This window comes from Rhizobium sp. SYY.PMSO (assembly GCF_046840415.1).
In the GTDB taxonomy this organism is placed as follows: Bacteria; Pseudomonadota; Alphaproteobacteria; order Rhizobiales; family Rhizobiaceae; genus Rhizobium.
In genome coordinates, this window is record NZ_CP177349.1 from 2826473 (window position 1) to 3050063 (window position 223591).

At 62.5% G+C, this 223591-nt stretch carries 216 protein-coding genes, 2 tRNA genes and 1 pseudogene (2 of these 219 cut by a window edge); 89 read left to right on the forward strand and 130 right to left on the reverse strand.

Going from position 1 to position 223591, the window contains the following annotated elements; translation table 11 throughout:
- Together ACJJVH_RS13765 and ACJJVH_RS13770 are read left to right on the forward strand one after the other, a co-directional pair.
- On the forward strand, positions 1–334 hold the end of the coding sequence (locus ACJJVH_RS13765) for a YdcF family protein (RefSeq protein WP_112804101.1). 389 nt of this gene lie to the left of the window's left edge; the window shows 334 of its 723 coding nt (coding positions 390–723); its start codon lies off the left edge, out of view; the stop codon is at positions 332–334.
- A gap of 98 nt (positions 335–432) precedes the next feature.
- Complete coding sequence (locus ACJJVH_RS13770; protein WP_112804102.1) at positions 433–1236, forward strand: lysophospholipid acyltransferase family protein; 804 nt, start codon at positions 433–435, stop codon at positions 1234–1236.
- A gap of 35 nt (positions 1237–1271) precedes the next feature.
- Here ACJJVH_RS13770 and ACJJVH_RS13775 read toward each other — a convergent pair whose 3' ends face one another.
- Complete coding sequence (locus tag ACJJVH_RS13775) at positions 1272–1844, reverse strand: gamma-glutamylcyclotransferase (protein WP_112804103.1); 573 nt, start codon at positions 1842–1844, stop codon at positions 1272–1274.
- Between the two features lie 11 nt (positions 1845–1855).
- On the opposite strand from ACJJVH_RS13775, the gene ACJJVH_RS13780 reads away from it, so the two are divergent.
- Entirely contained in the window at positions 1856–2869 is a 1014-nt protein-coding gene (locus tag ACJJVH_RS13780; protein WP_113358841.1) for a DUF2125 domain-containing protein, read from the forward strand.
- Positions 2870–2874: 5 nt separating this feature from the next.
- Here ACJJVH_RS13780 and ACJJVH_RS13785 read toward each other — a convergent pair whose 3' ends face one another.
- From ACJJVH_RS13785 to ACJJVH_RS13800, 4 genes are all read right to left on the reverse strand, one after another.
- Positions 2875–3273 (reverse strand): GNAT family N-acetyltransferase, encoded by a 399-nt coding sequence (locus tag ACJJVH_RS13785; RefSeq protein ID WP_412064158.1) that lies wholly within the window; start codon positions 3271–3273, stop codon positions 2875–2877.
- A 57-nt stretch (positions 3274–3330) separates the two neighbouring features.
- Positions 3331–4260, reverse strand: coding sequence for a prephenate/arogenate dehydrogenase family protein (locus ACJJVH_RS13790; protein WP_412064159.1), 930 nt, complete (start codon positions 4258–4260; stop codon positions 3331–3333).
- Positions 4257–5366 (reverse strand): histidinol-phosphate transaminase, encoded by a 1110-nt coding sequence (hisC, locus tag ACJJVH_RS13795; protein ID WP_412064160.1) that lies wholly within the window; start codon positions 5364–5366, stop codon positions 4257–4259. The genes ACJJVH_RS13790 and hisC overlap by 4 nt, the downstream gene beginning before the upstream one ends.
- Before the next feature lie 110 nt (positions 5367–5476).
- A complete protein-coding gene (locus ACJJVH_RS13800) occupies positions 5477–6256 on the reverse strand; it encodes a class I SAM-dependent methyltransferase (RefSeq protein ID WP_112804107.1) in 780 nt (259 codons plus the stop codon).
- A gap of 53 nt (positions 6257–6309) precedes the next feature.
- Here ACJJVH_RS13800 and gloB point away from each other — a divergent pair, with 53 nt between their 5' ends.
- From gloB to ACJJVH_RS13815, 3 genes are all read left to right on the forward strand, one after another.
- Positions 6310–7080 (forward strand): hydroxyacylglutathione hydrolase, encoded by a 771-nt coding sequence (gloB, locus tag ACJJVH_RS13805; RefSeq protein ID WP_112804108.1) that lies wholly within the window; start codon positions 6310–6312, stop codon positions 7078–7080.
- Positions 7080–7505 carry a cupin domain-containing protein gene (locus ACJJVH_RS13810; protein ID WP_113372385.1) on the forward strand — a complete coding sequence of 142 codons (426 nt, stop codon included), beginning with the start codon at positions 7080–7082 and terminating at the stop codon, positions 7503–7505. The genes gloB and ACJJVH_RS13810 overlap by 1 nt, the downstream gene beginning before the upstream one ends.
- Positions 7506–7628: 123 nt before the next feature.
- On the forward strand, positions 7629–8786 hold the full coding sequence (locus ACJJVH_RS13815) for an esterase (RefSeq protein ID WP_412064161.1): 1158 nt from the start codon (positions 7629–7631) through the stop codon (positions 8784–8786).
- Between the two features lie 45 nt (positions 8787–8831).
- Here the strand turns inward: ACJJVH_RS13815 and ACJJVH_RS13820 are convergent, their stop codons facing one another.
- Positions 8832–9707, reverse strand: a complete 876-nt coding sequence (locus tag ACJJVH_RS13820) for a DMT family transporter (RefSeq protein ID WP_412064162.1) — start codon at positions 9705–9707, stop codon at positions 8832–8834.
- 39 nt (positions 9708–9746) lie between these two features.
- A complete protein-coding gene (locus ACJJVH_RS13825; protein ID WP_112804112.1) occupies positions 9747–10523 on the reverse strand; it encodes a DUF3108 domain-containing protein in 777 nt (258 codons plus the stop codon).
- A 236-nt stretch (positions 10524–10759) separates the two neighbouring features.
- On the opposite strand from ACJJVH_RS13825, the gene rpmB reads away from it, so the two are divergent.
- Together rpmB and ACJJVH_RS13835 are read left to right on the forward strand one after the other, a co-directional pair.
- Positions 10760–11059 (forward strand): 50S ribosomal protein L28, encoded by a 300-nt coding sequence (rpmB, locus tag ACJJVH_RS13830; RefSeq protein ID WP_069612914.1) that lies wholly within the window; start codon positions 10760–10762, stop codon positions 11057–11059.
- Positions 11060–11173: 114 nt separating this feature from the next.
- Positions 11174–11809 carry a queuosine precursor transporter gene (locus tag ACJJVH_RS13835; RefSeq protein WP_113372381.1) on the forward strand — a complete coding sequence of 212 codons (636 nt, stop codon included), beginning with the start codon at positions 11174–11176 and terminating at the stop codon, positions 11807–11809.
- Between the two features lie 100 nt (positions 11810–11909).
- On the opposite strand, the gene ACJJVH_RS13840 is transcribed toward ACJJVH_RS13835, so the two are convergent.
- From ACJJVH_RS13840 to ACJJVH_RS13855, 4 genes are all read right to left on the reverse strand, one after another.
- Positions 11910–12905, reverse strand: coding sequence for an esterase-like activity of phytase family protein (locus ACJJVH_RS13840; RefSeq protein WP_412064163.1), 996 nt, complete (start codon positions 12903–12905; stop codon positions 11910–11912).
- 104 nt (positions 12906–13009) lie between these two features.
- Positions 13010–14911 carry a cobaltochelatase subunit CobT gene (cobT, locus tag ACJJVH_RS13845; protein ID WP_412064164.1) on the reverse strand — a complete coding sequence of 634 codons (1902 nt, stop codon included), beginning with the start codon at positions 14909–14911 and terminating at the stop codon, positions 13010–13012.
- 17 nt (positions 14912–14928) lie between these two features.
- A complete protein-coding gene (gene cobS / locus ACJJVH_RS13850) occupies positions 14929–15918 on the reverse strand; it encodes a cobaltochelatase subunit CobS (protein WP_112804135.1) in 990 nt (329 codons plus the stop codon).
- A gap of 307 nt (positions 15919–16225) precedes the next feature.
- Positions 16226–16846 (reverse strand): J domain-containing protein, encoded by a 621-nt coding sequence (locus tag ACJJVH_RS13855; RefSeq protein ID WP_112804116.1) that lies wholly within the window; start codon positions 16844–16846, stop codon positions 16226–16228.
- Positions 16847–16955: 109 nt separating this feature from the next.
- Here ACJJVH_RS13855 and ACJJVH_RS13860 point away from each other — a divergent pair, with 109 nt between their 5' ends.
- The gene (locus ACJJVH_RS13860; protein ID WP_112804117.1) at positions 16956–17243 is read left to right on the forward strand and encodes a BolA family protein; all 288 of its coding nucleotides are present in this window, start codon (positions 16956–16958) and stop codon (positions 17241–17243) included.
- 16 nt (positions 17244–17259) lie between these two features.
- Here the strand turns inward: ACJJVH_RS13860 and ACJJVH_RS13865 are convergent, their stop codons facing one another.
- Genes ACJJVH_RS13865 through ACJJVH_RS13875 form a run of 3 tightly spaced genes read right to left on the reverse strand, consistent with a single transcriptional unit; the run spans position 17260 to position 20290 of the window.
- A complete protein-coding gene (locus ACJJVH_RS13865; protein ID WP_412064165.1) occupies positions 17260–18570 on the reverse strand; it encodes an HlyC/CorC family transporter in 1311 nt (436 codons plus the stop codon).
- The gene (gene aroB, locus ACJJVH_RS13870; RefSeq protein ID WP_412064166.1) at positions 18570–19700 is read right to left on the reverse strand and encodes a 3-dehydroquinate synthase; all 1131 of its coding nucleotides are present in this window, start codon (positions 19698–19700) and stop codon (positions 18570–18572) included. Before aroB ends, ACJJVH_RS13865 begins: the two co-directional genes overlap by 1 nt.
- A complete protein-coding gene (locus ACJJVH_RS13875) occupies positions 19697–20290 on the reverse strand; it encodes a shikimate kinase (RefSeq protein WP_113384801.1) in 594 nt (197 codons plus the stop codon). Before ACJJVH_RS13875 ends, aroB begins: the two co-directional genes overlap by 4 nt.
- A 161-nt stretch (positions 20291–20451) precedes the next feature.
- Between ACJJVH_RS13875 and ACJJVH_RS13880 the strand changes: the two genes are divergently transcribed.
- From ACJJVH_RS13880 to ACJJVH_RS13900, 5 genes are all read left to right on the forward strand, one after another.
- Positions 20452–20619 carry a hypothetical protein gene (locus ACJJVH_RS13880; protein ID WP_412064167.1) on the forward strand — a complete coding sequence of 56 codons (168 nt, stop codon included), beginning with the start codon at positions 20452–20454 and terminating at the stop codon, positions 20617–20619.
- An 11-nt stretch (positions 20620–20630) separates the two neighbouring features.
- On the forward strand, positions 20631–21605 hold the full coding sequence (gene xerD / locus ACJJVH_RS13885; RefSeq protein ID WP_412064168.1) for a site-specific tyrosine recombinase XerD: 975 nt from the start codon (positions 20631–20633) through the stop codon (positions 21603–21605).
- 63 nt (positions 21606–21668) lie between these two features.
- Positions 21669–22622: an acetyl-CoA carboxylase carboxyltransferase subunit alpha gene (locus ACJJVH_RS13890; protein ID WP_112804122.1), complete on the forward strand. Its 954-nt coding sequence runs from the start codon at positions 21669–21671 to the stop codon at positions 22620–22622.
- Positions 22623–22893: 271 nt separating this feature from the next.
- Positions 22894–24192, forward strand: a complete 1299-nt coding sequence (locus tag ACJJVH_RS13895; protein WP_412064169.1) for a L,D-transpeptidase family protein — start codon at positions 22894–22896, stop codon at positions 24190–24192.
- Positions 24185–24418 (forward strand): sulfurtransferase TusA family protein, encoded by a 234-nt coding sequence (locus tag ACJJVH_RS13900; protein ID WP_412064170.1) that lies wholly within the window; start codon positions 24185–24187, stop codon positions 24416–24418. The genes ACJJVH_RS13895 and ACJJVH_RS13900 overlap by 8 nt, the downstream gene beginning before the upstream one ends.
- Positions 24419–24723: 305 nt before the next feature.
- Here the strand turns inward: ACJJVH_RS13900 and ACJJVH_RS13905 are convergent, their stop codons facing one another.
- Entirely contained in the window at positions 24724–25908 is a 1185-nt protein-coding gene (locus ACJJVH_RS13905; RefSeq protein WP_412064171.1) for a CobW family GTP-binding protein, read from the reverse strand.
- Positions 25909–26025: 117 nt separating this feature from the next.
- On the reverse strand, positions 26026–27189 hold the full coding sequence (locus ACJJVH_RS13910; RefSeq protein ID WP_113423982.1) for a D-alanyl-D-alanine carboxypeptidase family protein: 1164 nt from the start codon (positions 27187–27189) through the stop codon (positions 26026–26028).
- A gap of 194 nt (positions 27190–27383) precedes the next feature.
- Between ACJJVH_RS13910 and ACJJVH_RS13915 the strand changes: the two genes are divergently transcribed.
- Entirely contained in the window at positions 27384–28544 is a 1161-nt protein-coding gene (locus ACJJVH_RS13915; RefSeq protein WP_113358866.1) for a M20 aminoacylase family protein, read from the forward strand.
- Positions 28545–28666: 122 nt separating this feature from the next.
- Positions 28667–28743: transfer RNA gene (locus tag ACJJVH_RS13920), tRNA-Arg, on the forward strand.
- 28 nt (positions 28744–28771) lie between these two features.
- Here ACJJVH_RS13920 and ACJJVH_RS13925 read toward each other — a convergent pair.
- Positions 28772–29233, reverse strand: coding sequence for an Ivy family c-type lysozyme inhibitor (locus ACJJVH_RS13925; RefSeq protein ID WP_412064172.1), 462 nt, complete (start codon positions 29231–29233; stop codon positions 28772–28774).
- A 75-nt stretch (positions 29234–29308) separates the two neighbouring features.
- Positions 29309–29575, reverse strand: coding sequence for a BON domain-containing protein (locus tag ACJJVH_RS13930; RefSeq protein ID WP_113358870.1), 267 nt, complete (start codon positions 29573–29575; stop codon positions 29309–29311).
- Positions 29576–29774: 199 nt separating this feature from the next.
- Here ACJJVH_RS13930 and dxr point away from each other — a divergent pair, with 199 nt between their 5' ends.
- Positions 29775–30968 carry a 1-deoxy-D-xylulose-5-phosphate reductoisomerase gene (gene dxr, locus ACJJVH_RS13935; RefSeq protein ID WP_113406220.1) on the forward strand — a complete coding sequence of 398 codons (1194 nt, stop codon included), beginning with the start codon at positions 29775–29777 and terminating at the stop codon, positions 30966–30968.
- 121 nt (positions 30969–31089) lie between these two features.
- A complete protein-coding gene (locus ACJJVH_RS13940) occupies positions 31090–31719 on the forward strand; it encodes a LysE family translocator (protein WP_412064173.1) in 630 nt (209 codons plus the stop codon).
- 124 nt (positions 31720–31843) lie between these two features.
- On the opposite strand, the gene hemA is transcribed toward ACJJVH_RS13940, so the two are convergent.
- The 4 genes from hemA to ACJJVH_RS13960 form a co-directional block, all read right to left on the reverse strand.
- Positions 31844–33055 carry a 5-aminolevulinate synthase gene (gene hemA, locus ACJJVH_RS13945; RefSeq protein WP_112804060.1) on the reverse strand — a complete coding sequence of 404 codons (1212 nt, stop codon included), beginning with the start codon at positions 33053–33055 and terminating at the stop codon, positions 31844–31846.
- 220 nt (positions 33056–33275) lie between these two features.
- Positions 33276–34070 carry an FAD binding domain-containing protein gene (locus tag ACJJVH_RS13950; RefSeq protein WP_412064174.1) on the reverse strand — a complete coding sequence of 265 codons (795 nt, stop codon included), beginning with the start codon at positions 34068–34070 and terminating at the stop codon, positions 33276–33278.
- Positions 34071–34090: 20 nt separating this feature from the next.
- On the reverse strand, positions 34091–36436 hold the full coding sequence (locus ACJJVH_RS13955; protein WP_412064175.1) for a xanthine dehydrogenase family protein molybdopterin-binding subunit: 2346 nt from the start codon (positions 36434–36436) through the stop codon (positions 34091–34093).
- Between the two features lie 84 nt (positions 36437–36520).
- Positions 36521–37009 carry a (2Fe-2S)-binding protein gene (locus tag ACJJVH_RS13960; RefSeq protein WP_112804036.1) on the reverse strand — a complete coding sequence of 163 codons (489 nt, stop codon included), beginning with the start codon at positions 37007–37009 and terminating at the stop codon, positions 36521–36523.
- A gap of 295 nt (positions 37010–37304) precedes the next feature.
- On the opposite strand from ACJJVH_RS13960, the gene ACJJVH_RS13965 reads away from it, so the two are divergent.
- From ACJJVH_RS13965 to ACJJVH_RS13975, 3 genes are all read left to right on the forward strand, one after another.
- Entirely contained in the window at positions 37305–37580 is a 276-nt protein-coding gene (locus ACJJVH_RS13965) for a glycine zipper domain-containing protein (protein ID WP_112804037.1), read from the forward strand.
- A 273-nt stretch (positions 37581–37853) separates the two neighbouring features.
- The gene (locus ACJJVH_RS13970; RefSeq protein WP_112804038.1) at positions 37854–39779 is read left to right on the forward strand and encodes an autotransporter assembly complex protein TamA; all 1926 of its coding nucleotides are present in this window, start codon (positions 37854–37856) and stop codon (positions 39777–39779) included.
- Between the two features lie 65 nt (positions 39780–39844).
- Complete coding sequence (locus ACJJVH_RS13975; RefSeq protein ID WP_412064176.1) at positions 39845–44032, forward strand: translocation/assembly module TamB domain-containing protein; 4188 nt, start codon at positions 39845–39847, stop codon at positions 44030–44032.
- Between the two features lie 3 nt (positions 44033–44035).
- Here ACJJVH_RS13975 and ACJJVH_RS13980 read toward each other — a convergent pair whose 3' ends face one another.
- Entirely contained in the window at positions 44036–44464 is a 429-nt protein-coding gene (locus ACJJVH_RS13980) for an Lrp/AsnC family transcriptional regulator (protein ID WP_112804040.1), read from the reverse strand.
- A gap of 136 nt (positions 44465–44600) precedes the next feature.
- On the opposite strand from ACJJVH_RS13980, the gene rocF reads away from it, so the two are divergent.
- The 3 genes from rocF to ACJJVH_RS13995 all read left to right on the forward strand — a co-directional run bounded on the left by rocF (position 44601) and on the right by ACJJVH_RS13995 (position 48299).
- Positions 44601–45536, forward strand: a complete 936-nt coding sequence (rocF, locus tag ACJJVH_RS13985) for an arginase (RefSeq protein WP_112804061.1) — start codon at positions 44601–44603, stop codon at positions 45534–45536.
- A 318-nt stretch (positions 45537–45854) separates the two neighbouring features.
- Positions 45855–46331, forward strand: a complete 477-nt coding sequence (locus tag ACJJVH_RS13990) for a chemotaxis protein CheW (protein WP_112504404.1) — start codon at positions 45855–45857, stop codon at positions 46329–46331.
- 294 nt (positions 46332–46625) lie between these two features.
- Positions 46626–48299 carry a methyl-accepting chemotaxis protein gene (locus ACJJVH_RS13995; RefSeq protein WP_412064177.1) on the forward strand — a complete coding sequence of 558 codons (1674 nt, stop codon included), beginning with the start codon at positions 46626–46628 and terminating at the stop codon, positions 48297–48299.
- 170 nt (positions 48300–48469) lie between these two features.
- Here ACJJVH_RS13995 and ACJJVH_RS14000 read toward each other — a convergent pair whose 3' ends face one another.
- From ACJJVH_RS14000 to ACJJVH_RS14035, 8 genes are all read right to left on the reverse strand, one after another.
- Positions 48470–48736 (reverse strand): formate dehydrogenase subunit delta, encoded by a 267-nt coding sequence (locus ACJJVH_RS14000; RefSeq protein ID WP_112804042.1) that lies wholly within the window; start codon positions 48734–48736, stop codon positions 48470–48472.
- Positions 48726–49553 (reverse strand): formate dehydrogenase accessory sulfurtransferase FdhD, encoded by an 828-nt coding sequence (gene fdhD / locus ACJJVH_RS14005; RefSeq protein WP_412064178.1) that lies wholly within the window; start codon positions 49551–49553, stop codon positions 48726–48728. The genes ACJJVH_RS14000 and fdhD overlap by 11 nt, the downstream gene beginning before the upstream one ends.
- Positions 49554–49737: 184 nt before the next feature.
- The gene (fdhF, locus tag ACJJVH_RS14010; protein WP_412064179.1) at positions 49738–52617 is read right to left on the reverse strand and encodes a formate dehydrogenase subunit alpha; all 2880 of its coding nucleotides are present in this window, start codon (positions 52615–52617) and stop codon (positions 49738–49740) included.
- Between the two features lie 5 nt (positions 52618–52622).
- Positions 52623–54179 carry a formate dehydrogenase beta subunit gene (locus tag ACJJVH_RS14015; RefSeq protein ID WP_412064180.1) on the reverse strand — a complete coding sequence of 519 codons (1557 nt, stop codon included), beginning with the start codon at positions 54177–54179 and terminating at the stop codon, positions 52623–52625.
- Positions 54176–54655, reverse strand: a complete 480-nt coding sequence (locus ACJJVH_RS14020) for a formate dehydrogenase subunit gamma (RefSeq protein WP_112804046.1) — start codon at positions 54653–54655, stop codon at positions 54176–54178. Before ACJJVH_RS14020 ends, ACJJVH_RS14015 begins: the two co-directional genes overlap by 4 nt.
- Positions 54656–54818: 163 nt before the next feature.
- Positions 54819–55712 (reverse strand): LysR family transcriptional regulator, encoded by an 894-nt coding sequence (locus ACJJVH_RS14025; RefSeq protein ID WP_113393745.1) that lies wholly within the window; start codon positions 55710–55712, stop codon positions 54819–54821.
- A gap of 69 nt (positions 55713–55781) precedes the next feature.
- On the reverse strand, positions 55782–56120 hold the full coding sequence (locus ACJJVH_RS14030) for a metalloregulator ArsR/SmtB family transcription factor (RefSeq protein WP_112804048.1): 339 nt from the start codon (positions 56118–56120) through the stop codon (positions 55782–55784).
- A gap of 103 nt (positions 56121–56223) precedes the next feature.
- Entirely contained in the window at positions 56224–56994 is a 771-nt protein-coding gene (locus tag ACJJVH_RS14035) for an SDR family oxidoreductase (protein ID WP_113434560.1), read from the reverse strand.
- A gap of 97 nt (positions 56995–57091) precedes the next feature.
- Between ACJJVH_RS14035 and ACJJVH_RS14040 the strand changes: the two genes are divergently transcribed.
- Positions 57092–57865 carry a DeoR/GlpR family DNA-binding transcription regulator gene (locus tag ACJJVH_RS14040; RefSeq protein ID WP_112804050.1) on the forward strand — a complete coding sequence of 258 codons (774 nt, stop codon included), beginning with the start codon at positions 57092–57094 and terminating at the stop codon, positions 57863–57865.
- A 113-nt stretch (positions 57866–57978) separates the two neighbouring features.
- Positions 57979–59490 (forward strand): glycerol-3-phosphate dehydrogenase, encoded by a 1512-nt coding sequence (glpD, locus tag ACJJVH_RS14045; RefSeq protein WP_113434561.1) that lies wholly within the window; start codon positions 57979–57981, stop codon positions 59488–59490.
- Positions 59491–59505: 15 nt separating this feature from the next.
- Here glpD and soxR read toward each other — a convergent pair whose 3' ends face one another.
- Entirely contained in the window at positions 59506–59970 is a 465-nt protein-coding gene (soxR, locus tag ACJJVH_RS14050; RefSeq protein WP_112804051.1) for a redox-sensitive transcriptional activator SoxR, read from the reverse strand.
- A 74-nt stretch (positions 59971–60044) separates the two neighbouring features.
- On the opposite strand from soxR, the gene ACJJVH_RS14055 reads away from it, so the two are divergent.
- Together ACJJVH_RS14055 and ACJJVH_RS14060 are read left to right on the forward strand one after the other, a co-directional pair.
- A complete protein-coding gene (locus tag ACJJVH_RS14055) occupies positions 60045–60620 on the forward strand; it encodes an NADPH-dependent FMN reductase (protein ID WP_412064181.1) in 576 nt (191 codons plus the stop codon).
- Between the two features lie 194 nt (positions 60621–60814).
- Entirely contained in the window at positions 60815–62026 is a 1212-nt protein-coding gene (locus ACJJVH_RS14060; protein WP_412064182.1) for an acyltransferase family protein, read from the forward strand.
- Between the two features lie 77 nt (positions 62027–62103).
- On the opposite strand, the gene ACJJVH_RS14065 is transcribed toward ACJJVH_RS14060, so the two are convergent.
- The 3 genes from ACJJVH_RS14065 to ACJJVH_RS14075 all read right to left on the reverse strand — a co-directional run bounded on the left by ACJJVH_RS14065 (position 62104) and on the right by ACJJVH_RS14075 (position 65934).
- Positions 62104–63225, reverse strand: coding sequence for a mandelate racemase/muconate lactonizing enzyme family protein (locus ACJJVH_RS14065; protein WP_113369865.1), 1122 nt, complete (start codon positions 63223–63225; stop codon positions 62104–62106).
- Between the two features lie 62 nt (positions 63226–63287).
- On the reverse strand, positions 63288–64787 hold the full coding sequence (locus tag ACJJVH_RS14070) for an aldehyde dehydrogenase (RefSeq protein ID WP_412064183.1): 1500 nt from the start codon (positions 64785–64787) through the stop codon (positions 63288–63290).
- Between the two features lies 1 nt (position 64788).
- Entirely contained in the window at positions 64789–65934 is a 1146-nt protein-coding gene (locus ACJJVH_RS14075) for an iron-containing alcohol dehydrogenase (RefSeq protein WP_412064184.1), read from the reverse strand.
- 117 nt (positions 65935–66051) lie between these two features.
- On the opposite strand from ACJJVH_RS14075, the gene ACJJVH_RS14080 reads away from it, so the two are divergent.
- The gene (locus ACJJVH_RS14080) at positions 66052–66957 is read left to right on the forward strand and encodes a LysR substrate-binding domain-containing protein (RefSeq protein WP_412064185.1); all 906 of its coding nucleotides are present in this window, start codon (positions 66052–66054) and stop codon (positions 66955–66957) included.
- Positions 66958–67304: 347 nt separating this feature from the next.
- Here ACJJVH_RS14080 and ACJJVH_RS14085 read toward each other — a convergent pair whose 3' ends face one another.
- The 9 genes from ACJJVH_RS14085 to ACJJVH_RS14125 all read right to left on the reverse strand — a co-directional run bounded on the left by ACJJVH_RS14085 (position 67305) and on the right by ACJJVH_RS14125 (position 77404).
- Positions 67305–67712, reverse strand: coding sequence for a F0F1 ATP synthase subunit epsilon (locus tag ACJJVH_RS14085; protein WP_112795443.1), 408 nt, complete (start codon positions 67710–67712; stop codon positions 67305–67307).
- A 77-nt stretch (positions 67713–67789) separates the two neighbouring features.
- Positions 67790–69220 carry a F0F1 ATP synthase subunit beta gene (atpD, locus tag ACJJVH_RS14090; RefSeq protein WP_112795442.1) on the reverse strand — a complete coding sequence of 477 codons (1431 nt, stop codon included), beginning with the start codon at positions 69218–69220 and terminating at the stop codon, positions 67790–67792.
- Between the two features lie 23 nt (positions 69221–69243).
- Entirely contained in the window at positions 69244–70128 is an 885-nt protein-coding gene (locus ACJJVH_RS14095; protein ID WP_112795441.1) for a F0F1 ATP synthase subunit gamma, read from the reverse strand.
- A gap of 29 nt (positions 70129–70157) precedes the next feature.
- A complete protein-coding gene (atpA, locus tag ACJJVH_RS14100; RefSeq protein ID WP_112795440.1) occupies positions 70158–71687 on the reverse strand; it encodes a F0F1 ATP synthase subunit alpha in 1530 nt (509 codons plus the stop codon).
- On the reverse strand, positions 71687–72253 hold the full coding sequence (locus ACJJVH_RS14105) for a F0F1 ATP synthase subunit delta (protein ID WP_075853695.1): 567 nt from the start codon (positions 72251–72253) through the stop codon (positions 71687–71689). Before ACJJVH_RS14105 ends, atpA begins: the two co-directional genes overlap by 1 nt.
- A gap of 262 nt (positions 72254–72515) precedes the next feature.
- A complete protein-coding gene (locus ACJJVH_RS14110) occupies positions 72516–72899 on the reverse strand; it encodes a DUF4345 domain-containing protein (protein WP_112795439.1) in 384 nt (127 codons plus the stop codon).
- 108 nt (positions 72900–73007) lie between these two features.
- Positions 73008–75239 (reverse strand): primosomal protein N', encoded by a 2232-nt coding sequence (locus tag ACJJVH_RS14115; RefSeq protein WP_412064186.1) that lies wholly within the window; start codon positions 75237–75239, stop codon positions 73008–73010.
- Positions 75240–75296: 57 nt separating this feature from the next.
- Positions 75297–76433, reverse strand: a complete 1137-nt coding sequence (locus ACJJVH_RS14120; RefSeq protein WP_412064187.1) for an AAA family ATPase — start codon at positions 76431–76433, stop codon at positions 75297–75299.
- Between the two features lie 26 nt (positions 76434–76459).
- Positions 76460–77404: a 1-acyl-sn-glycerol-3-phosphate acyltransferase gene (locus ACJJVH_RS14125; RefSeq protein WP_113384820.1), complete on the reverse strand. Its 945-nt coding sequence runs from the start codon at positions 77402–77404 to the stop codon at positions 76460–76462.
- A gap of 240 nt (positions 77405–77644) precedes the next feature.
- Here ACJJVH_RS14125 and ACJJVH_RS14130 point away from each other — a divergent pair, with 240 nt between their 5' ends.
- A complete protein-coding gene (locus tag ACJJVH_RS14130; RefSeq protein ID WP_113369924.1) occupies positions 77645–78580 on the forward strand; it encodes a tyrosine recombinase XerC in 936 nt (311 codons plus the stop codon).
- A 130-nt stretch (positions 78581–78710) separates the two neighbouring features.
- The gene (locus tag ACJJVH_RS14135; RefSeq protein ID WP_412064188.1) at positions 78711–79802 is read left to right on the forward strand and encodes a TraB/GumN family protein; all 1092 of its coding nucleotides are present in this window, start codon (positions 78711–78713) and stop codon (positions 79800–79802) included.
- A gap of 197 nt (positions 79803–79999) precedes the next feature.
- Here ACJJVH_RS14135 and ACJJVH_RS14140 read toward each other — a convergent pair whose 3' ends face one another.
- The 19 genes from ACJJVH_RS14140 to sdhC all read right to left on the reverse strand — a co-directional run bounded on the left by ACJJVH_RS14140 (position 80000) and on the right by sdhC (position 101277).
- Positions 80000–82861 (reverse strand): M16 family metallopeptidase, encoded by a 2862-nt coding sequence (locus ACJJVH_RS14140; RefSeq protein WP_412064189.1) that lies wholly within the window; start codon positions 82859–82861, stop codon positions 80000–80002.
- A 114-nt stretch (positions 82862–82975) separates the two neighbouring features.
- Positions 82976–84382, reverse strand: a complete 1407-nt coding sequence (gene lpdA / locus ACJJVH_RS14145; RefSeq protein WP_412064190.1) for a dihydrolipoyl dehydrogenase — start codon at positions 84380–84382, stop codon at positions 82976–82978.
- A gap of 27 nt (positions 84383–84409) precedes the next feature.
- Entirely contained in the window at positions 84410–85048 is a 639-nt protein-coding gene (locus ACJJVH_RS14150) for a LysE family transporter (RefSeq protein WP_113358911.1), read from the reverse strand.
- 18 nt (positions 85049–85066) lie between these two features.
- Complete coding sequence (locus ACJJVH_RS14155) at positions 85067–85822, reverse strand: SDR family oxidoreductase (protein WP_113358913.1); 756 nt, start codon at positions 85820–85822, stop codon at positions 85067–85069.
- Entirely contained in the window at positions 85819–86340 is a 522-nt protein-coding gene (locus ACJJVH_RS14160) for a hypothetical protein (RefSeq protein WP_412064191.1), read from the reverse strand. The genes ACJJVH_RS14155 and ACJJVH_RS14160 overlap by 4 nt, the downstream gene beginning before the upstream one ends.
- A gap of 2 nt (positions 86341–86342) precedes the next feature.
- Positions 86343–87092 (reverse strand): DUF4241 domain-containing protein, encoded by a 750-nt coding sequence (locus ACJJVH_RS14165; protein ID WP_113423997.1) that lies wholly within the window; start codon positions 87090–87092, stop codon positions 86343–86345.
- A gap of 14 nt (positions 87093–87106) precedes the next feature.
- Positions 87107–88339 carry a 2-oxoglutarate dehydrogenase complex dihydrolipoyllysine-residue succinyltransferase gene (odhB, locus tag ACJJVH_RS14170; RefSeq protein WP_412064192.1) on the reverse strand — a complete coding sequence of 411 codons (1233 nt, stop codon included), beginning with the start codon at positions 88337–88339 and terminating at the stop codon, positions 87107–87109.
- Between the two features lie 30 nt (positions 88340–88369).
- A complete protein-coding gene (locus ACJJVH_RS14175) occupies positions 88370–88573 on the reverse strand; it encodes a hypothetical protein (RefSeq protein WP_412064193.1) in 204 nt (67 codons plus the stop codon).
- A gap of 11 nt (positions 88574–88584) precedes the next feature.
- A complete protein-coding gene (locus tag ACJJVH_RS14180; RefSeq protein WP_112795428.1) occupies positions 88585–91569 on the reverse strand; it encodes a 2-oxoglutarate dehydrogenase E1 component in 2985 nt (994 codons plus the stop codon).
- Between the two features lie 174 nt (positions 91570–91743).
- On the reverse strand, positions 91744–92646 hold the full coding sequence (gene sucD / locus ACJJVH_RS14185; RefSeq protein WP_113358917.1) for a succinate--CoA ligase subunit alpha: 903 nt from the start codon (positions 92644–92646) through the stop codon (positions 91744–91746).
- Positions 92647–92652: 6 nt separating this feature from the next.
- Positions 92653–93849, reverse strand: coding sequence for an ADP-forming succinate--CoA ligase subunit beta (sucC, locus tag ACJJVH_RS14190; protein WP_412064194.1), 1197 nt, complete (start codon positions 93847–93849; stop codon positions 92653–92655).
- Positions 93850–93876: 27 nt separating this feature from the next.
- Positions 93877–94839 (reverse strand): malate dehydrogenase, encoded by a 963-nt coding sequence (gene mdh, locus ACJJVH_RS14195; RefSeq protein WP_112795425.1) that lies wholly within the window; start codon positions 94837–94839, stop codon positions 93877–93879.
- Positions 94840–95019: 180 nt separating this feature from the next.
- Positions 95020–96183 (reverse strand): cell division protein ZapE, encoded by a 1164-nt coding sequence (gene zapE, locus ACJJVH_RS14200; RefSeq protein WP_412064195.1) that lies wholly within the window; start codon positions 96181–96183, stop codon positions 95020–95022.
- A gap of 60 nt (positions 96184–96243) precedes the next feature.
- On the reverse strand, positions 96244–96771 hold the full coding sequence (locus tag ACJJVH_RS14205) for a protease inhibitor Inh/omp19 family protein (protein WP_112795460.1): 528 nt from the start codon (positions 96769–96771) through the stop codon (positions 96244–96246).
- A 145-nt stretch (positions 96772–96916) separates the two neighbouring features.
- Entirely contained in the window at positions 96917–97723 is an 807-nt protein-coding gene (locus ACJJVH_RS14210; RefSeq protein WP_412064196.1) for a DNA polymerase beta superfamily protein, read from the reverse strand.
- 47 nt (positions 97724–97770) lie between these two features.
- Positions 97771–98550: a succinate dehydrogenase iron-sulfur subunit gene (locus ACJJVH_RS14215; protein ID WP_075853671.1), complete on the reverse strand. Its 780-nt coding sequence runs from the start codon at positions 98548–98550 to the stop codon at positions 97771–97773.
- 17 nt (positions 98551–98567) lie between these two features.
- Positions 98568–100424, reverse strand: coding sequence for a succinate dehydrogenase flavoprotein subunit (sdhA, locus tag ACJJVH_RS14220; protein ID WP_113503635.1), 1857 nt, complete (start codon positions 100422–100424; stop codon positions 98568–98570).
- Positions 100425–100431: 7 nt separating this feature from the next.
- Positions 100432–100812: a succinate dehydrogenase, hydrophobic membrane anchor protein gene (gene sdhD, locus ACJJVH_RS14225; protein WP_412064197.1), complete on the reverse strand. Its 381-nt coding sequence runs from the start codon at positions 100810–100812 to the stop codon at positions 100432–100434.
- A 66-nt stretch (positions 100813–100878) separates the two neighbouring features.
- A complete protein-coding gene (sdhC, locus tag ACJJVH_RS14230; RefSeq protein ID WP_112795420.1) occupies positions 100879–101277 on the reverse strand; it encodes a succinate dehydrogenase, cytochrome b556 subunit in 399 nt (132 codons plus the stop codon).
- A gap of 303 nt (positions 101278–101580) precedes the next feature.
- Between sdhC and ACJJVH_RS14235 the strand changes: the two genes are divergently transcribed.
- A complete protein-coding gene (locus tag ACJJVH_RS14235; protein ID WP_113434570.1) occupies positions 101581–101982 on the forward strand; it encodes a hypothetical protein in 402 nt (133 codons plus the stop codon).
- Between the two features lie 43 nt (positions 101983–102025).
- Here ACJJVH_RS14235 and ACJJVH_RS14240 read toward each other — a convergent pair whose 3' ends face one another.
- The 5 genes from ACJJVH_RS14240 to tsaD are packed head-to-tail and all read right to left on the reverse strand — an operon-like array spanning position 102026 to position 105544.
- Positions 102026–102676, reverse strand: a complete 651-nt coding sequence (locus tag ACJJVH_RS14240) for a class I SAM-dependent methyltransferase (RefSeq protein WP_412064198.1) — start codon at positions 102674–102676, stop codon at positions 102026–102028.
- Positions 102677–102704: 28 nt separating this feature from the next.
- Positions 102705–103136: an EVE domain-containing protein gene (locus ACJJVH_RS14245; RefSeq protein ID WP_412064199.1), complete on the reverse strand. Its 432-nt coding sequence runs from the start codon at positions 103134–103136 to the stop codon at positions 102705–102707.
- A 3-nt stretch (positions 103137–103139) separates the two neighbouring features.
- Positions 103140–103433 (reverse strand): YciI-like protein, encoded by a 294-nt coding sequence (locus tag ACJJVH_RS14250; RefSeq protein WP_112795416.1) that lies wholly within the window; start codon positions 103431–103433, stop codon positions 103140–103142.
- A 27-nt stretch (positions 103434–103460) separates the two neighbouring features.
- Positions 103461–104450 carry an NAD(P)H-dependent glycerol-3-phosphate dehydrogenase gene (locus ACJJVH_RS14255; RefSeq protein ID WP_113393728.1) on the reverse strand — a complete coding sequence of 330 codons (990 nt, stop codon included), beginning with the start codon at positions 104448–104450 and terminating at the stop codon, positions 103461–103463.
- A complete protein-coding gene (tsaD, locus tag ACJJVH_RS14260) occupies positions 104447–105544 on the reverse strand; it encodes a tRNA (adenosine(37)-N6)-threonylcarbamoyltransferase complex transferase subunit TsaD (RefSeq protein WP_412064200.1) in 1098 nt (365 codons plus the stop codon). The genes ACJJVH_RS14255 and tsaD overlap by 4 nt, the downstream gene beginning before the upstream one ends.
- 84 nt (positions 105545–105628) lie before the next feature.
- Here tsaD and hemC point away from each other — a divergent pair, with 84 nt between their 5' ends.
- From hemC to ACJJVH_RS14290, 6 genes are all read left to right on the forward strand, one after another.
- Positions 105629–106558 carry a hydroxymethylbilane synthase gene (hemC, locus tag ACJJVH_RS14265; RefSeq protein WP_113369846.1) on the forward strand — a complete coding sequence of 310 codons (930 nt, stop codon included), beginning with the start codon at positions 105629–105631 and terminating at the stop codon, positions 106556–106558.
- Between the two features lie 6 nt (positions 106559–106564).
- Positions 106565–107293, forward strand: coding sequence for a uroporphyrinogen-III synthase (locus tag ACJJVH_RS14270; protein WP_412064201.1), 729 nt, complete (start codon positions 106565–106567; stop codon positions 107291–107293).
- A gap of 79 nt (positions 107294–107372) precedes the next feature.
- Entirely contained in the window at positions 107373–108644 is a 1272-nt protein-coding gene (locus ACJJVH_RS14275; protein WP_113358931.1) for a COG4223 family protein, read from the forward strand.
- Positions 108645–108772: 128 nt separating this feature from the next.
- The gene (locus tag ACJJVH_RS14280; protein ID WP_113393724.1) at positions 108773–110380 is read left to right on the forward strand and encodes a heme biosynthesis protein HemY; all 1608 of its coding nucleotides are present in this window, start codon (positions 108773–108775) and stop codon (positions 110378–110380) included.
- 112 nt (positions 110381–110492) lie between these two features.
- Positions 110493–110978: a TerB family tellurite resistance protein gene (locus tag ACJJVH_RS14285; protein WP_112795409.1), complete on the forward strand. Its 486-nt coding sequence runs from the start codon at positions 110493–110495 to the stop codon at positions 110976–110978.
- Positions 110971–111696: a glutamine amidotransferase gene (locus ACJJVH_RS14290; protein WP_112795408.1), complete on the forward strand. Its 726-nt coding sequence runs from the start codon at positions 110971–110973 to the stop codon at positions 111694–111696. The genes ACJJVH_RS14285 and ACJJVH_RS14290 overlap by 8 nt, the downstream gene beginning before the upstream one ends.
- 118 nt (positions 111697–111814) lie before the next feature.
- On the opposite strand, the gene ACJJVH_RS14295 is transcribed toward ACJJVH_RS14290, so the two are convergent.
- The gene (locus ACJJVH_RS14295) at positions 111815–113071 is read right to left on the reverse strand and encodes an MFS transporter (protein ID WP_112795407.1); all 1257 of its coding nucleotides are present in this window, start codon (positions 113069–113071) and stop codon (positions 111815–111817) included.
- Between the two features lie 112 nt (positions 113072–113183).
- Between ACJJVH_RS14295 and ACJJVH_RS14300 the strand changes: the two genes are divergently transcribed.
- Entirely contained in the window at positions 113184–113507 is a 324-nt protein-coding gene (locus ACJJVH_RS14300; RefSeq protein ID WP_112795406.1) for a YggT family protein, read from the forward strand.
- Entirely contained in the window at positions 113504–113821 is a 318-nt protein-coding gene (locus ACJJVH_RS14305) for a DUF167 family protein (RefSeq protein WP_412064202.1), read from the forward strand. The genes ACJJVH_RS14300 and ACJJVH_RS14305 overlap by 4 nt, the downstream gene beginning before the upstream one ends.
- Here the strand turns inward: ACJJVH_RS14305 and ppa are convergent, their stop codons facing one another.
- The 5 genes from ppa to ACJJVH_RS14330 all read right to left on the reverse strand — a co-directional run bounded on the left by ppa (position 113822) and on the right by ACJJVH_RS14330 (position 120067).
- Positions 113822–114352: an inorganic diphosphatase gene (ppa, locus tag ACJJVH_RS14310; RefSeq protein ID WP_112795404.1), complete on the reverse strand. Its 531-nt coding sequence runs from the start codon at positions 114350–114352 to the stop codon at positions 113822–113824. It lies immediately after the preceding gene.
- A 203-nt stretch (positions 114353–114555) separates the two neighbouring features.
- The gene (locus ACJJVH_RS14315; RefSeq protein WP_112795403.1) at positions 114556–115062 is read right to left on the reverse strand and encodes a GNAT family N-acetyltransferase; all 507 of its coding nucleotides are present in this window, start codon (positions 115060–115062) and stop codon (positions 114556–114558) included.
- A 200-nt stretch (positions 115063–115262) separates the two neighbouring features.
- Entirely contained in the window at positions 115263–117080 is a 1818-nt protein-coding gene (gene typA, locus ACJJVH_RS14320) for a translational GTPase TypA (RefSeq protein WP_015341437.1), read from the reverse strand.
- Positions 117081–117264: 184 nt separating this feature from the next.
- Positions 117265–119328: a M3 family metallopeptidase gene (locus ACJJVH_RS14325; protein WP_412064203.1), complete on the reverse strand. Its 2064-nt coding sequence runs from the start codon at positions 119326–119328 to the stop codon at positions 117265–117267.
- A 97-nt stretch (positions 119329–119425) separates the two neighbouring features.
- On the reverse strand, positions 119426–120067 hold the full coding sequence (locus ACJJVH_RS14330) for a LysE family translocator (protein ID WP_412064204.1): 642 nt from the start codon (positions 120065–120067) through the stop codon (positions 119426–119428).
- A gap of 162 nt (positions 120068–120229) precedes the next feature.
- Here ACJJVH_RS14330 and ACJJVH_RS14335 point away from each other — a divergent pair, with 162 nt between their 5' ends.
- A complete protein-coding gene (locus ACJJVH_RS14335) occupies positions 120230–120712 on the forward strand; it encodes a MarR family winged helix-turn-helix transcriptional regulator (RefSeq protein ID WP_112795401.1) in 483 nt (160 codons plus the stop codon).
- 77 nt (positions 120713–120789) lie between these two features.
- Here the strand turns inward: ACJJVH_RS14335 and ACJJVH_RS14340 are convergent, their stop codons facing one another.
- Positions 120790–122013 (reverse strand): argininosuccinate synthase, encoded by a 1224-nt coding sequence (locus tag ACJJVH_RS14340; RefSeq protein WP_113358943.1) that lies wholly within the window; start codon positions 122011–122013, stop codon positions 120790–120792.
- A 181-nt stretch (positions 122014–122194) separates the two neighbouring features.
- Here ACJJVH_RS14340 and ACJJVH_RS14345 point away from each other — a divergent pair, with 181 nt between their 5' ends.
- Positions 122195–123049, forward strand: a complete 855-nt coding sequence (locus ACJJVH_RS14345) for an SDR family NAD(P)-dependent oxidoreductase (RefSeq protein WP_412064205.1) — start codon at positions 122195–122197, stop codon at positions 123047–123049.
- Between the two features lie 63 nt (positions 123050–123112).
- A pseudogene (locus tag ACJJVH_RS14350) lies at positions 123113–123223 on the forward strand (LysE family translocator); the annotation flags it as partial.
- Positions 123224–123316: 93 nt separating this feature from the next.
- Here ACJJVH_RS14350 and ACJJVH_RS14355 read toward each other — a convergent pair.
- From ACJJVH_RS14355 to ACJJVH_RS14365, 3 genes are all read right to left on the reverse strand, one after another.
- On the reverse strand, positions 123317–123733 hold the full coding sequence (locus ACJJVH_RS14355; protein ID WP_112795458.1) for a hypothetical protein: 417 nt from the start codon (positions 123731–123733) through the stop codon (positions 123317–123319).
- A gap of 5 nt (positions 123734–123738) precedes the next feature.
- Complete coding sequence (gene rlmN, locus ACJJVH_RS14360; protein WP_112795457.1) at positions 123739–124974, reverse strand: 23S rRNA (adenine(2503)-C(2))-methyltransferase RlmN; 1236 nt, start codon at positions 124972–124974, stop codon at positions 123739–123741.
- Between the two features lie 285 nt (positions 124975–125259).
- Entirely contained in the window at positions 125260–125802 is a 543-nt protein-coding gene (locus ACJJVH_RS14365; RefSeq protein WP_112795398.1) for an invasion associated locus B family protein, read from the reverse strand.
- 45 nt (positions 125803–125847) lie between these two features.
- Here ACJJVH_RS14365 and ACJJVH_RS14370 point away from each other — a divergent pair, with 45 nt between their 5' ends.
- Positions 125848–126126, forward strand: coding sequence for a hypothetical protein (locus tag ACJJVH_RS14370; protein WP_162703937.1), 279 nt, complete (start codon positions 125848–125850; stop codon positions 126124–126126).
- A gap of 9 nt (positions 126127–126135) precedes the next feature.
- Here ACJJVH_RS14370 and ACJJVH_RS14375 read toward each other — a convergent pair whose 3' ends face one another.
- Both ACJJVH_RS14375 and ACJJVH_RS14380 read right to left on the reverse strand, forming a co-directional pair.
- Positions 126136–126525, reverse strand: a complete 390-nt coding sequence (locus tag ACJJVH_RS14375) for a YkvA family protein (RefSeq protein ID WP_112795397.1) — start codon at positions 126523–126525, stop codon at positions 126136–126138.
- A 79-nt stretch (positions 126526–126604) separates the two neighbouring features.
- Entirely contained in the window at positions 126605–126910 is a 306-nt protein-coding gene (locus ACJJVH_RS14380) for a 4a-hydroxytetrahydrobiopterin dehydratase (RefSeq protein ID WP_412064206.1), read from the reverse strand.
- Between the two features lie 35 nt (positions 126911–126945).
- Here ACJJVH_RS14380 and ACJJVH_RS14385 point away from each other — a divergent pair, with 35 nt between their 5' ends.
- A complete protein-coding gene (locus ACJJVH_RS14385) occupies positions 126946–127410 on the forward strand; it encodes a low molecular weight protein-tyrosine-phosphatase (RefSeq protein ID WP_412064207.1) in 465 nt (154 codons plus the stop codon).
- On the opposite strand, the gene thpR is transcribed toward ACJJVH_RS14385, so the two are convergent.
- Positions 127359–127955: an RNA 2',3'-cyclic phosphodiesterase gene (gene thpR / locus ACJJVH_RS14390; RefSeq protein ID WP_112795395.1), complete on the reverse strand. Its 597-nt coding sequence runs from the start codon at positions 127953–127955 to the stop codon at positions 127359–127361. The genes ACJJVH_RS14385 and thpR overlap by 52 nt on opposite strands.
- 68 nt (positions 127956–128023) lie before the next feature.
- Positions 128024–128674: an arylesterase gene (locus ACJJVH_RS14395; RefSeq protein ID WP_113369835.1), complete on the reverse strand. Its 651-nt coding sequence runs from the start codon at positions 128672–128674 to the stop codon at positions 128024–128026.
- A gap of 82 nt (positions 128675–128756) precedes the next feature.
- On the opposite strand from ACJJVH_RS14395, the gene ACJJVH_RS14400 reads away from it, so the two are divergent.
- The 4 genes from ACJJVH_RS14400 to ACJJVH_RS14415 all read left to right on the forward strand — a co-directional run bounded on the left by ACJJVH_RS14400 (position 128757) and on the right by ACJJVH_RS14415 (position 133625).
- Positions 128757–129467, forward strand: a complete 711-nt coding sequence (locus tag ACJJVH_RS14400; protein WP_112795393.1) for an ABC transporter ATP-binding protein — start codon at positions 128757–128759, stop codon at positions 129465–129467.
- Complete coding sequence (locus ACJJVH_RS14405; protein WP_412064208.1) at positions 129464–132010, forward strand: ABC transporter permease; 2547 nt, start codon at positions 129464–129466, stop codon at positions 132008–132010. The genes ACJJVH_RS14400 and ACJJVH_RS14405 overlap by 4 nt, the downstream gene beginning before the upstream one ends.
- 196 nt (positions 132011–132206) lie before the next feature.
- Positions 132207–132947 (forward strand): Bax inhibitor-1/YccA family protein, encoded by a 741-nt coding sequence (locus ACJJVH_RS14410; RefSeq protein ID WP_112795391.1) that lies wholly within the window; start codon positions 132207–132209, stop codon positions 132945–132947.
- A gap of 120 nt (positions 132948–133067) precedes the next feature.
- A complete protein-coding gene (locus tag ACJJVH_RS14415) occupies positions 133068–133625 on the forward strand; it encodes a GNAT family N-acetyltransferase (RefSeq protein WP_113369833.1) in 558 nt (185 codons plus the stop codon).
- Between the two features lie 54 nt (positions 133626–133679).
- Here the strand turns inward: ACJJVH_RS14415 and ACJJVH_RS14420 are convergent, their stop codons facing one another.
- The 3 genes from ACJJVH_RS14420 to acnA form a co-directional block, all read right to left on the reverse strand.
- The gene (locus ACJJVH_RS14420; RefSeq protein WP_112795389.1) at positions 133680–134081 is read right to left on the reverse strand and encodes a DUF2794 domain-containing protein; all 402 of its coding nucleotides are present in this window, start codon (positions 134079–134081) and stop codon (positions 133680–133682) included.
- Between the two features lie 284 nt (positions 134082–134365).
- Entirely contained in the window at positions 134366–135109 is a 744-nt protein-coding gene (locus tag ACJJVH_RS14425; RefSeq protein WP_112795388.1) for a DUF1223 domain-containing protein, read from the reverse strand.
- Positions 135110–135341: 232 nt separating this feature from the next.
- Positions 135342–138032: an aconitate hydratase AcnA gene (gene acnA / locus ACJJVH_RS14430; protein ID WP_112795387.1), complete on the reverse strand. Its 2691-nt coding sequence runs from the start codon at positions 138030–138032 to the stop codon at positions 135342–135344.
- Positions 138033–138295: 263 nt separating this feature from the next.
- Here acnA and ccmA point away from each other — a divergent pair, with 263 nt between their 5' ends.
- The 5 genes from ccmA (at position 138296) to ACJJVH_RS14455 (ending at position 141584) form a co-directional block, all read left to right on the forward strand.
- Entirely contained in the window at positions 138296–138943 is a 648-nt protein-coding gene (gene ccmA / locus ACJJVH_RS14435) for a heme ABC exporter ATP-binding protein CcmA (protein WP_412064209.1), read from the forward strand.
- 256 nt (positions 138944–139199) lie between these two features.
- Complete coding sequence (ccmB, locus tag ACJJVH_RS14440; protein ID WP_113394121.1) at positions 139200–139859, forward strand: heme exporter protein CcmB; 660 nt, start codon at positions 139200–139202, stop codon at positions 139857–139859.
- A gap of 180 nt (positions 139860–140039) precedes the next feature.
- Complete coding sequence (locus tag ACJJVH_RS14445; RefSeq protein WP_113384842.1) at positions 140040–140801, forward strand: heme ABC transporter permease; 762 nt, start codon at positions 140040–140042, stop codon at positions 140799–140801.
- Position 140802: 1 nt separating this feature from the next.
- Positions 140803–140976, forward strand: coding sequence for a heme exporter protein CcmD (gene ccmD / locus ACJJVH_RS14450; protein WP_412064210.1), 174 nt, complete (start codon positions 140803–140805; stop codon positions 140974–140976).
- Positions 140973–141584: a DsbE family thiol:disulfide interchange protein gene (locus ACJJVH_RS14455; protein ID WP_113384843.1), complete on the forward strand. Its 612-nt coding sequence runs from the start codon at positions 140973–140975 to the stop codon at positions 141582–141584. The genes ccmD and ACJJVH_RS14455 overlap by 4 nt, the downstream gene beginning before the upstream one ends.
- Before the next feature lie 163 nt (positions 141585–141747).
- Here ACJJVH_RS14455 and ACJJVH_RS14460 read toward each other — a convergent pair whose 3' ends face one another.
- The 6 genes from ACJJVH_RS14460 to ACJJVH_RS14485 all read right to left on the reverse strand — a co-directional run bounded on the left by ACJJVH_RS14460 (position 141748) and on the right by ACJJVH_RS14485 (position 147515).
- Positions 141748–142338 (reverse strand): DUF2585 domain-containing protein, encoded by a 591-nt coding sequence (locus tag ACJJVH_RS14460; RefSeq protein WP_113358975.1) that lies wholly within the window; start codon positions 142336–142338, stop codon positions 141748–141750.
- A complete protein-coding gene (locus ACJJVH_RS14465) occupies positions 142335–143054 on the reverse strand; it encodes a septation protein A (protein WP_112795380.1) in 720 nt (239 codons plus the stop codon). The genes ACJJVH_RS14460 and ACJJVH_RS14465 overlap by 4 nt, the downstream gene beginning before the upstream one ends.
- Positions 143051–144607, reverse strand: a complete 1557-nt coding sequence (ftsY, locus tag ACJJVH_RS14470; RefSeq protein WP_412064211.1) for a signal recognition particle-docking protein FtsY — start codon at positions 144605–144607, stop codon at positions 143051–143053. Before ftsY ends, ACJJVH_RS14465 begins: the two co-directional genes overlap by 4 nt.
- 18 nt (positions 144608–144625) lie before the next feature.
- Positions 144626–145900, reverse strand: a complete 1275-nt coding sequence (gene mtaB, locus ACJJVH_RS14475; protein ID WP_412064212.1) for a tRNA (N(6)-L-threonylcarbamoyladenosine(37)-C(2))-methylthiotransferase MtaB — start codon at positions 145898–145900, stop codon at positions 144626–144628.
- A complete protein-coding gene (dapF, locus tag ACJJVH_RS14480; protein WP_412064213.1) occupies positions 145897–146802 on the reverse strand; it encodes a diaminopimelate epimerase in 906 nt (301 codons plus the stop codon). Before dapF ends, mtaB begins: the two co-directional genes overlap by 4 nt.
- A gap of 113 nt (positions 146803–146915) precedes the next feature.
- Positions 146916–147515, reverse strand: coding sequence for a hypothetical protein (locus tag ACJJVH_RS14485; protein WP_412064214.1), 600 nt, complete (start codon positions 147513–147515; stop codon positions 146916–146918).
- Between the two features lie 266 nt (positions 147516–147781).
- Between ACJJVH_RS14485 and ACJJVH_RS14490 the strand changes: the two genes are divergently transcribed.
- Positions 147782–148225: an SRPBCC family protein gene (locus ACJJVH_RS14490; protein WP_113369825.1), complete on the forward strand. Its 444-nt coding sequence runs from the start codon at positions 147782–147784 to the stop codon at positions 148223–148225.
- Positions 148226–148414: 189 nt separating this feature from the next.
- On the opposite strand, the gene ACJJVH_RS14495 is transcribed toward ACJJVH_RS14490, so the two are convergent.
- Both ACJJVH_RS14495 and ACJJVH_RS14500 read right to left on the reverse strand, forming a co-directional pair.
- Positions 148415–149431: an MBL fold metallo-hydrolase gene (locus ACJJVH_RS14495; RefSeq protein ID WP_412064215.1), complete on the reverse strand. Its 1017-nt coding sequence runs from the start codon at positions 149429–149431 to the stop codon at positions 148415–148417.
- Positions 149428–150417 (reverse strand): hypothetical protein, encoded by a 990-nt coding sequence (locus ACJJVH_RS14500; RefSeq protein ID WP_113384848.1) that lies wholly within the window; start codon positions 150415–150417, stop codon positions 149428–149430. The genes ACJJVH_RS14495 and ACJJVH_RS14500 overlap by 4 nt, the downstream gene beginning before the upstream one ends.
- Positions 150418–150794: 377 nt before the next feature.
- On the opposite strand from ACJJVH_RS14500, the gene ffh reads away from it, so the two are divergent.
- The 11 genes from ffh to leuC all read left to right on the forward strand — a co-directional run bounded on the left by ffh (position 150795) and on the right by leuC (position 159675).
- A complete protein-coding gene (gene ffh, locus ACJJVH_RS14505; protein WP_112795373.1) occupies positions 150795–152363 on the forward strand; it encodes a signal recognition particle protein in 1569 nt (522 codons plus the stop codon).
- A gap of 18 nt (positions 152364–152381) precedes the next feature.
- On the forward strand, positions 152382–152684 hold the full coding sequence (locus ACJJVH_RS14510) for a chorismate mutase (protein WP_092717298.1): 303 nt from the start codon (positions 152382–152384) through the stop codon (positions 152682–152684).
- 127 nt (positions 152685–152811) lie between these two features.
- Entirely contained in the window at positions 152812–153174 is a 363-nt protein-coding gene (gene rpsP, locus ACJJVH_RS14515) for a 30S ribosomal protein S16 (RefSeq protein ID WP_112795372.1), read from the forward strand.
- A 122-nt stretch (positions 153175–153296) separates the two neighbouring features.
- The gene (gene rimM, locus ACJJVH_RS14520) at positions 153297–153878 is read left to right on the forward strand and encodes a ribosome maturation factor RimM (protein ID WP_112795371.1); all 582 of its coding nucleotides are present in this window, start codon (positions 153297–153299) and stop codon (positions 153876–153878) included.
- 24 nt (positions 153879–153902) lie between these two features.
- Entirely contained in the window at positions 153903–154595 is a 693-nt protein-coding gene (gene trmD / locus ACJJVH_RS14525) for a tRNA (guanosine(37)-N1)-methyltransferase TrmD (protein WP_112795370.1), read from the forward strand.
- 247 nt (positions 154596–154842) lie between these two features.
- Positions 154843–155262, forward strand: coding sequence for a DUF1801 domain-containing protein (locus ACJJVH_RS14530; protein ID WP_412064216.1), 420 nt, complete (start codon positions 154843–154845; stop codon positions 155260–155262).
- 277 nt (positions 155263–155539) lie between these two features.
- Positions 155540–156067, forward strand: coding sequence for a 50S ribosomal protein L19 (rplS, locus tag ACJJVH_RS14535; RefSeq protein ID WP_412064217.1), 528 nt, complete (start codon positions 155540–155542; stop codon positions 156065–156067).
- Between the two features lie 212 nt (positions 156068–156279).
- Positions 156280–157077: a basic amino acid ABC transporter substrate-binding protein gene (locus ACJJVH_RS14540; RefSeq protein WP_112795368.1), complete on the forward strand. Its 798-nt coding sequence runs from the start codon at positions 156280–156282 to the stop codon at positions 157075–157077.
- Between the two features lie 34 nt (positions 157078–157111).
- Entirely contained in the window at positions 157112–157990 is an 879-nt protein-coding gene (locus tag ACJJVH_RS14545) for an amino acid ABC transporter permease (protein WP_113358992.1), read from the forward strand.
- 83 nt (positions 157991–158073) lie between these two features.
- Positions 158074–158196 carry a hypothetical protein gene (locus ACJJVH_RS14550; protein WP_281024149.1) on the forward strand — a complete coding sequence of 41 codons (123 nt, stop codon included), beginning with the start codon at positions 158074–158076 and terminating at the stop codon, positions 158194–158196.
- A 69-nt stretch (positions 158197–158265) separates the two neighbouring features.
- The gene (gene leuC / locus ACJJVH_RS14555) at positions 158266–159675 is read left to right on the forward strand and encodes a 3-isopropylmalate dehydratase large subunit (RefSeq protein ID WP_112795366.1); all 1410 of its coding nucleotides are present in this window, start codon (positions 158266–158268) and stop codon (positions 159673–159675) included.
- 75 nt (positions 159676–159750) lie between these two features.
- Here the strand turns inward: leuC and ACJJVH_RS14560 are convergent, their stop codons facing one another.
- Positions 159751–160653 (reverse strand): EamA family transporter, encoded by a 903-nt coding sequence (locus ACJJVH_RS14560; protein WP_412064218.1) that lies wholly within the window; start codon positions 160651–160653, stop codon positions 159751–159753.
- Positions 160654–160736: 83 nt separating this feature from the next.
- On the opposite strand from ACJJVH_RS14560, the gene ACJJVH_RS14565 reads away from it, so the two are divergent.
- The gene (locus ACJJVH_RS14565) at positions 160737–161228 is read left to right on the forward strand and encodes a MarR family transcriptional regulator (protein WP_113358996.1); all 492 of its coding nucleotides are present in this window, start codon (positions 160737–160739) and stop codon (positions 161226–161228) included.
- Here the strand turns inward: ACJJVH_RS14565 and ACJJVH_RS14570 are convergent.
- A complete protein-coding gene (locus ACJJVH_RS14570; RefSeq protein ID WP_412064219.1) occupies positions 161202–162128 on the reverse strand; it encodes a LysR family transcriptional regulator in 927 nt (308 codons plus the stop codon). The genes ACJJVH_RS14565 and ACJJVH_RS14570 overlap by 27 nt on opposite strands.
- A gap of 137 nt (positions 162129–162265) precedes the next feature.
- On the opposite strand from ACJJVH_RS14570, the gene ACJJVH_RS14575 reads away from it, so the two are divergent.
- Positions 162266–163720, forward strand: coding sequence for an MFS transporter (locus ACJJVH_RS14575; protein WP_412065171.1), 1455 nt, complete (start codon positions 162266–162268; stop codon positions 163718–163720).
- 65 nt (positions 163721–163785) lie between these two features.
- On the opposite strand, the gene ACJJVH_RS14580 is transcribed toward ACJJVH_RS14575, so the two are convergent.
- Positions 163786–164616, reverse strand: coding sequence for an aldo/keto reductase (locus ACJJVH_RS14580; protein WP_113384854.1), 831 nt, complete (start codon positions 164614–164616; stop codon positions 163786–163788).
- A 140-nt stretch (positions 164617–164756) separates the two neighbouring features.
- Complete coding sequence (locus tag ACJJVH_RS14585) at positions 164757–165305, reverse strand: L,D-transpeptidase family protein (RefSeq protein WP_412064220.1); 549 nt, start codon at positions 165303–165305, stop codon at positions 164757–164759.
- Between the two features lie 148 nt (positions 165306–165453).
- On the opposite strand from ACJJVH_RS14585, the gene ACJJVH_RS14590 reads away from it, so the two are divergent.
- Both ACJJVH_RS14590 and ACJJVH_RS14595 read left to right on the forward strand, forming a co-directional pair.
- A complete protein-coding gene (locus ACJJVH_RS14590; protein WP_112795362.1) occupies positions 165454–166137 on the forward strand; it encodes a response regulator transcription factor in 684 nt (227 codons plus the stop codon).
- A 7-nt stretch (positions 166138–166144) separates the two neighbouring features.
- Positions 166145–166600 (forward strand): cyclic nucleotide-binding domain-containing protein, encoded by a 456-nt coding sequence (locus ACJJVH_RS14595; RefSeq protein WP_112795361.1) that lies wholly within the window; start codon positions 166145–166147, stop codon positions 166598–166600.
- Between the two features lie 115 nt (positions 166601–166715).
- Here ACJJVH_RS14595 and ACJJVH_RS14600 read toward each other — a convergent pair whose 3' ends face one another.
- The 6 genes from ACJJVH_RS14600 to tesB form a co-directional block, all read right to left on the reverse strand.
- Positions 166716–167519, reverse strand: coding sequence for an exodeoxyribonuclease III (locus tag ACJJVH_RS14600; RefSeq protein WP_412064221.1), 804 nt, complete (start codon positions 167517–167519; stop codon positions 166716–166718).
- Between the two features lie 202 nt (positions 167520–167721).
- Positions 167722–168372, reverse strand: a complete 651-nt coding sequence (locus ACJJVH_RS14605) for a LolA family protein (RefSeq protein WP_112795451.1) — start codon at positions 168370–168372, stop codon at positions 167722–167724.
- Positions 168373–168506: 134 nt separating this feature from the next.
- Positions 168507–171185 (reverse strand): DNA translocase FtsK 4TM domain-containing protein, encoded by a 2679-nt coding sequence (locus ACJJVH_RS14610; RefSeq protein WP_412064222.1) that lies wholly within the window; start codon positions 171183–171185, stop codon positions 168507–168509.
- A 273-nt stretch (positions 171186–171458) separates the two neighbouring features.
- Positions 171459–172814, reverse strand: coding sequence for an ammonium transporter (locus ACJJVH_RS14615; RefSeq protein WP_113369817.1), 1356 nt, complete (start codon positions 172812–172814; stop codon positions 171459–171461).
- Between the two features lie 27 nt (positions 172815–172841).
- Positions 172842–173192 carry a P-II family nitrogen regulator gene (locus tag ACJJVH_RS14620; RefSeq protein ID WP_034509110.1) on the reverse strand — a complete coding sequence of 117 codons (351 nt, stop codon included), beginning with the start codon at positions 173190–173192 and terminating at the stop codon, positions 172842–172844.
- Positions 173193–173406: 214 nt separating this feature from the next.
- Positions 173407–174291: an acyl-CoA thioesterase II gene (gene tesB, locus ACJJVH_RS14625; protein WP_112795357.1), complete on the reverse strand. Its 885-nt coding sequence runs from the start codon at positions 174289–174291 to the stop codon at positions 173407–173409.
- A 98-nt stretch (positions 174292–174389) separates the two neighbouring features.
- On the opposite strand from tesB, the gene ACJJVH_RS14630 reads away from it, so the two are divergent.
- On the forward strand, positions 174390–175604 hold the full coding sequence (locus ACJJVH_RS14630; protein WP_412064223.1) for a ubiquinone biosynthesis hydroxylase: 1215 nt from the start codon (positions 174390–174392) through the stop codon (positions 175602–175604).
- 16 nt (positions 175605–175620) lie between these two features.
- On the opposite strand, the gene ACJJVH_RS14635 is transcribed toward ACJJVH_RS14630, so the two are convergent.
- From ACJJVH_RS14635 to ACJJVH_RS14650, 4 genes are all read right to left on the reverse strand, one after another.
- Positions 175621–175809, reverse strand: a complete 189-nt coding sequence (locus tag ACJJVH_RS14635) for a Trm112 family protein (RefSeq protein WP_112795355.1) — start codon at positions 175807–175809, stop codon at positions 175621–175623.
- A 9-nt stretch (positions 175810–175818) separates the two neighbouring features.
- Positions 175819–176478, reverse strand: coding sequence for an LON peptidase substrate-binding domain-containing protein (locus tag ACJJVH_RS14640; RefSeq protein WP_113369916.1), 660 nt, complete (start codon positions 176476–176478; stop codon positions 175819–175821).
- 280 nt (positions 176479–176758) lie between these two features.
- Positions 176759–177730 carry a thioredoxin gene (trxA, locus tag ACJJVH_RS14645; protein WP_113385009.1) on the reverse strand — a complete coding sequence of 324 codons (972 nt, stop codon included), beginning with the start codon at positions 177728–177730 and terminating at the stop codon, positions 176759–176761.
- A gap of 160 nt (positions 177731–177890) precedes the next feature.
- Positions 177891–178400, reverse strand: a complete 510-nt coding sequence (locus tag ACJJVH_RS14650; protein WP_113359009.1) for a prolyl-tRNA synthetase associated domain-containing protein — start codon at positions 178398–178400, stop codon at positions 177891–177893.
- Between the two features lie 243 nt (positions 178401–178643).
- On the opposite strand from ACJJVH_RS14650, the gene ACJJVH_RS14655 reads away from it, so the two are divergent.
- Positions 178644–178718: transfer RNA gene (locus tag ACJJVH_RS14655), tRNA-Gly, on the forward strand.
- A gap of 201 nt (positions 178719–178919) precedes the next feature.
- Positions 178920–179561 carry a DUF1007 family protein gene (locus ACJJVH_RS14660; RefSeq protein WP_113359011.1) on the forward strand — a complete coding sequence of 214 codons (642 nt, stop codon included), beginning with the start codon at positions 178920–178922 and terminating at the stop codon, positions 179559–179561.
- Between the two features lie 24 nt (positions 179562–179585).
- Here ACJJVH_RS14660 and ACJJVH_RS14665 read toward each other — a convergent pair whose 3' ends face one another.
- The gene (locus ACJJVH_RS14665) at positions 179586–180332 is read right to left on the reverse strand and encodes a phosphatase PAP2 family protein (RefSeq protein ID WP_112795353.1); all 747 of its coding nucleotides are present in this window, start codon (positions 180330–180332) and stop codon (positions 179586–179588) included.
- Between the two features lie 478 nt (positions 180333–180810).
- Here ACJJVH_RS14665 and ACJJVH_RS14670 point away from each other — a divergent pair, with 478 nt between their 5' ends.
- Positions 180811–181608, forward strand: coding sequence for a MipA/OmpV family protein (locus ACJJVH_RS14670; protein WP_412064224.1), 798 nt, complete (start codon positions 180811–180813; stop codon positions 181606–181608).
- Here the strand turns inward: ACJJVH_RS14670 and ACJJVH_RS14675 are convergent.
- The 12 genes from ACJJVH_RS14675 to ACJJVH_RS14730 form a co-directional block, all read right to left on the reverse strand.
- Positions 181549–182883, reverse strand: coding sequence for a class I SAM-dependent methyltransferase (locus tag ACJJVH_RS14675; protein WP_412065172.1), 1335 nt, complete (start codon positions 182881–182883; stop codon positions 181549–181551). The genes ACJJVH_RS14670 and ACJJVH_RS14675 overlap by 60 nt on opposite strands.
- Positions 182883–183308, reverse strand: coding sequence for an EamA family transporter (locus tag ACJJVH_RS14680; RefSeq protein ID WP_412064225.1), 426 nt, complete (start codon positions 183306–183308; stop codon positions 182883–182885). The genes ACJJVH_RS14675 and ACJJVH_RS14680 overlap by 1 nt, the downstream gene beginning before the upstream one ends.
- Complete coding sequence (locus tag ACJJVH_RS14685; protein WP_113384861.1) at positions 183308–184456, reverse strand: GNAT family N-acetyltransferase; 1149 nt, start codon at positions 184454–184456, stop codon at positions 183308–183310. Before ACJJVH_RS14685 ends, ACJJVH_RS14680 begins: the two co-directional genes overlap by 1 nt.
- Positions 184437–185249, reverse strand: a complete 813-nt coding sequence (locus tag ACJJVH_RS14690) for an alpha/beta fold hydrolase (protein WP_112795348.1) — start codon at positions 185247–185249, stop codon at positions 184437–184439. The genes ACJJVH_RS14685 and ACJJVH_RS14690 overlap by 20 nt, the downstream gene beginning before the upstream one ends.
- Positions 185239–186111, reverse strand: coding sequence for a fatty acid desaturase family protein (locus ACJJVH_RS14695; RefSeq protein ID WP_412064226.1), 873 nt, complete (start codon positions 186109–186111; stop codon positions 185239–185241). The genes ACJJVH_RS14690 and ACJJVH_RS14695 overlap by 11 nt, the downstream gene beginning before the upstream one ends.
- Positions 186108–186461, reverse strand: a complete 354-nt coding sequence (locus tag ACJJVH_RS14700; RefSeq protein WP_113359024.1) for an EamA family transporter — start codon at positions 186459–186461, stop codon at positions 186108–186110. The genes ACJJVH_RS14695 and ACJJVH_RS14700 overlap by 4 nt, the downstream gene beginning before the upstream one ends.
- Complete coding sequence (locus ACJJVH_RS14705; protein WP_112795446.1) at positions 186458–187411, reverse strand: arginase; 954 nt, start codon at positions 187409–187411, stop codon at positions 186458–186460. The genes ACJJVH_RS14700 and ACJJVH_RS14705 overlap by 4 nt, the downstream gene beginning before the upstream one ends.
- Before the next feature lie 4 nt (positions 187412–187415).
- Positions 187416–188834, reverse strand: a complete 1419-nt coding sequence (locus ACJJVH_RS14710; RefSeq protein WP_112795345.1) for an aminotransferase class III-fold pyridoxal phosphate-dependent enzyme — start codon at positions 188832–188834, stop codon at positions 187416–187418.
- A gap of 20 nt (positions 188835–188854) precedes the next feature.
- Complete coding sequence (locus ACJJVH_RS14715) at positions 188855–189538, reverse strand: MtnX-like HAD-IB family phosphatase (RefSeq protein WP_113424034.1); 684 nt, start codon at positions 189536–189538, stop codon at positions 188855–188857.
- Between the two features lie 103 nt (positions 189539–189641).
- Positions 189642–191018 carry a sensor histidine kinase gene (locus ACJJVH_RS14720; protein WP_412064227.1) on the reverse strand — a complete coding sequence of 459 codons (1377 nt, stop codon included), beginning with the start codon at positions 191016–191018 and terminating at the stop codon, positions 189642–189644.
- On the reverse strand, positions 191015–191671 hold the full coding sequence (locus ACJJVH_RS14725; protein ID WP_112795445.1) for a response regulator transcription factor: 657 nt from the start codon (positions 191669–191671) through the stop codon (positions 191015–191017). The genes ACJJVH_RS14720 and ACJJVH_RS14725 overlap by 4 nt, the downstream gene beginning before the upstream one ends.
- A gap of 206 nt (positions 191672–191877) precedes the next feature.
- The gene (locus ACJJVH_RS14730) at positions 191878–193287 is read right to left on the reverse strand and encodes a PLP-dependent aminotransferase family protein (protein WP_412064228.1); all 1410 of its coding nucleotides are present in this window, start codon (positions 193285–193287) and stop codon (positions 191878–191880) included.
- A gap of 109 nt (positions 193288–193396) precedes the next feature.
- On the opposite strand from ACJJVH_RS14730, the gene ACJJVH_RS14735 reads away from it, so the two are divergent.
- The 4 genes from ACJJVH_RS14735 (at position 193397) to ACJJVH_RS14750 (ending at position 196957) form a co-directional block, all read left to right on the forward strand.
- On the forward strand, positions 193397–194260 hold the full coding sequence (locus tag ACJJVH_RS14735; RefSeq protein ID WP_412064229.1) for a DMT family transporter: 864 nt from the start codon (positions 193397–193399) through the stop codon (positions 194258–194260).
- Between the two features lie 98 nt (positions 194261–194358).
- Complete coding sequence (locus ACJJVH_RS14740) at positions 194359–194823, forward strand: DUF1348 family protein (RefSeq protein ID WP_412064230.1); 465 nt, start codon at positions 194359–194361, stop codon at positions 194821–194823.
- A 1-nt stretch (position 194824) separates the two neighbouring features.
- On the forward strand, positions 194825–195388 hold the full coding sequence (locus ACJJVH_RS14745) for a TetR/AcrR family transcriptional regulator (RefSeq protein ID WP_412064231.1): 564 nt from the start codon (positions 194825–194827) through the stop codon (positions 195386–195388).
- Between the two features lie 243 nt (positions 195389–195631).
- On the forward strand, positions 195632–196957 hold the full coding sequence (locus tag ACJJVH_RS14750; RefSeq protein ID WP_112795338.1) for a glucoamylase family protein: 1326 nt from the start codon (positions 195632–195634) through the stop codon (positions 196955–196957).
- A 361-nt stretch (positions 196958–197318) separates the two neighbouring features.
- Here the strand turns inward: ACJJVH_RS14750 and ACJJVH_RS14755 are convergent, their stop codons facing one another.
- The 3 genes from ACJJVH_RS14755 to ACJJVH_RS14765 form a co-directional block, all read right to left on the reverse strand.
- Positions 197319–198308, reverse strand: coding sequence for an Ldh family oxidoreductase (locus ACJJVH_RS14755; RefSeq protein ID WP_412064232.1), 990 nt, complete (start codon positions 198306–198308; stop codon positions 197319–197321).
- 81 nt (positions 198309–198389) lie between these two features.
- Positions 198390–199925 (reverse strand): aldehyde dehydrogenase family protein, encoded by a 1536-nt coding sequence (locus tag ACJJVH_RS14760; protein ID WP_412064233.1) that lies wholly within the window; start codon positions 199923–199925, stop codon positions 198390–198392.
- A gap of 121 nt (positions 199926–200046) precedes the next feature.
- Positions 200047–201330, reverse strand: a complete 1284-nt coding sequence (locus tag ACJJVH_RS14765; RefSeq protein WP_412064234.1) for an NAD(P)/FAD-dependent oxidoreductase — start codon at positions 201328–201330, stop codon at positions 200047–200049.
- Positions 201331–201538: 208 nt separating this feature from the next.
- On the opposite strand from ACJJVH_RS14765, the gene ACJJVH_RS14770 reads away from it, so the two are divergent.
- Positions 201539–201775, forward strand: a complete 237-nt coding sequence (locus ACJJVH_RS14770) for an Lrp/AsnC ligand binding domain-containing protein (protein WP_112795444.1) — start codon at positions 201539–201541, stop codon at positions 201773–201775.
- Positions 201776–202004: 229 nt separating this feature from the next.
- Positions 202005–203207: a glycosyltransferase family 4 protein gene (locus ACJJVH_RS14775; RefSeq protein WP_412064235.1), complete on the forward strand. Its 1203-nt coding sequence runs from the start codon at positions 202005–202007 to the stop codon at positions 203205–203207.
- Here ACJJVH_RS14775 and ACJJVH_RS14780 read toward each other — a convergent pair.
- Positions 203174–204028 (reverse strand): glycosyltransferase, encoded by an 855-nt coding sequence (locus ACJJVH_RS14780; RefSeq protein ID WP_113384872.1) that lies wholly within the window; start codon positions 204026–204028, stop codon positions 203174–203176. The two genes, ACJJVH_RS14775 and ACJJVH_RS14780, sit on opposite strands and share 34 nt — an antisense overlap.
- A 188-nt stretch (positions 204029–204216) precedes the next feature.
- Here ACJJVH_RS14780 and ACJJVH_RS14785 point away from each other — a divergent pair, with 188 nt between their 5' ends.
- From ACJJVH_RS14785 to ACJJVH_RS14800, 4 genes are read left to right on the forward strand one after another with little or no spacing between them, the layout of a single operon-like run.
- Positions 204217–205731 (forward strand): polysaccharide biosynthesis C-terminal domain-containing protein, encoded by a 1515-nt coding sequence (locus ACJJVH_RS14785; RefSeq protein ID WP_112795332.1) that lies wholly within the window; start codon positions 204217–204219, stop codon positions 205729–205731.
- Between the two features lie 10 nt (positions 205732–205741).
- Positions 205742–207535, forward strand: coding sequence for an alpha/beta fold hydrolase (locus ACJJVH_RS14790; RefSeq protein WP_412064236.1), 1794 nt, complete (start codon positions 205742–205744; stop codon positions 207533–207535).
- A 55-nt stretch (positions 207536–207590) separates the two neighbouring features.
- Positions 207591–208259, forward strand: coding sequence for a response regulator (locus ACJJVH_RS14795; protein ID WP_112795330.1), 669 nt, complete (start codon positions 207591–207593; stop codon positions 208257–208259).
- Positions 208249–209664, forward strand: coding sequence for a sensor histidine kinase (locus tag ACJJVH_RS14800; protein WP_412064237.1), 1416 nt, complete (start codon positions 208249–208251; stop codon positions 209662–209664). Before ACJJVH_RS14795 ends, ACJJVH_RS14800 begins: the two co-directional genes overlap by 11 nt.
- A gap of 346 nt (positions 209665–210010) precedes the next feature.
- Here the strand turns inward: ACJJVH_RS14800 and ACJJVH_RS14805 are convergent, their stop codons facing one another.
- From ACJJVH_RS14805 to ACJJVH_RS14815, 3 genes are all read right to left on the reverse strand, one after another.
- A complete protein-coding gene (locus tag ACJJVH_RS14805) occupies positions 210011–210892 on the reverse strand; it encodes an ABC transporter permease (RefSeq protein ID WP_112796167.1) in 882 nt (293 codons plus the stop codon).
- A gap of 13 nt (positions 210893–210905) precedes the next feature.
- Positions 210906–211724: an ABC transporter ATP-binding protein gene (locus ACJJVH_RS14810; RefSeq protein ID WP_113384874.1), complete on the reverse strand. Its 819-nt coding sequence runs from the start codon at positions 211722–211724 to the stop codon at positions 210906–210908.
- Between the two features lie 109 nt (positions 211725–211833).
- A complete protein-coding gene (locus ACJJVH_RS14815; protein ID WP_112796166.1) occupies positions 211834–212847 on the reverse strand; it encodes an ABC transporter substrate-binding protein in 1014 nt (337 codons plus the stop codon).
- Between the two features lie 340 nt (positions 212848–213187).
- Here ACJJVH_RS14815 and ACJJVH_RS14820 point away from each other — a divergent pair, with 340 nt between their 5' ends.
- The 3 genes from ACJJVH_RS14820 to ACJJVH_RS14830 all read left to right on the forward strand — a co-directional run bounded on the left by ACJJVH_RS14820 (position 213188) and on the right by ACJJVH_RS14830 (position 214635).
- The gene (locus ACJJVH_RS14820) at positions 213188–213496 is read left to right on the forward strand and encodes a hypothetical protein (protein ID WP_113369913.1); all 309 of its coding nucleotides are present in this window, start codon (positions 213188–213190) and stop codon (positions 213494–213496) included.
- 187 nt (positions 213497–213683) lie between these two features.
- A complete protein-coding gene (locus ACJJVH_RS14825; protein WP_113359052.1) occupies positions 213684–214142 on the forward strand; it encodes a helix-turn-helix domain-containing protein in 459 nt (152 codons plus the stop codon).
- A 253-nt stretch (positions 214143–214395) separates the two neighbouring features.
- Entirely contained in the window at positions 214396–214635 is a 240-nt protein-coding gene (locus ACJJVH_RS14830; RefSeq protein ID WP_112796164.1) for a hypothetical protein, read from the forward strand.
- 101 nt (positions 214636–214736) lie between these two features.
- On the opposite strand, the gene ACJJVH_RS14835 is transcribed toward ACJJVH_RS14830, so the two are convergent.
- A complete protein-coding gene (locus tag ACJJVH_RS14835) occupies positions 214737–215414 on the reverse strand; it encodes a TetR/AcrR family transcriptional regulator (protein WP_112796096.1) in 678 nt (225 codons plus the stop codon).
- 180 nt (positions 215415–215594) lie between these two features.
- Here ACJJVH_RS14835 and ACJJVH_RS14840 point away from each other — a divergent pair, with 180 nt between their 5' ends.
- Together ACJJVH_RS14840 and ACJJVH_RS14845 are read left to right on the forward strand one after the other, a co-directional pair.
- A complete protein-coding gene (locus tag ACJJVH_RS14840; protein ID WP_112796094.1) occupies positions 215595–216818 on the forward strand; it encodes an efflux RND transporter periplasmic adaptor subunit in 1224 nt (407 codons plus the stop codon).
- An 8-nt stretch (positions 216819–216826) separates the two neighbouring features.
- The gene (locus ACJJVH_RS14845) at positions 216827–219979 is read left to right on the forward strand and encodes an efflux RND transporter permease subunit (protein ID WP_112796093.1); all 3153 of its coding nucleotides are present in this window, start codon (positions 216827–216829) and stop codon (positions 219977–219979) included.
- A gap of 376 nt (positions 219980–220355) precedes the next feature.
- Here ACJJVH_RS14845 and ACJJVH_RS14850 read toward each other — a convergent pair whose 3' ends face one another.
- Together ACJJVH_RS14850 and ACJJVH_RS14855 are read right to left on the reverse strand one after the other, a co-directional pair.
- On the reverse strand, positions 220356–223463 hold the full coding sequence (locus tag ACJJVH_RS14850) for an efflux RND transporter permease subunit (protein ID WP_412064238.1): 3108 nt from the start codon (positions 223461–223463) through the stop codon (positions 220356–220358).
- A protein-coding gene (locus ACJJVH_RS14855) for a multidrug efflux RND transporter permease subunit (RefSeq protein ID WP_412064239.1) crosses the window boundary here: on the reverse strand, positions 223460–223591 show its end. Its footprint extends 2988 nt past the window's final position; only the last 132 of its 3120 coding nucleotides appear in the window; the start codon falls outside the window, past its right edge — the gene reads right to left on this strand; the stop codon is at positions 223460–223462. The genes ACJJVH_RS14850 and ACJJVH_RS14855 overlap by 4 nt, the downstream gene beginning before the upstream one ends.

The window sequence follows — 223591 nt, forward strand, 5'->3', positions numbered from 1 at the left end:
CGGCTATGACGCGCTCGACACCATCGGCAATGCCCGCGAGGCGGCGAAGTGGATTCATGCCCGGGGCTACAAGAGCGTTCTGGTGGTAACGAACAACTACCACATGCCGCGCAGCCTCGCGGAACTGAAATATGTCGATCCGTCGACCGATTTCATTCCTTATCCGGTCGTCAACTCCGACCTGAAGACCAAGAACTGGTTCACGGATCCGAATGCGCTGCGCACGATGATCTACGAATATGCCAAGGTCCTGCTCGCCGGGGCCCGCAATATCACGGGCCTTGGACGACCGACGGGCCTGCGCTCTCGGCAACCGACCGATGAAGACGAGTAAGACGCGAAACCACGCACGCACCGACTTTTTATTGACGGTATAATCGTGTAGGCAAACCTTCGGATGCCGGCGCAAGCCGGTGCGTTGGGAAAGCCTCGATGATTATCTTGCGTTCGATCCTGTTCAATACAGCCTTCTATGCCAATCTGATCATTCGCATGATCGTGTTGACGCCGATCTATTTCCTGATGCCGCGCAAGGCCGCCTACGCGATCCCCAAGGCATGGGCGAAGTCCAGCACATGGCTGATGGCAAAGATCGTCGGCACCACCTTTGAGATCGAGGGGCTGGAGAATATCCCGAAAGGCAGCTTCATCTTCGCGCCCAAGCATCAATCCTTCTGGGATACGTTCGCGCTGCTGCCCTATCTCGACGATCCGGTCTATATCCTGAAGCGCGAGCTTTTGTGGATTCCGCTGTTCGGCTGGTATGCGAAGAAGCAGCGCATGATCCCGGTGGATCGCAGCGCGCGCGGCAAGGTCATGTTCGACGTCCTGAAGCGCACCCGCGAAGAGCTCTCCACAGGCCGCCAGCTCATCATCTACCCCGAGGGCACGCGCCGGCCGCCGGGAGCGGAACCCGTCTACAAATACGGCATTGCCCGCATGTATCGCGACCTCGGAATTCCCGTCGTCTCGGTCGCCATGCATCCCGGCCTCTTCTGGCCGCGCCGCACCTTCCGCAAATATCCCGGCCATATCAAGGTGCGAATCCTGCCGCCGATCGAGCCCGGCATGGATCCCGATGCCTTCTTCGCGCGCCTGATCGAGGAAACGGAAAAGGCCAGCGACGAGCTTCTGGTCGAGACGATCGCCGAAAACCCGCATCTGCCCGTTCCTCCGACGGCGGCCCGGCGGCTGGCCGAAATCGGCAAGGCGAAGCCGGTCACAGCCGTGGTTTGAGCCCGCACGGCAGCGCCCGATGCGCTGAACAGGATTCAGGACGCCTTTCGCATCCGCTCCACTTCGCCGGCGACCTCCTCCAGCCAGTGATCGCGGATGCCCATGTCGCGCAAATGCGTCAGCGTGTTGAAGACATAGGCATCGTTCGGGCCGGAGCGTCCGCTCGCCGACTCCACCACATGGGCCGCCTCGAGCGCATCCAGCGCGCCGGCATATTGCCGATGGCTGCGGTCGACGACATAGGTAACGGCGGTCACGCGCCGTCCGTCGGCAAGCCTGATCTGCAGCGTCTTTTCCAGATAGACGTTGGTGACGAGCTCGCGCTCGCGCAGATAGGCAAGCACTTCGTCCCAGGCGGCGGTCGGCACGCGAAAGGCCATGCCGCGGCAGGAGCCGCCGCGATCGAGGCCGAGGACGAGACCTGGGCTTTCTTCGGTGCCGCGATGGACCCAGGAACGCACGCAGAGCGAACGGCGATACCCGAAAATCAGGGCCTCGGCCCGTTCCTCATAACCAAAGCCCGGATTCCACATCAGCGATCCGTAGCCAAACACCCAAAATTCGTCCATATCCAACGCCAAATCACTGTGAAGCTTCAGTCCAACCATTGGAGAACAACATGGCAGCGTCAAGCCAGAGCGTAACGACCGGTCGAGGCAGGCGTCTGTGGTTCATCCTGTTGGGACTGGTGGTGGTCCTGGCCGGTCTTTATACCGGCGGCTGGTACTATGCGACCAGTTTCGTCAGGGCAAACGTCCTCAAGGCGCTCGGCCAGCAGAACGGCGCCAGCGTTGCCGGCAAATGCGAGAACATGGCCTTCAACGGCTTCCCCTTCTCCATCGGCCTGACCTGCGACACGGTGACTGTCGACAATCAGACGCGCGGCGTCTCGGCCAATTTCGACATGCTCAACGCCTCCGCGCCGGTCTTCCAGCCCAACCATGTCAGCTGGAGCCTGAAATCGCCGGCCGAATTGCGCACCACCGCAGGCCTATCCGTGTCGGCCGAGTGGACCGACCTGCAATCCAGCCTCGTCGCCAAGGGCCGCGGCGTCGCACGGAGCGAAACCGTCATCGACGGGCTTAAGGCGGGCATCGTCTCCTCCGTCACCGGCCAGAGCGTCAACGTGACCGCCGCCCATACCGAGATGCATGCCAGCCAGAACGGCAACGATCTGGATTTTGCCATCGGCGTCGAAAATGCCAATACCGTCATCAAGGATTTCCCGCAGACCCTGCCGACCGCATCGAGCAGCGCCAGCGTGACCCTATCAGGCAAGGCCGGCCTGCTCGACGGCAGCGACCGCGAGGGGCTTCGCGGTGCCGCGGGCGTGCTGCACCAGGCCGTCATCGATATCGGCGACGGCCGCATCATGACGCTTTCCGGCCCCTTCAGTTTCGACGACGACGGCTTTCTGTCCGGCCAGTTCAAGCTGGAAATCAATCAGATCGGCCCTTGGGGCGACAGCCTGACGACGACGCTTCCCGCCGCCAAGAGCATCATCAAGACGGCAACGAAGATGCTGAAGGCGCTCGCCAGCGGCGCGGACAAGGTCTCCGTCGATCTCACCGCCGATCGCGGCCGCCTGTCGCTCAGCGGCTTCATTCCGCTCGGCAAGATCCCGCCGATCTGAGATCGCTATCTCCTTCGGGCGTCGGAGATGTCCTTCAGAAAAAATATCTCCGGGCTCGGCTGGACGATGCGAAGGTCGATGCTGCCGGCGGCCTTGAAGCCGTTGCGGCGGTGCCAGGCTTGCGGCCCGGCTTCCGCCCATTCGCTCGACGTCATCAGATGCCGCGCTCCCTCTTCGATCATGGCGCTCTCCCATGCGCGGAACAGCGCCGTGCCGATGCCGGCGCGCTGGTGCGACGGCAGCACGCGGATCATGTCCATATAGGGTATCTTGCCCCAAAAGAGGCTGAATCGCAGGAAACCGGCGCGTTCGCCCTCCCGCTCGGCCACGAAATATTCGCCGAACGCGATGCAACGCCTGATCCAGCCCTCACCGACGTCGTCGTGCTCGATGAGCCAGGACATATCTTCGGAGCATCCGCGTCTGGCGATCACCGGCGGCCCTCCATCGCGTGAAGATGCCTATTCCTTCGTATCCAGGGCATGTCGGCCGAAGTCCGGCGCGTCGACGTCCTGACCGGCCTCGACGATCGAACGGCGGATGGCGCGGGTACGGGTGAACAGGTCGAAAATCTTGTCGCCTTCGCCCCAGCGGATGGCACGCTGCAGCGATGCGAGGTCTTCCGAGAAGCGGGCGAGCATTTCCAGGATGGCATCGCGATTGTGCAGGCAGACGTCGCGCCACATGGTCGGATCGGAGGCGGCAAGGCGGGTGAAATCGCGGAAGCCGGAAGCGGAATATTTGATGACTTCCGACTCGGTCACCGTCTCCAGATCGTCGGCGGTGCCGACGATGTTGTACGCGATCAGATGCGGCAGGTGCGAGACGATCGCCAGCACCTTGTCGTGATGTTCGGGATCCATCTCGTCGACGCGGGAGCCGAGCGTTTCCCAGAAATCGCGAAGCCGCTTGATCGCGGCCTGATCGGTGCCGGGAACAGGCGTGAAGATGCACCAGCGCCCTTTGAACAGCCCCGGGAAACCCGCATCCGGGCCGGATTTTTCCGTGCCCGCCAGCGGATGGCCCGGAATGAAATGCACGCTGGAAGGCATATGCGGCTGCATCTGCGCGATGACCGATGCTTTCGTCGAGCCGACGTCGGTGACGATGGCGCCCGGCTTCAGGTGCGCGGCGATGTCCTTGGCGACGCTCTCCGATGCTCCGACCGGCACCGAGACGATGACGAGGTCGGCGTCCTTCACCGCTTCGGCCGACGACGGCGTGTAGCGGTCGCCGAGTTGCAGTTCCTCGGCCCGCTTCAGGGTCTCGGCGCTACGCGTGGAGACCACCACTTCCTTGGCAAGGCCCAGCCTCTTGAGATCATGGGCGATGGATGAACCGATGAGACCGATGCCGATCAGCGCGATACGGTCGAACTGGATGCCGCTCATGCCTTGCGCCCCATGAACTCGGTCAGGGCGTCGATGAAGCCAAGATTGGCTTCTTCGGTGCCGATGCTCATGCGCAGCGAATTCGGGAAGCCATAGGCCCGCACGGCCCGGACGATATAGCCCCGGCTCGTGAGGAAATCGTCGGCCTCAGCCGCACGCTGGCCGTCGCTGTCGGGGAAATGGATCAGAATGAAATTCGCGACCGATGGCGTCACCTTGAGGCCGATGGCCTCGAGCGCTGCCGTCATCCTGCCGATCCAGAGCGTGTTGAATGCGACGGCCTTTTCCGTGAAGGCCTGATCGCGAATGGCGGCCGCTCCGGCGACGATGGCGGCAGTGTTCATGTTGAACGGGCCGCGAATGCGGTTGATCGCGTCGATGATGTCGACCGGACCGTACATCCAGCCGATGCGAAGCGCCGCAAGGCCATAGACCTTCGAGAAGGTGCGGGTCATGACCACGTTCTGGTTGGCGGACACCAGCTCCAGACCGGCCTCGTAGTCGTTGCGGCGGACATATTCGGCATAGGCGGCATCGAGGACGAGGATGACGTGCTTCGGCAGGCCCGCCTGGAGACGGCGGATCTCGCTGACCGGCACATAGGTCCCCGTCGGATTGCCGGGATTGGCGATGAAGACCATCCTGGTCTTCTCGGTGACGGCGGCGAGGATGGCGTCGACGTCGACGGTGCAATCCTTTTCCTTGACCGTGACCGGCGTCGCACCGGCGGCCATGATCTGGATCTTGTAGACCAGGAAGCCATGCTCGGTGATGATGCCCTCGTCACCGGCGCCGAGATAGGTGTGGCAGAGAAGGCCCAGCAGCTCGTCCGAGCCGTTGCCGCAGAGGATGTTGGCGACATTCAGCCCATGCACGTCGGCGATCGCCTGGCGCAGCTCCCTGGCCTGCCCGTCCGGATAGCGCTCGAGCTGTCCGGCAGCATTGCGGAAGGCTTCGATGGCCTTGGGGCTGGCGCCGAGCGGCGTCTCGTTCGAGGAGAGCTTGAACACGCGCGCAACGCCCGGCGCATGCTCCTTGCCCGGCACATAGGCAGCGATATCGAGAATACCGGAACGCGGGACGGGCTTGCTCATTTCCATGCTCATGGGATCGACCTTGCGAAGGACCGGAAAATTCCGGCTTTAAACACCCCGTCGCATTAATGCGGATTGACAAATTTGTCGAGTGTCAGGGCTCATGCATGAGGCTGATCGCATCAGGTGCCGTCGCGCGTCGTCGGTATGCCGCGCGGCGCAAGCACCGGCACGAAGACACGGCGCGAAGCGCGAACGGCAACGGGCAGCCCCTGATAGAGCCGCTTCTGCGCCTCGACGATGATGACGCCCGAGAAGGCCGGCCAAAGGGTACGCCCGACGCGCTCGAAGGCGCGGCGCAAGCGCAGCACGGTGCGCAGCTTCGAGGGCGGAAAGAACAGCGCCTCGGCGGTTGCGCCCGGCGTGAAGTTGGTTTCCCGCAGCAGCGAGGTCAGCTGGCCGCGCGAATAGGGCCGGCCGGAGCCGAACGGCGTATGCTCCATGCGCGCCCAGACGCCGCGGCGGTTGGGCACGGCGATGACGAGCCGCCCGCCCGGCGCCAGCACGCGCCAAAGCTCCTTCAACGTCTCACGCGGGCTTTCGGCGAACTCCAGCGAATGCACCATCAGCACGCGGTCGATCGAGCTGTCCGGCAACGGCAGCTCCTCGTCGAAGATCAGGGCCGTCGACGATGCCGAGCCCATCGGCCAGTTCACCGCGCCCTGCCCCGCCGGCATGAAGGCGAAGGTGCGCTCGGTATCGGCACGAAAGCGGTCGAGATAGGGAACGGCATAGCCGAGGCCGACGAGCCGCTCCTCCGGCATGCGCGTCCAGATGGAGGAAAGCGCCATGGCAATCGACTGCTCGGCCAAGCGGCCAAGCTCGGAATGATAGAACTGGCGGAGGTCGACGATATCGGCGTGCATCGAAACAAATGTTATCAGCCGAGCGTTGGACTTCAAGGCCGAACGGCTTACATTCTGTAACAACGGAAAAGACGAGGACGATTTCGATCATGAAGCCATTGGAATTAGAGATATTTATCTGCCGGTCCGACAATTACGGCGTCTTGGTCCATGATCCCGAGACCGGCTTGACGGCATCGATCGACGCTCCGGAGGCGGAGGCGATCCTGAAGGCGGCCGATCGCCGCGGCTGGACGATCAGCCACATCCTGACGACCCATCATCACACCGATCACGTCGAGGGCAATCTGGCGCTGAAGGAGCAGTTCGGCTGCGAGATCATCGGCCCCATCAACGAGGCCGTCGCAATCCCCGGCCTCGATCGCGCCGTCGGCGACGGCGATACGTTCGAGTTCGCCGGCCATACGGTCAATGTCATCGAGACGCCCGGCCACACCGCCGGTCATGTCTGTTATCACTTCGTCGACGACAAGCTGCTCTTTGCCGCCGACACCCTGTTTGCGCTCGGCTGCGGCCGCCTGTTCGAGCGCACGCCGGCGGATATGTGGGCCTCGCTGCAGAAGCTCGCCGTGCTGCCGGACGAAACGGCCGTCTATTTCGGCCACGAATATACGCTGTCGAACGCCCGCTTCGCGCTGACCATCGACCCCGACAACGAACGACTGAAGGCGCGCGCCGCCGATATCGAGGCGTTGAGGGCGCAAGGCAAGTTCACCATCCCGACGACGTTGGCACTGGAGAAAGAGACGAACCCGTTCCTGCGCGCCGCCGATCCGGCGATCCGCCGCCACCTGCTGATGGAAAGCCGCAGCAATGACGAGGTCTTCGCCGAGATCCGCAAGCGCAAGGACAATTTCTGATGCGGGCGAAAGAGATCATCGAAACGCTTTCCATGCAGCGGCATCCGGAAGGCGGCTGGTACGTGCAGACCTTTCGCGACGAAAACGGCGGCGCACGCGGCCACTCCACGGCGATCTACTATCTGCTCGAGGCCGGCGAGCGCTCGCACTGGCACCGGGTTCGCGATGCAGCCGAGGTCTGGCATTACTATGCCGGCGCACCTCTCGCCTTGCATCGCTCCGCCGACGGCACGGCCAGCGAAAGGCTCGTTCTCGGCACGGATCTGGCAAAGGGCGAGCGGCCGCAGGCGATCATTCCGGCCAACTGGTGGCAATCGGCCGAAAGCCTCGGCGAATTCACGCTGGTCGGCTGCACGGTCGCGCCCGGCTTCGAGTTTTCGAGCTTCGAAATGGCCCGCCCGGACTGGAAGCCCGCTTCCGGCTGACCCTTTTTACCTTTCATTGACATCAAGCGGGACAGCACGGAGCGCGCAGCCTTGAAAAAGTTCTGCGCCATCTAGCTTTACACGGGGAGAGAGAAGATTGGTCCATTCGGAGGAGGTTTATTCGTGCGTGTGTTGTTTTCTTTGCTCGTCGCGGCGGGCTGCGTCATGAGCGCCCCTGTTTTCGCCCTTGATGCGCCGGCCTCGCCGCCGGCAGACCAGCCGCTGAAAAACTATGTAACGTCCGTCGAAAAGGACGGCTCCATCACCTTCCGCCTGTATGCGCCCTCGGCAAAGGCGGTGTCCGTCGGCCTCGGCTTGCGCGATCCTGTCGCCATGCAGCGCGGCGATGACGGCACATGGAGCCTCAAGACGGAGGTGCTTAAACCGGATCTCTACGAGTATTATTTCAATGTCGACGGCTTTCGCAGCGTCGACACCGGCACGAACGCGCCCAAGCCGCAGCGGCAGGTCAATACCAGCCTCATCCTGGTGCCCGGCAGCATACTCGATACCCGCAACGTGCCGCACGGCGACCTGCGGCTGGTGACACTGCATTCCAGGGCGCTCAATTCGGAACGGCAGATGTATGTCTACACGCCGCCCGGCTACACCGATTCCTCCAGGCCGCTGCCCGTGCTCTATCTCTATCACGGATTTGGCGACACGGTCGGCTCCTGGGTCGCGCAGGGCCGCGCGCCGCAAATCCTCGACAATCTTCTGGCAGAGAAGAAGATCGAGCCGATGATCGTCGTTATCCCGGATACGGAAACCGATGTGCCGGACGCGATCGCCGAGACTTTCCCCGGCGCGGACCGGCGCGCGAACTTCTATCCGGCGAATGCCGAGGCGGCCGATCGCGAGCTGACAGACGATCTCATCCCGTACATGAAGAAGCATTACCGGGTGCGCAACGACGCCGACGGCCGAGCCGTTGCCGGCCTGTCGCAGGGCGGGTATCAGGCCCTCGTGTCGGGCCTTTCGCACCTCGACACCTTCGGCTGGGTCGCAACCTTCAGCGGCGTCAGCACGACGACCGTCCCCAACAAGACCGTGGACGCCGTGCTGAACGAGCCGGAGAAGATCAACAAGGCGCTCCGCAACTTCACGGTGACGGTCGGAAGCAAGGATCAGGTTGTCGGCAAGGATGTCGCCGGCCTCAAGGCGACGCTGGACGAGAAGAAGATCAAGCACGAGTATCACGAATATCCGGACCTCCAGCACGAAATGGATGTCTGGCGGCCGTCGCTCGTCGCCTTCCTGGAGAAGGTCTTCAAGAAATAGCCGATCGGGAATGCGGCGGAGCTATTCCGCCGCTTCGGCCCGCGGCTATTCCACATTGCCTCGACGCAGGATCATCCGGTGCGCGGCCAGCACCGCGCCGCCGGTGACGAGCAGGCAGGCAAGCGCGATGCCCCAGCTCGGCTCGGCAAAGCCGAACAGCGTCAGGATCAGGGTCGACAACAGCGGTGCGGCATAGCTCGCCGCGCCGAGAATCTGGATATCTCCGTTCTTGACGCCGTAATCCCAGGCATAGAAGGCCGCGCCGACAGGAAAGAGGCCGAGACCGAGTACGGCAATCCATTGCGTCACGCTCTCCGGCCAGATCGTTTCCTCCAGCCCAAGGTGGCAAAAAAGGGAGAGAATGGCAGTGACAAGGCAGAAAACGGTGACGACGTCGGTGGAAACGGCCTCGAAGCGGCGCGTGACGAGGGAATAGCCGGACCATGTGAAGGCGCAGAGAAAGGCCGCGCCATAGCCGACGGCATAGGCGCCTTCGAAATGAAAGCCGTTGCGGCCGACGATCAGAACCGTGCCCGCGAGCCCCATCAGAGCGCCGACGATATGATACCAGCGCAGCCGCTCGCCGGGCAGCAGCGCGGAGCCGACGACGATCAGCAGCGGCCAGAGATAGGCAATAAGCCCCGCTTCGACCGCCGGCGCATGGCGCAGCGCCGTGAAATAAAGGAAGTGATAGCCGAAAAGCCCGGCAATTCCCGTTATCCAGACCTTGGCGGGCTGGCGCAGCAATTGCAGGCGCTCAGGCCGCAGCAGAAGCACGGCGATGCCGGGAATGCTGCCGATGGCAAAGCAGATGGCGAGCAGCTGAAAGGGCTGCATCCTGCCGGACGCCACCGTCAAAAGCGCCAGAAACGACCACATCACGATGGCCGAGAAGCCCGTCAATGTCGCGCGAAACGTCAACCCTGCCCCCAAGCTGGCCGCTGCGGACGTCCTCCACCGCTAGCTGCCGTATTTTACGGCCGTAATCGTCACCGTCCCGTATTGTGTGGGTATGCGGACGTAGACCGGAGCATATACGTTCATGGCATCGGCCTTGGCAAACCAGATCTCCATATTGTCGCTCTTGGCGAGATAGAGATAGTCCTTGCGCGTGCCCTTATAGCCGCTCTTCGGCGTGAAGCGCACGGCGCAGGCGATCGTCTTGCCCTTGAAGCCATCCGTCGAGAACGGATGCGATCCCTTCGGCGACAGTTTCAGGTCCATACGCATCTCGCCGTCGAAGACGGCCAGCGTCTGGTTGCACAGATTGAGGCTGGGCGTGATCGGGAAGATCATGCCGGAAATCGGATCGAGCACCGACTTCAGGTCCGCCTCGGAAAGGGGGATCCAGCTATCCGGTCGCTTCGGCTCCGGCGTGATGGTGTTCGACGTCACGTTGCCGTTGGCATAGGCCACATCGTAGGTGCGCTCCTTCTTGCCGCTCTTGTAGAACAGCGAATAATGCGTCGCCTGCAGCCTGTTTTCGTCGACGACGCCGGTCACGTCCGTCCTGGCATCGATGGAAGTAACAAGATCGGCAAGGCCCGCAGACGTGATATCGCCACGGATGGTGAACTGCTTGCCCGTGACCTCGGTCTTGAAATCCGCCCTGGCGATCGGCAGGCCTGCCAGCGAAACGCGATACCGCGTTTCATGCCGCAGCACGTCGGCCGATGCCATCGATGACATCGACGCAACGATCGCCGAAATAACAAGACACTTGCGAATTTGAACCATGATCAAGGCCTTCAACGAGGATCAGGCGAGATATATAGTGCTTTCCTCGCCTGCTGCGAGCGTCAGAGAACAGCAGCTTTTTGACGGAATTGCGGGAAAACACAAGGTTTGGCTTGACGCGGCCGGGCTCTCTGACTATAGAACCGCAACTTTCCAATTATGGCCTGTTGGATTGCGTGCCGGGTTTTGCCCGGGATGACTATCCGATGGTCAAGAAAAACAAAAGTAGGTGTACCATGTCCCGCATGTGCGAATTGACTGGCAAGGCCGTCCTCGTGGGCAACAATGTCAGCCACGCCAACAACAAGACCAAGCGTCGGTTCCTGCCGAACCTTTGCCAGGTCACGCTGATCTCCGACGTTCTCGGCCAGCGCTATCGCCTGCGCGTTTCCGCTGCAGCGCTCCGCTCTGTCGAACATCGCGGTGGTCTGGACGCTTTCCTGCTGAAGGCAAGCGAAAACGAACTCAGCATGCGCGCTCGCCTGCTGCGTCGCCAGATCGTCAAGAAGTCCGCTGAAGCCGCAGTTGCTGCGTAAGCTCTAGCGCTTCGCGATATCATACGGGCTAAGAGGCTTGCACGGATCATATCCGGACAGGCCTTTTTCCATGCCCGGTTTCCTCCAACTGGTGGCATCACCCAGGATAAAAAAATGCTGACGACACGCCATACCCTTATCTACGTTCTGCTGATGACGCTTGTCGTCGTCGCCTCCAACATCCTCGTGCAATATCCGCTGCAGGCAACGCTCGCCGGCATCAACCTTGCGGATATCCTCACCTGGGGCGCGTTCACCTATCCGGTCGCCTTTCTCATCACCGATCTGACAAACCGCCAGTTCGGCCCGAAGGCCGCGCGCAAGGTGGTGTTTGCCGGCTTCGTCGTCGGCGTGGCGCTATCGTTCTACACGGCACAGCCGCGCATCGCGATCGCCTCCGGCTCCGCCTATCTCGCCGGCCAGCTGCTGGATATCTCGGTCTTCAACCGCCTGCGCCGCATGGCCTGGTGGCGCGCGCCGCTGTTCGGCTCGCTCATCGGCTCGATGCTGGACACGCTGATCTTCTTCTCCTTCGCCTTCGCGCCGTTCTTCGTGTTCTTCGGGCCGAACGATCCCTTCGCGATCGATTGGGCTCCGATCCTCGGCATCTTTTCCGCATCGGCACCCCGCTGGATTTCCTGGGCGATCGGCGACTTTTCGGTCAAGGTGACGGTCGGTCTCGTCATGCTGCTGCCCTATGGCGCACTGATGAACATGCTGAAGCCGATGTCGCAGGCTCCGACAGCCTGAAGGACCGATGATCCGCTGCGCGCCTGCCCTTTGGTGCGCAGCACGCATTCCTGACCTGCGAGAGATACCGGCGGCGGATCGATTCCGCACGGAAAACAGCCTAGTTCCGGCTCACGACATTTTCATCGTGCAGCTTGAATTCCAGCATCAGGCTGCGCTGCAGGATCGAATGATTGTCGTCCGAGACCAGGATGAGATGAAGCGAGCCATCGGCCGCCTGGAACACGTCCATGCCCTCCATATTGTCGATCTGCTCTCTTGAGCTGGCCTCGAAGATCACCTTGCCGCCGGCGACCGCACCCGGCTTGATATCCGCGCCGGCTATCCGGCGGATTCGGACGCCAAGGCCGTGTATCAGACCGAAGCGGCGCTCCAGCAGCAACAGATCCCCGTCCGGCAGAAAGACGCCGTCGCTGACGTCGTAGCCGCCATAGTGCCGCACGGTGAAGCGGCCTTGCAGCGGCCCGTCGAGAATGGCGGCAAGCATGTTGCCCTCGTCGTCCAGGCTGTCTTCCGCGACGATGACGGCGCCTCCTGCAAGCGGGCTCGACTGCGGCGCGATCATCAGCGCCTCGAGGCTGCGATTGGCGCGTAGCTGCCATCGCGGGATCGGCAGCGGCAGCGTACCGTCCGGCGGCGAAATCTCGAAGCCGGGATCGGGATAGGCGTCGACGCGATGATGCTGCTCGTAGCTGACGAGGACATGATTGCCGCGCAGGGCCAGTCCCTCGGCATCCATGCCCCCCTTGCCGGGGTCCGTGCCGCCATAGCGGTCGATCATAGGCATGATCCGCGCATCGCTCACGCCCTTCAGTCGGCCGTTCTCATCCCGCTCGACAGCCCCGGTGAGCCAATGACCGGTATCCAGCACGGAGATGAAATTTCGGTGGTCAGGACGAAAGCGAATAGCGGAGACGGCGCCGAGAAGCGCATTGTCCGAACTGAGCTCAAGGCCGCCAAGAAACTCCAGCGCACCGAAGCGTGTTTGATCGGAGCCGGGCTTGAAGGCGGAAATGATCCTGACGTCAATGGCAGCCGGGCCGCCCTCGTCCGCGTCATTTCCGGAGCTGCAGCCGGCAAGCAGCCCTGCGAGCACGGCGATCAGGCACGCGCAGCTTCTCGAAACCGGCCAAGTTCGAAGACCTGCGGAAGAAAGGGGCACCGGCCGCAAGGCCGATGCCGCAAGACGCCTGAGCGGGCTCAGCTTGCGCGGCGCATGCGCGAGCGCGGCATGCTCGTCTGGTCTTCGAACAGCGAAGCGAGCTGCTCCGTCATCGCTCCGGCCAGTTCGTCGGCATCGACGATGGTGACGGCGCGGCGATAGTAGCGCGTCACGTCATGGCCGATACCGATGGCCAGCAGCTCGACGGGCGAGCGCGTCTCGATCTGGTCGATCACGGCGCGCAGGTGCCGCTCCAGATAGTTGCCCGGATTGACGGACAGCGTGGAGTCGTCGACCGGCGCACCGTCCGAGATCATCATCAGGATGCGACGCTGTTCGCGGCGGCCGAGCAGGCGGTTGTGCGCCCAGATCAGCGCCTCGCCGTCGATATTCTCCTTGAGCAGGCCTTCGCGCATCATCAGTCCGAGGTTGCTGCGAGACCGTCTGTAGGGCTCGTCTGCGGACTTGTAGATGATGTGGCGCAGGTCGTTCAGCCGGCCCGGCGTTTGCGGCTTGCCGCCGGCAAGCCACTTCTCGCGCGCCTGCCCGCCCTTCCACGCCTTGGTGGTGAAGCCGAGGATCTCGACCTTCACGCCGCAGCGCTCCAGCGTGCGGGCCAGGATATCGGCGCAGGACGCGGCAACCGTGATCGGACGGCCGCGCATCGAGCCGGAATTGTCGATCAGCAGCGTCACGACCGTATCGCGGAACTGCGTATCGCGCTCCATCTTGAAGGACAGCGCCTGCATCGGGTCGATGATCAGGCGCGGCAAACGTGCCGGGTCGAGATAACCCTCTTCCAGATCGAAGTCCCAGGAGCGGTTCTGCTGCGCCATCAGGCGGCGCTGTAAACGGTTGGCAAGCCGTCCCACCGCGCCCTGCAGATGTGCGAGCTGCTTGTCGAGGAAGGCGCGCAGGCGTTCGAGCTCGGCCACGTCGCACAGTTCCTGTGCCGTCGTGGTCTCGTCGAACTCCTCCGTATAGACGTGATAGTCGACCTTCTCGTTGAAATCGGCGAAGGGCGTATTCGGACGGCGCGTCTCACCCGGCGTTTCCGAGTCCTCCTCGCCTTCCTCGCTCATATCGTCGTCGGAGATTTCGCCGCCGTCTTCGGTCGCGCCATCCTCCATCTGCTCGTCGGAGGCTTCGCTGTCTTCGGCCGGCGCGGCATCTGAGCCTTCGTCTTCCTTGACGTCGTCGTTATCCTGATCTTCGCCGTTCGGCTTGTCCTCTTCGCTCGGCTGTTCCTCGCTGTCGGGCTCGGATTGCTCGTCGCCATACTCCTCCGCCATCTCCATGGCCGACAGAATATTGCGGACGACGCGGGCAAAGCTCTGCTGGTCGTTGATGGTCGCAAGCAGGTTGTCGAGTTCGCCGCCGGTCTTTTCCTCGATGAAGGGGCGCCAGAGGTCGAGCACCTTGCCGGCGCTTTCCGGCGGCTTCTGGCCGGTCAGCTTCTCGCGCACGATCATCGCCATGGCTTCGCCGATCGGCGCATCCTCGCGCCGTTCGATGCCGGAAAAATTCGCCTTGGCGTATTTCTCCGTATTCATCGAGCTGATGTTGGCGGCAACGCCGCTCATGCGCAGCGAGCCGATCGATTCGACGCGCGCCTGCTCGACGGCATCGAAAATGCTGCGGGCATCCGCACCCTGGGGCGCCATGACCGCATGCACGCGGGCATCGTGACAGGCAAGACGCAGGGCCATCGAATCGCCGAGGCCGCGCGTCACCGCCAGCTCATGCGCCGTCGGCCGTTTCGAAAGTTCCGGCAAGCGAATGCGCTCGCCGGTCATCCCCGGGCGTTCGTTGGCAAAGGCCACTTCGACCTCGGCATCGCCGGCGATCGAGCGGACGCAGCCGGTGATCGCCCGGCGCAACGGCTCCATGTCCACCGGCGCGCCCGGCTTCGCTTTGGAATTATCTCCGCGACCTGACATGATGTGTCGGCTTTTCCTTAGGCTTCGAGCACGATGTTGGCGGCACTTTCCTTCAGCTCGACGCCGAAGGCGCGCTGATAATGCTCGGCGACCAACGGACGCTCCAGCTCGTCACACTTGTTGAGGAAGGTGACGCGGAAGGCGAAGGCGACATCGCCGAAGATTTCGGCATTCTCGGCCCATGTGATGACCGTACGCGGGCTCATGACGGTCGACAGGTCGCCGTTCATGAAAGCCGCACGGGTCAGGTCGGCGACGCGCACCATCTTGGAGACCGTGTCGCGGCCCTTGTCGTTGCGGAAGGACTTCACCTTCGCCAGCACGATGTCGACTTCGTTGTTGTGCGGCAGGTAGTTCAGGGTCGTCACGATGGACCAGCGGTCCATCTGCGCCTGGTTGATCTGCTGCGTGCCGTGATAGAGGCCGGTCGTGTCGCCGAGGCCGATGGTGTTGGCGGTCGCGAACAGGCGGAAGGCCGGGTGAGGACGGATGACGCGGCTCTGGTCGAGCAGCGTCAGGCGGCCCGACGATTCCAGCACGCGCTGGATGACGAACATCACGTCGGGGCGGCCGGCATCGTATTCGTCGAAGACGAGCGCGACATTGTGCTGATAGGCCCAGGGCAGGATGCCGTCCTTGAATTCCGTGACCTGCAGGCCGTCCTTGACGACGATCGCATCCTTGCCAACGAGATCGATACGGCTGACATGGCTGTCGAGGTTGATACGCACGCAAGGCCAGTTGAGGCGAGCGGCAACCTGCTCGATATGAGAGGATTTGCCGGTGCCGTGATAGCCCGAAATCATCACGCGGCGGTTGTGCGCGAAGCCGGCGAGGATGGCGAGCGTGGTCTCGCGGTCGAAGAGATAGTCCGTATCCAGATCCGGCACGTAGGCGCTGCCCTGGCTGTAGGCGGGAACGCGAATGTCGGAATCAATGCCGAAAACGTCACGGACCGAAACGGTGGTGTCGGGAACTTCGGAAATATCAAGGTCAATCTTGCTCATCATGTCTCCAGGGCGGGTGCTCTCACCCTGCCATATCAAACTCATCCGCCTTATCCGAAACGCCGCGGCTTTTTGCCCGCATCCGCTCGGTCGGAACAGCGGCGATACTTCTCCGGGACTAAAGCAAAATCTCGGCGCGATGAAATGATCGCTTGCGAGCATCCTTGAACAGAGTCCCGGACAAGAAACGCCGCGTCCGGAAAGTTGGCCGAGGTGCAGCCAGCCAAATGCGCACCCTGCCGCGGTTACCCGCAGCTTCAGCCGATTTGGACCATACCTGATTGAAGGCGGAGAGCAAGGACAGGAATTAACAAAAACCGTTCTGTTTCAATAATTGATAGGCCTGAATGACCGCGCGGAAGCGCTCCTCGGAGCCGCGATCGCCGCCATTGGCATCAGGATGGTGCATTTTGACCAATTCCTTGTATCGGCGCTTGATTTCGGGCGCCGTGGCGGCAGCGCCGAGCCCCATGGTGTCGAACGCCTTCGCCTCCAGCGTTTTCAGCTTGCGCTGCTGCGGGAAACGCGGCCCGCGCCCCTGTCCCTCCCCTTCCTTGACGAAGCCGAAGGGGTCTCGCACGCGGGAATAGCTGCCGGAGCGGACATCGGAATGAAGCGGACTGTTCTTGGCGGCCTTGTTGACCCCGACCGTCCAGGTCGGACGGTGGCCCGTAATGGCTTCCTTCTGGTAGCGCGCGATCTCGCCGTCCGAGAGGCCGGAAAAATAATTGTAGCCCTTGTTGTATTCCTTGACGTGCTCGAAGCAGAACAGGAAGAACTGCCCTTCCGCATTGCGCCCGACAGGGGCGCGATGCGTACCGTGCTTGTCGCAGCCGTCCCACTGGCACGTCGGCGGCCCCTGCTCGGGCTCCTGCGCGCGCTTGCGGCGGGTACGGATGCGATCGAAATATTTTGAATCAAGTCTCATAGCGCCCTAATTATGGGGCCTCGATTACCCCACAACAAGAATTGACAAATGGGAATGTTGCAGGCTTTGTGGGAGCCTTTTTTTTCGCAACGGAGGTCGACGCGGGAATATGGAAACGACACTTAAATCCCGCATCGAGAAGAAGCTCGGCGATGCCTTCGCGCCCGAGCGCCTGGTCGTCATCAATGAAAGCCATCTGCATGCCGGCCACCAGCCCGACATGACCGGAACCGGCGAGACTCATATAAGAGTTCGCATCGTCTCCGCCAAGTTCGCGGGAATGCCGCGCCTGGCGCGCCACAGGGCAATCAACGAGCTTTTGAAGCCCGAACTGGATGCCGGGCTGCATGCGCTGGCGGTAGAGCCTGCCGCGCCGGGCGAAGCCGTGCGCTGGTAGCGCTGCGGAAGGCAGCCTATTCGGGCTTTACCTCTTCCGTCTCGGCGGGGCGGATGCGCAGCTTGGTGATGCGATTCTTCTCCCGCTTCATGACGATGAAGCGCTTGCCGTAGAAGGTGAAGGCCTGGCGCTCTTCCGGGATGGTCATCGATTCGTGGATAACGAGGCCGGCGATCGTCGTCGCCTCCTCGTCGGGCAGGTCCCAGTCGAGCGCGCGGTTGAGATCGCGAATCGGCACGACGCCGTCGACGACGATCGAGCCGTCGGCCTCCTGACGTACGCCCTGAATATCGAGGTCGTGTTCGTCGGCGATATCGCCGACAATCTCCTCCAGGATATCTTCCAGCGTCACGATACCCTGCACCTCGCCATACTCGTCGACGACGACGGCAAAATGCTGCTTGCGGCGCAGGAAGGCGTTGAGCTGGTCCTCGAGATTGGTGCTGTCGGGCACGAACCAGGGCTTTTGCGCGATCTTGACGATGTCGAGGTTTTCCGGCTCGACATTCGGCTCCGCCAGGGCTCTCAGCAGATCCTTGGCGTGGACGACGCCGATGATATTGTCGATCGAGCCGCGCCAGAGCGGCATGCGCGTATAGGGACTGTCGAGGATGGCACGCACCACCACTTCGGGCAGGTCGTCGGCGTTGATGGCGCGCATCGCCGTGCGGTGCACCATGATATCGGAAAGTTCGAGCTCGCCGAGATCGAGCACGCCGCCCAGCCGGTCGCGGTCGGCCTTGACCACCGATCCCTCGCGATGAAGCAGGTCCACAGCGCCGCGCAACTCCTCATGCGCCGACAGCATCGACACTTCCTTGGAGAGGTTGATGCCGAACAGGCCCAGGATCCAGCGGACGATGGCGTTGACGAAACTCGACACGGGGCCGACGACGGCGACGAACAGCCGCACGATTCCCGCGACATTGAGCGCAAACCGATCCGGCGTCGAAATCGCCCAGCTCTTCGGCAGGACTTCGGCGAAGATCACGAGGATGACGGTCATGGCCGCCGTCGCCAGCGCGACGCCGGAATTGCCGAACAGGCCGAGGAAGACGCTGGTCGCTAGCGAGGAAGACAGAATGTTCGCGAGGTTGTTGCCGATCAGCAAGGCGCCGATCAGCCGGTCGCGGCGCTCGATAAGACCGCGCACCACGCCGGCGCGTTCGTCGCCGTTGGCTTCCAGCGTGTGGATGCGGGTGCGCGAGACGGCGGTGAGCGCCGTCTCCGATCCCGAAAAGAAGGCTGACAGCAGCACGAGCACGATGATCGAGGCGATCTCGGGCCAATATTCGAACAATACAGCCAGCGTGCCCTCGACCGTCATCAGGGATGTTTTTCCTTGAGGAAGCTCAGGACTTCGGAAGACGGCACGTCGTCCGCAACGAAGGACTGGCCGATGCCATGGGTCAGGATGAAGGTGAGCTTGCCGCTCTTGACCTTCTTGTCCTGCGCGATCGCGTCCATCAACGTCTCGGCCGGCGGCAGATCGCCGGGGATGTCGCCCATGCGGGTCAGCAAGCCCACGGCCTTCAAATGCGCCTCGACGCGCTTCGCATCGTCGGGACTGGCCAGGTTGAGGCGCGCGGAAAACTCATGCGCCAGCACCATGCCGATGGCGACACCCTCGCCATGCACCAGGCGGCGGCTGTCGTAGGCCGTGGCCGCTTCGAGCGCGTGGCCGAAGGTATGGCCGAGATTGAGCAGGGCGCGCGGACCGTTTTCGCGCTCGTCGGCAACCACGACATCGGATTTTGCCTGACAGCTTGCCGCGATCGCCTCGATGCGGGCCGCGCCGCCGGCAAAGACCTGGCGCCAGTTGGCCTCGAGCCAGGCGAAGAAATCCGGTTTGTCGATCAGGCCGTATTTGGCGACTTCGGCGTAGCCGGCACGGAATTCACGCTCGCTGAGCGTATTCAGCGCGTCGGTATCGGCAAGCACGAGATCGGGCTGATGGAAGACGCCGACGAGGTTCTTGCCGTGATGGGTGTTGATGCCGGTCTTGCCGCCGACGGACGAATCCACCTGTGCCAGAAGAGATGTCGGAATCTGCACGAAGCGGACGCCCCGGCGCACGATGCCGGCGGCAAAGCCGGAGAGATCGCCGATGACGCCGCCGCCGAGCGCGATGACCGCATCGTTGCGCTCCACGCGGGCGGTCAGCACGGCATCACAGACCGTCATGAGGTGCTCGAAGCTCTTGGTCTTTTCGCCGGCCGGCAGGACGAGGCTGGACGCCTGGATGCCTGCGGCCTCCAGGCTTGCGACCAATGCGGCGAGATAATGCGGCGCGACGTTTTCATCCGTGATCACCGCCGCCTTGCGGCCCTTCAGCCGTGCGGCGATCTCGCGCCCCGCGCGGGCGATCAGCCCGGGGCCGATCAGGATGTCATAGGCACGCTCGCCGAGGGGCACACGCACGAGACGCTCGGCGGAGGCTGGTGTGATCGCATTCATGTTCGCTTGCTTTCTGATGTCTTTCCCTCGGCGATCGCAGCAAGGACTTCCTTGACCATGACATCCTTGCCCACATCGCGGGAGAGAACCATGAGATCGGCTTCCGCATAGATCGGATAGCGCGCATTCATCAGGTTCTCGAGGGTCTGTTTCGGATTCTCGGTCTTGAGCAGGGGACGCGTGTCGCGCTTGTTGACCCGGTCCCACAGCACATCGAGATCGGCCTTGAGCCAGACGGAGAGGCTGCCGCGCTTGACGTGCAGGCGCGTGCTGTCGTTGATGAAAGCACCGCCGCCCGTCGACACCACACGCGGGCCGCCGCGCAGCAGCCGCTTGATCACCCGCGTTTCCAGCGCCCGGAATTCCTGCTCGCCATAGGCGGCGAACAGTTCGGCGATCGTCATGCGCGAGACCCGCTCGATCTCCACATCCGTATCGACGAAGGGAATGCCGAGCTGCTGGGCGAGAAGCCGCCCGATCGAGGATTTTCCCGCCCCCATCAGTCCGACAAGGACAAGATTGCGCTGACCCAGCGCAACGCGCGCCTTGTCTTTCAGGCTTTCGGCAAGGGTCAGAACGTGTTCACTCATCGGCCCATTCACAATTTCTTTGGAAACGGTATCGTCAAATGCGCCGGTAGCGTCAAGACGCCGCTGCCGTAAACATGTCTGCAATATCCTTCAGCTAACCCTTGAAGGACATAATTATTGCGCATCGCCGCGCCAATGAACGGGAGAAGGAGAGTTCTCGAATGCCAACCCTGTTTCGCTTCCTTGTCATCTGCGCGGTCATCGCCGGATCGATATATGGAGCGATGTGGGCGCTCGTGCTCTTCGTCGATCCGCAGCCGCGCGATGTGACGATCCGCATTCCGTCGGAACGCCTCAACCCACCGGCCACCGGTTCGCTGAAACCATGAGCGCACAAGCTATGACCGTGAAAACCGGCACGAGAGATCTGGGCCGAGTGCATCTGGAAGCCTTCCTGGAGATGATGAGCGCCGAGCGCGGCGCGGCGGTCAACACGCTGCAATCCTACGAGCGCGATCTCGACGACCTCCATTCCTTCCTGTCCGAACGGGGCGTCCGCCTGACGGAGGCCGGCTCCGGCGAGCTCGGCGCCTATCTTTCCAGCCTGTCGAGCCAGGGCTTCAAGCCGTCCTCCCAGGCCCGGCGGCTTTCCGCCATGCGGCAGTTCTACAAGTTCCTCTATGCGGAAGGTCTGCGCACGGACGATCCTACGGGAATCCTCGATGCGCCCAAGAAGGGCCGCGCTCTTCCGAAGACCATGGGCGTCGAGGAGGTGACGAGGCTTCTGACCCAGGCGGAACAGGAAGCCGCGCTCGAAGGGCCGGACCGGCTTCAGCGCCTGCGCATGCTGGTGCTCCTGGAAATGCTCTACGCTACCGGCATGCGTGTCAGCGAACTCATTTCGCTGCCGGCCAAGGTGCTGGATCAGGAAGGGCGCTTCCTGATGATCCGCGGCAAGGGAAACAAGGAACGGCTAGTGCCGCTGTCGCAATCGGCCATGTCGGCGCTGAAGGCCTATGGCCGGCTGCAGGCGGAGCTTGCGGCAAACGCCAAGCAACCTGCGCCTGAAAGCCCATGGCTTTTTCCTGCCGCCTCGAAGCAGGGCTACCTGCCGCGCCAGGTCTTCGCGCGCGATCTCAAGGATCTTGCCATTCGGGCGGGCCTGGCGCCTTCGAAGATCTCGCCGCATGTGATGCGCCATGCCTTCGCAAGCCATCTTCTCGCCAACGGCGCGGACCTGCGCGTGGTGCAGGAACTTCTCGGCCATTCGGACATTTCGACCACGCAAATCTACACACATGTGCTGGAAGAACGCCTTCATCGGCTGGTCCAGACGCATCACCCCCTTGCCAAACAGGCAAAAAAACAGGATTAGGACCGGCATACAGGCCAAAGCCGCCGTCTCTCGTCACGGGCAAAAGGATCGGAAACGCACCTCATGCACAATTATCTGGACTTCGAAAAACCCATCTCGGATCTCGAAGGCAAGATTCACGAGCTCAAGAAACTGGCGAGCGAAGACGAAAGCATCGACACGTCGGACGAAGTCGGGCGGCTTGAAATCCGCGTCCGCGAGGCGATGGTCGATATCTACTCCAAGCTCAATGCCTGGCAGAAGACGCAGGTCGCGCGTCACCCGCAGCGCCCGCATTTCGTCGACTATGCCAATACGCTGTTCACGGAATTCACGCCGCTGGCCGGCGACCGCACCTTTTCCGAGGATGCCGCCATCCAGGCCGGCTTTGCCCGCTTTCGCGGCCAGCCCGTCGCGCTTATCGGCCAGGAAAAGGGCAACGACACCAAAAGCCGCCTGAAGCACAATTTCGGCAGCGCCCGGCCAGAAGGCTATCGCAAGGCGATCCGCATTCTCGAAATGGCCGACCGTTTCCAGCTTCCGGTCATCACGCTCGTCGACACGGCCGGCGCCTATCCGGGCGTGGGCGCGGAAGAGCGCGGCCAGGCAGAAGCAATCGCCCGCTCCACCGAGATGTGTCTCGGCGTGAAAGTGCCGATCGTCTCCCTCGTCATCGGCGAAGGCGGCTCCGGCGGCGCCATCGCGATTGCCGTCGGCAACCGCGTCTACATGCTCGAGCATTCGATCTACAGCGTGATTTCGCCCGAAGGCGCGGCCTCGATCCTCTGGCGCGATTCAACCCGCGCCAAGGAAGCTGCGACCAATATGAAGATCACCGCCGAAGACCTGAAGGGCCTCGGCATCATCGACGGCATCATCCCCGAGCCTCTCGGCGGCGCGCATCGCGATCCCGCTGCCGTGATTGCCTCGGCGGGCGATACGATTGCGAACGCGCTCGGCGAACTTTCCAGCCGCTCGGGCGAACAGCTTCGCAACGACCGGCGTCAGAAATTCCTCTCCATGGGGCGGAATCTCTAGGAGCATCGGGTCCGGCTTCAGCCGGAACTCGGCCGATCAGAGGCGTATTCGAAAAAATTGATCGCGAAAAACGGGAATGAGGCCAAATCTTGGCCACATTTCCGTTATCGAAGCTCTTATGGCAAAGAAAAGCTTGCCGACGCGTTGCGGGCAGGTCATAGGCTGGTAAGGAATTCTCAAGTATAAACCGTCTATGATTCCGTTTCATGCTTCGAGGGGAGTGGCGAAACAGATCGAACTGCCACTCTTCGCATTTATGGGCTAAGTCAGAATGCGTATCCGTCACCTTGCCTACGTCTCTTTGATGGCGCTGACACTCGCCGGCTGCAACGATGCGCTGGATACGGCGTCGGTCGACCTGTCGACGGTCAAGAACAAGGTCGAGCAGCCGCTTCCAAGCCATATCCTCGCGGACATGGCCAAGAAGGCTATGGACCGCAACTCGCCGATCATGATCCGCATCTTCAAGGAAGAAGGTGTGATGGAAATCCTGAAGGCGAACCAGAGCAACCGTTTCGAAGTCATCGCGGATTACAAGATCTGCGCCTGGTCCGGCCGTCTCGGCCCGAAGGTGAAGGAAGGCGACCGGCAGGCCCCGGAAGGCTTCTACATGCTGACGCCGGCCAACCTGAACCCCAATTCCAAATATTACCTCGCCATCAACACAGGCTTCCCGAACCGCTACGATGCCGCCAACGGCCGCACCGGCGCCAATCTGATGATCCATGGCGCCTGCTCCTCGTCCGGCTGCTATTCGATGACCGACCAGCAGGTGCTGGAGATCTACGCCTTCGCGCGCGACGCCTTCAAGGGCGGCCAGAAGGCGATCCAGCTCGAAGCCTTCCCCTTCCGCATGACGGCCGAGAACATGTGGAAGCATCGTCTGAGCCCCAACATCGACTTCTGGAAGATGCTGAAGGTCGGCTACGACAATTTCGAAGTGACCAAGCGGCCGCCAGAGGTCGAGGTCTGCGAGAAGAAATACGTCTTCAACCAGCAGGCCAGCGGCCCGTTCAATGCCGGCGGCAAGTGCCCGGTCATGACGACGCCTCCGGCCCTCCAGGTGGCGCTTTCGACCTACGACAAGCAATACCAGGCCGATTACTCCCTCGCCATGAAGAAGTACGACGACATGGCCTGGTACGATCCGACCGAGGCCGAGCGCAAGGCGGTCGTCGCCAAGCAGCGCAAGGGCCACGATCTCGCCTATGCGCCGACAGGCACCGCGCTTGCCGCCGGCAAGATGATGAAGGTTGCCGATCTCGAGGCGATGATGTCCAACCAGTCGGCGCAGCAGGTCGCGCGCGGCGGCACGGTGCTCAGCCCGAGCACCAATCCCTCGACGGCAAGCATCCGCGTGGCCACGACCGCGCCCGTGGCGGCATCACAGCAGCCCGAAGCCGGACCCCTGGTAGCGAGCAATGTTCCCGCGAACGTGCCGATCCCGACGGCGAACCCGATGAACCCGGGCCTCAACCCCCTCGCCTATGCGCCAAGCCCGGCTGTCGAGACTGCACAGACTGAAGCCAAGAAGCCTCCTTTCTGGAAGTTCTGGGCCAAGAGTGAATAGTCCGGATACCGAGATCTACGATCTGCGCGGACTGAAATGCCCCTATCCGGCGATCAAGACCGAAAAGCGCCTGCGCGGCATGGCAAGCGGCGCGACGCTGACGGTCGAGACGACCGACCCGCTTGCCGTCATCGACATTCCCCATCTCTGCAACGAAAAGGGCCACACGCTTCTCCTCAGCGAGAAGACGGATAGCGGCCATCGCTTTGTGATCCGCAAGGGCTGAAAAGCCCGCATTCCTCCTTCTCCCCTCGGGGAGAAGGTGCCCGAAGGGCGGATGAGGGGGGACGCGCGGCAAACTGAAATTCTCTGAGGGCAATAACGGTCCGCGCTCGGCGTGATACCCCCTCACCCTGCCCTCTCCCCAAGGGGAGAGGGTAATCCATGCCCGACGGCCACCTTCACGAAAAGCCGCCGATCATTCGATCCTTCAAAACGAACAGGGCGGCCTACGGCGCATTGATAGGCCATGAAAATAAGAGAGCTTTCTCCGGCAACGCTCACCGCCCGGCGGCGAGGCATCCCAAGACCTCAAAACCTCATCCCCGGCACGGCGAGCGGATTGTCCTGCAGCGCCGCGCGATCCGGCGTATCGACGCCCGGCTTGCTGAGGAAGGCGTCGAACAGGCCCTTCACGAAATCCTCCGGCAGATCCTTGGTGATGATGACCATGCGCGTGCGCCGGTCTTCGGGGTCGGGCCAGGCCGGCAGCCGTACCGGCGGATGAAAGATGTTCTGCACGCCATGCAGCACGACGGGGCGCTCGGGCCGATCCGACACGGCGACGATCGCCTTCATGCGCAGAAGCTTTTCGCCATGCGCCGAGCGCAGCAGATCGATGAACATCTCGAGCGCCATCGGGTCGATGGGCTGGGTCTCGACGATGGAGAAGGACCGGATCGAGCCGTCGTGACGGGTCACGTCATGCGCGTGCTGATGCCGGTGGCCGTGGTGGTGTGCATGATGGTGATGATGGTGGCCGTGATCGCCATGATGGTGATGGTCGTGGTCGTCATGGTGGTGGTGATCGTCGTCGGCCTCCAGTTCGTCCTGCAGCCATCGGCCGACATCGGCGATCTTGGAGGCCGGATCGTAAAGACCGTTGATGAGGATGCCGGCGCGGCCCGCCTCGTCGCTGTCGGCATTCAGGATCTGCGCGCGCGGATTGAGGGCTCTCAAGCGGCTCTCAAGCCGAGCTTGGGGCGCCGCGCCGGCAATCCCGGTCTTGGATACGATCAGCCGGTCGGCGACCGCCACCTGCTTGCGCGCCTCTTCGTGATTGTCGAGCGTCTGCAGGCCGTTCACCGCGTCGACGACCGTGATGACGCCATCGAGATCGAAATTGGTGGCGATGATCGGGTTGCCCATGATCGACTGCATGACAGGAGCGGGATCGGCAAGGCCGGTCGTTTCGATGACGACGCGCTTCAGCGGCCGGATGCGGCCTGTCTGCATGGCGTCCATGAGGTTCGCCAGCGTATCCACCAGTTCGCCACGCACCGTGCAGCACAGGCAGCCATCGGAAAGCTCGATGATGGAATCGCCGGAGCTTTCCACCAGCAGATGGTCGATGCCGACATCGCCGAACTCGTTGATGATGACGGCCGCGTCGCGCATGGCGTCGTCCTTGAGGATGCGGTTGAGCAGGGTCGATTTGCCCGCTCCGAGAAAGCCGGTCAGGATGGCCACCGGCACTCTTTGCTGCGAAACGCTCATGGGGAATATCCGATACTGGAGCAATTCCGGGAAAAGTGCGTGGCGGTTTTCCGTCCGGAATTGCGTGAAAACAAAGAGACGGAGCGGTTCAGAGATTCCGTGAAAAGCTGAATCGCTCTAGAAAGTGGGACGCGGCATCGGGATCGGCACATTGGATGCACCGGATACGGCAATCTTGTCGCCCTTGGTCGCCTTGTCGCCCTTGGCGGTGGCATCGTCCTTGTCGCCCTTGGCGGCCGTCGCGATGTCCTGGCCGCCGATCAGGCCAGCATAGACGAAATTGGGTTCGTGGTCCATTTCGTGGATATAGGGCGACTGCACCTTGGTCCGGCCGAACGGATCTCGGGTTTCGCTGCGCGCCTGCGCGCCCTTGGCACTGCAGATGTCGGCGGTGACATCGGCGACATCGTTTGAGAGCGGCGCGGTCGGTCGAAGCGTCGCCAGAGTGTCCGGCGTCGAAAGCTGGTTCTGGAAGCCCTTTTCCAGAAAATTGGCGGAATCGTCAGCGCGCGCCGCCAGGCTGTCGGTTCCGAGAACCACAGAGATCAGCGTACGGCCGTTGCGGGTCGCGGACGCGATCTGGTTGAAGCCGGCCGCGCAGATGAAGCCGGTCTTCATGCCGTCGGCGCCGTCGAAACGGCCGATGAGCATATTGATGTTCGGCACCTGCTTCACGCCGTTGGTGAATCCCTCCAGCGAGAAATAGCCGGCATATTGCGGAAACTCGCGGCGCAGCGCCACGCTGAGAATGGCAAGGTCGCGCGCTGTCGTATATTGCCCTTTGCCGGGCAGGCCGTTCGGATTGATGAAATGCGAATCGCGCATGCCGAGGCGGGCGGCTTCCGCATTCATCCGCGCCACGAAGTTCGGCTGCGAGCCGCCGACGGTTTCGGCGACGGCCATGGCGAGATCGTTTGCCGATTTGACCAGCATCATCTTGAGCGCGTTGTCGAGCGTCATCTTCTGGCCGGGCTTGAAGTACATCTTCGCCGGCGGCTGCGCCGCTGCAAGCTTCGACATCACGACGGGCGTGTCGAGCGTGATCTGGCCGGACTGGATGGCCCGGAACGTCACGTAGGTCGTCATCAGCTTGGTGAGCGAGGCAGGATACCAGCGGCGAAACGCTTCCTGCTGGTCGAGCACGCGCCCGGTGCTCACATCGACGAGAATATGCGGGTTGGCTCCGGCCGTCTGCGCGGTCGACAGGAAAAGCATGGATGCTGCTGCGGCCATAGGAACGAGCCGCAGGGCGGCATACAAACGATTCTGCTTCGTCGGCACGATCTATCCTTCAGGAATCCGGAATTTTCTCGAAAGCTTCGTCTATTTAACCTATATGGCTAGGAGAAGGCAAAGGCGATTGACGACTTTATTTCCCGGTGACACGCCGCAAAGGCCGCATTGAGCTGGTCAGGGGCTGTGCGACGGATCCGTGAGTTGAACCAGAATCGATATTAAGCAGCAGGAAAATCAGCATGCCGATCTTGAACAGAGCCGCAGAACTCCAGGGCGAAGTGACCGAGTGGCGCCGCCATATCCATGCGCATCCCGAACTCCTCTATGCGGTTGAAAACACCGCCGCCTTCGTGGCCGACAAGCTGCGCTCCTTCGGCGTGGACGAGGTGGTGACGGGCATTGGCCGCACCGGCGTCGTCGGCCTCATCCGCGGCAAGGGCGAAGGGCGCACGGTCGGCCTGCGCGCCGACATGGACGCCCTGCCGCTGACGGAGATCACCGGCAAGCCCTGGGCTTCCGAAACGCCCGGCAAGATGCATGCCTGCGGCCATGACGGCCACACCGCCATGCTTTTGGGCGCGGCAAAGTACCTCGCCGAAAACCGTAATTTCAACGGCAATATCGCCGTCATCTTCCAGCCGGCCGAAGAGGGCGGCGCCGGCGGCGACGCCATGGTCAAGGACGGCATGATGGATCGCTTCCAGATCGCCGAAGTCTACGGCATGCATAACATGCCCGGCCTGCCCGTCGGCCATTTCGCCATTCGGAAGGGCCCGATCATGGCGGCCACGGACGAATTCACCGTCTCCATCAAGGGCCTCGGCGGCCACGCCGCGATGCCGCACAAGACGATCGACCCGATTGCCATCGGCGCGCAGATCGTCTCCAACCTGCAGCTCATCGCCTCGCGCAGCGCCGATCCATTGAAATCGGTGGTCGTCTCCGTCACCAAGTTCAACGCCGGCAATGCGCACAACGTCATCCCCAACGATGCGAGCTTTGCCGGCACCGTGCGCACGCTCGATCCGGAGATACGAGACCTCGCCGAAAAGCGCTTCAAGCAGATCGTCTCCGGCATCGCCGCCAGCCACGGTGCGGAGGCCGAGATCGAATTCCAGCGCAATTATCCGGTCACGTTCAACCACGCCGACGAGACCGACCATGCGATCGCCGTCGCCGAGGAGATCGCCGGTGTGGGCAATGTCATTGCGGACATCGACCCGATGATGGGCGGGGAGGATTTCTCCTACATGCTGAACGCCCGCCCCGGCGCCTTCATCTTCGTCGGCAACGGCGATACCGCCGGCCTGCACAACCCGGCCTACGACTTCAACGACGAAACCATCGCCCACGGCATTTCCTACTGGGTGCGCCTCGCCGAACAGCGCCTCAACGCCTGAGCTTTGCTCCATGTCCCGCGCAGCCTTCGAGGCCGCGCGGGATACAGGTTCAAGACAGATTGTCTCCGCGACGCAAAAGGGCTTGGCTTCGGGCCTTTGCTTTTGTATGGATCATGCCGAGTGGTCTCGTAGCTCAGCAGGATAGAGCATCAGATTCCTAATCTGAGGGTCACGCGTTCGAATCGCGTCGAGATCACCATCAGCCACATTCAAGCCGGCGCTCCACCTTATTTATAATCAAACGCATCCGGATGGTTCTCCAGGCTGCCTGTCAGCGCCGCGTAGAAAATCGTCCGGCCGTCGATCGATTCCTTGCCGCCGCCGATGTTCATCCACGTCAGCCTTTCCGATCTGGTCTTCGGATCGGCGAGCAGCAGCACGCCGTGCATGATCTTCCTGCCGGGATCATACAGGACGGCGATCTGTTCCGAACCGCAATCATGCTGCTTGCAGGCGCTCATGACGTAGACCTTCTCGCCACCGAACATGACTTCATGACCGGGGGCTTCGACGGTCTTGCCGTGAATCCAGTCCGGCAGCCTGTGACCTTCCGCCATCGTCTTGAAAGCCGAGGCAGCCGCCGGCTCTTTGGCGATGTCGCTGAATATGGCCGGATGGTCCTGTGCGGCTGCAGCGGTCGCTGCCTGGAGAACGGCGACCATGGCGACGGCAATCCTGATCTGTTTCATGCATTCCCCTTCTCCGGATTGGCGACGGGCGGCAACCGGATATTGGCCGCAGGAGGACATAGCTGATGCCCCGGCTTACCCCACGGCGATCCTGTTCCTCACCAGCCTGACACCGCGGATCGACTCGGCAACCGCGGTTGCCCGCTTCACTTCCTGATCAGTCGCGACGGATCCGTCGAGGCGGATTTCCTGGCCCGCCGCCGTGACCGTGACATCGGAAGCATCGATTCCGCCGGCGACGGCAAGCGCATTGGCAACCGCAGATTCCAGGGCCGAGCGCCTGGCCTGTTCGCTTTCCAGATAAAGTTCCGCGCCGTGAAACGTCGCCGCCTTGAAAACCATCCATCGCCTCCGCATTCGAGTGGTCGGAAAACGCAGTACGGCGCATTTTGTTCAAAAAAGACCGAAAATATCGTCAAATCAGTGGTTTCGTCTTTGGCGCGAACGGGTGCCGAAGGGGGCTGCACGAGCAGCGGACTTGCCGCTCCACACAATCCCCTGTAGAGCCTTGAGGAAAGCAGCAGCAAATGCGGATACCTGAATGAACACCGGCAGCAAGGCGCGTCGCCGCCTGACGATATTGGGTTCGACCGGCTCCATCGGCCAGAATACGATCGATGTCATCGCCCAGCTTGGGGGACGTGATGCCTTCGACATCGCCGCGATCACCGGGCACGACAATATCGAGCTGCTGGCCGAGCAGGCCAGGGCCTGCGGCGCAGCTCTGGCGGTCACTGCCAACGAGGAGCGCTATCAGGATCTGAAGGACGCCCTGGCCGGTTCGGGCATCGCCGCCGGCGCGGGCAAGAATGCCTTGATCGAAGCCGCCTCCATGCCTTCGGACTGGGTGATGGCGGCAATCGTCGGCACGGCCGGGCTCGCGCCGACGCTGGCCGCCGCGCGGCGTGGCGCCGATATCGCCCTTGCCAACAAGGAATGCCTCGTTTCCGCCGGCGATCTCTTCGTGCGCGCCGTTTCCGAAGGCGGCGGCCGGCTGATCCCGGTCGACAGCGAACACAGCGCCATCTTCCAGGCGCTGGAGGACGACCAGCAGCATGCGGTGGAGCGTATCATCCTCACCGCCTCCGGCGGTCCCTTCCGCACCTGGACGCGCGAGCAGATGGCCAATGTCACGCCCGCCACCGCGCGCGCCCATCCCAACTGGTCGATGGGCTTCAAGATCTCCATCGGCAGCGCCTCTATGTTCAACAAGGCGCTTGAGATGATCGAGGCCAAGCACCTGTTCAATGTGCGGCCGGATCAGATCGAGGTCGTCGTTCACCCGCAATCGGTCATTCACTCCATGGTCGGCTACACCGATGGCTCGGTGCTGGCGCAGCTCGGCTGCCCCGACATGCGCACGGCCATCGGATACGCGCTTGCCTATCCCGCCCGCACAAGGCTCAGCGTCGACCGGCTGGATTTCGCCAAGCTCGCGCGGCTGGATTTCGAGGCCCCGGACGAGGTTCGTTTCCCGGCATTGCGCCTCGCCCGCACAGCAATGGAGCGCGGCGGCCTGCAAGGCGCGATCATGAATGCGGCCGAAGAGATCGCCTTCCACGCCTTCGTGGAGGGCCGCATCGGCTTTCTCGAAATGGCCGATATCGCCGAAGCCGTCATGGATGAGATGATCGCGACCGGCAGCGCCGAAAGCATGGATGCCGTTTTTGCCGCCGATGCCGAAGCGCGCAGCCGTGCGGCCGCGCTCGTCGCCCAGCGCGACAAGGCAGCGTAAGCAATGACCGACATAAAGCGATCACCGATCGGCACGTCCGGCTCGCCCCGCGAATAGGCGGTTGCCATTTCCGGCGATCGTGATAGGCAGGAATTCCGGCCTCACTTTCAAGGGAATCACGATGCCGGACTTCTCCACCCTCATTCTTTTCGCCGCCGCGGCGCTGGTGCTCACCGCCACGCCCGGCCCCGACATGCTTCTCATCGCCTCGCGCAGCGTCAGCCAGGGCCGGTCCGCCGGCTTCCTTACCTATGCTGGCATTGCGCTTGGAACCTATTGCCATGCCATGGCCGCAGCGCTCGGGCTGTCGCGGCTGTTCCTGACCGTTCCCGTTGCCTATGAAATCGTGCGCTGGGCCGGCTGCGCCTATCTGCTCTATCTCGCCGTCAAGACCCTGCGCTCGCAAGGCGCCGCCTTCGCACCCTCTGCGGGGCTCAAGCGGCTTTCCGGCCGGCGCATCTTCACCGAGGGTCTTGCGACCAATTTACTGAATCCGAAGATGGCCTTGTTCGTGCTCGCCCTCTTTCCGCAATTCGTCGATCCCGGCGGATCGATGGTCCTGCAGATGGCGCTGCTCGCCACCATCCTGAACGGCATCGGCTTTCTCGTGAACGGTTCCGTCATCCTGCTCGGCAGCCACATCCGGGGCCGGCTATCGGCGATCAGGCGCATTCCGAAGTTGCCGCAATATCTGTTGGCGACGGTCTTTGCCGGCCTCGCATGCCGCCTTACCTTGGGAAGCCGAAACTAACGTAATGCCATAAACGCGCTGCGGAAGCGGGCTGATGCCAACGCTTCCGCAGCGAATGCGTATCGATTTTTTGGCGAGCGCCGTGCCGGTCAACCGGCCCGGCGGGCGGGTAAAAAACCGCCTTTCAGGCGACGGCCCTTGCGAGCGCACAGCGCGACCAGAGGGCGTGCAGTGCGCCGACCAGCTGCTCGATATCGCCATCCGAATGCAGTGGCGTCGGCGTGATGCGCAGGCGCTCGGTCTTCTTCGGCACGGTGGGATAGTTGATCGGCTGGACATAGACGCCCGCATCCAGCAGCAGGTCGGAAATCCACTTGCACTTGGCCGCATCGCCGACCATCACTGGGACGACATGGCTCGGGTTCGGCATATGCGGGATGCCGTTGGCATCGAGCTGCGCGCGCAGCCTGCGCACACGATCCTGATGGCGCATGCGTTCGAACTGGCTGACCTTCAGATGCTGGATCGAGGCGACCGCACCCGCAGCCAGAGCCGGCGGCAGCGACGTCGTGAAGATGAAGCCGGAGGCGAACGACCGGATGAAATCACAGAGCGCCGTCGAAGCGGCGATATAGCCGCCCATGACGCCGAATGCCTTGCCGAGCGTACCTTCGATGACGGTCAGGCGATCCATCAGCCCTTCGCGCTCGGCAATGCCGCCGCCGCGCGGACCGTACATGCCGACGGCATGCACTTCGTCGAGATAGGTCATCGCCCCGTACTTGTCGGCCAGATCGCAGATTTCCTTGATGGGAGCGATATCGCCATCCATGGAATAGACGCTCTCGAAGGCGATCAGCTTCGGCGCCTTCGGATCGGCGGCCTTCAGCTTGGCTTCGAGATCGTGCAGGTCGTTATGTTTCCAGATGACCTTGTCGCACTTGGCATAGCGGATGCCTTCGATCATCGAGGCGTGGTTGAGCGCATCCGAGAAGATGATGAGGCCGGGAATGCGCGCGCCGAGCGTGCCGAGCGTCGCCCAGTTGGAAATATAGCCGGAGGTGAATATCAGCGCGGATTCCTTGCCGTGCAGATCGGCGAGTTCCTGCTCGAGCAGAACATGGTAGTGATTGGTGCCAGAAATATTCCGGGTGCCTCCCGCACCCGCGCCACAGTGGTCGATGGCCTGTTTCATCGCCTCGATCACTTTCGGATGCTGGCCCATGCCGAGATAGTCGTTGGAACACCAGACGGTCACATCCTGGGGGCCATTGGGCGTATGCCTGACTGCGCGGGGGAAGTTGCCACGGCGGCGTTCGAGATCGGCGAAGACCCGGTAGCGACCCTCATTGTGAAGTCCGTCCAGTTCGCCCTTAAAAAATGCTTCGAAATCCATCATCTGCTCCAGTACCGTGCGACCGTTTTCGAGAATGCCGGTTCGCACGTCAACCCCTCCGCATTGCTTTCAAGCCCGGCTGCGGCAAATGGCCCCTAATTTTGAACAATTCCAGACAAGAATACGCATTCGGGCCAAATTGACAATCGAAACCATGCTGGAAACACTCTCTCCGGAACGGCGGGTAAACCCCGCCGCTCCGGGCTTGCGCGTGGCGAATCTATGCCGCAGCCACGGCGCGCTTCGCCATGACCTTGATCAAATTGGCGCGATATTCCGCCGTGGCATGCAGATCGGAGAGCAGCGAACCGGGATCGACGGTCACGCCTGCGACCGCCTCCGGCAGCCAGTTCGCCGCAAGCGCCTGCTCCAGATCGCCTTGCCGGAACACGCCGTCCGCACCCGCGCCGGTGACGGCAACGCGCACGCCACCCGCCCCCTTGGCGACGAAGACCCCGGTCATCGCATAGCGCGAGGCCGGATTGGGGAACTTGGCATAGCCGGCCCTTTCCGGTGCGTCGAAGGCGATGGAGGTGATCAGCTCGGCACCTTGCAGCGCGGTTTCGAACAGACGCCGGAAGAAGTCGTCGGCCACGATCTGGCGCCGGTCGGTGACGATGGTGGCATTCAGCGCCAGCATCGCGGAGGGATAATCCGCCGCCGGATCGTTGTTGGCGATCGATCCGCCGATCGTGCCCATGTGCCGGACATGCGGATCGCCGATCATGCCCGCCAGTTCGCACAGCGCCGGGCAGACCGAACGGATCGCCGTCGAGGAGGCGACCTCCGCATGGGTGGTCGCCGCCCCGATCGTGACCCTGCGGCCGTCGACGCGAATCCCCTTGAGCGCGGGAATATGCCGGAGATCGACGAGATCGCTCGGCGATGCCAGGCGTTGCTTCATGGTGGCAATCAGCGTCATGCCGCCGGCGACGTACTTGCCTTCGTCGGTATCGGACAGAAGCTTCACGGCTTCGTCGACCGAGGAGGCGCGATGGTAGTTGGTTGCGTACATTATCCTATCCTCCTCTCGTCTCAGGCACCGGCCCGCGCCGCTTCCCACACCTTGAGCGGGGTCGCCGGCATGGTCAGCGTGTTGTTGCCGATCGCATCGGTAATCGCGTTCATCAGCGCCGGCGGCGAGCCGATGGCGCCCGCCTCGCCGCATCCCTTGATGCCAAGCGGATTGCTCGGGCACGGCGTGTTCTGGTGCGAAAGCTGGAAAGACGGCAGATCGTCGGCGCGCGGCATGGTGTAATCCATGAAGCTCGCCGTCAGCAGCTGGCCGTTCTCGTCGTAATGCACGCCTTCCAGCAGCGCCTGGCCGATCCCTTGCGCGATGCCGCCATGCACCTGTCCCTCGACGATCATCGGATTGATGATGTTGCCGAAGTCGTCGGCCGCGACGAACTGCACGATCTCGGTCTTGCCCGTCTCCGGATCCACCTCGACTTCGCAGATGTAGCAGCCGGCCGGGAAGGTGAAGTTCGCCGGATCGTAGAAGGCGGTTTCCTTCAGGCCCGGCTCCATGCCGGCGGGCAGGTTGTGCGCCGTGTAGGAGGCCAGCGCCACCTGGAACCAGGGCAGCGCCTTGTCGGTGCCCGCCACCTTCAGCTCGCCGTTCTCGATGACGATATCGCTTTCGTCCGCCTCCATCAGATGCGCGGCGATCTTCTTCGCCTTCGCCTCGACCTTGTCGAGCGCCTTGACGACGGCGGACATGCCGACGGCTCCGGAACGGGAGCCATAGGTGCCCATGCCCATCTGCACCTTGTCGGTATCGCCATGGACGATGGAGACGCTGTCGATCGGCACGCCGAGACGATCCGCGACGAGCTGCGCGAAGGTGGTCTCATGCCCCTGCCCGTGGCTGTGCGAGCCGGTGAGCACCTCGATCGTTCCGACCGCATTCACCCGCACCTCGGCCGATTCCCACAGGCCGACGCCGGCGCCGAGCGAACCCACCGCCTGCGACGGCGCTATGCCGCATGCCTCGATATAGCAACTCATGCCGATCCCGCGTTTCATGCCGCGGGCGGCCGCCTCCGCCTTGCGGGCGGGGAAACCGGCCCAATCCGCCTGCTGCATGGCGGCGTTGAGCGAGGCTTCGTAGTCGCCGGCATCGTAGTTCATGATGACGGGCGTCTGGTAGGGGAAGGAGCGGACGAAGTTGATCCGCCGGAGTTCCGCCGGCGAAACGCCAAGCTCGCGCGCGGCCGTTTCCACCGTGCGCTCCAGAAGATAGGTCGCCTCCGGACGTCCCGCCCCGCGATAGGCGTCGACCGGCACGGTGTTGGTGTAGACCGTGCGGACATTGGCGTGGATCGCCGGAATGGCGTACTGGCCCGACAACAATGTCGCATAGAGATAGGTCGGCACCGCCGAGGAAAACAGCGACATGTAGGCGCCGAGATTGGCGATGGTGTCGACCTTCAGCGCCGTCATGCGGTTCTGCGCATCGAAGGCCATCTTAACCTTGGAGAGATGGTCGCGGCCATGCGCATCGGTCAGGAAGGCTTCGGTGCGGTCGGCCGTCCACTTGACCGGCACGCCGGTCTTCTTCGATGCCCAGAGACAGACGATTTCCTCCGGATAGATGTAGATCTTCGAGCCGAAGCCGCCGCCGACATCCGGCGCGATGACGCGCAGCTTGTTTTCCGGCGCGACATTGTAGAAGGCGCTCATGACGAGCCGGGCCACATGCGGGTTCTGGCTCGTCGTGTAGCAGGTATAGTGGTCTTCGGCCGCGTCATAGATGCCGAGCGTCGCGCGCGGCTCCATGGCGTTCGGCGAAAGCCGGTTGTTGTGGATCTCGATCTCGGTGACATGCGCGGCCTCGGCGATCGCCTTGTCGGTCGCCGCCGCATCGCCCAGCTCCCAGTCGAAGATCAGGTTGTCGGCCGCTTCGGGATGGATCTGCGGCGCACCCGCCTTCAGCGCATCCACCGCCTCGACGACGGCGGGCAATTCCTCATAGTCGACGGCAACGGCTTCCGCCGCGTCGCGCGCCTCCCCGAGGCTGTCCGCGACGACGATGGCGACGGCATCGCCGACATAGCGCACCGTATCGACGGCCAGCGGGCGCCAGGCGCCCATCTTCATCGGGGAACCGTCGCGGGAATGAATCATCCAGCCGCAGATCAGGTTGCCGATGCCATCATCGAGCAATTGCTTGCCGTCGAGCACGCCGATCACGCCCGGCATGGAGAGTGCCGCCGACACATCGACGCTGTTGATCTTCGCATGTGCATGCGGGCTGCGAACGAAATAGGCGTATTTCATTCCCGGCGTCACCATATCGTCGGTGTAGCGCCCCTTGCCCGTCAGAAATCGCTTGTCTTCCTTGCGCGCCACGCGCGCGCCAATGCCTTCCACGCCCATCACATCCTCCCATCGGGGTTGCGGGCCTGGCACCACGCCAAGACGACGATCATCGGCGTTTCGCCAGACGGTCTCGGTGAAACTCTATTCGGCCGCCTGGCTGGCGGCGTTCATCTCGGCATTGGCGGAAAGCACCGCCTTGACGATGTTGTGATAGCCGGTGCATCGACAGATATTGCCTTCAAGCTCGCTGCGCACCGTCTTCTCATCCAGCTTTCCGCCATGACGGTTGATCATGTCGACCGCCGTCATCACCATGCCCGGCGTGCAGAAACCGCATTGCAGGCCATGATGTTCCTTGAAGGCAGCCTGGACCGGATGCAGCTCGCCGTTGGCGGCCAGACCCTCGATGGTTGTAATCCGCGAGCCGGAAGCCTGGACGGCCAGGATCGAACAGCTCTTCACCGACTTGCCGTCCATATGGACGACGCAGGCGCCGCACTGGCTGGTGTCGCAACCGACATGAGTCCCGGTCAGGCCGAGCCTTTCCCTGATGAAATGGACAAGCAGCGTACGATCCTCGCACTCGCCGCTGACCGAACGGCCGTTCACCGTCAAAGTCACTTTTGCCATATTTTCCTCCTCGCCTCTCCTCCAGAGGCAAGGGGCATCATTTGACTTTTTTACAGTCCAATCAACCTCTACTTTAGACAGCGCGTGGATTTTCTGCCTTGTGTCGGCCGTTTTACTATCCGGTCACAAAGCCGCCTTTGTTCCGCAACAAAAAAACTGTCGGCGCCCAATGGACAATCATATTTTGCACGATATTTTTTGTCATTGCAGGACTGAAAGACAGCCCATCGTGGTGGAGCTGAAGAATTGGGACGACGTTGGCCGGGGTTCGGCTTAACTAACGTTGGAGAGATAAATGAAGAAAGTTCTTATGCTCGCACTGGTCGGCTTGTCTATCGCAAGCTGCACGCCGACCGAACAGGGCGCAGGCATCGGCGCGGCATCCGGCGCGATCATCGGCGGGGCAGTCACCGGCAATGTCCGCGGCGCAGCAGTCGGCGCGGCCATCGGCGGCGTCTCCGGCGCCGTCATCGGCAGCGTCCAGGAGCAGCCCGGCCAGTGCTACTATCGCGACCGCTACGGCCGCCGCTACATCGACGATTGCCCGCGTGGCGGCTATCGCGGCTACTGATCGATCCACGATCGAGATTTCCAGAGTCCCGGACCGCAAGTCCGGGACTTTTTGATTTCCGGCCGGGGCAACCTTTACAGGCCGCTACACAGACCGCCCGAGCATCTCCAATTCTCGCCAAAATCAGGGCGTTTTGCCCTTTGACAGTCACATTTTCCAGGTTTTTGACTCCAAAACGGTACACCTCGGCAACTTTTGCCTCTATGGTGGCCCCGCGTTAACCTGGGGGAAACGTCAAGCTGAGTAAGTTCTCATGTAACCGTAAAGCGGCGTATGCATAAAAGAACTGTACCGAAGAAGAGTATTGCGTATCGGCAGGCAGGAACCGTGGCAGCGGTTGCGGCAGCGCTTGCGCTCGGTCCGATATGCGCCGGAAATGCCTTCGCGTTCAAGCTCTTCGGCATCAAGCTCTGGGGCGAGGACGAAACGGCCGACCAGGTTTCCGATCCCGTTCACTACACGGTCGATTTCAAGTCGGACAATCTCGACAAGGACCTGAAGGAAGCCCTGAGCGAAAGCTCGATGCTGGTATCCGACGAAAAGAAGCCGGTATCCGGCGACCTCGGCGTCGTCGTCAAGGCGCGTGACGATCGCGACCGGCTGATCGCCTCCCTCTATGAAAAAGCGCGTTACGGCGGCGTCGTCACCATCACCGTCAACGGCACCCCGCTCGATGCCTTGCCGCCGACGCCGACCTTCAGCCGCGCCAAGCCCGTTGCCGTCACCATCAGCGTCGATCCCGGCCCCGTCTTCAAGCTCGGCAAGGTCAGCCTGCTCGGCGACGCCGCCAGGCTGGACCCGGCAAGCTACGGACTCGTGCGCGGCGGCGATGCCGGCTCCCTGACCATCCTGAAGGCAGGCGACAAGATGGTCGTCGATTTCAAGAACGAGGGGCATCCGCTCGCCAAGCTCGACAAGCGCGACGTCGTCGCCGACCATGCCACCAACACGGTCGACGTCTCACTGAAGGTCGACAGCGGCCCCGTCGCGCCTTTCGGCAATGTCGGCGTCACCGGCCAGAAGTCGGTCGACCCGGATTTCATCAAGCGCTATGCCCGCATCAACGAAGGCAAGCCTTATTCGCCGGACGAACTGAAAAAGGCGTCCGACCGCTTGCGAAAGCTCGGGGTCTTTTCGAGCGTCACCATTCGCGAGGCCGACAAGCTGGCGCCGGATGGCAGCATCCCGACGACCATCGAGGTCTCGGAAGGCAAGCAGCGCTTCTTCGGCGTCGGCGCGCAATATTCGACCATCGACGGCTTCGGCGTTCAGGGCTATTGGGGACACCGCAACCTGACGGGCCGCGCGGACTCGCTGCGCATCGAAGGATCGGTCTCGCGCATCGGCGAGACGACCGATGTCGGTCAGCTCGATTATACGGCCGGCATCACCTATGTCCGCCCCGCGACTTTCTATCCTTCGGCAACCTTTACCGCCGGCCTCAAGATGCAGAGCCTGCATCCGGATGCCTACGACGCCAACACCGTGACGGCGAGCGGCGGCCTTGCCTATGAAATCAACGACCAGGACACCGTCTCCGCCGGCGGGGAAGTATCCTATGAATCGGATACCACCGACGCCTTCGGAAAGCACAATTACCTGACGGTCGCGATCCCGCTCGAATATGTTCGCGACACGCGCGACAACAAGCTGGACCCGACGGAAGGGTATCGCGCCTCGATCAGCGCCAAGCCGAGCTATGAGGCGATGGGCGGCACGATCTTCAGTTCCTTCGAGGGTTCGATCACCGGCTACAAGGGTGTCGGCGCCAACAACAACGTCGTCTTCGCCGGCAAGCTTGCCGCGGGCTCGCTGCTGGGCGCGAACAGCATCGAGGATATTCCCGCCACACGGCGCTTCTACGCCGGTGGCGGCGGCTCGGTGCGCGGCTACAGCTATCAGGAAATCTCGCCCTACAATTCCAACGGTGACGAAACCGGCGGACGCTCCTATGTGACGGCCTCGTTCGAGGCCCGCGTGAAGATTACCGATACGATCGGCGTCGTGCCCTTCGTCGACATGGGCAGCGTCACCGACACTGTCTTTCCGGACATTTCCGATCTGCGCATTGGCGCCGGCGTCGGCCTGCGCTACGCTACGCCCTTCGGCCCGATCAGGCTCGATGTCGCCGTCCCGTTGAAGAAATACGACGACGGCACATCTTATGGCATCTATGCCGGCATCGGCCAGGCCTTCTGACAAACCGTATAGTTGTCGCGGACGGTTCAGCACACGGTTACAAAATTGAGGTTACTGTCGCTTTCATGAGCATATTGATTCGAATCCTCGGGAAACTGGTGCGCTGGATCGCCTATGCGGTCGTGGCGATCCTTTTGCTCGTGATTGCGGCTGTGCTCGTCATCGGCATGGTGCCTTCCGCGACGGGTTACGCGGTCGATCAGGTGGCGAGACTCGCCTCGACGCCGGACCGCACCATCACCATCGCAGCGCCTTCCGGGCTGTTGAACGGTAATCTGCGCGTCGGCGCCATTACGGTGGCGGACACGAAGGGCGTCTACGCCAAGGTGCAGAATCTCGCCGTCGACTGGTCTCCCTTGTCCTTGCTGAGCGGCACCTTCCATGCCGACCGCGTCGCGGCCGATGTGATCGACTTCCAGCGCCTGCCCGTGTCCACGGCTGCCGCGACCACGCAGGAACCGCAGACATCGGGTGGCGGCGGCTTTTCTCTGCCCGTCGCCATCGACATCGGCGCCATCGCCCTGCCCGATCTTCGCATCGGACAGGCCGTGGCCGGACAGGACTTCATTCTGGCCGCCGACGGCAGCGTCAAGGCCAACAGCAGCAGCATGGGCCTGACGCTCAATGCCAGCCGCCATGACGTGCCGGACGCCAAGCTCTCCGCAGACATCGCTTTCGCCCCGGCCGACAATCAGCTGAAGCTGAAGACGCAGATCTCCGAGCCGCGCGACGGCATGCTCGCGGGTCTCCTGCACCTGCCGGGCGGCCCGGCCGTCAATATCGACCTTTCCGGCGATGGCCCGCTGTCCAACTGGACCGGCAAACTGCAGGCGGCACTCGACGGCCAGCCGACGGTTTCCATCGACGGGCACCACAGCCTGTCCGCCGATGGCCTGCATCATATAGACGTCAAGGGCGGCGGCGACGTCGACTCGCTGCTGCCGCCGACCATGCGGCCGCTCTTCGCCGGACAGACGACCATCGACGTCTCGGCCACCTTCGACGGCAAGGGCAAGATCGACATCCAGACCGGCAATCTTGCCACCGGCAGCGCCGTTCTTGCCGCATCCGGCACGCTCGATCCCGCCGGCAACAACAGCCTCAATGCCAATCTGCTCGGCACCTCCGGCCCCGTCGACTTCCGTTGGCCGATGGAGAACGGCGAAGTGCGCGCCATGATTTCGCGCGTCGATATCGCGCTGACCGGCGCGGCGCAATCGGTGAAGATCGATGCCAAAGCCGCGCTCGACAGCGCCAGCACGCCGCAGGGACAGGTCGGACAGATCAATCTCAGCGCCAGAAGCGATGCCTTCAACCTTGCAGGCATGTCCGGTCCGCTGCAGCTTCGCCTCGTCGTCGGCCAGACGGCCTTCGTCAGCGCCGATCTCAATCGCCTGATCCGCGCGCCGATCGCGCTCACCGCGCCGCTGCAACTCTCGCCCGACACGATCGGCTTCAACAATACGACGCTGGAAAGCGCCAGCATCGGCGGCACCGTCAACGGCAAATACACGCTGTCATCGAAAGCGCTCACGGGCAATTTCAAGCTGTTTGCGCTGCCCGGCGTGCTGCCCGACGGCGTATCGAACAAGTTCGAAGGCACGATATCGCTGGAGGGCCAGGTCGCCGGCACGGTGCCGGCCAAGATGACGCTGTCCAATCTCGCGGTGAAATCCAACGTCGCCGAAATCAACGGCAACGTCGCCCTCAACGACCAGTCGCTGACATCGGACCTTACCGGCAAGGTCCTCGATCTTTCCAAATTCATACCGAACGCCGAAGGCCAGGCCGATATCGGCCTCAAGGCCAAGGGTCCGCTTGCCGCGCTCGGCATCGATGCCACGGTCAAGGCCGTCAACGTCAAGCTGGCGGGGCGGCTGCTGGACACGCTCGACATCGGCGTGACCGGCACCGCCGACCCCAAGGCGCCGCAGGCAAACATCCAGGCAACCGGCGCGATCGATGGGAAGCCGATCCGCATCGCCGCCGATGCGGTTTCCACGGATGGCCATACGAGCATTCCGTCGCTATCGGCCGAGATCGGTACGAACAAGCTGCAAGGCAAGCTCGATCTTTCGCCGAGCTTCGAGCCGAACGGCGCCCTCACCTTCAATCTGCCGGATCTCGGCCTTCTCGCAGCGCTGGCCGGACAGAAGGCCGAGGGCGACCTCAAGGGCTCGCTCGATATCGCCAGCGCCAACGGAAAGATCGGCCTGAAGGTCAACGCCGGCGGCAACGGCATCCGCCGCGATGATCTCGTGATCACCAGACCGGCCGTTGCCCTTGCCATCGACGATCTCAAGGCCTTCTCGGCAAACGGCAGCGTCCGTGCCGATGCCATCGCCTCCGGCGCCAATCGCATCGCCGATCTCGGCCTGACCTTCACCCAGCAGGGCAGCCGCACCGATTTCGATCTGAAATCGACCTATGACAACGCACCGCTGACGACGCGCGGCAATGTCGAAACATCGGGCGGGCAGACGACCGTCAGCCTCGACTCCTTCGCGGGTGCGCCGCGCACGATCCCGGTGAAACTGGCCTCGCCGACCAGGATCGTCGTCAAGGACGGTATCGCATCGCTGAACGGCCTGACCCTTCAGACGGGTGGCGGCTCCGTAACGGTCAGCGGCACCGCCGGCCAGGTCCTGAACATCAATGCCAGGATCGCCAACCTGCCGGCAAGCCTCGCCAATGTCTTTGCGCCGACACTCGCGGCCGAGGGCGTCATCTCCGGAACGGTCGCCGTCACCGGCAAGGCGACCGCGCCTGCCGTCGTGTTCCAGACCAATTGGTCGGCAGCGGCAACGAGCCAGACGAAATCCGCCGGCCTCGCGCCGCTCGGCATCAAGGCGGACGGCAAGTTTGCCGACAACGTCGTCACGATCAATACCAACCTGACCGGCCAGAGCGGGCTGGCGCTGAACGGCGGCGGCACTGTCGCCATTGCCGGCAGCAAGGCCATGGCCCTGAAGTTCTCGGGCAACCTGCCCTTCGATGCCCTAGCCGGCCAGCTTGCGGCCCAGGGCCTGGTCATGACGGGCACGGCCAGGATCGATATGCAGATCGGCGGCTCCACCGCCGCCCCCGCGATCACCGGCTCCATTTCCACCGACGGCGCCAAATTGGTCGATGTCCGCCGCAACCTGACCCTCAGCGGCCTTGCCGCGACCGTGACGCTTGACGGCAAGCAGGCCGTCATCTCGCGCCTTAGCGGCAATCTGACCAGCGGCGGCAGCATATCGGGCAGCGGCACGGTCGGCATTGCACCGGAGAGCGGCTTCCCTGCCGATATCCAGGTGAAATTCAACAACGCGACCTATGTCGACGGGACACTGGTGGCCGCGACCGTCAACGGCACGCTCGGCGTCAAGGGACCGCTCATGACCGCGCCGATGCTGACGGGCAATCTGAAGATCAACAAGGCATCGATCACCGTGCCTGAAAAACTGCCGGCGTCGCTCTCCGAGATCAATATCAAGCACAAGAATGCCCCGGCCAAAGTCAGCGCCCAGTTCAAGGATCAGAAACCGGAAGGGCCGAGGAGCAAATCGACGACGCTCGGCATCGATTTGCAGCTCCAGGCGCCCTCGCAGATCTTCGTGCGCGGCCGCGGCATCGACGCCGAACTTGGCGGCAGCATCACCGTGCGCGGCACGGCGGCCGAGCCGATCGTATCCGGCGGCTTCACCATGCGGCGCGGACGCCTGACCATTCTCAGCCGCCGGCTGGATTTCACCGACACCAGCAAGATCACCTTCGGCGGCGATCTGACGCCGGCACTCGCCATGGAAGCGACATCGTCGGCCGGGTCCACCACGATCACCGTCGATGTCACCGGTCTTGCGACCGATCCGCAGATCGGCTTCTCCTCTTCGCCTGCCCTGCCGCAGGACGAGGTTCTGGCGCAGTTGATCTTCGGCCAATCCATGTCGAAACTCTCCGCCATGCAGATCGCCCAGCTTGCCGATGCCGCAAGCCAGCTTGCGGGCGGCCGCTCGACCTCGCTGTTCGAGGGCCTGCGCAGCCATCTCGGCGTCGACGACCTCGACATCTCGACGGACGCGAACGGCCAGGCGCAGGTCGGCGCCGGCAAGTACATCAACAAGCGCACCTATATCGAACTGCAGCAGGGCGCCTCCAACAACACCAAGGCGATCATCAACCTGAATGTCGGGCGCGGCGTGAAGCTGCGCGGCGCGGCAGGCTCGAATGGCGCCGGCGAAGCCGGCATCGTCTACGAGCACGAATATTAAGCCTCAGAATCCCATCTTGCTGGTCTTCAGCAGGATATTGGATTCGGTGATGTTGATGCCGTTGATCAGCCTGATCCGCCTGAGCGTTTCGTCGAAGGAGGCGAGATCGCGATCTTCCAGTTCGGCGATGAAATCCCATTTGCCGTTGGTGCTGTGCAAGGCCCTGACCTGCGGCAGGCCGCGAAGCTGATCGGCGACCTTGTCGGCCAGCTTGCCGAGCACCTCTATCAGAACGATGGCCCTGACGCCGGCGGCGCGGGTTTCGTGGCCGGTGCGGATGGTGAAGGCGGCAATGGTGCCGTTCTCCACCAGCCGCTCTATGCGTGCGGCCACAGTTGCGCGCGACGCGCCGGTCGCTGCCGCCAGGGAGGATACGGAGATGCGCGCATTGTTGCGCAGCGCACTGAGGAGATCGCGGTCGAGGTCGTCCATATGGCTTGTCATTCTGCTAAATCGAATTGATCAATCTGTCGAAACCTAATCGATTTTCGACATTTTTCCATCTTTTTGCTGTCACGCAGACAATCAATAATGCGACTCGACAGCCCACACTTTCGGAGCAATGCCGATGAATACGCAATCCACCACCATTACCTTGATCGGCGTTCCCCTGGAGGAAGGCTCCGGCCGCCGCGGCGCCGGCATGGGCCCGACCGCGCTGCGCATCGCCGGCATCGAGACGACGCTCACGGAGCTTGGCCATCGCGTTACCGACGGCGGCGACCTGCATCCGGTCCCGGCAGCGGACCTCCCGGAGCATCCCCAGGCCCATAACCTGAAAATCGTCGGCGCCTTTACGCGCGCGCTGGAAACGAAGGTCTACGACGTCGCATCCTCCGGTGGCTTCCCGCTGATCCTCGGCGGCGATCACAGCCTGTCCATGGGCAGCGTTTCCGGCATGGCCCGCCATGCTGCCGAGGTCGGCCGCCCGCTTTTCGTGCTCTGGCTCGACGCGCACTCGGATTTCAATTCGCCCGAGACGTCGCCGTCGGGCAATATTCATGGCATGCCCGTTGCCTACTACTGCGGCGAGGCCGAGATTGCAGGCGTTCTGCCGGCCGGCCGGCCGCTGGTCGACCCGACGAAGGTTTTCCAGGTCGGCATCCGCTCCGTCGATCCGCGCGAGCGCGAGGAAATCCGTGAGCATGGCGTCAACGTCTTCGACATGCGCTCGCTCGACGAACAGGGAGTGGCGGCCATCATGCGCCAGGTGCTCGATACCGTCAGCGCCGCCAACGGCCTGCTGCATGTGAGCTTCGACGTCGATTTCCTCGATCCGGATATCGCACCCGGCGTCGGAACGACAGTGCCGGGCGGCGCGACCTATCGCGAAGCGCATCTCATCATGGAAATGCTCTCCGACAGCGGCCTCGTCTCCTCGCTCGACCTCGTCGAGCTCAATCCTTTCCTCGACGACCGCGGCAAAAGCGCCCGCGTTCTGGTGGAAATGGCGGCAAGCCTCTTCGGCCGCCGCATCTTCGACCGTCCGACCCGCGCCGCCTGAGAGCACGCGCCGCCGGCAGAGGAAATCCGGCCGAAGGAGCGGCCTTCCTCTTGCCGGGGCCATCCTCGCCCTTCGACAAGCTCTGGGTGAGGATGGGACGGCTTGGTCCCCGATACGGCTTGCCTCTTTGGGGCCGCGGAACGAGAAGTTCAGTCCTCATGGTGAGGTGGCGCGCAAGCGCCCTCGAACCACGAGGACGGGTGGCCAGCCCCCTTACTCGAAATCCCTTGCATGGATTTAGGTTTGAGCAATGTTCTTGCTCTATCGTAGCCCGAACACGCCGGATTTGGCGTCACGGGTTCAATGGGAAGAACGTTCATGGCCACGATCAATTCCACCAGCTTCAGCGGCGAAACTCTGGAGATCATTGCCTTCCGGCTGCATGATCAGGAATTCTGCGTCAAGACCACCACCATCCGCGAAATTCGCGGCTGGGCGCCATCCACGCCGATCCCGCATGCGCCGGCCGATGTCATCGGCGTCATGAACCTGCGCGGCTCGGTCATCCCGATCATCGACCTTGCCTACAAGCTCGGCATGCAGAGCACGGTCGCCAACGAACGCAGCGCCATCGTCGTCGCCGAGGTGCACAGCATGGTCATCGGCATGCTGGTCGACCGCGTCTCCGATATCCTCACCATCGCATCCAGCCAGGTGCAGCCGGTGCCGGAAGTCACGGCGTCCTTCGATCGCGCCTATTGCGAAGGCATCATCGCGACCGAGAATGGAATGATCTGCTTCCTGAACCTCGCCAAGATGTTCAAGGAAAACGAAACGGAAGAACTGGCCGCCTAATTTCGCGAAGCAGCCTTTTGAGAACCGCCGCCTTGTCAGCGGCGGTTTTTCTTTGCCTAAACTTTAGATGATTATATTTTATTTAAATTGTAATTTCTAATACGCTCAATTTTACATAAAATTAAGCGGACTTGCACATCATCGATTTCCGAAGCGAGGGAAGAAAACACAATCTCCACATTCCGACCATCCCGCACGGAGCGCCGTCTTTCGGCGTGCCGACGAGTACGGCCGCCCGCTTCGATGCCATCAATCGACGCCCGGCAAGCGTGGACCTTCTGAGAGGGAATAGGAATGTTCAGTCTCGCATCGGATACAAGCCGCATTCTATCGGCCGTTTCCAAATCGCAAGCAATCATCGAATTCGACCTTCAGGGTAAGGTGCTGACCGCCAACGAAAATTTCTGTCGTGCGATGGGCTACGAGCTGAAGGAGATCGTCGGCAATCATCACCGCATGTTCTGCGAGCCGGCCTATGTCTCGACACCGGCCTATCAGGACTTCTGGGCACGCCTCGGCCGCGGCGAGTATGATGCCGGCACCTACAAGCGTCTTGCCAAGGGCAATCGCGAAATCTGGATACAGGCATCCTACAACCCTGTTTTCCGCAATGGAAAGCCGGTGAAGATCGTAAAATTCGCCGTCGACGTCACCGCAGCGAAAAAGAAGGCGATCGACGATGCCGGCAAGCTTGAAGCGATTTCCCGTTCACAGGCCGTCATCGAATTCCTGCCCACCGGCGAAATCCTGACGGCGAACGAGAATTTCTGCCACGCCATGGGGTATGCGCTCGGCGAGATCGTCGGCAAGCACCACAGCCTCTTCTGTGACCCGGCCTATGCCCGCACCGAGGAATACAAGCGCTTCTGGCAGCGCCTGGCCCAGGGCGAATTCATCGCCAACGAGTTCGTCCGATACGGCAAGGGCGGCAAGGAAATCTGGATCCAGGCAGCCTACAATCCCATCGTCGGCACCGACGGCCAGGTCTACAAGGTCGTCAAGTTCGCCACCGACGTCACCTCGCGCATGAGCGCCATCAGCGAACTCGCCGGCGCGCTGCGCAACCTGTCGGAAGGCGACCTGACCAAGACGCTCGAGCGGTCCTTCGTGCCGTCCATGGAGCAGCTCCGCCACGATTTCAACGCAACGATCCACAAGCTCTCCGAGACGCTGACCACCGTTGGCGAAAATGCCAGCGCCATTGCCGCAGGCTCCCGCGAACTCGGCGATTCGGCGGAATCCTTTTCAAGGCGCACGGAGCAGCAGGCCGCTTCAGTGGAAGAAACAGCCGCCGCGCTGGAAGAGATCACCACGACGGTCGCCGATTCCAGCCAGCGTGCCGAGGAGGCCGGACGTCTCGTTGCCGAAACCAAGCGCGGCGCCGAGCAATCCGGCACGGTGGTTCGCAGCGCCGTCGCCGCCATGGACCAGATCGAGAAGTCCTCGCGCGAGATCACCAACATCATCGGCGTCATCGACGACATCGCCTTTCAGACCAATCTTCTGGCCTTGAACGCCGGCGTCGAGGCGGCCCGTGCCGGCGACGCAGGCAAGGGCTTCGCCGTGGTGGCCCAGGAAGTGCGGGAGCTTGCACAGCGCTCGGCCAGCGCCGCCAAGGAGATCAAGGCGCTGATCACGGCGTCCAGCGAGCATGTGAAGAACGGCGTCGGCCTAGTCGGCCAGACGGGCAAGGCGCTGGAGCAGATCGTGACCCAGGTCGGCGATATCAACACCAACGTCGCCGCCATCGTGAAGGCGTCGAAGGAACAGACGATCGGCCTCAGGGAAATCAATGCCGCAATCAATTCGCTGGACCAGACCACTCAGCAGAACGCGGCCATGGTCGAGGAGAGTACCGCTGCAAGCCTCAGGCTTGCCAACGAGGCGGATGCGCTGCATACGCTGCTCGCACAGTTTCGCCTGGCGGACTCGATGATCCGCGATATGGTGATGCGCCGCGCGGCATAGAGGTCCATCCCCATACGACAGGAAGCCGTCCGGAAACCGCGGCGGCTTCTACCTTTTCCGCAAGCGCGATAGGCGCAGGACGCACAAGCACTTTCGGGCAAGCCAATCCGGACGAGAATGACTGTACACGAACATTGGCAATGCGCCGAAAAGCCCCGCCGGCCTCGATCCTAAGCCGGCTTAATTTCCTCGGCGGGCGCCGGCTTGTGAATGAGCGGGGCGGCCTCCAGCACCAGCGGGCTCAACCCGCTGTCTCCGTGCTCGATGATGGCAAACAACTGACGCCGCATGCGCGGCTCCCAGAATTTGTTGATGTGCGTCGCAACGCCCTCCACGGCCTCATCCGCCGGCTGCGTCCTGAAGAAGGTGGCGATCTGGTTCGCCATGTAGACGAGCTTGGCTTCGGCCTTGCCGTGCGGTGTTTCGTCAGGCGACATCGGCGACGCTCCCCGGAATGATACGATGCGGATGGGTGAAAATCTCGAAGTCGTCGCCGCGCACCAGCGCCACCAGCGTCATGCCGGCTTCTTCGGCCGTGCGGATGGCAAGCGCCGTCGGCGCGGAGATGGCGACCAGCACCGAGCTGCCCAATATCGCCGCCTTCTGCACCATCTCGACCGACAGGCGGCTGGTGACGGCGACCACGCCCTCGGCTCCCTTGCGGCCGGAGCCGATGACGGCGCCGCAGAGCTTGTCGAGCGCGTTGTGCCGGCCGACATCCTCGCGCACCACAAGCAACCCTTCGGACGGAACATAGAATCCCGCGCCATGAACGGCGCGCGTCTCGCGATGCAACGGCTGGGCGTCGTTCAGGAGGCCGATCGCGTCGACGATATCCTTTTGCGTCAGCTTCAAGGCGACCTGAGAGACGTCAGGCACCTTGCGCACCGCCTGCTCGATGGATTCGATACCGCAGAGCCCGCAGCCGACCGGACCCGCCATGTGACGGCGGCGCAGCCGCAGGGCGTCGGCCGCATCGTCGACGAGAATGATCTGCACATCGATCCCCTGCTCGTCCTCCATCGGCTCGATCGCGGCGATCTGATCGGCATCGGTGATGATGCCCTCGGTCAGGCTGAAGCCGACGGCAAAATCCTCGATGTCGGCCGGAGTTCCCATCATGACCGCATGCGACGTGCCGCCATAGGAAAAGGCGATCGGCACCTCTTCCGGGACGATGCGTGAACCGGAGCGCACCTGGCCGTTACGGCGCGCAGTCTCGGTAACGGTGGTCGTGGGGGTGAACCTGGTCATTGTCCGAACTCCCCTTCTCCCCGCCGGGGAGAAGGTGGCGCGAAGCATCGGATGAGGGGGGCAAGGCGCGGCAGTTCCGCGCGTCCGGAGCGCAGGCGAAGAATATTACCTTTTGCGGGAAAATACCCCCTCATCCGCCCTTCGGGCACCTTCTCCCCGAGGGGAGGAGAAAATCCACCCAGCTTCACTCCGCGGCCTCCATCTTCCCGAGTATCCGGCGAGACTGCCGCGCCTGCTCATCGTAGTCGACCTGCCACTGCGACGGGCCGTTCGATGGGGAGACCTGTACCGCCGTCACCTTGTATTCCGGGCAGTTCGTCGCCCAGTCGGTATAATCGGTGGTGATGACGTTTGCCTGTGTGTCCGGGTGATGGAAGGTCGTGTAGACGACGCCGGGAGCGACGCGGTCGGTAATCAGCGCCCGGAGCGTCGTGTCGCCGGAGCGGCTGCTGAGCCTGACCCAATCGCCCTCGCGGATGCCGCGCTGCTCCGCGTCGTGCGGATGGATTTCTAGGCGATCCTCCGCATGCCAGACGACATTCTCCGTCCGCCGCGTCTGGGCGCCGACATTATACTGGCTGAGAATGCGCCCGGTGGTGAGCAGCAGCGGGAAGCGCGGGCCGGTGCGTTCGTCGGTCGGGACATATTCCGTGCGGATGAACTTGCCCTTGCCGCGTACGAAGCCGTCGACATGCATGATCGGCGAGCCGAGCGGCGTCTTCTCGTTGCAGGGCCACTGCACCGAGCCCATCTTTTCCAGATAGTCGTAGGACACCAGGGCGAAGCTCGGCGTCGTCGCGGCGATCTCGTCCATGATCTCGGAAGGATGCGTGTAGTGCCAGGCAAGCCCCATGGCCTGAGCCATCTTCTGCGTCACCTCCCAGTCGGCATAGCCGTTGCGCGGGGTCATGACCCTGCGCACGCGGTTGATGCGGCGCTCGGCATTGGTGAAGGTGCCGTCCTTTTCGAGGAAGGTCGAACCGGGCAGGAAGACATGCGCGTAGTTGGCCGTTTCGTTCAGGAAGAGATCGTGGACGACGACGCATTCCATCGCGGCAAGGCCGGCGGCGACATGCTTGGTATCCGGATCGGACTGAAGAATATCCTCGCCCTGAATGTAGATGCCCTTGAACGAGCCTTCGACGGCGGCATCGAGCATGTTGGTGATGCGCAGGCCGGGCTCGTTGTTGAGTTTCACGCCCCAGAGTTTTTCGAAGATATCCCGGGTAGCATCGTCGGAGATGTGACGATAGCCCGGCAGCTCGTGCGGGAAGGAACCCATGTCGCAGGAGCCCTGCACATTGTTCTGGCCGCGCAGCGGGTTCACGCCGACGCCAGGACGGCCGATATTGCCCGTCACCATGGCGAGGTTGGCGATCGCCATGACGGTGGTGGAACCCTGGCTGTGCTCGGTGACACCGAGTCCGTAATAGATGGCGCCATTGCCGCCCTTGGCATAGAGGCGGGCCGCGCCACGCACGAGATCGGCGGGAACGCCGGTATATTTTTCCGTTTCCTCCGGGCTGTGCTGCGGCTCGGAAACGAAGGCTGCCCAATCCTCGAACTCGGACCAGTCGCAGCGCTCGCGGATGAATGTCTCGTCGAACAGGCCCTCGGTGACGATGACATGGGCCAGCGCCGTCAGCATGGCGACATTGGTGCCGGGCTTCAGCGGCAGATGGTAGCTCGCCTCGACATGCGGCGTGCGCACCAGATCGATGCGGCGCGGATCGATGACGATGAGCTTGGCGCCCTGGCGCAGCCGCTTCTTCAGGCGCGAGCCGAACACCGGATGGCCGTCCGTCGGGTTGGCGCCGATGACGACGACCACATCCGACTGCTCGACGCTGTCGAAGTTCTGCGTGCCGGCCGACGTGCCGAAGGCCTGACCGAGACCGTAGCCGGTCGGCGAATGGCAGACGCGGGCGCAGGTGTCGACATTGTTGTTGCCGAAGCCGGCGCGCACCAGCTTCTGCACCAGGAAGGTCTCCTCATTGGTGCAGCGCGAGGACGTGATGCCGCCGATGGAATCGCGGCCATACTGATATTGCAGCCGCTTGAACTCGGTGGCGATATGCGCAAAGGCCTCGTCCCAGGTCACTTCGCGCCAGGGATCTGTCACCTTCTCGCGCACCATCGGGTTGAGGATGCGGTCCTTGTGGGTCGAATAGCCATAGGCGAAGCGACCCTTGACGCAGGAGTGGCCGCGATTGGCCTGACCGTCCTTCCAGGGCACCATGCGCACCAGCTCTTCGCCGCGCATCTCCGCCTTGAATGAGCAGCCGACGCCGCAATAGGCGCAGGTGGTGACGACGGAATGTTCCGGCTGGCCGATCGAGATCACCGACTTCTCGGTCAGCGTCGCCGTCGGGCAGGCCTGCACGCAGGCGCCGCAGGAAACGCACTCGCTGTCGATGAAGTTCTCGTGCATGCCGGGCGAGACGCGCGAGCCGAAGCCGCGGCCCTCGATGGTTAGCGCGAAGGTGCCCTGCACCTCTTCGCAGGCGCGAACGCAGCGCGAGCAGACGATGCACTTCGAAGGATCATAGGTGAAATAGGGGTTCGACTCGTCCTTCGGCATCCATTTCAGATTGATGTCGCCGTTGTTGCGCGCCTTGACGTGGTTGTCGCCCTCGTAGCCATAGCGCACATCGCGCAGGCCGACGGCGCCCGCCATATCCTGCAGCTCGCAATCGCCATTGGCGGCGCAGGTCAGACAGTCGAGCGGGTGGTCGGAGATATAGAGCTCCATCACGCCGCGGCGGATGTCCTTCAGCCGGCCGGTCTGCGTGTGGACGACGATGCCGGGCGCGACGGGCGTGGTGCACGAGGCCGGCGTGCCGTTGCGGCCTTCGATCTCGACGAGACAGAGGCGGCAGGAACCGAAGGCATCGACCATGTCGGTGGCGCAGAGCTTCGGCACCTGAATGCCGGCTTCCATGGAAGCGCGCATGATCGACGTGCCCTCGGGCACCGTGATCTGCTGCCCGTCGATGGTCAGCGTCACCATGGTTTCGGAGGTGGAGGCCGGCGTGCCGTAATCGATTTCTGGAACGAGGGACATGGATCTTACTCCGCCGCTTCAATCAAGGGAGCCGGAGAAAAGTCCTCCGGAAAATGCGTCATCGCGCTCATCACGGGATAGGGCGTGAAGCCGCCAAGCGCGCAGAGCGAACCGAACTTCATCGTGTTGCAGAGATCGGCGAGCAGAACCCGGTTCTTCTCGGGCTCGATCCCTTGTGCGATCTTGTCGGCCGTCTCGACGCCGCGCGTCGAGCCGATGCGGCAGGGCGTGCACTTGCCGCAGCTTTCGACCGCGCAGAACTCCATGGCGAAGCGTGCCTGCTTCAGCATGTCGGCAGTATCGTCGAACACGACGATACCGGCATGGCCGATCAGGCCGTCCTTCGCCGCGAAGGCCTCATAATCAAATGGCGTATCGAACAGCGCGCGCGGGAAATAGGCTCCGAGCGGCCCGCCCACCTGCACTGCCTTGACCGGCCGCCCCGTCGCCGTGCCGCCGCCGATCCTGTCGACGATGTCGCCGAGCGAAAGGCCGAAGGCCGTCTCGTAGAGACCGCCATGCTTGACGTTACCGGCGATCTGCAGCGGGATCGTGCCGCGCGACCGGCCCATGCCGAAATCGCGATAAAACGATGCGCCCTTGTCCATGATGACGGGGACGGAAGCGAGCGAAATCACGTTGTTGATGACGGTCGGACAGTTGAACAGGCCCTTGTGCGCCGGCAGTGGCGGCTTGGCGCGCACGATGCCGCGCTTGCCCTCGAGGCTGTTGAGCAGCGCCGTTTCCTCGCCGCAGACATAGGCGCCGGCGCCGGTGCGGATTTCCATGTCGAACGCCTTGCCGGAACCGAGCACCGAAGCGCCGAGAATGCCGGCCTTGCGGGCGATTTCGACCGCTTCGGTCATGGCGGCGATCGCATGCGGATATTCGGAGCGCGTATAGACGAAGCCCTTGGTCGCGCCGGTCGCAAGGCCCGCGATCGCCATGCCTTCGATCAGCACGAAGGGATCGCCTTCCATGATCATCCGGTCGGCGAACGTGCCGCTGTCGCCCTCGTCGGCGTTGCAGACGATATATTTGCGTGTCCCCGGCGCATCGAGCACCGTCTTCCACTTGATGCCGGTCGGAAAGCCTGCGCCGCCACGGCCGCGCAGGCCCGAATCCGTGACTTCCTTGACGATATCGCCAGCCGCCATGCCGATGGCGCGGCGCAGCCCCTTGAGGCCGCCATGCGCTTCGTAATCCTGCAATGAAAGCGGATCGGTGATGCCGCAGCGGGCAAAGGTCAGGCGGGTCTGTTCCTTGAGGAATGGGAGGCTTTCGACCTCCCCAAGACAGAGCGGATGCTCGCCACCTTCGGCGAGCCCGGCATCGAAGAGTGCCGCTACATCCTTGGCCTTCACCGGCCCGTAACCGATGCGCTTGCCGTCGATCTCGACTTCGACCAGCGGCTCGAGCCAGAACATGCCGCGCGAGCCGTTGCGCACGATACGCGCGTCCAGTTCGCGCCTGGCAATTTCGTGCGCGACGGCTTTCGCCACCTTCTCCGCACCGAGCGAAAGGGCGGCGGCATCGCGAGGGATATAGATGGTCACCGTCATTGGCGCGCCTCCTTCACCAAGTCGTCGGCGCTTTCGTCGTTGAGCCTGCCGTGCAGTTCGCCGTCCAGCATGGCTGCCGGAGCGCAGGCACAAAGCCCGAGGCAGTAAACCGGCTCCAGCGTCACGCTGCCATCGAGCGTCGTCTGATGGAAATCGATGCCGAGCAGCCGCTTGATGCGCTCCGCCAACGCGTCGCCGCCCATCGACTGACAGGCTTCGGCGCGACAGAGCTTCAAAACATGGCGGCCGGCGGGGTGATCGCGATAGTCGTGATAGAAGGTCATGACGCCGTGCACTTCGGCGCGAGAAAGATTGAGGGCCTTGGCGATCAGCGGCAGCGCATCCTGCGGCACATAGCCGAATTCCTCCTGAATCCCGTGAAGGATCGGCAAAAGCGGCCCCTCCATCGACTTCATGCTGTCGATGATGGTGCCGGCACGGCCAGCGATATCGCCCGCGCTCTGATTCAAATTCATCCATAGCCTCCCGCGCATAATTCCGAACATCGAAGGCAAATCTTCGGAAAAGGCTTATGCGGCATTTCCTCCACGGCGCGCGATCGACACGCCTTGATTAAAGGTCGCAGGGAGACGGCCGGGGATCAATAAGGCAGTCTCGTTGCTCGATAGAAAATTTCTATCAACTTTTGGCGCCTTCCGCCAGCAACCTTGCCTCATGCAACAGGGCGGAGACAAGCGGCGTGAAAGGTTCGCGATGCGTAGCGACCAGGCCAACGAGATGTTCCGCATTGGGCTGGGTGATCGGGATCTTGTGAATATCGGCCGGAAAACCGAAGGAATCGGCAATATTCTTCGGCATGATGCTGGCCCAGCGACCGGTCTGCACATGCGAGAACAGTACGATCATCGAATTGGATTCGAGCGTCGGCTTGGCCGTGACACCTGCTTCGGCAAGATGCCGGTTGATGATACGGCGGTTCTGCATGTCGGCGGTCAATAGACAAAGCCGAAGATCGCCGACTTCCTTCCAGGTCACGGTTTCACGCTCGGCGAACGGACTGCCGGCTGCGGTGATCAGGTGATAGCGCTCGGCATAGAGCGGCACGCTGGTAACGCGGCCGAGCGGCTCGTTTTCTAGGTAGGTGATGCCGGCATCGATCTCCAGATTTTCGAGCAGGCTCAGAACCTGCAGCGAATTGCGCGACAGAATCGAGAAGGTGACATCCGGGTGCCTTTCCTGGAAAGGCGTGGTGATTTTCTGCACCATGGCAAGCGCCGTCGGAATGGCCGCGATCCGGATATGGCCGGCAAGACCCTTGCGTGCCGCGCGCATCTCCTCGCGCATCGTGCGGCTGTCTCCGACGATACGGCGCGCCCATTCCAGCACGCGCTGCCCCTCGGGCGTCAGGCCCTGAAAGCGCGAACCACGGCTGACGAGCATCACGCCGAGCTGATCCTCCAGCTGCCGGATAGCCGCAGACAAGGTCGGCTGCGTCACGCCGCATTCCTCGGCGGCGCGGCCGAAATGCTTCTGATTCGCCAGCGCGATGAAGAACTCCAGCTTTTCGATCATCCCACTCTCCCGCAACGAAGAGTTAGACCGCCAGCCCCGCAAGCGCAACACGCAAGGCCGGTTCAAACCTCAACGCTCGCCCTGGCAGAAGGCCTTTTGCAGCGAATCGACGACGGCGCAGAGCTCCGAGCGAGCGACGGCATAGTGGATGAGCCGGCCTTCGCGGCGCGTGTCGACCAGCTTGTCCAGGCGAAGACGGGCCAGATGCTGCGAAACGACGGCTTGCGGCAGGTTGAGAAGCGCCTCGAGCTCCATCACCGTCTTCTCGCGCCTGGCCAGCGTGAACAGGATCGCCAAGCGGGTCTCATGGGAGAGTGCCTTCAGCAGCGCGCTCGCCTTTCGCGCCCTTCCCGTCATTTCCTCGATATCGGGTTCTTCAGCACCGCCCTGCGGTGGAGACGACGACATATCACAGCCTCTAGTGAGAACTCACCTGGAGGTAGACTTATAATATTATCAAAGCGCAAGCCGATTGAAAAAAGACATAGGAAACCAAAAAAGGTCCGCTTTATCAGCAGATAAGCTGACCGCCGTTGATCTCGACCACCTGGCCGGTAATGTAGCCGGAGAGCGTCGGCGCCGCGAGGAAGAGATAGGCGGGAGCGCAATCTTCCGGCGTGCCGAGCCGTTGAAGCGGAATCGATTTGCGCGTCTGCTCCAGCTTCTCCCTGGACGAATAACGCTCATGGAAATCGGTCGATATCGTCCCCGGCGAGACGCAGTTCACCCGGATGCCGTCCGGCGCCAGTTCCCGCGCCAACGCCTTCGAGTAGGTCGAGACGAAAGCTTTCGAGGCGGAATAGATCGCCGAGCCGGGGCTGCCGCCGGTGAGCGCGGAAATCGAAACCGTGTTGACGACCGCGGCCTGCCCCGCCGCCCGCAGCAGCGGCAACAGTCCTCTCGTCACTTCCATGACGGACGTCTGGTTGAGATGGACGATGCTTTCATATTGCTCGTCCGTCAGCTCGCCCGCGGGAAATCGCCCGACCATCGTGCCGGCATTGTTGACCAGCACGTCGATACGGTCGAAGCGTTCGCCCGCGGCGCTGACGAAATCCCGCGTGCCGTTGCCGGCCGCGAAATCGCCGGCGATCAGAAAGGCGCGGCGGGCGGCTTCCGCTTCCATCAGGAAATCGGGCAGTTCGCGGTCGGCATCGCGCCCGACATGGACGAGGACATGGGCGCCGCAATCGAGAAACTGCCGCGCGACCTCCAGACCTATGCCGCGACCGGCGCCGGTGATGGCGACATTGCGATTTTCGAATAGCTTCGGATGAAACACCAGGACCTCCTCAACCGCACAATTCGCGCGCCGGTAATTGCGGAATTTTCACTTTATCATATGATACCGAAAAAACGAAAGAAAGGGAGCGAAAGCCATGTTCCTGTCCGGACGCCAGACCGAAATCCTCGAAATCGCCAAGGCGGAGGGACGTGTGCTGGTGGAGGAGCTGGCGTCGCGTTTTTCGGTCACACCGCAAACCATCCGCAAGGATCTCAATGACCTCTGCGACGGTCGCGTTCTGTCGCGCGTCCATGGCGGCGCGATCTTTCCAGGCGGAACCGAGAATGTGAAATACGAGGCCAGGCGGTCGATCGCCGCCTCCGAAAAGCAGGCGATCGGCCGGGCCGCCGCCAGCATGATCCCCAACAACAGCTCGCTTTTCATCAATATCGGCACGACGACGGAAGCGGTCGGCGAGGCGCTTCTCGGCCATCACGAGCTGATGGTCATCACCAACAATATCAACGTTGCCAACAAGTTGCGCATTTTCCCATCCATCGAAGTGGTCATCTCCGGCGGTGTCGTGCGCGGCTCGGATGGCGGTATCGTCGGTGAGGCGGCCGTCGATTTCATCAAGCAGTTCAAGGTCGACTACGCCGTCATCGGCGCCTCCGCCATCGATGCCGATGGTGCACTTCTGGATTTCGATTTTCGCGAAGTGAAAGTGGCGCAGGCCATCATCGCCAACGCCCGGCACGTCATTCTCGTCGCCGACAGCACCAAGTTCGAACGAACAGCCCCGGTTCGTATCGGCCATCTGTCGCAAGTCCATACCTTCGTCACCGACGAATGCATGATCGAATCCGTCCGCTCCATCGCCGCGGAACATGACGTCCGTCTCGTCGAAACCTCTCGCCGCCAGACCTGAGCGGCACGCGCTCCGTCAAGAAACGTTCGTTTGACATTCGTATATGTTTCATTTTAGATGATTTAGTTTCGATTTTCCATCTTCTTGGAATGACGAACCTTTGCGAGGGGCGGGTGAGCGACCAGATCTATGACATCTTCGTTATCGGCGGCGGCATCAACGGTTGCGGCATTGCCCGCGATGCCACCGGGCGCGGTTACAAGGTCGCGCTCGCCGAGATGAACGACTTCGCCTCCGGCACCTCCTCCGGTGCCACCAAGCTCATCCATGGCGGCCTGCGCTATCTCGAACATTACGAATTCCGCCTGGTGCGCGAATCGCTGATGGAGCGCGAAGTGCTCTGGGCGATGGCTCCGCACATCATCTGGCCGATGCGCTTCGTCCTGCCCTATCACAAGGGCGGCATCCGCCCAGCCTGGCTGATCCGCCTCGGCCTTTTCCTTTACGATCATCTCGGCGGCCGGAAGCTGCTGCCGCCGACGGCGACGCTCGACATGAAGAAAGACCCCGCGGGCAAGCCGCTGAAGGCGCTCTTCACCAAGGCTTTCGAATATTCCGACGGCTGGGTGGACGATGCCCGCATGGTCGTGCTGAATGCGCGCGACGCCGCCGACCGCGGCGCGACGATCATGCCGCGGACAAAAGTGATCTCCGCTCGCCGCGAGGGCGGCCTGTGGGTCATCGAAACCGAAAATACGCTGAGCGGCGAGAAGCGGCAATTCCTCGCGCGCATGCTGGTCAACGCCGCCGGTCCCTGGGTCGACCATGTGCTGTCCGATGCCCTCGGCAAGCATCAGGTCCACAATGTCCGTCTCGTTCAGGGCAGCCACATCGTCGTCCGCAAGAAATTCGACGACCCGCGCGCCTATTTCTTCCAGAACCCGGACAACCGCATCATCTTTGCCATTCCCTACGAGCAGGATTTCACGCTGATCGGCACCACGGATCGCGACTACAAGGACGATCCGAAGGACGTGAAGATCACCGAGGATGAAACCCTCTATCTGTGCAACGCCGCAAGCGAGTACTTCAAGGAGCCGGTGCGGCCCGAGGATATCGTCTGGACCTACTCCGCCGTCCGCCCGCTCTACGACGACGGGGCTTCCAAGGCTCAGGAAGCAACGCGCGACTACGTGCTGAAGGTCGAAGGGGAAGAGGGCCAGGCGCCGCTGCTCAATGTCTTCGGCGGCAAGCTCACCACCTATCGCCGCCTGGGCGAACATGCGCTGGAAAAGATCGGCGAAGCCATCGGCGTGAAGGGTGCGCCGTGGACGGCCAAGAGCTCGCTGCCCGGCGGCGACTTTCCGGTGCGCGGCTATGACGCCGAGGTTTCCAAGCTGAAATCGCGCTATCCTTTCCTGTCCGATCAGCACGCCCGCCGCCTTATCCGCAGGTATGGAACGCGAGCCGCCAAGATTCTCGCCGATGCGAAGACGATCGCCGATCTCGGCCGCTGTTTCGGCAGCGATCTCTACGAGGCGGAAGTGCGCTATCTGATGGAGCAGGAATGGGCCTACGATGCCGCCGACATCCTGTGGCGCCGCTCCAAGAAGGGCCTCTACCTCTCGAAGGAAGAGGCCGCAGCCCTTCAAGATTACATGGCCGACAGCCGCGTCGATGCCTGAGCCTTCGGCTCATGCTCATTCTTCGGGATCGAGCAATCGCGGCCCCGCGCCTTCCTCGGAAAGCCGGTCCCAGGGATTTCTCAAGGGACAATTGCCAAGCGACAGGCAACCGCAGCCGATGCAGCTGTCCAGCTGATCGCGAAGGCCCTGCAGGCGCTCGATCCTGGCGTCGAGATCGCTCTTCCACAATTCCGAAAGCCCCTTCCAGTCGGCCGCCGTCGGCGTGCGCCCTTGCGGCAAGGCTTCCAATGCCGCCTGAACCTCGGCGAGCGGAATGCCGACCCTCTGCGCGACCTTGATAACGGCAACCCGCCGCAGCACTTCGCGGGGATAACGCCGCTGATTGCCGCGGCTGCGGTGGCTCTCGATCAGGCCCTTCGTCTCATAGAAATGCAGCGCCGATACGGCTACCCCGCTGCGAGCCGCCACCTCGCCGACCGTCAGCAGCCGGGAAATTTGAGCAGGACCGATTTTTCCCATATTCGCTATTGACCTCAACCTTGCTTTAGGTTTTATAACCTCAGCTCCGAAGCGCGTAAAGGCAGGAGCACGACATGACTGATTCAACCCGGCTGGCAATCATCTATGGCAGCACGCGCCCGGGCCGCCTCTGCGACAAGGTGGTCAGCTGGGTCGCCCGGGAACTGGCGCATTATCCCCTCATCGACATCGATCTGATCGACCCCCTCGAATTCGACCTGCCGTTTCAGCATGATCGAGAGCACGCCGGCGTCGCCGCCCTTTCAGAGCGGCTTTCGGACGCCGACGCCTTCATCGTCGTCACGCCGGAATACAATCACAGCTTCACGGCCTCGCTGAAATTCCTGCTCGATCTGGTCTACGAGCCGTGGCACGGCAAGCCGGTCGCCTTCGTCTCCTACGGCGGCATCTCCGGCGGCCTGCGCGCCGTCGAACAATTGCGCCTGGTCTTTGCGGAGCTGCATGCCGTGACCGTGCGCGACACGGTGAGCTTCGCCAATCCCTGGGGCCGGTTTGCCGAGGACGGCTCGCTCGACAATCCGATCGATGCCCGCCAATCGCTGGTCCGCATGATCGCGCGGCTGCAATGGTGGAGCAATGCGTTGAAGCCGGCGCGCGCCATGCGCCCCTATCGCTCCGTCGCCGCCTGATTCGCCTCCGACAACAATCGAATCCGGTCTTTCGTTTCTGGCAGGTGCGAAAGACCGGCTTGACGCCCGGACCCGGCATCACGGGTCCGGGCGTTTGCTTCACCCCCATTAAATCCGCCCTGCCGGATCGCCGCGCTTGCCGAAGCCGCTTCGATGACCTAACCCGATAGGGAAGCAGTTTCGACGGTGCGGAAATGGAGATCGAGAAACGTCTGGGAGGAGCGGATTTCATGCGCGCCGCCGCATGCCTGATGGTGCTTGTTCACCATCTCGTGCTCCGGATGAATTTCAACAAGATCCCTCCAGCTCTTGAGCCAACCTTCATACTGGCGCGCTTCGGCAATCACGGCGTCTCGGTTTTCTTCGTGCTCAGCGGCTTTCTTCTTGCGCGCCCGTTCTGGCTGGCGCTGGATAGAGACCAGCCATTGCCGCCGCTGAAGATCTACGCCATGCGCCGCGCCGCGCGTATCCTGCCGGGCTTCTGGTTTGCCCTGACGGCCGGCTTCCTGATCAGCTTCACGATCTATGGATTTCCGCTCGATGGCGAGCTGGTCGGCCGCTACATCGCAGGCTTCTTCCTGACGAGCCAATGGCATTGGCGGACCTTTTTCCCGGTGCAGGGCGACGGCCCGCTGTGGTCGATCCCTTTCGAGACGACCTGCTATGTTCTTTTGCCGATCGGCTTTTTGCTGCTGTTTCATCCGACATTGAGGTCGCGCTCCGCCCTCGTCAGCCGCCTGCTCTGGATCGGCATCATCGCGGTCGCGCTTGTCGGCCATTGGCTCGTCGTCACCTACCTGCCCACGGACAGCGTCGGGCGGGGATGGCAATATGGCTTTCAGGGCGGCGCCAAGGAATGGATGCCGCGCTACAACCCCATCGGCTTCTTCGCGATCTTCGCAATCGGCGCGCTGGCGGCCGGAATCCAGACCGTCATCCCCGCTCGCCGGTCGGCAATCCATGACATCATCGGCGCGCTCGCGATCGTCATGGGCGCGTGGCAGCTGCCGCAATCCATCGGTGGCCCGGGAGAAGGCTATGCCTGGCTCGGCATTCCCTATCAATTCCCGCTGCTGCCCCTCGCAGTCGCCATCGCGCTATGCACGCTACCGCAGTCGCTGCTGCTGGCAAAGCTGCTGGACAATCGCGTCAGCCGCTACGTCGCCACCGTCTCCTTCGGCGTCTATATCTGGCAGGATATCGTGCTGACACTGATGCAGCAGCTCTTTCCGTGGACCTTCGGTACCGGCTCGGATGACGTGTTGGGCGGCTGGTTCGCGTCAAGCCTCGTCGCGACCGCCATCATCTTCGCCATCGGCACGCTGAGCCATGTCCTGCTGGAACGGCCTGTCATTCAGTGGGCGCGGACGCGGGAGAGCATGGCCACACGGCCTCTCACTGTGTGACATAGCCCCATCGCATGCGTGGTACGTCGGCGCTGCGTATCCCCTTCTCCCCGCTGGGGAGAAGGTACTTGCGGCACCTAAATACGCGTCGCCCTCAGGCGCTCTTCATCGAGAACGATGCCGAGGCCCGGCGCGACGCCGAGATCCAGCCAGCCGGCATCGTGCTTGAGCGGCGACGCCATCGGATAATCGCGGCGCGCCTCGCTCCACTCCGGATTATCGTAAGGATATTCGAGCCAGGCGGCATCGCCGACCCCGGCGGTCAGATGCGCGTTGGCCAGCACGCCGATGCCGTTCGTCCAGGAATGCGGCGTGAACTGCACGCCGGCTTCGCGAGCCTGATAGACCAGACGCCGGCAGCCGGTGATGCCACCGACCAGCGCGACGTCGGGCTGGACGACATCGAAGGCGCGTTCCTCAATGATATCGCGGAACTCGTAGAGTTCGCGCGTCATCTCGCCGCCGGCGATCCGCACCGACGTTGCCTGCTTCAGCTCCTTCATACCTTTGCGGTCGGAGCGGTATAGCGGTTCTTCCATCCAGTAGACGCCGAGCCGTTCCAGCTCCTTGGCAACGGCCAGCGCATCCTTGAAGGTCCAGGGCAAGGTCGTGTCCCAGGGCATGCGCCAACCCTGATTGCAGTCGACCATCAACTCCAGCCGGTCGCCGACGCGGGCGCGGATCGCTTCCAGCGCCTTGACATCCTCGCGCCAGCCACCGCGACCGCCCGAAGACGAGGAAAAGCGCACCTTCATGGCCGGAAAACCTTCGTCGATATAGCGCTCGGCCTGATCGGCCATGGCGGACGGCTCGCGCAGCACGCCGGAGGAGGCATAAAGCCGCACGCGGCTGGCGCGACCGCCGAGCATCCGCCAGACCGGCTCGCCGGTGATCTTGCCGGAAAGATCCCACAGCGCCAGGTCCATCGGCCAGCAGCGGCCATAGTGAAAATTGATATGCGACAGGACCTCATAGTGCCGTTCGACATGCCGCGGGTCCTGCCCGATGAACAGATCCTCGTGCCCCTCGAAACCCTTCATCAGGTCGCCGGAGCCTATGCCTTCGCGGCCCTCGTCATCCCGGACGCGCACGATGGTCGCATCGAAATGCCGGCGCGGACGGCCATCCCAGCTCGCCTTGAACGCCGGGTCGAGCGGCAGGCGGTGATGGGTGATTTCGATGGAAACGATCTTGCTCATTGTGGCTCCCCTTTCTCTTCCGGGCATGATCCCTTGAAAGAGATCATGCCGATTTCGATCCCTCAGCCGAACTGCTGCCAGATCGTCTTGTAGTCGCAATATTTATCGATCGCATGCACCGAGCGGTCGCGGCCGAAGCCGGACTGCTTGAAGCCGCCGAACGGCGTCGCGAAGTTCGACATATCATAGGTGTTGATCCACACCGTACCGGCATGGATCGACTCCGAAAAGCGGTGAGCGCGATCCATGTCCTTGGTAAAGACCGCCCCGGCCAACCCGTAGATCGTGTCGTTGGCGATCTTGAGCGCCTCCTCCTCGGTATCGAAGGGGATGGCTGCCAGCACGGGACCGAAGATTTCCTGCCGCGCCAGGCTCATGTCATTGGTCATGTCGACGAAGACGCCCGGCGAGACATAATAGCCGCCGGTCTCGCTCAAGACGCGCTCGGCGCCGAAGGCACGGCGCGCACCTTCCTTCTCGCCGGCGGCGATCATCGCCAGCACCTTGTTCATGTGCTCTTCCTCGATCAGCGCGCCGATCTGCGCCGAGGGGTCGAGCGGGTGCTTGAGGGCGATGTCGGAGCGGGTCACGGCCTCGATCTTCTCGATCAGTCTGTCCTGGACAGAGCGCTGCACGATCAGACGGGTCGAAGCGTGGCAGGTCTCGCCGGAATTGTAGAAGCAGCCCCAGGCAGCCGCGACGGCGGCGGCATCGAGATCGGCATCCTCGAAGACGACCAGCGGCGACTTGCCGCCGAGCTCCAGCGCCACGCGCTTGACGTTCGACTGCGCCGCATACCCCATGATCAACTTGCCGACTTCGGTCGAGCCGGTGAACGCGATCATGTCGACATCCATGTGCAGCGCCAGCGGCTTGCCGGTTTCCTCGCCATAACCCGTGACGACGTTGAGGACGCCCGCCGGCAGACCGGCCTCGGCGGCGAGTTCGGCAAGGCGGATCGCCGACAGCGAGGATTGCTCGGCCGGCTTCAGCACCACGGAATTGCCGGCGGCGATTGCCGGGCCGAGCTTCCACGCGTCGATAATCATCGGATAGTTCCACGGCGTGATTGCACCGACGACGCCGAGCGGCACTTTACGGACCAATGCGCGGGCATTCGGGCCGGTCGGCGCAATCTCGTCATACATCTTGTCGATCATCTCGCCGTAGAACTGAATGCCGTCGGCGCAGAGGCGCACATCGACACCGAGCGACGCCATGACCGGCTTGCCGACGTCGATCGTCTCCAGCATGGCCAGTTCCTCGCCATGGGCGCGAATGAGCTCGGCCCATTTCAGCATGATCCTCTTCTTTTCCAGCGGCTCCTTCTTGCGCCACACGCCGCTTTCGAAGGCGGCGCGGGCCGAGGCGACGGCAGCATCGATATCGGCGGCATTGCCACGCGCCAGCTGCGCACCCGGCTTGCCGTCCATCGGGCGGATGCGGGTGAAGGTCTCGCCGGAGGAAGCGGCGCGATGGGCACCGTTTATGAAGTGGCGCCCCTCAGGCTTGAGGTTGGAGAGAACGCCTTCCCAATAGTCGCGCGTGTATTCCTTGGTCATCTCAGATTCCTTTCGGCAGCGCCATGACGGCGGCGGCAAAGCGGTCGATATCGGCATCCGTCACGTCGCGGATCGTCGAGCGCCGCATGGGCTGGTTTTCTGTGGCACGCATCTCGCGGGCGAGATCGGCCGCATCGAACGGCTTGAAGGCCGCCGGTAGTGACCGCACGATGCCGCAGCGATCCATCCACTCCGACACGAATGCTGGCAATTCAGCGGCGCTACCGACACCGCAGGCCTTGGCCGCTGCATTCAGCTCGGCGGTATCCGCTTCGACGAGCCATGGGAGCGTCGCCTCAAAACCGAGAGCCGTCGCAAGCCCATGGTGGACGGGACCAAGGCCTGCCATCGCATGGCTGACATTATGCGCGATCGCCGTGCCGCAATTGTCGATGGCGATGCCGCCGAAGCAGGAGCCGAGCAGCACGTCGCCGCGAGCGGCCATATCGTCGGGCTGCCTGACGGCGGTTTCGAGGGCGCCGGTCAGCAGCCGTAGCGCCTGATGCGCGTAAAATTGCGCGCCGCGATGGGTATTGCGGTTCGTTGCCGCCTCGAAGGCGTGGATGAAGGCATCGAGGCCGCACCATGCCGTCAGATTGGCGGGCAGGGTCTTCGTCAACGCCGGATCGAGGATGACGAGATCGGCCTTGGTTTCCGGACCCCAGATCCAGAGCTTCTTGCCTTCGGGGCCGGCAAAGATATTCGTAGCCGACGTCTCCGATCCCGTGCCCGCCGTCGTGGGCACCATGATCTTCTTCAGCGGATTCTTCGGCAGCGGGTTTGCGGCCAGCGCATAGTGCATCGGGTCTTCGCCGGAGGCGATACAGCAGGCGGCGATCTTGCCGATATCGAGCGCCGAGCCGCCGCCGATGCCGATCACCATATCCGCGCCCTGCCCTGCCGCGATCGCGGCATGAAGATGCGCAAGCTTAGGCTCGCCGGCAAAATCGGAGAAGACCTGCGTCCTCACGCCCGCTTTGGCAAGCTCGGCACTGACCTTGGCAGCCAGGCCCGATTGCGCCAGGAAGGCGTCGATCACGAGCAGAACGGCGCCGACGCCATCGAAGGATTTGACCGCAGCGGGAAGGCCGGAGAGCGCACCCTCGCCGAAACGGATGTCAGGAATGGCGGAAATGGAAAAGGACACGAGGGATCCCCTTGAAAAAGCGGCTGAATTGGTACCTGCGATCCTGCATCACAATTTCAGATCTTCAAATCCGGGCAATTATCGGGAATATTAATGATCTGAAGTCATGGAGAGCTGATGCTGGAAAAAATACCGCTGGAGGCCTTCCGCGTTTTCGACGCGGCCGCGCGCGCCATGAACTTTTCCCGGGCCGGCCGCGAGCTGAACATCACCCAGGCCGCCGTCAGCCGCCGCATCAAAGGGCTTGAGGATCACCTCGGCGCGACGCTCTTTACCCGGCGCGGCCGAAATCTCGCGCTGACGCCGGATGGCGAGCGGCTGTTCCAGCGCGTGCGCGCTACGCTCGAATATCTGGAGGAAAGCCTGGAGCCGTTTCGCGCCGGTACGGGCGAAATCATCTCGATTGCGGCAAGCGGCTCGATCTCGCATCTCTGGCTCGGCCAGCGGCTCCGGGATTTCGGAAAGGAGAACCCCGGCATCTCCGTGCGCCTGCTGACAACGGACGTGCATTCCGAACTCGCCTCGGAGAACAACGATCTCATCATCATCTATTCCACCGGCGAGCATCCACGCTGGAGCCTGACACCGCTAATGAAAGAGGTATTGGTGCCCATCGCATCGCCGGATTACCTGGCGATCCGGGGCCTCGACCCGCAGGCATTGACGGCGGTCGATATCGCCGGTCTCGACCTCATCGACTACGAGCGCGCCAACGCCCACTGGATCAGCTTCCGCCAATGGTTCGGCCGCATCGGCGATCCCCTGAAAGGCAAGCCGCCGAGGCCACGCCTTTCCTTTTCGACCTACATCATGGCGGTGGAAGCGGCCTTGAGGGGCGAAGGCATCGCACTCGGCAGCCTCGGCCTCATCGAGGAGTACCTGCAATCCGGCGCGCTCGTCACGGTCGGCACCGACCGCGTGGAAAGCGGCTTCGGATATTATCTCGGCGCGCCGCGCTTCCATTCGCTGTCTCCGGAAGCAGCTCAGTTGCACCGGTTTCTGCTGGAGGGGCAACAGAGTTGATGAAGCTTCGGGAGGAATCCGCTTATCACGTCAAAGGGGCATCGCGTATGAGTTCGTTATCCCTTCTCCCCAGCGGGGAGAAGGTGCCGACAGGCGGATGAGGGGGGGCCTGCCAAGAGTGGGAAAATTCATGAATTCAAATCGGTCGTCCCCCTCATCCGACCCTTCGAGTCACCTTCTCCCCGCTGGAGAGAAGGAACATGCACCGCCGACTTGCCTTGTATGCAACCGCCTCTGCTCGATCATGACGTATCGAACACTGACGGCCTCAGCCAAGATATGACACCACAAACAAAAAAGCGGCCCATAGGACCGCTTTCATCTCGTTCATCAATACGCGGATCGCATCAATCCTGCGGGATCGAGCCGCGCAGATGCGAGAGCTCCATGATGAAATGCTCGAGGCGCGACTTGTGCTCGTGATGCTCGGCGTCTTCAAGCTCGGTCTTGGCGGCATTGATGCGGCGATCCAGCTCGTCGCGGCTCATGTCTTCCACCGGCACGGCGGATTCGGCGAGCAGCGTGCACCCGGTCGGCAGGATATCGGCAAAGCCGCCGAAAACGACGTAATCCTGCTTCTTGCCCGAAGCCGAATGCACCTTGACGACGCCCGGCTTGATGGTGGTCATGGTCGGCGCGTGATGCGCCATGACGGTCATCTCGCCTTCGGTGGCAGGAATGACGACATCGATGACCTGTTCCGACAGCAGCAGGCGCTCCGGAGAAACCAGTTCGAAATTGAAATTGTCAGCCATGGCCCGTCACTTCTCGATTGTCTTATTCGCAAGGCAAGGGCGCGCGGGCAATGCCGCGCGCCGATGGATTGGCCTGATCAGGCAGCCAGCTTCTTGGCCTTTTCGATCGCTTCTTCGATCGAGCCGACCATGTAGAAGGCAGCTTCCGGCAGGTGGTCGTATTCGCCGTTGACGAGGCCCTTGAAGCCCTTGATCGTGTCTTCGAGAGCAACGAGCTTGCCCGGCGAGCCGGTGAAGACTTCGGCGACGAAGAACGGCTGCGACAGGAAGCGCTCGATCTTGCGGGCGCGGGCAACAGCCAGCTTGTCGTCTTCGGAGAGCTCGTCCATGCCCAGGATGGCGATGATGTCCTGCAGGGCCTTGTAGCGCTGCAGCGTCGACTGAACCTTACGAGCGATTTCGTAGTGCTCTTCGCCGACGACCAGCGGGTCGAGCATGCGCGAGGTGGAGTCGAGCGGGTCGACGGCCGGGTAGATGCCCTTTTCAGCGATCGAGCGCGACAGAACCGTCGTTGCGTCCAGATGGGCGAACGAGGTTGCCGGTGCCGGGTCGGTCAAGTCGTCGGCCGGAACGTAAATGGCCTGAACCGAGGTGATCGAGCCCGTCGTCGTCGTGGTGATGCGTTCCTGCATCTGGCCCATGTCGGTGGCGAGCGTCGGCTGATAGCCCACGGCCGAAGGAATACGGCCGAGCAGGGCCGACACTTCCGAACCTGCCTGCGTGAAGCGGAAGATGTTGTCGACGAAGAACAGAACGTCCTGGCCTTCATCGCGGAAGTTTTCGGCAACCGTCAGACCGGTGAGAGCGACGCGAGCGCGGGCGCCCGGCGGTTCGTTCATCTGACCGTAGACGAGCGCGGCCTTGGAGCCTTCGCCGCCGCCATGCTTGTTGACGCCCGATTCGATCATTTCGTGGTAGAGGTCGTTGCCTTCGCGGGTACGCTCACCCACGCCTGCGAAGACCGAGTAACCACCGTGCGCCTTGGCGACGTTGTTGATCAGTTCCATGATAAGAACGGTCTTGCCGACGCCGGCGCCGCCGAACAGGCCGATCTTGCCGCCCTTCGCGTAAGGAGCGAGGAGGTCGACGACCTTGATGCCGGTGACGAGAATCTGCGCTTCCGTGGACTGCTCGACGTAGGACGGAGCATCCTGGTGGATGGCGCGCTTCTTGGCAGTGTTGAGCGGACCCGCTTCGTCGACCGGCTCGCCGATGACATTCATGATGCGGCCCAGCGTCTCATGTCCGACCGGAACCGAAATCGGTGCGCCGGTGTCGTTGACACGCTGCCCACGGACCAGACCTTCGGTCGAGTCCATGGCGATCGTGCGAACGGAGTTTTCGCCGAGGTGCTGTGCGACTTCGAGAACCAGACGATTGCCGTTGTTGTCGGTTTCAAGCGCGTTCAGGATCGCCGGGAGCTCGCCTTCGAAAGCAACGTCCACAACGGCGCCGATAACCTGCGTAACCTTACCGACAGAACCTGCAGGGGTAGCTGCGTCAGCCATATTCTTACCCTCTTTCCCTAACCTCAGAGCGCTTCCGCGCCCGAAATGATTTCAATCAATTCCTTGGTGATCTGTGCCTGGCGCTGACGGTTGTAGTTCAGCGTCAGCTTGTTGATCATCTCACCAGCGTTGCGCGTCGCATTGTCCATCGCGCTCATCTTGGCGCCCATCTCGCCGGCGACGTTTTCGAGCAACGCGCGGAAGATCTGGACGGAGATGTTGCGCGGGATTAGGTCCGCGAGGATCGATGCCGCATCCGGCTCGTATTCGTAGACGGCGCCCTTATGGGCCGCATCTTCTTCGACGACGGCCGGAGCCGAAGCCGGAATGAGCTGCTGCGCCGTCGGCACCTGGCTGATCACCGACTTGAATTCGGAATAGAACAGCGTGCAGACGTCGAACTCGCCGGCCTCGAACATCTCGATGATGCGCTTGCCGATGGCATCGGCATTGTCGAAGCCGATACGCTTGACGTCGCGCAGTTCCTTGCGCTCGACGATCAGCGATGCGTATTCGCGGCGAAGAATGTCATAGCCCTTCTTGCCGACGGTCAAGATCTTTACCGTCTTGCCTTCGGCCAGAAGCTTGCGGGCATGATCGCGGGCGAAGCGCGCAATCTGCGAGTTGAAGCCGCCGCAAAGGCCGCGCTCGGCCGTGCAGACGACAAGCAGATGCACATCGCTCTTGCCGGTCCCGGTCATCAGCAGCGGCGCGCCGTCGGCATCGCTGACGGCAGCCGAGATGTTGGCCAGAACAGCGGCCATGCGCTGCGAATAAGGCCGGGCGGCTTCGGCCGCCTCCTGCGCACGCCGAAGCTTCGCCGCGGCGACCATCTTCATCGCCTTGGTGATCTTCTGCGTCGCCTTGACGGAGGCGATCCGGTTTTTCAGATCCTTGAGTGAAGGCATCCCTGGTCCGTCCTAGAGCTTGGGCCCGATTACGTGAAAGACTTGGCGAAGCTGTCGAGAGCAGCGGTGAGCTTGCCCTTCGTCGCGTCGCTGATGGCCTTTTCGGTGCGGATGGTGTCGAGGATTTCCTTGCCTTCCGAACGGAGGTAGGACAGCAGACCCTGCTCGAACTTGCCGACCTGCGCGACAGGCAGCTTGTCGAGATAGCCGTTGACGCCGGCGAAGATCACCGCAACCTGCTCTTCCGTCTTCAGCGGCGAGAACTGCGGCTGCTTCAGAAGCTCGGTCAGGCGGGCACCGCGGTTCAGCAGGCGCTGGGTTGCGGCATCGAGGTCGGAACCGAACTGGGCGAAGGCGGCCATTTCACGATACTGGGCGAGTTCGCCCTTGATCGAGCCTGCAACCTGCTTCATCGCCTTGATCTGGGCGGACGAACCGACGCGCGAAACCGACAGACCGACGTTAACGGCCGGGCGGATACCCTGGTAGAACAGGTCGGTTTCAAGGAAGATCTGGCCATCGGTGATCGAGATCACGTTGGTCGGAATGAAGGCCGAAACGTCGTTACCCTGCGTTTCGATGACCGGGAGAGCGGTGAGCGAACCGGCGCCCTTCTCGTCGTTCATCTTTGCAGCGCGCTCGAGGAGGCGCGAGTGCAGGTAGAAAACGTCGCCCGGATAGGCTTCGCGGCCCGGCGGGCGGCGCAGCAGCAGCGACATCTGGCGGTAGGCGACGGCCTGCTTGGAAAGGTCGTCGTAGCCGATCAGCGCGTGCATGGCGTTGTCACGGAAGTATTCGCCCATGGCGCAACCGGCAAACGGAGCCAGGAACTGCATCGGAGCCGGATCGGAAGCGGTCGCGGCAACAACGATCGAGTACTTCAGGGCGCCACGCTCTTCGAGCACCTTGACGAACTGGGCGACGGTCGAGCGCTTCTGGCCGACGGCGACGTAGACGCAGTACAGCTTTTCGCTGTCCGGGCCGGCATCGTGAATGGCCTTCTGGTTCAGGATCGTATCGAGAATGATGGCGGTCTTGCCGGTCTGGCGGTCGCCGATGACAAGCTCGCGCTGGCCGCGGCCAACCGGGATCAGAGCGTCGATGGCCTTGAGGCCGGTCGACATCGGCTCGTGAACCGACTTGCGCGGGATGATGCCCGGAGCCTTGACGTCGACGCGCGAACGGCGGGTCGCGTTGATCGGGCCCTTGCCGTCGATCGGATTGCCGAGGGCGTCGACGACGCGGCCGAGCAGCTCCGGACCGACCGGAACGTCGACGATCGCGCCCGTACGCTTGACGGTGTCGCCTTCCTTGATGTCACGGTCGGAGCCGAAGATAACCACGCCGACGTTGTCGGCTTCGAGGTTCAGCGCCATGCCGCGGATGCCGCCGGGGAACTCGACCATTTCGCCGGCCTGAACGTTGTCCAGACCGTAGACGCGGGCGATGCCGTCACCGACGGAGAGAACCTGGCCGACTTCGGAGACTTCAGCTTCCTTGCCGAAGTTTTTGATCTGATCTTTCAGAATTGCGGAAATTTCCGCCGCGCGGATATCCATCAGCCGACCTCTTTCAATGCAAGCTTAAGGGTGGAGAGTTTGGTGCGAAGGGACGTATCGATCTGACGCGAACCGACCTTGACGATCAGGCCGCCGAGGATCGACGGATCGACGGTGACGGCAATCGCCACGTCCTTGCCGGTGACGCCCTTCAGCGCCGCCTTCAATTCATCTTCCTGCGCGGGGGTGAGCGCATGGGCCGAGGTTACCTCGGCGGAAATCTCGCCGCGATGCTGGGCGGCGATGATACGGAAAGCCTTGATCATTCCCGGCAGCGCAAAAAGGCGCCGGTTGCTGGCCACAAGCTTCAGAAAATTGGTGACGTAGGCGCCGAAGCCAGCCTTCTTCGCCAACGCTTCAATCGCGCCGACCTGCTCTTCGGCCGAGAAGACCGGGCTGAGGACAAAGCGCTTCAGATCTTCGCTTTCGTCGAGCATGGCTTGGAACCGATCGAGATCGGCGGTCACTGCCGGCACGGCACCCTCTTCGAGGGCCAATTCGAACAGCGACGAGGCATATCGTTCTGCAACGCCAGAAACATGCTGGGATGTGTCTGCCACGGGCACAAAATTCCCTGATTTCAACCCAAGAACCCGACTCCCGGATGACGGAAGCCGCATGCCCTTGAATTCGTTTTGATTTCCCCCAGAAATCAGCAGGAGCGCGCTCCTGCCTCATCCGAAATTCGGGGTTCGTCTAACATAGGATATTGAGACTCGCAACACGCGTATTCGCCGAATACGCCATTCGGGCGAATTTATGATGTCAAAATTCGAAAAGCATGGGGATAGCGCGGGCGAATAAGCCAGCCCCGGAGCCGTTTTCGGCTCAAATATAGCCCAGCCCGTAGAGAAAAGGTAGCGCGGCCAGAATCGCCTGCACAACCAGAAGGAGAAGACTCAGGAGTATGCTGCCACGATCCGACATGAGCGACAGGATCCGACCGAAAGCCGCGACGCCGAAGGAAGCCCCGAGCGCGAGATAAATCATCGGCTGCGCCAGCAGGATCGCCACCAAGCCGAAACCGAGCATGAAACCGCCGGCCGAGCGCGCCTCCGCATAGGCTTCGGACCGCCCCTCTTTCACCTGCAGCTTGAGGAAACGGTAGGTATAACCGGGGGCAAACATCAGGAAGAGGCCGATCAGCGCCGTAACGGCAGCCGAACAGTAGGCAAGCCGCTCGCCGAATTCTGTCGGAAAATAAAGCTCCATCGGTCGCCCCCAATCAGCTGCGCGCAAATCAAGTCAAGTGAGACGGCTGACTTATGGCATGATCCGCGTTGCAAGGGGAAGGCGCAGCCAAAATATCTGCGGCATCAATCACAGAAAGCTTTGCGGATCGATATCGAGCTGCACCTGCACGGAGCCGCGCTCCTTCGGCGATTGCGACAGCATGGACCTGAGATATGCCTGCATGTCGGAATTGCGCCGGCCGTGCACGAGCAGGCGGAAGCGATGGCGGCCGCGCACCAGGGCAAGCGGCGCCTCGGCCGGCCCGAGCACGGAAATACCAGACACTTGTGGGGCGGCGCTGCGCATGGCGCGGGCATGGGTCTCCGCATCCTGGCGCGTATCGGCCGAGACGATGATCGAGGCGAGCCGGCCGAAGGGTGGCAATATGGCTCTCTCGCGCTCCGAAATCTCGCGCTCGTAAAAGGCGCTGGCATCGCCCGACACGATCGCCTGCATCACCGGATGCTGCGGCTGGTAGGTCTGCAGCAACCCATGGCTCTTGAGGCCGGTTCGCCCCGCGCGACCCGTCACCTGCGACAGCAGCTGGAATGTTCGTTCGGCGGCGCGCGGATCGCCATTGGCAAGTCCGAGATCGGCATCGACGATGCCGACCAGCGTCATCAGCGGAAAATTATGACCCTTGGCGACGAGCTGCGTGCCGATGACGATATCCGCCTCGCCCTTGGCGATCGCATCGAGCTCCAGCCTCAGCCGCTTGACCCCACCCATGATGTCGGAAGAGAGCACGATCGTCCGTGCGTCGGGGAAATGCCGCTCCACCTCCTCGGCGATGCGCTCGACGCCCGGCCCGCAGGCGACGAGATGATCGAGCGTGCCGCATTCGGGGCAAGCCTCCGGCGTGCGCTCGGCATAGCCGCATTGATGGCACTGGATCTGGCCGCGGAACCGGTGCTCCACCAGCCAGCTCGAGCATTGCGGGCACTGGAAGCGATGGCCGCAGACCCGGCAGAGCGTCAGCGGCGCGTAACCACGCCTGTTGAGGAACAGCAGCGCCTGCTCGCCCTTGGCAACGGTCTTGCCGATCGCGCGGATCATGACGGGCGAGAGAAAGCCGCCGCGCTCCGGCGCATGCCGTCGCATGTCGATCAGATGCAGATCGGGAAGCGCCGCATCACCATAGCGCGTCGGCAGGTGTATGGTCGTGTAGCGCCCGCTCTGGCCGTTGACCTGGCTTTCGACAGAAGGCGTCGCCGAAACGAGCACCACGGGAAAATCGCCGATGCGCCCCCGCACGACGGCCATGTCGCGCGCATTGTAATAGACGCGATCCTCCTGCTTGTAGGCGGGATCATGCTCTTCGTCGACGATGATCAGGCCGAGATCCTCGAAGGGCAGGAACAGCGCCGAACGCGCCCCGGCCACCACCCTGACCTCGCCTGTCACAGCCTGCCGCCAGACCTTCTCGCGCATCTTCGGCGCAAGATCGGAATGCCATTCGGCCGGCTTGGCGCCGAAGCGATCCTGAAAGCGCTCGAGAAAACTTGCCGTCAGCGCGATTTCCGGCAGCAGGATCAGCACCTGCTTGCCGCGCCTCAGCGTTTCGGCGATGGCTTCGAAATAAACCTCCGTCTTGCCGGAGCCGGTGACGCCATCGATCAGCGAAACCGCGAATTCGCCCTTGCGCACGTCGGCCAGGATTTCGTCGGCCGCATCCTTCTGCGGCCCCTGCAGCCGCGATCCTGTGAATTCCGGATCGGGCCTGGCGACCACCGGCGGTGGCGGCAGGAAGATGGTTTCGAAAATGCCCTGCGAGATCAGCCCGTCGACGACGCTGGTGGAAACGCCGGCCGCATGCGCCAGGCCAAGGCGCGTCCACGACAATCCGTCGGCGGCAATCTCCATCACCTTGGCGCGCGCCGGCGTCAGGCGCTCCGGCTGGCCTCCGACGAAGCGCAGCCCCTCGATCATCGGTTCGGGATCGAAGGCGGCCGGTGCCCTCAGCGCCATGCGCGCCACCAGCCCCGGCGGCGACAGCGTGTAAGTGGCAACCCAGTCGATGAAATCGCGCATATGCCTGCCGAGCGGCGGGCAATCGAACACATGGCTGATGGGCCGGAGCTTCTTGGGATCGAAGCCATCGTCGTCATCGCCGTCCCAGACGACGCCGATGACCTGCCTCGGCCCGAGCGGCACCTGCACCACCGAACCCGGCTCCACCGCCATACCCTCAGGCACGGCGTAGGAATAGGCTCTTGGCGCCGGCAGCGGAACGAGAACCGGAACCGTGCGGGCCATCACAGGTTTTGCGGGCGCCGCCTCGAAAAGCGCACCGAACAGATCGGAAGAATCTTTACTCATTGCGGCAAACCATGCCCCGGACAGGCGCAAAAGAAAACCCGCATTGCCCGGCTGCCGCTATTCATCGTCGTCACCGATTTCGCCGGTCAGCCGCATGCCGTCGATCCAGGTGGAGCCGTCTTCGCGGACCACGCGGCGCGGCCTGGCGCCGCAACGCTCGCGCACCGCCTGCGCCAGAAGCTCGGAATGGGTGACGATCCAGATCTGGCTTGTCTTGGCGGCCTCGGCGATCATATCGGCGAGCGGCGGCAGCATGTCGGGATGCAGGCTCGCCTCCGGCTCGTTGAGCGCGATCAGCGGCGGCAGGCGATAGGACATCAGCGCCGCGGCAAGTCCGAGAAAGCGGATCTGGCCATCGGAGAGCTCGCGCGGCTGGAAGACGCGGTTGGGAAACTCCGGCAGCATCAGGCCGAAATCCGCCGTTTCCTGCGGTTCGGGCACGACGAGCCGCGCCCCGCCGAGCGCTGCGGCAAGAACACGATCCAATTCGACGGTATCCTCGCGCGTATGGACGAGGGTGGCGAAGACGGCGGCGATATTGGCTCCGTCCTCGTCCAGCATGGGCGCCGTGACCGCAAGGCATGGCGCCCGCAGCGGCGAACCGCGATCGGTGCGGAAGCCATGATAAAACCGCCAGGCATCGACGGCACGGCGGAAGGTGCCGACCTCGGGAAAATATCCGGCATCGCCGAGCAGCGCGATCGCCGTTTCCGACGTCAGGGCCTGCTCGCGGTGCTGCTCCATGCGGCCGGCCTCTCCGCGCACGGAAATACCGGGACCTTCGCGCTTCATCATCGTCACCGGCCGACGCCCGGCCTCGACCGACAGTTCCTCGGCCTTGACTTGCGGTTCCAGCGGAAATCCGGCGGATGCGCAGGGCGGACGCATGCCCGCTTCGATCCAGTAGCGGAAGATCGCCGCTCTTTCCGGGTCGAGCAGCTCGACGTCGAAACGGATGCGGGCGGGCTCATGCGAACGCCGCTTGCCCGACCACATGGCCGAAAACATGCCGCCCTCGCTGGAAATCTCATGCGCCAGCCGCCCGCGAACCGCCGCCTGCACCAGCTGCAACGAACGATAAAGGTTTGATTTTCCGACGCCGTTCTCGCCGATGAACAGGTTGACATCGGAAAGATCCATCCGGATCGCACGCAGGGAGCGATAATTCTGGGCAAACATGGAGCGAAGTTGCATGCTCCGGGGTTTAACCGATTCCGATATCAAAGAGAATGCGGAACCAGACTGTCGTCGTCTTTGGAAGGAGCGAGCGGCGAGAAGGTTGCATTGTCGTCGGCAGCAAGGTCGACGACCGTGTGCTTCTCCAGCGCCTTCGTGACCTCGTTGACGTCGCCGTCCAGATGCTCGACGGGAATAAGGTTGCCGATGAGAAAATCGAAGCGGTCGCCGCGCTTGTTGAGCAGCTCGTGAAACACCGTCATGTCGCGCAGTTCCGTCGACCATTTGGCGAACCAGTAGAACAGGCCGGAATTGCGCGCCGTCAGATGCACGGGCAGGATCGGCAGGTTGTATTTGCGCGCCAGCCCCACGGCCGATGTCTTCCACGGGCGCTCGTTCAGCCTGCCGTTCGCCCAATAGGCGATGCGGCCCGAGGGAAACAGCACCGTGACCTTGCCGTCGGCGACGGCGCGATTGGTCAGCTGCAGCGTTTCGCGCGTCTTCGGCTTGCTCTTGTATTCCTCGCGCCATTCCACCGGGATAATCATCTCGGCGAAACGCGGATTGACCCGCACGGCATCGCGATTGGCGAAGATCATCATATCCGGCCGGCGCGACTTCAGAAGGTCGAAGACGGCGACGCCGTCGGCAATGCCCGTCGGATGGTTGCTGACGAGAATGAAGCCGCCGGAGGCCGGAATGCGCTCGGCATGGGTCACGCCGATATCGAGCCTGAGCAGATCGCTCATATATTCGAAGCACTGGAAGCCCGAAAGCTTGGCGACGTCATCGGCAAATTCGATCGCCTTGTTGTAGCGCAGCAGCGTGTAGAGAAAGGGGCGCATGACCGGCCATAGCGGATTGCGCACGATCTTCTGCCCGCGCTCGGCGATCAGCGTATCGACGATATGTCCCGGCTGGCCCTGAGACACGAGAGCGATCGTTTCTGCAAGCTGTCCCAGTGCAGTTATCGAACCGCGACGTGCCATGAAGTGTCCTGAATGGTTGGGATATATTCTTTCGCAATCGAATATGATCGAAGCATGACAAGCGCCTCGCATGGACCGGCCGGATCATCCGGGATCGGAAATCGGCCGATGTGCAGTTTTTGAAGTGCAGCCGCATCCCCGGTGCGGGGAAAGGCAGCGCGACTACAGGAAAGTTAGCGATTCCATAACCTTCCTTCCTTCAAAGTGGCAGAAGGAATCCGAATTTCAAGGGGTTTTCCACTGAACGAATTGTTGATCATCGCCGACCCGAGGTTGATGGCCGAACGCAGCCGCTGGCTCGAGGCATTGGGTCAGGAGCGGCGGCTTGCAGCCCATACGCTGACCGCCTACGAGCGCGACACGCGGCAATTCCTGACCTTTCTCACCGGCCATCTCGGCGGCCCGGCGACGATTGCGGATATTCACGCGCTGCGCCCCGCAGACTTCCGCGCCTTTCTCGCCGCACGCCGAAAGGATGGCGCCGGCGCGCGATCGCTGGGGCGCAATCTCGCCGGCCTTCGTTCACTTTTGCGCTACCTCGAAAAGAAGGGGCTGGTGAACGCTGCCGGAGCCGCCGCCGTGCGCTCGCCGAAACAACCGAAGTCGCTTCCCAAGCCGCTTTCCGACAAGCAGGCGATCACGGTCGTCAGCGACGAGGCGCAGCTGCACGAGGAGCCCTGGATCGCCGCGCGCGACGCGGCGGTGCTGACCCTGCTCTACGGCTGCGGCCTGCGCATCTCCGAAGCGCTCGATCTGAAACCGGAGGACATGCCGAAAGGCGCAACCTCGCTGCGCATCACCGGCAAGGGCAACAAGACGCGGCTGGTGCCGCTGCTGCCGATCGTCGTCGAAGCGGTCGACCACTACCGGGCGATCTGCCCCTATCATCTCGATGCCGGCGGCCCGCTCTTTCGCGGCGCGCGCGGCGGCAAGCTGCAGCCAGGCATCATCCAGCACGGCATGCAGAAGCTGCGCGGCGCCTTCGGCCTGCCGGATACCGCGACACCCCATGCGCTTCGTCATTCCTTTGCCACCCATCTGCTGGCCGGAGGCGGCGATTTGCGCACCATCCAGGAACTGCTCGGCCACGCCAGCCTGTCGACGACGCAAGTCTACACCGGCGTCGATTCCTCGCGTTTGCTCGAAGTCTACGATCGCGCCCATCCGCGCGCGTAAGAAAAGATTAACCTCGCGCGTTAAGGGAATCTCCGTCTCGAACGCATAGAGCAGAAGCATCTGTCGGCGTGTCTCCTGAAAGCCACTTTCCTGCATCAGGATTCACGCCGTCTGCGAATGGAAGATTTCGATGATTTCTGCCCTCGGATCCAAGACGATGCGGTCGGTGAAGCCGACGCGCGGCGATATCCTGCTCTGGTTTGCCACAGCCTTTCCGTTGATGCTGGCTATCCTGCTGCTCGCGACCTTGCTGACGCTGCAGCCGGCCCATGCCGAAGGAGCGGTATCCGACAGATGCGGTGGTAAGGATCTCATGTCCGAGCTTGAAAAGAGCGATCCGGCAAAATACGCCTCCATCATCGCCGCCGGCGACAAGGTGGAAAATGGCAAGGGCATCTTCTGGAAGATCGAGAAGCCCGGCCTGAAGCCGTCATGGCTGCTCGGCACCATGCATGTCTCGGATTCGCGCGTGCTCACCATGCCGAAGGGTGCGGCCGACGCTGCGGCCGAAGCCGATACCATCGTCGTCGAATCCGACGAGATTCTGGACGACAAGAAGGCGGCGGCAGCCCTTTTCGCCAATCCCTCCTTGACCATGCTCACCGACGGCTCGACCATCAGCGAGCATCTGTCGCCGGAAGACAATGCACGCCTGGAGGCAGGGCTGAAGGAGCGCGGCCTGACGCTTGCCGCCGTTTCGCGCATGCAGCCATGGCTGATATCGAGCTCCTTCGAGGTCACGGGTTGCGAGGTGCGCCGCAAGGCGGCCGGAGCGAAGTTCCTCGACCAGAAGCTCGCGACCGATGCCGCCGCCGAAGGCAAGCAGGTCAGGGGCCTGGAAACGCTTGCCGAGCAGGCCAAGGCCATGAGCGATCTTCCGATCGCGTTGCATCTGAAGTCGCTGATGCAGACGCTTGAGCTGGGCGACAGGATCAACGACGTCAATGAAACGATGACCGATCTCTATCTTGCCGGCAATATCGGCGCGATGATCCCGATGCTGAAGGTGATCGAGCCGGACCAGAAGATTTCGGACGACGATACCGCCGCATTCGAGCAGCGCATCATCCTCGACCGCAACAAGGTGATGGCAGAGCGGGCTGTGCCGATCCTCGACAAGGGCAATGTCTTTATCGCCGTCGGCGCACTGCACCTCGTCGGCGACCAAGGCCTCGTGGCGCTGCTGCGACAACAGGGCTTTACGGTGACGGCCGCCAACTGACCTCCCGCATGCGCCTGGCGAAATCGGCAAGCATGATCGCGACGATCAGCCGGTGAAACGGTGCGATCAGCGCGATGGTGGGCAAGTACGCAGCGGTTCTCCGTGCGCAATCGCGTACGAACTAAAGAGATAGAGCGGCTCAGCGATTCCGTGAAACGCGGAACCGCTCTTGCTGCCGGGTGGCCGGGCGGAGTGCTTTAACGCACGGCCGATCCGTTCGCCGGCAATATCTTCAGCCGCCAGGAAGCCTCCGGCCTGAGATATGTCGTTGCGATGGCGCGGACATCCTTTGCGGTAACCGCCTGATAGCCGTTGATGCTGCTGCGAATCCGCTCCAGGCGCCGAGGGTCCGTCTGGGCGCCGTGCAGGTTCTGAAGCCAGTAGCTGTTGGTCTGCTGCGCTCTCTTTACCGCTTCGATGATCGGAAGCTTGGCCCGCTCCAGCTCGTCGGACGAAACGTCTCCGTCGCGCAGATCGGCCGTAATCCTGTCCACCAGATCGAAGAAATGATCCACCTTGGCGGGCGTCGTCTCGACATAGACATAGGAAAAACCATAGCCGGGGATCGATCGCGAGAGATCGACATCGCCCTGCGGGCTGTAGGTTGCCCCTTCCGCGACCCGGAACTGGTCGATGAGCCGGTTCTGCAGGATCGCCCCGGTCACATTGGCGGCAGCAGCCCTCGGCAGATCGGAAAGGAAATCGCCGATCGGCATGGCGACGGCAGCGCCGGCGCTATCGTTTCGCCCATCGTGCAGCCGGACGACCGGATTCGGCGTCGGTGCGGGAAAGTGCACCCCCGTATCGGCGGCCTGATCCTTTGCATCGCCACGGGCCGGCAGCGCGCCGAAGGTCTGTGCGGTCATGCGGATGGCATCGTCGACCTCGACATCGCCGGCGATAATGACCTCGATCTGCCCTTTGGAAAGAAGCGGCCGCAGGAACGCCTCGAAATCTTCCGGCCTGGCATCGAGCAATTGCGTCCGGCTCGGGAATGTCCAGCGCGGATCGTCGGAATGCAAAAGACTGGAGAAATCGCGTTGGAAGACGGTGCCCGGCGTCGCCTGCAGCTGGGCGAGCGTGTTCAGATAGGCTTGCTGGACCCGCTTGAAGACATCGGGACGGTAAGCCGGATCGGCGACATAGGCCGTCAGGAGCTGCAATTGCGTTTGCAGATCGCGCGGCCGCGTGGCACCTTCGAATTTGAAGTCGGCGTCCTGGATGGAAAAATCGTTCCCGACCACTTTCGCGGCAAAAGCCTTCTGCATGTCGTCATAGCTGATGGCCTTCAGGCCGGACAGCGGCAGCGCCGGCGCCGCCCAGATCGGCAGCGGGCGGTCGCGTGGCAGGTCCAGCCGGCCATGGCCGATCTCCGCGCGCACCAGCACTTCGTCCAGGCGCAGCTTGGTCGGCTTGATGGTCAAGCGGACGCCGTTGGCAAAACGGACCATCGTAATGCCGAGATCGTCGACCGCGCGCCGTTCGACGACATCGCCCGGCTTTCCGAAATCGGTATAAGGCCATGCAACGGAGGCGGCATATTCCGGCGCCGTCACCACTACGGCGCGCGAAGCCGCATAGGCCTTTTCGACGGCCGCATCGCCGCCATCCGGCATTTGCGGAATTTGCAGCACGAGTTGCGGACCATTGCCGGCAAAGACCCGCTGAAGACTTTGATTGACTTCGTCCGCCGCCAGCCCCTTCATCGCGGTATCGAACAATGAGAGATCTTCCGCAGGCGAGGTGAAGACCAGGTTTTCACCGACGCTCCAGTTCAGCGTGCCGGCGATATCCGGGCTCGTGCGCGTTGCCGCTCCGCCGACGGCGGCCTGCAGCAGCGAGCGATATTCGGCGATTTCGCGGTCGATCTCGCTCTGATCGACGCCGAACTGCGCGATACGGCGCTGCTCCTGGTCGATAGCGGCAAGCGCGGCCTGCCACTTGGCCGGATCGCTGTCGGCGGCAATCATCGCGACGTGCGCCGATTTGAACACATCCTGGGCGCCGGCTTGCGCATTGACGAAAGGCGGATCGGGCTGCTGCGCCAGAACCGAAAGGCGCCGGTTGAGGACGGCAAGGCCGATATCCTCGACCAGCTGCGCACGGCGCTTGGCAACGGTATCCGGCGCGACGTCGTAGGGCCGCGTCCAGACGATCTGCACGCGGGTCGCGCCGCCGGGCACGACGACCGTGCCGACACGTTCCGCATGCTTTTCAGGCGTGCCGAGGTCGGGATCCGCCGGTGCGGGCGCGGCCGCAGTCCAATTGCCGAAGCGCTTGCGGATATCGGCTTCGATGGCAGCGGCATCGATGTCGCCGACGACGATCAGGGTGGCGCGATCCGGTCGATAATACGTTCGGTAAAAGTCCCGCAGCAGATCGACCGGAGCGTTGCTGATGATATCGATCTTGCCGATGGGCGAGCGTCGCGGAACGAGCTGGCCCGGCAGCAGCTGATTGAGGAAGCCGATCCCGCCCCGATATTGCGGGGTGTCTCGCAGCTTCTCTTCCGAAAGGATGACGCCGCGCTCGCGGTCGAAGGCGCCGGCATCGAGCTTCAATTCGCTGGCCGTCTCGCGCATGAGCATCAGGCCGGTCGAAACCGTTTCGGCATCGGCCTCCGGCAGATCGAGCGAATATACGGTTTCACCATAGCTCGTGGAGGCGTTGGTATCAGCCCCGAAAGCCAGGCCGAGGCGCTGGAGGGTACGCACCATCTCGCCCTCGGGAACATGGGTCGATCCCTTGAAGGCCATGTGCTCGAGGAAATGCGCGAGCCCCTGCTGATCGTCGCGCTCCTGCAACGAGCCGGCACCGATGCGGAAGCGGATCGCCACCTGACCGGACGGCGTCGCATTATGCATGATGGCGAAGCGCATGCCGTTCGGGAGTGTGCCGAAGCGGATACCCTGTTCCACCGGCAGGTCGCTGACCGCCTGCGGCCAGCCCGCGACGGGCGCTTCGGCATGCGCGGGTGCCGCAACGGTGACGAGGAACGCGAACGCGGTCGCAACGAAAAGTTTCAGGGAAAAGTGAGCGGCAGGGATTTGACGTGACATGCTTGCTTTGTTGATGAGAACGAGTCGATGATGCGATGCACGGGGGCCCCGTTCATCGCATCATCGGGCAAGCATTGCAATCCTAGCGCGGAACCCGGCGGAAACCGCCGGTCCTTACATGTGGATCGGCTTGAAGAAGGTCGCGAGCGCTGCTTCCTTCACGGCTTCCGACATGGTCGGATGCGCATGGCAGGTACGGCCGAGATCTTCCGACGAGCCGCCGAATTCCATCAGCACGGCAATCTCGTGGATCATCTCGCCGGCGCCGAAGCCGACGATATGGCCGCCGAGAACCCGATCCGTTTCCTTGTCGGCGAGGATCTTGACGAAACCGTCCGTCGCCAGCATGGCGCGGGCGCGGCCGTTGGCGGAGAACGGGAACTTGCCGACCTTGTAGGCGATGCCTGCTGCCTTCAGCTCTTCCTCGGTCTTGCCGACGGAGGCGACTTCCGGCTGCGTATAGACGACGCTCGGGATGACATCGTAGTTCACATGGCCAGCCTGGCCGGCGAGGATTTCGGCGAGCGCCACGCCCTCGTCTTCCGCCTTGTGCGCGAGCATCGGACCCTTCACGACATCGCCGATGGCATAGATGCCGGCAATGTTTGTCTTGAAGTGACCGTCGATCTCGACGCGACCGCGATTGTCGAGCGCAACGCCAGCCTCTTCCAGGCCGAGACCCGCCGTGTAAGGCTTGCGGCCGGTGGCGACGAGAACGACATCGGCGTCGAGCACGACCTTGTCGCCGCCCTTGACCGGCTCGAAAGTGACCTTCGCGCCGTTGCCGGATTTTTCGACGCCGACCACCTTGGCGCCGAGATGGAACTCGATGCCCTGCTTGGCCAGCATGCGCTGGAACTGCTTGGAAACTTCGCCGTCCATGCCGCCGAGGATGCTGTCGAGATATTCGACCACCGTGACCTTGGCGCCGAGGCGCGACCAGACCGACCCCAGCTCCAGACCGATGACACCGCCGCCGACGACGATCATCTTGCCCGGCACCTTGTCGAGCGCGATGCCGCCGGTGGAGGAGATGATGACCTTCTCGTCGATTTCGAGCGGTACGCCCGGAATGCCGGCAACATCGGAGCCGGTGGCGATGACGATGTTCTTGCCCTCGATCTCCGTCACCTTGCCGTCCTCTGCCGTCACGGCGACCTTGCCGGCGGCAACGATCTTGCCGGTGCCCTGGAAGGCATCGATCTTGTTCTTCTTGAACAGGAAGGCGACGCCGTCGACGTTCGACTTCACGGTCGCATTCTTGTGCGCCATCATCTTCGAAAGATTGAGCGTCGGCGCGGCAACCTCGACGCCGAGCGCATCCATGCCATGGCCGGCATGATGGAACACTTCGGAAGCGTGCAGCAGCGCCTTGGACGGAATGCAGCCGATGTTGAGGCAGGTGCCGCCATAAGTCGCGCGCTTTTCGACGACCGCGACCTTCAGGCCGAGCTGCGCTGCCTTGACTGCGCAGACATAGCCGCCGGGACCGGTTCCGATAATGATCACATCGTAGGACATGTTTGATTTCCTTGTTCTATATATTTGTTAGTCAGTCGCCCGTGCCAAGGCGAGGCGGATGCCGAAGCCGACGAGCGCCGCTCCGGTGATGCGGTTGAACCATTTGCCCGACGCGATGAAGCGATCGCGCACCGGCTTGACGGTGAGGAAGGTGGAAACGCCGGCAAACCAGGCGACGAGCGCCGTCGCCATGCCGATGCCGTAGCTGAACTGGATAAGCGCCGGCGTGTCGTGATGGACCAGCGTCGAAAACAGCGACAGGAAGAACAGCACCGGCTTCGGATTGAGTGCATTGGTGATGAACCCCGTCGCCAGGCAGCGCCAGACGGAGACCGGCTTGCGATCCTCCTCGGTGATCTCGACGTCCTTCACCTGAAAGCCGGATTGGCGGAAGGACTTGATGCCGAGATAGACGAGGTAGCCCACGCCAGCCCATTTGATCAGGCTGAACAGGAAAAGCGACTGGGAGACGATCAGGCCGAGACCGAGAATGGTGTAGCTGATATGGAAGAGCAGCGAGAAGCCCATGCCGAGCCCGGTCATCATGGCGGCGCGGCGGCCATGGACGATGCTCTGGCGCAGGATGACGGCAAAATCGGCGCCCGGAACGACGATGAAGATCGAGAACACCGCCATGAGGCCGAGGAATTCGAGAATATACTGCATGTTATCGATCCATTCCGATCATCGGCCGCCACTCACGTCGAGCACGGCGCCCGTTATATAGGATGCATGAGGGCTGAGCAGGTAGAGGATGGCGTCGGCAACCTCGTCGGAGGTTCCGGCGCGCTTCATCGGCAGCTGCGGCGCGATATCGCGCGCCCGGTCCGGCAGGCCGGCGGCCGCATGGATATCCGTATCGATGATGCCGGGCCGGACCGCGTTGACGCGGATGCCTTCCGCCGCCACTTCGCGCGCAAGGCCGACGGTGAACGTGTCGATCGCGCCCTTGGAAGCGGCGTAATCGACATATTGCCCGCCGCCGCCGAGCGTGGCGGCCATGGAGGAAAGATTGACGATCACCCCGCCCTTGCCGCCATGCCGGGTCGACATGCGGCGCACGGCTTCGGCCGCCACCAGCATCGAGCCGGTAACGTTGATGCGGAACATGCGGTCGAGCCGCTCGGGCGTCATCTCGTCCAGGCGCTGGATGACATCGACGATGCCCGCATTGTTGACGAGCCCGTCGATCCGGCCGAAATGCTTATCGACCTGGGCGAAGATGGACTTGATATCCTCGGGCTTGCCGACATCGCCGGCAACCGCGATCGCCTCGCCGCCGGCATCGCGGATCGTTCCCACCACGGCCTCGGCCGCATCCTTGTTGGACACATAATTGACCGCCACGGCCCAGCCATGCTGGGCGGCCGCCAGGCAAACCGCGGCACCGATGCCGCGGCTACCACCGGTCACGAGAAGAACAGCAGCACTCCCGGTCATTGGTAGCATCCTTTCAGACTGAGGACATCCCAGGGGGCGACGGTCGCCTTTCCTTCGCCCCAGAGAGACGACTTCTGGATCGAAGGTCCAAGCGCCGGCAGGAAAAGCCGGTCGGCCGCATTCTCGCCTTCCGCCGGCAGTGCACGGATATGGCCCTTCAGATCGGAGGCATAGACCATGCCCTGCCAGACGGTGCAGGCCCTGAGGTCCGCCCCGGTTACGTCGCCTTCGGGGCATTCGAACATGATGCGGCCATCGGCGCGCAATCGGTCGTCGCTGCGCATGACGACGCCATCGGCAACGACGGCGGTGTTGCGCACCGCAAGCTTGAAGCGATTGCTGACCGGCGATTCCGATTCCATGGGCTCGAAGCGCAATTCGTAGGCATTGTCCATATCGACATAGACCGCCTTTTCCTGCACGCATTCTTCCGCGTAGGCAGGCATGGGATTGACCGCGAATGCCAGCATGACCCAGGGCGTGGAAGCCAGTCGTGCCATCATGTTCTGCGCGGGCATGGTCACTCCCCTCCCGGCTCGCGCCGGCCGTCGGCATTTTCCGTTACGCCGAAGTCCGTGAAGAGAACAAGCGGCCGTCCGCTGGCATCGAGGCCCCAGAAAACCGGATAGAAACCGTCGCCCCAGCCGCTCCAGAAAATGGCGACATTCCCCCGCTTGCCCGATACCGGCCGGTGCATGGCGTATTTTTCTTCGTTCGCTTCCAGCTCGGACGCCAGAACGTCGTCATAGTAATTGATGTCGGACGACGCCTTTTCCGCCTGAACCTGCTTTTCGCGTTCCTGCATCAGGGCGTAGGTATCGGCATCCATGTAGCAGCCGAGGCCGGCATCGACGGGATAACCGAAGAATTCGTCGCCCTTCAGCGAATTGATATCCTGGCCAGGGACCACGGCAAGCTCCCAGCGCACCGGCTTGCCCTCGGCGAACCGCATGCTGGCCGCAGCGATGCGGCCGAAGGCTTCATAGAGCGTGACGGGATAGTCGCCGGGGGAAACCGTCCGCACGAGCGCGGCACGGTCGGGGCCGACAAGCGGATCGCTGGCGACGATGCGTCCGGAGGTCAGTTCCACCTTGCCGATGCGCAGGACATTGATCGAGCGGGCGGCGAGATCGGCGTCGCCGAGCGACGCCAGATCGAAGTTGCTGCTGAGCTTGGAAACGTCGAGCCCGTCCGCGCCGGCGGACGATGGCATCCATGCGGCGGCAGCGCATAACAAACCGCGCAGCATCCGCATGGGCCATGTCGACATGATCCAGCGCTCCCTTAGAGATCGAGAACCAGACGTTCGGGATCTTCCAGGCTTTCCTTGACGCGCACGAGGAAGGTCACGGCTTCCTTGCCGTCGACCATGCGGTGATCGTAGGAGAGAGCCAGATACATCATCGGACGGATGACGACCTGACCGCCGATGGCGACCGGACGTTCCTGGATCTTGTGCATGCCGAGAATGCCCGACTGCGGCGCGTTCAGGATCGGCGAAGACATCAGCGAGCCATAGACGCCGCCGTTGGTGATGGTGAAGGTGCCGCCCTGCATGTCGGCCATCGACAGCGTTCCGTCGCGGGCAGCCTTTGCCAGACGGCCAAGCTCCTTTTCGACCTCGGCGATCGACATCTGGTCGGCATCGCGGATGACCGGAACGACGAGACCCTTGTCGGTGCCGACGGCCATGCCGATGTGGCAGTAGTTCTTGTAGATGATGTCGGTGCCGTCGATCTCGGCGTTGACGGCCGGCAGCTCCTTCAGCGCATGGGTGACGGCCTTGGTGAAGAAGCCCATGAAGCCGAGCTTCACGCCATGCTTCTTCTCGAAGATGTCCTTGTATTTGTTGCGCAGGTCCATGACGGCCTTCATGTCCACCTCGTTGTAGGTGGTGAGCATGGCGGCGGTGTTTTGCGCATCCTTCAGGCGGCGGGCGATCGTCTGGCGCAGGCGGGTCATCTTGACGCGCTCTTCGCGGTTGACGTCCTCGACTGCGGTCGGGGCACGCGCGGCGACCGGAGCAGCCGGTGCGGCGGCCGGCGCAGAGGAGGCCTTGGCGACGGCGGCGATGACATCGCCCTTCAGCACCTGACCGCGCTTGCCGCTGCCCTCGACCTGATCGGCGGAGAGATTGTTTTCAGCGAGCAGCTTGGCGGCGGCCGGGGCCGGCGGCATGGAAGAAGCCGGCGCGGAAACGGCAGGAGCCGCAACCGGGGCGGCAGCGGCCGGGGCCGGAGCTGCCGGGGCGGCGGCCTGAGCAGGAGCGGCGGCGCCGTTGCCGGCGGAGATCTGGCCGAGCAGCGCTCCGAGGCCCACGGTTTCGCCGGCCTGGACAACGATTTCGGACAAGGTGCCCGCGGCGGGCGCCGGAACTTCGATCGTCACCTTGTCGGTTTCGAGTTCGAGAAGCGGCTCATCGGCCTTGATGGCATCGCCGACCTTCTTGAACCAGGTGCCGACGGTCGCTTCGCTGACGGATTCGCCGAGGGTAGGAACGCGGATTTCAGTGGCCATTGTTCAAATCCTGATTTTCGTCATTATGAGTTAGATGGAATTCCGGCGACAGAGGGCCGGGGGACGGGTGATGCGCCGTGACACAAGCACCCGGACGACGGCAACCGTCGACCGGGCATGGGCTTGATCCTGGCGATAGGCGGCATGGTGCTGCATGGCTGCCATCTTCTCCCCCGTCGCATCATGCGGAAGGCTGGAACGCGACGACGCGATCTTCAAACGAAAACCGGTCATCGCGCAACCCCTCAACCGCCGAGCGCGTCTTCGAGGAACGCCGCAAGCTGCGACAGATGCTTGGACATCAGGCCCGTCGCCGGGGAGGCGGCGGCCGGACGGCCGGTGTAGCGTACGCGCTGGTACTTGGCATCGATATGGGCGAGCACCCATTCCAGATAGGGATCGATGAAGGACCACGCACCCATGTTCTTCGGCTCTTCCTGGCACCACACCATCTCCGCGTTGCGGAAGCGGCTGAGCTCGTTGATGAGCGCCTTGGCCGGGAACGGATAGAGCTGTTCGATGCGCAGCAGGTAGATATCGTCGATCCCGCGCTTCTCGCGCTCTTCCAGGAGATCGTAATAGACCTTGCCCGAGCAGATGACGACGCGACGGATCTTGTTGTCCTTCTGCAGCTTGATCGGACCGTCCTTGATCAGTTCGGCATCGTCCCACAGCAGGCGATGGAACGAGCTTTCGCCCGCCATCTCCGCAAGCGTCGACACGGCGCGCTTGTGGCGCAGCAGCGACTTCGGCGTCATCAGGATCAGCGGCTTGCGGAAGTCGCGCTTCAGCTGACGGCGCAGGATGTGGAAGTAGTTCGCCGGCGTCGTGACGTTGGCGACCTGCATGTTATCCTCGGCGCAGAGCTGCAGATAGCGTTCCAGGCGGGCGGACGAGTGTTCCGGACCCTGGCCTTCATAGCCATGCGGCAGCAGGCAGACGAGGCCGGACATGCGCAGCCACTTGCGTTCGCCCGAAGAGATGAACTGGTCGAAGACGACCTGCGCACCGTTGGCGAAGTCGCCGAACTGGGCTTCCCACAGGGTCAGCGCATTCGGACGGGCGAGCGAATATCCGTATTCGAAGCCGAGAACCGCTTCTTCCGACAGCATCGAGTTGATGACTTCGTAGCGGGCCTGTGTGGGCGACAGGTTGGCGAGCGGAATATAGCGCTCTTCGGTCTCTTGATCGTAGAGAACCGAATGACGCTGCGAGAAGGTGCCGCGTTCGCAGTCCTGGCCGGAAAGACGAATCTTGTGGCCTTCGACCACGAGCGAACCGAATGCCAGGGCTTCCGCCATGGCCCAGTCGATGCCCTCGCCGGTCTGCACCATGTTGGCGCGGTTTTCCATGAAGCGCTGGATGGTGCGGTGCGCGTGGAAGCCGGCTGGGATTTCCGACAGCTTGCGGCCGATATCCTTCAGCATCTTCATCGGCACGGCGGTCTTGCCGCGACGCTGCTCGTCGGCGTTGTCGGCCGTATGCAGGCCGGACCACTCGCCGTCCAGCCAGTCGGCCTTGTTCGGCTTGTAGGATTGGCCGGCCTCGAACTCCTGTTCGAGATGCGCGCGCCAGTCGGCCTTCATCTTTTCGACTTCACCCTCGGTCAGCACGCCTTCGCTGATCAGCCGCTGCGAATAGAGCTGCAGCACCGTCTTGTGGGCGCGGATGACCTTGTACATGTTCGGCTGCGTGAAGGACGGCTCATCGCCTTCATTGTGGCCGTAACGGCGGTAGCAGAAGAGGTCGACCACAACGGGCTTGTGGAACTTCATGCGGAATTCGGTGGCGATCTTCGCAGCGTAGACGACCGCTTCCGGATCGTCGCCGTTGACGTGGAAGATCGGTGCTTCGATCATCTTTGCGACGTCCGACGGATAGGGCGACGAACGCGAGAAGGCCGGATTGGTGGTGAAACCGATCTGGTTGTTGATGATGACGTGCATCGTGCCGGCAACGCGATGACCGCGCAGACCGGAGAGGCCGAGGATTTCGGCAACGACGCCCTGGCCGGCGAAAGCCGCGTCGCCATGGATCAGCAGCGGCACGACCTTGGCGCGCTCGGAGAGCGGGATGATGTCGCCGTCCCACTGGGTGGCGCCCATGTCCTGCTTGGCACGGGCCTTGCCCATGACGACCGGGTTGACGATTTCCAGATGCGACGGGTTTGCCGTCAGCGAGACGTGTACCTTGGCGCCGTCGAAATCACGATCCGAGGAGGCGCCGAGATGGTACTTCACGTCGCCCGAACCTTCGACTTCGTCAGGCGCATAGGAGCCGCCCTTGAACTCGTGGAAGATCGCGCGGTGCGGCTTTCCCATGACCTGGGACAGCACGTTCAGGCGGCCGCGATGGGCCATGCCGAACACGGCTTCGCGAAGACCGAGCTGGCTGCCGCTCTTGAGGATCTGTTCAAGAGCCGGGATCAGCGATTCGCCGCCGTCGAGACCGAAGCGCTTGGTGCCCTTGAACTTGACGTCGAGGAACTGTTCGTAGCCTTCGGCTTCGATGACCTTCTGAAGGATGGCCTTCTTGCGTTCCGGATTGAAGGCGATGCCCTTGTCCGGACCTTCGATACGCTCCTGAATCCAGGCCTTTTCCTCCGGGTTGGAGATGTGCATGAATTCGACGCCGAGGGTGGAGCAGTAGGTGCGCTCGAGAATCTCGATCATCTCGCGAACGGTCGCGTATTCGAGGCCGAGCACGTTGTCGATGAAGATCTTGCGGTCGAGGTCGGCCTCGGTGAAGCCGTAAGCTTCCGGCGACAGTTCCTTGTAGTCTTCCACCGGAGCGGCGATGCCGAGCGGGTCGAGCTTGGCGTGCAGGTGGCCGCGCATGCGGTAAGCGCGGATCATCATGATAGCGCGCACGGAATCGCGCGTCGCCCGCAGGACGTCGGTCGCGTCTGCCGGAACACCGGCGACCTCGGCCTTGGTCTTCAGCTTGGTCTCGATGACCTTTTCGACCACGCCCCAGTCGCCGTCGAGCGCGGAGACCAGATCGCCCTTCGCCGGGATCGGCCAGTTCTTGCGCTGCCAGGAGGCGCCCTTGGCCGCTCTCTTCACATCGTCGGGGCTATCCTCGAGCGCCTTGAAGAAAGACCGCCATTCGTCGGAGACCGATGAAGGATCGTCCTCATAGCGCGCATAGAGCTGCTCGATATAGGCAGCGTTGGCGCCATCCAGGAACGAGGTGATCTGAAATTGCTCGTTGGCTTCTTGCCTTGCCATGGTGAATCTGCGGACGCTTTCGCCCGTCTCCCAACTTGTTTGCATTGCCGGTTCTCGGATCCCGGCGACCGTATTTCATTCCAGGCCGTCAAGGCCGTAAGTCCGCACTTGCGAATGTCGAAACCGGACGAGACAAGGCGGCTGCCGCCCCGTCCGGCCTTGCTATAGGTAGGGTCAGCCCTTCAGGACTTCCACCAGCGTCTTGCCGAGACGTGCCGGCGACGGCGACACGCGGATGCCTGCCGATTCCATCGCCGCGATCTTGTCTTCCGCGCCGCCCTTGCCGCCGGAGATGACGGCGCCGGCATGGCCCATGGTGCGGCCGGGAGGTGCCGTGCGGCCGGCGATGAAGCCGACCATCGGCTTCTTGCGGCCCTTCTTGGCTTCGTCCTTGAGGAACTGCGCGGCGTCTTCTTCGGCCGAGCCGCCGATTTCGCCGATCATGATGATCGACTTGGTTTCGTCGTCGGCGAGGAACATTTCCAGGACGTCGATGAATTCGGTGCCCTTGACCGGATCGCCGCCGATGCCGACGGCCGTCGTCTGGCCGAGACCTTCGTTGGTGGTCTGGAACACGGCTTCATAGGTCAGCGTGCCGGAGCGCGAGAGAACGCCGACGGAGCCCTTCTTGAAGATGGAGCCCGGCATGATGCCGATCTTGCATTCGTCCGGCGTCAGGACGCCCGGGCAATTCGGCCCGATCAGGCGCGACTTGGACTTGATGAGGCGATCCTTGACCTTGACCATGTCGGCGACCGGAATGCCTTCCGTGATGCAGACGATGAGGGGGATTTCGGCTTCGATCGCTTCGAGGATAGCAGCCGCGGCGCCTGCCGGCGGCACGTAGATGACTGAAGCGTTGGCGCCGGTTGCTTCCTTGCCTTCGGCGACCGACTTGAAGATCGGCAGCTTTTCGCCCTTGGAGCCGGTCCAGGTTTCACCGCCCTTGGAGGGGTGGATGCCGCCGACCATCTTGGTGCCGTGATAGGCGAGCGCCTGTTCCGTGTGGAAAGTGCCGGTCTTGCCGGTCAGGCCCTGAACCAGGACCTTGGTGTCTTTGTTGATGAGGATCGACATCTTGCCTCAGGCTCCCTTGACTGCCTTAACGATCTTCTGGGCGGCATCGTCCAGGTCATCGGCAGAGATGACGTTGAGACCGGATTCGTTGATGATCTTCTTGCCGAGCTCGACATTGGTGCCTTCGAGGCGCACGACGAGCGGAACCTTCAGGCCGACTTCCTTGACGGCCGCGAGCACGCCTTCGGCAATGACGTCGCACTTCATGATGCCGCCGAAGATGTTGACCAGAATACCCTGGACGGCCGGATCGGCGGTGATGATCTTGAAGGCGGCCGTGACCTTTTCCTTGGTGGCGCCGCCGCCGACATCGAGGAAGTTCGCCGGCTCGGCGCCGTAGAGCTTGATGATGTCCATGGTCGCCATGGCAAGACCGGCGCCGTTGACCATGCAGCCGATGTTGCCGTCGAGCGCGACGTAGGCCAGGTCGTATTCGTGCGCCTGGATTTCCTTTTCGTCTTCTTCCGTCGTGTCGCGCAGCGCGCGGATGTCTTCATGGCGGAAGAGGGCGTTGCCGTCGAAGGAGACCTTGGCGTCGAGGACGCGCAGGTGGCCGTTGGTCATGACGATCAGCGGGTTGACTTCGAGCAGGGCCATGTCCTTCTCGACAAAGGCCTTGTAGAGCGCCGGGAACAGCGTGTCGGCGTCGGCGCGGGCGGCACCTTCGAGCTTCAGCGCTTCGGAAAGGGCAGCAATGTTGGCAGCCGTGACGCCGGCGGACGGATCGATATCGACGGTGATGATCTTTTCCGGCGTGTCGTGCGCGACGGTCTCGATGTCCATGCCGCCTTCGGTCGAAACGACGAAGGCGACCTGACCGACCGAGCGGTCGACCAGGATCGAGAGGTAGAGTTCGCGGTCGATGTCGGCGCCGTCTTCGATGTAGAGGCGGTTGACCTGCTTGCCGGCCGGGCCGGTCTGCTTCGTCACCAGCGTGTGGCCGAGCATTTCCCTGGCATTGGCAACGACTTCGTCGACCGACTTGGCAAGGCGAACACCGCCCTTGGCGTCCGGTCCGAGCTCCTTGAACTTGCCCTTGCCGCGTCCGCCGGCATGGATCTGGCTCTTGACGACGTAAAGCGGGCCTGGAAGCTGCTTGGCAGCGGCGGCGGCCTCATCGGCGGAGAAGATGGCAACGCCGTCCGCGACGGGTGCGCCATAGGTCTTCAGCAGCGCCTTGGCCTGGTATTCATGAATGTTCATGGATTTATCCCTGTTGGAACGCGGAAATTACTTCAGCGACGGCGCGATGGTCGCGCAGGCTTCGCAAAGCCCGGCAACGGCTGCGACCGACTTGTCGAAGGCTTCCTTCTCGGCCTTGTTCAGGTCGATTTCGATGACGCGCTCGATGCCGCCGGCACCGATGACCGTGGGAACGCCGACATACATGTCCTTGACGCCGTACTGGCCGTCGAGATGCGCGGCGCAGGGCAGAACGCGCTTCTTGTCCCGGAGGTAGGATTCAGCCATGGCGATGGCGGAAGCGGCAGGTGCGTAATAGGCCGAACCGGTCTTCAGCAGGCCGACGATCTCGGCACCGCCGTCGCGGGTGCGCTGGATGATTTCTTCGAGGCGCTCGGCGGTGAGCCAGCCCATGGTGACGAGGTCCGTCAGCGGGATGCCGGCAACGGTCGAGTAGCGGGCGAGCGGCACCATCGAGTCGCCGTGGCCGCCGAGAACGAAAGCCGTGACGTCTTCGACGGAAACGTTGAATTCCTTGGCGAGGAAGAGACGGAAGCGCGAGCTATCGAGCACGCCGGCCATGCCGACGACCTTGTTGGTCGGCAGGCCGGAGAACTTCTGCAGCGCCCAGACCATGGCGTCGAGCGGGTTGGTGATGCAGATCACGAAAGCGTTCGGGGCATATTTCTTGATGCCGGCGCCGACCTGCTCCATGACCTTGAGATTGATGCCGAGAAGATCGTCGCGGCTCATGCCCGGCTTGCGGGGAACGCCTGCCGTGACGATGCAGACGTCGGCACCCTCGATCGCGGAATAGTCGCTGGCGCCGGTGAGGTTGGCGTCGAAGCCTTCGACCGGCGAAGACTGGGCGATGTCGAGACCCTTGCCCTGGGGAATGCCGTCCGCGATGTCGAACAGGACGATGTCGCCCAGTTCCTTCAGGCCGGCGAGATGCGCCAGCGTGCCACCAATCATGCCAGAACCAATAAGTGCGATCTTGTTGCGCGCCATTTCGGTGTATCCTTTGCGATCAAAATCCGTGGCGGGACACCGTGACGGGCATCCACAATAGCCGTCAATCGCATAGACCCAAAGGGTGAAATTGGCAATTGATTATTTTGAGAGCAGGAATTTCAATCGGTTAGATCGAAAATATCTTACGTAAACGTAAGATAACATGTCACCCAATCGTCACTCGGCGGCACGTCTGGCCGAAGTCTGGGCCAGATATTCCGCGCTACGCATCTCGAAAAGCCTCGACGCCGTGCGGTCGAATTCGAAGCCTTCCGTTCCGCGCCGCTCCTCCAGCAGATCCTCCGGCATGGCGGCTGCGGACACGTAGAGGCGGATATTGTGATCGTAGAGCGTATCGACCAGAATGATGAAGCGCTTCGTCTGGTTGCGCTTATCCGCCCCCAGCTTCGGCACGCGATCGAGGAAGATCGTATCGAAGCGTTCGGCGATGGCCAGGAAATCGGCAGGCCCGAGCGGCGCGTCGCAAAGATCGGCGAAAGAGAAGCGCGCCATGCGGTCGACGGCCAGAGGCACATGGATGGAGCGCCCCTTCATCGGGATTTCCGTCGGCTGCGCCTTGCGTCCATGCAGCGCCTGCATCCAGGATGCATCCATCGCCATATCGGCACGTTGGTCGAGCGGCGTCAGATAGACCGGCTGGCTGTTCAGCTTCTCCATGCGGTAATCGGTCGGAGAATCCAGCGTCACCACATCGACGTACTTTTTCAGGAGATCGATGAAGGGCAGGAACAGGCCGCGGTTGAGGCCGTCGCGATAAAGATTGTCCGGCTCCACGTTCGACGTGGCGATCAGCACGCAGCCGAGCGAGAACAGCTCGGAAAACAGCCGCGACAGGATCATCGCATCGGCGATGTCGGTGACGGTGAATTCGTCGAAGCAAAGCAGTTCGGCCTCGGCGTAGAGGTCAGCGGCAACCGGCGGGATCGGGTCGGCCTGTTTGGTTTCGCCGTTCTTGAATTTCAGCCGCTGCGCCGCGATGCGGTTGTGCACGTCGGCCATGAACTCGAAGAAATGCGCCCGGCGTTTCTTCTGGCACGGCGCCATGGCAAAGAACATGTCCATCAACATGGTCTTGCCGCGACCGACGCTGCCGTGAATGTAGAGTCCCTTGATCGCCTCGGCCGACTTCTTGCGCGCGGCAAACATCCAGCCGAGCGCACTGGTTTTGGCGGCGGGCTTCCTCCGCTTGAGATCGGAAAGCACGCGGTCCAGCATTTTCGCCACATCCATCTGCGCCGAGTCCACCTGAAGGGATCCGGACGCCGTCAGCGCCTTTAGCTGTTCGCAGACGCTGATCGAGTAATCTGGCATGGGCTGCATGGGGAAATATCCGCCTGTGCAAATGGGGCGCACCCAAAGGATGCTGCCCGTCAAATAAGCTTATCGGCTGAGGCTGAGCGGCTGGCCGGAGGCGGTCGAACCGTCAAAGCGCGAATCGGCGGTCTTGTAGAGCGTGCCGATCGTGGCGCCGTCACGATTTTTCAGGAGAACCTGCTTGCCGGAAACCTCCCATGAACCCATCGCCGTCAGTTCGCCCGCGCAACCGCGCGTGCCGCCGCGCGAGCCGCTGCCGAGGTTGGTCAGCGTCAGGAACATGTCGCAGCTCGATCCACCATTGCTGACTTTCCAGCTGCCGACCATCGATTCCTTCGTGACGTCCATCGCGGATGCCGCCATCGCCTGCTGTTGCTGCTGGTTGCCCGCGTTGGCCGCACCCGTTGGCGGGGGCGCCGGGAATTGCGAGCCGTTGCCGGCGCCTGCGGGCGGAAGCTGGCTGGATTGAACGGAAGGAACAGGCTGGGCCTGCAGAGGCGGGGCAGAATAACTATCGTTGTTGTATGCCGTGCGCTGGCAACCGGCAAGCGACAGACCAATCGCCGCAGCCGTCACTGCATATCTGAACTGCATCATCACACTCCTAAATGATTGTCCACCGCTGACATCTGTAAAGTGATATTTAGTGATGTCCGAATTATCGTATTTCACTTTGGTTAATCAAGTCGATACCGCCATAAATTGCCGTAGGCCATAGCTGGACAAGAATCGGGTGGTTTCAAGGCGCCGCCCGACGAACCTCATCCAGATAGAAGCGGTCGGCAAATTCCTGCATGCTTTTGTCGCGCGCTTGGTCTTCCCCATGTCTGCTCGGAAAACTTGAATATCGTTCGAGAGCGACCGCGAGAAATTCCGCGAGAGGAGCTGGCGGCACGCCCTCTCCCATTTCGCGCGTCTCTCTCTTGACCTCCACCAACTCCAGAATGCTTGTCCGGATGTCTTTCGCTATCTCGATATCCGCGAGGCATTCAAGCATGTTCATTGGCGGCAATTTCACAAAATCCGTCTGCCGCATCCACTCAAGCGCGATTGCCGGGCGAATGGAGTAAAGCAACGTCTTCAGGCGGATCGGCGCAGCTCCATCATCGGGCCGATGCTGTCTCATCAGCCCGACATAATGCCGGGCAACCTTCTCCGGCACCATGATTGCCTCAAGCAAAGTGCCGAGGCGGTCACGGAAGCCCGCCTCTTCTTCGTAGACGATCGGCGATTTCAACCATTCGACAAGGACGGCGTTGCCCTTGAGCGCCAGAAGCAGAGCCTTGCGCAGGTCCCACCCACCGGTGTCAATATCACCGACGATCGGAAATTCGATGACATCGCGATGCGGGAACAAAGTCAGATGATGCCGCTCCGACCTGACATAGACGAAACGGCAATCGTAATCGCTGTCAGGCGACGGAAATCCCCATGCACGGCTGCCGCTTTCGATAGCAAGGCCGATCCGGATACCCTCGGCCTTGACCGAAGCAAGCCTTGAGCGGATTTCGGCCACGGCCTCCGGCGCAAAGCCTTTCATCATCATTCGAACATCATCCTCGTCGCCGAAGTTGGCGAATGAGCGCCGGCGGGTCAGACCCGCCGCTCGACCATCATCTTCTTGATTTCGGCGATCGCCTTGGCCGGGTTGAGACCCTTCGGGCAAGTTTGCGCGCAGTTCATGATCGTGTGGCAGCGATAGAGGCGGAAAGGATCCTCGAGGTTGTCGAGGCGTTCGCCCTTGGCTTCGTCTCTGGAGTCGATCAGCCAGCGATAGGCCTGCAGCAGGACGGCAGGGCCGAGATAGCGGTCGCCGTTCCACCAATAGCTCGGACAGGAGGTCGAGCAGCAGGCGCACAGAATGCATTCGTAGAGGCCGTCGAGCTTCAGGCGGTCCTCATGGCTCTGCTTCCATTCCTTGGCCGGCGGCGGGGAAACCGTCTTCAGCCAGGGCTCGATCGAGCGATGCTGGGCGTAGAAGTTCGTCAGATCCGGCACGAGGTCCTTGACGACGGGCATATGCGGCAGCGGATAGATTTTCACCGTGCCCTTGATCTCGTCCAGACCCTTGGTGCAGGCGAGCGTATTGGTGCCGTCGATGTTCATCGCGCAGGAGCCGCAGATGCCTTCGCGACAGGAGCGGCGCAGCGTCAGCGTCGGGTCGATCTTGTTCTTGATGTAGAGCAGACCGTCGAGCACCATCGGGCCGCAATCGTCGACATCGATATAGTAGGTATCGATGCTCGGGTTCTGGCCGTCGTCCGGGCTCCAGCGATAGACGCGGAATTCGCGCGTGTTCTTGGCGCCGACCGGCTTCGGCCAGACCTTGCCTTCGCGCATCTGAGAGTTCTTGGGGAGAGCGAGTTCAACCATGGTCAGTTCCTCTCAGATCAGTACACGCGTGCCTTCGGCTCGATCTTGTGCGGATCGATGCCTTCGGCGATCAGGTCGGTGTGAACCGGACGATAGTCCAGCTTCACGTCGCCCGCATCGTTGACCCAGGCAAGCGTATGCTTGCGCCAGTTTTCGTCGTCGCGGCCGGCGAACTTGCCCTCGGTGTAATCCTCGCGGGCATGCGAGCCGCGGCTTTCCTTGCGAGCCTCGGCGCCGTAGATCGTCGTGATGGCGTTGGCCATCAGATTGTGCAGCTCCAGCGTTTCGACGAGGTCGGAATTCCAGATCAGCGAGCGGTCGGTGACCTTGATGTCGGCCATGTCCTTCCAGATCTCCGAAATGCGGCGGCAGCCGGATTCCAGCGATTCCTGGGTACGGAACACGGCGGCATCTTCCTGCATGGCGCGCTGCATCTTCTCGCGAAGCGCCGCGGTCGGTGTCGAGCCGCTGGCGTGACGCAGGCGATCGAAGCGATCCATGATCTTGTCGCAGGCAGCCACGTTGACCGCCGGAACCGGACTATCGCGGTCGATGACCTGACCGGCGCGGATGGCGGCGGCGCGGCCGAAGACCACGAGGTCGATCAGCGAGTTGGAGCCGAGGCGGTTGGCACCGTGCACCGAGGCGCAGCCGGCTTCGCCGACGGCCATAAGACCCGGCAAGACGCGCTCGGGATTGCTGCTGTCGGCATTCAGCACTTCACCCCAATAGTTCGTTGGAATGCCGCCCATGTTGTAATGGACCGTCGGCAGCACCGGGATCGGCTCGCGGGTCACGTCGACGCCGGCGAAGATGCGGGCGCTCTCGGAAATACCGGGCAGCCGCTCATGCAGCACGGCCGGATCGAGATGGTCGAGATGCAGGAAGATATGGTCCTTGTTCTTTCCGACGCCGCGGCCCTCGCGGATCTCAAGCGTCATGCAGCGTGAAACCACGTCGCGCGAGGCAAGGTCCTTCGCCGAAGGTGCATAGCGCTCCATGAAGCGCTCGCCCTCGGAATTGACGAGGTAGCCGCCTTCGCCGCGCGCGCCTTCCGTGATGAGACATCCCGAACCGTAGATGCCGGTCGGATGGAACTGGACGAATTCCATGTCCTGCAGCGGCAGGCCGGCGCGGGCCACCATGCCGCCGCCGTCGCCGGTGCAGGTATGGGCCGAAGTCGCCGAGAAATAGGCGCGGCCGTAGCCGCCGGTCGCCAGCACCACCATCTTGGCGGCGAAGCGATGGATCGTGCCGTCATCGAGGCACCAGGCAACGACGCCGGTGCAGCGGCTGCCGTCATCGGACATGATGAGGTCGAGCGCGAAATACTCGATGAAGAATTCGGCGTTGTTGCGCAGCGACTGGCCATAGAGCGTATGCAGGATGGCATGGCCGGTACGGTCGGCGGCGGCACAGGTGCGCTGCACCGGCGGTCCCTCACCGAAATTCTGCATATGGCCGCCGAACGGGCGCTGGTAGATCTTGCCCTCTTCGTTGCGTGAGAAGGGAACGCCGTAGTGCTCGAGCTCGTAGACGGCCTTCGGCGCTTCCATGACCATGTACTGCATGGCGTCGACGTCGCCGAGCCAGTCGGAACCCTTGACGGTGTCGTAGAGGTGCCACTGCCAGCTGTCCGGCGTCATGTTCTGCAGCGAGGCGGCGATGCCGCCCTGGGCCGCGACGGTGTGCGAACGGGTGGGGAAGACCTTGGTGATGCAGGCGGTGCGGAAGCCCTGTTCGGCCATGCCGAGCGTGGCGCGCAGGCCGGCGCCGCCGGCGCCGACGACGATCACGTCATAGGAGTGATCGATATACTTGTAGGCTTTTCCGTTCTGAGCGGGCCCATTCTGAGTGGATGAGTTCGGTGCCATGATGCAATTATCCTACGAACGCGATCTTCAGAATGGCGAAAAGACAGAGCCCCGCCATGACGATCGCGAAGAACGTGTTGACCATGAGAAGGACGATCTTGCCGAACTCACCGTGGACATAGTCCTCGATGATGACCTGCATGCCGAGCTTCATGTGAATGACGCCGGAAATCACCATCAGGCCGAAGATAACGGCGACGATCGGGTTCGACAGCGCGTGCACGACTTCCGCGTAGGGCGCGCCGGCATAGATCATCAGGAAGATGACGAAGAAGAGGAATAGGGGAACATTGGCAACGGCGGTCAGGCGCTGGCGCCAGAAATGATCGGTGCCTTCCTTGGCGGAACCGAGACCGCGGACTTTGCCCAGAGGGGTGCGCATATCCATGAGAAATATCCTTTAAAGCACGATCCCGAAAGGCATCCGAGCACTTCCGGGAAGGATCATGCCAATTCAACCCAGCCGGATGACGATGCCGATGATCCAGACCAGCGCGGTCAGACAGATCGAGGCGATGAGCGTGAACTTGGCCATCTTCGTCGAAACGGCCGGGTCGAAACCATGACCGAGATCCCAGACGAAGTGGCGCAGGCCGCCGATCATGTGGTGCAGCAGCGCCCAGGTATAGCCGAGCAGGATGATGCGGCCGATGATCGTACCCATGATCCAGTTGACCAGGTCGAAATAGGCCTGGCCGGTCGCCGCGGCAATCAGCCACCAGGCAACCAGCAGCGTGCCGAAGTAGAGCGCGCCGCCGGTGATGCGGTGGACGATCGACATGACCATGGTGGGGATGGGTTTGTAAATTTGCAGATGCGGCGACAGAGGCCGGTTTTGTGTGACGTTCGCCATCAGAACCTCGCGGCGTTACGATACGCTTAGAACCCGGATGTCCGGGGCAACGCGCGCGCAAAGACATGCAGTGTGCGTTGCATCATTGCGACCATTAATCACCCGGAAGCCTATCGACAAGCACAATTGATGCCTGCATTGAATTTAATCGATTCGGGTCCCTCTGCACTTTAGCGAGCATGCAACGACGGACTCCCCATTCCGGGCTATTTACCATTTCGGCAACCCTGGCGTGGACTTCCCGCCGCTCTTGGGGCAATCTGGCGTTAAGATTTCATTAACGGACCGAAGCGGGGACGAATCATGAGGCCGCATCTTTTCAAGGCAGCAGCGCTCGTTTTGGCGGCAGCAGCCATTCTTTCCTCGACACAGGCGTCGGCGGGCGACTATCGCCACAGGCATCATCACGACCATTCGGGCATCATGCGCCTGCACCAGATTTCCGGACCGCAGGGCGCCGGGCTGCAGCAGCCGGCCAGGATCGTCGTCATGGAGCGGCGCGACGCCGCAAACGCCGGCACCTATGCCGGCACGGCCGATGTCTATCATGCCAATGGCGGCACATATGTCCTGGGCTATGGCGGTTACGATCCCTATGCCCGCCCTGCCGCGGCGCAGCCAAGGCCGCGGGCAAAGGTCATCGATGTCCGCTATGCCGGCAATCCCTGCTCGTACGAAGCCGGCGTCTGCGTCATCCGGCACTGACGGCACCGGGGCTCTTTAAAGTGTGAAACGCGGAACCACACGGCTAGCCGGCAAGAAACCGCCAGACCGTGGTTTTCTTGACCTCGCTGTCCTCCAGCGCCCGCGTCACCGGCACCTGATAGGTCGCCCGCTTCTCCAGGCAATCCTTGGGAAGATAGGCCCTGCCGGGATCGCCGACCAGAACGGCCTTGCCCTCGCCCGCCAGACGCCGCAGCCAGGGGGCGAGACTCGCGGCGAAATCGCGATCGTAGAAGACGTCTCCGGCGAGAATTACCTGCGCATCCACGGCGCGGCCGACGATATCCTTGCCGTCAAAGTCCAGCGCGACGCCATTCTCAACGGCATTGAGCCGGATCGCCGTACCCGCCCAGGGATCGATGTCGACGGCAAGCACATGGCTTGCGCCCGCACGGCTGGCCGCAATGGCAACAAGCCCGGAGCCGCTGGCGAAATCCAGCACGGTTCTGCCGGCCACGGTCTCGGGATGATCGAGGATGTAACGCGCCAGACCCTGACCGCCCGCCCAGGCAAAGGCCCAGAAGGGCGGCGGCAACCCGATTTCCTCCAGCTCTTCTTCCGTTTTCAGCCAGAGTTCATGCGCCTCGCTTGCCAGATGCAGCCGGATTTCCGGCACATGCGGCGGCGCCATCAGGCTGGTGTTGGCGCGGATGAAGCGTTCCGGATCGGTTTTCAAAGAGCGCCGCCCACCGAATCAGGCCGGATCAGACCGGCGGATTGTCCAGGCCGCCCATGCGGCAGACTTCGAGCCATTCCTCATCCGTCACCGGCTGCACGGAGAGCCGCATGGAGTTGACGAGCGACATCTGCGAAAGCTTCGGATTGGCCTTGATGTCCTTGAGGGTCACGGGCTTCGGCATGTCGCTCACGGCGCGAATATCGACGCATTCCCAGCGCGGATCGTCCTTGGCGGTCGAATCCGGATGGGCCAGCGCGCAAACCTCGACGATGCCGACGATCTCCAGCCCGTCATTGGAGTGATAGAAGAAGCCCTTGTCGCCGATCTGCATGGCCCGCATATTGTTGCGGGCGAGATAGTTGCGCACGCCGGTCCACTCGGTTCCCTTCTCGCCGGCATCCTTCTGCTGCTGCCAGGACCAGGAGGACGGCTCGGATTTATAAAGCCAGTGCGCCATTTCTCATGCCTCCGGATTGTTGAAAACCCAGTTGAACGGCTTGATCTCGACGCTCTCGAACAGGCCGGCCTTCGTATACGGGTCGGCATCCGCGATCGCGACCGCCGCCTCGACGCTCTCGGCTTCGACGATGACCAGGCTGCCATTCGGCTTGCCTTCCGAATCCAGGAAAGGTCCCGCCATCTTCAGCGTGCCTTCGGCATTGAGCTTGTTCAGATGCTCTACATGCGCCGGACGCGTCTCCATGCGAACATTCAGGTATCCGGGCTTATCCTTGCAGACAAAGGCAAACAGCATGATTGGGCTCCTTTAGATATCGAAAAACTATTCCGTGGTGATCGGCCGTGTCATCAATTGCCCGATGGCCGTCGCAATATCGAGCTTTCCGTCGATGATGGCGGAAACCGCATCGGTGATCGGCATGTCGACGCCGAGTTCATGCGCGAGCCGCGCAGCGATGGATGCCGCATAAGCGCCTTCGACCAAAGCGCCATGCGTGGGATCGGCAGCCTTGCCCTCGCCGAGCGCGATGCCGAAGCGCAGATTGCGGGATTGATGGCTGGTGGCCGTCAGCACGAGGTCGCCGAGGCCGGAAAGCCCGCGCACGGTTTCAGCCTTGCCGCCCTTGGCCGCGACGAAGCGTGACATTTCGGCAAGGCCGCGGCTGATCAGCGCCGCGCGCGCGGAATCGCCGATACCACGGCCCTCGACGATGCCGCAGGCAATCGCCAGAACATTCTTCAATGCGCCGCCGAGCTGCACGCCGATGCGGTCATCCGAGGCATAGAGGCGGAAGGTCGGGCCGGAAATCGCCTGTGCGAGCCTTTCGGCCACTGCCATGTCGGCCGCGGCGATCGCCATGGCCGTCGGCAGGCCCCTGGCGATATCGGCGGCAAAGCCCGGCCCGGAGAGAACGGCGATGGCATGCTCCGGCAGCTCGCGCTCCAGCATATCGGTCAGGAGATCGCCGGAAACCTTGTCGATGCCCTTGGCGCAGGTGACGACGATCGCATCCTTGGCGAGATAAGGCCCATAATGGCGGGCGGCATCGGCCTGCGCCTGCGAGGGCATGGCGAAAAGCACGATGCCCGCGTTGGAAACGGCATCCGGCTCGGCGGAAAACCGCAGCGAATCGGGAAGTTCGATCCCAGGCAGGGCGGTATCGTGCATGCGATCGGCGGCGAGATCCGCCATCAGCCCGGCATTGCGCCCGACGAGCGTCACGTCGCTGCGGCCGGTGAGCGCGATGACGGCTGCAAGCGCCGTGCCGAAGGCGCCGGCGCCGATGACTGCGATCCGCTCCCTGCCGCTCATGCCTTCGCTCCTCGTTTGCCGTACCCCAACAGCGCTTCCGCCTTCCGATCCAGCGGCCAGCGCGAGCGCGGCTGCACGTCGAGGTCGTCCGGTGCCGCACCCGTTGCCATGCGCTCCAGCCCCGCCCAGGCGATCATGACGGCATTATCCGTACACAATCTCAATGGCGGCGCGATGAAGCGGAAGCCATTGGCATCGCAAAGCTCCTGCAGCGTGCGGCGCAATTCGAGATTGGCGGCGACGCCGCCGGCCACGACGAGCGACGGCTTTTCCGCCGTCTCCGCAAATTCCGCCTTGAAGCGCTGCAGCCCACGGCCGATCCGGTCCTTCAAGGTGCGCGAGATCGCCTTCTGGAACGAGGCGCAGATATCGGCGATATCCTGCTTCGTGACGGGTGCGATCGACGTCGCCGCCTGCCGCACGGCCGTCTTCAGGCCGGAAAAGGAAAAGTCGAGACGGGTCTCGCCGACCAGCGGCCGCGGAAGATCGAAGCGGTCCGGATTGCCGTCTTTCGCGGCGGCCTCCACAGCAGGCCCGCCGGGATAGGGCAACCCCAGGAGCTTGGCGGTCTTGTCGAAGGCTTCGCCGAGAGCATCGTCGATTGTCGTGCCCCAGCGCTCGTACTCGCCGACGCCACGCACCAGGATCAGCTGGGTATGGCCGCCGGAAACGAGCAGCATCAAATAGGGAAAGGAAAGTCCGTCGGTCAGCCGCGCCGTCAGGGCATGGCCTTCCAGATGGTTGATGGCGTATAGTGGCTTGCCTGTCGCCCGCGAGATCGCCTTGCCGGTCATCAACCCCACGAGCAGGCCGCCGATGAGGCCGGGGCCCGAGGTCGCGGCAATGGCATCGACGTCCGAGAGCGACACATTGGCGCGTTTCAATGCCTCGTCGATCAGCGTATCCAGCGCCTCGACATGCGCCCGGGCGGCGATTTCCGGCACCACGCCGCCATAGGCGCTATGCTCGTCCAATTGGCTGAGGACGACATCGGAACGGACCGTGGGCGTGCCGTCATCCCGGCGCTCGACAATGGCCGCAGCGGTTTCGTCGCAGCTTGTTTCGATGCCGAGAATACGAAGAACGGATGCCATGGAGAAAGTTCGTTGCCTACAGGTCGATTGCGGTAAAGCGGAAATATGGTTACGGGAACTGTCGGTAACAACGGATCAAAGCGGATGCAAACAAAACCTTTCCGGATCGGCACGCGCGGCAGCCCGCTGGCGCTCGCCCAGGCGCACGAGGCACGCGACCGTCTGATGGCGGCCCATGGCCTTCCGGAGGAGATGTTCGAAATCGTCGTTCTGACGACCAAGGGCGACCGCATCACCGACCGCTCGCTGGCGGCGATCGGCGGCAAGGGCCTGTTCACCGAAGAGCTTGAAGAGAAGCTGACCTCCGGCGAGCTCGACTTCGCCGTGCACTCGGCCAAGGACATGGCGACGAAGCTGCCGCAGGGCCTGGCGCTGAATGCCTACCTGCCGCGCGAAGACATCCGCGATTCCGTCATCGGCCGCACGGCGCCGAAACTGATCGAGCTGCCGCATGGCGCAACCGTCGGCTCCGCGTCGCTGCGCCGTCAGGCGCTGATCCGGCGCCTGCGCCCGGATATCAACGTCATCACCTTTCGCGGCTCGGTCCAGACCCGACTTCGCAAGCTGGAAGAGGGACAGGCCGACGCGACCCTGCTGGCGCTCGCCGGCTTGAAGCGGCTCGGCATGGTCGAGGTTTTGACGGACATTCTCGATCCCGATGATTTTCCGCCGGCCCCGGCGCAAGGCGCGATCGCCATCGAAAGCCGGATCGACGACGCCAGGATGAACGACCTGCTCGCCGCCATCAACGACGCACCGACCTTCGATGCCGTGTCCTGCGAACGCGCCTTCCTGGCTGCGCTCGACGGCTCCTGTCGCACGCCGATAGCCGGCTATGCAATTTGCGAGGGCGATCACCTCCGCTTTTTCGGCATGATCCTCACGCCGGACGGCAAGCAGGTGCACACGACCACCATCGAAGGCCACCGGCGCGACGCCGAGGCGCTCGGCATCAACGCCGGCCAGGCGATCCGCGCCGAGGCGGGCAGCGCCTTCTTCGAAGACTGGACCTGACGAAAGATGCGCGTCGTCGTCACCCGCCCTCGGCATTCGGGTGAACGCACCATGCGGCGGCTGGCGCGGATGGGACACGAAGCCCTGCTGATGCCGCTGGCCGAGCCGTTCCACCTGCTGGAGGAGGCAAGACGCGCGCTTGAGGAAACGGAAGGCGCCATCGCCGTTACCAGTGCGGAGGCGGTCCGCGTGCTTGCCGCGCTTGGAGCGGATCTGAAGCCGCATCTTGCCCGCCCGATCTTCGCGGTCGGCAAGGCGACAGCCGCCGAAGCGGTCGGACTCGGATTCGAGGTCGTCGCCATCTCGGACGGCGGAGGCACCGAGCTTGCCTCGGTCATTTCCGACCATCGGGCAAGCCTTGGGAATTCCGCCCTCCTCTACCTCGCAGGCTTTCCCCGTGCGCCCGGCTTCGAAACGGGATTGACGGAGTTGCGGGTAGCCTTCGATACGGTCGAATGCTACCGCATGCGCGATATCGTCCCCGATGACGCGGTTCTTCGCCGGCTTTTCGTCGATACCCGGGCGGATGCCGTGCTGCTTTACTCCCATCAGACGGCCAGACGTTTTTTCAACCTTCCCTTCGTCCAGGCAAATCCGGAGGTTTTCGCGGACACGCGGTTTCTGTGCCTCAGCGAGGCGATCGCCGAAGCAATTCCCGCATCCATGCGTTTGCACATCGATATCGCCGACATGCCGAGCGAAGACCGGCTTCTGACGCTTCTGATCCACGCGTGAAGCCGCAATTTTGATGTAAGGCCTTTCCATAATCGTCTTGTCTGTCTAACTTCGGTGCAGCGCATGAAAAGAGGACCTCATGGTATCGCGAAAAACGCCTAACCATTCGAAGCCCAACGACGAACCGGTCACGATCGATCTGGAAGCCGAAAAAACCGCGCAGGACGCAGCGCCCGAAGATATGCCTGAAGACATGACCGAGCGCAGCCACGACGACTTGGGCTCTTCCTCCGCCAATGAAGTGGAAATGCCGCTCGAAGCGGACAAGGAGCCGTTCCGCGAGGACGTTCAGGAGCCTGCCGCCGCCGGGCCAGAAGAACCCAAAGCTGCGGCGCCGTCACAGGATGACCCTGCGCCTTACCATGCCGAACGGTCGCAGCCATCGCGGGAAGGATCGACCTCCGGCCTGATCGCTGCCGGCATCGTCGGCGGCCTGATTGCACTCGTCTGTGCCGGTTCCCTGCAATATGCGGGCGTGTTGCCGGGCGGGCGCGCCGCCAAGGACAGTTCCGCCGACATTGCGGCATTGAATGCGGAAATCGATGGCCTCAAGCAGAGCGTCGCCAATCTTGCCGCCGCCCCCGCAGCCAAGCCCGACGAAGCGCTTGCGGCTCGCGTCGCGGCACTCGAGGCGGCCGCGGCCAATGGCGCTTCGGCAGCCGGCTCGGGCGAGGCAAGCGCGGCGTCCGAGCAACGGATCGCCTCGCTGAGCGGCGAGGTCGAGCAACTGAAAGCGGATCTCGGCAAGGCGACCCAGACCCAGGCCACATCCGACGCGGAAGTCAGCAAGCGCCTCGATGACGCCGAAAAGAAGCTGAGCGGTCCGAGCCAGGAAAGCGCGGTCGCCCGCGCCATCGCGGCGGCGGCCCTGAAGGCGGCCATCGACCGCGGCGGCCCCTTCCAGCCGGAACTCGATACCTTCGCCAACGTCGCTCCGGACGATCCGGCCGTTGCCGATCTCAAGAACTTCGCCCAGACCGGCGTTCCCTCCCGCGCCGATCTGATCCGCCGGGTTTCGGATGCCGCAACGGCAATCGTCGCGACGACGCAGAACGACGATCCGAACCAGAGCTGGAGCAGCCGGCTGATGTCGAGCGCCAAGTCGCTCGTGCAGGTCCGTCCGGTCGGCAACGTTCCCGGCGACAGCGTCGACGCGATTGCCGCACGCTTCGAGGACAAGGTTCGTAACGGCGACCTGCCGGGTGCCGTGACCGAGTGGAACAACCTGCCCGAAGCGGCAAAATCGGCTTCGGCCGCCTTCAAGCAATCGCTGGAGGCCCGCATCCGCGTCGAGGATCTGGTAAGCGACGCCCTCTCGAAGGCGATCGCCAATACCGGGAAACAGAATTAGAGCATGATGCCGAAAAGTGTGAGCGGTTTTCGGACAACATCATGCTCTACCTATTTGATTTTAGAGCGGATTCAGATTTTAGACCGTTACGATCTAAAATCATCCGGCTCTAATGACGGAGCGCAGCAATGATCAGACTGCTTATCTTCGCCATTCTCGTCCTGGCTCTCGGCTATGGCTTTTCCTGGCTCGCCGATCGCCCCGGCGATCTTTCGCTGGTATGGGAAGGCCAGCTCTACCAGACCAAGCTGATCGTGGCCGCCGCGATCCTCATCGCCCTCGTCGCCGCCGTCATGATCCTCTGGTGGTTCGTGCGGCTGATCTGGACATCGCCGCACTCCGTCACCCGCTATTTCCGTGCCCGCAAGCGCGACCGCGGCTACCAGGCGCTTTCGACCGGCCTGATTGCCGCCGGCGCCGGCAACGCCTTGCTGGCCCGCAAGATGGCGGCGCGCACCCGCGGCCTCATCCGTGCCGATCAGGAGCCGCTCATCAACCTGCTCGAGGCGCAGGCGGCACTGATCGAAGGCAAGCACGACGAGGCACGCCAGAAATTCGAGCTGATGGCCAACGACCCGGAAACGCGCGAACTGGGACTGCGCGGCCTTTATCTCGAAGCCAAGCGCCTCGGCGCGCATGAAGCCGCAAGGCAATATGCCGAGAAAGCCGCCGACCAGGCTCCCTATCTGCCCTGGGCGGCGCAGGCCACGCTGGAATATCGCAGCCAGTCCGGCCGCTGGGACGATGCGATCAAGCTTCTCGACCAGCAGAAGGTCGCCCATGTCGTCGACAAGACGACGGCCAACCGCCAGCGCGCGGTCCTGCTGACGGCGCGCGCCAACGATAAGCTGGAGAGCGATCCGGCCGGGGCGCGAGACGATGCGCTGGCGGCACTGAAGCTCGTGGACGATTTCGTGCCCGCAGCTCTGATCGCCGCGAAGGCGCTCTTCCGCGAGGACAAGGTGCGCAAAGCGGCCTCCATCCTCGAACAGGTGTGGAAGGCGCATCCGCATCCCGAAATCGGCAGGGCCTATGTGCGGGCCCGCAGCGGCGATTCCGTCACCGACCGCCTGAAGCGCGCCGAACGGCTGGAGGCGATCCGCCCGAACAATATCGAAGCGCTGCTGCTGACGGCCAAGGCGGCGCTTGACGCCGGCGATTTCGGCAAGGCCCGCGCCAAAGCCGAGGCCGCCGCGCGGATCGATGCCCGCGAAGGCGCCTTCCTGCTGCTGGCCGACATCGAGGAGGCCGAAACCGGCGATCAGGGCCGCGTCCGTCACTGGATGGCGCAGGCATTGCGCGCGCCGCGCGATCCGGCCTGGGTTGCCGATGGCTTCGTTTCGGAAAAATGGCTGCCGCTTTCGCCCGTCACCGGCCGTCTCGACGCATTCGAGTGGAAGGCGCCTTTCGGCCAGATCGACGGGCCGGTGGAAGAAGGTTCTGCCGTCTCGGTCGACGCGGCGCTGAAATCGCTTCCGCCAGTGCGCGCGGCCGGTTCCGCAACCGCGGCGGAGACGGCGAATTCACCGAAAGTTGCATCGCCGGCGAGCGATACCTATGTCATGGAGTTGGAACCCGCCGCGGCAAAGCCGACATTGGAGACGGCCGTTGCAGCGCCGCAGCCGGCAGCGCAGGCATCCGATCCCCGCCCCTTCTTTGGCGGTGCGCCGGATGATCCCGGCGTGAAAGATCGCAAGCTTGAACCGGAAGCCAAGACACGGCTCAAGTTGTTTTAAGGCAACTCCGGCAAAGGTACGCAGCGGTTTTGCGTCCGGAATTGCGTGATGACGAAAAGATAGAGCATGGTGCCCTAGGAACCTGCTCTGCTTGCTTTGAGAATGGATACGGATGTTCGAACGTTTTCAGGAATTTCTTCATAACCTGACCCAGGACCACCCCAAATCCGGTTTCGCACCCGACGACCCGCGCGTCGCCGTCGCGGCGCTCTGTATCCAGGTCATGGAAGCGGACGGCAAGATCGAGAACAGCGAGAAGAAGAGGCTGCGCAAGCTGCTGAAGGACCAATATGGTCTTGACGGACGCCGGCTCGACGCGCTGATCGCCGCCGGCGAGGAAGCTGAGAGCGAGGCCGTCGATTACTACCGTTTCACGTCGGATCTGAAACGCCACCTGGACAGCGCGCAGCGGCTCGAACTGCTCGGCATCCTATGGGATATCGTCTATGCGGATGGCGAACGCAGCGAAATGGAAGACCACGCGATCTGGCGCATCGCCGACCTCATGGGCATTTCCGACCGCGAGCGCATCATGAAGCGCCAGGAAGCAGCCGCACGCGCGCCCGGTTCGAGGGTGGAGACAGGCAATGATGATTGAAGCGCCGAGGAGCGCCGGCCGCCCGATATTGATTGTCCTGCATCAGGAGCGCTCCAGCCCCGGCCGTGTCGGCCAGATGCTGCTGGAAAAGGGCTTCGATCTCGATATCCGCCGCCCGGTGCTCGGCGATCGCCTGCCTTCGACGCTTGAGGCGCATGCCGGCGCCGTGGTTTTCGGCGGCCCCATGAGCGCCAACGACCCGGAAGAATTCATTCGGGCGGAGACCGACTGGCTGAAAGTGCCGCTCAAGGAAAACCGGCCCTATCTCGGCATCTGCCTCGGGGCGCAACTGCTCGCCCGCCATCTCGGCGCCAAGGTAAGGCCGCGCGACGACGGCAAGACCGAAATCGGCTGGTATGCCCTGCAGCCGACGGAAAAGGGCCGGCTGCTGATGCGCTGGCCGCAGATGGTATATCACTTCCACCGCGAAGGCTTCGAACTGCCGCATGGTGCCGATCTGCTGGCCACAGCCGAGACCTATCCCAACCAGGCCTATCGCTATGGCGCCAATGCCTGGGGGCTGCAATTCCATGCCGAGCTCACCCGAGCCATGATGCAGCGCTGGGTCGTGCACGGCGAGCATCGCTTCTGCATGCCGAACGCCCAGCAAGGCCGCGAACATCTGGAAGGCCGGATGATCTTCGACGCCGCCCTCAAGACCTGGCTATCGGAATTTCTCGATCTCGTCTTCGAAGGCAAGCAGGCAATGGCCGCCTGAAGCCGAGGCATGTCGCCTCGAAGATTCGCCCGCATCACCTTTTTCTACGGCCCCGCATGCCATCTTGGCCTTGTGTATTCCGGACGGAAATCCGCTGCGCACGTCAGCTGGAATTGCTTTAAGCCGGCTGCGGCTCGCCTTCGCGATCCGGTGCGTTCAAACTATCGATCCGGCGCAGCTGCGGGAAGCCCGCGGCCCAGAGGGCAGCAACCGCAAGCGTGCCGAGCCCGCCGATGACCACGGCGGGGATCGCGCCGAAATAATGCGCCATGGTGCCGGCACGAAATTCGCCGAGCTCGTTCGAAGCGCCGACGAAGACCATGTTGACCGCATTGACGCGGCCGCGGACGTGATCGGGAGTCCAGAGCGTAATCAGCGTTTCGCGCACATAGACGGAAATCAGGTCCGATGCCCCCATGAGGGCGAGAGCGGCGATCGACAGCCACGGCGTATGCGAGATGCCGAAGACCAGCGTTCCCAGGCCGAACATCGCCACGCCGACGAACATATAGAAGCCGGCCCGGTGCCGGATGGGATAAGTCGCCAGAAACAGGCCCATGGCGATCGCGCCGAAGCTCGGTGCCGCGCGCAGCAGGCCGAGCCCCCAGGGGCCAAGCGTCAGGATATCGCGCGCATAGACCGGCATCAGCGCCACCGCGCCGCCGAGCAGCACGGCGAAGAGATCGAGAGAGACTGCGCCGAGCACCACCTTTTCCGACCAGATGAACCGGAAGCCCGCGAGGATTTCGTTCATGCTTTTCGATTGGTGGGCCGCACGCTGCTGCGGCTTGGGAATGAGGAAGGTCAGGATCGAGCCGGCAGCCAAAAACACCACGGCGACCGTGTAGGACGCGCCGGCACTGACGCCATAGAGCAAGCCGCCTGCCACAGGCCCGAGAATGGCCGCCGCATCCCATGACATGGAATTCCACGTCACCGCGTTCGACAGGTCTTGTGGCGGGATGAGATTGGGGGCGAGCGACTGCATTGCCGGCGTCATGAAGGCGCGCTCGACGCCGAAAACGGCCAGGATCATGAAGACCGGCAAGGGCGCAAAACTGCCGGTGACGGTCAGGAAGAGCAGCGCCGCCGTACAGAGCATGCCGACGAAAACGCAGATCGCGGCGACCCTGCGCCTGTTGTAGCGGTCGGCCACCGTCCCGGTGACCAGTATCAGCAGCAGGGAAGGCAGGAACTGCACGAGACCGATGAGGCCGAGATAAACGGGATTTCCGGTGTGGTCGTACATCTGCCAGCCGACCGACACGCTGACGATCTGGGTGGCGAACGCCGTCAGGAACCGCGCAAAGAAGAAATAGGCATAGGCAATGTGCCTGAAGGCGGCAAACCGGTCTCCGCTGGCAGCGAACGACATGGGACGAGACTTTCCGGCAGGGCAGCCGGCGCAAACACGGGCGCCAGCCTTTTAAACATGATTCAACATGCTTCGGAGCATGGGACTTGCCCGTTTAGTCGCCAATGTCTACATGTCTGTCAACCGCGAAATGGAGACGGACATGCTCGCCTTATTTCAAACCATTGATCTGGCTTTGAATCTTTATACCTGGATACTGATCGCCAGCGCCATCTTTTCCTGGCTCTATGCGTTCAACGTCATCAACTCGAGCAACCAGTTCGTCAATTCCGTCGGCAATTTCCTGTATGCGGTCACCGAGCCGGTGCTGCGCCCGATCCGCCGCATCCTGCCCGATCTCGGCGGTATCGACATCTCGCCGGTCATCCTGCTGCTGATCATCTTCTTCATCCGCTCGCTGATGTGGAATTCGATCGTCCCCATGTTCCTGCGGTGAACACGCCCTGGCAGGCGTTTCCGGATCATCTCCGGCTTTCGGTGCGTCTTACGCCCAATGGCGGGCGTGACGCGATCGACGGACTGGAAACCGGCAGCGACGGCGAAGCCTATCTGAAGGCGCGCGTCTCGGTCGCGCCGGAAAAGGGCAAGGCCAACAAAGCGCTGCTCGCATTGCTCGCCAAGAGCCTCGGGCTCTCCAAATCCTCTCTCAGCCTGCTCAGCGGCGATACCGCGCGTAAAAAAATCCTCCGGATCGAGGGCGAACCGGAGGATTTGATCGTAAGGCTCTGCGCCATAACCGAAGGCCGTTGATCAGGCCTTCTTTGCGCGCTCGATAGCTTCGAGAATGAGCTGGCCGGCTTCCTTCGAACCCTTCCAGCCGAAGATCTTGACCCACTTGCCGGGCTCCAGATCCTTGTAGTGCTCGAAGAAGTGCTCGATCTGCTTCAGCGTGATCTCGGGCAGGTCGGTATATTCCTTGACCTTGTCATAGCGCATCGTCAGCTTCGGCGCGGGAACGGCGATAATCTTCTCGTCCTTGCCGGAATTGTCTTCCATCATCAGCACGCCGATCGGGCGGACGTTGATGACGCAGCCTGGAACCAGCGGGCGGGTGTTGGCGATCAGAACGTCGATCGGGTCGCCGTCGTCGGAGAGCGTGTGCGGGACGAAGCCGTAATTGCCCGGATAGGTCATCGGCGTGTAGAGGAAACGGTCGACGACCAGCGTGCCGGCTTCCTTGTCCATTTCATACTTGATCGGATGACCGCCGACCGGCACCTCAACGATGACGTTGATATCTTCGGGCGGGTTCTTGCCAATGGAAATCGCGTCGATACGCATGCTTGTCCCCTAAATAAGGATTGTTGCCGCCAGCCAAATAATAGGATTCATGCCGCAACGCAACAACGCATCGGGAAAGAGGCGGATTTACTGCATAATTCCTTAAATCGGATTCGATTTACGGATAAAACAATGCGGCAGATTGAAAGCGCTATAGAAACCTTTTGCGCGTCATATGTGACGCGCGGCGCTTCAGGTGCCGCTCAGGACCAGACGAAGCCGATCTTCCTGAGCTGCTTGTGATCGAAGGTTTCGATGCCCTCGCAGAAATCCGCGCCGCCCTGCCCGCGATAGAAGCGGTAGGCGTTTTCGTTTTCTTCCAGGCACCAGACCACCAGCCCCTTGCAGCCGAGGGACTTCAACAGCCGCCGCGCCTCGCCGAACAGCATGCGTCCAAGGCCGAGGCCCTGATATTGCGGACGCAGGTAAAGCTCGTAGATTTCGCCTTCCTGCGGCAGCGCGCGGGCGCGGTTGAGCCCGAGCGTGGCGTAGCCTGCAACCTCGCTCGCAACGTCGAGAACCAGCAGCGTCGCCGGGCCGCTGGTCGCCTTGCGCCACCAGGCCTCGCCGCGGCGCTCGATCATCTGGCCGAGAGCGCGATGCGGAATGATGCCGGCATAGGTGTACTGCCACGATTGGCGGTGCACCTCGGAAATGGCTCGGGCATCATGGGGTTCTGCCCGCCGAACATCAATCGACAACGTCTTCATAACGTCTACTCTGGTCTCGCCAACGCGAATTAACCATCCTTATTCATAAAGATGGCGAACTTGCCCACAGGCTTTATCCGTGGATCATTAACAAAAATTAACGACTTTTTAACCTTTAGGACAAGGGCTCAAAAACCGAACAAACAAATAAAAACCCCGGCGCGATGGCCGGGGTCGAATGGTTCGATCAGCTAGGGTGATCAGGCCAGACGGGCCTTCTCGTAACGCTTGCGTTCGTTCGGATCGAGATACATCTTACGGAGGCGGATCGACTTCGGGGTCACTTCCACCAGCTCGTCGTCCTGGATCCAGGAGAGCGCGCGGTCGAGCGTCATGCGGATCGGCGGGGTCAGCTTCACGGCTTCATCCTTGCCGGCGGCGCGGATGTTGGTGAGCTTCTTGCCCTTCAGCACGTTGACTTCGAGGTCGTTGTCGCGCGAGTGGATGCCGATGATCATGCCGGCATAGACCTTCTCGCCGGCGTCGATGATCATCGGGCCGCGGTCTTCCAGGTTGAACAGGGCGTAGGCCACGGCTTCGCCGGCTTCGTTGGCGAGCAGAACGCCGTTCACACGGCCACCGATCTCGCCCTTGTACGGCTGGTAGTCATGGAACAGACGGTTCATGACGGCCGTGCCGCGGGTGTCGGTCAGAAGTTCAGACTGATAACCGATGAGGCCGCGCGTCGGCGCCCAGAAGACGAGACGAACGCGGTTGCCACCCGAAGGACGCAGCTCGACCATTTCTGCCTTACGCTCGGACATCTTCTGCACGACGATGCCGGAATGCTCTTCATCGACGTCGATGACGACTTCTTCGATCGGCTCGAGCAGCTGGCCGCTCTCGTCCTTGTGCATGACGACGCGCGGACGCGACACGGCAAGCTCGAAACCTTCGCGGCGCATGGTCTCAATGAGAACGGCGAGCTGCAATTCGCCACGGCCGGAGACATAGAACGAATCCTTGCCCTCGGCTTCCTCGATCTTCAGCGCGACATTGCCTTCGGCTTCCTTGAACAGGCGGTCGCGGATGACGCGCGAAGTGACCTTGTCGCCTTCGGTGCCCGCATAGGGGCTGTCGTTGACGATGAAGGACATGGTGACGGTCGGCGGGTCGATCGGCTGCGCGATCAATGGCTCGCTGACCTGCGGATCGCAGAAGGTATCGGCGACGGTGCCCTTGGACAGGCCGGCGATGGCGACGATGTCGCCTGCCTGCGCTTCTTCGATCGGCTGACGCTCGATGCCGCGGAAGGCGAGGATCTTGGAGATGCGGCCGGTTTCGATGAGGTTGCCATCGGCACCGAGAACCTTGACGGCCTGGTTCGGCTTGATCGAACCGGAATGGATGCGGCCGGTGATGATGCGGCCGAGGAAGGGGTTTGCCTCCAGGATCGTGCCGATCATGCGGAACGGGCCTTCACCGACGGTCGGCTCGGGAACGTGCTTGACGACGAGATCGAGAAGCGGGCCGAGGCCTTCGTCCTTCGGACCTTCGGGCGAGTAGTTCATCCAGCCGTTACGGCCGGAACCGTAGAGGATCGGGAAGTCGAGCTGCTCGTCGGTGGCGTCGAGATTGGCGAAGAGGTCGAACACTTCGTTGATGACTTCTTCGTGGCGGGCGTCCGGACGATCGATCTTGTTGATCGCCACGATCGGGCGAAGACCGACCTTCAGCGCCTTGCCGACCACGAACTTGGTCTGCGGCATCGGGCCTTCGGCGGCATCGACGAGAACGATCGCACCGTCCACCATCGAGAGAATACGCTCGACTTCACCGCCGAAGTCGGCGTGGCCGGGGGTGTCGACGATGTTGATGCGGGTATCCTTCCAGACGACGGAGGTCGCCTTGGCAAGAATGGTGATCCCGCGCTCCTTTTCGAGATCGTTGGAATCCATGACGCGTTCTGCAACGCGCTGGTTCTCGCGGAAGGAGCCGGACTGCTTCAGGAGCTCGTCGACGAGGGTGGTTTTCCCATGGTCAACGTGCGCGATGATCGCGATGTTGCGAAGTGCCATATGTCTTAATCTCTGAGGCTGGGGCGCAGTGTTTGGTAAACACGCCAATTGCATTTGGCGCGCTCATACCCTTTTTTTCGCGAATGCGAAAGGGGGGAGGCAAGAAAGCTCTTTCACAAGCCTCCTCCCGTCATGCGGAAGAGCGTTCAGACATCAGGCCGGATTTTGAACCCGAAGGCTAAGATCAGGCCGCCAGCCCCTTCTTCTTCAGCATGGCTTCCGGGCTCGGCAGCTTGCCGCGGAAGGCCTTGTAGGCGTCTTCGGGGTCGATCGAACCGCCGACGGAGTAGATGTTGCCTTTGAGTTTCGCCGCCATGTCCGGATTGAAGGCATCGCCGGTTTCCTCGAAGGCGGAAAAGGTGTCGGCGTCGAGCACTTCCGACCACATGTAGGAATAGTAGCCCGCCGAATAGCCGTCGCCGGCAAACACATGCTGGAAGTGCGGCGTTGCATGACGCATGACGATCGATTTCGGCATGCCGATCCCGGCCAGCACTTCCGCCTGGACCGCCATCGGGTCCTCGACCGCGCCGCGCGTATGGAATGCCATGTCGACCAGGGCCGACGATGTGAACTCGACCGTGTTGAACCCGGCATTGAAGGTGCGGGCCGCCAGAACCTTGTCGAGCAGCGCCTGCGGGATCGGCACGCCGGTCTCGTAATGGACGGCATATTCCTTGAGGATATCGGGCACCGTCAGCCAGTGCTCGTAAAGCTGCGACGGCAATTCGACGAAGTCACGGGAAACGCCGGTGCCCGAAACGGACGGATAGGTCACGTTCGAGAGCATGCCGTGCAGCGCATGGCCGAACTCGTGGAACAGCGTGCGCGCATCGTCGAGCGACAGCAATGCCGGCTTTCCTTCCGCCGGCTTGGCGAAGTTGCAGACATTGTAGATGATCGGTAGTTCGCCGACATGGCCGTTCTTCAGCGGCAGCTTGTGCTGCGACTGGAACGAGCTCATCCACGCTCCGGAGCGCTTCGAGCTGCGGGCGAAATAATCGCCCAGGAACAGGGCGACCAGTTTGTCGGAGCGGTCGCGGATCTCGAAGACGCGCACGTCGGGATGATAGGCGGGAATGCCCTTCTGCTCGACGGCCTTGATGCCGAACAGCCGGCCGGCGACATCGAAGCAGGCGGCGATGATCTTTTCGAGCTGGAGATAGGGCTTCAGCTCCGTTTCGGAGAAATCGAACTTCCGCGTCCGGATCTTCTCGGCATAGTGCCGCCAGTCCCAGGGCATCACTTCGTGATTGCGGCCTTCCTCGGCGATGAGCCCGGCAATGTCCTTTTCTTCTTCCGCAGCGCGTGCCGCAGCTTTCGCCCATACGGTCATGAGCAGATCGTTCACGGCGGCCGGCGTCTTCGCCATGGTGTTGTCGAGTTTGAGTTCGGCGAAATTGGCATAGCCGAGCAGCTTTGCCTTCTCCGCTCTCAGCGCCAGTGTTTCGCGGATGATCTCGCGGTTGTCGGTCTTGCCGCCATTGGCGCCACGCGCCACCCAGGCGTTGAAGGCCTGCTCGCGCAGGTCCCGGCGCTCGGACGACGTCAGGAAAGGTTCGATGATCGAGCGCGACAGCGTGACGGCATATTTGCCTTCCTCCCCGCGCTCGCGCGCGGCTGCGGCCATCGCATCGCGCAGATAGTCCGGCAGGCCGGCAAGATCGGCCTCCTCCGACAGCAGAAGCACCCAGCTCTTCTCATCCGCCAGCACGTTCTGTCCGAATTGCGCGCCAAGACCGGCAAGCTTTTCGTTGATCGCCGACAGGCGCTCCTGCTCGGCCTTCTCCAACTTGGCGCCCGACTTGACGAAGCCCTTCCAGTGCCGTTCCAGCACGCGGGTTTCTTCCAGCGTCAGCCCAAGGGCATCGCGGCCCTCCCACAGAGCGTCGAGGCGGGCAAAGAGCGCCGCATTCGTGCCGATCTTCGAATAATGCCGCGCCATCTTCGGCGCAATCTCGCGCTCCAGTGCCTGGATCGTCTCGTTCGTATGGGCGCCTGCCTTGTTCCAGAAGAGTGCGGAAATGCGCGACAGTTCGTCGCCGGCGATTTCGAGCGCGATCACCGTATTGGCGAAGGTCGGCGCCTCGCCGTCATTGGCGATCGCATCGATCTCCGCCTCATGCGAGGCGAGCGCTGCATCGAAGGCCGCGGCAAAATCCGTATCCTTCACGGCATCGAAACGCGGCAGGCCCTGATGTCCGGTCCATTCGACGAGCGCGGGATTGACGGCGGTAGGGGAAGACATGCGGGGCATCCTTTCGGCAGACATCTGATCGAAGCACGATATAAGACCGGCCCCGCCGAATTGGTATGGCGGAGCGGAACAAATTCATCGATGGAAATCAGGCCCTGCGCCAGCCGAGCAGGCCGGGCGTGGCATGCCAGAGCGCCTGCGCAGCGAAGCCCATGAACAATACGCCGGAGCAACGCACGATCAGCCGCTCATGCGCGCGGTAGAAGCGCCGCACCGTGCCTGCTCCAATGATGCTGACGAGAATGAGGTCGGCCGTTATGAAGCCGGCGAAGGAAACGATGAGCAGCAGCGGCAGAGCGCTGAAGGTCAGTGCGCTGGCGGAGCCTGCGACAAGGGCGGTGAAGGTTGCCAGCGCGACGGGATATCCCTTCGGATTGGTGACGCCGAAGATCAGGCCGCGGCGAAAAGGACGGTCGACATTGACCAGCGACTTGCCATCGCCTTTCGGCTTGGCCGTCACGGCGTTCCAGCCGATCCAGGCGAGATAGAGGCCGCACAGCAATCCCAGCAGGTCGAAAACGAAAGTGCCGATGGTCCTCGCTCCGACGATCGCAACCAGCGCCAGCGTCGACCAGACGAGATCGCCGAGCAGATGGCCGCTGACGAAGAAGGCGCCGGCTTTGCGCCCCTGCCCCGCCCCGATGCCGAGCAGCGCCAGAAAAGCGGGACCTGGAATGAGCACATAGAAAAGCGCGGCGAGAAAGGCGCCGACAATAAGCGATTGCGTCATGATGGTTGTTCCCACTGGTAATTGCGCGAGAGTAGCGTTCTGCAGAATCAGGTCAAGCTGCGCTTCATTTTAAGTATCAAGAAGCCGTTGTGTTCGCGGGACGAAAACAATAAGAACGTAAGCGGGGCCCAAAAATTAAAGAGCGTAGGTAGGGAAGCGCTTATGAACAGCAGGATTAATACGGACTCGCTCGCTTTTCTTGTAAGCGATTGCGCCCGACTGATCAGGGCGGCCTTCGAGCGGCGCATTCTTGTCGCCGGGCTCGGACTGACGGCAGGGGAAGCCCGAACGCTGATGCAGGTCGCCGCCATCAATGGCAGCCGCCAGCTCGACATCGCCTCCCGGATGGGGCTGGAGCCGATGACGGTCAGCGCCTTTCTGGACAAGTTGCAAGCGCGAGGCCTGATCGAACGCCAGCCGGACCCGCTGGACCGCCGCGCCAAGCGGATCGTGCTTTCGGAATCGGCCGACGCCAAATTAAAGCAGATCGACAAGGAAATCTGCGAAGTCGAGCGCAATGCGACGCAGGGTTTCGGCAAGGAGTTGCAGGTGCAGTTGCACGACGCGCTTTGCGACTTCCGCAGCAATCTGCAGAAGGCGGAAGCGCCCTCGGAAGTCGAACGCGAATTGAGGCCGGTGGATTAATTCCTGGCCGCCATCTTCCAAAAAGAAAAGCCCGCTTCCGGCGACCGGAAGCGGGCTTTTCTCTATTCTGGTGTCGATTACTTCGACAGGTTGCGCTTGGCGAGCGTGCGCAGGCGCAGCGCATTGAGCTTGATGAAGCCGGCGGCGTCCTTCTGGTCGTAAGCGCCCTGATCGTCCTCGAAGGTAACGAGCTTGTCTGAGTAAAGCGACCTCGGGCTTTCGCGGCCGATGACCATGACGTTGCCCTTGTAGAGCTTCAGCGTCACTTCGCCTTCGACATGCTCCTGGCTCTTGTCGATCAGCGCCTGCAGCATCTCGCGCTCCGGCGAGAACCAGAAGCCGTAATAGATCAGCTCTGCATAGCGCGGCATCAGCTCGTCCTTGAGGTGCGCGGCACCGCGGTCGAGCGTGATGGATTCGATGGCGCGGTGCGCCGTAAGCAGGATCGTGCCGCCGGGGGTCTCGTAGACGCCGCGCGACTTCATGCCGACGAAACGGTTCTCGACGAGGTCGAGACGGCCGATGCCGTTGTCGCGGCCATATTCGTTCAGTTTGGCAAGCAGCGTCGCTGGGCTCAGGCGCTCGCCATTGATCGAAACGGCGTCGCCCTTTTCGAAGCCGACCTTGATGATGGTGGCCTTGTCAGGAGCGGCCTCAGGGGAAATCGTGCGCATATGCACATATTCCGGCGCTTCCCGGGCCGGATCTTCCAGAACCTTGCCTTCGGAGGAGGAGTGCAGCAGGTTGGCGTCGACGGAGAACGGCGCTTCGCCCTTCTTGTCCTTGGCAACCGGGATCTGATGCTTTTCTGCGAATTCGAGCAGGTCGGTACGGCTCTTGAACGACCAGTCGCGCCAGGGGGCGATGATCTTGATGTCCGGGTTCAGCGCATAGGCCGAAAGCTCGAAGCGAACCTGATCGTTGCCCTTGCCGGTCGCGCCATGGGCGATGGCATCGGCGCCGGTCTTCTTGGCGATCTCGATCAGATGCTTGGAAATCAGCGGACGGGCGATGGAGGTGCCGAGCAGGTAGACGCCTTCATAGACGGCATTGGCACGGAACATCGGGAAGACGAAATCGCGCACGAATTCCTCGCGCACGTCCTCGATGTAGATTTCCTTGATGCCGAGCATTTCGGCCTTCTTGCGCGCCGGCTCCAGCTCTTCGCCCTGGCCGAGATCGGCGGTGAAGGTGACGACTTCGGCACCCAGCTCCGTCTGCAGCCACTTCAGGATAATCGAGGTGTCGAGACCGCCGGAATAGGCGAGAACGACTTTCTTCACGTCTTTATGTGATGCCATGATGAGTTCCGTTTCAAGGCGAGCCAGGGGAGAGGCCCGCAAAGCTGTGTCGCGAAACTTTTAGCGAGATTATCGCAAGGCGCAAGGGGAGGCGCGGCATCGCCGCCTCACCGAGGTTTGACACACCTTCCGAAAGCACCATATTTCGGCGGCGAGCAAGCAATGCCTGGAGGGCGCGCCTTTGACCGATATTCAAGACATTTTCAGGAAATCCAATGTTGCCGTCATCACCGGCGGCGCTTCCGGCATCGGCTTGGCCGCGGCGAAATATTTCGCCTCGCTCGGCATGAGCGTCGTCATTGCCGATCTCGGCGGCGACCGGCTGGCGCACGCAGCCACCGAACTCAAGGCGATCACGGGCGAAGAACACGTATTGGCCGTCGAGACCGACGTCGCCGCCAAGGAGGCGCTGGAAGCGCTGGAGCGCGCCGTCCTGCAGCGCTTCGGCCGGGTGCATGTGCTGATGAACAATGCCGGCATCGGCCCGGAAACCTCGATCTTCAGCGCGCAATCGGGCTGGGACGCCATCCTCGGCGTCAATCTGCTCGGCGTCATCAACGGCACGCGGGTCTTCGGGCCGGGCATGATCGCGCATGGCGAGCCGGGCCTCATCATCAACACCGGCTCGAAGCAGGGCATCACCACGCCTCCGGGAAATCCCGCCTACAATGTCTCGAAGGCCGGCGTGAAAGTGTTTACCGAGGCGCTGCAACACGAGCTGCGCAATACGGAAGGTGCGAAGATCTCGGCTCACCTCCTCATCCCCGGCTTCGTCTTCACCGGCCTCACCAGGGGCGAACGCGCGGAAAAGCCGGACGCCGCCTGGACGCCGGAACAGACGGTGGAATTCATGGTGGAAAGCCTGGCGCGCGGCGATTTCTACATTCTCTGCCCGGATAACGATGTCGCCCGACCGACCGACGAACGCCGCATGCTCTGGGCGGCCGGCGATATCGTCGAGAACCGGCCGCCGCTATCGCGCTGGCACCCCGACTATGCCGATCAATTCAAGGCCTTCCTGGAAAGGAAGGATTGATTTGCAATCCCCCGGAAGCCGAATGGAAAACGCCGACCCCTATCCGGCCTTCGGAGCAGCTTCATGGATTTCATGCCCAGCCTGCCGACCCTTCTCGCCTTCTCGGCGGCGAGTCTGTTGCTGGCGCTGACGCCCGGTCCGGGCATGACCCTGTCGATCGGCCGCGCGATGGCCTGCCGTCATGGCTGCAGCGGAATCGCTGTGTGATGCGCGGCCTCGACTACGCTTTTGCCAGCGTCTCTTCGGTTTTCGCGGTGAAGATCTTCTTCACTCAGGCTCGTTGAGAATAGGGTATCGGCCGGCGATCAGCCAGTAGACGGTCGCGCACGCAGCCCCCAGAAAAGCGAAGCAGACCGCGATCGTGATCAGGTTGAGGGGCTGCGGCTTTTCCATGGCACCTGAAATCAGGATGGAGGCCACCGTCGACAGAACGGCGCCGTAGATCGCATATCCGAACCAGCGGCGCACGCGGCGCCACTCCATGATCGGAATGACGACGAGGGATGGCAGAATGCTGACGATCATCGCAGCCTTGGTCATCTCGACGGTCAGCGCGAAAAGCTCGGGCGCTCCGGTTCCCGGCAAGGTATAGGCGGCAACGCAGGCCAGGACGAAACCCATCAGAGCGCAAGCGGCGAGATAGCCCCACAGGAGCCTGATCGGCTTGCGCAATCCAACGAGCATCAATCTCAATCCTCGCCGTGATTGGCGATCATCATTGCTTCGAAAGCCAATCGCTCCGTCTTGCGCATGCGCTCCGACTCCGACTTCAGCTGGCCGCATGCGGCGAGAATGTCTCGCCCTCTCGGCGTGCGGATCGGAGAGGCGTAACCGGCCGAATTGATGAAATCGGCAAACTTCTCGATCTGCTCCCAGTCCGAACACTGGTAATTCGTGCCGGGCCAGGGATTGAAGGGGATCAGGTTGATCTTGGCTGGCACGCCCTTCAGCAGCTGAATGAGCCCCTTGGCATCCTCCAGGCTGTCGTTGACGCCCTTCAGCATCACATATTCGAAGGTGATGCGCCGGGCATTCGAAAGACCGGGATAGGCGCGGCAGGCGTCCATCAGTTCCTTCAGCGGATACTTCTTGTTGATCGGCACCAGCATGTCGCGCAGGTCATCGCGCACGGCATGCAGCGAGATTGCCAGCATCACGCCGATCTCGTCGCCGGTGCGATAGATTTCCGGCACCACGCCCGAGGTCGAAAGGGTGATGCGCCGCTTCGACAGGGACAGGCCGTCGCCGTCCGATGCGATCAGCAGCGCCCGCTTGACGCTGTCGAAATTATAAAGCGGCTCGCCCATGCCCATCATGACGATATTGCTGACCTTGCGGCCCTCGGCCGGCATGATCGTGCCCTGCGGCGCTTCGCGGTCCGGGAAATCGCCGAGCCGGTCGCGCGCCAAAAGCAGCTGCGACAGAATTTCCTCCGCGGTCAGGTTGCGCACCAGGCGCTGCGTGCCGGTGTGACAGAAGGAACAGGTGAGCGAGCAGCCGACCTGGCTGGAAATGCAGAGCGTGCCGCGCCCTTCTTCCGGAATGTAGACGCTTTCGACCTCGACGGGACGTCCCGCGCCGCGCGGCGGAAAGCGCAGCAGCCATTTGCGGGTGCCGTCGTTGGACACCTGCTCCTCGACGATTTCGGGACGCGCGATGGTGAAATGCGTCTTCAGCATTTCGCGCATGTCCTTCGAGACATTCGCCATGGCATCGAAATCGGAGACGCCGCGCACGTAGATCCAGTTCCAGAGCTGGCTGACGCGCATCTTGATCTGCTTGTCCGCGACGCCCTTTTCCTTCAGAGCCGCGCCCATTTCTTCGCGCGTCATGCCGATCAGCGACGGCTTCGGTGAAAGCTCGACCGGCTGCGATACCGGCATCGGCTTGAGCCTGGAGGGAGTTATGACATCGGTGGCGGACATAGGATCGTTCCAACGGTTCACATCGGCGATGCCGCAAAAGCTGACGAAAGCTGCGGATGCGGGCAAGGCACGGAAATCTGAAGATTCATGCGGTGGCGGGACAAGCTGTTTGCCGGACACCTGCTGTTGGCGCGGCCTTTAGCATTAATTTCCGCCCGCGTCATCCCTTTCCCTTAAAAGCGAGGCTGGCCCTCAAAAGCGAAAGGCCGGTCTACATGACCGGCCTCATCATTGCGGTCGCGGCAGCGGGAGGATCACATTACCGTGATCTCTCGGCCCTCGATCTTATTTGCAGTTTTCGATCTGCTTCAGCGCGGCACTGACGCCCTTCAGCGAATAGGTATAGGACGTGGCCGTGCCCTTCTTGGAGGTCGCCGAAACCTTCAGCGAATGGCCCGATTTCAGCGCCGCCACCAGCGCAGGCTCCTGCGCGGCGTTTTCGACCCAGGCGGCCTTATCCTTGGTGAACATCACGAAGGACTTGTTGTCGATGACGACGTTGACCTTGGAATTGTCCTTGAGCGGATAGCCCATCATCGCCTGCGGCTCATAGGAAATGTTCTGGCCGGGGCGCTGCGACACGATGAAGAAATTATCGCCGTGATCGATGCCCGTCGCCGGCGTCTTGGCGGTCGGCACGGAGAGGACGTAGCAGACCTTGCCGCCGGCGGACTGGTAGGAATAGGCGCCCCAGGCGTCGAACTGCTGAATGCGCGAGGGAGCCGCCGGTGCTGCCGCTGCCTGGGTCTGCTTCTTGGTCTGCGCGGACGCGATACCGGTTCCGGCCAGAACGAGCGAGAGGGCGATTGCGAAGCTTTTTACAAACATGGTTTCCTGCCGATTTCTTGCGGTCCAGAGCTCATGGCGATTCGATTGACGCACGCCGATGCTCGTGAGCTGCCTTATTTTGACTTTATTCAGGTTACCAAACCGTCAACGGAACGCTGCCCACCACTGGCTCCGTGCCATTTCAATCCAGATATCGCGCAAAGCTTGAAACGCATCAGAAGGAATTGGAAAACCCGGATGATGGGAACACCATCCAACAGCTTCGATTTAAGACAGAAAGATTCGGGCAAGAATTTGACCTCGCTAAAATCAGGGGGAGCTCATAAATCTCTGGAAACCCGAGAGGATTCGGATCTCCCCTGAAAGCGGGCATCAGGCCGTCTTCATGGGCGCGGGCTCGTTCTCCAATGCCCGGTCGGCGGCATCGTAGTGTTCCTGGCGGATATGGCCCCTGATCATGCTGAAGGCGAGCGTCAGCACAGCGACATCATCCGAATATCCGATAACGGCAAAAAAATCTGGGATGATATCGACCGGCATGACGAAATAGCCGAGCGCGGCCAGCAATATGCCGCGAACGCGCGTCGGCGTCTGCGGGTCGAGCGCGCAATAGAAGGCGGCCACGACGTCGCGGGAAAAGGGAATATGGCGAGCCGCCTTTCGCAAGGTCGGCCAGAATTTGCTGCGCACCGATTTCTCCTGCTCTTTTTGGGTCTCTTCGTCACCAGGCAACAGGATTTCCCCGTACTTGATGTCATCCATTCCATTCACCTCTATCGAGGCCCGTTGCCCGGACCGTGTAAACATATGGTGATCGCAGGCCGCGATTCAATCGATCCGGTCAATGGATCCGGCGCGCTGCCGCCTTCTCCATCGCCTTCGCCAGCTTGACGTCGTGATCCGTCAGGCCGCCGGCGTCATGCGTCGTCAGCTTCACCTCGACACGGGAATAGACGTTGAACCATTCCGGATGATGGTTGAATTTTTCCGCAGCGAGGGCGGCTTCCGTCATGAAGCCGAAGGCCTCGACGAAATTGCGGAACTTGAACGTCTTCGAAATCGAAAGACCGTCGGCCGCAAGCGCCCAGCCGTTGAGCTCCGCAAGGTTTTCATCGATTGCCGCGCGGTCCAGCTTCTCGTATTTCATGACGGATCACTCCTCTTCAGCGGTTGAACGATAGCATGGATCGTCACAGGATTCTTTTCGTCTGCGCCGGCAACATCTGCCGGTCGCCCCTTGCCGAAGGCATATTCAGGCATCTGGCAAGCAAGGCCGGCCGCGCGGGTGAGTTCGAAATCGATTCGGCCGGCACCGGCGGCTGGCATCGGGGGCAGCGGCCGGATCGCCGTTCGATTGCGGCCGCGGCCGGTCATGGAATCGATATTTCGGGTCAGCGCGCCCGACGCATCGAACCCGCCGATTTCGGCAGGTTCGATCTGATCCTGGCGATGGATCAAGACAATTTGAAGTACTTGCGCAAGGCAGCGCCCGCTCACGCTCTCGGCAGGCTGCACCTCTTCCACGCCTTCACGCTTGACGGCGACAAGGACATTCCCGATCCCTATTACGGCGATCGCGAGGATTTCGAGGCAGTCTATACCATGCTCTTGGCTGGCTGCAGCGCGCTCTTGCCCAAACTCGGGTAAGCGCTCCGCGGCTCGTGAAGCGGGAATATCTCTTCCGTGAGATAGGGACCGCCACCAACCGATTCGCGCGAGGACAGAAGTACGAAGCGCCCGACCGTAAACGGCTGGGTGTAAAAATTGCCGCGGCCGGAGAGATAGTGCACCACGTCGTCCACCCGCGAGGATTTCAACCGGGCGAGCGTCACATGCGGCGTGAACTTGCGGGGATCGGGCTGCAGGCCGATGCGCTGGCAGATACGCTCGATTTCGCCTTGCAACGCGTACATGTCCGGCGTCTGCGAGACCCCGGCCCAGACCGAATGCGGTTTCTTGGAGCCAAAGGAACCTATGCCCTCCAGCCGAAGCTGGAACTCAGGGCGATCTATCCGGTCCAGCCGGTCGACGATCTCATCGGCCGTCCGGCCATCGACATCGCCGATGAACCGCAGGGTGATGTGATAATTTTCGACGTCGATCCACCTGGCTCCCGGGAGACCACCGCGCAACAATGACAGGCTCATGGCCGCGTTGCGCGGAATTTCGAGGGCGGTAAAAAGTCTCGGCATGACGAGGACTCCCCGAATCTCTTGCAGGTATAAGCAGGGAATCACGCATTTGCAGTCGGTGCAAGCATCTATTTCGCACCTGCGTCAATCATCCCTACAAAACTCATAACGGCCGGTAAGATATGCTCGACCATGACATCGACCCCTTTGGGGTTCGGATGCATCCCGTCCGACAGCTGCAGATCCGCATGGGTTGCCACGCCGTCGAGGAAAAATGGGTAGAGCGAAAGCTGGTACTTGCCGGCCAATCGCTTGTAGATCGGATTGAACTTGCCGGCATAGTCGGGCCCCATGTTCGGCGGCGCCAGCATGCCGACGAGAAAGACCGGGATTTTTCTCTCCTTCAGCCGCTCGATCATCGTCTCGAGGTTCTTTTCCGTCTGCTCCGGAGGAATGCCGCGTAGCGCATCGTTGGCGCCGAGTTCCAGGATCACGCCGTCGGTGCCGTCGGGGACCGACCAGTCTATGCGCGAGAGGCCGCCCGATGTCGTATCGCCCGAAACGCCGGCGTCGGCGATGGCCACATCCAGCCCCTTGGCCTTCAGCGCGGCCTCCAGCCTGGCCGGAAATCCGTCGCCGGGCGGCAGCTGATAGCCCGCCATCAGACTATCGCCGAAGCCGACCAGCTGGATCGTCCGCGCCTCGGCAACGCCTGCCGCGCCAAACAAAAGACCGAAAGTGATGACAGCGAAGTGAAGCGCGGCAACTTTAAAACCCATGATCCATTCCCTAGATTCGCTGCTCGGGCCAAATCGCGCCCGCCATTATCCCTGATGTTCTCCGATATATAGGGCGTTCGCATTGGCAAAAACCATCATCGAGCTGAAGAAGGCGGATTTGACGCTCGGCAATGCCGCCGCATCGGTCCATGTGCTGAAGGGCATCGATCTCACCGTCATGGAGGGCGAGGCCGTCGGCATCGTCGGCCCGTCCGGCTCCGGCAAGTCGACCCTGCTCATGGTGCTGGCCGGCCTCGAAAAGCTCGACGGCGGCGAACTCCTGATCCGTGATACGCCCCTGCATAGTCTCAGCGAGGATCGCATCGCCGATTTTCGCGGCCGCAATATCGGCATCGTCTTCCAGTCCTTCCACCTCATCGCCAATATGACGGCGCTGGAAAATGTGGCCGTGCCGCTGGAGCTTGCCAATGTCCGGGACGCCTTCGATATCGCCCGGCGCGAGCTGGAGGCGGTGGGGCTCGGCGAGAGGCTCACGCACTATCCCGGCCAACTTTCCGGCGGCGAGCAGCAGCGCGTCGCGATCGCCCGCGCGCTGGCGCCCTCTCCGGCTGTCCTGATTGCCGACGAGCCGACAGGCAATCTCGACACCGACACCGGCCGCCAGATCGCCGATCTGCTCTTTGCCCAGCAGGCCGAGCGCGGCACGACCATGCTGCTCGTCACCCATGATCCCGCCCTTGCCGCCCGCTGTTCGCGCCAGATCCGCGTCCGCTCCGGCGAGATCGAGAACGACAGCGCGCGGACGCGCGCCAGCCAGGCGGCGATGGCATGAGAGCGGCGGGACTGCGCCTGCCCCTCGCCTTCCGCCTTGCCATGCGCGAACTGCGCGGCGGCCTCGGCGGCTTCTACATCTTCCTCGCCTGCATCGCGCTCGGCACCGGCGCGATCGCCGCCGTCAACTCCGTTTCCCGTTCGATCACCGACGCCATCTCGACGCAGGGGCAGTCCTTGCTGGCCGGCGACGTCCGTTTCCAGCTGCGCAACCGTGAGGCGACGCCGGAAGAGCTCGCCTATCTCGAAAGCCTGGGCAAGGTTTCCCGCTCCACGGGCCTGCGTTCCATGGCCCGCCTGCCCGACGGCTCGGACCAGGCGCTGGTGGAGGTCAAGGCGGTCGACGGCGCCTATCCCCTCTACGGCACCTTCGAAGCCGAACCGAACCAGCCGCTTTCGACGCTGCTTGCCGCGAAAGATGACACCTACGGCGCCGTTGCAGCCCCTCTGCTGCTCGAGCGCCTGAACCTAAAGGTCGGAGACGACCTACTGCTGGGCAACGCCAGGCTGCGCATCACCGGCACCGTCCAGAGCGAGCCGGATGCCGTCTCCGAAGGCTTCGGCTTCGCGCCCCGCCTGCTCACCAGCCGCGATGCCCTGATCGCCTCCGGCCTGATCACCACAGGCAGCCTCGTCGAGCAGTCCTACAGGATCCGCATGGACGACCCGGCAGCCGGCATCCGCCATATCGGCGACCGCGCCAATGCCGCCTTTCCGCAGGCAGGCTGGTCGATCCGCAGCAGTGCCCGCGCGGCTCCGGCGCTTGCCGACAACGTCACGCGCTTCTCGCAGTTCCTGACGCTCGTCGGCCTGGCGGCCCTGATCGTCGGCGGCGTCGGCGTAGCCAATGCCGTGCGGGCCTTCCTCGATTCCAAGCGCACGACCATCGCCACCTTCAAGTGCCTGGGCGCGCCGGCCTTCGTCGTCGTGCTGATCTATCTCATCCAGATCACCGTCCTCGCACTGGCCGGCATTGCGGTCGGCCTCGTCCTCGGCGCCATCGCGCCGATGATAGCTTCGCAGTTCATGGCCGAATTCCTGCCCATCTCGACCGCGCCGCGGCTTTATCCCGGCGCGCTGACGCTCGCTGCCCTCTTCGGCCTGCTGACCACGCTTGCCTTTGCCATTCCGCCGCTCGGCCATGCCCGCGAAGTGCCGGCGACGGCGCTGTTCCGCGAGCAGGGCTTCGAAGCCCGCCGCCTGCCCGGCTGGCCCTATCTGCTCGCCGCCGGCCTGCTGATGGCGGGTCTTGCAGCGCTGGCGATTTTTACCGCTTATGACCGCTTCCTGGCGATCGTCTTTATCGTCTCGATCGCCGGGGCTTTCGTCGTGCTGCGCCTGGTCGCCGCCCTGCTTTCCTGGCTTGCCCGCCGCAGCCCGCGCGTGCGCTCGCCTGCGCTGCGGCTGGCGATCGGCAACATCCACCGGCCGGGTGCGCTCACCTCGTCCGTCGTACTGTCGCTCGGCCTCGGCCTGGCGCTGCTGGTGACGCTGACGCTGATCGACGGCAACATGCGTCGCGAGCTGATGGGACGCATGAGCGAGCAGGCGCCGAACTTCTTCTTCGTCGATATTCAGGGGCCGGAGCTGGAAGGCTTCCGCAAGATCGTCCTCGACGTCGATCCCAAGGGCAAGCTCGTGGAAGCGCCGATGTTGCGCGGCCGTATCGTCGCCTTCAACGGCGAGGACGTGACCAAGATGAAGGTGCCGGCCGCCGGACAATGGGTCCTGCGCGGCGACCGCGGCATCACCTATGCCGAAACCGTGCCGGAGAATGCCTCCGTCACCGAAGGCAAATGGTGGGACAAGGATTATGGCGGCGAACCGCTGGTGTCGTTTTCCGAAGAGGAAGGCAAGGCGCTCGGCCTGAAGCTCGGCGATAAGGTCACCGTCAACGTGCTCGGCCGCAACATTACCGCCAAGATCGCCAGCTTCCGCAAGGTGCAATGGCAGTCGCTGTCGATCAATTTCGTGATGATCTTCTCGCCCAATACCTTCAGGGGCGCGCCGCATGCCTGGCTGGCGACGCTGACCGACACGTCCGCTACCTCCGAGCAGGAAGCGGCGATCCTGCGCAAAGTCACCAATACCTATCCGACCATCACCAGCGTCCGCGTCAAGGATGCACTCGATGTCGTCAGCACGCTTGTCGGACAGCTCGCCACAGCTATCCGCTCGGCCGCTTCCGTCGCGCTGATCGCCTCCGTGCTGGTATTGGCGGGCGCACTGGCTGCGGGCAATCGCGCCCGCACGCACGACGCCGTCATCCTCAAGACGCTCGGCGCGACGCGCGCGACGCTCATTCGCGCCTTCAGCTACGAGTACCTGATCCTCGGCGCGGCGACCGCCGTCTTCGCGCTGATGGCCGGGGCGGCATCCGCATGGTACATCGTCAGCCGCGTCATGCATCTGCCCTCGGCTTTCCTGCCCGATGTCGCCTTCTCCACGCTGATCGTCGCCCTGGTACTGACCGTCGGCATCGGCCTCATCGGAACATGGCGCATCCTCGGCCAGAAGGCCGCACCCGTTCTGCGCGAGCTCTGATTCGCTCCGGAGCGGAAGCGGAAGCCGCCGAAACCGCCCGATATTACATCGATTTAACATGAGGCGGAACGCTTGACCCTTGTGTATGAGGCCCGAAAGCCTCATATTCTTGTGCAGGCATGCTGGAGCTCCGCAGCGGCGCCTGGGCCTCGAAGACCCGACACCGTAGTTTCATCGGAGCTTGAAAGAGGAAAACATGGCTGACTTTCGCAATTACCAAAACCGGGCGCAAAGCGGTGCGCAGTCCGGTGCGATGATAGACGAGGGCCTTCGAGCTTACATGCTCAAGGTCTACAACCTGATGGCGCTGGGTCTGGCGATCACGGGTGTTGCCGCCTATCTCTCGTTCTCGCTCGCTTTCGCAGACGGACAGATCACGGCCTTCGGCCAGGCGATCTACCTGAGCCCGCTGAAGTGGGTGGTCATCCTCGCTCCGCTGGCAATGGTGTTCTTCCTGAGCTTCAGGATCAACCGCATGAGCGTGGCCGCCGCGACGACGACCTTCTGGGCCTACGCAGCCCTGGTGGGTCTGTCGCTGTCGTCGATCTTCATCATCTACACCGGCCAGAGCGTCGTGCAGACCTTCTTCGTGACCGCCGCCTCCTTCGGCGCGCTGTCGCTATTCGGTTACACGACGAAGCGTGATCTCTCCGCGATGGGCTCGTTCATGATGATGGGTCTCTTCGGCCTGATCATCGCATCGCTGGTCAACATCTTCCTGCATTCGTCCGCGCTGCAGTTCGCCATCTCGGTGATCGGCGTACTGATCTTCGCAGGCCTGACCGCCTACGATACGCAGCGGATCAAGGAGATGTATTATACAGCCGACGATGCGACCGTAGCTGGCCGCAAGGCCATCATGGGCGCCCTGTCGCTCTACCTGGACTTCATCAACCTGTTCATGTTCCTGCTGCAATTCATGGGCAACCGCCGCTGATCGCGCAGCATGAATGAGAAACGGAAGGCGGCTTCGGCCGCCTTTTTCATTTGCCTGGCCACGAACCCTGCGATTTGATAGCGACCGTCGCAAACCGGCAAATCAGGCAACAGGAAGCAAATGTCCGTCAGTCTCCGCAGCGCTACCGCAGACGATCTTCCCCACATCACCGCCATCTATCGCGACTCCGTCCTGAACGGCACGGCAAGCTACGAGATTACGCCGCCGGACCACGAGGAAATGGCGGGCCGCTTTCAGGCGATCCGAGACAGGGGCTATCCCTATCTCGTCGCCGAAGACGAGGCCGGCACTTTCCTCGGCTATGCCTATGCCTCGTCGTTCCGTACCCGGCCGGCCTATCGCTGGATGGTGGAGGATTCGATCTATCTCGCCCCGGAAGCACGCGGTCGCGGCGTCGGCAGGCTGCTGCTCGATGCGCTGGTCGAAAACTGCCAGACCCTCGGCTTCCGCCAGATGATCGCCGTCATCGGCGGCGCCCATCCCGCCTCCGTCGCCGTGCATCGCGCCGCAGGCTTCGCCGAGGTCGGCCTCCTGAAAGGCACCGGCTACAAGCACGGCCGATGGCTGGATACCATGCTGATGCAGAAAGCGCTCGGGGACGGCAACGGCAGCGATCCCGACCCTGCGGTCTATCCGGGGACGCTGTTCGGAGGTTAAGCCGGCTCTCGTAGAGGCCGCATGCTCCCTCGCCACATAGCCAACGGAGAGAAGCTACTTATCCACCAGCTTCAACTGCTTGTCGAAAACCTTCAGGACCTGCTGCAGGTCGTGGCCGCGTTTCAGGATCATGCCGTTGGTATTGACGACGGAAAAGGCACCCTGCTTGGCGGCCAGTTTCGGATTCTTTTCGATACGGAAGAGCGGCATCTCGCCGGAACGCTTGAAGACGGAGAAAACCGCCATGTCCTTCAGATGGTCGATCGCGTAGTCGCGCCATTCGCCCTCGCCGACCATGCGTCCGTAGATCCACAGAATCGCATCCAGTTCCCGGCGATGGAACGTCACCGGTAGCGGGTCCTTGCTCTGCTTGTATTCCCTGAGATCGACCACAACGGAGGAATTCGTATCGACGGGACGGCTTTCGCCGTGTCGCAAATCCGGCTGATCAGTCATCAATCCCCCAAGGGTTATCTCATGACAGGAGAATGACAGTTTGCCTCAGCCACGGCAAATTGCAAGACGGCTGACGGCTCACAATTTCTTTCCCATGCCCGAAAGCGTCTCGTCCGCGCCGCATTTCAGTCAAACCGACGCCCAATTTACAGGAAGTATAGAGGGCCGTTTGGCGCCGCCGCGTCAAACGGCCCGGCCGGGGCGCATCGATTAAACCCCAGCCCCGAATGCGTCCTCGCCGGGCACCTCTCCTTTCGGCGCATGCCGAGATTCGGAAAGGCCATTCAGCCGTCCGAGCCGATCGTCAGAACCGTCGCCCCGAGAATCGCCGCCGGATCGCCCGAAGGCGTCGAGGATTGCAGGAGGACGGCCATGCCTCTGCGGCCGGCCTTGTCGAGCACGTTGGAAGGCAGCACGACGCTCATGGCCTTGCCGTCCCACATGCCGACGGTTTCGACATCCGACACCGCATGCATATAGGCGATCTGCTGGCCGTTGTTTTCGCCGCCCTTCGGCGCCACCATCTGCTCCTTGTCGAAATAGACGATGACGACATTGGCCTTGCCCTGGCCGGCCCCGATCTTGATTTCGAGCTCATCGCCCTTCATGGCCGCGTTGACGGGGATCGTCAGTCCCTCGCCGACACGCTGGAAATCGTCGAGCTTGACATTGATGGCGTTGAGGTCGGCACCGTTCATATGGTCGCGGCCATTGACGATCGCCTGCGGGGTATAGACCCCGCTACGTCCCATCGTGCGGGCGTAGGCATATTGGCGCGCGGTATTGTCCTTGGACGCCATGGTGTCGTTCCAGCCGAGATAGTTCCAGTAATCGACATGGTAAGCGAGCGCCACGACATTGCCCTGGCGGATCAGCTTGCGGAATGCCGCATCGGCGGGGGGACAGGAGGCGCAGCCCTGCGAGGTGAAAAGCTCGACGACACCCTTGATCTTCGCGGCCTCCTGCGCGTGCAGCGAACTTGCCAGCGCGATGCCTGCCAGAAGTGGAACCGAAAATCGAAGGCGCATTTCCTCTTTACCTCTGTCTCAAACCCCGAAACGCTCACGCTCCCTGGGCGACCAAGCCCACATCAAGCCCGAAAAAACTGAAACAAGAGATAATAGTTTAGCGCGATGACGCAAAGTCACGAAGGGGTGAGGCGAAGGCCAGGCAGCCGGCCCGCCGTACACATCAGCGTGAAAAACAAGACGCCGCCGGGAGAGTTTCCCCGGCGGCGTGCAAGTGTGCCTCGAAGGCCTATCAGGCAGCGAGATCGCGCAGAACGGTCTGCAGGATGCCGCCGTTGTTGACGTAGACGACCTCATCCAGCGTATCGATGCGGCAGATGATCGGAACGTCTTTCACCGAGCCGTCGCCATAGGTGATCTTGGCGATCTTGCGTTCGCGCGGCTTGATGTGCTCCAGACCTTCGATGGTGACGAGTTCGTCGCCCTTCAGCCCAAGGCTGGCCCAGGTGGTGCCTTCCTCGAAGACGAAGGGGATGACGCCCATTCCCACAAGGTTCGAGCGGTGGATACGCTCGAAGGACTGGGCGATCACGGCGCGCACGCCGAGCAGGTTGGTGCCCTTGGCAGCCCAGTCGCGCGACGAGCCGTTGCCGTACTCGACACCGGCGAAGATGACGAGCGGAACGCCCTCGGCCTTGTACTGCATGGCCGCATCGTAGATCGACGTCTCTTCCTTGGACGGATAGTGGATGGTGTAGCCACCTTCCTTGCCGTTCGGGCCGAGCATGTGGTTGCGGATGCGGATGTTGGCGAAGGTGCCGCGCATCATGACCTCATGGTTGCCGCGGCGCGTGCCGTACTGGTTGAAGTCGGCAACGCCGACGCCATGACCGATGAGGTAGGCACCGGCCGGCGAGGCAGCCTTGATCGAACCGGCCGGGGAAATGTGGTCGGTGGTGATCTTGTCGCCGAACAGGCCGAGAACGCGGGCGCCCTTGATGTCGGAAACGCCGGCACCCGTCTTGCCCATGCCCACGAAGTAGGGCGGGTTCTGCACGTAGGTCGAGTTATCGTCCCAGGCATAGGTCTGGCCCGGAGGAACCTGAACGGCCTGCCAGTTGGCGTCGCCCTTGAAGACGTCGGCATACTTGCTCTCGTAGAGCTCGCGGGTGACGTACTTCTGGATGAATTCCTGAACCTCGTGCGAGGTCGGCCAGATGTCCTTCAGGTAGACCGGCTTGCCGTTCTGGTCTTCCCCGATCGGCTCCTTCGTCAGGTCGAGCTGCACCGAGCCGGCGAGCGCGTAGGCGACGACGAGCGGCGGCGAAGCGAGATAGTTCGCCTGGACGTCCGGCGAGATGCGGCCTTCGAAGTTGCGGTTGCCCGAGAGGACGCCGGCGACGATCAGGCCCTTGTCGTTGATCGTCTTGGAGATCGGCGCCGGCAGCGGGCCGGAGTTGCCGATGCAGGTGGTGCAGCCGAAGCCGACCAGGTTGAAGCCGAGCTTGTCGAGATCGGCCTGCAGGCCCGACTTGGCGAGGTATTCGCCGACGACTTGGCTTCCCGGTGCCAGCGAGGTCTTGACCCACGGCTTGCTCTTCAGGCCCTTGGCGACGGCGTTGCGGGCGAGAAGGCCGGCAGCGATCAGCACCGACGGGTTGGACGTGTTGGTGCACGACGTGATGGCGGCGATCGCGACGTCACCATGGCCGAGATCGAAATCCGTGCCTTCGACCGCATAGCGGTTGGAGAGCTGGCCGGGCTTCTTGTATTCGGTGTCCATCGAGCCGGCGAAACCGGACGCGATGTTTTCCAGCGCGATACGGCCTTCCGGACGCTTCGGACCGGCCATCGACGGCACGACGTCGCCGAGGTCGAGTTCCAGCGTGTCGGTGAAGACGAGGTCGGCGCCGTCATTGTCGCGCCACATGCCCTGAGCCTTGGAATAGGCTTCGACGAGGGCGATGCGGTCCTTGGCTCGGCCGGACATGTTGAGGTAGTTCAGCGTTTCCTTGTCGACCGGGAAGAAGCCGCAGGTCGCGCCGTATTCCGGACCCATGTTGCCGATGGTGGCGCGATCGGCGAGCGGCAACGCGTCGAGGCCGGGGCCGAAGAATTCGACGAACTTCGAAACGACGCCCTTCTTGCGCAGCATCTGCACGACGGTCAGCACGAGGTCGGTCGCGGTGACGCCTTCCTTGAGCTTGCCGGTCAGCTTGAAACCGATGACTTCCGGAAGCAGCATGGAAACCGGCTGGCCGAGCATGGCGGCTTCAGCCTCGATACCGCCGACGCCCCAGCCGAGAACGCCGAGGCCGTTGATCATGGTCGTGTGCGAATCGGTGCCGACGCAGGTGTCCGGATAGGCGATCGTTTCGCCGTCTTCTTCCTTCGTCCAGACGGTCTGGCCGAGATATTCGAGGTTCACCTGATGACAGATGCCGGTGCCGGGGGGAACGACGCGGAAATTCTTGAATGCCTGCTGGCCCCACTTCAGGAAGCGGTAGCGCTCGCCGTTGCGCTGGTATTCCAGCTCGACGTTGCGGGCGAAAGCCTGCGGCGTGCCAAATTCGTCGACGATGACGGAGTGGTCGATGACGAGGTCGACGGGAACGAGCGGGTTGATCTTTTCCGGATCGCCGCCGAGCGAGACCATCGCGTCGCGCATGGCAGCAAGGTCGACAACGGCGGGAACGCCGGTGAAGTCCTGCATCAGCACGCGCGCCGGGCGATAGGCGATTTCGTTCTCGACGGTGCCCTTGTTGGTCAGCCATTCGGCGACGGCAAGGATATGTTCCTTCGTGACCGACTGCCCGTCTTCAAAACGCAGCAGGTTTTCCAGAAGCACCTTCATAGAGTAAGGCAGCTTGGAAACGCCGGGCAGACCATTGGCTTCAGCCTTGGGCAGGCTGAAATAGACATAGTCTTTCCCGTCCACGGTCAGCGTGGAACGACAATTGAAACTGTCAAGAGATTTAGACACGAGATACCCCGTTTCTGATAGCCAACACAGTCGTGCGAACGCCTATGCACTTTATGCACATCAGGATGCGGGTACGGCCATTTCCGCTGTCCGCACGTAAGGCAGAAAACCTTATGTTCGGCGCAAGGATGAAATTCACGCCGACCGCTGGCGTGGTTGCAGGTCTTATAGATAATTTCGTAAAGACTTGCCAGAGTGACAAGATGCAAATTTGGACAATTTTTTGCGCATTGCGGTAAAGAAAATAGGGAAAGCCTGAGCGAATGCATCTAAGCGCTGAAAATCTGGCCGCAAGGCGGGGCGAAGACCTGATTTTCTTGAATGTTTCCTTCAACTTGGAGGGTGGCGGCGCCCTTGTTCTGACCGGGCGCAACGGCTCGGGAAAATCGACGCTTCTGCGCGTTGTGGCAGGCCTTCTGAGGCCGGAAAAAGGACGTGTCGCATTCATCGGAAATGACGGCGAATCGGACCGGCCGGCAGGCGAAGCCAGCCACTATCTCGGCCACCGCAATGCGATGAAATCCGAGCTGAGCGTCGCGGAAAACCTCGCCTTCTGGAAAACCTTTCTCGGCGACACGGCAGGCGGCATCGGTCTGGATGTCGATGAGGCGGCGGACGCCGTCGGCCTTGCCGGCATCACGCATCTGCCCTTCGGCTACCTCTCCGCCGGCCAGCAGCGGCGAATCGCCTTCGCAAAGCTCCTGGTCGCCCATCGCCCGATCTGGATTCTAGACGAGCCGACGGCAGCGCTGGACACGTCGGCGGACCAGCTCTTCGCGCAGCTGATTGCGGCCCATCAGAAGAACGGCGGCATCGTTCTTGCTGCAACGCACCAGCCGCTGGGGCTGGAGAAGGCACAGGAGATGCGGATGACGGGGTTTGCCGGGGTGAGCGAAGGGGTGTGGGGATGAGTTCGATGCTTTTGCCTATGCCGCACCTTCGATACCCCCCTCTGTCCCTTCGGGACATCTCCCCCACAAGGGGGGAGATTGTTGGGAGTTCGCTGCACCTGCTTATAAAACCAACGAGCTCTGTCTCTGCGGATTCGATGTTGGATGAGGGCTTGTGTACGCCACAAGTTACCAATCTCCCCCCTTGTGGGGGAGATGTCGCGAGAGCGACAGAGGGGGGTATCCCGGGTATCTCTCAGCATGAAAGAGTTTCCTCATGACCGCCCTCTTCCTCCGCGACCTCAAGCTTTCGGTGCGCGCCGGCGGCGGAGCGCTGATCGGCATCCTCTTCTTCCTGACCGTCGTCGCCGTCATTCCCTTCGGCGTCGGCCCGGACCTCAAGCTTCTGTCGCGCATCGGCCCGGCCATCGTCTGGATCGGCGCGCTGCTGGCCAGCCTCCTCGGCCTCGACCGGCTGTTCCAGGCCGAGCGCGACGACGGCTCGTTGGATCTGCTCGTCATGCAGGAGACGCCGCTGGTGCTGACGGTTCTCGTCAAATGCGCCGCCCATTGGGTGGCGACAGGCCTGCCTCTCGTCATCGCCTCGCCGCTTCTCGGGCTCTTCATGAATATGAACGAGACGGCAATCGGCGTGACGGCTTTGACCCTGCTCGTCGGTTCGCCGGCAATCACCTTCATCGGCGCGGTCGGTGCTGCCGTGGCCGTGGCGTTACCGCGCGGCGGCCTGCTGGTCTCCATTCTGGTGCTGCCATTGGCGATCCCGGTGCTGATCTTCGGCGTCGGCGCCACCTATGCCGCCGTCGAGGGGCCGCAACCCTTCCTGCCGCCGTTCCTGATCCTGATCGCGCTGACGCTGTTCTTCGCCGTCATCGGCCCGGCCGCCGCGGCCCTTGCGCTGCGCAACACGGCAGATTGATCGGAGCAATTCCAGGAAAAGTGCGAAGCGGTTTTCCCTCCGGAATTGCGTAACAACAAAAGGATAGAGCGTTTTCACGTTTCGAGGAAAAGCGGAAAGGTTCTAACGGAGATACTGTTTCGTCCATCTGAGACAATGCGGTCGATTGCCGGAAAAGCCATATCGGGTTAAACAAGCCGCATGAGCGATATCAGCCCTGCGATCAGCCGATTTTCCGACCTCGCCAACCCCACGCGGTTCCTGGCCTTTTCGGCGCGTCTCATTCCCTGGCTGGCCGTCATCTCGGCGATACTTTTCGCAATCGGCCTCTATCTCTCCTTCTCCACGGAAGGCGATTACCAGCAGGGCGATACCGTCCGCATCATGTACATCCACGTCCCGGCGGCCTGGCTTTCGATGATGTGCTACACGATCATGAGCATGTCGGCGATCGGCACGCTCGTCTGGCGCCATCCGCTGGCCGATGTCGCCGGCAAGACGGCAGCGCCGCTCGGCGCCGCCTTCACCCTGATCGCGCTCGTCACCGGCTCGCTCTGGGGCAAGCCGATGTGGGGCACCTATTGGGTCTGGGATGCGCGCCTCACCTCGGTCTTCATCCTGTTCCTGATGTATCTCGGCCTGATCGCGCTGAACCGCGCCATGGACGATCCGTCGAAGGCGGCCCGCGTCGCCTCCGTCCTGACGCTGGTCGGCTTCGTCAATATCCCGATCATCAAGTTCTCCGTCGACTGGTGGAACACGCTGCATCAGTCGGAAAGCATCATGCGCATGGATGGACCGGCCATCGACGCGGAATTCCTCTGGCCGCTCTTCACCATGGCGCTCGCCTTCACGCTGCTGTTCTTCACGCTGCATCTGATGGCGATCCGCAACGAGATCTGGCGGCGGCGCATTGCCGCGCAGCGCCGCATCGCCGCACGCATGGCCAGCCGGGAGGAATAGCATGACGCATCCCTTCTACGTTTTCGGGTCCTACGGCTTTGCCGCGGTCATGATCCTCGCTGTCATTGCCTGGATATGGATCGACGGACGCCTGCGCCGCCGCGAACTGGCGGCGCTCGAAGCCTCCGGCATTCGCCGCCGCTCCAAGCGCCCGCCCGAAGGCGATGCGAAATGACTGCCGATACCGACAACAACGATCGGCCGAAATCGGGCGGCACGGCGCGCTATCTGCTGGCGTTGATCCCGCTCATCGTCTTTGCCTGCATCGCCCTTGCCGTCGGCAAGGTCATGTACGATCAGGAAGTACACGGCACCGACATATCGGCCATTCCCTCGGCCCTGATCGGCACCAAGGCGCCCAAGCTCGCCCTGCCGCCGCTTGAAGGTTCCAATCTGCCCGCGCTCACCGATGATGCCATCAGGGGCAAGCTGACCCTCGTCAATGTCTTCGCCTCCTGGTGCATCCCCTGCCGCGACGAGCATCCGGTGCTGAAGGAACTCGCCAAGAGCGGCCAGCTCAACATCGTGGCGATCAACTACAAGGACACGAGCGAGAACGCGCTCCGCTTCCTCGGCGAACTCGGAAATCCCTACAACGCCATCGGCATCGACCCGAACGGCTCCGCCGCCATCGACTGGGGCGTCTACGGCATTCCGGAATCCTATCTCGTCTCGCCCGACGGCACGATCCTCTACAAGCAGGTCGGCCCCTTCACGCCGACCAGCCTGAAGGAAGGGCTGTATCCGGCAATAGCGAAGGCGCAGGGGAAATCTGCTCCGTAACTTCCCTCTCCCCTCGGGGAGAAGGTGCCCGAAGGGCGGATGAGGGGACCGGGAAGCGAAGCGACGAGGACCTGAAGTGGCAAACTGGAGGCGGCTCTCCCGGTAGCGCCCCCTCACCCGGCGCTTATCGCGCCACCCTCTCCCCGCAGGGGCGAGGGTAAGACTAAATCCCGCCCTGCCAGGTCTTGATCGCATCGACCGGCCAGACCAGCATCAGCACGTTGAGCGTGAGGTTGTCACGGATCAGGTAGCCGGTGAGCAGCTCGAAGAAAATGGCGATGGCAACCGTCACCAGCACCGGCGCGCGCCAGGCGAACAGGAATCCGACCACCATGAACACGGCATCCATCGACGAGTTGAGGATGCTGTCTCCGACGTAGTCGAGCGAGATCGTCGCGGCACGATAGCGATTGATGATGATCGGGGAATTCTCCAGGATTTCCCAGCCGGATTCGATCAGCATGGCCACGAACAGCCGCATCGACAACGGCTTGCCGCGCATGATCAGATGCGTCAGCCCGAAGAAGAGGAAGCCGTGGATGATGTGCGACGGCGTGTACCAGTCGGCGATATGCTGCGAGTTGCCGCTGGATTTCACCACCGGCTCGAAAAGCTTCACGTAGCCGCAGGTGCAGATCGGCACGCGGCCCATCATGTATTCGGCGACGATCTGCACCAACAGAACGACGGCACAGGCGATGAACCAGAAGCTCTGCTGCCGGTAGCGGTTTTGCGCGTCAACTGTCTCGGTCATTTCCCGCCTTCCGCCGGCGGCTCGACCGTATGCTTCATGATGAGCGGCATCTGCGACAGGGTGAAGAGGATGGTGATCGGCATCGTTCCCCAAACCTTGAAATTGACCCAGAGATTGTCCGCGGCCTTCACGTCGGGCAGGTAGAGCCAGTTCGAACCGCGCCAGACCACTTCGTTGAGCACGGCAAGAACGAAGAAGAAGAGGCCCCAACGCAGGGTGAGCTTGCGCCAGCCCTCGCTGTCCAGCTGGAAGGCGGCATTGAAGACATAGCCGAGCAGTGATTTGCCGAAGGCAAGGCCGCCGAGCAGCACGACGCCGAACAGCGCATTGACGATGGTCGGCTTCATCTTGATGAAGGTTTCGTTCTGCAGGTAGATGCCAAGCGCGCCGAAGACGAGCACCACGATGCCGGAGACGAAGGGCATCAGCGGCAGATGCCCGAGCATCACCTTCGAGACGATAAGCGAGATCACCGTTGCCGCCATGAACAGGCCGGTGGCGACGAAGAGCGGGCCGCCAAGCGTTGCCAGCTGCGGAAAATGCTGGGCCAGCCAGTCGCCGCGCAGATTGCCGAAGAAGAAGACCAGCAATGGTCCGAGTTCCAGCACCAGCTTCAGCATCGGATGGTGCTTGTCGGCAGCGCTTGGGGTGAGTTCGTTGTCGCTGGTCGTCATCGCGGCACTTTCGCTATCGTCGAATTTGTTCTTGTCGTTCATTGGCTGCTTCCGGCACCTGTCCCTGCGATGGCGTTGGCGAAATCCTCCGCCTCGAACGGCTCGAGATCGTCCACACCCTCGCCGACGCCGATGAAATAGACCGGCAGCTTGTGCTTGGCCGAGATGGCGACGAGAATGCCGCCGCGCGCCGTCCCATCGAGCTTGGTCATGATGAGACCGTTGACGCCGGCGACGTTGCGGAAGATCTCCACCTGGTTCAAGGCGTTCTGCCCGGTCGTGGCGTCAAGCGTCTGCAGCACGGTATGCGGCGCATCCGGATCGAGCTTGCCGAGCACACGAACGATCTTTTCAAGCTCGGCCATCAGCTCCGCCTTGTTCTGCAGGCGGCCGGCGGTGTCGATGATCAGCACGTCGCTCTTGTTGGCCTTGGCCTGCTGGAACGCATCGAAGGCAAGGCCGGCGGCATCGGCGCCGAGCTTGGTGCCGATGAATTCCGACTTGGTGCGGTCGGCCCAGATCTTCAGCTGCTCGATGGCGGCCGCGCGGAACGTATCCCCGGCGGCGACCATCACCTTCAGCCCGGCGCCGGAGAGCTTCGCCGCCAGCTTGCCGATGGTCGTCGTCTTGCCGGTGCCGTTGACGCCGACGACGAGGATGACATGCGGCTTGTGGCTGAGATCGAGCTGCAGCGGCTTGGCGACGGGCTTTAGCACCTTGGCGATTTCCTGCGCCATGATGCGGCCGACGTCCTCGCCGGTCACATCCTTGCCGTATCGCTCCGAGGCCAGCGTATCGGTGACACGCATCGCCGTCTCGACGCCGAGATCGGCCTGGATCAGCAGATCCTCCAGATCCTGCAGCGTCTGGTCGTCGAGCTTGCGCTTGGTGAAAAGTGCGGCGATCTGGCCGGTCAGCTGCGTGGACGTGCGCGCAAGGCCGGCGCGCAGGCGTTGGAACCAGGTAAGTTTTTGCTTCGGGGCTTCCGGAGTGGGCGCAGGGGCAGAAGCGGCGGTAGAGAAGCCTTTGGGGAGGATGGGGGCAGATGGGGTTTCGGTGTTTTCCGAGGTAGCCTTGGCTTCCTCCGTGCTTTCCGACGAAGGTTCCGAATGCGCTGGAACCTCCTCACCCCCCTCTGTCCTGTCGGACATCTCCCCCTCAAGGGGGGAGATCGGTTCGATGGGGTGCTCTTCCGAAACTATGCTGGCTTCAGTATCGGCGGGTTGCTCCGGTTCGATTGCCTGAAGGTCTTCATGCTGCTCTTGCGCCCCGGATTCAAGGGAGCCTGGAACCTCAACGGCCTCGATATCTTTTGCAATGGAAGCATCCGCCTCGCTTTCAGCCTGCCGCTCTTGTTCAACCGGCGCTGCATCCTCCAGCCGATCTCCCCCCTTGTGGGGGAGATGTCCCGAAGGGACAGAGGGGGGCAACGCGGACTCGACAAATTCGGAAGCCGGCGAAATATCGACAACAGGTGCTTCAGGCGCCGGAACAGGTTCGGCGACTTCCGGCGTAACTACCTCCGCAGGCGCCTGCTCCTCGGCCGGCTTCTCACGGCCGAAGGTGAAGACTTTTTTGATGAAACCGAGCGCCATGAAATGTCCGTTGAAGCATTAGGCCGCGTCGGCGGCCAGAAGTTGCATGTCGAGGTGCTTGCCATTGTGGCCGGTGATTGCGACCTGCACAAGGTCGCGCGGGCGAAGGCCGGGGGCGGCGGCAAGCGTGAAGTTTTCCGTATGCGCCAGCCCGTTATTCTCCACAAGCAGCCATTGCCGCGTGCCGACCATCTTGTCCAGATGGGCCTGGTGCAATCTTTGTCCAGCCTCGCGCAGACGGGCGGCGCGCTCCTTGACCAGAGCGCGGTCGAGCTGCGGCATGCGGGCGGCGGGCGTGCCGGGACGCGGGCTATACGGGAAGACATGCAGATGGGCGATGCCGGCTTCTTCGGCCAGGCCGACCGCGTTTGCAAACATCTCTTCCGTCTCCGTCGGAAAGCCGGCGATCATATCGGCGCCGAAGCTCGTCTCGGGGCGCAGGCGCCGCACATCCTCGATGAAGCGCATGGCATCGGCGCGAGAATGCCGCCGCTTCATGCGCTTGAGGATCATGTCGTCGCCATGCTGCAGCGAGAGATGCAGATGCGGCATGAAGCGCGGCTCGTCGGCGATGAGATCCATCAGATGCTGATCGGCCTCGATGCTGTCGATGGAGGACAGCCGCAGCCGGCGGATATCGGGGATCTGCTTCAGCAGCGTCTTGGCAAGCAGGCCGAGCGTCGGCGTTCCCGGCAGATCGGCGCCGTAGCTGGTGGCATCGACGCCAGTCAGCACGATCTCGCGATAGCCGCTTTCGGTAAGATTGCGGGCCTGATCGACGACGGCGCCCATCGGCACCGAGCGCGAATTGCCGCGGCCATAGGGAATGATGCAGAAGGTGCAGCGATGGTCGCAGCCGTTCTGCACCTGAATGAAGGCGCGCACATGGCCATCGATATGGCGGATCATCTGCGGCGCTGTCGCCCGCACGCTCATGATATCGTTGACGCGCAGCTTCTCTTCCGCCGAAACGCCGAAATCCGGAAGCGCACGGTAGGAAGCGCTCTTCAGTTTTTCCTCGTTGCCGAGCACGGCATCCACTTCAGCCATTTCGGCAAAGGTCTGCTTCTCGGTCTGGGCAGCGCAACCCGTCACGATGATGCGCGCATGCGGATTGTCGCGGCGCGCGCGGCGGATCGCCTGACGTGCCTGACGCACGGCCTCGCCGGTGACAGCGCAGGTATTGACCAGAATGGCATTGTTGAGCCCGGCTTTTTCCGCCTCGGCCCTCATCACTTCGGATTCATAGGTGTTGAGACGACAGCCGAAGGTAATGACCTCGACCCCGCTCACCGCGCCTGAGCCCCCTGCTCTTCATCGCGCGCCCAAAGGCCGGTGATCGGATCGACCCTGCCGGACCATTCCCATTCCGCAGGTCCGGTCATGACGACGTGGTCGTCGCCTTCTCGCCACTCGATGGTGAGACGGCCAGGTGCCGGCGCGGAGGCAACGTCGATCGCCACCTTTCGGCCGGTACGGCCGGTGCGGGCGGCGCTGACGGCGGAGGCGCAGGCGGCAGAACCGCAGGCAAGCGTCAGGCCGGCGCCGCGCTCCCAGGTACGGGTGCGCAGCAACGTCGGAGAGAGAACCTGCGCCAGCGTGATATTGGCGCGCTCGGGAAACATCGGGTGGTTTTCAAGCAACGGGCCGAAACGATCGAGATCGAACGACATCGGGTCCTTGTCCACCCAGAAGATCGCATGCGGATTGCCCATCGACGCCGCCGAAGGCGAATGCAGGATAGGGTTGTCGATCGGCCCGATCTGCAGTTCGATACGGCTGGTATCGGCAAACTCCTCGGCAAGCGGAATCCTGTCCCAGGCAAAGACGGGCGTGCCCATATCGACCGAAATCGTCCCGTCCTCATGCTCCCTGGCATTCAGGATGCCGGCGACGGTCTGGAAGGTGAAGGCCTTCCTGCCGGTTTCGGCGGCCAGCGCCTGCACGACGCAGCGCGTGCCGTTGCCGCAGGCCTGAGCCTTCGTGCCGTCGCAGTTGAGGATATCGATCCAGGCATCGGTGCCTTGCGTTTTCGGATCGTGGATCGCCATGATCTGATCGAACTGGGTTGCCGGATCCGCATTGAGCGCAATCGCCGCCGCAGGCGTCACCACATCCTTGCGGCCGCGCATGTCGACGACCAGGATCTTGTTGCCAAGCCCGTTCATCCTCGCGAATTCGACCGTATTGCTCATGATGCCATGTCCGTCCGTGTTTTCGAGCTGTATATGGCGGAATTGCGGGGGAATTACCAGTGGGGTGAAGCGGCGTAGTCGGAAGCGGCCAAGCATGCACCACGAGCCAAGTATCAATTGTCTCGACGTAGCTCGGTCGCAAAAAGGCCGTACCGAGTGCCGTAGCCAGCAATGATAATATGTGTACCGGTTGTCAGGCCTTTCCTGAACTCGTCGGAAACACCGCACACTTTGTCAAATCCAACCATAAGCCCCTGAAGCTCCAAAGGGGAATAACAATGTTTTTCATAATGGTTGTCGGCGCGGCCTACCGTATAGGCAAGCTCTTCGTGATGCCCCGCGACCAGGGCCAGGACCATTGGCCATGTTATGATCCCGACTATATAACCCCAAAAATACCCGAGAACTGGAGAAACCAAGACAACCAGTATCGGTTTCAACGTACCTTCCAGCGTTCCATTTCTGAGTTTTCGTAGAGCATCAGAAAGTCCAAGCAAGAACAAAGCTACGGCCGTGGCCGCGCCGACTACAACGCCCAATCGGCCTGTCGACGCAATCCATTCGGTCGACGGAAGAAACCGATAGCCCGACAACTCCGTACAGACCAGAAAGAGGATCACAACTAGCAGGCAAAAAAAGAGCCAAGCCAAGGCAGCAAGTATAGTCATTCTTATCAGGATATGCCTACTTTTCCACTCGTCGACATCACTCATCGAACAACCGCAGCTGAAACTGGTATACGATTCATATCGTACACTATCGGCTGTAACTTCAAGATGCGCACGCGCGTTGCGATCAGTTATTATTCGACCACGTCACGCCGCCGATTGAAGTCGCCGCCAGTCTATTGGTGCGTGCTAAGTCATAGTAGTCGTCACACGGCGAACTATTTTCAAAAAATTCGGAACAGAGTGTCGGATCACCGAAACCTCACCCGTCCTAGGCTCGTCCACTCCGTCAAACCAGAAGGATTTTGACAATGCCGAATACCATACGCCTGCACCGCGTCCTGGCCACCAGCCCGGAAAAGGTCTATCGCGCATTCATCGAAGCGGATGCGCTTGCCAAGTGGCTGCCACCGAACGGCTTTGCGTGCACCGTGCATCATCTCGAGCCGAGCGTCGGCGGCACGTTCAAAATGTCGTTCCGCAATTTCACGACGGGCGAAAGCCATGCCTTTGGCGGCGATTTCCGCGAGCTGATCCCGGGCGAGCTGGTGCGCTACACCGACAAATTCGACGACCCGAACCTGCCGGGCGAAATGGAAGTGACCGTGATCTTGAAGAAGGTTCTCGTCGGCACCGAGGTCAACATCACCCAGGCCGGCGTGCCCGACGTCATTCCGCCGGAAGCCTGCTATCTCGGCTGGCAGGAATCGCTGGTCAATCTGGCGAAACTGGTCGAGCCCGAAATTAGACAGTAGGGCGCGATGCCCCTAAGGCGGCCACGCAACCTTTTCTCCCCTCGGGGAGAAGGTGCCGACAGGCGGATGAGGCGGGAGGAGCTGCCGGATTACGAAAGTCGCGGCTTCAAGATGGTTAGCCCCCTCATCCGACCCTTCGGGCCACCTTCTCCGCCGAGGGGAGAAGGTTCTTTCAGCTCCACAGCATCCTCAGCCAACAGGCACGTCAAAAACTTCCCCTGCCCGGAGCGGGCGAAAGCGATCCGGCTCCACGCCCTCGGCCTTCAGCGCGGTATCCAGCGCCTGAACAGGCGCATCGATGCCCTCATCCGTCAGCTGGAAGGTCGCGAAGTGATGCCCGGCGACATAGGCGGCGTTGCAGAGCTTCATGCCCCTCACCGCCTCCTCCGGATTCTGATGCTGGCCCTTCATGAACCAGCGCGGCTCATAGGCGCCGAACGGCAGGATCGCAAGGCGGAAACCGCCATGCTTGCCGGCCGCCGCCTCGTAGTTGATGCCGCCGTGAAAGCCGGTGTCGCCGATATGATAGATCTTGCCCGCTGGCGTGGTGAGCGCGAATGCGGCCCAGAGCGCCATACGCCGGTCGCCCATGCCGCGCGCCGACCAGTGATGGCATGGTTCGGCATCGATCGTCACGCCGGCCTTGACGGCGATGCGGTTGCCCCAGTCGACCACGGTGATGTCGGCGTCGGGAACGGCGCGGCGGATGATCGTGTCGTTGCCGAGCGGCGTGACGATTTTCGGCCGATGCGTCTGCTGCAGGCGGCCAAGCGTGGCGAGATCGAGGTGGTCGTAGTGATTATGCGTCACCAGCACGAGGTCGATATGCGGCAAATCCTCGAAGCGGATGCCGGGCGGCACCACCCGCTTCGGCCCGACCGACCGGAAGGGGCTGACCCGCTCCGACCAGACCGGATCGGTCAAGATATTCAGCCCGGCGATCTGCAAAAGCATCGAGGCATGACCGACCATCGTCACCCGCATCTGTTCGCCGAAGACGTGCCTGTCGGGCTTGGCCGGAGGAAACGCGCTGATGACGGGATTGGGCCAGCGCACCCGGCCGCCGCCTAACTGCCAGCGCAGGAGATCGAAGGCCCCGCCCGGCTCGACGCCGCCGGGATTGAAGAAGCGTCGACCGTCGAAGTGATCGGAAACCGGACCCTGATAATAGGGATTTTTCCTGGCCGGGCCGGATGTGCTGGTCATGCCCTGTCCGCCCCTTCCACACCCGTCGCCTCGCCGGACGGCAAGCCGGCCTTGGCGAACCACTCCTCGACCTCGCCCGTCGTCAGCGCCTCCTCCAGCACGACATTCGCCGGCATGGCGAAAAGCTGCGGCGTGAAAAAGCTCGTATCCCACAGCGCCGCCCCTTCGGCGGCAGGCGAAAGCAGGATGATCTGCCGGCCATCGATGCGGGAAATCGTCTCGACGGATGCCTCGCCGGAAATCTCGACAAGACTTGGCTCATCGGGCTGAACTGTCTCATAGCGCCACCAGGGCTCGTCACTGCCCTCCTCGGCCACGGTCACGCAGCGCGCCATGTCGACGATGAAGCGGTTGGAGGAGCGCCCGCCGGGAAGCCGCTCGCCGATGGCCGCCTGGATGAGCGTGAAGAGATGAAAACCGTTGACGATATTCTCGTAGCGCAACCGAAAGCCCTGGCGGCTTGAAAGATGCAGCACCAGCAGGTCGTCGCTTCGGCTCAGGAGCACCTGACGGACCCAGGCCGCGCCCGGCGTGTAATCCTGCAATTCCGCAAGCTGCGCCATCAGCGCCTTGTTGCCGGCGGCGAGCATGCGCTCCTGCTGCATCGCGGAAAGATGCGAAACCACGGATTGGCCGAGCAGCTGGAACGCGTCGAGCAGTTGCCGTTGCCGCGGGCTCAGTTCCTTGCGGCCGGCAAAGCCGCGGTGGATCTGTGGCAGCCATGCGAGATAAAGCTCCCACACGGCCGGACCGCTGCGTTCGACCGACCCGCCCTTTTCGATGATGGTACCGAGCATGTTGGCGAGGACGGCAGCACCCGGAGGCGGCAGCCGACCAAGCTCGCGCGCTGCCCGCGCCACGATTTTCGGCTGGGCGACGGCACTCGCATAGAAGGCTTGCGCTGCCGCGTTGAAACGGCTGTCGACCCGGCCGCCGGCATAGGCGCGGCAGGCGGCGAGAAGATCGGTCAGGGCTGCGTCATTCATTCGGAACGGTCTCGGGGATTCGTGTCTCTGGCGGGGATCGATACTACAATTGGAAGACGATGGTACGGCCAAAACGACATTGATATGCCAATATGGTCAGCGCACATGCGGCATTTCCGCGGCCTTGGGTTGACTTTGCCGGCCTTTTCCTGTTTATCGCCCGCAATCTGCGACGAGCACAAGCCTCCGAGCCACCGACCGGGACCCATATAAGGTATAAAGAGATCCCGGAGGTCAACACCCGACAGCGCGATGCGCCCTCGGGTGCTTTTTGGCTTTGCGTCTTGTTTTCGTCATGGAAAAGCACGACGTTTTCGAGCGATGAGCCGCGCCCATGCGCAAATTCAAAGCTCCAAGCGATCGATAAGGAAGAACCGATGTTTGAAAACCTCCAGGACCGTCTTGGTTCCATTCTGAATGGACTGACAGGCCGCGGCGCGCTTTCGGAAGCCGATGTTTCCGCAGCACTCCGCGAGGTTCGCCGCGCGCTGCTCGAAGCCGACGTGGCGCTGGATGTCGTTCGCTCCTTTACCGACCGCGTCCGCGAAAAGGCCGTCGGCGCCGAAATTCTGAAGTCGATCAAGCCCGGCCAGATGGTCGTCAAGATCGTCCATGACGAGCTGATCGAAATGCTCGGCGGCGAAGGCGTCGGTATCGATCTCAATGCCCCGGCTCCGGTCGTCGTGATGATGGTCGGCCTGCAGGGCTCCGGCAAGACCACCACGACCGCGAAGATCGCCAACCGTCTGACGAGCCGCGACCGCAAGAAGGTCCTGATGGCCTCGCTCGACACGCGCCGCCCGGCCGCGCAGGAGCAGCTGCGCCAGCTCGGCGTGCAGACGGGCGTCGACACTCTGCCCATCATCGCCGGCCAGTCGCCGACCGATATCGCCGCCCGCGCCGTGCAGGCCGCCAAGCTCGGCGGCCATGACGTCGTCATCCTCGACACCGCCGGCCGCACGCATATCGACGAGCCGCTCATGGTCGAGATGGCGGATATCAAGAAGAAGTCCAATCCGCACGAAATCCTGCTGGTCGCCGATAGCCTGACCGGTCAGGACGCCGTCAATCTCGCCCGCAACTTCGACGAGCGCGTCGGCATCACCGGCCTCGTGCTGACCCGTATGGACGGCGACGGCCGCGGCGGCGCGGCCCTTTCGATGCGCGCCGTGACAGGCAAGCCGATCAAGCTGATCGGCGTCGGCGAAAGAATGGGCGAGTTGGAGGAATTCCATCCCCGCCGTATCGCCGACCGCATCCTCGGCATGGGCGACATCGTTTCGCTCGTCGAGAAGGCGGCCGAGAATATCGACGCCGAGAAGGCGGCCGCCATGGCCGCCAAGATGGCCAAGGGCAAGTTCGATCTGAACGACCTCGCCGACCAGCTCGGCCAGATGCAGAAGATGGGCGGCATGGGCGGCATCATGGGCCTGATGCCCGGCATGTCCGGCATGAAGGACAAGATGGCTGCCGCCGGTCTCGACGACCGCCTGTTCAAGCGCCAGCTCGCCATCATCTCCTCGATGACCAAGGCGGAGCGCGCCAATCCGGACCTGCTGAAGCATTCCCGCAAGAAGCGCATCGCCGCCGGCTCCGGCACCGACGCCTCCGACATCAACAAGCTTCTGAAGATGCACCGCCAGATGGCGGACATGATGAAGATGATGGGCGGCAAGGGCAAAGGCGGCATGATGAAGCAGCTGATGGGCGGCCTTGCCGGCAAGATGGGCCTCGGCGGCGGCATGGGCGGCATGCCCGACCTGTCGAACATGGACCCCAAGCAGCTCGAAGCCCTGCAGAAGCAGGCCGAAGCCGCCGGCCTCGGCCGTCCCGGCGGCATGCCGGGCCTCGGCGGCGGTGGCGGATTGCCCGGTCTCGGCGGTGCCAAGCTGCCGGGTCTTGGCGGTGGTTTCCCGGGCCTGCCCGGTTTGCCGAAGAAGAAGTGAGAAGGATCGTTGACCCCCATGATTGATCCAGACGTAAAGGCCCAGTTGGGCAACTATCGCCAGTCGATCGACAATATCGATGCCGCACTGGTGCACATGCTGGCCGAGCGCTTCCGCTGCACGAAGGAAGTGGGCGTGCTGAAGGCCAAGTACGACCTGCCGCCGGCCGACCCGGCGCGCGAAGAATTTCAGATCGAGCGCCTGCGCCGCCTGGCAAAGGACGCAAATCTGGACCCGGATTTCGCCGAGAAGTTCCTGAACTTCGTCATCAAGGAAGTCATCCGGCATCATGAACAGATCGCTGCGGATTTCAAAGGGTAAGCCCCGGCCGCATGATCCCGAAAGACGAGAGCACGTTTTCGACTGGGATCACGCGGCAAGAAAAAAGCAGCGCGACGTAACCATACCGCACAACGAAGCGGTCAAGAAAAGCCTAAGGAGTAAAGACATGGCACTGAAAATTCGTCTCGCCCGCGGTGGCTCCAAGAAGCGCCCGTACTACCACGTCGTCGTTGCCGACGCCCGCTCGCCGCGCGACGGCCGCTTCCTGGAAAAGCTCGGTTCCTGGAACCCGATGCTTGCCAAGGACGACGCCAAGCGCGTTGAGCTGGACGGCGAGCGCATCAAGCATTGGCTCGACAACGGCGCCCAGCCGACCGACCGCGTTCTGCGCTTCCTCGCCGAAGCAGGCCTCGCAAAGCGCGACGCCAAGAGCAACCCGGAAAAGGCAAAGCCGGGCAAGCGCGCTCAGGAACGCGCTGCCGAAAAGGCTCAGAAGGCTGCTGACGCCGCCGCTGCCGCTTCTGAATAATCCGTCCCTGTGACGATCGAGAACGGGCGGCATGGCGACATGCTGCCCGTTTTTTGTTTCCCATCAGCGGGTGTTCATCCTATGAGAGAACGCAAATTGATCCGGCAATCGGCGAAGAGACCATGACGACACTGCAAAACCCGGTATTGATGGCGACCATCGGCGCGGCCCAGGGCCTGAGGGGCGAGGTGCGCGCCCGCGCCTACACCTCGGACCCCGCTGCGCTTGGCGATTACGGCCACTTGCACAGCATGGACGGCCGGACTTTCGAGGTTCTGGAAATCCGCGAGGCCAAGAATATGGTCGTCGTACGCTTTCGCGGCGTCAACGACCGCAACGCCGCCGAAGCGCTGAACGGGCTCGAGCTCTATATCGAGCGCGACAACCTGCCGGATGAAGAACTCGATGACGACGAATTCTTCTATACCGATCTCGAAGGGCTGGAAGCTGTCGACGACCAGGGCACCGGTTACGGCACAGTCACCGGCATCTACGATTTCGGCGCTGGCGATCTTCTGGAGCTGAAGGGCCCGGGCAAGCGTCCCGTGCTGATCCCCTTTTCGGAGGCCGCCGTGCTCGAAATCGACCTCGAGGGCGGCAAGATCCTGATTGATCCGCTGGCCGCCGGCCTGATCGACAATCCTGACGACCTCATCGGCAAGCCGGAAAAGCCGGAAAAACCGCAGGGCAAGACGAAGAAGTGATCCTCCTTGGGACATGACCGCGCCATGAGTTTCCGGGCCACCATCCTCACGCTTTATCCCGAGATGTTTCCCGGTCATCTCGGCACGTCGCTCGCCGGCAAAGCGATGGAGCGCGGACAATGGTCGCTGGACACCGTGCAGATCCGCGATTTCGCCACCGACCGGCACCGCACCGTCGACGACACGCCGGCCGGCGGCGGAGCCGGCATGGTGCTGAAGCCTGACGTGCTTGCCCGCGCCATCGATCATGCCAGCGAAAACGACAACCGCCCGCGCCTGCTGATGAGCCCGCGCGGCAAGCCGCTGACGCAGAAGCGCGTGCGCGAACTCGCAAGCGGCGACGGCGTCATCATCGTCTGCGGCCGCTTCGAGGGCGTCGACCAGCGCGTCATCGACGGCCGCGATCTCGAGGAGGTCTCGATCGGCGACTATATCCTCTCGGGCGGCGAACCGGCCGCGCTGATCCTGCTCGACGCAATCGTCCGCATCCTGCCCGGTGTCATGGGCAACGACCTTTCCGGCCTGCACGAAAGCTTCGAAGGCGGCCTTCTGGAGCATCCGCACTATACCCGCCCGCAGATATGGGAAGGCCGCGAAATCCCTGCCGTGCTCACCTCGGGCAATCACGCGGCCATCGCCAGATGGCAGCGCGAGCAGGCCGAGCAACTGACGCGGGAACGCCGGCCCGATCTGCTGGAAAAGCAGTCGAAGAAATAACGATATCGACCCGGCGTCGAGACTTCTCGTCCGCAGCTACGCCGGCAATCGGGCCATGCCGCCCACGGCCGGAGCCGCAACGCATCCACGAGCCAGAGTAACCCGAAGGCCAGGCGCATCGAGGCCTGGGCTGCCATGACCGGACATCGACGCCGGGGAGATGTCCTCCCGGCAAGGCGCGGTGGCGTCGAACGCCAGCAAGCGGTAAAGAGTCCAGGCAGACATGAAAAGCGAGGAGGCCCCGGGGATGGCAAAAGACAACGCAACGGAGGTGGAGCAGGCAGCCTCCGCGTCCCGGCTGATCGACCGGCGGATCGAGGAGCTGGGCGACTGGCGGGGCAAGGTGCTGGCCAGGGTCCGGACTCTCATCGGGCAGGCCGAGCCCGATATCGTCGAGGAATGGAAGTGGCGGGGCGTTCCCGTGTGGTCCCATGCCGGCATCATCTGCACCGGCGAGACCTACAAGAGCATCGTAAAGCTGACTTTTGCGAAAGGCGCTTCGCTGGACGATCCCACCGGCTTGTTCAATTCCAGCCTTGAGGGCAATACGAGGCGGGCCATCGATATTCGCGAGAACGAGGAGATCGACGAGGAAGCGCTGAAAGCGCTCATTCGTGCCGCGGCGGCGCTCAACGCGTCGACACGGAAAAAGCCGAGGAAGGCATGATCCCGGCGCCTGCAACGGCGCTGGACCATAAATCGCCGTTCAAAGCCGCTCTCAAGGCGGCAAACGGCCACTTAATTCGGCCGCAAGGGGTGACAAAGGCGCGGCAATAGGATATGTGCGCGCCCGGCATGGGAAATTTCCCATCAACCACCAAAGAAAAGCAGACGTATCCGCCCCTGCCGTAACTGGCATATATCGCGCGGCGCGACCTTCGGGTCCGACCAAGGATAGATCGTTCGGGCGCTCTGGCTGTTGAAGCAACAACGAGGTTGATACTATGAACATCATTCAGCAGTTGGAAGCCGAACAGGCCGCCAAGATCGAAGCCAAGCGCACGCTTCCCGAATTCTCCGCCGGCGACACCGTTCGCGTCAACGTGAAGGTCACGGAAGGCAACCGTACCCGCGTTCAGGCCTATGAAGGCGTTTGCATCGCCCGCTCCGGCGGCGGTCTGCAGGAAAACTTCACCGTTCGCAAGATCTCCTACGGCGAAGGCGTCGAGCGCGTATTCCCGGTCTACTCCCCGATGATCGAAAGCGTCGAAGTCGTTCGCCGCGGCAAGGTCCGTCGCGCCAAGCTCTACTACCTGCGCGACCTGCGCGGCAAGGCTGCCCGTATCGTCGAGAACACCGGCACCCGCGCCCGCAAGCTCAACGACGCAGAGCGTCAGGCTCTTGCCGACGAGAAGGCACGCATCGAAGCCGAGAAGGTTGCAGCCGCTCAGGCGCTCGCAGCTGAAAAGGCGGCAGCCGAAGCCGCTGAAGCAAAGGCAGCTGCTGAAGCCGCAGAGCCTGCAGCAGAATAAGTTTCGATCCAACGGATCGCGACAATGAAAGGCGGCCTTCGGGTCGCCTTTTTTGATAGTCGCCGCCCCGCGCGCGGCAGGCGGAAATTTCTGCGTCAACCGCCAGTTTTAGAGTTGCTTTTCCATTTTTCGTGATTGCGCCCGTGGCAATGGCCTTGCCATGAGCTTTGCAAATATGACAGTTTTCCGCCACGCTAATCGGGGAGATTTCCATGGCATTCCGTCGTTCGTTCCTTCTGGGCCTCAGCGCCCTCGTGCTTGCGCCCTTCGCATCCTTCGCCGCCGATCTTCCGAACCTCAACGGCAGGACCGTCGTCGTCGTCACCGAGAATGCCTACCCGCCGCTGCAATTCATCGACCCCAAGACGAACAAGGCGATCGGCTGGGAATACGACGCGATGAACGAGATCGCCAAGCGCCTGAACTTCAAGGTCGAGTACCAGAACACCAGCTGGGATGCGATGATCCAGGCCGTATCCGAAGGCCAGTACAACATCGGCATGACCGGCATCACCATCAAGGACGACCGGAAGCAGAAGGTCGATTTCTCCGACCCGTACATGCGCTCCGAGCAGTTCATGCTGGTGCGCGGCGATGAGACGCGCTTCACCGATGCCAAGAGCTTCGCCGCCTTCAAGGACGGCCTGATCGGCGCGCAGCCGGGCACGACCCCCTTCTACACCGCCGTCTATGAAGTCCTCGACGGCAACGAGCAGAACCCGCGCATCAAGACCTTCGAAACCTTCGGCGCCACCGTGCAGGCACTGAAGACCGGCGACGTCGATCTCGTGCTGACCGACGGCACGGCCGGCAAGGGTTACGTGGATGCCTCCAATGGCGGCCTGAAGCTGATCGGCGGCCCGCTCGGCTCCGAGGATTTCGGCTTCATCTTCCAGAAGGGCTCCGATCTCGTCGCCCCGGTCAACGCCGCGATCGCCAGCCTCAAGGCCGACGGCACCTTCGAAGCGCTCAACAAGAAGTGGTTCCTCGACTACAAGATGGGCCAATGAACCCTGCAGATCGACATACCGGAAGCCCGCTCTGATGGCACCATTTGCAGCCTCGGGCGGGCGCCATGGCAAGGATGATTTCCCCTGGTGGCTGGTCGCCCTTGCCATCCTCGGCGTCGTCGCCTCCATCGCAATCGCGGCAAACGGCCTCTACGCCCAGATATTCTCTCTTCTGCTGAATGGCATCGGCGTCACGATCTTCGTGACGCTGGTGGCCTTTACGCTTGCCATGCTGCTCGGCCTCGGGCTCGCCTTGCTCGGCCTGTCGGATTTCCTCGTGCTCAGGCAGGTGGCGCGTTTCTATATCGAGATCGTGCGCGGCATTCCCATGCTGGTGCTGCTCTCCTATGTCGCCTTCGTCGGCACGCCGGCCTTCGTCGCCGCCTATAACTTTATCACGTCCCCGCTGGTCTCCGCCGGCTGGACAAGCCCGCTCGTCACGCGCGACGTGCCATTCGTCTGGCGCACCATCATTGCGCTGACGGTCGGCTACTCCTCCTTCATCGCCGAAATCTTCCGCGCCGGCATACAGGCCGTCGACCAAGGCCAGATCGAAGCAGCGAAAGCGCTCGGCCTCAGCCGTTTCCAGCGCTTCCGTCTCGTCGTCTTTCCGCAGGCGATCCGCGTCATCCTGCCGCCGCTGTCGAACGATTTCATCGCCATGGTGAAGGACAGCTCGCTGGTGTCCGTGCTCGGCGTTGCCGATATCAGCCAGCTCGCCAAGCTCTATTACTCGGCCAATTTCCGCTATTTCGAAACGCTGTCGATCCTCGCCTTCATCTACCTGCTGCTGACGATCGGCCTGTCGCTGCTGCTCAGGCAGCTCGAAGCCTGGATGCGCCGGCGTTCGGGCAGCGACCGCTCCGCCTTCCCCCGCATGACGCCCGGTCAGCCGCCGGACGCGCAAATGTGAGCGGTGCGGCCAAATGCCGACCGTACCGGGACACCCCATTGTCGCCATTGCCGAAGGTTTTGAAAATTGATATGAGCATGCCCATGACTAGGATCATGAGCAAAGACGGGCGTTACGTCACGGCTTTCGTGCTGCAGGACCACAAGCGCCTGCCGGCACGCTTCTTTGCGATGATTTCGGGCGCGCTCAACAGCCGACTTCGCTGATCACACCCGAGGCCGACGGTCCTTATCCGTCTATCCCCTTTTCGACACCGCCAATTTGGATCTGTAGCCATGAGCGCTCCACGCACACTTTACGACAAAATCTGGGATGACCATCTGGTCGACGCACAGGACGACGGCACCTGTCTTCTCTATATCGACCGCCACCTCGTTCATGAGGTGACGTCGCCGCAGGCCTTCGAAGGCCTGCGCATGAGCGGTCGAAAGGTTCATGCCCCGCAGAAGACGCTGGCCGTCGTCGACCACAACGTTCCGACCTCGCCGGATCGCCACCTCGGCATCAAGAACGAGGAAAGCCGCATCCAGGTCGAGCAGCTCGCCAAGAATGCCGCCGAATTCGGCGTGGAATACTACTCCGAGAGCGACAAGCGTCAGGGTATCGTCCACATCATCGGTCCCGAGCAGGGCTTCACCCTGCCCGGCATGACCATCGTCTGCGGCGACAGCCACACCTCCACGCACGGCGCCTTCGGCTCGCTCGCGCACGGTATCGGCACCTCCGAGGTCGAGCATGTGCTCGCCACGCAGACGCTGATCCAGAAGAAGGCGAAGAACATGCTGGTGCAGGTCGACGGTCAGCTGCCGCCGGGCGTCACCGCCAAGGACATCATCCTCGCCATCATCGGCGAAATCGGCACCGCCGGCGGCACCGGCTACGTCATCGAATATGCCGGCGAAGCCATTCGCTCGCTGTCGATGGAAGGCCGCATGACCATCTGCAACATGTCGATCGAGGGCGGCGCCCGCGCCGGCCTGATCGCTCCGGACGAGATCACCTTCGAATACATCAAGGGCAAGCCGCGTGCGCCGAAGGGCGAAGCGCTGGAGCAGGCGATCGCCTACTGGAAGACGCTGACATCGGACGAAGGCGCGCATTACGACCGCATCGTGAAGCTCGACGCGGCAAGCCTGCCGCCGATCGTTTCCTGGGGCTCCTCGCCGGAAGACGTCATCTCCGTTCAGGGCGTCGTCCCGAACCCGGACGAAATCCAGGATGAGACCAAGCGTACGTCCAAGTGGCGCGCCCTTGATTACATGGGCCTGAAGCCGGGTACGCCGATGACCGAGATCAACATCGATCGCGTCTTCATCGGCTCCTGCACCAACGGCCGCATCGAAGACCTGCGCGCCGTTGCCAAGGTCGTGGAAGGCAAGACCGTGGCATCGACCGTCGACGCCATGATCGTTCCAGGCTCCGGCCTCGTGAAGGAACAGGCGGAAGCCGAAGGTCTCGACAAGATCTTCAAGGCCGCCGGTTTCGACTGGCGCGAGCCGGGCTGTTCCATGTGCCTGGCCATGAACGACGACCGCCTGAAGCCGGGCGAACGCTGCGCTTCGACCTCGAACCGCAACTTCGAGGGCCGTCAGGGCTTCAAGGGCCGCACGCACCTGGTCTCGCCGGCCATGGCCGCCGCCGCCGCGATCGCCGGTCACTTCGTCGATATCCGCGAGTGGAACTGATCCGTTCGAAGGCATGAATGACAAAGGGCGGCCTGATGGCCGCCCTTTTTGTTTATCGAACTGAATTCGATCGTCCTATCGCCTCGATGTGACGGGCTCGCTCGCCGCCTGCGCGGAACTTCCTGCCGCCGGGTCCTGCTGCGCCCGCTGGCTGAGCCAGACGCTGCCGAGCACGATGACGATGCCGAACATCTGCATCGGGCTCAGCTGCTGGCCGAGTACCGCCCAGCCCAGGATGACGGCCGTGGTCGGGCTGAGAAAGCCGAGCGGCGACACCATGGACGGCTCGAGCCGCGACAAGCCGCGAAACCAGAGAATATAGGTGAGTGCCGCGCCGATCAGTCCGAGATAGGCGAAGCCGAGAATGTTGGCGCCGGTCAGAGGCGGCAGCGGCGGCTCGAGCAGCAACGCGACCGGCAGCAGCAGCAAGCCGCCCGCCGTCAACTGCCATGCCGTGAAGGTCAAGGGCGAGACCTCGGGTCGCCAGCGGCGGCTGAGCACGGTTCCCGCCGCCATGGAAAAGGCACCCCCGATGCCGGCGACAATGCCGATCGGATCGAGCGTCGCTTTCGGCGTCAGGATCAGCAGGGCGACACCGCCGATGCCGGCAATGGCGGCGATGATGGAAAGACTGCGAATCGGCGATCCCAGCAGCAGCCGCGCCAATATGATCACGATCAGCGGCTGGACGGCGCCGACCGTCGCCGCCACGCCTCCGGGCAGCCGGTAGGCCGAAATGAACAGCAACCACCAGAAGACGGAGAAATTCAGCGCGCCGAGAACGAGCGATTTCAGCCACCAGACCCCATGCGGCGTTCGCCGCACGATGGCAAGCAGCAGCAGCCCGGCCGGCAGGGCGCGCAGCATGGCGACCGTAAGGGGATAGCCGGTCGGCAGCAGCTGCGTCGTCACCAGATAGGTGCTGCCCCAGATCGCCGGGGCAATGGCCGTGAGCAGAAGGTCGAAATTGCGGTTCATGGCCCTGCTTCCGAAATTTATCTTGGCCTCAAGATAATGCAAAATACCTTGACGTCAAGATAAATTCATGGCGAGGTCCCGGCATGGATCGCATCGACAACATTCTCGAGCAGTGGCGCCGCGAACGGCCGGATCTCGACACCGCAGCCATGGGCCTCTTCGGGCGCATGCGCAATCTCACGCTCCATCTCTCGCGCGAGATGGAAAAAACCTTTGCCCGCTTCGACCTGAATTCGGCGAACTTCGACATGCTGGCAACCCTGCGCCGCTCGGGCGAGCCCTATGCGCTCTCGCCGGGCGATCTCATGGCGACGATGATGGTGACGTCGGGCACGATGACCAACCGCATCGACCAGCTGGAAAAGGCTGGCCTCGTGACACGCAGCCAGAACCCGAACGACGGCCGCAGCTTCCTGATATCCCTGACACCGAAAGGCTTCGAGCTGATCGACGCGGCGGTCACGGCGCATGTCGAAACGCAGGCACGGCTGGTGGCGGCGCTTTCGGAAGAGGAGCGAGCGGCGCTGAACGGCCTGCTGCGCAATTATTTAGCCAGCTTCGAATCCCGGGACTAGCTCCGCAGGCCGCTCCGCGCAGACATCGCGGATGCAGGCACGCAGCCAGCGATGTGCCGGATCGGCATCGAGGCGAGGGTGCCATAGCAGTGAGATCGTCATATCCGATACCGCCACCGGCAGCACGAAACTATGCATATCGGCCCGCAGGTTGCCCGTATGGCGCTCCGGCACGCTGACGATCAGGTCGGAAGAGCGCGCAAGGGCAAGCGCTGCCGAAAAGCTGCCGACGATCGTAACGATCTGCCTCTTCAGTCCCAGCGCTTCCAGCGCCTCGTCGACCTGCCCTTTCTGCAAACCGCGGCGCGAGACGAGGATATGCCGGCCGGCGGCATAGCGTGCAGGCGTCATGGCGCCGCCGCTCAGCGGATGGCCGCGCCGCACCACGCCGATGAAACGATCCCGGAACAAGGCCTGCGTTCGCAACTCGGGCCCCGTATCGTCGCCGACGACGCCGGTTTCCAGATCGACGGTGCCGTCGCGCAACGGTGCGCTGTCCTTGTCCAGTTTCTGCGTGAAATAGAGCCGCACGCCAGGCGCCAGCTCCGCGATGCGCGCGATCAGCGGCGGCCCGAAATTCTCCACGAAGCCCTCGCGCGTGCGGAGCGTAAAGATCCGGGAGAGCCGCTTCACGTCCAGCGTCTCCGACGGCCGCAGCGCCGCTTCCGCCTCCTGCACGAGACGGCCCACAGTCTCCCGCAATTCCAAAGCACGCGGCGTCGGCACCAGCCCGCGGCCGGCCCTGACCAGCAATGGATCGCCGGTCGTTTCGCGCAGGCGGGCCAGCGCGCGGCTCATGGCGGAGGGACTGAGCCGCAATCGCCGGGCGGCGCGCGCGACGCTGCCCTCCGCAAGCAGGGCATTCAGGGTGACGAGCAGGTTGAGATCAGGCGCGGACATGCGGCGACCATAGCACAGCTTTCCCATATATGGCGTCAGGCGCACGAATAAAGTGCAAACAGTGCGCATTCCGCCATGTCGCATCGACAGCTACTTTTCCGCCGGGACTTTCTATGACGTCGCCGGAAAAGGAGCGCATGTTGAAGCCGATCATTGAGGAATTGGGTGAAGCCGGACACACAAGGGCAGCCTTGCCGATGCGGTGGGCGCTTGCCAGCCTGTCGCTCTCCATGCTGATGCCCTCGCTCGATACCAGCATTGCCAATGTCGGCCTGCCGACGCTTGCCCAGGTATTCGGCGCCTCTTTTCAGCAGGTGCAATGGATCGTGCTTGCCTATCTGCTGGCCATAACAACCCTGATCGTCAGCGTCGGGAGACTGGGCGACATTTTCGGCCGGCGGCGTCTGCTTCTGACCGGAATAAGCCTTTTCACGCTCGCCTCGCTGTTTTGCGGCATCGCGCCCACATTGCCGGCTCTGCTCGCCGCCAGAGCCTTGCAGGGCCTCGGCGCCGCGATGATGATGGCGCTGACGGTAGCGATGGTCGGCGAAACCGTACCGAAGGAAAGAACCGGCGGCGCCATGGGCCTGCTCGGCACCATGTCCGCCATCGGCACCACGCTCGGCCCGTCGCTCGGCGGCATCCTCATCGCCGGCTTCGGCTGGGAAACCATCTTCCTCGTCAATGTGCCGCTGGGAATTGCGAATTTCCTTCTCGCTGCCCGCTTCCTGCCGGCGGACCGCCGGGAACGGAAATCAGCCCAGGCGCGACCGGATGCCATCGGCACTTTGCTGCTCGCCCTGGCGCTTGCCGCCTATGCGCTGGCCATGACCACGGGGCACGGCCGCTTCGGCGCGTTGAATCTCGGCCTGCTGCTGGCGGCCGCCCTCGGCATTGCTCTCTTCGTCTGCGCCGAAACGAAGGTGAAGTCGCCGCTGTTGCGCCCTTCGATGTTTCGCGATTCCTCGCTGAGCGCAGGCCTTGCCATGAGCACGCTCGTTTCCACGGTCATCATGGCGACACTGGTGGTCGGCCCCTTCTATCTCTCCCACGCCCTCGGCTTCGACGCCGCCCATGTCGGTGCTATCATGTCGGCCGGGCCATTGGTCTCGGCGCTGACCGGCGTGCCGGCCGGCCGCATCGCCGATCGCTTCGGCGCCCGTCGCATGAGCGTGACCGGTCTTGCCGGCATGATTTTCGGCCTCTTCCTGATCGCCGCGCTGCAAGGGAGATTCGCCGCCGCCGGCTATATCGGCCCACTGGTCATCGTTACCGCCAGCTACGCGACGTTTCAGGCGGCCAACAACACCACGATCATGTCCAACGTCATGCCAGAGCAGCGCGGCGTCATATCGGGCATGCTGAGCCTTTCACGGAATCTCGGCCTCATCACCGGCGCCTCCGTGATGGGCGCGATCTTCACGCTGGCGTCCGGAACCACCGACATTGCCGCCGCAGCCCCAGAGGCGGTAGCGAGCGGAATGCAAATCACGTTTGCGACGGCGGCCCTGCTGATTGTCGGGGCATTGGCGATGGCACTCGCTGGTTTTGCCCGCGCGAAGCGGACCTTTTCCTCAAAAGAAGCACCATGAGCCGCTCCATGGCGAAAAGGCCGGAAACATCTGCTTCCGGTCTTTCCGGAACTCAAATCTTGAAATCAGAAGCTCGCCTTCAGCGGGTCCGGGCCGATGCGCCCGCCGGCCGAATCGAGCTTGGCGATCTCGGCCAGATCGTCTGCGTCGAGCTTGAAATCGAAAACCTTGAGGTTGTCTTCGATGCGGCTCGGGGTGATCGACTTCGGAATGACGATCAGGCCGTTGTCGATGTGCCAGCGGATGATGACCTGCGCCGGCGTTCGGCCGTGCTTGGCGGCCACCTTGCCGATGACGGCATTGTCCAGAAGCTTGCCCTGGCCGAGCGGGCTCCAGGATTCGGTCTTGATGCCGAGCTTGTGGTGGACGGCGCGCAGCTCCTTCTGCTGGAAGGTCGGATGCAGCTCGATCTGGTTCAGAACCGGCGTCACGCCGGTTTCGGCGATGATGCGGTCGAGATGCGCCTCGACGAAGTTGGAGACGCCGATCGAACGGGCGCGACCCTCTTCCTTGAGGCGAACGAACGCCTTCCAGGTATCGATATAGCGGTTGCGATGCGGCGACGGCCAGTGGATGAGGTAAAGGTCGACATAATCCGTGCCAAGGCGCTTCAGGCTTTCGTCGAAGGCCCTCAGCGTGGAATCGAAGCCCTGGTCTTCATTCCAGAGCTTGGTGGTCAGGAAGATATCCTTGCGGGCGACGCCGGACTGGCGCATGCCTTCGCCGACGCCGTCTTCATTGGCATAGATGGCTGCCGTATCGACGTGGCGATAGCCGGCTTTCAAAGCCGTGCTGACCGCCAAAGGTGCGACGTTTTCCGGCGTCTGCCAGACGCCGAGGCCGACCTGCGGAATGGAATTGCCGTCATTGAAAGTGATTGTCGGTTGCGTGGTCACGATAGGTCTCCAAGGGATGAGGTGGGATGGAGTGAAGGCGTGATTTAAATTCGAAAAGAAAAGGATTCTGCCTGCGCGAGCGCGCCGGTCGAAGACCTATATAGTGGAGAATGCTGCGATTTTAACCCCGTGGGATCGGGTCAGACAACCCGGACGGTCGTCCCCTTGCGCAGCAGCGGAAGGATGCGCCGCATGTCGCGAAGGTTGACCGCGACGCACCCCGCGGTCGGCTCGTAGCCCGGCCTGATCAGATGAAAGAAGATCGCCGAGCCGCGGTGACGCCGGCGCGACCTCACGTTCCAGTCGAGCACCAGGCAGACATCGTAAAGGCCGTCGCTTCGCCGCATTTCCTCGTGGCTCGGCCCGAAGGGAGCCTTCACCAGCCTGTTATAGTTGGAATTGCCGGGCTCGTCGCACCAGAGCATGTCCCTGCGGATGCGCCGCATCGGCAAGGCCGTCCGCAGGAAGCGGACGTTGTCGCCGCGCGTGAAGCCGTAGAGCAGCTTCATGGCCGCAATCGGCGTCGCGCCGTCTCCCTCGCGCTTCAGGATGCTGCGCCCGGATCGGCCGATTGCCGCCGGCACGGTCATGGGCCCGACCTGCACCAGCGCCCGCGTCTTCTTGCCCGGCTGAGGACGCACGACGATCGTCGAAGCGCCCCGTCCGGCTCCCGCCCTTGTCTTTTCCATTTTCCTCACATGTTTTTGCTTTGCGCGTGATTTCATTTGAAATCATAGCAGTTTCAAGCAAACGACCAACCCTGAGCCGCCTCGCGACTTGCTAAAAATGCAATTTGGCGTAGGACTTAGGTAGGATTAGAACGAGGATCCGAACGGCATGACTGCACGCACCATTCTCCTGGTGGACGATGACAACGACCTGCGCGAGATGCTGGTCGAGCAATTGTCGCTTTACGAGGAATTCAATGTCCTGCAGGAGGCGACTGCCGGAAAGGGCGTGCACACCGCGCGCACCGTGCCTGTCGATCTCCTCATCATGGATGTCGGGCTGCCCGATATGGACGGCCGCGAAGCCGTGAAGCTGCTGCGCAAGAACGGCTTCAAGGCGCCGATCATCATGCTGACGGGCCACGACACGGATTCCGACACCATCCTCGGCCTGGAAGCAGGCGCGAACGATTATGTGACCAAACCCTTCCGCTTCGCCGTGCTGCTGGCGCGCATCCGCGCGCAGTTGCGCCAGCACGAACAGAGCGAGGATGCGACCTTCACCGTGGGGCGCTATCTTTTCAAGCCGAGCCAGAAGCTGCTGACCACCGAAGACGGGCAGAAGATCCGCCTCACGGAAAAGGAAGCCGCCATCATCCGCTATCTCTATCGCGCCGACCAGAAGGTCGTGACCCGCGATATCCTGCTGGAGGAGGTCTGGGGCTACAATTCCGGCGTGACCACCCACACGCTCGAAACCCACGTCTACCGCCTGCGCCAGAAGATCGAGCGCGATCCCTCCAATGCCGAAATCCTGGTAACGGAAAACGGCGGCTACAAGATCATTCCATAGGCGATAGATGGCGCTGAACGACGATATCCGACTGCTGTCGCAATTGCCGCTGTTTCACGGCATGGGCGATGAGCCGCTGCGGCTGATCGCCTTCGGCGCCGACCGCCGCCATGTGAACCAGGGCCAGACGCTTTTCAGGGAAAAATCGCCCGCCGAATGCGCTTATGTCGTCGTGCGCGGCAGCTTCGAGCTCAGCACGATCGACGCGGGCGGGCAGAAGCAGGTCGAAGCGCTCGTGCAGGCCGGCACCATGCTCTCCGAACTCGCGCTGGTGACGCTGGTGGAACGGAAATATACGGCGGTCGCCGCCGAAGAATCCGACGTGATCCGCATCACGCGCGCCCTCTTCCACAGGCTGATCGAGGAATATCCCGACGCCGGCCTGCTGATCCAGAACCGCATCCGCGAAAACTTTGCCGCCCTTGCGAGGCAAGCGGCCGCGCTGCTCGGCCGTTTCTCCTAGAGCACCGCCCGAAAAGCGCCTTGCACGTCTCCGCCCGGAATTGCGTGAAAATAAACGGTTGGAGCGTTTCCGCGTTTCGAAGAAAAGCGGAAAGACCCTAATATCTTCAACCTCTTCAGAGATTGAAATGCGCCGTCACGGGCACATGGTCGGACGGGCGATCCCAGCCGCGCGCCGCCTTGAGGATATCGATCCGCTGCAATAGCGGGCCGAGATCGGAGGACGACCAGATGTGATCGAGACGACGGCCTCGGTCGGCAGCCTCCCAATCCTTGGCGCGGTAGCTCCACCACGTATAGAGCTTCTCGTTTGCCGGCACCTGCTGGCGCATCAGGTCGAGCCAGGCGCCGCGCTTCATGACCTCGATCAGGCCATCGGTCTCGACCGGCGTATGGCTGACGATCTTCAGGAGCTGCTTGTGCGACCAGACGTCATGCTCCAGCGGTGCGATGTTGAGGTCGCCGACGAGGATCGCCGAGGTGTTCTGCTCGGCGTTCGCATGCAGCCGCTTCATCTCCTCGATGAAATCGAGCTTGTGGCCGAATTTTGGGTTGATCATGCGATCCGGTTCGTCGCCGCCGGCCGGAACGTAGAAATTATGCAGGCGGATGCGCCGGCCGCCGCGCTCGAAGATTGCCGAGATATGCCTGCTGTCGCCGACATTGCAATAGTCCTGCCGGTGATCCTCGGTCAGCGGAATGCGCGAGGCGATCGCCACGCCGTGATAGCCCTTCTGGCCATGGATGATGATATGCTCGTAGCCAAGGGCACGCAGGGGAGCATACGGAAAAAGCTCGTTCGGAACCTTGGTTTCCTGCAGGCAGAGGATGTCGGGCCGGGCCTGCATGACGAACTGCTCGACGATGGGCATGCGCAGCCGCACCGAGTTGATGTTCCAGGTCGCGATCGAGAATCCCATGCCCCAAGCCTTTCCCTTATCGCAACCTCAGGAAAAGTGCGTAGCGGCTTCCTACCCGGAGTTGCGTCAAAACAGACAGCGGGAGGGGTCGGGCGATTCTGCGAAGCGCCCGACCCCTCCAGTCGGTTAAGGCTTTAGACCGGCGGAGGCGGAAAGAAAAGCGCCATTCGGCGCTTACCCAAGGTCAAACGGCAGGCGTCGATCAGCGCGTATAGTCGATACGGAAGACGCTGTCGTCGAAGGCGAGATTGGTTTTCACGTTATTGATGATGACATCCGTCGTCTTGCCTTGCGGATCGATCACGGTCCATTGGCGCAGATCGTAGCTTTTCGAATCGAAGATCATCGTAATCGTGGAATCACCGAAGACGGTGCGGTTGCCGAGCGTGATCTTGGTGAGATCCGGCTGCGAATCGACATTGCGCACCATATCGGCGGACAGGTCGATCTTGTTGGCAAGCAGCAGGCTGAGCGGCGTCTTCGACAGCTGATACATGTTGCGCGTCTGCGTCTGGTCGTTGATGACCTGCACGTTGTTGCCGTCGCAGATCACGCGCATGCGGGACGGCGGATCGTAGTTGAAGCGCATCTTGCCGGGACGCTGGATGAAGAATGCGCCGCTCATCTGATCGCCGCGCGGCCCGATCTGCAGGAAGCCGCCCTTCATCGTCTTGATGGACGAGAAATGATCGGCGATCGCCTGGGCGATGTTGGGGTTGAGGGCGGCTGCCTGTGCCTGCGCAAGGGCCGAAACCGGCAGAGCGCCAGCCGCACCGGCCGCGACCACGGCGCCGAGGAAATGCCGGCGGGTCAGGGACAATCGGTTGAACGGCTGCGCATCGAACTTGGTCATCGAATTCTCCTTCATGCTTTGTCCATGGCGCGCAAAATCGGCGTCTTCATGGCGCAGCGGCCCCTGGCCGGTTGTGGGCCGCGATCAAATTTCGCTGAACATAGGCGATCTGCAAGACGAAAAGACGGATCGCCTCAGCGATCCAGAATATCCGCCTCGGTGGGAACGAGAATTTCACGCTTGCCGGCGTGGTTGGCCGGGCCGATCACGCCCTCCTGCTCCATGCGCTCGATCAGGGAAGCCGCGCGGTTGTAGCCGATCCCGAGACGGCGCTGGATATAGGAGGTCGAGGCCTTGCCGTCGCGCAGGACGATCGCGACCGCCTGATCGTACGGGTCCTCCGAATCGGAAAGATTGGAGGTGCCTGCCGGACCATGCCCGTCGTCGTCGTCCTCGTCGTCATCGGCGGTGATCGCATCGAGATATTGCGGCGCGCCCTGCGTCTTCAGATAGGCGACGATATCCTCCACCTCACCGTCTGCGACGAACGGCCCATGGACGCGCTGGATGCGCCCGCCGCCGGCCATGTAGAGCATGTCGCCCATGCCGAGCAGCTGTTCCGCACCCTGCTCGCCGAGGATGGTGCGGCTGTCGATCTTCGACGTCACCTGGAAGGAGATGCGCGTCGGGAAGTTGGCCTTGATCGTGCCGGTGATGACGTCGACCGACGGGCGCTGCGTCGCCATGATGACATGGATGCCGGCGGCGCGCGCCATCTGTGCAAGGCGCTGCACCGCGCCTTCGATATCCTTGCCGGCGACCATCATCAGGTCGGCCATTTCGTCGATGATGACGACGATATAGGGCATCGGCTTCAGGTCGAACTCTTCCGTCTCGTAGATCGCCTCGCCGGTCTGGCGGTCGAAGCCGGTCTGCACGGTACGGCTGATCGCCTCGCCCTTGGCCACGGCCTGCTCGACGCGGCTGTTGAAGCCGTCGATGTTGCGCACGCCGATCTTCGACATCTTCTTGTAGCGCTCTTCCATCTCGCGGACGGTCCATTTGAGCGCGACGACGGCCTTCTTCGGATCGGTGACGACGGGCGACAGCAGGTGCGGGATGCCGTCATAGACCGACAGTTCCAGCATCTTCGGGTCGATCATGATCAGGCGGCATTGTTCCGGCGTCATGCGATAGAGCAGCGACAGGATCATCGTGTTGATGGCGACGGACTTGCCCGAGCCGGTGGTGCCGGCAACGAGCAGATGCGGCATCTTGGCGAGATCGGCGATGACGGGCTCGCCGCCGATCGTCTTGCCGAGCGCCATGGCGAGTTTCGCCTTGGAGGCCTCGAAATCGCGGCTGGCGATGAGTTCGCGCAGATAGACCGTCTCGCGCGTCGAGTTCGGCAATTCGATGCCGATGGCATTGCGGCCGGGAACGACGGCGACACGGGCGGCGATCGCGCTCATCGAGCGAGCGATATCGTCGGCAAGGCCGATGACGCGGGAGGACTTGATGCCGGGCGCCGGCTCCAGCTCGTAAAGCGTGACGACGGGGCCGGGACGGACATGGATGATCTCGCCCTTGACGCCGAAATCCTCCAGCACGCCTTCGAGCATGCGGGCATTCTGTTCCAGCGCATCGGCCGAGAGCGTCGCATCGCGGGCAACGGCCTTCGGTTCGGCGAGCAGGTGAACGGCCGGAAGCTGGAAGCCATAGGGACGGATGAAGGAGGTCTGCGCCTCGCGCTCGGCGCGCGCACCCGGCTTCGGACGCGGCGCGGCCGGAATGACGCGATGGCCGGCGGCTGCCCCCTTCGATGCGGAGGCCGTCAGCGGCCAATCCTCGTCCTCGTCGTCGGGCAGGATATCGGCCGGACGACGCGGATCGCGATCATAAAGCGAATCCTCGTCATCATCCTCGTCGTCGCCAAGGCTGATCGAGGGGGCGGAAACGACGCGGCGGGCCGCGGGAGCATCCATGGACGGCTCGAGACGATCGCCGCGAGCGACAGGCGCCTTGGCGCGCACGGGCTCGTTCAGCGTCCCGAATTCGTCATCGTTGAAATCATAGGGCGCATCGAAGGCGTGGTCGCGGCGCTTGCGCGGCCCCATGCCGAACAGGCGGCGAACGCGGGCCTGCGTGTTGTACCAGGCATGCATGACGGCGCCGAAAGCCATAAAGTTGGCCAGGAAGCCGCCGCGGTCGTCATCCTCGTCCTCGTCGCCCACCCGGCGGGCGCGGCTGCGGGTCTCCTCGTATTCGTCATCATCCTCATCCGCGTCTTCCACGAGGTTTTCGCCGATGACGCCGGAGGCGAAGAGCATGAGCCAGATGGCCGGAATGGCGAGAACCGAGCCGATGACCGTGGCCACGACGCCGCTCGGATAAGTGCCGATGAAGAGGGCCGGAAGGCGCAGCAGAAGATCGCCGATCACGCCGCCGATGCCGTTCGGAATCGGCCATGTGGGCGGCGCCGGGAAGCAGGCGATGGAGCCGGCTGCGACGATGCAGCCGCCGATCCAGGCGCCGAGACGGGAAGGCACGCGATGAAGCTTGCGGTTGGTAATCAGCGCCAAAGCCCAGGCAGCGACGGGCAGCAATGCCAGAACCGAGGCAAGGCCGAGCGACTGCATCATGAGGTCGGCAAAGGCGGCGCCTGGAAAACCGAGCAGGTTGGTCGGCGCGTTGGCTGTCGCGTAGGAATAGCTGGGGTCCATGACGTTCCAGGTGCCCAGCGCTGCGGCGGCGAGCGCCAGCAGGAACAGCACCGCGAAGCCTGTCAGGCCCTTGACCTGACGCCAAACTACACTCGATAGCGATAAACGGTCGGGGCGACCGCTCAACGCCGCCGAATTGCTTCTGCCCATGATATCCAGCCCCGTTCCTTGTCGATAGCGCAAGCGAATCGGTCGATGCCCACTCGCCGGCAGGTTAGAGCTACCTAATCAGAGGAGGGTTAATGCCATGTTAACCATGCACGCCAACCGACAGGTCTTTGGCGTCGCGGCGGGATTATTGCCCCGCAGACAAAAAGGGCCCGAACCGGGGTTCGGGCCAAAAGCGGCCTGTCTGCGATGAAACCGGCCGCGACGGGACGTTCGGCGATGCCGGAGACCGCGCTCCGGCATCGCAAGCTCGCATCAGGAATTGTGGTAGGCGGCTTCGCCGTGGGAGGCGAGGTCGAGGCCTTCGCGCTCGGCTTCGGTCGTCACACGCAAGCCCATGATCAGGTCCACGATCTTGTAGAGGATCGCAGAGCCGATACCGCACCACAGAATGGTGGTGACGACGGCGGTCAGCTGCACGACCACCTGGCTGCCCATGGTCACGCCGTCGGCATAGCCTACGCCGCCAAGCGAAGCGCTGGCGAAGACGCCGGTCGCGATGGCGCCGAAGATGCCGCCGATGCAATGCACGCCGAAGACGTCGGCCGTATCGTCATAGCCGAACTTGTTCTTCACGACCGAAACGAAGAAGTAGCACAGCGGGGAAACGATGAGGCCCATGACGATCGCGCCCATCGGACCGGCGATACCGGCGGCAGGCGTGATGGCGACGAGACCGGCGACCATGCCCGAAGCGCCGCCCAGCATGGAGGCTTTGCCGCGGGTGAAGGTTTCGACCAGCGACCAGGAGATGATGGCGGCCGCGGTTGCGACGAAGGTGTTGGCGGTCGCGAGCATTGCGCCGCCGGAAGCTTCGAGGTTCGAACCGGCGTTGAAGCCGAACCAACCGACCCAGAGCATGGATGCGCCGACCATGGTCAGCGTCATGGAATGCGGAGCCATCATGTCCTTGCCGAAGCCGACGCGCTTGCCGACGAGAATGGCGCCGACGAAGCCGGCGATCCCGGCATTGATATGAACGACGGTGCCGCCCGCGAAGTCGAGCGCGCCCATCTTGAACAGCATGCCGTTGGAATCCCAGACCATGTGGGCGATCGGGAAATAGACGAAGGTCGCCCACAGCGCGCAGAACAGCACGGCTGCACCGAACTTGATGCGCTCGGCAAAGGCGCCGATGATCAGGGCCGGCGTGATGGCGGCAAAGGTCATCTGGAACAGCATGAAGATGAATTCAGGAATGACGACGCCCTTGGAGAAGGTCGCGGCCGTGGTCGAGGTCGAAACGCCCGACAGGAACATCTTGGCCGTACCGCCCCAATAGGGGCTCGTGCCGCCGCCGAAGGCGAAGGAATAGCCGTAGAGAACCCAGAGGATCATCACCACCGCGCCGACCATGGTGCACTGCATCAGCACGGAGAGCATGTTCTTCGAACGCACGAGACCGCCGTAGAACAGGGCAAGACCCGGCACGAGCATGAAGAGCACGAGAATGGTGGAGATGAACATGAACGCGGTGTCGCCCTTGTCCGGAACCGGAGCGGCAGCGGCGGCAGACGTCGCGTCCTGCGCAAAGGCGATCGCCGGCGCAAGCACGGCCGCAGAAAGCGCGCCCACCCGTGCGAAGGTGGAGGAAAGCTTGGAAAATGACATGCAAATAACTCCCTGATCCGCCGTGTCTTACAGCGCTTCTGAATCGGTTTCGCCCGTACGGATGCGCACGGCATGGTCAATGGAATAGACAAAGATCTTGCCGTCGCCGATCTGTCCGGTCTTGGCGGCGGACGCGATGGCCTCGACGGCCTTGTCGACGATTTCGGATGCGACTGCGACCTCGATCTTCAGCTTCGGCAGGAAGCTGACGGCATATTCGGTGCCGCGATAGATCTCGGTATGCCCCTTCTGGCGCCCGTAGCCCTTCACTTCGGTCACGGTCAGGCCCTGGATGCCGACAGCCGTGAGGGCCTCACGGACCTCATCGAGCTTGAACGGCTTGATAATGGCCATCACAATTTTCATCTGGTTTCCCATCCTTTGTTTACCCTCGGCACGGAGCCGACTCTCCTTGCCGCCGACGAGTGTTTCTGCAGCGACTGGGCATACACATTCAAAGGACGTGCCAGATTCGTGACACATTTATAACGTATTGAAATATAAAGGATTTATTGGAGACACCCAACAAAACGGCATTTCGCGCCGCGCGAGCAGCACAAATAAAGTGCAAATTACCAAGTTTGCCGCTTATTTAATCATTTGCCTTTTTACGAATCAGGCCTTCCTGCGCCACCGACGCAATCAGGACACCGGATCGCGTAAACAGGCTGCCGCGCGTAAATCCGCGCGCGCCGGACGCGCTGGGGCTCTCCTGGCTGTAGAGCAGCCAGTCGTCCAGCTTGAACGGGCGATGGAACCACATGGCATGGTCGAGGCTCGCCACCTGGACGCTCGGGTCCAGAACCGATGTGCCATGCGCGTTCAGGGCAACATCGAGCAGCGTCATGTCCGAGAGATAGGCGAGCACGGCATTCCTGTAGAGCCGGTCGTCCGGAACCGGCCCGGTCAGCCGGACCCAGATGTTCTGCCGCTGGCTCGGTTGCGAGCGCGAGAAATAGCTCTCGATCGAGACGGGCCTGATTTCGATCGCCCGCCTGCGCTCCCAGTAACGGCGCACGTTCTCGGGCGCATGGGCGAGGTAGCGCTGCTTGATCTGCTCTTCGTCCATCAGCTCCTCCGGCATCGGCACGCCGGGCATGTCGCCCTGATGATCGAAGCCGGGTTCGTCGACCTGGAAGGACGCCGTCAGCGCAAAGATCGCCTTGCCGTGCTGGACCGCGAGCACGCGCCGCGTGTTGAAGCTGGAGCCGTCGCGCAGCCGGTCGACCTGATAGAGGATCGGAACCGAGGGATCGCCCGGCAGCATGAAATAGGCATGCAGAGAATGCGCGAACCGATCGCCTTCGACCGTCCTCTGCGCCGCCATCAGCGCTTGCCCGATGACCTGCCCGCCGAAAACGCGCTGCCAGCCGACCTGCGGGCTGTTGCCGCGAAACAGGTTCATTTCGATCGTTTCCAGATCGAGCGTCGCAAGCACGGTTTCCATCGGGGTGGGTTTCTCGGTCTCTCGCGACATTTTGCTTGAACTCCAATGGTAGGAACAGCCAACGGGATGCTCTATATAGAGCAGGACGTGGTAGTAGAACACACGATAGTAAGACACAGGGAAGCGCTATGTTGGACATGCTGGTAGTGGGTGGCGGATATGTGGGCCTTGCCGCCGCAGTTGCCGTCAAGCAGGCAGCCCCTCATCTCGACGTCATGATCGTGGAAGCAGCCCCGGAAACCGCATGGAAGAAGGATATGCGGGCATCGGCGATCATCGCGGCGGCATCCAGGATGCTCGATGTCCTCGGCGTCTGGGAGGAAATCGCGCCGGAAGCCGAGCCGATCACCCGCATGGTCGTCACCGATTCGCGCACCGGCGATCCCGTGCGCCCGGTCTTCCTCACCTTCGACGGCGAAGTGACCGAAGGTCAGCCCTTCGCCCATATGGTGCCGAACGTCACCATGGTCGGCGCCCTGCGCGGCGCCTGCGAGCGCCTCGGCATCACCATCAAGCATGGCCTCAGCGCCACCGGATTCGTCACCGACGACAGCAAGACCACCCTCACCCTCTCGGATGGCAGCACGCTGGAGACGCGGCTCCTCGTCGCCTGCGACGGCGTACGCTCCAAGCTGCGCGACATGGCCGACATCAAGACGGTCAACTGGGATTACGGCCAGTCCGGCATCGTCGTGACGGTCGAGCACGAGCGGCCGCATGGCGGCTGCGCCGAGGAGCATTTCCTGCCCTCCGGGCCCTTCGCCATCCTGCCGCTGAAGAACAACCGCTCCTCGCTCGTCTGGACGGAGCGCACGCCGGATGCCGAGCGGCTGGTCGCCTCGGACGATCTGGTGTTCGAGGAAGAGCTGGAGCGTCGCTTCGGCCACAAGCTCGGTACGTTGCGCACGATCGGCGACCGCCGCGCCTTCCCGCTGGGCCTGACGCTGGCGCGCGCCTTCGTCGCGCCGCGCTTCGCGCTGGCGGGCGACGCCGCGCACGGCATCCACCCGATCTCCGGCCAGGGCCTCAATCTCGGCTTCAAGGACGTTGCGGCGCTTGCCGAAACCATCGTCGAGGCCGACCGCCTCGGCCTCGATATCGGCTCGATCAATACGCTCGAGCGCTACCAGACCTGGCGCCGCTTCGACACCTTCCGCATGGGAGTGACGACGGACGTGCTGAACCGGCTGTTTTCCAACGACAACACGCCGCTTCGCATCGCCCGCGACTTCGGGCTGGGGCTCGTCGACCGCCTGCCGAGCCTCAAATCCTTCTTCATCGGCCAGGCTGCGGGCACGATCGCGAAGGACAATCCGCGACTCCTTGTCGGCGAGGCGATCTGAAGGAATAGGCTGGAGGTCAATCCTCGATACGTCTTGCCTCCGAAATCAGCATGATCGGTATGCCGTCGCGGATCGGATAGGCAAGCCGCGCCTTTTCCGAGATCAGTTCCCCTTTTTCCCGATCGTAGCTCAGCCGTCCCTTGGTGAGCGGGCAGACGAGCAGGTCGAGCAATTTCGGATCCACCTTGCTGACGGTGACATCCATCGGAAACTCCTATTGCAGCAGCGAATCGGTGTCGCCGGAGCCGGCCAGCACGATCTTGACGATGGCGATGAAGGTTTCGGCGCGGGTCTTCAGGTCCGGCGCCTCCAGAAGGGCCTGTTTTTCGGCGGGATCGAAGGGCGCCATGATCGACAGGGAGTTGACCAGCATCATGTTGTCGGCCCGTTCGACGCTTTCCCAATCCGCCTCCAGCTTGTTGGCCTCCAGATAGGCGCGGAAAGCCGACAGCAGCGCGGCGCGATCCACCGTATCCTCCTCGTGATGCGACTTGAGATCGGAGATGAACGGCGTGATGCGGAACGTGCGGTAAGGCTGATGACCGGTGATTTCATCCATCAGCCGGAAGCGGCATATGCCGGTCAGCGCGACGATGTAGCGGCCATCGCCGGTTTCGGCAATGGAGGTGATGCGCCCGAGGCAGCCGACATGCGAGAGGTTCGTGGAGTCGGCCGGCTCGGAAAGCGCGGGCTGCACGATGCCGACCAGCCTGTTGCCGGCGATGGCAGCATCGAACATGGCAAGATAGCGCGGCTCGAAGATATTGAGCGGCAGCTGCGCCCCCGGCAGCAGCAGGGCGCCGGACAGCGGAAAGACCACCACCGATTCGGGCAGATCGCCCGGCTTCAGATATCTGGCATTACCGACTTGCATCTTCTCCATCCCGCTAGGGCAATTCCAGGAAAAGTGCATAGCGGTTTTCCGTCTGGAATTGCATAAAGACAAAAGGCTTTAGCTCACGGCGCTACCGGTCGCGGCAAGCCGCGCAGAAACGACAGACTCGCGGCCATGCCCGATCCACGCCGCATCCATCCGACAATGTGGCCCCGTCTGCCGAAAACACAAGAGCATTTTAGCCGACGCGGCGGTGCATGCCTTCCGGCCGCTCTCATCTAACAAACGGTCGTGCGAAAGGTTTCGCACGAGCTGCCCATTACGAAAACAGGATAGAGGAAAGCTTGCGCCGCGCCGAGACGGTGGCAGGGTCCTTCGGTCCCCATACCTCGAAGAAGTCCAGCAGCTGGCGGCGCGCGCCATCGTCGTCGAAACTGCGGTCCTTGCGCATCACCGTCAGCAGATGCTCCGCCGCCTCTTCCCGCTTGCCTTCGACGTTGCGGATCTTCGCGAGCTTGATGCGCTGCTCGTGATTATCGGGATTGGTGGCCAGTTCATGCTCGATCGCCACGGGATCGCCGAGTTTGCGGGCCTCGTCGATCTGGTCGAGCTTCTTGACCACGGCCTGGATGCCGGCATCATTGGCGAGCGTCTCCGGCAGGTCGGCCAGTGCCTCGCGGGCGCGCTGGCTTTGCCCGGCGGCGATCATGCATTCTGCCATGCCGGCAAGCGCCTTGGCATTTTCCGGATCGGCCTGCAGCACCGCGCCGAAAAGCTCGGCGGCGCCGTTGACGTCGCCGGCGGCGAGAAGGCCGCTCGCCTCCTCCAGAACGGCGGCGATCTCGGCCGCCTGATCGTCGGCGCCCGCGGGACCGCCGAGGCGATCGATGAACTGACGAACCTGGCTTTCCGGAACGGCACCCATGAAGCCGTCGGCCGGCCGGCCATCGACGAAGGCGATGACCGCCGGGATCGACTGGATGCCGAGCTGGCCGGCGATGGACGGATGGTCGTCGATGTTCATCTTGACCAGCTTGACGCGGCCCTGGGCTTCGGTGACGACCTTTTCCAGCACCGGCGTCAGCTGCTTGCACGGGCCGCACCAGGGCGCCCAGAAATCGACCAGCACCGGCTGCTTGCGTGATTCCTCGATAACGTCCTTGGCGAAGTTGGCGGTCGTCGTGTCCTTGATCGGCGAAGCGCCGCCGGCCGCGGGCGCGGCACCGAAGGAGGCCGTGGCCGACATCTGCCCGCCGAAGGAAGCGTTATAGGGATTGTTCGAACCGCTCATGAGTGTCTCCCGCCTGCCGGCATCCTTGATCTTGTGAAAAGCATGATCTCCAAACGAGCCCAAGAGGTTCGCCCGGCAGCACGCCCGTTGAAATGGTCGGAACGATCGGACAATTCGATAGAGAAGTCGATCGCCATGATCTTTGCGCTAAAATCGTATGTCAGTTCGTCACTTTCAAGACTAGCGGCGCATGACCCGTCGCCTCCATGAAGCGCAGGAGATCGGCGCTGGCGATCGACGTCGTCGCATCGTTCGAAAGCGGATGGCAATTGACGACGTCATGCGCCATCAGCTCGGCGTCTAGAACGAAAGTGACATTGTTGGCCGTGTCGTTGATCGCCCCGAATGCGGTGACGGAGCCTGGAATGACGCCGAGATATTCCATCAGCTTTTCCGGCTTGCCGAAGGACACCTTGCTCGCCGCGCCGATCAGCGTGTGCACGGTCTTGAGGTCGACCGTCGCGTTTTCCTCGACGGTCAGCAGGAAGAAATTATCCTTCTTGTCCTTCACGAACAGGTTCTTCGTATGCCCTCCCGGAATCTCGTCGCGCAACGCCACCGATTCGGCGACGGTGAAGACGGGAGCGTGATCCTTGGTCGTATGGGCGATACCGAGCCCATCCAGGAATCGGAAAAGATCGTCGCGGGTTTTCGGGCTGGTCTCGGTCATGGCGTCTCGCAATGAAAATGGTTCGCCCCTGATACGTCGCCCATAATTTCATTGCAATCTTTCAGGCGAAAAAGCCCGGCATTTCCGGGCTTTCCGGCAGCCGGCAGAAAGAACGTGCAATTTTTCTTCGCGAACTCGTCATTTCCCTGTTGCATTTGAAAAACGGTTAGGCCATATAGCGCCCGTCGCCGCAAGACGACGCCCAGCGGTCCAACACACTACCCCGGATCGCGACGGGAATGAGCGGGTGTAGCTCAGGGGTAGAGCACAACCTTGCCAAGGTTGGGGTCGAGGGTTCGAATCCCTTCGCCCGCTCCAGTTTCTTCGATTTCCCTTGCATATAGAGAGATTGCGGCTTCACCGCGAAGCGTCCTTCCGACCGCATGCCGCAGCTCCATCTGCCTGTTTCCTGCTTGCATGGTCATGCTCTCGCACAACGCGGGCAGGGTCTCAAATCAGTCTCATTTGACGTTCAGGTCTGTGCATCACATCGATGGACGCAACGCGGTATTGGCTCGCATGAAAAGAAAGATGTCCCTGCTGGTGGCGATGCTGTCGCTTCTGCCCGTTCCGGCATTCGCCCACCCGCATATCTTCATCGATGCCAAATTCCAGGTCGTCGCAGCGCCCGATGGCTCCATCAGCGAGTTGCGCAACGTCTGGAGCTTCGACGAAGTGTTCTCCTCCTCCGTGCTGATGGATTTCGACAAGGGCGACAACCAGACGCTCACGCCGACCGAGCTGAAGGCGGTGGGCAAGACTGTCAGGGATTCGCTCGCACAATACGGTTACTACACGAACGTCACCAGCAACGGCAAATCGGTGCCCATGGCCAGGCCGGACGCGATCCAGGCCGATTACAAGGACGGTTCGCTCATCCTCACCTTCTCGCTGAAGCCGGAGCAGAAGACGTTCCTCAAGGGAACCACGATCTTCGGAATCTACGACAAGACGCTCTACACGGCGGTCGACTTCGACACCGACAACGACATGGCCACTTCGGGATCGGCCTTTGCGCGCTGCAAGTCCAAGGTGGTCAGACCCAATCCCAAGGAAGTCATGGCGGAGAATCAGGCGGCCCTTACCAGCATGTTCTTCAGCGATCCGAAGGGCACGGACTATTCGCTGCTCGTGGCGACGCGGCTGGAAGTCCAGTGCTGACCTCCCGCCCGGGAGCGCCTCTCCTCACTTGAAAGGCGGGTCATCGCTTCCCGCTTGGACATTGCCGTTTCGGGAAAGCGATATGTAGCGACGGGCGATGATCCAGCAGGCGAGCGCCCATGTCGCGCCGGCGCACCAGCCGCCGAGAACATCGGTCGGGTAGTGTACGCCGAGATAGATCCGGCTCGCTCCGATCATCAACGTCAGCAGGATGCCGGCCACCACGATGAAAATGCGGGTCGAGCGATAGGCGCGCGTCCCTGAGATCAGCGCGGCGAGGGTCAGATAGGTCACGGCCGACACCATCGCATGGCCGCTTGGAAAGCTGAGATCGTTGACCTCGACCAGATGCGGCACGATATCCGGCCGCGGCCGCGCGACACCGAACTTCAAGGCCGCGCTCAGCGCCCATCCGCCCAGCACGGACGCGAGGATGAAGATCGCGATGGCGCGCTGCCGGTCCAGCATCAGATAGATCGTCACCAGAACCGTCATCATCGCCAGGACCGTCGTTCCGCCAAGACTGGTGATATCCTTGACGGCATGCGTCAGCCATCCCGGCCCGATCGGCACGGAAAGATCGCCGGACTGGCGAAGCGCCAGCAATATCGCCTCGTCGAATCCCTTCGTGCTGCCTTCGATCACTTCTCCCGTCAGGTAGATGAACAGAAGAATTCCGCCCGAAAGCGCGGCGAACATCACGAGCAGCAGAGGCTCGTAACGGTTCAACCATCCAGGTATGGCCGACTTGCCGAATGGTCGATCCTTCATGCGCAGAAACCCGCCTGTTCCATATTCACCTCGCCTCCTCCGCCTTCGAACCCCAAATGGGGACAACGCCTATCTAGGAACAAAATGCGCGGCTTCCAACCGCGACGAAACCCGGCAGGCCGCATTTGAAGCGGCGAGGCTTCAGGTTCATGACATGTTGCATCTCTATCCTTGCGCGCATTCCCTGCAATCGCCGGCAGCGGCCGAACGGGGAATGCAAGTCCGGATCATTGCCGTCGGGGGATCGAATGTCGGGGATGCGACAGATGGACCAGATGAATGCCCGCACCGTGTCTTCGCAAGCGCGGCAGGAACCCTCCGGCTGCAAGGCGGCCACTATGACCTCCGGCAAATTTTCTGCTACTTTCGGCGCCCCGAGCTGTGCTAGGAATACGGCGAGGGCGATCACGGATCAGGTGTTGTCAGAGTGTTAAGCGTTGGGACATCTTTCACCGCCCGGTTGTCGGCGTTTGCCGGAATGGGCCTGCTGGCGGTGTCCGCAGCCGGTGCGTTTCCCGTATCCTCCAGGGCGGAAGATGCGGCGAAATCCTCATCCGACACATGGGTCGTCACCCTTGGGGCGACCGTGGAATACGGCCCCAATTACGAGGGATCGAAGCGCCGTTCCTTCGGCGCCCTGCCCTCCTTCGATTTCCATCGGCTCGGCGAAGCCCAGGAATACAGCGCACCCGACGATAACTTCGATTATCAGCTCTTCGATCTCGGCGGCCTCGAAATCGGCCCCGTGGTAGGCCTGAGGGACGACCGCTTCGATCTCAACGACCTGCATCTGCAGAGCCAGCGCCGGGTGCGCTGGAATTTCGATGCCGGCGGCTTTGCGCAATACTGGCTGACGGAAAACCGGCTGCGGTTTCGTACGGAGGTGCGCCAGTCGCTTTGGGGCGGAGACGGCCTGGTCGGCGATCTGGCTCTAGACTGGTTTCAACCGCTCGGCGACAAATGGCTGCTGTCCGCCGGCCCCCGCCTGTCCATGGCGAATTCCGTCTATATGCGCACCAATTTCGGCATCTCGGAAAGCGAGGCTGCAAGGCATGACCATGTCAGCGCCTTCGACGCCGGCGCCGGCGTGAAATCGGTCGGCTTCACGGTGGCGGCGACCTACACCATTTCGCCGGAATGGAGCGTGCAGGTCTACGAGAAATACAATCGCCTGGTAGGCGACGCAGCCGACAGCCCCATCACCTCGCAGTTCGGCTCACCCGACCAGAACATCATCGGCTTCACGCTGAACAGAACGTTCAACGTCAAGTTTTGAGGCGCTGCGCGCTTCGTTTTCGGCGATGTAATTGCGCGTCAGCGGAACGATGTCGTTTCGCTTGGTCATCTGGATCTGGAAGACCACCAGATCCTCGTAGCGGAAGGCGGCCTCCGCCGTCGACAGATAATATTCCCACATCCGGCAGAAGCGCTCGTCGTAAAGCCTGGCCGCATCATCCCAGCGCGCCATGAAACGCTCCCGCCAGCTCTCTAGCGTCTTTGCGTAATGCAGCCGCAGCACCTCGACATCGGTGATGGCAAGCCCCGCCGCCTCGATCTCGGGCACGATTTCGGAAAGCGCCGGAATATAACCGCCGGGGAAGATGTATTTGTCGAGCCAGGGCGTCGTGAAGCCGGGCGTTGCCGAACAGCCGATCGTATGCAGCACCATGATGCCGTCCTGCTCGAGCAGCTGCGCGCATTTACGGAAGAATGTGCGATAGGACGCCAGCCCGACATGCTCGAACATGCCGACCGAGACGATCCTGTCGAAATGGCCGGTGAGGCTGCGATAGTCTCTCAGCGCGAACTGAACCTCCGCCGGCATCCCCTTGTCGGCCACGCGCTTCGAGGCATAGTCGTGCTGCTCCTCGGAGAGCGTGACCCCGAGCACGTAGCCGCTCGGCGCCTGCTCCGCCATATGAAGCGCCAGCCCGCCCCAGCCGCAGCCGATATCGAGAATGCTGTTGTCCGGCTCGATCAGCAGCTTGGCGGCGAGGTGCCTTTTCTTGGCCAGCTGCGCCTCTTCCAGCGACTGACCGGCATGCTCGAAATAGGCGCAGGAATATTGCCGGTCGGGATCGAGGAAGAGCTCGTAGAGCCGGCCATCCAGATCGTAGTGATGAGCGACATTCGCCTTCGAGCGTCCGGGCAGATTGCGGTGACGGAAGATCCGCAGCCTGGTTCGGGCATGATCGATGATGCGGGCAATGAGCGGATGGGTGCTGTTCTGCGCCTCGCGCAGCATCATCGCCACGAAATCGTAGAGCGTGCCGCGCTCGACGACGAAACGCCGGTCCATATAGAGCTCGCCGAGCCGCAGATCGGCATCGATGAGGAACGCCCATTCGGCCCGGTTGTCGGCAAAACGAACGTGAACCGGCTCGCCGGTGCCGTCGCCGAACGTCAGGACGCGGCCGCTTGCCGTCGTCACGGTCAGCGCGCCGCGTGTGACGATGGACGACAGCGCCCGCCTCAAACACCAGTCCGTCAGGCCGGAGAAAAGGACATTGCTTTTGCCGTTGCGGCGATTTTCATCGTGAGAACTGGGCATCATCCATCCTTGCCGGCGCCACTCTGCAGACCGTCACGCTTGGCGTGCCAGTCTCCGTGATCCTCCGTCTCCACATTGGCGCTCGCGATCAGCCAGACACCCGCCAGGATCAGGCCGCTTCCGATCACCTGCAGCGCGACGACCTTCTCCCCGAAGACGAACCAGCCCGTGGCGATGATCAGCACGTAGCTGATGCCGGACAGCGGAAAGGCGCGACTGAGGTCGAGCTCTGCCAGCACATTCATCCAGATGAAGAAGCAGGCGATCTCGACGGCGACCGCCGCCAGAATCCAGTAGGACGAGAGCGCCTGCCAGAGCCATCCCTCCACGCCGGCGTCTCCCAGCCCTTCCGCCCCGTGCTTGACGAAGAACTGGAACAGGGTGTTCAGCACCGGCACCGCGAGCCATGAAAGACGCATCGGCATCACGCATCCGCCTCGTCTGTCGAGAACAACGGCGAGACCAGCCGCAGCAGCCGCTGAAAGAAGGCGCTGCGATGGCGAAAATACATCGCATTGGCAGTCAGCTTGCTGCCGAGACGCACCTTGTTCTCATAATAGGCCTGGCCGCTCTGGTAACGGCTCAGGCCGTGCTCCAGGCAATAGCGCAGGTTGGTGAACCAGCTGAGGAAATAGAGATTGTAGGGCCGCCCTTTTTCGCCATCCATGCAGAAGAACTTGTCGATGGCCACGCTGTCGTCATGCACGATCAGATTGGCGGCCAGCAGCCTGTCTTCGACGAAATAGAAGGCGCAGAACGAACGCCCGCGCATGCGGCCGAGAACTCCCTGGAAATATTCGGGCGTCAGTTCCTCGAACTGCCAATCGCTGCGATTGCGGGTGTCGTGATAGAGCGCCATCACCTCGGGCAGGAATTCGCCGAAGTCCGTGCGGATCTCGACCCTGACCTGCTCCAGGGATTTCAGCTTGCGGCGCATGTCCTTGCGGGTGCCGGACGAAAGCTTGGCGAGATACGCGTCGATCGTCTTGAAATCAATGTCGAGCCACGCCGTCGAAAGTCCGCCGATCGAGGCATAGCCGCGCCCTGCAAGCAGATCGCCGAACTCGGACGAAGCCTGTTCGGGAATATCCTTGAGGCCGACCAGCGCGCAATTCTCCGTCTCGGCGAGCTGTTCGAAGAAGGACAGCATCTCCGAGAGCAGGGCGCGGCGATGCTCGCCCGGCACATCGGAGCGAAAGCCGATCGCTCCCGTCTCCGTGCAGGGCGATCCGAGGCAGGCAAGCCGCAGCTTCAGGAAGTTCGGAAAGCGGCGCTGGATGCTGCGCACCGACCTGCGCAGAAACCCCTCCTCCAGCGTCGTATCGAGCGCATAGAAGCAGAGAAAGGCCGGCATGGCGGCGCTGACCCGCCCGTCTTCCGTGACGGTAATATAGCGCCACTCGAACCCGTCGAGACCCGCCTCCTCGATGGCAAGCAGGTAATCGTAATCCTCCACCTGGCCCTGGAAACAGGCATTCCACGCATCGCGGCCGATGGCGCGGATGCTGAAATGAACCTCGGCAACCGGATTGCCGGCCGGCACCGGCGGCATTTTAAGCAGCGGCAGCGACATGGCGGGCCTCGAAGAAATCTGCCGTGAAATCGGCCACCTGGCGATGCTGCCGGTCGACATGGATCATATGATAGCTGTCCGCGATCCACCTCAGCTCATGCGGGGCGCCGATATGCTCGGAAATGTAGCGGGCATGCTTCGGGCTGGCGAGATCGTCGTCCTCGGCATGCAGGATCAGCGTCGGCGTCCGCATGGTCGGCAGCATGCCGCGAAGCGTCTTGCCCAGCCGATGCATTTCGACAAGGCCCTTGCCGGGAAACTTCTCGAGCACCCCTTCGCTGGCCATGCCCTCGATCAGCCGGCGCATGCGCTCGTCCTTGATGCCCAGCGACGTCGTCTCGCTGAAGCTCAGGCGATCGAGGAAAGGAACGCGCGAAAGCCATCCGATCTGGGAGGCCAGCAAAGGATAATAGAAGGGAACGTCCCAGCCGTCGTAGCTGAAGCAGGGAGAGTAGATCGCCACCGCGCTGATCGCCGTCTTCTGCTCCGCCGCGAGCATGGCCAGCTTGCCGCCGACGCAGATACCGGCGGCAAAAACCTCCTGCGTTCTCGACGCCAGCAACTCCGATGCCTCGACGACCGAGCCGAGCCAATCCTCCCAGCGGGTCCGGCGCAGCGTCTTCGCATCGACGCCGTGACCGGCCAGCAGCGGCGCATAGATGCTGTAGCCCCGGCGGTTGAGGTGACGGGCCACCAGCTTCATTTCTGCCGGCGCTCCCGTCAGGCCATGGATCAGAAGGACGCCTTTGCCGTTTGAGCCCTCCATGAAGAAGCTCAGCTCGTCATGTTTCATGAGACAGCTCCGACGGCCGGTTTTCCTTGGCCATGAAGCCAAGCGCGTGGCAGGTGCTGATGACATGCGTGCCGTTCTTTTCCTGCTCTTCCTTGATCTGCTCGTGCAGCGTCTGCAGCTTCGTCCAGTGCGTGCGCGGGCGATAATGATGCTCGGCGTGATAGCCGTTGCCGAACCAGAGCCAGTTGTAGAAGGATTTGTGGCTGGAAACGCCCCAGGCGATCGGCTCGTCCGGATCGCCGTTCAGATGCTCGTAATAGCCGTTCAGCGACGACAGGCAGTTGCCGATATAGTAGAACGGCACGAAGAACAGCACCGCCTTCCAGTCGTAGATCAGCGCGAGCGCCGCAAGTCCCAGGAAGAAATAGAGTTCGAAACGGCCCCAGGCCGCATCGAAGGGGCGGTTGCGGGCGATGGCCTTGTGGATGTCGCCGAGGCTGTCGCGAAAGAAGCTCAGGAAGGTGTAGGACCAGACGTTTTCCGGCTGGCCGTCGCGGCCGTAGCGATAGATCGACAGCAGGTCGACCGTCTCGCCCTTGTCGTTCGGCCGGTCGCTGTTGCCGGAGTGATGGCGCATGTGCACCCAATGATAATAGGTCTGCGAAAAGCCGATCGCGACCGATTCCAGCAGGCTGAAGGCGTAGTTCATCCAGCGCGGCTTGAAATAGGGCGTGTGAATGAAGTTGTGCGAGATGCTGTTGATGTTCCAGGAGATCGATACCGCGTAGACGCAGCCGAGGACGGCCGACAGCCAGAGCGGGCGGCTTTCGAAGCCGACGATCAGATAGACGTCGAAGGCGAGATGGGCGACGGCCGCCAGAACCGGTGCCAGATCCCATCGGGTGTGCGCAAAGATTTTCATAGTCCGGTAACTCCCACGCAGGCCACACCGGCGGTGACGAGAAAGACACCCGTCGCATGGCGCAGGTTGATGTTTTCCTTGAAGATGACGGCGCCGGCCAACACGATGACGACATAGCTCAGCGCCATCAGCGGGAAGGCGATGGTCAGGGGGACATGCTCCAGAACGGCCGTCCAGGCGAGAAGCTCGATGGCCCAGAACAGAATGCCGAGCCACGTAACCGGCCTGCCCAACGCCGCAAGCAGCGCGTTTTCGCTGGCCGACTGCTTGAAGCAGACCTCGCGGGCGGTTTCCGCCAGCACGCAGAACAGGATGAGTCCAAGCATGGGAAGTGTCAGGCTGCCGGTCATTCCATGTACTCCGCCAGCACTTCCAGCAGCGCGTGGTTGGCCGCGCTGTTGATGTTCCTCGTCGTTTCCGCGCCATGGCGCATGCGCGGCTGATCGATGAGGATCTCCGCACGCTTCAGCAACTGCGTCCGCAGGCTGCCGGCATAGTTGGGAGTCGAGTAATCGCCGATGACATCGGCGCCGATGATACGGTGGCGGCTGCCGATTTCGCTGATCAGAGCCAGAAGATAGGGCAGTCGCATGCGGCCCTGATCCCAGTTGGTAACGGCATCGTCGGTTGCCAGCACATCCTTGTCGACCGTGATGTAGACGGCCTCGGTACGGATGCGGCTGAGCATGCGGTCGATGAAATTCTCCTCGCCGATCTCGGCGATCGATTTCCAGTGCAGCGCGCCCCTTTCCTGCTGATAGCTGGCGCCGTTGCCGTAATCGGCCAGCACGCGGCTCGGCGGATGCTCATAAGGATAGAGCTCCAGCTTGCCGTCCCCGAGCCAGTGCAGGTTCGCCCCCTTGCGCTCCGGACTGCGAAGATCGCTGCTGCACACGCCGATCGTGATGACCTTCTGGATATTGGGATTGGCAAGGGCCCTGTTGACCCAGGAGCCGCAATGCATGCCGCCGTCGAACTTGACCCAGTCGGGGTGATTGTCGAAATGGATCAACGTGGCGGAACCGGGCTGCCGTTCCAGCGCATCCTCGAGCAGCAATGCCGTGATGTGATGGAAGTCGCCCGACCCCATGAAGCACAGCTGCGGAACCTTGCCGGCCGCGGGCCCGTTCCTGACGATTTCGCGGCTGAGATCGTCAAGGGCGCCCTGCCTGCCCCAAAGCCTTATCTGCCGTCCCTTGTCCTTGCCGAAATACTGCTGCGCGCCGGCAAATTTGCAGGCGCGCACGAAGTCTGGCTGCAACTCCAATGCATCGTCGAGATGGAGAAGCAGGAGTTGCACCGTCTTATCTCCGGGCAGCACGCGTCAGAAGCTGGTCGAGCAGGGCAAGCGCCAGATCGATCTCTTCGTAGCTGATGAGCAGGTTCGGCGCGAAGGTGATGACGTTCTTGTGGTAGCCGCCGACGTCGAGCACGAGGCCGTAGGTCTTGCCGCCGACCTGAAGATCACCCTTCATGCCTTCGTCGCACATCCAGTCCATCGTCGCCTTGTCGGGCGTGTAGCTGTCGTCCTTGCAGATTTCCATTCGCAACGCCAGACCGAGGCCGTCGACTTCGCCGACGATGGCGTGACGCTGCTGCAGCTGCTTCAACCCGTCGAGGAAACGGGCGCCCTTGGCCATCACCGAAGCGCCGAAATCCTCCTCCTCCAGCATCTTCATCGTCTCGAGCGCCACGGCGGTTCCCATCGGATTGCTGGCGAAGGTCGAATGCGTCGAGCCGGGCGGGAAGATGGTCGGATTGATCATCTCCTCGCGAGCCCAGACGCCGGACAGCGGATTGAGGCCGTTGGTGATCGCCTTGCCGAAGACGAGCGCGTCCGGCGAGACGCCGAAATGCTCGATCGACCAGAGCTTGCCGGTGCGGTAGACGCCCATCTGGATTTCATCGACCACAAGGAGGATGCCGTGGTCGTCCAGCACCTTCTTCAGTTCGACGAAGAAGTTCATCGGCGGAATGACGTAGCCGCCCGTGCCCTGGATCGGCTCGATGTAGAAGGCGGCATATTCGGACTTGCCGGCCTTCGGGTCCCACACGCCGTTATATTCGCTCTCGAACAGGCGGGCGAATTTCTGCACGCAATGGTGCCCGTATTCTTCCTTCGACATGCCCTTCGGGCCGCGGAAGTGATAGGGGAACTCGACGAACTGGGCGCGATCGCCGAAATGGCCGTAGCGGCGGCGATAGCGATAGCTGGAGGTGATCGCCGAGGCGCCGAGCGTGCGGCCGTGATAGCCGCCCTCGAAGGCGAACATCAGGCTCTTGCCGCCGGTGTAGTTGCGCACGAGCTTCAGCGAATCCTCGACGGCCTGCGAGCCGCCGACGTTGAAGTGGACGCGGCCCTTGTAGCCGAACTTGCGCTCGGCATCCTGGGCGATCAATGCCGCAAGCTCCACCTTTTCGCGGTGCAGATATTGCGACGCGACCTGCGGCAGGCGGTCGAGCTGGCGATGCGCGGCCTCGTTCAGGCGCTCGTTGCGGTAGCCGAAATTGACGGCCGAATACCACATCTGTAGGTCGAGAAAGGGCGTTCCGGTCCGGTCGTAGACGAACGAGCCCTCGCACTCCTCGAAGAATTTCGGATTGGCCGTATAGTGAACTGTGTCGCCATGGGAGCAATAGGCCTCCTCAAGGGCGCGCAACTCCTCTTCGGAACGGACGGACTCGGTCTCGCCGCTGAAGGCTTCGGCTACATTCGTTTTCATTCAATGCCTCTCGGTCTGGTTCACGCCGTCTTGAAATGCGGCAGCGTGCGGGCGCGTCGTTCGACGCGCGGGAGAACGGCTTCCATCTTCGGAAGCAGGTCGGAAAAGTCTTCGAAACCGACATAGGGAATGCCGCTTTCTTCGCAGTAGTCGACGAGCTTCGCCTTCGCGAAGACGAGATCGACCTTGTCGGAAACGCAGAAGTCGCTGCGTCCATCGCCGATGTAGACCCGCAGGTCCGTGCTATCGACGACGCGGCACTTGCAGACGCCGGCGCCCGACAGGCAGCCGGTCGTCGGAACGGGCGGAAACAGCGAATAGCACTCGCGATCCTGTGCAACGCTGCAGGTCAGCACATTGGCGACGATCGGCAGGCCGTCGATGCCGTGGCGTGCCAGGATGCGGCGAATGAAGTAATCGACGCCATCGCTGACGATGGTGACGGGCAGCTCGCCGCGGCGGCAAAAGGACAGGAAGCCGTCGAAACCCGGATCGATCGACAGCGTGTCGAGAAACCGGTCGAGATCGGCCCTGCTTGCCTGAATGAGGGCGATCTGCCGGCGCATGCACTCGCCGGAGCCGATGAGCCCCTGCTTCCACAGCCGCTCGATGTCCTCCCACTCCGAACCGGCGAAACGGGACAACACCATATCCGTCGCGTCTTCGATGGATATGGTTCCATCAAAATCGCAAAACACCTGCATGCCGCACCCTCTCGCCATATCCTGAGTTGCGTCTAACAACCTCAGATGAGCCGGGCATGAGCGGAAAATGATACGAAAATGAAAAACGACGTGACGTTGATTTTTAGTTCAGCGGCAATCTTAGATCGACCTGCAGGCCAGTCCCCAGCCGCGACGTGGACAGCTCCACCGTCGCCGAAAGACGATCCGCGGTATCGGCAACGATGGCAAGACCGAGACCGGCCCCCTCGGTATGGAGCGTGTTGAGGCGATAAAAGCGCTTGAACACCGCTTCCCGCTCATGCGGCGGAATGCCCGGGCCGTTGTCGCTGATCGAAATGCGGCCGAAACCGCCTTCCGACGAGACCGAGACTTTGATCTCGCCTCCATCCGGCGTGTATTTTATCGCATTGTCGAGCAGGTTGGTGACCATCATCCGCAGCAGGGATTCGTCGGTCCTGACCTGGATCGCCTCATCTCCCTCGAGCACCACCTCCAGCTTGCGGCTGGTGATGATGTTGCCGAATTCGGCGATCAGCGACGCCACCCAATGATACAGCGTCACCGACGTCAGATTGAGGGGGTGGTGGCTGACCCTTGCCAGCCGCAGCAGCTGCTCGATCAGATGGATGGTGCGGTTGTTGCTGGCGACGAGATCGGCAACGATCGATTGGCGCTCGTGGTCGCTGTCGCTGTGTTCGAGCATCCGCAGCAGGAGTTTCATGCCAGCCTGCGGCGTGCGCAGCTGGTGGGCGGCAAGGTCGGAGAAGCGCCGCTCCAGCGTCAGCGACTGGCCGAGCTTTTCCAGCAGCTGATTGATAGACCAGCCGAGCGGCAACAGATCGCGCGGCAGCCCTTCGACCGGGATGGCGGAGAGATCGTCGGGCGAGCGTGTACGGATGTGCCGCACCAGCCCGTGAATCGTGCGCAGCCCGCTGTTGATGCCGAGCCAGATGAGAAAGCCGATGACCGGCACCAGCATCAGCAGCGGAAAGAACAGATTGAGCAGGATGTTGGAAACCAGCGTCTCGCGAAGCGCGATCTTTTCGCCAAGCTCGATCACGATGGTCGTATTCGGGATCGGCAGCGAATAGACGCGCCACTCCTCCCCGCCATAAGACAGGGTGGTAAAGCCCACCTTCTGCTGCGGCACGTCCGAAAGGAAGGCCGTGCTGCTGTAGAAGCGGATGCTGCCATCGACCCAGGCGCGAAACATATGCGCATCGGCATAATCGTCGGCGTCTTCGTTGAAGGCCAGCTGGTTGTCCATGTTGAAATCGATGTCGTCGATCTGCTTTGCCGCATGATCGGGCGTCTTTTCCAGGGGGCGTCGCAGCAGGCTCCAGATCACGTTGGCATCGTCGATCAGCTGGGCGTCGTAGATGTTGTTGATTTCCCGCGTCGCGCTGTTGAAGGCGAAGGCGGCGATCACGACGATCGTCACCACGACGACCGGCGCGATGCGGAGAAACAGCTTTCGGGTCAGCGTGGAGTTGTTCATCGCTCGATCATGTAGCCGACGCCGCGGATCGACTTGATGAAATCGGTGCCGAGCTTCTTGCGCAGATTGTAGATCGTCACTTCGATCGTATTGCTTTCGACGGTGTTGTCGGCGTCGTAAAGCGCATATTCGATATCGTTCTTCGTCACGTAGCGACCGCTGCGCTCCATCAGCAGCTTCAGCAGGTGGAATTCCTTCGCCGTGGTGTGCACCGGCGCATTGGCCTTGCGCGCGACCATGGCGGAAGGATCGACCTCCACATCGCCGCAACGGATGACGCTCTCGGTGCGGCCGTCGCGCCGCCGGATGAGCGCGCGCAGACGCGCCAGCAGTTCATCCAGGTCGAACGGCTTGACCAGATAGTCGTCGGCACCTTCATCGAGGCCCTCGACCTTCTGGCGCACGGAGTCCATTGCCGTCAGCAACAGCACGGGCACCGAATTTCCCCGTTGCCGGATGCGCCGCAACACCTCCATGCCGCTGAGCAGCGGCAGATTGATATCGAGCACGATCGCGGCGAAATGCGAATGCGCCGCCGCCTCGAGGCCGGATTCGCCATCGCGCATCCAGTCGACGCCATAGGCATGCTTTTCCAGCGCCTTTTTGAGCGATGATCCGAGGATATTGTCGTCTTCGACAAGCAGAACACGCACGATCGACCTCATTTAACGGAATTTTCTCAGGCGATGTGAGCCGCAATTGGAGCGACCGTATGGCAAAGCTATGACGGATCATTTCCATCTGACAAGAGCGAGGCTTTCCCGCCTTGCCCAAACCTGCCGGCGCCGATGCGCGATGCGATCGTCCTCAGGGCCGATAAGGCATCGGGCGTCGGTAGGCTGGCCCTGAAATCGTTGCTCTAGCACAGCCTTTTCATCGACGCTTCCAGCGCCTCGAAAACCCGCGCATCGGCCGATTGCGCCACATTGAACCGCATGAAGCGCCCGGCGGCATCCGACAGGCTGAAGACATTTCCCGGTGCGAGGACGACCCCTTCGGCCAAGCAGGCGCGGGCGAGATCGGCGGCATCCAGCCCCTCCGGCAGCCGGCACCAGAGAAACATGCCGGCCTGCGGCTTCAGCCACGGCACGATACCGATGGCCTCCAGCCGTGCCGATACCTCCGCCATCGCCTTGGCCAGCCGCACGCGCAACGCCTCCACATGCTTGCGATAGCTGCCGTCCTTCAGCGAGAGATAAACGAGTTCGGCCGACAATTGCCCGCAGCTGAAGCTGCTGGCGACCTTGAGGTCGACGAGCCCGTCGATCCAGTCCGGCCTTGCCGCAATGAAGCCGCAGCGCACGGAAGCCGACAGCGTCTTCGAAAAACTGCCGATATGGATCACCCGGTCGAGACCGTCATAGGCGGCAAGGCGCGGTGCCGGAACATTCTCGAAATCCGCAAAAATATCGTCTTCGACGATGATGAGCCCGGACGCATCCGCCAGCTTCAGCAGGCGATGCGCCGTCACCGGCGAAAGCACGGCGCCGGTCGGATTGTGAATGGCCGAATTGGTGATGTAAAGCCGAGGCTTGTGCCGTTCGAGGGCCTGGCCGAACAGCTCGATATCCGGACCCGTCGGCGTGAAGGGCACAGAGACGACATTGGCGCGATGCGCCCGCAGGAGCGCGTGGAAATTGAAATAGCAGGGATCGTCCACCAGCACGGTATCGCCGGGTTCCAGCAGGAAACGGCAGAGAAGATCGATCGCCTGCGTGCCGGACTCCGTCAACAGGATCTGATCCGGCGGCACCGTGATGCCGTGATCGCCGAGGCGCCTGGCAAGCAGCTGGCGCAACGGCGGCAGGCCGAGCGGGGTTCCGTAATTGGCAAGCGCGCCCATATCCCCCCGCGCCAGCGTTCGCATGGCACGACGCAACGCCGCCTGCGGCAGCCATGACGGCGGAAGCCAGCCGCAGCCCGGCTTCAGAACCTCGTCGCCCACCTCCAGCGATTGCCGCGAGATCCATAGCGGATCGACATTGCGATCCGACTTCGCGCCGGTGTCGGACAGCGAAAGCGGCGGCAGCGGGCCGCATACATAGAATCCCGAACCCGGCCGCGAGCGGATCGTACCCTCGGCGGCAAGCCGCTCATAGGCCTCGACCACGGTGGATACCGACACCTGCATCGTCCTCGCAAAGCCGCGCACGGAAGGAAGCCGGGCCCCCGGCATCAGGCTGCGGGTGGCGATGCGATCGCATATCGCCGCCATCACCCCCTCGATACGTGTGCCGCCGACAATGCCGGCCGTTGAAAGACGATCCATCCGTAGTGCACCTTCAACCATAACAGTTCGCGAAAATTGTACTGCACCGTCTCTGGCTTGGCCAGACAAATACGCCGATACCGTCCGGGATCAAGAAGGAGCATGCGCAATGGACAAGACGACGACGGGATGGATCTACGGTTTGACGGGAGTGTTGATCTTCAGCGGTTCGCTGCCGGCGACGCGGGTGGCCGTCATGGATTTCGATCCGCTGTTCCTGACCGTCGCCCGCGCCGTGATCGCCGGCCTGCTCGGCCTGTGCCTGCTGCTCGCCTTTCGCGAGAAGCGCCCGGCCCGCGGCGACATCGTCTCGCTTGCCATCGTCGCCCTCGGTTGCGTCGTCGGCTTTCCGCTGTTGACGGCGCTGGCGCTCAAGCACGTCACCTCCGCCCATTCGATCGTCTTCATCGGACTGCTGCCGCTGGCAACGGCCATCTTCGGCGTGCTGCGCGGCGGCGAGCGGCCACGGCCGGCCTTCTGGATATTCTCCACCGTCGGCAGCGCGCTCGTCAGCGGCTATGCGCTGGCTCAGGGCGTATCGGCCTCGCCCGTCGGCGATCTGCTGATGCTTGCGGCCGTCATCGTCTGCGGCCTCGGCTATGCCGAAGGCGCGGTACTGTCGCGCCGGCTCGGCGGCTGGCAGGTCATCTGCTGGGCGCTGGTCCTGTCCCTGCCCGTCACCATCGCACTTTGCTTGATCACCATGCCGCATACTCTCGACGGCATCGGCGAACCGGCCTGGATCGGCCTTACCTACGTGTCGTTGTTCAGCATGCTGATCGGGTTCGTCTTCTGGTATCGCGGGTTGGCGCAAGGCGGTATCGCGGCGGTCGGCCAATTGCAGTTCCTGCAGCCCTTCTTCGGCTTCGCGCTCGCCGCAGCCCTGCTCAAGGAGAGCGTCAGCTGGTCGATGCTCGTCGTCACGATCGGCGTCGTCGCTTGCGTTGCCGGCGCCCGGAAGTTCGCACGCTGAGATATCGGCTGCCATGCCGGCCGAAAGAAAACCGTGCAGCTTGATTTTCTAGACCGTTCGGTCTATTTAAAACCGAACGGTCTAGAAGGAGCCAATCTATGCCCAGCCCGCTCACCCCGCCTTTCACGCGCGAAACCGCCATCGCCAAAGTCCGCATGGCCGAGGACGGCTGGAACAGCCGCGATCCGGAGCGCGTTTCCAAGGTCTACACCGAAGACAGCCAGTGGCGGAACCGCGCCGAATTTCCGCGCGGCCGCAAGGAGATCGTCGAGTTCCTGACGCGCAAATGGGCAAGGGAGCTGGATTACCGGCTGATCAAGGAGCTCTGGGCGTTCGACGGCAACCGCATCGCCGTACGTTTTGCCTATGAGTGGCACGACGACAGCGGCCACTGGTTCCGCTCCTATGGCAACGAGAACTGGGAATTCGATGGCGACGGCCTGATGCAGCGCCGCTTTGCCTCCATCAACGACATGCCGATCCGGCAGGAGGACCGGAAATTTCATTGGCTGCTCGGCCGCCGGCCGGACGACCATCCCGGCCTCTCCGATCTCGGCCTTTGAGATGGCGCGTACCGTCTTCGAGAAATTCGACGCCATTGCCCTTGTCGCCGAGGTCTTCCGCGAGCTCGGCTACGAGGGGGCGTCGATGAGCGAGATTACCGCCCGCACGAAACTGTCGAAGGGCAGCCTTTATCACTTCTTCCCCGGCGGCAAGGAGCAGATGGCGGCGGAGATCATGGCCCATATCGATGCCTGGTTCGCGACGGAGATGTTCGGGCCGCTGGAGGAGGAAGCACCGCGCGCGGCCATTGCCCGCATGTGGGAGACGACGGACAGCTATTTCCGCTCCGGCCGCCGCGTCTGCCTGATCGGCGCCTTTGCGCTGGACGAAACGCGCGATCGTTTTCCCGCCGCTATCCGTGGCTATTTCCATCGCTGGATCGATGCGCTCGCCGGCGCCCTGACCAGAACCGGCTTGCCCGGCGCGGCAGCGAAGGCGCTCGCCGAAGAGGCCGTCATCGGCATTCAGGGTGCATTGACGCTCGCAAGGGCGCTCGGAGACGACACGATTTTCGGCAGAACCCTGGCAAGGCTGAAGCGGACGCTGGAAGCCGCATCGGGATAGCGCCCCAGACCGGCGCGAATCACCGCCCGTCCAGGTCCCCGTGTGTCGCGGAAGGACGATTCGCGCGGTTCGGCAGACCGGAAAACTGTTGAAAAACGCACGCCCGATACCGGGAACAGCGCATAATGCCCTGATCTTAAACAATTCTCCATAAATGCATGCAATATTAACCATGTTTGATTTGCAACTATCCAAGCTCTCGTGCTCAGCAAGGAACGGGAGCGCCGAGGAGACGGATAGACGATGCTGCAACAGGTAAACGACACCGACGATGCCCTGATCGATCGACTGCAACGCTCGGCGTTCGACTATTTCATGCTCTATACCAACCCGGAAAACGGGCTGGTGGCGGACACCTCCATCAAGACGAGCCATTGCAGCATTGCCGCGGTCGGCTTTGCGCTGTCGAGCTATCCGGTTGCCGTCGAGCGCGGCTGGATCGGCCGCGCCGATGCGGCAAAACGGGTGCTGGCGGCACTCGATTTCTTCGCCGACAGCCAGCAGGGAACCGAGCGTGGCGCCACCGGCCATCGCGGTTTCTACTACCACTTCCTCTACATGGAGACCGGCAAGCGCGCCTGGAACAGCGAGCTTTCGACCATCGACACCGGTCTTCTGCTGCTCGGCGTCTTGACCGCAGCCGCCTATTTCAACGGCTCCTCCCAGGTCGAGCGCGATCTCCGCAAGCAGGCGAAATTCCTCTACGAGCGTTGCGACTGGCACTGGGCCCTGAACAAGGGGCAAACCATCAGCATGGGCTGGAAGCCGGCCAGCGGCTTCCTGCGCTGGCGCTATCAGGGTTATGACGAAGCGATCTTCCTCTATGTGCTGGCGCTCGCCTCGCCCACGCATGCGATCCCATCCTCAAGCTACGACGCCTTTGCATCGACCTATACCTGGATGATGTTCAAGGACGCGCCCTTTCTGTATGCCGGGCCGCTGTTCATCCACCTCTTCTCGCATGCCTGGATCGATTTTCGCGACATTCGCGACAAGCATGTGGCCGACAAGGATACCGACTACTTCCGCAACACGCAGACGGCGATCGCCGTGCAGCGCGATTACACGGAGCGCAATCCCGGCCACTTCGCCGGCTATACGAAGGACATCTGGGGCCTCTCCGCCTGCGACGGCCCAAACCCGACAGGCACCAAGCATAGCCTCCGCTACGCTCCGAAGGTTTTCGGCTATGCGGCCCGCGGAGCCCCGCTCGGCCCGGACGATGGCACCATCGCGCCGTGGGGCCCGCTGTCCTGCCTTGCTTTCGACCGTCAGGCCGCCCTCGATGGAACGAAGGCCCTGCTTTCGACCTATCCCAATCTGCTGCTCGACGGCCGTTTTCCGGGCGGTTTCAACCCGAGCATCAAAGGCTCCGGCCCCGAAGGCTGGGTGGACGACCGTTCGGTCGCCATCGATCAGGGCCTGCTGGTCATGATGATCGAAAACGCCCGCACCGGCATGATCTGGAACCTGATGCGGCAGTCGCCGATCCTTCGCACCGGACTGGAACGCGCCGGCTTCACCGGCGGCTGGCTGAACGAGAAGAAGGCAAAGCCCGCCATCGCGTGATCTGCGGATCGCGGTGGCCATCAGATGTTTCTGTCGACACAGCGACTGCCTGACCCCTCACCCTAACCCTCTCCCCACTTGTGGGGCCGGCTATCGCATGTGAGGTGAGATCGTTGCCGCGCCCCCTTCTCCCCTCGGGGAGAAGGTGCCGACAGGCGGATGAGGGGGATTTGCCAAGGGCCTGAAGGACCGTTGTTTCAAAGCGATTGCCCCCTCATCCGACCCTTCGGGCCACCTTCTCCCCCGGGGGGGGGGAGGGACAAGCCGCTCTGGTCGGCACCATATGCGATGGCCCCGCCCGGGTAAGGGCCGTGCTGAGAGAGCGACAAAACACACTCACCCGACTATCGTCCTCACCACATCAAAGACGCTCTATCGCCGAAACCACTTCATCCTCAACGAAGATCCCCTCGCTGAGCGCGAGACGCCGCGAACCCTGCCCGCGCCGGCCCGGCAGGCGAACATTGGGATCGCGGGTGATCTCGCCAGCCAGCAAGGCCAGCCGCTGTGCCGTATCGGCGGCGCTCGCCGCCGCCGGATTGATGGCAATGATCGTGTGGCCGAGAGCCGGCGGAGCGCCTTTGTCGTCGAAGAGCGACGAGGATTCGAAGGAGTAGTTGGCGCCCGTCAGGCCGGCGGCCAGAATTTCCACCATGAGAGCGAGCGCCGCCCCTTTCGAATCCCCGGCGGGAATCATCGTGCCGGCCAGCGCCTCCTCGGCATTCGTGGTTGGCCTGCCCTCCCGGTCGAACGCCCAGTCTACCGGGATCGAAGCGCCCTGCTGCCGTGCGGCCATCACCTTGCCGCGCGCCACCCTCGACAGGGCGAGATCGATGACGACCGGCTCGTCATCGGGCAGCGGCGCAGCAAAGGCGATCGGATTGGTGCCGAAGACCGGCGTCCTGCCGCCCCAGGGTGCCATGGCCGCCGGGGCATTGGCGACCATCAATGCCACAAGCCCCTGATCGGCGAAACGCTCCACCGTCAGGCCCATGACGCCGGCATGGTGCGAGCGGCTGATGGCGGCAAGCGCGATCCCCTGCTCGCGGGCAATCTTCGGAAGCTCGGCAACGGCAAGGTCGAGCGCCGGATAGGCATAGCCGTTGCCGGCATCGATGCGCAGTACGGCCGGGAAGGGCCGGCTCGCCCGCGGCACGGCGAAACCATCGGTCTTGCCGGCCTTAGCCTGTCCGGCGTAGGCCACCACCCGCCGCAAACCGTGACCGCCCTGCCCGGCAGCTTCCGCCGCCACGAGCGCAACCGCGACCGAACGGGCATTCGCCGCATTCACCTTGCTTCGCTGCAGCGCTTCCGCGACCAGCGTCTCGGCTTCGGCAAGCGACAGATGCATGAGGCAAGACCTTGAAACGAACAGGGAGGACAAAGGTTTTTACGCCTTCATCCTCCCCATCGCAATGCAGCAGAGCTTTGCTTACGCCACGTCGAACTTGACGCCCTGGGCGAGTGGCAGCGTGCGTCCGTAATTGATCGTATTGGTCGCCCGGCGCATATAGGCCTTCCAGGCATCCGATCCGGATTCGCGGCCGCCGCCGGTTTCCTTCTCGCCGCCGAAAGCACCGCCGATCTCGGCGCCGGATGGGCCGAGATTGACGTTGGCGATGCCGCAATCCGAACCGCGCGCAGAGACGAACGTCTCGGCCTCGCGCATGTCGTTGGTGAAGATCGAGGACGACAGGCCCTGCGGCACGGCATTGTGCAGCGCGAGCGCCCTGTCGAAATCGCTGTACTTCATGACATAGAGGATCGGCGCGAAGGTTTCCTGCTCCACCGGACCGGTCTGCTCGGGCATCTCGACCAGCGCCGGCCGGACATAGAAGGCATCGGCGGAACCGTTTTCGACGCGCTCGCCGCCGGTGATGGTGCCGCCGGCCGCTTTCGCGGCGGCGAGAGCCGCCTGCATGCGGTCGAAGGCCTGCCGGTCGATCAGCGGACCGACAAGGGTTCCCGCTTCAAGGGGATTGCCTATTGTCACCGAACCATAGGCTTTCCGCAGGCGCGGCACGAGCTGGTCGTAGACGCTTTCGTGGACGAAGAGACGGCGCAGCGTCGTGCAGCGCTGACCCGCCGTGCCCATCGCGGAAAAGGCGACGCCGCGCAAGGTCAGATCGAGATCGGCCGTCGGGCAGACGATGGCGGCATTGTTGCCGCCGAGTTCGAGGATCGCGCGGGCGAAACGGCCGGCCAGACGCGGGCCGACCGCACGGCCCATGGCCGTCGATCCCGTTGCCGAAACCAGCGGCACCTGCGGATGATCGACCAGCTGTTCGCCGAGATCGCGGCCGCCGATCAGGAGGGTCGAAAGATTGGCCGGCGCTTCGCCGCCCTCGGCGACATAGCGCTTCAGCGCCTTTTCGAACAGCGCCTGCACGGCGAGCGCCGTCAGCGGCGTCTTCTCCGACGGCTTCCAGATGGTGGAATTGCCGCAGACGATGGCGAGCGCCGCATTCCATGACCAGACGGCAACGGGAAAATTGAAGGCCGAGATGATGCCAATCGCGCCCAGCGGATGCCAGCTTTCCATCATCCGGTGTTCCGAGCGCTCGGTGGCGATGGTCAGGCCATAAAGCTGGCGCGAGAGTCCCACGGCGAAGTCGCAGATATCGATCATCTCCTGCACCTCTCCGAGGCCTTCGGAGGTGATCTTGCCGACCTCGATGGAAACGAGGCGGCCAAGAGCGGCCTTGCCGGCGCGCAGTTCCTCGCCGAGCAGGCGGATCAGCTCTCCGCGCTTCGGCGCCGGCACATTGCGCCATGCAAGGAATGCCTCATGCGCCTTGTCGATCGCAGCCTTCGCCTCGGCGACCGAGTGTTCTCTGAGGCGGCCGATTTCGGCGCCGGTCACCGGAGAGGTGACGGCGAGCGTGCCGCCGGTGTAGCGATCGGCCGAAACGCCGATATCAGTCAATAGTGCCTTGGTCTCGGCAGCAAGATCTGATGTCGCGGTCATCGTGTTTCCTCTTCTCATGATGCTGGTTCGGTTGCCGTTTCAAGAACGGCTCAGCGTTTCATCTCTTCGTCTTCACGCAATTCCGGAGGGAAAACCGCTCGGCAATTTTCCCGGAATTTCCCTAGACCCTGGCGCCGACAAGATGCGCCGCTTGGGCGCCGGCTTCGTACCACATTTCCTTCATGGCCCTGAAGCTCGGCTCGACGACGTCCGTCACCGGCAGCGGCAGGTCGGCCTCGGAAATCTGCCCGAGAATATGGCCGGCAAGCACCTTGCCGAAGACGGTGCCCGGCGCGATGCCGCGGCCGTTGTAGCCGGAGAAGCCGACGACATTCTGCGCCAGCCTGTGGAAACGCGGCAGTGCATTGTCGGTCATGCCGATCTTGCCATACCATTCGCATTCGAAGGGAATGTCGCCGAGCTGCGGGAAGAGCTTCCTGAGCGAACGCCGGGCCCAGCTCTTATGAATGGCAAGGCCGGTGTTGCGCAGAGCGCCGACACTGCCGAAGACGAGCCGGCCGGCCTGATCCATGCGGAAGGACGAGAGGACCTCCTTGGTGTCCCACGCCCCTTCCCGCCCCGGCAGGACGGATTTGCGCAGGTTGTCGCCAAGCGGTACGGTGGCGAAATTGAAATAGGGCAGATGCACCTGTTCGTTTCGCACTTTCTCCCAGGGACCGGTGCTGTAGGCGTCCGTCGCGACGACGATCCAGTCGGCGCTGACCTTGCCGGCGGCGGTCGAAACTGCCCATTTCGCGCCGGTCTTTTCGAAGGCCGTCACACGGCTGCCGGTATGAACGGCAACGCCCGCCTTGACCACGGCATGGGCAAGGCCCCGCGCATAGGCAAGCGGCTGGAGCGTGCCGGCGCGCATGTCGAGCAGCGCGCCCGCATAGGCAGAACTGCCGATCCGGCGTTCCGTCTCCCGCGCATCGAGCACCGTCACCGGTGCGCCCCGCTTTGCCCATTGCCGGGCGCGCTCCTCGATTTCCTTCAACCCGTCGGGTCCGACGGCGCAATGCAGCGTGCCGTTGCGCTCCAGCTCGCAGGCGATGCCGTGCTTTTCGATCAGCGACATCACCAGCTTCGGCGCGTTGCCGAGCACGTCGAGAAGCCGCTCGCCATGGACCGTTCCAAGTTCGCCCGGCAGATCGTCCGGCATCACCCACATGCCGGCATTGATCAGGCCGACATTGCGCCCGGCGCCGCCGAAGCCGATCTCGTTGGCTTCCAGCAGCACCACGCTCGTGCCGGCTTCCGCCAGATGCAGCGCCGTCGAAAGGCCGGTATAGCCACCGCCGACCACGACGACATCGGCGGACACCTCGCCGGAAAGCGGCTTCGTTGCCGGCGGTGGCGGGGCGGTCTTTTCCCAAAGACCATGGGAGCGTGGGTCATTCAGCATGAAATAGGTCCGTTCGACAGAAATGTTGGCGTCAATCTAGCGCTACGCCCAAAATTGCGGAAGCGGCAAGAGCGACATCCCGTGGACAGAGAAAAACTTGCATGGCGACGGCGCTTTCGACCATTATAGAGGACAGGGCCGGCCGCCATCATGGCCGCAGATAAAAGCATGCCGTCACCGCGGCTGCGGACACAAGCAGGATACCCTCATGAAGCCTATTTTCGTTCAGCTCCAGTGCTCTCCCGGCAAGACCTACGAAGTCGCCGACGCAATCTACCAGACGGAGCTGGTTTCGGAGCTGTATTCCACCAGCGGCGAATACGACCTGCTGATGAAGGTCTACATCGCCGAAGAGCAGGATATCGGCAAGTTCATCAACGACCATATCGCCAACATCCCCGGCATCATTCGCTCGCTGACCACGCTGACCTTCCGAGCGTTTTGATAGGGCGGGACTTCGGGTCTGAATATCACAATTAAATCCATGCTGGGGCGGGGGCAGTTGCTCAACGCCCCCACATTAACCCTCTCGCCCGAAACCGCCCGGCTTCCCGCGCAAGATTAAGCCCTTTTTAACCGCCCCGGTGATCTGCTTTGCCGACTGATCAAAGGGCGGCGCGCTGCAGCGCCGGATTGCCGGCGACAGGCGCGGCATAGGGGTCGAGGGTGGATCGATGACATCGGCGGTTGCGGATAATCAGGCAAACAAGCAGGCCGGGCCGCTGATCGTTCATGTCGTGCGCCAGTTTCTGCCGAACAAGGGCGGCCTGGAAGACGTCGTCGCCAATCTCTGCCGCCAGCTGGTCGCCCGCGGCTATCGCGTGCGCGTCGTCACCTGCAACAGCCTGTTTTCCGATCCCGGCCGGGAGCTCGCGGAACACGAAACCATCGACGGCATAGAGATCGTCCGCATCCCGTGGTCCGGTTCCAGCCGCTATCCGTTGGCTCCAAAGGTTTTTCGCCACCTGGCAGATGCCGACCTCGTTCACGTTCACGCCGTCGATTTCTTCTTCGACGCGCTTGCCTGGGGCAAGCTCATGCATGGGCGGCCCATGGTCGCCACCACGCATGGCGGCTTCTTCCACACGCAAAAATACGCCGCCATCAAGAAACTCTGGTTCAATATCGCCACGAGGCTTTCGGCGCTCGGCTACCATTCCCTGATCTGCTGCAGCCAGTCCGACGCGCGGCTCTTTTCCCGCATCGCCAAAAGCCGCGTCCGCCTGATCGAAAACGGCGCCGATGTCGGCAAGTTTTCCAATTGCGCCGCCTTGGAAGCACGCCGCCGCATCGTCACCATCGGCCGCTTCTCGGTCAACAAGCGGCTCGACCACCTGCTCGACGTCATGAAGGCGTTGGCGGCCCGGCATGACGGCTGGCATCTCGATATCATCGGCGCAGAATCGGACCTCGGTCGGCCGATGCTGGAACAGGAAATCGCGGCTCGCGGTCTGGAGCGGAATGTGGCGCTGCATATCTCGATCGACGACTGTTCGATCCGCAACATCATCGCCCGTGCCTCGCTCTTCGCCTCCGCCTCCGAATATGAAGGCTTCGGCCTGGTGGCGATCGAAGCCATGAGCGCCGGCCTGCTGCCGGTGCTGAACGCCAACGAAGCCTACAAGGCGATGGCCGAAACCCATCCGGCCCTCATGCTCTCGGATTTCTCCGATGCGGAGGCGACCGCGGACACCCTCACCGCTGCATTCGAGCGCCTGCAGGCCGACGACCTGACCTTGCGGCAGGAACTGCTGCACGATGCCCGCGCTTACGCCTGGGACGAGGTCGCTCAGCGTTACATGGATGTCTATGCCGAGACCCTGACGCCGAAAGGCGCGTCGCCTCAGCTCCTGCGCCAGCGCGGCCAGGCGGCGTAACCTTCCAGAATGCCCGCAAGCCAGGCGCGCTTGTAGCGCGCCGCGTCAAGGTTGAAACGCGCCAGCGCCGCCAGCCATCCGGCGACCGGCCGAAACAAACGATAGCCGACATAATAAAAGGGAAAGGCCTGCTTGCGCATCAGGGCGCCGAAACCGCGCCCGTATTTGCGGGCGCGCTCCACCTGCCGCGGCCCGTATTCGCTGGTGACTTGATCGTGATGGACGACGAGTTCCGGAAAGAACACCGCTTCCCTGCCGGCGGCAAGCGCGCGCAGCAGAAAATCCGCCTCCTCACCGCTTTGAAAGGGCGAATCCGAGCCGACGCCGAGATCCTCGTCGAAACCGCCGATGTCGGCCAGTGCCGCGCGGCGCACGAAGATGCCATTGGAGTTGCCGCATCTCAGATAGTTCCAGCGCGTCAGCGCAAGCCGCGTCTCGCCCGTCGGGCTGACGGAGGGAAGCCCCTCGGCATCGAGCGTGCGCCCCGTGACGATCGAAAGCTCTGGATGGGCGGCAAACAGCGTCGCGGCCGTCGAAAGCGTATCGGCTTCGTACCAGCAGTCGTCATCGGGAAAGCAGACATAATCGCCTTCAGCGACCGCCATGCCGTTGTTGCGCGCCCGGGAAAGTCCCTTCGGCGAACGGATATGGCGAATGCGGAAGGAAGGAGAAAAGCCGTCGATCAGCGCCTGCAGCCGGTCGTCCGCATTCTGGTCGACGACGATCACCTCGAACTCCCTGAGGCGTTGCCCGGCCAACGAACGGAAAAGCCGCTCCAGCTGATCGAAACGATCGATCGTGCAGACGATAAGGCTGAACAATGAAACCCTCCGCACAAGCCCCGAAGGCGGCCAATATCAGAAGGAAGAATATTAGCCGAAGTAAAAAATGAACTTAGAGCAGCATTAAGCCCTAAATATTAAGGCATATGAAATAGAGCTGACGCTATTCCCGCGAAAAACCGGATACATGCGGTAAGTTCCGGCGATTTGAGGAGCAGTCTGTCTTCATGACGAAGAGCATAATGGCAAATTCGGCTTTGAACGCGGCAGCGGGATTGACCCTGCTCGCGACCGGCTTTGTCTGTTCGATCATCGCAGCGCGCCTGCTCGGCCCGGAGGCGAACGGCATCATCGCTTTCTCCCTGTGGCTGACGGCGACGGGCGCGCTCATCGCCGAACTTGGCGCCGGCGTCACGTTGCTGCGCGTCCTGCCGCAATTGAAGGGGCAGGGCTATTCCACGGAGGAACGGCGAGGCTTCGCCGCCTATCTCCTGCAGCCGACGATCCTCGCGACCCTGATCCTGCTCGCCGGCTATGCGGCTTATTATTGGGATACGGAGCGCTTGCACTGGGCCGGCGATGCATCCTCCGTCATCGTCATTACCGGCGTATTCTTCGTCCTTCAGTCGCTTGGCGCCTATAGCAAGAACTATCTGATCGGCGAGCAGCAGCTCGGCGCCTTCCTGCGCATTACCGTGACGAGTTCGGCGCTGCAGCTCGCCACCGTTCTGCTGGGAGCCATCTTCTTCGGCGTCAGCGGCGCACTGGCCGGCTATGCGGTCGGCCAGCTGCCCATGTTCATCGCGACGCTCAGAATCGCGATTGCGCGCAGGAACAGCTGCGGCGTCGGCCTCTCCGCTCTCATCAGCTCGTCGCTCATTCTCTCGATCGAATTAATCAACAGCTCGATCTTCCTCAATCGCATCGAGCTTGTGTTCCTGCAACATTACTGGGGGATCGAAGCGGTCGGCTTCTATGCCGTCGGCCTGTCGCTCGCCAATCTGGCGCTGCAGCTGCCGGTGCAATTGAGCGGCAGCCTGCTGCCCTATTATTCCGAGCAGATGCAGGCGCGGGCATCGAACAAGCTTCCGGTCCATGTCTTTGCCGGCGTGGCGCGCAGCATAGCCTATATTACCCTGCCGATGAGCTTCGGGCTTGCCGCCATCGCACCCGAGCTCGTGGTGACGGTCTTCGGCCCGCCCTTCGCCCCGAGTGGAAACATGGTCGCGCTGCTGTCCCTGACCGCCGTGCCTTACGTCTGCATGCTGATATGCACGCAATATCTCTATTCGCTCGACCGCATGCGCGAACGCACCGTCATCGGCGGCATCGCCAGCGCCATCATGGTCGGCGGCTGCCTGATCGCGGTGCCCTTCTACGGCGGCGAAGGCGCCGCGCTGGTCCGCTTTGTGGCCTATAGCTCCCTGTGCCTGCTGATGGTACGCCGCATGGAATTCGAGGGATCGACGCGGGACATGCTGGTCAACCTTGCAAAAGTCACGGTTGCCGCCATTCTGTGCGCGGCCGCAGCCTATGGTTTCACGCAGGCGCTGACCGGTGTGGTCGGCCTTGTGAGCGCCGTCATCGCCGGCGCCGTGGTCTATGGCGTCGCGCTCAGGTTGCTGAAAGCCGTTCCGCCCGAAGATATCGACATCTTGCAGAAGGTCGCAACGCGACTACCTGCCCGGGCTCATCCAATTGCCACTCAGGCTCTGGCTCTACTGGCGCCACGCCGAATGTGAGGAGACGATCATGGCTGGTTGGGGAGCCGCCGAACAACAGAACACAGGCAAGCAGGTGAGATCGGCAGCGCTACCGGTGACTTTCGCAGACACCGTCGGCCTGTTCATGCCGGCCGTTGCGCCTTCGCGCGACGCTGCCGTCCTGTTTCTCAGCCCCTGGGGCTTCGAGGAGATGTGTGTCCGCAAGTTCTGGCGCATTCTGGCGGAAGATCTTGCCGATACCGGCATAGCCAGCTTGCGTTTCGACTATCCCGGCACCGGCGATGCGCTCGATGTCGCCGACGAAGGTCTGGCGGCGTGGGTGGAAGCCGCGCTTGCCGCCGCTGCGGAACTGAAGGCGCTTTCCGGCTGCGAACGGCTGATCCTCGTCAGCCAGGGTCTTGGAGGAACCATCGCCGCCACGCTCGGCGAACGCCTTTCCGGCGTTGACGGCATCGCCTTCCTCGCGCCCGTCATATCGGGCCGCGCCTATCTGCGCGAACTGACCGTCTGGTCCAGGATGATCGACGAAAGCATGGGTCTCTCGGAAGCGCAGCGCCAGACGGAGGGCGTCACGGTCGCCAGCCTGCGCATGCCGGACGGCATCGCCGATGTGGTGAGGAAACTGAACCTCATGACGCTCGACCGGCTCGGCACGCCGAACTGCCTCGTGCTGACGCGGCCCGCACGGCCGGGAGACATCGACTTCGCGCATCATGTCGAAACCCTCGCCTCCCATGTCGAGCAGGCCGTCTACGAAGGGTACGACGATCTCGTGTCGAACCCCACCGTCGCCACCATGCCGATGGCAGCCGGCCGGAAAATAGTCGAGTGGGCCCGGTCGGTCGCTACCCGACCCGCTGCAATCGGATCGGCGGGCCTCATCCCGCCCGCCGCCGAACCTCTCGCCGGCGAAGGCTTTCGCGAGACGCCGGCCCGCTTCGGCAAGGGCGAGCGCATGTTCGGCATTCTCTGCGAACCGCAGGGCGCCCGCACAGGCGCGACCGCACTGCTCCTGACGACGGCCTATGACAGGCACGCCGGCTGGGGCCGGATGTCCGTCACCATGGCGCGCGCGCTCGCCCGCGACGGCATCGCCTCGCTGCGTTTCGACACGGCCAATGTCGGGGACAGCCCGCCGCTTTCGGGGGCACCCGAACAGGTGCTCTATTCCCGCGAGCAGTATCGGGATGTCGCCGAGGCACTGGACTTTCTGGAGGCGAAACGCCTGCTGCCAGCCTATCTCGTGGGACGCTGCAGCGGCGGCTACCTCGCCTTCCAGGCGGCAGTGCGCGATGCGCGCTGCGATGGGCTCGTCACCGTCAACCCCTACAGCTTCCATTGGGATGAGAGCAAATCGGTCGACGAGGCGCTGCGCTTCGCGCCCCGGTCGTTGGAAACCTATGGCCGGAAACTCCTGCAGAGGGAAACGCTGAAGCGGCTGTTCGGCGGCCAGATCGACGCGAAAAACGCCATGCTCAACATGGCGACGGGACTGGCCCGGCGCGGGATGCGAACAAGCCGCCGGCTGCTGGGCGCATTTCCTTTCTTCGCCGCCGCGCAGGGGCCGGTGCTCAGCGGCTTCCGCGCGCTCGCCAGGCGCGGCGTCGACATGTCGCTGATCTACAGCGCCCACGACATCGGCCTCGATCACCTGCATGACCAGTTCGGCGAGAACGGCGCGGGACTGAAGCACTTCCCGGACATACGCCTCACCATCATTCCCGAAGCGGACCATAATCTCAGCCCGCCCTATGCGCGCAAGGTGTATCTGCGAGAGGTCAGGGAGATGGGGTTGAGGCTCGGCAAGCCGGTGACGCCGTAAGCGGAAAGTCGCCGGAAATATTCGCCACATCCGATCCTTGCTGTATAGTCGAACCATGAGGCTGCTGATCGTCGAAGACAACCGCGAATTGGCGTCCTGGCTCGGCAAGGCGCTGCGTCAGGCGCAATATGCCGTCGACATCGCCTATGACGGCGAAGATGCCGAGCACATGCTGAAGGTCGCGGCCTATGCCGTCGTCATCCTCGATCTGTCGCTGCCGAGGATGGACGGGCTGACGCTGCTGAAACGGCTGCGCCAGAGCGGCAACAAGGTGCCCGTCATCATCCTGACGGCCAATGCCAGCCTTGACGGCCGGGTCGCCGGCCTCGACAGCGGCGCCGACGATTATCTCGCCAAACCCTTCGAAATTGCCGAGCTGGAGGCCCGCATACGCGCCGCCGTGCGCCGCGGCCACGATCATGCCGCCCCCGAGATCGCCGTCGGCGACCTGCTGTTCGACGGCGGCACGCGGCAATTCTATCTCGCCGGCGAGGCGCTGGCCCTGACGCCGCGCGAACATGCGGTGCTCGAACATCTCGTCATGAAGGCCGGAACGACCGTGACCAAGACCACGCTGTCGGAAAGCGTCTTCGGCTTCGACGATCTCGCCGATACCAGCGCCATCGAGATCTATGTGCATCGCGTGCGCAAGAAGCTCGAAGGCAGCACCGTGCAGATCGCGACGCTGCGCGGCCTGGGCTACCTGCTTCGCCATGCGCAATGATGCGGCCGCCCCGACCAAAGGAATTCTCGGCCGTGCCCTGGGCGCGCTGACGACAAGCCTTCGGGCGCAATTGTTCGCCTGGGTGGTGCTGACGCTGATCGGGGCGATCTGCATCAACCTCTATCTCAGCTTCCGTTCGGCCGACGCAACGGCCAATCTCGTCACCGATCGCACCTTGCTCGCCTCGGCGCGCGTCATCGCGGAAGCCGTGCATGTCGATGCCAGCGGCACGATACAGATCGATGTTCCGCCTGCCGCGCTGGAAATGTTCGACACCGGCTATGGCGACCGCGTCTTCTACCAGGTCGTGACCGCATGGGGAAATCTCGTCGCCGGCTTCCCGGATCTGCCGCGGCCGAAGCGGGACCTGCTTGGCGAAGACAGGACGTTTCGAACCGACAGCGTCCGCGTGCTCATGCTGAGCCATCCCGTGGTCGGCCTCGATCAGGACAGCACGATTTCCGTCGCCGTCGCCGTCACGCACAACAGCCAGGATGCCATGCGCCGCAGGCTGTGGCTCTCGGATTTCACCAAGCAGCTCGCGCTCGTCCTCCTTGCCGGCCTTGTGACCATCATCGGCCTGCAGCGCGGCCTCGCTCCCGTGCTGCGCCTGCGCGACGCCGTGCGCGAGCGCGGCCGCCAGCGCCTGGATCCGCTGGATCCCCATATGGTGCAGAACGAACTTCGGCCGCTCGTCCACGCCCTCAACGATCATATGGAGCGGGTGCAGAACCAGATGGCGGCGCAACGCCGCTTCGTTTCGAACGCCGCCCATCAGCTGCGCACGCCGCTGGCGCTCATTTCGACGCAGGCGAGCGTTGCCGCGCGCGAAAGCGACCATAATCGGCGGGACGAAGCACTGACGGCATTGCGCTCCAGCACGCGGCAAGTGACGCGGCTTGCCAGCCAGCTCCTGACGCTCTCGCGCGCGGAGCCGGGCAGCCGGCGGCCGCGAAACGACACGATCGACCTTGCCGAGACGGCGCGGCGGCTGCTGGAAACGCTGGCCGAGGAGGCCTTGCGCCGCCATATCGATCTCGGGCTGGAGGCCGACGACATACCAGTGCATATCGAGGGCGACGGCACCATGCTGCGCGAGATGCTGGTCAATCTCGTGGACAATGCCTTGCGCTACACGCAGGCGGGCGGCCGCGTGACGGTCGGCGTCGGCCGCGAAGGCGATACGGCCCTGCTCTGGGTCGAGGACAACGGGCCCGGCATTCCGGAGGCCGAGCGGGCGCAGGTATTCGAGCGCTTCTATCGCATCATGGGCACCGAGCCGGAAGGCAGCGGCCTGGGTCTTGCCATCGTCCGAGAAGTCGTCGACGGCGCCGGCGGCTCGGTCATGCTCGGCGAAGCGGCCGGCGGCGGCCTGCTGGTCAACGTGCGGCTGCCGGCGGTGTGAGAGTGCGGTAATTGCGGGATAGTCCCCTCTCCCCGCCTACGGCAGTGCAATCGCATATGGGCGGATCAGCGCTGCAAGTTCCTTCTCCCCTTGGGGAGAAGGTGGCCCGAAGGGTCGGATGAGGGGGCTGACCGATTTGAATTCATGGATTTTCGTGCTCTTGGCAGGCACCCCCTCATCCGCCTGACGGCACCTTCTCCCCGCTGGGGAGAAGGGGGGCGGCTACCATATAAGCCCATACGCGATTGCCCTCCCCACAGACAGGGAGTCTCCTGCCCCCGCACAGCAAAAAGGCCGGGCAAGATGCCCGGCCCCCGGCCTTGGGAGGTGCCAGTAAAGTGGCTACTTAATGCGTGTCGAGGCTCTGCTGCGGACGCCAGCGGGTGATGTGGTTCTCGATAAGCGTCATGACGTATTCCGCACCGAGCGTCACCACCATGACCAGGATGATTGCGGCATAGAGGCCGGCAGCGTCATAGGTGCCCTTGGCGATCGAGATCAGGTAGCCGACGCCGGCCAGCGAGCCGACGAACTCGCCGACGATCGCTCCGATGATGGCGAACGAGAACGAAACGTGCAGGCTGGCGAAGATCCAGCTCATCGCCGACGGCAGGATGACGTTGCGGGTCACCTGCCAGTTCGAGGCGCCGAGGATGCGGGCATTGGCGATCATGTTGCGGTCGGCCTCGCGCACGCCCTGGAAGGCGTTGGCGAAGACGACGAAGAACACCATGATGAAGGCGAGCGCGACCTTGGAGGGCAGGCCGAGACCCATGATCATCACGAAAATCGGCGCAAGGACGACACGCGGGATCGAGTTGATCGCCTTGATGTAGATCGACAGGATATCGGAGGCGAGCTTGTTGCGGCCAAGCGCGACGCCGACGAGAACGCCGGTCACAGAGCCGATGACGAAGCCGATCAGGGCTTCTTCCATGGTGACGCCGAGATGATACCAGAGCGAGCCGCTCTCGGTGCCTTCGGTGATCCAGTCCCAGAGGCGCAGCGCAATGCCGTAGGGGCTCGAATAGAAGAACGGATCGATCCAGTGCAGGTCGGACGCGAGCTGCCACAAGCCGAGGATGGCGACGAGAATGCCGACCTGCCAGGCCAGAACGACGTATTTGCGGCGGGTGAGCGCCTTCAGCGCCGCGGCTTCGATTTCCGCATCCGAGGTGCCGGCGCGGAAGATCGGGGCATTGCCTGCTTCGAGAGCTGTGTTTGCCATGATCAATCCTCCCTTATGCCGCTTCCGCGGCACGGCGATAGCTGGTTTCGACCTCTTCGCGCAGGTCGTCCCAGATCGTCTTGCAATAATCGATGAAGTTCTGCTCGTAGCGGATTTCCGAGACGACGCGCGGGCGCGGCAGGTCGATCGTGTAGACCGATTTGACCGTCGCCGGACCGGCTGTGAGAACATAGACCTTGTCGGCGAGCGCGACGGCTTCTTCCAGATCGTGCGTCACGAAGACGACGGAGGCCTGGCGCTCGGCCCAGAGCTTCAGGAGCTCTTCATGCATGACAGTGCGGGTCTGCACGTCGAGGGCCGAGAAGGGCTCGTCCATCAGCAGGATTTCCGGCTCGTTGATGAAGGTCTGCGCCAGCGAGACGCGCTTGCGCATGCCGCCCGAGAGCTGGTGCGGATAGTGATGCAGGAACTTCGAAAGGCCGACGCGGGCCAGCCAGTCCTTGGCCATTTTTTCCGCCTCGGCCTTCGACTTGCCGCGAAACAGCGGGCCGGCCATGACGTTCTCGATGACGTTCTTCCAGGGAAAAAGCGCGTCCGTCTGGAAGGCGAAGCCGACGCGCGGGTCGATGCCGCTGACCGGGCCGCCCATCAGGCGGACTTCGCCGGCGCTCGGCTTGGCAAGGCCGGTGACGAGGTTGAGCGTCGTGGACTTGCCACAGCCCGTCGGTCCGACAACGGCGACGAATTCGCCGCGCTCGACGGTCATATTGAAATCGCGCAGTGCGGTCAGCGACTTTCCGGTCGGCGATACGAAACGGCGGCTGACATTGATGAGCTCGATCGCCGGCGCGCGGCGTTCATCCTGTTGCATGGTGCTGATCCTGACGCGTGCCTTCAGGGCGTGCACGCAAAGCCCAGTGAACTGCAAAGTCCCTTGAACTGCCGCTTCCGGATTTGGCCGGAAGCGGCGCTATGGCTGCTTACTTGACGTTCTTGACGAATTCCGTCGTGTAGGTCTTCGACAAGTCGATCGTCTTGCCCTTGACGTTCTTGGAGAACTGCGAGAGCACGGCGAGAACGGTCTTCGGGCCATCCTCCGGCATCACGCCATCCGGCGTGAACATTTCCTTGCCCTCTTCAAGCGCCTTGATGTAGCCGTCCTTGTCGCCGACGTAGAAGTCCTTCGGCATCTTGTCGGCAATCTCGGCGGCGGAATGGGTGTTGATGAAGCGCAGCGTCTTCACGAAAGCGTTCGCGAGCTTCTGCACGTCTTCCTTGTGGGCGTCGACCCAGGCGGCATCCATGTAGAGCGACGCTGCCGGATAAGTGCCGCCGAGTGCTTCCTCGGTGCCCTTGAGCGTGCGCAGATCGACGAGGACCTTGGCTTCGCCCGTCTTCAGGAGGCGCGAGATCGTCGGTTCCGTGGTCATGCCTGCCTGGATGGCGTCCTGCTGCATGGCGGCGATAAAGGTCTGGCCGGCACCGACCGGAACCGGCGTGACGTCGGCCGGCGAGAGGCCGGCCTTGGACGCCATGTAGAGCGTCAGGAAGTTGGTGGACGAGCCGAGGCCGGTCACGCCGACGCTCTTGCCCTTCAGATCGGCGAAGGACTTGATTTCCGGATGCTTGGCCGAGACCAGCTCGACTTCGCCGGGCGCCTGGCTGAACTGCACGACGGACTTGATGAACTTGCCCTTGGCCTGCAGGTCGACGCAATGATCGTAGAAGCCGACGACGCCCTGGACGGCACCGGCCAGCAGCTGGTTTTCGGCGTCGACGCCGGCTGATTCGTTGAGAAGCTCGACCTCGATGCCCTCATCCTTGAAGTAGCCGAGCGATTCGGCAAGCTTGGCCGGCAGATAGATCTGCTTTTCGTAGCCGCCCACCATGATGGAAATCTTGTCGGCCGCATTGGCTGCCGTGGCTGCCAGGGAAGCAGCTGTCATGACGAGGGAAAGGGCTACGGTATGAAAAAGGGTGCGCGATGGACGCATCAGTGTCTCCTCCTGTTTGCATGGTTGCGCCATACGACGCTGTAGAAAATGCGCTTCCTCCACGAAGCTCAACGAACCTAACGCGGGCAACCTTTCAGTCAGCTTTCAGTGCCCATCCCGATAAGGCCACCTTGAGATTTTGTTCCGTCGGCGTCGCCGGGCGCAATTGCGGGCCACTCCGCCCGGCGGGTCTTCACTCTAATATTGGGCCGCCCGATGCGGTCATCGGCCTTTTTCCGGAATATGATCCCCCGCGTTGCAACGGGAAGCATCGTTCGATCTTGGCATTTCGCGTATGGCGGATATCCTGAAGCCGGCGTTTTCGCGGAGGAACGAACCCATGAGGACCATTGCCATAGCCCTGCTTCTGACGACGATTACGACCGCCGGCCCGGCGTCGGCGGTTTCCCGCTATCAGTCGCTGAGCAAAACCTGCGCGGCCGTGCAGCAACTCATCGCCGGAGAGCGTGCCGTGATATTGCGCTACCCTGCGCGACGCGGCGGCCTCGTCCTCTATGACCGCTATGTCGCCGACAGCGGGCAATGCGGCATATCCGGCTATGCCGCGCGCGCCTATATTCCCACAAAGGACGATCCGCTGTGTCCGGTCTATAATTGCAAGCCGTCGTCCGTCTTCAATCCGCATTGACGCGAATCGTCTTTTCTGCGGTTTATGCGTGCGACGGAGTTATGACGATTCCATAAAAAGACCTTTAGTTGAGTCTCACCCATATTTAACGCACATTTCGCGGGCAGATAGAGCCGGCGCCCTTTCTTTCGAAGGGTCAGAAGCATCGTGTTATCCGCCGGCCCCTATTTGATAAGGAGATTGCGCAGTGAGTGCAAAAGTACCGAACCCGATCGATGCCTATGTGGGCTCTCGAGTGCGCACGCGTCGTCTTATGCTTGGCATGAGCCAGGAGCGGCTCGCCGAACAGATCGGCGTGACGTTCCAGCAGGTACAGAAATACGAGAAGGGCACCAACCGCATCGGTGCAAGCCGGCTGCAGGCCATAGCCGGCGTACTGGCCGTGCCGGTCGCCTTTTTCTTCCAGCAGGACAATACGCAGCCGCTGAACACGGACGGCCTCGGCGCGATCAGCGGCCTTGAGGACCTGTCGGAATTTCTGACCTCCAAGGAAGGCCTGAGCCTCAACAAGGCATTCATGAAGATCAACGATGCCAGCATCCGCCAGTCGGTGCTGATGCTGATCAAGTCGCTGGGCAACGCCTCCGAGTCCCTGGCGGATCACATGCCTCAGACGACGAATATGTCGGCAAGCCTTCGCAACTGACGCATGGCTTTCCGGTAGAGCTGCCCCTCGCCGTGGCGTCGAAATGCGCCGCGGCAACGTTTTCCGTGCGCTTTCGCCCGCTTTTTCCGATCGTTTCGCGTCCTGAAATTGCAAAGGCCTGATTTTGCCGCAATCACGCCTCGTGTCACGCTGCATGTCACGCGCCAAGCTGCAAAACATCCGTTACGATTTGCTCATGTTTCCGGCCGGACGCGATTCGTCTGCCGGGAATGGGGGCAATAGAGGGCATGAAATGACTGCAGCACCACCGATCGGAGCAGCACACCAGGATCCGGACTCGCTCAAGGAACTGGCATCAATCGCACGGCTCATCACCTATGCGCGGCAGAGCGCCAAGAACCTGAATGCGGAATTCCCGGTCTGGTGCCTGGATCTGGCGCTTGGGGCCGTGCTGCAGGAAATGTACGAGAACGGCTTGCCGAGCCCCCTGTTCGACGAGGGAGCGGACGCGGCAAGCATGGTGGCGCACTGAACGGGAGGCTTCCGGCTCTGCCGGACGGCGCAATGCCGATATGGCGGAACGCCCGCATCGGCATTATCTTTCAATCCGGCGGAGACTCCCGGAAGAACCGATCAGCGGCCGCTTTTGCGCGGCTGTACGCCGGCGGTGAAAATGGCGATGCATTGCCGCAGGTGACGCAGCCGCGTTTCTCGATCCGGCCAATCGTTCGGATGGCCGGGCAATGAAATCATTGCGCCGAATATCATGTTCATCAGCATGCGCGCGCCGCTTCCCGCATCCTCGATCTCGATCAGGCCGCGCCGCTGCTGCTCGCTGATCCAGTCGGCAAGCATCTGCTGGGATTGCTGGGCGCCATGCGTCTGTATCAGCGTCGCGACCTCCGGAGACTGTCGCGATTCGCTCATGGCAAGATGAATGAACGCCTCGCGCTCGCGCTCGGTGGCTTCGTCCATGTCGATCATGAATATCTGTTCGAGCGCCTCGGCGAAAGGCAGGTCCTCATCGGCGTCGCGCGGCAGCGCCAGCATGGACGCACGATGCTCGGCGATGATCGCCATGAAAAGATCGGTCTTGCTCGGAAACAACCTGTAGAGGGTCTGCTTCGACATCCTGCAGCGGGCGGCGACGAGATCCATCGTCGTGCCGCCATAGCCCAGCTCGTAGAACGTCGCGCGCGCCTCGCGGACGATTTCCGCCCGGCGAGCGTCGTCATTCACGGTCTTCGGGCGACCGCGCGGGCGACGCTTGACGACCTGATCGGCCTTAGCTGCTCGTTCTTTTGTCAGCACTTCCGTCTTGACCCCAACAGCCGAATGCGATTGACATTTGAAGCAGTATACATATTTTCTGTACGACTTGGTACTGTAAATAAGGCAACAGGAAATAGCAACGTGCGAAAGCTCGCTCCTCCCACTTCTGCACCCGCATCTCCGACGATATCCGCGCGCCTTTCATCCGGCCGCGCTTCGATGACCATCGCAGGAGTCGTCGCAGCCCTGTTACTGGCCGGCTGCAACCAGCAGAATACCGCCCAGAACAATGCTCCGTCCGTCAAGACGGAAGTCAGCGCGATGTCGCTGCATCCGCAATCGGTGGCGATTACCGCCGAGCTGCCCGGCCGCACCAGCGCCTACCTCGTCGCCGAGGTACGCCCGCAGGTCGGCGGCATCATTCGCAGCCGCAATTTCAAGGAAGGCAGCGAAGTCCAGGCGGGCGACGTGCTGTATGAAATCGATCCGGCTTCATATCAGGCGTCCTATGACAGCGCCGCCGCCGCCCTTCAGAAGGCGCAGGGCGCCGTGCCCAGCGCCCAGGCCAAGCTCGACCGCTACAAGGGCCTGAGCGCCCAGAATGCAGTCAGCAAGCAGGACTTCGACGATGCGCAATCCACGCTCGTCCAGGCTCAGGCCGATGTCGCTTCCGCCAAGGCCGCACTCGAAACCGCCCGCATCAATCTCGACTATACCAAGATGCGCGCGCCGATCAGCGGCCGCGTCGACGCCTCCACGGTGACGGTCGGCGCGCTTGTCACGGCCGATCAGACGACGGCGCTGACCACCATTCGCCAGCTCGACCCGATCAATGTCGACGTTACGCAGTCGAGCACCAACCTGCTCGAATTCCGCCGCGCCATCGCCGACGGCCGGCTGAAAACCAGCGGCGACAACGTCTCCGTGCATCTGACGCTGGAGGACGGCAGCCAGTACAAGGAAACCGGCAAGCTCGAATTTGCGGAAGCCGCCGTCGCCGAGACCGTCGGCACGATCACCGTGCGCGCCGTCTTCCCCAATCCCGACCGGCTGCTGCTGCCCGGCATGTACGTGCGCGCCACCCTTCAGGAAGGCATAGCCGAAAACAGCTTCCTCGTGCCGCAGCGCGCCGTGACGCGCAACACGAAGGGCGAACCGATCGCCATGTTCGTGGCCACCGACAACAAGGTGCAGCAGCGGGTGCTGAAAGTGCAGCGCAGCATCGGCAACAGCTGGCTGGTGAGCGAGGGAATTAAAGACGGCGATCGCGTAATCGTCGAAGGCAGCCAGCGCGTCCGCGACGGCCAGGAAGTCACCGTCTCCCCCGTGACGATCGACGATGCGACCGGTGAAGTGAAGCAGGCTGCCGCCGATGGCAAGCCCGCGGAACAGGCAGCATTGGAAAAGACCGACACCAAGAACGCCTCCGGCGCTCAGAAGTGAGATAGACAATGTCTCGTTTTTTCATCGACAGGCCGATTTTTGCCTGGGTTATCGCCATCGTCATCATGCTGGCGGGGGCGCTTTCGATCCTCACGCTGTCGATCTCGCAGTATCCGCAGATCGCGCCGACGAGTGTGCGCATTAGCGCCACCTATTCCGGTGCCGACGCCGCCACCGTCGAAAACTCGGTGACCAAGGTCATCGAGCAGGGCATGACCGGCATCGACAACCTCGACTACATGACGTCGACATCGACCTCGACGGGTCAGGCTTCGATCACGCTGACCTTCACCAACAAGGCCGATCCCGACGTCGCGCAGATGCAGGTGCAGAACAAGCTGCAGCTCGTCACGGCGCAGCTGCCGCAGGCCGTGCAGAACACCGGCATCGTCGTCTCCAAGTCGACGTCGAACTTCCTGATGGTCGTCGGCTTCGTGTCCACGGACGGCAAGCTGAACTCCAACGACCTCGCCGACTATATTTCCAGCACGCTCAACGATACGCTGAAGCGCATCGAGGGTGTCGGCGATACGCAGATCTTCGGCGCCGGCTACGCCATGCGCATCTGGGTGGACCCGGACAAGCTCGCCAAATACCAGCTCATGGTGAGCGACGTCACCAGCGCGATCGAGTCGCAGAACTCGCAGGTCTCGGCCGGCCAGCTCGGCGCGCTGCCGCAGCGCAAAGGTCAGCAGCTCAACGCGACCGTAACGGCCAAGAGCCGCCTGCAGACGCCGGAGCAGTTCGAAAACATCATCCTGAAGAGCCAGTCCGACGGCGCGCTGGTTCGCCTGAACGATGTCGCCACCGTCGAGCTCGGCGCGGATAGCTACACCACGTCGAGCACCTACAACGGTCATCCCTCGGCCGGCCTTGCGGTGATGCTCGCCTCCGGCGCCAACGCCATCAACACGGCCGAGGCGGTGCGGACGACCATCGACAACCTGCAGCAGACCCTGCCGCCGAATGTCGAGGTGGTCTACCCCTACGACACGACACCCTTCGTCAAGCTGTCGATCGAGGACGTGGTCAAGACGCTGTTCGAAGCCATCGTACTCGTTTTCATCGTCATGTTCATCTTCCTGCAGAATATCCGCGCGACGCTGATCCCGACGCTCGCCGTCCCGGTCGTTCTGCTCGGCACCTTCGGCGTGCTCTCCCTTTTCGGCTATTCCATCAATACGCTGACCATGTTCGGCATGGTGCTGGCCATCGGCCTTCTGGTCGACGACGCCATCGTCGTCGTCGAAAACGTCGAGCGTGTCATGGAGGAAGAGGGATTGTCGCCGCGTGCGGCGACGATCAAGTCCATGGAGGAAATCACCGGCGCGCTGATCGGCATCGCCACGGTCCTTTCGGCCGTTTTCATTCCGATGGCCTTCTTCTCCGGCTCGGTCGGCGTCATCTACCGCCAGTTCTCGGTCACGATCGTCTCGGCGATGGTCCTCTCGGTCATCGTTGCGTTGATCCTGACGCCGGCCCTTTGCGCCACCATCCTCAAGCAGCCCAAGCACGGGGCAAAGGAAAAGGGCGCCTTCGGCTGGTTCAACCGCAACTTCGAGCGGGCGACGCATCGCTACCAGCGCGGCGTCCACGGCATGATCCGCCTCACCGTCGTCTTCCTGCTGGTGTTCGTCCTGATCGGCGGCGCCGTCGCCTTCCTGTTCAACCGCCTCCCGAGCTCGTTCCTGCCGGACGAGGACCAGGGCATCCTGCTGACGGCCATCCAGCTCCCACCCGGCGCCGCGGATTCCCGAACCTGGGCAGTGCTCGACCAGGTGAAGGACTATTATCTCAATACCGAGAAGGACTATGTGGACGGTGCATTCGCGGTTGCCGGTTTCGGCTTCAGCGGCCAGGGCCAGAATGTCGGTATCGTCTTCGTGAGGTTGAAGGATTTCGACCAGCGCAAGACGCCGCAATCGAAGGCTCAGGCGATCGCCGCCCGCGCCATGGGCGCCTTCTCGAAGATCAAGGATGGCAGCGTTTTCGCGCTTGCCCCGCCTGCGATCCCGGGCTTCGGCAGCTCGAGCGGCTTCGACTTCTTCATCAAGGACATCAACGGCGCCGGCCACGCCGCACTGATCGATGCCCGCAACCAGCTGCTCGCCGCCGCCGCGAAGAACCCCAAGCTGTTCGGCACTCGCCCGAACGGCCAGGAGGATACGCCGCAATATTCGCTGAACATCGACGAAGAGAAAGCCAGCGCGCTCAACATCCAGCTCTCCGACATCGACACCACCTTGTCGACCGCATGGGGCGGCACCTACGTCAACGACTTCATCGACCGCGGTCGCGTGAAGAAAGTCTACGTGCAGGCCGATAAGGATTTCCGCATGCAGCCGGAAGATTTCGGCCGCTGGTATGTGCGCAACTCGGATGGCGCCATGGTGCCGTTCTCGGCCTTCTCCAGAGGCGAATGGAATTATGGTTCGCCGCGCCTGGAACGCTATAACGGCTCGTCGGCCGTCGAAATCCAGGGTGCCGCCGCCCCGGGCGTTTCCTCGGGCGACGCCATGAACGAGATCGACAAGATCATGGCGAGCCTGCCGCCGGGCTTCAGCCACGAATGGACCAGCCTGTCGGCCCAGGAAAAGCTTTCCGGCAACCAGGCAAGCCAGCTCTACGCGATCTCGATCCTCGTCGTGTTCCTGGCGCTCGCCGCGCTCTACGAGAGCTGGTCGATCCCGCTCGCCGTCATGCTGTCGGTTCCGATCGGCATCTTCGGAGCGCTCTTGGCCGCAACCCTGTTCGGCCAGTCGAACGACGTCTACTTCAAGGTGGGCCTGCTGACGACCATCGGCCTGGCGGCGAAGAACGCCATCCTGATCGTCGAGTTCGCCATCGAGCAGCAGAATCAGGGCAAGAGCCTGATCGACGCGACGCTGGAAGCAGCCCGACAGCGCCTGCGGCCGATCCTGATGACCTCGCTCGCCTTCATCCTCGGCGTCATGCCGCTGGCAATCGCCAACGGAGCCGGATCGGGCAGCCAGAACTCGATCGGTATCGGCGTCATGGGCGGCATGATCTCGGCGACCGTGCTGGGCGTCTTCTTCATTCCGCTGCTCTTCGTCTCGGTTCGCCGCGTCTTCAAGGGCAAGGTCGGGCCGACGACAACGCCGGAAACGCCGGCGGCCGACAGCAGCCCCACCACGCATTGACGACCGCTCCGCCCGCTCTCGGCCTCGAGTTGCGGGCGGCGCCGATCCAACTTCGACCAGAAGGGCTCCTGCGTTCACGCGGGAGCCTTTCTGGTTTTTGATCCCAGGAAAGACGGTTGGTATTCCGGGATATTCGCCGAATGGGAGCAATTTCAGGAAAGTGCATAGCGGTTTCCATGCGGAATTGCTCTATAGGCGTCGCCCTTGCAAAACCGCGCGGGAAGAGCCTGAGCACTGTTGCCGCAAAGCGCGTGAGGCACCTCCGGCGTGGTCGCCTTTCCCTGAACGCTGTTTCCCTTGACGTTTGCCGGCCCCATCAGGAAGCCATCGGTCCTTGCCGGGATCCCAAGCCGCGATCGGCGGAGCAGGCTTCCCCTCAGCTCGACGCGGCAGGCACCGGCGCTACCACCGGCGGCTTCGGCGACCATTTCGCATGCAGCTTGGCAAGCATCAGGTAGATGATCGGCGTCGTGTAGAGCGTCAGCACCTGCGACACCACGAGGCCGCCGACGATGGTGATGCCGAGCGGGCGGCGCAGCTCCGCGCCGGGGCCGGTGGCGATGATCAGCGGTATGGCGCCCATCAGCGCGGCCAGCGTCGTCATCAGGATCGGCCGGAAACGCTTGAGGCACGCCTGATAGATGGCTTCCTCCGACGACAGGCCGAGCGTGCGCTCGCCCTGCAGCGCGAAGTCCACCATCATGATGCCGTTCTTCTTGACGATGCCGATCAGCAGGATAATCCCGATGAAGGCGATGATCGTCAGTTCGGTGCCGCTGATGACGAGCGCCAGCAGCGCTCCGAGGCCCGCAGACGGCAGCGTCGAGATGATCGTCAGCGGATGCGCCAGGCTTTCATAGAGGATGCCGAGAACGATGTAGACCGTCAGCAATGCCGCCAGCAGCAGCAGCGGCTGACTGCCGGACGATTGGGTGATGCTCGCCGCATCGCCGGCGAAATCCGCGTGCAGCGTATCGGGCAGATGCATTTCCAGCACCGCCTGCTGGATGGCGTCGTTTGCCGCCTGCAACGGCGTATTGAGCGCAAGATTGTAGGAAATGGTGACGGACGGATATTGGCCCTGGTGATTGACCACCAGCGGCGCCAGCGTTCGATCGATCGATGCGACGGCACTCAGCGGAACCTGCGTGCCGCCGGAACCCGGGACATACAGCTTGGAAATATCGCCGGGATCGAGAGCGTAGGTCGGGTCCGCCTCCAGAACGACGCGGTACTGGTTGCGCTGCGTATAGATCGTCGAGATCTGCCGCTGGGCGAAGGCGTTGTTCAGGGCCGCATCGATGGATTGAATGCTGACGCCGAGCTGCGAGGCCATGCTGCGGTCGATATTGACGGTCGCCTGCAGGCCGTTCGGCTGCCTGTCGGTTGCGACGTCGGTCAGTTCGTGCAGGGCCTGCAGCCGCTGCAGCACCTTGGGAGCCCATTCCACCAGCTCGTCGTAATTCGCGCTCCAGACCGTGAACTGATATTGCGATTGCGACTGGCGCGCGCCGGCACGGATATCGCCGGGCGAAAACAGGAAGGTGCTGAGGCCCGGAATGGCCATCAAGCGCTTGCGAAGCCGGTCTATGACCTCGGCCGTCGGCGCGCGCTCGGACGCTGGTTTTAGCGAAATATAGAGCTGGCCGCGATTGACCGAGCTGGAGAAGCCCCCGCCGCCGACGGAGGAGCCGAGACCGGAAACCGCCGGGTCCTGCGAAGCGATATCCGCTGCCTGCTGCTGCAGCTTGACCATGGCCGGATAGGAAATATCGGTCGCCGCCTGCGTGCCGCCCTGGATGAAGCCGGTATCGTCCTGCGGAATGAAGCCCTTCGGCACCTTGACGTAAAGATAGCCGGACATGACCACGCAGGCGATGATCACGAGCACGGAGAGCACCCGGTGGTGCAGCACGGCTTTCAGCGTGCGGCCGTAAAAGCCGGTGATCGCGCCCAAGGTGCCCTCCACAAGGCGGCCGAACGGACCGGGCCGGGCGTCGATATCATGCGGGCGCAGGCGATGGCCGCAGATCATTGGCGTCAGCGTCAGCGACACCAGCGTCGAAACGATGATGGTGAAGCCGAGCGTCAGCGAAAAGGTCTGGAAAAAGCGGCCGACGATGCCGCCCATGAAGAATAACGGTATGAAGGCCGCAAGCAGCGACAGGCTGATCGAAATGACAGTGAAACCGATCTGCTTCGCCCCTTCGAGCGCCGCCCGCATCGGCTTCATGCCGGTTTCCAGATTGGCATAGATGTTTTCGATCATGACGATGGCATCGTCGACGACGAAGCCGACGGATACGGCCAGCGCCATGAGCGAGAGATTGTCGATCGACAATCCGAACAGCCACATCGCGGCGAAGGTTCCGGCGAGCGACAGCGGCACGGTGACGCCGGCGGCAAAAGTCGGCGTGGCGCGCCGCAGGAAGACGAAGACCACGGCCATGACCAGGCAGATAGTCGCAAGCAGCGTCCATTGCATGTCGTTGACGCTGGCATGGATCGTGGTGGTCCGGTCGGAGAGGATGGAAACCTTGACGCCTGCGGGAATGAGCCGCTGCAGCTCCGGGATCAGCTGCTTGACGCCGTCGACGGTGGCGATGACGTTCGCATCCGCCTGCTTGGTGACGTTCAGCAGTACGGCCGGCTTGCCGTCGTACCAGGCGTCGGAACGGCTGTTGCGCACACCCGCTTCGACGGTGGCGATGTCGGCGAGGCGAACGGCCGTGCCGTCGCCGCTCTGCACGATGATCTTTCCGTAGTCCTCCGGGGTCCGCAGCTGCCCGTTCATGGCAATCGAGAAGGCGCCGCCGGACCCGTCGATGGAGCCGAACGGACCGAGCACGTTGGCGTTGACGATCGCCGTGCGCACGGCATCGAGCGAGAGGCCCATCGCCGAAAGCCGGTCGGGATCGAGCCTGACGCGCACGGCCGGCTGGTCGGCGCCGCTGACGGTGACGCCGCCGACGCCGTCCACCTGCGAAATCCGCTGCACGACCACCGTGTCGGCCGCGTCGTAGATGGCGCTTGCGGGAACATTGTCCGACGTCAGCGCCAGGATCAGCACGGGCGCTGCCGCCGGATTGATCTTGCGGAAGGACGGCAGGGTGGGCAGATCGCCCGGCAGGTCGGTCGCGGCCGCGTTCAGCGCCGCCTGCACATCCTGCGCGGCGCCGTCGACGCTGCGCGAGAGGTCGAACTGCACAATGATGGTGCTCGACCCGAGCGAGCTGACCGACGTCAATTGCGTGATGCCGGCGATGGTGCCGAGATGGCGTTCGAGCGGGGCCGCCACGCTTGCCGCCATGCTGGCGGGATCGGCGCCCGGACGGCTGGAAGAGACGACGATCGTCGGCAGGTCCACGGTCGGCAGGCTTGCGACCGGCAGAAAGCGATAGGCAACGATGCCGAGGATCATCAGCCCGATCGCCAGAAGCGTCGTCCCGACCGGGCGTTTGACGAACGGCTCGGAGATGTTCATGTCCCGCCACCCGCCAGTTCGTTCATTTCGGCGCTCGGCGTGCCGCTGGTGCGGCCGACGACCCTGGCACGCAGGCGTTCGAAGGCGAGATAGATCACGGGCGTGGTGTAGAGCGTCAGCAGCTGCGA

Excerpts from the sequence above, each read along its gene's own strand:
- ACJJVH_RS13770 (WP_112804102.1), top strand. The coding sequence starts at position 433 with ATGATTATCTTGCGTTCGATCCTGTTCAATACAGCCTTCTATGCCAAT.
- ACJJVH_RS13775 (WP_112804103.1), bottom strand. The coding sequence starts at position 1,844 with ATGGTTGGACTGAAGCTTCACAGTGATTTGGCGTTGGATATGGACGAA.
- ACJJVH_RS13780 (WP_113358841.1), top strand. The coding sequence starts at position 1,856 with ATGGCAGCGTCAAGCCAGAGCGTAACGACCGGTCGAGGCAGGCGTCTG.
- ACJJVH_RS13785 (WP_412064158.1), bottom strand. The coding sequence starts at position 3,273 with ATGTCCTGGCTCATCGAGCACGACGACGTCGGTGAGGGCTGGATCAGG.
- ACJJVH_RS13790 (WP_412064159.1), bottom strand. The coding sequence starts at position 4,260 with ATGAGCGGCATCCAGTTCGACCGTATCGCGCTGATCGGCATCGGTCTC.
- hisC (WP_412064160.1), bottom strand. The coding sequence starts at position 5,366 with ATGAGCATGGAAATGAGCAAGCCCGTCCCGCGTTCCGGTATTCTCGAT.
- gloB (WP_112804108.1), top strand. The coding sequence starts at position 6,310 with ATGAAGCCATTGGAATTAGAGATATTTATCTGCCGGTCCGACAATTAC.
- ACJJVH_RS13810 (WP_113372385.1), top strand. The coding sequence starts at position 7,080 with ATGCGGGCGAAAGAGATCATCGAAACGCTTTCCATGCAGCGGCATCCG.
- ACJJVH_RS13825 (WP_112804112.1), bottom strand. The coding sequence starts at position 10,523 with ATGGTTCAAATTCGCAAGTGTCTTGTTATTTCGGCGATCGTTGCGTCG.
- rpmB (WP_069612914.1), top strand. The coding sequence starts at position 10,760 with ATGTCCCGCATGTGCGAATTGACTGGCAAGGCCGTCCTCGTGGGCAAC.
- ACJJVH_RS13835 (WP_113372381.1), top strand. The coding sequence starts at position 11,174 with ATGCTGACGACACGCCATACCCTTATCTACGTTCTGCTGATGACGCTT.
- cobT (WP_412064164.1), bottom strand. The coding sequence starts at position 14,911 with ATGTCAGGTCGCGGAGATAATTCCAAAGCGAAGCCGGGCGCGCCGGTG.
- cobS (WP_112804135.1), bottom strand. The coding sequence starts at position 15,918 with ATGAGCAAGATTGACCTTGATATTTCCGAAGTTCCCGACACCACCGTT.
- ACJJVH_RS13855 (WP_112804116.1), bottom strand. The coding sequence starts at position 16,846 with ATGAGACTTGATTCAAAATATTTCGATCGCATCCGTACCCGCCGCAAG.
- ACJJVH_RS13860 (WP_112804117.1), top strand. The coding sequence starts at position 16,956 with ATGGAAACGACACTTAAATCCCGCATCGAGAAGAAGCTCGGCGATGCC.
- ACJJVH_RS13865 (WP_412064165.1), bottom strand. The coding sequence starts at position 18,570 with ATGACGGTCGAGGGCACGCTGGCTGTATTGTTCGAATATTGGCCCGAG.
- aroB (WP_412064166.1), bottom strand. The coding sequence starts at position 19,700 with ATGAATGCGATCACACCAGCCTCCGCCGAGCGTCTCGTGCGTGTGCCC.
- ACJJVH_RS13875 (WP_113384801.1), bottom strand. The coding sequence starts at position 20,290 with ATGAGTGAACACGTTCTGACCCTTGCCGAAAGCCTGAAAGACAAGGCG.
- ACJJVH_RS13880 (WP_412064167.1), top strand. The coding sequence starts at position 20,452 with ATGCCAACCCTGTTTCGCTTCCTTGTCATCTGCGCGGTCATCGCCGGA.
- xerD (WP_412064168.1), top strand. The coding sequence starts at position 20,631 with ATGACCGTGAAAACCGGCACGAGAGATCTGGGCCGAGTGCATCTGGAA.
- ACJJVH_RS13890 (WP_112804122.1), top strand. The coding sequence starts at position 21,669 with ATGCACAATTATCTGGACTTCGAAAAACCCATCTCGGATCTCGAAGGC.
- ACJJVH_RS13895 (WP_412064169.1), top strand. The coding sequence starts at position 22,894 with ATGCGTATCCGTCACCTTGCCTACGTCTCTTTGATGGCGCTGACACTC.
- ACJJVH_RS13905 (WP_412064171.1), bottom strand. The coding sequence starts at position 25,908 with ATGAGCGTTTCGCAGCAAAGAGTGCCGGTGGCCATCCTGACCGGCTTT.
- ACJJVH_RS13915 (WP_113358866.1), top strand. The coding sequence starts at position 27,384 with ATGCCGATCTTGAACAGAGCCGCAGAACTCCAGGGCGAAGTGACCGAG.
- ACJJVH_RS13925 (WP_412064172.1), bottom strand. The coding sequence starts at position 29,233 with ATGAAACAGATCAGGATTGCCGTCGCCATGGTCGCCGTTCTCCAGGCA.
- ACJJVH_RS13930 (WP_113358870.1), bottom strand. The coding sequence starts at position 29,575 with ATGGTTTTCAAGGCGGCGACGTTTCACGGCGCGGAACTTTATCTGGAA.
- dxr (WP_113406220.1), top strand. The coding sequence starts at position 29,775 with ATGAACACCGGCAGCAAGGCGCGTCGCCGCCTGACGATATTGGGTTCG.
- ACJJVH_RS13940 (WP_412064173.1), top strand. The coding sequence starts at position 31,090 with ATGCCGGACTTCTCCACCCTCATTCTTTTCGCCGCCGCGGCGCTGGTG.
- hemA (WP_112804060.1), bottom strand. The coding sequence starts at position 33,055 with ATGGATTTCGAAGCATTTTTTAAGGGCGAACTGGACGGACTTCACAAT.
- ACJJVH_RS13950 (WP_412064174.1), bottom strand. The coding sequence starts at position 34,070 with ATGTACGCAACCAACTACCATCGCGCCTCCTCGGTCGACGAAGCCGTG.
- ACJJVH_RS13955 (WP_412064175.1), bottom strand. The coding sequence starts at position 36,436 with ATGGGCGTGGAAGGCATTGGCGCGCGCGTGGCGCGCAAGGAAGACAAG.
- ACJJVH_RS13960 (WP_112804036.1), bottom strand. The coding sequence starts at position 37,009 with ATGGCAAAAGTGACTTTGACGGTGAACGGCCGTTCGGTCAGCGGCGAG.
- ACJJVH_RS13965 (WP_112804037.1), top strand. The coding sequence starts at position 37,305 with ATGAAGAAAGTTCTTATGCTCGCACTGGTCGGCTTGTCTATCGCAAGC.
- ACJJVH_RS13970 (WP_112804038.1), top strand. The coding sequence starts at position 37,854 with ATGCATAAAAGAACTGTACCGAAGAAGAGTATTGCGTATCGGCAGGCA.
- ACJJVH_RS13975 (WP_412064176.1), top strand. The coding sequence starts at position 39,845 with ATGAGCATATTGATTCGAATCCTCGGGAAACTGGTGCGCTGGATCGCC.
- ACJJVH_RS13980 (WP_112804040.1), bottom strand. The coding sequence starts at position 44,464 with ATGGACGACCTCGACCGCGATCTCCTCAGTGCGCTGCGCAACAATGCG.
- rocF (WP_112804061.1), top strand. The coding sequence starts at position 44,601 with ATGAATACGCAATCCACCACCATTACCTTGATCGGCGTTCCCCTGGAG.
- ACJJVH_RS13990 (WP_112504404.1), top strand. The coding sequence starts at position 45,855 with ATGGCCACGATCAATTCCACCAGCTTCAGCGGCGAAACTCTGGAGATC.
- ACJJVH_RS13995 (WP_412064177.1), top strand. The coding sequence starts at position 46,626 with ATGTTCAGTCTCGCATCGGATACAAGCCGCATTCTATCGGCCGTTTCC.
- ACJJVH_RS14000 (WP_112804042.1), bottom strand. The coding sequence starts at position 48,736 with ATGTCGCCTGACGAAACACCGCACGGCAAGGCCGAAGCCAAGCTCGTC.
- fdhD (WP_412064178.1), bottom strand. The coding sequence starts at position 49,553 with ATGACCAGGTTCACCCCCACGACCACCGTTACCGAGACTGCGCGCCGT.
- fdhF (WP_412064179.1), bottom strand. The coding sequence starts at position 52,617 with ATGTCCCTCGTTCCAGAAATCGATTACGGCACGCCGGCCTCCACCTCC.
- ACJJVH_RS14015 (WP_412064180.1), bottom strand. The coding sequence starts at position 54,179 with ATGACGGTGACCATCTATATCCCTCGCGATGCCGCCGCCCTTTCGCTC.
- ACJJVH_RS14020 (WP_112804046.1), bottom strand. The coding sequence starts at position 54,655 with ATGAATTTGAATCAGAGCGCGGGCGATATCGCTGGCCGTGCCGGCACC.
- ACJJVH_RS14025 (WP_113393745.1), bottom strand. The coding sequence starts at position 55,712 with ATGATCGAAAAGCTGGAGTTCTTCATCGCGCTGGCGAATCAGAAGCAT.
- ACJJVH_RS14030 (WP_112804048.1), bottom strand. The coding sequence starts at position 56,120 with ATGTCGTCGTCTCCACCGCAGGGCGGTGCTGAAGAACCCGATATCGAG.
- ACJJVH_RS14040 (WP_112804050.1), top strand. The coding sequence starts at position 57,092 with ATGTTCCTGTCCGGACGCCAGACCGAAATCCTCGAAATCGCCAAGGCG.
- soxR (WP_112804051.1), bottom strand. The coding sequence starts at position 59,970 with ATGGGAAAAATCGGTCCTGCTCAAATTTCCCGGCTGCTGACGGTCGGC.
- ACJJVH_RS14055 (WP_412064181.1), top strand. The coding sequence starts at position 60,045 with ATGACTGATTCAACCCGGCTGGCAATCATCTATGGCAGCACGCGCCCG.
- ACJJVH_RS14060 (WP_412064182.1), top strand. The coding sequence starts at position 60,815 with ATGGAGATCGAGAAACGTCTGGGAGGAGCGGATTTCATGCGCGCCGCC.
- ACJJVH_RS14065 (WP_113369865.1), bottom strand. The coding sequence starts at position 63,225 with ATGAGCAAGATCGTTTCCATCGAAATCACCCATCACCGCCTGCCGCTC.
- ACJJVH_RS14070 (WP_412064183.1), bottom strand. The coding sequence starts at position 64,787 with ATGACCAAGGAATACACGCGCGACTATTGGGAAGGCGTTCTCTCCAAC.
- ACJJVH_RS14080 (WP_412064185.1), top strand. The coding sequence starts at position 66,052 with ATGCTGGAAAAAATACCGCTGGAGGCCTTCCGCGTTTTCGACGCGGCC.
- ACJJVH_RS14085 (WP_112795443.1), bottom strand. The coding sequence starts at position 67,712 with ATGGCTGACAATTTCAATTTCGAACTGGTTTCTCCGGAGCGCCTGCTG.
- atpD (WP_112795442.1), bottom strand. The coding sequence starts at position 69,220 with ATGGCTGACGCAGCTACCCCTGCAGGTTCTGTCGGTAAGGTTACGCAG.
- ACJJVH_RS14095 (WP_112795441.1), bottom strand. The coding sequence starts at position 70,128 with ATGCCTTCACTCAAGGATCTGAAAAACCGGATCGCCTCCGTCAAGGCG.
- atpA (WP_112795440.1), bottom strand. The coding sequence starts at position 71,687 with ATGGATATCCGCGCGGCGGAAATTTCCGCAATTCTGAAAGATCAGATC.
- ACJJVH_RS14110 (WP_112795439.1), bottom strand. The coding sequence starts at position 72,899 with ATGGAGCTTTATTTTCCGACAGAATTCGGCGAGCGGCTTGCCTACTGT.
- ACJJVH_RS14115 (WP_412064186.1), bottom strand. The coding sequence starts at position 75,239 with ATGAGTAAAGATTCTTCCGATCTGTTCGGTGCGCTTTTCGAGGCGGCG.
- ACJJVH_RS14120 (WP_412064187.1), bottom strand. The coding sequence starts at position 76,433 with ATGCAACTTCGCTCCATGTTTGCCCAGAATTATCGCTCCCTGCGTGCG.
- ACJJVH_RS14125 (WP_113384820.1), bottom strand. The coding sequence starts at position 77,404 with ATGGCACGTCGCGGTTCGATAACTGCACTGGGACAGCTTGCAGAAACG.
- ACJJVH_RS14135 (WP_412064188.1), top strand. The coding sequence starts at position 78,711 with ATGATTTCTGCCCTCGGATCCAAGACGATGCGGTCGGTGAAGCCGACG.
- ACJJVH_RS14140 (WP_412064189.1), bottom strand. The coding sequence starts at position 82,861 with ATGTCACGTCAAATCCCTGCCGCTCACTTTTCCCTGAAACTTTTCGTT.
- lpdA (WP_412064190.1), bottom strand. The coding sequence starts at position 84,382 with ATGTCCTACGATGTGATCATTATCGGAACCGGTCCCGGCGGCTATGTC.
- ACJJVH_RS14150 (WP_113358911.1), bottom strand. The coding sequence starts at position 85,048 with ATGCAGTATATTCTCGAATTCCTCGGCCTCATGGCGGTGTTCTCGATC.
- ACJJVH_RS14155 (WP_113358913.1), bottom strand. The coding sequence starts at position 85,822 with ATGACCGGGAGTGCTGCTGTTCTTCTCGTGACCGGTGGTAGCCGCGGC.
- ACJJVH_RS14160 (WP_412064191.1), bottom strand. The coding sequence starts at position 86,340 with ATGCCCGCGCAGAACATGATGGCACGACTGGCTTCCACGCCCTGGGTC.
- ACJJVH_RS14165 (WP_113423997.1), bottom strand. The coding sequence starts at position 87,092 with ATGTCGACATGGCCCATGCGGATGCTGCGCGGTTTGTTATGCGCTGCC.
- odhB (WP_412064192.1), bottom strand. The coding sequence starts at position 88,339 with ATGGCCACTGAAATCCGCGTTCCTACCCTCGGCGAATCCGTCAGCGAA.
- ACJJVH_RS14175 (WP_412064193.1), bottom strand. The coding sequence starts at position 88,573 with ATGACCGGTTTTCGTTTGAAGATCGCGTCGTCGCGTTCCAGCCTTCCG.
- ACJJVH_RS14180 (WP_112795428.1), bottom strand. The coding sequence starts at position 91,569 with ATGGCAAGGCAAGAAGCCAACGAGCAATTTCAGATCACCTCGTTCCTG.
- sucD (WP_113358917.1), bottom strand. The coding sequence starts at position 92,646 with ATGTCGATCCTCATCAACAAAGACACCAAGGTCCTGGTTCAGGGCCTG.
- sucC (WP_412064194.1), bottom strand. The coding sequence starts at position 93,849 with ATGAACATTCATGAATACCAGGCCAAGGCGCTGCTGAAGACCTATGGC.
- mdh (WP_112795425.1), bottom strand. The coding sequence starts at position 94,839 with ATGGCGCGCAACAAGATCGCACTTATTGGTTCTGGCATGATTGGTGGC.
- zapE (WP_412064195.1), bottom strand. The coding sequence starts at position 96,183 with ATGCAGCCCATGCCAGATTACTCGATCAGCGTCTGCGAACAGCTAAAG.
- ACJJVH_RS14205 (WP_112795460.1), bottom strand. The coding sequence starts at position 96,771 with ATGCAGTTCAGATATGCAGTGACGGCTGCGGCGATTGGTCTGTCGCTT.
- ACJJVH_RS14210 (WP_412064196.1), bottom strand. The coding sequence starts at position 97,723 with ATGATGATGAAAGGCTTTGCGCCGGAGGCCGTGGCCGAAATCCGCTCA.
- ACJJVH_RS14215 (WP_075853671.1), bottom strand. The coding sequence starts at position 98,550 with ATGGTTGAACTCGCTCTCCCCAAGAACTCTCAGATGCGCGAAGGCAAG.
- sdhA (WP_113503635.1), bottom strand. The coding sequence starts at position 100,424 with ATGGCACCGAACTCATCCACTCAGAATGGGCCCGCTCAGAACGGAAAA.
- sdhD (WP_412064197.1), bottom strand. The coding sequence starts at position 100,812 with ATGGATATGCGCACCCCTCTGGGCAAAGTCCGCGGTCTCGGTTCCGCC.
- sdhC (WP_112795420.1), bottom strand. The coding sequence starts at position 101,277 with ATGGCGAACGTCACACAAAACCGGCCTCTGTCGCCGCATCTGCAAATT.
- ACJJVH_RS14235 (WP_113434570.1), top strand. The coding sequence starts at position 101,581 with ATGAGGCCGCATCTTTTCAAGGCAGCAGCGCTCGTTTTGGCGGCAGCA.
- ACJJVH_RS14245 (WP_412064199.1), bottom strand. The coding sequence starts at position 103,136 with ATGGCGCACTGGCTTTATAAATCCGAGCCGTCCTCCTGGTCCTGGCAG.
- ACJJVH_RS14250 (WP_112795416.1), bottom strand. The coding sequence starts at position 103,433 with ATGCTGTTTGCCTTTGTCTGCAAGGATAAGCCCGGATACCTGAATGTT.
- ACJJVH_RS14255 (WP_113393728.1), bottom strand. The coding sequence starts at position 104,450 with ATGAGCGGCAGGGAGCGGATCGCAGTCATCGGCGCCGGCGCCTTCGGC.
- tsaD (WP_412064200.1), bottom strand. The coding sequence starts at position 105,544 with ATGGCATCCGTTCTTCGTATTCTCGGCATCGAAACAAGCTGCGACGAA.
- hemC (WP_113369846.1), top strand. The coding sequence starts at position 105,629 with ATGCAAACAAAACCTTTCCGGATCGGCACGCGCGGCAGCCCGCTGGCG.
- ACJJVH_RS14270 (WP_412064201.1), top strand. The coding sequence starts at position 106,565 with ATGCGCGTCGTCGTCACCCGCCCTCGGCATTCGGGTGAACGCACCATG.
- ACJJVH_RS14275 (WP_113358931.1), top strand. The coding sequence starts at position 107,373 with ATGGTATCGCGAAAAACGCCTAACCATTCGAAGCCCAACGACGAACCG.
- ACJJVH_RS14280 (WP_113393724.1), top strand. The coding sequence starts at position 108,773 with ATGATCAGACTGCTTATCTTCGCCATTCTCGTCCTGGCTCTCGGCTAT.
- ACJJVH_RS14285 (WP_112795409.1), top strand. The coding sequence starts at position 110,493 with ATGTTCGAACGTTTTCAGGAATTTCTTCATAACCTGACCCAGGACCAC.
- ACJJVH_RS14290 (WP_112795408.1), top strand. The coding sequence starts at position 110,971 with ATGATTGAAGCGCCGAGGAGCGCCGGCCGCCCGATATTGATTGTCCTG.
- ACJJVH_RS14295 (WP_112795407.1), bottom strand. The coding sequence starts at position 113,071 with ATGTCGTTCGCTGCCAGCGGAGACCGGTTTGCCGCCTTCAGGCACATT.
- ACJJVH_RS14300 (WP_112795406.1), top strand. The coding sequence starts at position 113,184 with ATGTCTGTCAACCGCGAAATGGAGACGGACATGCTCGCCTTATTTCAA.
- ppa (WP_112795404.1), bottom strand. The coding sequence starts at position 114,352 with ATGCGTATCGACGCGATTTCCATTGGCAAGAACCCGCCCGAAGATATC.
- ACJJVH_RS14315 (WP_112795403.1), bottom strand. The coding sequence starts at position 115,062 with ATGAAGACGTTGTCGATTGATGTTCGGCGGGCAGAACCCCATGATGCC.
- typA (WP_015341437.1), bottom strand. The coding sequence starts at position 117,080 with ATGGCACTTCGCAACATCGCGATCATCGCGCACGTTGACCATGGGAAA.
- ACJJVH_RS14325 (WP_412064203.1), bottom strand. The coding sequence starts at position 119,328 with ATGTCTTCCCCTACCGCCGTCAATCCCGCGCTCGTCGAATGGACCGGA.
- ACJJVH_RS14330 (WP_412064204.1), bottom strand. The coding sequence starts at position 120,067 with ATGACGCAATCGCTTATTGTCGGCGCCTTTCTCGCCGCGCTTTTCTAT.
- ACJJVH_RS14335 (WP_112795401.1), top strand. The coding sequence starts at position 120,230 with ATGAACAGCAGGATTAATACGGACTCGCTCGCTTTTCTTGTAAGCGAT.
- ACJJVH_RS14340 (WP_113358943.1), bottom strand. The coding sequence starts at position 122,013 with ATGGCATCACATAAAGACGTGAAGAAAGTCGTTCTCGCCTATTCCGGC.
- ACJJVH_RS14355 (WP_112795458.1), bottom strand. The coding sequence starts at position 123,733 with ATGCTCGTTGGATTGCGCAAGCCGATCAGGCTCCTGTGGGGCTATCTC.
- rlmN (WP_112795457.1), bottom strand. The coding sequence starts at position 124,974 with ATGTCCGCCACCGATGTCATAACTCCCTCCAGGCTCAAGCCGATGCCG.
- ACJJVH_RS14365 (WP_112795398.1), bottom strand. The coding sequence starts at position 125,802 with ATGTTTGTAAAAAGCTTCGCAATCGCCCTCTCGCTCGTTCTGGCCGGA.
- ACJJVH_RS14375 (WP_112795397.1), bottom strand. The coding sequence starts at position 126,525 with ATGGATGACATCAAGTACGGGGAAATCCTGTTGCCTGGTGACGAAGAG.
- ACJJVH_RS14380 (WP_412064206.1), bottom strand. The coding sequence starts at position 126,910 with ATGAAATACGAGAAGCTGGACCGCGCGGCAATCGATGAAAACCTTGCG.
- ACJJVH_RS14385 (WP_412064207.1), top strand. The coding sequence starts at position 126,946 with ATGGATCGTCACAGGATTCTTTTCGTCTGCGCCGGCAACATCTGCCGG.
- thpR (WP_112795395.1), bottom strand. The coding sequence starts at position 127,955 with ATGCCGAGACTTTTTACCGCCCTCGAAATTCCGCGCAACGCGGCCATG.
- ACJJVH_RS14395 (WP_113369835.1), bottom strand. The coding sequence starts at position 128,674 with ATGGGTTTTAAAGTTGCCGCGCTTCACTTCGCTGTCATCACTTTCGGT.
- ACJJVH_RS14405 (WP_412064208.1), top strand. The coding sequence starts at position 129,464 with ATGAGAGCGGCGGGACTGCGCCTGCCCCTCGCCTTCCGCCTTGCCATG.
- ACJJVH_RS14410 (WP_112795391.1), top strand. The coding sequence starts at position 132,207 with ATGGCTGACTTTCGCAATTACCAAAACCGGGCGCAAAGCGGTGCGCAG.
- ACJJVH_RS14415 (WP_113369833.1), top strand. The coding sequence starts at position 133,068 with ATGTCCGTCAGTCTCCGCAGCGCTACCGCAGACGATCTTCCCCACATC.
- ACJJVH_RS14420 (WP_112795389.1), bottom strand. The coding sequence starts at position 134,081 with ATGACTGATCAGCCGGATTTGCGACACGGCGAAAGCCGTCCCGTCGAT.
- ACJJVH_RS14425 (WP_112795388.1), bottom strand. The coding sequence starts at position 135,109 with ATGCGCCTTCGATTTTCGGTTCCACTTCTGGCAGGCATCGCGCTGGCA.
- ccmA (WP_412064209.1), top strand. The coding sequence starts at position 138,296 with ATGCATCTAAGCGCTGAAAATCTGGCCGCAAGGCGGGGCGAAGACCTG.
- ccmB (WP_113394121.1), top strand. The coding sequence starts at position 139,200 with ATGACCGCCCTCTTCCTCCGCGACCTCAAGCTTTCGGTGCGCGCCGGC.
- ACJJVH_RS14445 (WP_113384842.1), top strand. The coding sequence starts at position 140,040 with ATGAGCGATATCAGCCCTGCGATCAGCCGATTTTCCGACCTCGCCAAC.
- ccmD (WP_412064210.1), top strand. The coding sequence starts at position 140,803 with ATGACGCATCCCTTCTACGTTTTCGGGTCCTACGGCTTTGCCGCGGTC.
- ACJJVH_RS14455 (WP_113384843.1), top strand. The coding sequence starts at position 140,973 with ATGACTGCCGATACCGACAACAACGATCGGCCGAAATCGGGCGGCACG.
- ACJJVH_RS14460 (WP_113358975.1), bottom strand. The coding sequence starts at position 142,338 with ATGACCGAGACAGTTGACGCGCAAAACCGCTACCGGCAGCAGAGCTTC.
- ACJJVH_RS14465 (WP_112795380.1), bottom strand. The coding sequence starts at position 143,054 with ATGAACGACAAGAACAAATTCGACGATAGCGAAAGTGCCGCGATGACG.
- ftsY (WP_412064211.1), bottom strand. The coding sequence starts at position 144,607 with ATGGCGCTCGGTTTCATCAAAAAAGTCTTCACCTTCGGCCGTGAGAAG.
- dapF (WP_412064213.1), bottom strand. The coding sequence starts at position 146,802 with ATGAGCAATACGGTCGAATTCGCGAGGATGAACGGGCTTGGCAACAAG.
- ACJJVH_RS14485 (WP_412064214.1), bottom strand. The coding sequence starts at position 147,515 with ATGAGTGATGTCGACGAGTGGAAAAGTAGGCATATCCTGATAAGAATG.
- ACJJVH_RS14490 (WP_113369825.1), top strand. The coding sequence starts at position 147,782 with ATGCCGAATACCATACGCCTGCACCGCGTCCTGGCCACCAGCCCGGAA.
- ACJJVH_RS14495 (WP_412064215.1), bottom strand. The coding sequence starts at position 149,431 with ATGACCAGCACATCCGGCCCGGCCAGGAAAAATCCCTATTATCAGGGT.
- ACJJVH_RS14500 (WP_113384848.1), bottom strand. The coding sequence starts at position 150,417 with ATGAATGACGCAGCCCTGACCGATCTTCTCGCCGCCTGCCGCGCCTAT.
- ffh (WP_112795373.1), top strand. The coding sequence starts at position 150,795 with ATGTTTGAAAACCTCCAGGACCGTCTTGGTTCCATTCTGAATGGACTG.
- ACJJVH_RS14510 (WP_092717298.1), top strand. The coding sequence starts at position 152,382 with ATGATTGATCCAGACGTAAAGGCCCAGTTGGGCAACTATCGCCAGTCG.
- rpsP (WP_112795372.1), top strand. The coding sequence starts at position 152,812 with ATGGCACTGAAAATTCGTCTCGCCCGCGGTGGCTCCAAGAAGCGCCCG.
- rimM (WP_112795371.1), top strand. The coding sequence starts at position 153,297 with ATGACGACACTGCAAAACCCGGTATTGATGGCGACCATCGGCGCGGCC.
- trmD (WP_112795370.1), top strand. The coding sequence starts at position 153,903 with ATGAGTTTCCGGGCCACCATCCTCACGCTTTATCCCGAGATGTTTCCC.
- ACJJVH_RS14530 (WP_412064216.1), top strand. The coding sequence starts at position 154,843 with ATGGCAAAAGACAACGCAACGGAGGTGGAGCAGGCAGCCTCCGCGTCC.
- rplS (WP_412064217.1), top strand. The coding sequence starts at position 155,540 with ATGAACATCATTCAGCAGTTGGAAGCCGAACAGGCCGCCAAGATCGAA.
- ACJJVH_RS14540 (WP_112795368.1), top strand. The coding sequence starts at position 156,280 with ATGGCATTCCGTCGTTCGTTCCTTCTGGGCCTCAGCGCCCTCGTGCTT.
- ACJJVH_RS14545 (WP_113358992.1), top strand. The coding sequence starts at position 157,112 with ATGGCACCATTTGCAGCCTCGGGCGGGCGCCATGGCAAGGATGATTTC.
- ACJJVH_RS14550 (WP_281024149.1), top strand. The coding sequence starts at position 158,074 with ATGACTAGGATCATGAGCAAAGACGGGCGTTACGTCACGGCTTTCGTG.
- leuC (WP_112795366.1), top strand. The coding sequence starts at position 158,266 with ATGAGCGCTCCACGCACACTTTACGACAAAATCTGGGATGACCATCTG.
- ACJJVH_RS14560 (WP_412064218.1), bottom strand. The coding sequence starts at position 160,653 with ATGAACCGCAATTTCGACCTTCTGCTCACGGCCATTGCCCCGGCGATC.
- ACJJVH_RS14565 (WP_113358996.1), top strand. The coding sequence starts at position 160,737 with ATGGATCGCATCGACAACATTCTCGAGCAGTGGCGCCGCGAACGGCCG.
- ACJJVH_RS14570 (WP_412064219.1), bottom strand. The coding sequence starts at position 162,128 with ATGTCCGCGCCTGATCTCAACCTGCTCGTCACCCTGAATGCCCTGCTT.
- ACJJVH_RS14575 (WP_412065171.1), top strand. The coding sequence starts at position 162,266 with ATGTTGAAGCCGATCATTGAGGAATTGGGTGAAGCCGGACACACAAGG.
- ACJJVH_RS14585 (WP_412064220.1), bottom strand. The coding sequence starts at position 165,305 with ATGGAAAAGACAAGGGCGGGAGCCGGACGGGGCGCTTCGACGATCGTC.
- ACJJVH_RS14590 (WP_112795362.1), top strand. The coding sequence starts at position 165,454 with ATGACTGCACGCACCATTCTCCTGGTGGACGATGACAACGACCTGCGC.
- ACJJVH_RS14595 (WP_112795361.1), top strand. The coding sequence starts at position 166,145 with ATGGCGCTGAACGACGATATCCGACTGCTGTCGCAATTGCCGCTGTTT.
- ACJJVH_RS14600 (WP_412064221.1), bottom strand. The coding sequence starts at position 167,519 with ATGGGATTCTCGATCGCGACCTGGAACATCAACTCGGTGCGGCTGCGC.
- ACJJVH_RS14605 (WP_112795451.1), bottom strand. The coding sequence starts at position 168,372 with ATGACCAAGTTCGATGCGCAGCCGTTCAACCGATTGTCCCTGACCCGC.
- ACJJVH_RS14610 (WP_412064222.1), bottom strand. The coding sequence starts at position 171,185 with ATGGGCAGAAGCAATTCGGCGGCGTTGAGCGGTCGCCCCGACCGTTTA.
- ACJJVH_RS14615 (WP_113369817.1), bottom strand. The coding sequence starts at position 172,814 with ATGTCATTTTCCAAGCTTTCCTCCACCTTCGCACGGGTGGGCGCGCTT.
- ACJJVH_RS14620 (WP_034509110.1), bottom strand. The coding sequence starts at position 173,192 with ATGGGAAACCAGATGAAAATTGTGATGGCCATTATCAAGCCGTTCAAG.
- tesB (WP_112795357.1), bottom strand. The coding sequence starts at position 174,291 with ATGTCGCGAGAGACCGAGAAACCCACCCCGATGGAAACCGTGCTTGCG.
- ACJJVH_RS14630 (WP_412064223.1), top strand. The coding sequence starts at position 174,390 with ATGTTGGACATGCTGGTAGTGGGTGGCGGATATGTGGGCCTTGCCGCC.
- ACJJVH_RS14635 (WP_112795355.1), bottom strand. The coding sequence starts at position 175,809 with ATGGATGTCACCGTCAGCAAGGTGGATCCGAAATTGCTCGACCTGCTC.
- ACJJVH_RS14640 (WP_113369916.1), bottom strand. The coding sequence starts at position 176,478 with ATGCAAGTCGGTAATGCCAGATATCTGAAGCCGGGCGATCTGCCCGAA.
- trxA (WP_113385009.1), bottom strand. The coding sequence starts at position 177,730 with ATGAGCGGTTCGAACAATCCCTATAACGCTTCCTTCGGCGGGCAGATG.
- ACJJVH_RS14650 (WP_113359009.1), bottom strand. The coding sequence starts at position 178,400 with ATGACCGAGACCAGCCCGAAAACCCGCGACGATCTTTTCCGATTCCTG.
- ACJJVH_RS14660 (WP_113359011.1), top strand. The coding sequence starts at position 178,920 with ATGAAAAGAAAGATGTCCCTGCTGGTGGCGATGCTGTCGCTTCTGCCC.
- ACJJVH_RS14665 (WP_112795353.1), bottom strand. The coding sequence starts at position 180,332 with ATGAAGGATCGACCATTCGGCAAGTCGGCCATACCTGGATGGTTGAAC.
- ACJJVH_RS14670 (WP_412064224.1), top strand. The coding sequence starts at position 180,811 with ATGGGCCTGCTGGCGGTGTCCGCAGCCGGTGCGTTTCCCGTATCCTCC.
- ACJJVH_RS14675 (WP_412065172.1), bottom strand. The coding sequence starts at position 182,883 with ATGCCCAGTTCTCACGATGAAAATCGCCGCAACGGCAAAAGCAATGTC.
- ACJJVH_RS14680 (WP_412064225.1), bottom strand. The coding sequence starts at position 183,308 with ATGCCGATGCGTCTTTCATGGCTCGCGGTGCCGGTGCTGAACACCCTG.
- ACJJVH_RS14685 (WP_113384861.1), bottom strand. The coding sequence starts at position 184,456 with ATGTCGCTGCCGCTGCTTAAAATGCCGCCGGTGCCGGCCGGCAATCCG.
- ACJJVH_RS14690 (WP_112795348.1), bottom strand. The coding sequence starts at position 185,249 with ATGAAACATGACGAGCTGAGCTTCTTCATGGAGGGCTCAAACGGCAAA.
- ACJJVH_RS14695 (WP_412064226.1), bottom strand. The coding sequence starts at position 186,111 with ATGAAAATCTTTGCGCACACCCGATGGGATCTGGCACCGGTTCTGGCG.
- ACJJVH_RS14700 (WP_113359024.1), bottom strand. The coding sequence starts at position 186,461 with ATGACCGGCAGCCTGACACTTCCCATGCTTGGACTCATCCTGTTCTGC.
- ACJJVH_RS14710 (WP_112795345.1), bottom strand. The coding sequence starts at position 188,834 with ATGAAAACGAATGTAGCCGAAGCCTTCAGCGGCGAGACCGAGTCCGTC.
- ACJJVH_RS14715 (WP_113424034.1), bottom strand. The coding sequence starts at position 189,538 with ATGCAGGTGTTTTGCGATTTTGATGGAACCATATCCATCGAAGACGCG.
- ACJJVH_RS14720 (WP_412064227.1), bottom strand. The coding sequence starts at position 191,018 with ATGAACAACTCCACGCTGACCCGAAAGCTGTTTCTCCGCATCGCGCCG.
- ACJJVH_RS14730 (WP_412064228.1), bottom strand. The coding sequence starts at position 193,287 with ATGGATCGTCTTTCAACGGCCGGCATTGTCGGCGGCACACGTATCGAG.
- ACJJVH_RS14735 (WP_412064229.1), top strand. The coding sequence starts at position 193,397 with ATGGACAAGACGACGACGGGATGGATCTACGGTTTGACGGGAGTGTTG.
- ACJJVH_RS14740 (WP_412064230.1), top strand. The coding sequence starts at position 194,359 with ATGCCCAGCCCGCTCACCCCGCCTTTCACGCGCGAAACCGCCATCGCC.
- ACJJVH_RS14745 (WP_412064231.1), top strand. The coding sequence starts at position 194,825 with ATGGCGCGTACCGTCTTCGAGAAATTCGACGCCATTGCCCTTGTCGCC.
- ACJJVH_RS14750 (WP_112795338.1), top strand. The coding sequence starts at position 195,632 with ATGCTGCAACAGGTAAACGACACCGACGATGCCCTGATCGATCGACTG.
- ACJJVH_RS14755 (WP_412064232.1), bottom strand. The coding sequence starts at position 198,308 with ATGCATCTGTCGCTTGCCGAAGCCGAGACGCTGGTCGCGGAAGCGCTG.
- ACJJVH_RS14760 (WP_412064233.1), bottom strand. The coding sequence starts at position 199,925 with ATGACCGCGACATCAGATCTTGCTGCCGAGACCAAGGCACTATTGACT.
- ACJJVH_RS14765 (WP_412064234.1), bottom strand. The coding sequence starts at position 201,330 with ATGCTGAATGACCCACGCTCCCATGGTCTTTGGGAAAAGACCGCCCCG.
- ACJJVH_RS14770 (WP_112795444.1), top strand. The coding sequence starts at position 201,539 with ATGAAGCCTATTTTCGTTCAGCTCCAGTGCTCTCCCGGCAAGACCTAC.
- ACJJVH_RS14775 (WP_412064235.1), top strand. The coding sequence starts at position 202,005 with ATGACATCGGCGGTTGCGGATAATCAGGCAAACAAGCAGGCCGGGCCG.
- ACJJVH_RS14785 (WP_112795332.1), top strand. The coding sequence starts at position 204,217 with ATGACGAAGAGCATAATGGCAAATTCGGCTTTGAACGCGGCAGCGGGA.
- ACJJVH_RS14790 (WP_412064236.1), top strand. The coding sequence starts at position 205,742 with ATGGCTGGTTGGGGAGCCGCCGAACAACAGAACACAGGCAAGCAGGTG.
- ACJJVH_RS14795 (WP_112795330.1), top strand. The coding sequence starts at position 207,591 with ATGAGGCTGCTGATCGTCGAAGACAACCGCGAATTGGCGTCCTGGCTC.
- ACJJVH_RS14800 (WP_412064237.1), top strand. The coding sequence starts at position 208,249 with ATGCGCAATGATGCGGCCGCCCCGACCAAAGGAATTCTCGGCCGTGCC.
- ACJJVH_RS14805 (WP_112796167.1), bottom strand. The coding sequence starts at position 210,892 with ATGGCAAACACAGCTCTCGAAGCAGGCAATGCCCCGATCTTCCGCGCC.
- ACJJVH_RS14810 (WP_113384874.1), bottom strand. The coding sequence starts at position 211,724 with ATGCAACAGGATGAACGCCGCGCGCCGGCGATCGAGCTCATCAATGTC.
- ACJJVH_RS14815 (WP_112796166.1), bottom strand. The coding sequence starts at position 212,847 with ATGCGTCCATCGCGCACCCTTTTTCATACCGTAGCCCTTTCCCTCGTC.
- ACJJVH_RS14820 (WP_113369913.1), top strand. The coding sequence starts at position 213,188 with ATGAGGACCATTGCCATAGCCCTGCTTCTGACGACGATTACGACCGCC.
- ACJJVH_RS14830 (WP_112796164.1), top strand. The coding sequence starts at position 214,396 with ATGACTGCAGCACCACCGATCGGAGCAGCACACCAGGATCCGGACTCG.
- ACJJVH_RS14840 (WP_112796094.1), top strand. The coding sequence starts at position 215,595 with ATGACCATCGCAGGAGTCGTCGCAGCCCTGTTACTGGCCGGCTGCAAC.
- ACJJVH_RS14845 (WP_112796093.1), top strand. The coding sequence starts at position 216,827 with ATGTCTCGTTTTTTCATCGACAGGCCGATTTTTGCCTGGGTTATCGCC.
- ACJJVH_RS14850 (WP_412064238.1), bottom strand. The coding sequence starts at position 223,463 with ATGAACATCTCCGAGCCGTTCGTCAAACGCCCGGTCGGGACGACGCTT.